198 protein-coding genes, 6 pseudogenes and 1 riboswitch (2 of these 205 cut by a window edge) are annotated in these 228096 nt (G+C 71.5%); of the genes and pseudogenes, 82 read left to right on the top strand and 122 right to left on the bottom strand.

Annotated features, from left to right (window positions below; genetic code table 11):
• Both ABZV42_RS12330 and ABZV42_RS12335 read right to left on the bottom strand, forming a co-directional pair.
• Positions 1-874, bottom strand: partial view of a hypothetical protein gene (locus ABZV42_RS12330; RefSeq protein WP_355976911.1) — the 5' portion only. Its footprint begins 155 nt before the window's first position; the window shows 874 of its 1029 coding nt (coding positions 1-874); its start codon is at positions 872-874; its stop codon lies beyond the left edge, outside the window.
• Between the two features lie 248 nt (positions 875-1122).
• Positions 1123-2184, bottom strand: coding sequence for a hypothetical protein (locus tag ABZV42_RS12335; protein ID WP_355976913.1), 1062 nt, complete (start codon positions 2182-2184; stop codon positions 1123-1125).
• Positions 2185-2364: 180 nt separating this feature from the next.
• Here ABZV42_RS12335 and ABZV42_RS12340 point away from each other — a divergent pair, with 180 nt between their 5' ends.
• The gene (locus tag ABZV42_RS12340) at positions 2365-2817 is read left to right on the top strand and encodes a DUF4442 domain-containing protein (RefSeq protein WP_351534820.1); all 453 of its coding nucleotides are present in this window, start codon (positions 2365-2367) and stop codon (positions 2815-2817) included.
• Between the two features lie 85 nt (positions 2818-2902).
• Here the strand turns inward: ABZV42_RS12340 and ABZV42_RS12345 are convergent, their stop codons facing one another.
• Positions 2903-3307 carry a PaaI family thioesterase gene (locus tag ABZV42_RS12345; protein ID WP_355976915.1) on the bottom strand — a complete coding sequence of 135 codons (405 nt, stop codon included), beginning with the start codon at positions 3305-3307 and terminating at the stop codon, positions 2903-2905.
• 384 nt (positions 3308-3691) lie between these two features.
• On the opposite strand from ABZV42_RS12345, the gene ABZV42_RS12350 reads away from it, so the two are divergent.
• The 3 genes from ABZV42_RS12350 (at position 3692) to ABZV42_RS12360 (ending at position 7514) form a co-directional block, all read left to right on the top strand.
• Positions 3692-5554 carry a LamG-like jellyroll fold domain-containing protein gene (locus tag ABZV42_RS12350; protein WP_356051838.1) on the top strand — a complete coding sequence of 621 codons (1863 nt, stop codon included), beginning with the start codon at positions 3692-3694 and terminating at the stop codon, positions 5552-5554.
• A gap of 125 nt (positions 5555-5679) precedes the next feature.
• Entirely contained in the window at positions 5680-6729 is a 1050-nt protein-coding gene (locus tag ABZV42_RS12355) for an NAD-dependent epimerase/dehydratase family protein (protein ID WP_355976919.1), read from the top strand.
• A 134-nt stretch (positions 6730-6863) separates the two neighbouring features.
• Complete coding sequence (locus ABZV42_RS12360; RefSeq protein ID WP_355976921.1) at positions 6864-7514, top strand: DedA family protein; 651 nt, start codon at positions 6864-6866, stop codon at positions 7512-7514.
• Between the two features lie 59 nt (positions 7515-7573).
• Here the strand turns inward: ABZV42_RS12360 and ABZV42_RS12365 are convergent, their stop codons facing one another.
• Positions 7574-8104: a gamma carbonic anhydrase family protein gene (locus tag ABZV42_RS12365; protein ID WP_355976923.1), complete on the bottom strand. Its 531-nt coding sequence runs from the start codon at positions 8102-8104 to the stop codon at positions 7574-7576.
• A gap of 143 nt (positions 8105-8247) precedes the next feature.
• Between ABZV42_RS12365 and ABZV42_RS12370 the strand changes: the two genes are divergently transcribed.
• On the top strand, positions 8248-9066 hold the full coding sequence (locus ABZV42_RS12370) for an acyltransferase (RefSeq protein WP_355976925.1): 819 nt from the start codon (positions 8248-8250) through the stop codon (positions 9064-9066).
• An 84-nt stretch (positions 9067-9150) separates the two neighbouring features.
• On the opposite strand, the gene ABZV42_RS12375 is transcribed toward ABZV42_RS12370, so the two are convergent.
• Positions 9151-10008, bottom strand: coding sequence for a DMT family transporter (locus ABZV42_RS12375; RefSeq protein ID WP_356051839.1), 858 nt, complete (start codon positions 10006-10008; stop codon positions 9151-9153).
• 93 nt (positions 10009-10101) lie between these two features.
• Here ABZV42_RS12375 and ABZV42_RS12380 point away from each other — a divergent pair, with 93 nt between their 5' ends.
• Together ABZV42_RS12380 and ABZV42_RS12385 are read left to right on the top strand one after the other, a co-directional pair.
• Complete coding sequence (locus ABZV42_RS12380) at positions 10102-10674, top strand: XRE family transcriptional regulator (protein WP_355976929.1); 573 nt, start codon at positions 10102-10104, stop codon at positions 10672-10674.
• An 89-nt stretch (positions 10675-10763) separates the two neighbouring features.
• A complete protein-coding gene (locus ABZV42_RS12385) occupies positions 10764-11324 on the top strand; it encodes a YbaK/EbsC family protein (RefSeq protein WP_355976931.1) in 561 nt (186 codons plus the stop codon).
• 149 nt (positions 11325-11473) lie between these two features.
• Here ABZV42_RS12385 and ABZV42_RS12390 read toward each other — a convergent pair whose 3' ends face one another.
• On the bottom strand, positions 11474-12532 hold the full coding sequence (locus ABZV42_RS12390) for a cation diffusion facilitator family transporter (protein ID WP_356051840.1): 1059 nt from the start codon (positions 12530-12532) through the stop codon (positions 11474-11476).
• A 220-nt stretch (positions 12533-12752) separates the two neighbouring features.
• On the opposite strand from ABZV42_RS12390, the gene ABZV42_RS12395 reads away from it, so the two are divergent.
• A complete protein-coding gene (locus ABZV42_RS12395) occupies positions 12753-13112 on the top strand; it encodes a metalloregulator ArsR/SmtB family transcription factor (protein ID WP_356051841.1) in 360 nt (119 codons plus the stop codon).
• 179 nt (positions 13113-13291) lie between these two features.
• Here the strand turns inward: ABZV42_RS12395 and ppk2 are convergent, their stop codons facing one another.
• From ppk2 to ABZV42_RS12415, 4 genes and pseudogenes are all read right to left on the bottom strand, one after another.
• Positions 13292-14227, bottom strand: coding sequence for a polyphosphate kinase 2 (gene ppk2, locus ABZV42_RS12400; protein WP_356051842.1), 936 nt, complete (start codon positions 14225-14227; stop codon positions 13292-13294).
• 197 nt (positions 14228-14424) lie between these two features.
• Positions 14425-14604: pseudogene (locus tag ABZV42_RS12405) on the bottom strand (inorganic phosphate transporter); the annotation flags it as partial.
• A gap of 212 nt (positions 14605-14816) precedes the next feature.
• A complete protein-coding gene (locus ABZV42_RS12410; protein WP_356051843.1) occupies positions 14817-15224 on the bottom strand; it encodes a CoA-binding protein in 408 nt (135 codons plus the stop codon).
• A gap of 22 nt (positions 15225-15246) precedes the next feature.
• Entirely contained in the window at positions 15247-16119 is an 873-nt protein-coding gene (locus ABZV42_RS12415; RefSeq protein WP_356051951.1) for an alpha/beta hydrolase, read from the bottom strand.
• Between the two features lie 409 nt (positions 16120-16528).
• On the opposite strand from ABZV42_RS12415, the gene ABZV42_RS12420 reads away from it, so the two are divergent.
• The 5 genes from ABZV42_RS12420 to ABZV42_RS12440 all read left to right on the top strand — a co-directional run bounded on the left by ABZV42_RS12420 (position 16529) and on the right by ABZV42_RS12440 (position 23165).
• Positions 16529-17305, top strand: coding sequence for a hypothetical protein (locus tag ABZV42_RS12420; protein ID WP_356051844.1), 777 nt, complete (start codon positions 16529-16531; stop codon positions 17303-17305).
• The gene (locus ABZV42_RS12425; RefSeq protein WP_356051845.1) at positions 17302-17844 is read left to right on the top strand and encodes a histidine phosphatase family protein; all 543 of its coding nucleotides are present in this window, start codon (positions 17302-17304) and stop codon (positions 17842-17844) included. Before ABZV42_RS12420 ends, ABZV42_RS12425 begins: the two co-directional genes overlap by 4 nt.
• Positions 17845-18214: 370 nt before the next feature.
• Positions 18215-18841: a YigZ family protein gene (locus tag ABZV42_RS12430; protein WP_355976946.1), complete on the top strand. Its 627-nt coding sequence runs from the start codon at positions 18215-18217 to the stop codon at positions 18839-18841.
• 108 nt (positions 18842-18949) lie between these two features.
• Positions 18950-20113 carry an exonuclease SbcCD subunit D gene (locus tag ABZV42_RS12435; RefSeq protein WP_356051846.1) on the top strand — a complete coding sequence of 388 codons (1164 nt, stop codon included), beginning with the start codon at positions 18950-18952 and terminating at the stop codon, positions 20111-20113.
• Positions 20114-20168: 55 nt separating this feature from the next.
• The gene (locus ABZV42_RS12440; protein WP_356051847.1) at positions 20169-23165 is read left to right on the top strand and encodes an SMC family ATPase; all 2997 of its coding nucleotides are present in this window, start codon (positions 20169-20171) and stop codon (positions 23163-23165) included.
• 179 nt (positions 23166-23344) lie between these two features.
• On the opposite strand, the gene ABZV42_RS12445 is transcribed toward ABZV42_RS12440, so the two are convergent.
• On the bottom strand, positions 23345-23791 hold the full coding sequence (locus tag ABZV42_RS12445; RefSeq protein ID WP_355976952.1) for an Lrp/AsnC family transcriptional regulator: 447 nt from the start codon (positions 23789-23791) through the stop codon (positions 23345-23347).
• 187 nt (positions 23792-23978) lie between these two features.
• Here ABZV42_RS12445 and ABZV42_RS12450 point away from each other — a divergent pair, with 187 nt between their 5' ends.
• Together ABZV42_RS12450 and ABZV42_RS12455 are read left to right on the top strand one after the other, a co-directional pair.
• Entirely contained in the window at positions 23979-24515 is a 537-nt protein-coding gene (locus tag ABZV42_RS12450; protein ID WP_355976954.1) for a rhodanese-like domain-containing protein, read from the top strand.
• A gap of 119 nt (positions 24516-24634) precedes the next feature.
• On the top strand, positions 24635-25150 hold the full coding sequence (locus ABZV42_RS12455; RefSeq protein WP_355976956.1) for an immunity 21 family protein: 516 nt from the start codon (positions 24635-24637) through the stop codon (positions 25148-25150).
• A gap of 56 nt (positions 25151-25206) precedes the next feature.
• Here ABZV42_RS12455 and ABZV42_RS12460 read toward each other — a convergent pair whose 3' ends face one another.
• Together ABZV42_RS12460 and ABZV42_RS12465 are read right to left on the bottom strand one after the other, a co-directional pair.
• Positions 25207-26898, bottom strand: coding sequence for a DUF885 domain-containing protein (locus ABZV42_RS12460; RefSeq protein WP_355976958.1), 1692 nt, complete (start codon positions 26896-26898; stop codon positions 25207-25209).
• 62 nt (positions 26899-26960) lie between these two features.
• Complete coding sequence (locus ABZV42_RS12465; protein ID WP_355976960.1) at positions 26961-27467, bottom strand: Lrp/AsnC family transcriptional regulator; 507 nt, start codon at positions 27465-27467, stop codon at positions 26961-26963.
• A gap of 60 nt (positions 27468-27527) precedes the next feature.
• On the opposite strand from ABZV42_RS12465, the gene ABZV42_RS12470 reads away from it, so the two are divergent.
• A complete protein-coding gene (locus ABZV42_RS12470) occupies positions 27528-28739 on the top strand; it encodes a PLP-dependent transferase (protein WP_355976962.1) in 1212 nt (403 codons plus the stop codon).
• A gap of 385 nt (positions 28740-29124) precedes the next feature.
• Here ABZV42_RS12470 and ABZV42_RS12475 read toward each other — a convergent pair whose 3' ends face one another.
• The 5 genes from ABZV42_RS12475 to ABZV42_RS12495 all read right to left on the bottom strand — a co-directional run bounded on the left by ABZV42_RS12475 (position 29125) and on the right by ABZV42_RS12495 (position 38628).
• Positions 29125-30591 (bottom strand): GNAT family N-acetyltransferase, encoded by a 1467-nt coding sequence (locus ABZV42_RS12475; RefSeq protein WP_355976964.1) that lies wholly within the window; start codon positions 30589-30591, stop codon positions 29125-29127.
• Positions 30592-30899: 308 nt separating this feature from the next.
• Positions 30900-33578 (bottom strand): DUF6493 family protein, encoded by a 2679-nt coding sequence (locus tag ABZV42_RS12480; RefSeq protein WP_356051850.1) that lies wholly within the window; start codon positions 33576-33578, stop codon positions 30900-30902.
• Entirely contained in the window at positions 33575-35065 is a 1491-nt protein-coding gene (locus ABZV42_RS12485) for an SWIM zinc finger domain-containing protein (RefSeq protein WP_356051852.1), read from the bottom strand. Before ABZV42_RS12485 ends, ABZV42_RS12480 begins: the two co-directional genes overlap by 4 nt.
• 310 nt (positions 35066-35375) lie before the next feature.
• Entirely contained in the window at positions 35376-36971 is a 1596-nt protein-coding gene (locus ABZV42_RS12490) for an alkaline phosphatase D family protein (RefSeq protein ID WP_356051853.1), read from the bottom strand.
• Positions 36972-37200: 229 nt separating this feature from the next.
• Entirely contained in the window at positions 37201-38628 is a 1428-nt protein-coding gene (locus ABZV42_RS12495; RefSeq protein WP_356051953.1) for a PLP-dependent aminotransferase family protein, read from the bottom strand.
• A gap of 71 nt (positions 38629-38699) precedes the next feature.
• Between ABZV42_RS12495 and ABZV42_RS12500 the strand changes: the two are divergent.
• Positions 38700-39536: pseudogene (locus ABZV42_RS12500) on the top strand (DMT family transporter); the annotation flags it as partial.
• A gap of 99 nt (positions 39537-39635) precedes the next feature.
• Here ABZV42_RS12500 and ABZV42_RS12505 read toward each other — a convergent pair.
• Together ABZV42_RS12505 and ABZV42_RS12510 are read right to left on the bottom strand one after the other, a co-directional pair.
• Positions 39636-40466, bottom strand: coding sequence for an alpha/beta fold hydrolase (locus tag ABZV42_RS12505; protein ID WP_355976972.1), 831 nt, complete (start codon positions 40464-40466; stop codon positions 39636-39638).
• 399 nt (positions 40467-40865) lie between these two features.
• Complete coding sequence (locus ABZV42_RS12510) at positions 40866-41519, bottom strand: NAD(P)-binding domain-containing protein (RefSeq protein ID WP_355976974.1); 654 nt, start codon at positions 41517-41519, stop codon at positions 40866-40868.
• A 111-nt stretch (positions 41520-41630) separates the two neighbouring features.
• Here ABZV42_RS12510 and ABZV42_RS12515 point away from each other — a divergent pair, with 111 nt between their 5' ends.
• Both ABZV42_RS12515 and ABZV42_RS12520 read left to right on the top strand, forming a co-directional pair.
• Positions 41631-42515: an RNA polymerase sigma-70 factor gene (locus tag ABZV42_RS12515; RefSeq protein WP_355976976.1), complete on the top strand. Its 885-nt coding sequence runs from the start codon at positions 41631-41633 to the stop codon at positions 42513-42515.
• Between the two features lie 302 nt (positions 42516-42817).
• Complete coding sequence (locus tag ABZV42_RS12520) at positions 42818-43579, top strand: GntR family transcriptional regulator (protein ID WP_355976978.1); 762 nt, start codon at positions 42818-42820, stop codon at positions 43577-43579.
• 221 nt (positions 43580-43800) lie between these two features.
• Here the strand turns inward: ABZV42_RS12520 and ABZV42_RS12525 are convergent, their stop codons facing one another.
• The 3 genes from ABZV42_RS12525 to ABZV42_RS12535 all read right to left on the bottom strand — a co-directional run bounded on the left by ABZV42_RS12525 (position 43801) and on the right by ABZV42_RS12535 (position 46897).
• Entirely contained in the window at positions 43801-44958 is a 1158-nt protein-coding gene (locus ABZV42_RS12525) for an ROK family transcriptional regulator (protein WP_355976980.1), read from the bottom strand.
• A gap of 98 nt (positions 44959-45056) precedes the next feature.
• Complete coding sequence (locus ABZV42_RS12530) at positions 45057-45719, bottom strand: response regulator transcription factor (RefSeq protein WP_355976982.1); 663 nt, start codon at positions 45717-45719, stop codon at positions 45057-45059.
• 14 nt (positions 45720-45733) lie between these two features.
• On the bottom strand, positions 45734-46897 hold the full coding sequence (locus ABZV42_RS12535; RefSeq protein WP_355976984.1) for a histidine kinase: 1164 nt from the start codon (positions 46895-46897) through the stop codon (positions 45734-45736).
• A 108-nt stretch (positions 46898-47005) separates the two neighbouring features.
• Here ABZV42_RS12535 and ABZV42_RS12540 point away from each other — a divergent pair, with 108 nt between their 5' ends.
• The 3 genes from ABZV42_RS12540 to ABZV42_RS12550 are packed head-to-tail and all read left to right on the top strand — an operon-like array spanning position 47006 to position 49177.
• The gene (locus tag ABZV42_RS12540; protein ID WP_355976986.1) at positions 47006-47935 is read left to right on the top strand and encodes an ATP-binding cassette domain-containing protein; all 930 of its coding nucleotides are present in this window, start codon (positions 47006-47008) and stop codon (positions 47933-47935) included.
• A gap of 2 nt (positions 47936-47937) precedes the next feature.
• Positions 47938-48663: an ABC transporter permease subunit gene (locus tag ABZV42_RS12545; RefSeq protein WP_355976988.1), complete on the top strand. Its 726-nt coding sequence runs from the start codon at positions 47938-47940 to the stop codon at positions 48661-48663.
• Positions 48664-48721: 58 nt separating this feature from the next.
• On the top strand, positions 48722-49177 hold the full coding sequence (locus ABZV42_RS12550) for a hypothetical protein (RefSeq protein WP_355976990.1): 456 nt from the start codon (positions 48722-48724) through the stop codon (positions 49175-49177).
• Between the two features lie 55 nt (positions 49178-49232).
• On the opposite strand, the pseudogene ABZV42_RS12555 reads toward ABZV42_RS12550, so the two are convergent.
• The 4 genes and pseudogenes from ABZV42_RS12555 to ABZV42_RS12570 all read right to left on the bottom strand — a co-directional run bounded on the left by ABZV42_RS12555 (position 49233) and on the right by ABZV42_RS12570 (position 53185).
• Positions 49233-50048: pseudogene (locus ABZV42_RS12555) on the bottom strand (nucleotidyltransferase domain-containing protein).
• Between the two features lie 358 nt (positions 50049-50406).
• Positions 50407-51849 (bottom strand): adenylosuccinate lyase, encoded by a 1443-nt coding sequence (gene purB, locus ABZV42_RS12560; RefSeq protein ID WP_355976992.1) that lies wholly within the window; start codon positions 51847-51849, stop codon positions 50407-50409.
• A gap of 286 nt (positions 51850-52135) precedes the next feature.
• Complete coding sequence (locus ABZV42_RS12565) at positions 52136-52564, bottom strand: hypothetical protein (protein WP_355976994.1); 429 nt, start codon at positions 52562-52564, stop codon at positions 52136-52138.
• A 153-nt stretch (positions 52565-52717) separates the two neighbouring features.
• A complete protein-coding gene (locus ABZV42_RS12570) occupies positions 52718-53185 on the bottom strand; it encodes a transcriptional regulator (protein WP_355976996.1) in 468 nt (155 codons plus the stop codon).
• Between the two features lie 427 nt (positions 53186-53612).
• Here ABZV42_RS12570 and ABZV42_RS12575 point away from each other — a divergent pair, with 427 nt between their 5' ends.
• Positions 53613-54194: a sigma-70 family RNA polymerase sigma factor gene (locus ABZV42_RS12575; protein WP_355976997.1), complete on the top strand. Its 582-nt coding sequence runs from the start codon at positions 53613-53615 to the stop codon at positions 54192-54194.
• Positions 54191-55420 (top strand): BN159_2729 family protein, encoded by a 1230-nt coding sequence (locus tag ABZV42_RS12580; RefSeq protein ID WP_355976999.1) that lies wholly within the window; start codon positions 54191-54193, stop codon positions 55418-55420. Before ABZV42_RS12575 ends, ABZV42_RS12580 begins: the two co-directional genes overlap by 4 nt.
• A 750-nt stretch (positions 55421-56170) precedes the next feature.
• On the opposite strand, the gene ABZV42_RS12585 is transcribed toward ABZV42_RS12580, so the two are convergent.
• The 6 genes from ABZV42_RS12585 to ABZV42_RS12610 all read right to left on the bottom strand — a co-directional run bounded on the left by ABZV42_RS12585 (position 56171) and on the right by ABZV42_RS12610 (position 63952).
• A complete protein-coding gene (locus tag ABZV42_RS12585; RefSeq protein ID WP_355977001.1) occupies positions 56171-56968 on the bottom strand; it encodes an SGNH/GDSL hydrolase family protein in 798 nt (265 codons plus the stop codon).
• A 185-nt stretch (positions 56969-57153) separates the two neighbouring features.
• Positions 57154-58167, bottom strand: coding sequence for a hemolysin family protein (locus ABZV42_RS12590; protein ID WP_355977003.1), 1014 nt, complete (start codon positions 58165-58167; stop codon positions 57154-57156).
• Positions 58164-59489: a hemolysin family protein gene (locus tag ABZV42_RS12595; protein ID WP_355977005.1), complete on the bottom strand. Its 1326-nt coding sequence runs from the start codon at positions 59487-59489 to the stop codon at positions 58164-58166. Before ABZV42_RS12595 ends, ABZV42_RS12590 begins: the two co-directional genes overlap by 4 nt.
• A gap of 276 nt (positions 59490-59765) precedes the next feature.
• Positions 59766-60191, bottom strand: a complete 426-nt coding sequence (locus tag ABZV42_RS12600) for a GNAT family N-acetyltransferase (RefSeq protein WP_355977007.1) — start codon at positions 60189-60191, stop codon at positions 59766-59768.
• 226 nt (positions 60192-60417) lie between these two features.
• Positions 60418-62982 carry an ABC transporter permease gene (locus ABZV42_RS12605; protein ID WP_355977009.1) on the bottom strand — a complete coding sequence of 855 codons (2565 nt, stop codon included), beginning with the start codon at positions 62980-62982 and terminating at the stop codon, positions 60418-60420.
• A 7-nt stretch (positions 62983-62989) separates the two neighbouring features.
• Positions 62990-63952 (bottom strand): ABC transporter ATP-binding protein, encoded by a 963-nt coding sequence (locus tag ABZV42_RS12610; protein ID WP_355977011.1) that lies wholly within the window; start codon positions 63950-63952, stop codon positions 62990-62992.
• 199 nt (positions 63953-64151) lie between these two features.
• Between ABZV42_RS12610 and ABZV42_RS12615 the strand changes: the two genes are divergently transcribed.
• Together ABZV42_RS12615 and ABZV42_RS12620 are read left to right on the top strand one after the other, a co-directional pair.
• On the top strand, positions 64152-64391 hold the full coding sequence (locus ABZV42_RS12615; RefSeq protein ID WP_339127977.1) for a toxin-antitoxin system HicB family antitoxin: 240 nt from the start codon (positions 64152-64154) through the stop codon (positions 64389-64391).
• Between the two features lie 4 nt (positions 64392-64395).
• Positions 64396-64770 carry a fic family toxin-antitoxin system, toxin component gene (locus tag ABZV42_RS12620; RefSeq protein WP_355977013.1) on the top strand — a complete coding sequence of 125 codons (375 nt, stop codon included), beginning with the start codon at positions 64396-64398 and terminating at the stop codon, positions 64768-64770.
• Positions 64771-64800: 30 nt separating this feature from the next.
• On the opposite strand, the gene ABZV42_RS12625 is transcribed toward ABZV42_RS12620, so the two are convergent.
• From ABZV42_RS12625 to bioB, 4 genes are all read right to left on the bottom strand, one after another.
• Positions 64801-65490: a class I SAM-dependent methyltransferase gene (locus tag ABZV42_RS12625; RefSeq protein WP_356051854.1), complete on the bottom strand. Its 690-nt coding sequence runs from the start codon at positions 65488-65490 to the stop codon at positions 64801-64803.
• Between the two features lie 226 nt (positions 65491-65716).
• Positions 65717-66433 carry a dethiobiotin synthase gene (bioD, locus tag ABZV42_RS12630; RefSeq protein ID WP_355977017.1) on the bottom strand — a complete coding sequence of 239 codons (717 nt, stop codon included), beginning with the start codon at positions 66431-66433 and terminating at the stop codon, positions 65717-65719.
• A gap of 1 nt (position 66434) precedes the next feature.
• A complete protein-coding gene (locus ABZV42_RS12635) occupies positions 66435-67715 on the bottom strand; it encodes an adenosylmethionine--8-amino-7-oxononanoate transaminase (protein WP_355977019.1) in 1281 nt (426 codons plus the stop codon).
• Entirely contained in the window at positions 67708-68934 is a 1227-nt protein-coding gene (gene bioB / locus ABZV42_RS12640) for a biotin synthase BioB (RefSeq protein WP_355977021.1), read from the bottom strand. The genes ABZV42_RS12635 and bioB overlap by 8 nt, the downstream gene beginning before the upstream one ends.
• Before the next feature lie 169 nt (positions 68935-69103).
• Between bioB and ABZV42_RS12645 the strand changes: the two genes are divergently transcribed.
• Positions 69104-70228 carry an 8-amino-7-oxononanoate synthase gene (locus ABZV42_RS12645; protein ID WP_355977022.1) on the top strand — a complete coding sequence of 375 codons (1125 nt, stop codon included), beginning with the start codon at positions 69104-69106 and terminating at the stop codon, positions 70226-70228.
• 128 nt (positions 70229-70356) lie between these two features.
• Here ABZV42_RS12645 and ABZV42_RS12650 read toward each other — a convergent pair whose 3' ends face one another.
• Positions 70357-70581 carry a DUF397 domain-containing protein gene (locus ABZV42_RS12650; protein ID WP_355977024.1) on the bottom strand — a complete coding sequence of 75 codons (225 nt, stop codon included), beginning with the start codon at positions 70579-70581 and terminating at the stop codon, positions 70357-70359.
• Positions 70582-70592: 11 nt separating this feature from the next.
• Entirely contained in the window at positions 70593-71450 is an 858-nt protein-coding gene (locus tag ABZV42_RS12655) for a helix-turn-helix transcriptional regulator (RefSeq protein WP_355977026.1), read from the bottom strand.
• Between the two features lie 212 nt (positions 71451-71662).
• Between ABZV42_RS12655 and ABZV42_RS12660 the strand changes: the two genes are divergently transcribed.
• A complete protein-coding gene (locus tag ABZV42_RS12660; protein WP_356051855.1) occupies positions 71663-72121 on the top strand; it encodes an ATP-binding protein in 459 nt (152 codons plus the stop codon).
• Here ABZV42_RS12660 and ABZV42_RS12665 read toward each other — a convergent pair.
• The gene (locus ABZV42_RS12665) at positions 72109-73083 is read right to left on the bottom strand and encodes a LysR family transcriptional regulator (RefSeq protein WP_356051857.1); all 975 of its coding nucleotides are present in this window, start codon (positions 73081-73083) and stop codon (positions 72109-72111) included. The two genes, ABZV42_RS12660 and ABZV42_RS12665, sit on opposite strands and share 13 nt — an antisense overlap.
• A gap of 111 nt (positions 73084-73194) precedes the next feature.
• Between ABZV42_RS12665 and ABZV42_RS12670 the strand changes: the two genes are divergently transcribed.
• Positions 73195-73929: a LysE family translocator gene (locus ABZV42_RS12670; RefSeq protein WP_356051858.1), complete on the top strand. Its 735-nt coding sequence runs from the start codon at positions 73195-73197 to the stop codon at positions 73927-73929.
• 90 nt (positions 73930-74019) lie between these two features.
• Here ABZV42_RS12670 and ABZV42_RS12675 read toward each other — a convergent pair whose 3' ends face one another.
• The 3 genes from ABZV42_RS12675 to ABZV42_RS12685 all read right to left on the bottom strand — a co-directional run bounded on the left by ABZV42_RS12675 (position 74020) and on the right by ABZV42_RS12685 (position 75979).
• Entirely contained in the window at positions 74020-74493 is a 474-nt protein-coding gene (locus ABZV42_RS12675; protein ID WP_339127967.1) for a C40 family peptidase, read from the bottom strand.
• A 3-nt stretch (positions 74494-74496) separates the two neighbouring features.
• Positions 74497-74693: riboswitch (cyclic di-AMP (ydaO/yuaA leader) on the bottom strand.
• 337 nt (positions 74694-75030) lie between these two features.
• On the bottom strand, positions 75031-75336 hold the full coding sequence (locus tag ABZV42_RS12680) for a hypothetical protein (RefSeq protein WP_355977034.1): 306 nt from the start codon (positions 75334-75336) through the stop codon (positions 75031-75033).
• 7 nt (positions 75337-75343) lie between these two features.
• On the bottom strand, positions 75344-75979 hold the full coding sequence (locus tag ABZV42_RS12685; RefSeq protein WP_356051859.1) for an ATP-dependent Clp protease proteolytic subunit: 636 nt from the start codon (positions 75977-75979) through the stop codon (positions 75344-75346).
• A gap of 187 nt (positions 75980-76166) precedes the next feature.
• On the opposite strand from ABZV42_RS12685, the gene ABZV42_RS12690 reads away from it, so the two are divergent.
• From ABZV42_RS12690 to ABZV42_RS12725, 8 genes are all read left to right on the top strand, one after another.
• Positions 76167-76445 carry a type II toxin-antitoxin system Phd/YefM family antitoxin gene (locus ABZV42_RS12690; protein ID WP_355977038.1) on the top strand — a complete coding sequence of 93 codons (279 nt, stop codon included), beginning with the start codon at positions 76167-76169 and terminating at the stop codon, positions 76443-76445.
• Between the two features lie 313 nt (positions 76446-76758).
• Positions 76759-77061: an urease subunit gamma gene (locus tag ABZV42_RS12695; protein WP_103550668.1), complete on the top strand. Its 303-nt coding sequence runs from the start codon at positions 76759-76761 to the stop codon at positions 77059-77061.
• A gap of 13 nt (positions 77062-77074) precedes the next feature.
• Positions 77075-77386 carry an urease subunit beta gene (locus tag ABZV42_RS12700; protein ID WP_355977040.1) on the top strand — a complete coding sequence of 104 codons (312 nt, stop codon included), beginning with the start codon at positions 77075-77077 and terminating at the stop codon, positions 77384-77386.
• Positions 77379-79100: an urease subunit alpha gene (locus ABZV42_RS12705; RefSeq protein ID WP_355977042.1), complete on the top strand. Its 1722-nt coding sequence runs from the start codon at positions 77379-77381 to the stop codon at positions 79098-79100. Before ABZV42_RS12700 ends, ABZV42_RS12705 begins: the two co-directional genes overlap by 8 nt.
• Positions 79100-79774: an urease accessory UreF family protein gene (locus ABZV42_RS12710; protein WP_356051861.1), complete on the top strand. Its 675-nt coding sequence runs from the start codon at positions 79100-79102 to the stop codon at positions 79772-79774. Before ABZV42_RS12705 ends, ABZV42_RS12710 begins: the two co-directional genes overlap by 1 nt.
• A 366-nt stretch (positions 79775-80140) precedes the next feature.
• Entirely contained in the window at positions 80141-80818 is a 678-nt protein-coding gene (ureG, locus tag ABZV42_RS12715) for an urease accessory protein UreG (protein WP_355977046.1), read from the top strand.
• Positions 80815-81573: an urease accessory protein UreD gene (locus ABZV42_RS12720; protein ID WP_356051955.1), complete on the top strand. Its 759-nt coding sequence runs from the start codon at positions 80815-80817 to the stop codon at positions 81571-81573. Before ureG ends, ABZV42_RS12720 begins: the two co-directional genes overlap by 4 nt.
• 168 nt (positions 81574-81741) lie before the next feature.
• Positions 81742-83346 carry an alpha/beta hydrolase gene (locus tag ABZV42_RS12725; protein WP_355977048.1) on the top strand — a complete coding sequence of 535 codons (1605 nt, stop codon included), beginning with the start codon at positions 81742-81744 and terminating at the stop codon, positions 83344-83346.
• Between the two features lie 78 nt (positions 83347-83424).
• Here ABZV42_RS12725 and ABZV42_RS12730 read toward each other — a convergent pair whose 3' ends face one another.
• The 4 genes from ABZV42_RS12730 to ABZV42_RS12745 form a co-directional block, all read right to left on the bottom strand.
• Positions 83425-84150, bottom strand: a complete 726-nt coding sequence (locus ABZV42_RS12730) for a lysophospholipid acyltransferase family protein (RefSeq protein ID WP_355977050.1) — start codon at positions 84148-84150, stop codon at positions 83425-83427.
• 100 nt (positions 84151-84250) lie between these two features.
• Positions 84251-85501: an ornithine--oxo-acid transaminase gene (rocD, locus tag ABZV42_RS12735; protein WP_355977052.1), complete on the bottom strand. Its 1251-nt coding sequence runs from the start codon at positions 85499-85501 to the stop codon at positions 84251-84253.
• Positions 85498-86310, bottom strand: a complete 813-nt coding sequence (gene ddaH, locus ABZV42_RS12740; RefSeq protein ID WP_355977054.1) for a dimethylargininase — start codon at positions 86308-86310, stop codon at positions 85498-85500. The genes rocD and ddaH overlap by 4 nt, the downstream gene beginning before the upstream one ends.
• Before the next feature lie 125 nt (positions 86311-86435).
• Complete coding sequence (locus ABZV42_RS12745) at positions 86436-86939, bottom strand: Lrp/AsnC family transcriptional regulator (RefSeq protein WP_355977055.1); 504 nt, start codon at positions 86937-86939, stop codon at positions 86436-86438.
• Between the two features lie 98 nt (positions 86940-87037).
• Between ABZV42_RS12745 and ABZV42_RS12750 the strand changes: the two genes are divergently transcribed.
• The 4 genes from ABZV42_RS12750 (at position 87038) to ABZV42_RS12765 (ending at position 91485) form a co-directional block, all read left to right on the top strand.
• Complete coding sequence (locus ABZV42_RS12750) at positions 87038-87793, top strand: LytTR family DNA-binding domain-containing protein (RefSeq protein WP_355977056.1); 756 nt, start codon at positions 87038-87040, stop codon at positions 87791-87793.
• Between the two features lie 10 nt (positions 87794-87803).
• A complete protein-coding gene (locus ABZV42_RS12755; RefSeq protein ID WP_355977057.1) occupies positions 87804-88199 on the top strand; it encodes a hypothetical protein in 396 nt (131 codons plus the stop codon).
• A gap of 3 nt (positions 88200-88202) precedes the next feature.
• Positions 88203-89960, top strand: coding sequence for a cation acetate symporter (locus tag ABZV42_RS12760; RefSeq protein WP_356051862.1), 1758 nt, complete (start codon positions 88203-88205; stop codon positions 89958-89960).
• 319 nt (positions 89961-90279) lie between these two features.
• Positions 90280-91485: a histidine kinase gene (locus tag ABZV42_RS12765; RefSeq protein ID WP_355977059.1), complete on the top strand. Its 1206-nt coding sequence runs from the start codon at positions 90280-90282 to the stop codon at positions 91483-91485.
• A 48-nt stretch (positions 91486-91533) separates the two neighbouring features.
• On the opposite strand, the gene ABZV42_RS12770 is transcribed toward ABZV42_RS12765, so the two are convergent.
• The 5 genes from ABZV42_RS12770 to ABZV42_RS12790 all read right to left on the bottom strand — a co-directional run bounded on the left by ABZV42_RS12770 (position 91534) and on the right by ABZV42_RS12790 (position 96194).
• Positions 91534-91692 (bottom strand): hypothetical protein, encoded by a 159-nt coding sequence (locus tag ABZV42_RS12770; protein WP_355773678.1) that lies wholly within the window; start codon positions 91690-91692, stop codon positions 91534-91536.
• A gap of 125 nt (positions 91693-91817) precedes the next feature.
• Positions 91818-92771 (bottom strand): cytochrome c oxidase assembly protein, encoded by a 954-nt coding sequence (locus ABZV42_RS12775; protein ID WP_355977060.1) that lies wholly within the window; start codon positions 92769-92771, stop codon positions 91818-91820.
• Between the two features lie 137 nt (positions 92772-92908).
• Positions 92909-93934: a 6-phosphofructokinase gene (locus ABZV42_RS12780; RefSeq protein ID WP_339127949.1), complete on the bottom strand. Its 1026-nt coding sequence runs from the start codon at positions 93932-93934 to the stop codon at positions 92909-92911.
• Positions 93935-94207: 273 nt separating this feature from the next.
• The gene (locus ABZV42_RS12785; RefSeq protein ID WP_355977062.1) at positions 94208-94936 is read right to left on the bottom strand and encodes a glutamine amidotransferase; all 729 of its coding nucleotides are present in this window, start codon (positions 94934-94936) and stop codon (positions 94208-94210) included.
• 19 nt (positions 94937-94955) lie between these two features.
• Entirely contained in the window at positions 94956-96194 is a 1239-nt protein-coding gene (locus ABZV42_RS12790; protein ID WP_355977064.1) for a MurT ligase domain-containing protein, read from the bottom strand.
• Positions 96195-96347: 153 nt separating this feature from the next.
• Here ABZV42_RS12790 and def point away from each other — a divergent pair, with 153 nt between their 5' ends.
• Entirely contained in the window at positions 96348-96887 is a 540-nt protein-coding gene (gene def, locus ABZV42_RS12795) for a peptide deformylase (protein ID WP_355977066.1), read from the top strand.
• A 74-nt stretch (positions 96888-96961) separates the two neighbouring features.
• Here the strand turns inward: def and ABZV42_RS12800 are convergent, their stop codons facing one another.
• Positions 96962-97606, bottom strand: coding sequence for a TetR family transcriptional regulator (locus ABZV42_RS12800; protein ID WP_328556921.1), 645 nt, complete (start codon positions 97604-97606; stop codon positions 96962-96964).
• A 169-nt stretch (positions 97607-97775) separates the two neighbouring features.
• Between ABZV42_RS12800 and ABZV42_RS12805 the strand changes: the two genes are divergently transcribed.
• Both ABZV42_RS12805 and ABZV42_RS12810 read left to right on the top strand, forming a co-directional pair.
• Entirely contained in the window at positions 97776-99005 is a 1230-nt protein-coding gene (locus ABZV42_RS12805; protein WP_355977068.1) for an acyl-CoA dehydrogenase family protein, read from the top strand.
• A 258-nt stretch (positions 99006-99263) separates the two neighbouring features.
• The gene (locus tag ABZV42_RS12810; RefSeq protein WP_356051864.1) at positions 99264-99959 is read left to right on the top strand and encodes a transcriptional regulator; all 696 of its coding nucleotides are present in this window, start codon (positions 99264-99266) and stop codon (positions 99957-99959) included.
• Positions 99960-100040: 81 nt separating this feature from the next.
• Here ABZV42_RS12810 and ABZV42_RS12815 read toward each other — a convergent pair whose 3' ends face one another.
• The 5 genes from ABZV42_RS12815 to ABZV42_RS12835 all read right to left on the bottom strand — a co-directional run bounded on the left by ABZV42_RS12815 (position 100041) and on the right by ABZV42_RS12835 (position 105072).
• The gene (locus ABZV42_RS12815) at positions 100041-100280 is read right to left on the bottom strand and encodes a DUF6213 family protein (RefSeq protein ID WP_355977072.1); all 240 of its coding nucleotides are present in this window, start codon (positions 100278-100280) and stop codon (positions 100041-100043) included.
• Between the two features lie 25 nt (positions 100281-100305).
• A complete protein-coding gene (locus ABZV42_RS12820; protein WP_356051865.1) occupies positions 100306-101697 on the bottom strand; it encodes an NADP-dependent succinic semialdehyde dehydrogenase in 1392 nt (463 codons plus the stop codon).
• Positions 101698-101812: 115 nt separating this feature from the next.
• Positions 101813-102289: an NUDIX domain-containing protein gene (locus tag ABZV42_RS12825; protein WP_356051866.1), complete on the bottom strand. Its 477-nt coding sequence runs from the start codon at positions 102287-102289 to the stop codon at positions 101813-101815.
• Complete coding sequence (locus ABZV42_RS12830) at positions 102286-103824, bottom strand: ATP-dependent DNA ligase (RefSeq protein WP_356051867.1); 1539 nt, start codon at positions 103822-103824, stop codon at positions 102286-102288. Before ABZV42_RS12830 ends, ABZV42_RS12825 begins: the two co-directional genes overlap by 4 nt.
• Before the next feature lie 270 nt (positions 103825-104094).
• Positions 104095-105072 (bottom strand): NAD(P)/FAD-dependent oxidoreductase, encoded by a 978-nt coding sequence (locus ABZV42_RS12835; protein ID WP_355977081.1) that lies wholly within the window; start codon positions 105070-105072, stop codon positions 104095-104097.
• Positions 105073-105149: 77 nt separating this feature from the next.
• Here ABZV42_RS12835 and ABZV42_RS12840 point away from each other — a divergent pair, with 77 nt between their 5' ends.
• From ABZV42_RS12840 to ABZV42_RS12860, 5 genes are all read left to right on the top strand, one after another.
• Positions 105150-105776 (top strand): XRE family transcriptional regulator, encoded by a 627-nt coding sequence (locus tag ABZV42_RS12840; protein WP_355977083.1) that lies wholly within the window; start codon positions 105150-105152, stop codon positions 105774-105776.
• A 274-nt stretch (positions 105777-106050) separates the two neighbouring features.
• A complete protein-coding gene (locus ABZV42_RS12845) occupies positions 106051-107028 on the top strand; it encodes an NADPH:quinone oxidoreductase family protein (RefSeq protein ID WP_356051868.1) in 978 nt (325 codons plus the stop codon).
• Positions 107025-108215: an acyl-CoA dehydrogenase family protein gene (locus ABZV42_RS12850; RefSeq protein WP_355977087.1), complete on the top strand. Its 1191-nt coding sequence runs from the start codon at positions 107025-107027 to the stop codon at positions 108213-108215. The genes ABZV42_RS12845 and ABZV42_RS12850 overlap by 4 nt, the downstream gene beginning before the upstream one ends.
• Positions 108212-109318: an acyl-CoA dehydrogenase family protein gene (locus ABZV42_RS12855; RefSeq protein ID WP_356051869.1), complete on the top strand. Its 1107-nt coding sequence runs from the start codon at positions 108212-108214 to the stop codon at positions 109316-109318. Before ABZV42_RS12850 ends, ABZV42_RS12855 begins: the two co-directional genes overlap by 4 nt.
• A 239-nt stretch (positions 109319-109557) precedes the next feature.
• Positions 109558-109752, top strand: coding sequence for a hypothetical protein (locus ABZV42_RS12860; RefSeq protein WP_355977090.1), 195 nt, complete (start codon positions 109558-109560; stop codon positions 109750-109752).
• A 12-nt stretch (positions 109753-109764) separates the two neighbouring features.
• On the opposite strand, the gene ABZV42_RS12865 is transcribed toward ABZV42_RS12860, so the two are convergent.
• The 8 genes from ABZV42_RS12865 to ABZV42_RS12900 form a co-directional block, all read right to left on the bottom strand.
• A complete protein-coding gene (locus tag ABZV42_RS12865) occupies positions 109765-110994 on the bottom strand; it encodes a phosphodiester glycosidase family protein (protein WP_355977092.1) in 1230 nt (409 codons plus the stop codon).
• 75 nt (positions 110995-111069) lie between these two features.
• Positions 111070-111426, bottom strand: a complete 357-nt coding sequence (locus ABZV42_RS12870) for a DUF779 domain-containing protein (RefSeq protein ID WP_355977094.1) — start codon at positions 111424-111426, stop codon at positions 111070-111072.
• A gap of 197 nt (positions 111427-111623) precedes the next feature.
• On the bottom strand, positions 111624-112694 hold the full coding sequence (gene hypE, locus ABZV42_RS12875; RefSeq protein WP_355977096.1) for a hydrogenase expression/formation protein HypE: 1071 nt from the start codon (positions 112692-112694) through the stop codon (positions 111624-111626).
• Positions 112687-113805 (bottom strand): hydrogenase formation protein HypD, encoded by a 1119-nt coding sequence (hypD, locus tag ABZV42_RS12880; protein WP_355977098.1) that lies wholly within the window; start codon positions 113803-113805, stop codon positions 112687-112689. The genes hypE and hypD overlap by 8 nt, the downstream gene beginning before the upstream one ends.
• Entirely contained in the window at positions 113802-114140 is a 339-nt protein-coding gene (locus ABZV42_RS12885; protein ID WP_355977100.1) for a HypC/HybG/HupF family hydrogenase formation chaperone, read from the bottom strand. The genes hypD and ABZV42_RS12885 overlap by 4 nt, the downstream gene beginning before the upstream one ends.
• A gap of 27 nt (positions 114141-114167) precedes the next feature.
• Positions 114168-116528 carry a carbamoyltransferase HypF gene (hypF, locus tag ABZV42_RS12890; RefSeq protein WP_356051870.1) on the bottom strand — a complete coding sequence of 787 codons (2361 nt, stop codon included), beginning with the start codon at positions 116526-116528 and terminating at the stop codon, positions 114168-114170.
• Entirely contained in the window at positions 116525-117322 is a 798-nt protein-coding gene (hypB, locus tag ABZV42_RS12895) for a hydrogenase nickel incorporation protein HypB (protein ID WP_356051871.1), read from the bottom strand. Before hypB ends, hypF begins: the two co-directional genes overlap by 4 nt.
• Positions 117306-117743, bottom strand: a complete 438-nt coding sequence (locus ABZV42_RS12900) for a hydrogenase maturation nickel metallochaperone HypA (RefSeq protein ID WP_355977109.1) — start codon at positions 117741-117743, stop codon at positions 117306-117308. The genes hypB and ABZV42_RS12900 overlap by 17 nt, the downstream gene beginning before the upstream one ends.
• Before the next feature lie 88 nt (positions 117744-117831).
• Here ABZV42_RS12900 and ABZV42_RS12905 point away from each other — a divergent pair, with 88 nt between their 5' ends.
• Positions 117832-118287 carry a helix-turn-helix transcriptional regulator gene (locus ABZV42_RS12905; RefSeq protein WP_355977112.1) on the top strand — a complete coding sequence of 152 codons (456 nt, stop codon included), beginning with the start codon at positions 117832-117834 and terminating at the stop codon, positions 118285-118287.
• Between the two features lie 97 nt (positions 118288-118384).
• On the opposite strand, the gene ABZV42_RS12910 is transcribed toward ABZV42_RS12905, so the two are convergent.
• From ABZV42_RS12910 to ABZV42_RS12940, 7 genes are all read right to left on the bottom strand, one after another.
• Positions 118385-118945, bottom strand: coding sequence for a hydrogenase maturation protease (locus ABZV42_RS12910; protein ID WP_355977115.1), 561 nt, complete (start codon positions 118943-118945; stop codon positions 118385-118387).
• Complete coding sequence (locus ABZV42_RS12915) at positions 118942-120378, bottom strand: hypothetical protein (RefSeq protein ID WP_355977118.1); 1437 nt, start codon at positions 120376-120378, stop codon at positions 118942-118944. The genes ABZV42_RS12910 and ABZV42_RS12915 overlap by 4 nt, the downstream gene beginning before the upstream one ends.
• Position 120379: 1 nt before the next feature.
• Positions 120380-121024: a DUF6084 family protein gene (locus ABZV42_RS12920; RefSeq protein ID WP_355977121.1), complete on the bottom strand. Its 645-nt coding sequence runs from the start codon at positions 121022-121024 to the stop codon at positions 120380-120382.
• Entirely contained in the window at positions 121021-121734 is a 714-nt protein-coding gene (locus tag ABZV42_RS12925; protein ID WP_356051872.1) for a DUF5947 family protein, read from the bottom strand. Before ABZV42_RS12925 ends, ABZV42_RS12920 begins: the two co-directional genes overlap by 4 nt.
• Complete coding sequence (locus ABZV42_RS12930; protein ID WP_355977127.1) at positions 121731-122642, bottom strand: NifU family protein; 912 nt, start codon at positions 122640-122642, stop codon at positions 121731-121733. The genes ABZV42_RS12925 and ABZV42_RS12930 overlap by 4 nt, the downstream gene beginning before the upstream one ends.
• Positions 122643-122780: 138 nt before the next feature.
• On the bottom strand, positions 122781-124562 hold the full coding sequence (locus ABZV42_RS12935; protein ID WP_356051873.1) for a nickel-dependent hydrogenase large subunit: 1782 nt from the start codon (positions 124560-124562) through the stop codon (positions 122781-122783).
• A gap of 49 nt (positions 124563-124611) precedes the next feature.
• Positions 124612-125694 carry a hydrogenase expression protein HypE gene (locus ABZV42_RS12940; RefSeq protein ID WP_355977132.1) on the bottom strand — a complete coding sequence of 361 codons (1083 nt, stop codon included), beginning with the start codon at positions 125692-125694 and terminating at the stop codon, positions 124612-124614.
• A 349-nt stretch (positions 125695-126043) separates the two neighbouring features.
• Here ABZV42_RS12940 and ABZV42_RS12945 point away from each other — a divergent pair, with 349 nt between their 5' ends.
• A complete protein-coding gene (locus ABZV42_RS12945; protein WP_356051874.1) occupies positions 126044-127750 on the top strand; it encodes a subtype B tannase in 1707 nt (568 codons plus the stop codon).
• A 467-nt stretch (positions 127751-128217) separates the two neighbouring features.
• Entirely contained in the window at positions 128218-129459 is a 1242-nt protein-coding gene (locus ABZV42_RS12950) for a glycoside hydrolase family 16 protein (RefSeq protein ID WP_356051876.1), read from the top strand.
• 117 nt (positions 129460-129576) lie between these two features.
• Here the strand turns inward: ABZV42_RS12950 and ABZV42_RS12955 are convergent, their stop codons facing one another.
• From ABZV42_RS12955 to ABZV42_RS12965, 3 genes are all read right to left on the bottom strand, one after another.
• Positions 129577-130554 carry a UDP-glucuronic acid decarboxylase family protein gene (locus ABZV42_RS12955; protein ID WP_356051877.1) on the bottom strand — a complete coding sequence of 326 codons (978 nt, stop codon included), beginning with the start codon at positions 130552-130554 and terminating at the stop codon, positions 129577-129579.
• A 17-nt stretch (positions 130555-130571) separates the two neighbouring features.
• A complete protein-coding gene (locus ABZV42_RS12960; protein WP_356051878.1) occupies positions 130572-131879 on the bottom strand; it encodes a UDP-glucose/GDP-mannose dehydrogenase family protein in 1308 nt (435 codons plus the stop codon).
• A gap of 184 nt (positions 131880-132063) precedes the next feature.
• The gene (locus ABZV42_RS12965) at positions 132064-133296 is read right to left on the bottom strand and encodes an ATP-grasp domain-containing protein (RefSeq protein WP_356051879.1); all 1233 of its coding nucleotides are present in this window, start codon (positions 133294-133296) and stop codon (positions 132064-132066) included.
• A 140-nt stretch (positions 133297-133436) separates the two neighbouring features.
• On the opposite strand from ABZV42_RS12965, the gene ABZV42_RS12970 reads away from it, so the two are divergent.
• Genes ABZV42_RS12970 through ABZV42_RS12980 form a run of 3 tightly spaced genes read left to right on the top strand, consistent with a single transcriptional unit; the run spans position 133437 to position 136627 of the window.
• The gene (locus ABZV42_RS12970; RefSeq protein ID WP_355977146.1) at positions 133437-134492 is read left to right on the top strand and encodes an aminoglycoside phosphotransferase family protein; all 1056 of its coding nucleotides are present in this window, start codon (positions 133437-133439) and stop codon (positions 134490-134492) included.
• 36 nt (positions 134493-134528) lie between these two features.
• Positions 134529-135812: an NAD(P)-binding domain-containing protein gene (locus tag ABZV42_RS12975; RefSeq protein WP_356051880.1), complete on the top strand. Its 1284-nt coding sequence runs from the start codon at positions 134529-134531 to the stop codon at positions 135810-135812.
• The gene (locus ABZV42_RS12980) at positions 135809-136627 is read left to right on the top strand and encodes a glycoside hydrolase family 16 protein (RefSeq protein ID WP_355977152.1); all 819 of its coding nucleotides are present in this window, start codon (positions 135809-135811) and stop codon (positions 136625-136627) included. Before ABZV42_RS12975 ends, ABZV42_RS12980 begins: the two co-directional genes overlap by 4 nt.
• Positions 136628-136667: 40 nt before the next feature.
• On the opposite strand, the gene ABZV42_RS12985 is transcribed toward ABZV42_RS12980, so the two are convergent.
• From ABZV42_RS12985 to ABZV42_RS13015, 7 genes are all read right to left on the bottom strand, one after another.
• Complete coding sequence (locus tag ABZV42_RS12985; RefSeq protein WP_356051881.1) at positions 136668-137480, bottom strand: polysaccharide deacetylase family protein; 813 nt, start codon at positions 137478-137480, stop codon at positions 136668-136670.
• Positions 137477-138484, bottom strand: coding sequence for a glycosyltransferase family 2 protein (locus tag ABZV42_RS12990; RefSeq protein WP_355977157.1), 1008 nt, complete (start codon positions 138482-138484; stop codon positions 137477-137479). Before ABZV42_RS12990 ends, ABZV42_RS12985 begins: the two co-directional genes overlap by 4 nt.
• Positions 138481-139776 (bottom strand): hypothetical protein, encoded by a 1296-nt coding sequence (locus tag ABZV42_RS12995; RefSeq protein WP_355977159.1) that lies wholly within the window; start codon positions 139774-139776, stop codon positions 138481-138483. The genes ABZV42_RS12990 and ABZV42_RS12995 overlap by 4 nt, the downstream gene beginning before the upstream one ends.
• A gap of 62 nt (positions 139777-139838) precedes the next feature.
• Positions 139839-141107, bottom strand: a complete 1269-nt coding sequence (locus ABZV42_RS13000; RefSeq protein ID WP_355977161.1) for a glycosyltransferase family 2 protein — start codon at positions 141105-141107, stop codon at positions 139839-139841.
• Positions 141104-141862 carry a glycosyltransferase family 2 protein gene (locus ABZV42_RS13005; protein WP_355977164.1) on the bottom strand — a complete coding sequence of 253 codons (759 nt, stop codon included), beginning with the start codon at positions 141860-141862 and terminating at the stop codon, positions 141104-141106. The genes ABZV42_RS13000 and ABZV42_RS13005 overlap by 4 nt, the downstream gene beginning before the upstream one ends.
• Before the next feature lie 219 nt (positions 141863-142081).
• Positions 142082-142510: a hypothetical protein gene (locus ABZV42_RS13010; RefSeq protein WP_355977166.1), complete on the bottom strand. Its 429-nt coding sequence runs from the start codon at positions 142508-142510 to the stop codon at positions 142082-142084.
• A gap of 8 nt (positions 142511-142518) precedes the next feature.
• Positions 142519-144339, bottom strand: a complete 1821-nt coding sequence (locus ABZV42_RS13015; RefSeq protein WP_356051882.1) for a glycosyltransferase — start codon at positions 144337-144339, stop codon at positions 142519-142521.
• Positions 144340-144777: 438 nt separating this feature from the next.
• On the opposite strand from ABZV42_RS13015, the gene ABZV42_RS13020 reads away from it, so the two are divergent.
• Positions 144778-145569 carry an alkaline phosphatase family protein gene (locus tag ABZV42_RS13020; RefSeq protein ID WP_355977172.1) on the top strand — a complete coding sequence of 264 codons (792 nt, stop codon included), beginning with the start codon at positions 144778-144780 and terminating at the stop codon, positions 145567-145569.
• Between the two features lie 90 nt (positions 145570-145659).
• On the opposite strand, the gene ABZV42_RS13025 is transcribed toward ABZV42_RS13020, so the two are convergent.
• Positions 145660-146742, bottom strand: coding sequence for a GNAT family N-acetyltransferase (locus ABZV42_RS13025; RefSeq protein WP_355977175.1), 1083 nt, complete (start codon positions 146740-146742; stop codon positions 145660-145662).
• A 278-nt stretch (positions 146743-147020) separates the two neighbouring features.
• Positions 147021-148079, bottom strand: a complete 1059-nt coding sequence (locus tag ABZV42_RS13030) for a GNAT family N-acetyltransferase (protein ID WP_355977179.1) — start codon at positions 148077-148079, stop codon at positions 147021-147023.
• Between the two features lie 202 nt (positions 148080-148281).
• On the opposite strand from ABZV42_RS13030, the gene ABZV42_RS13035 reads away from it, so the two are divergent.
• Positions 148282-149136, top strand: coding sequence for a hypothetical protein (locus ABZV42_RS13035; RefSeq protein ID WP_355977181.1), 855 nt, complete (start codon positions 148282-148284; stop codon positions 149134-149136).
• Positions 149137-149424: 288 nt separating this feature from the next.
• Here ABZV42_RS13035 and adh read toward each other — a convergent pair whose 3' ends face one another.
• The 7 genes from adh to xylB all read right to left on the bottom strand — a co-directional run bounded on the left by adh (position 149425) and on the right by xylB (position 159223).
• The gene (gene adh / locus ABZV42_RS13040) at positions 149425-150948 is read right to left on the bottom strand and encodes an aldehyde dehydrogenase (RefSeq protein WP_355977184.1); all 1524 of its coding nucleotides are present in this window, start codon (positions 150946-150948) and stop codon (positions 149425-149427) included.
• 268 nt (positions 150949-151216) lie between these two features.
• On the bottom strand, positions 151217-152554 hold the full coding sequence (locus ABZV42_RS13045; protein WP_356051883.1) for a GAF domain-containing protein: 1338 nt from the start codon (positions 152552-152554) through the stop codon (positions 151217-151219).
• Positions 152555-152651: 97 nt separating this feature from the next.
• Positions 152652-153251 (bottom strand): N-acetylmuramoyl-L-alanine amidase, encoded by a 600-nt coding sequence (locus tag ABZV42_RS13050; protein ID WP_355977190.1) that lies wholly within the window; start codon positions 153249-153251, stop codon positions 152652-152654.
• A 124-nt stretch (positions 153252-153375) separates the two neighbouring features.
• Complete coding sequence (locus ABZV42_RS13055) at positions 153376-154389, bottom strand: acetamidase/formamidase family protein (RefSeq protein ID WP_355977192.1); 1014 nt, start codon at positions 154387-154389, stop codon at positions 153376-153378.
• Positions 154386-155870: an APC family permease gene (locus tag ABZV42_RS13060; RefSeq protein ID WP_356051885.1), complete on the bottom strand. Its 1485-nt coding sequence runs from the start codon at positions 155868-155870 to the stop codon at positions 154386-154388. Before ABZV42_RS13060 ends, ABZV42_RS13055 begins: the two co-directional genes overlap by 4 nt.
• Before the next feature lie 529 nt (positions 155871-156399).
• Entirely contained in the window at positions 156400-157614 is a 1215-nt protein-coding gene (locus ABZV42_RS13065; RefSeq protein WP_356051887.1) for an ROK family transcriptional regulator, read from the bottom strand.
• Between the two features lie 163 nt (positions 157615-157777).
• A complete protein-coding gene (gene xylB / locus ABZV42_RS13070) occupies positions 157778-159223 on the bottom strand; it encodes a xylulokinase (protein WP_356051889.1) in 1446 nt (481 codons plus the stop codon).
• Positions 159224-159421: 198 nt separating this feature from the next.
• On the opposite strand from xylB, the gene xylA reads away from it, so the two are divergent.
• Both xylA and ABZV42_RS13080 read left to right on the top strand, forming a co-directional pair.
• Complete coding sequence (gene xylA, locus ABZV42_RS13075) at positions 159422-160588, top strand: xylose isomerase (protein WP_355977202.1); 1167 nt, start codon at positions 159422-159424, stop codon at positions 160586-160588.
• A gap of 642 nt (positions 160589-161230) precedes the next feature.
• A complete protein-coding gene (locus ABZV42_RS13080) occupies positions 161231-161824 on the top strand; it encodes a hypothetical protein (RefSeq protein ID WP_356051891.1) in 594 nt (197 codons plus the stop codon).
• Between the two features lie 66 nt (positions 161825-161890).
• Here ABZV42_RS13080 and ABZV42_RS13085 read toward each other — a convergent pair whose 3' ends face one another.
• Complete coding sequence (locus ABZV42_RS13085; RefSeq protein ID WP_356051893.1) at positions 161891-163234, bottom strand: esterase-like activity of phytase family protein; 1344 nt, start codon at positions 163232-163234, stop codon at positions 161891-161893.
• Positions 163235-163613: 379 nt separating this feature from the next.
• On the opposite strand from ABZV42_RS13085, the gene ABZV42_RS13090 reads away from it, so the two are divergent.
• The gene (locus ABZV42_RS13090; RefSeq protein ID WP_355977210.1) at positions 163614-163796 is read left to right on the top strand and encodes a hypothetical protein; all 183 of its coding nucleotides are present in this window, start codon (positions 163614-163616) and stop codon (positions 163794-163796) included.
• A gap of 139 nt (positions 163797-163935) precedes the next feature.
• Here the strand turns inward: ABZV42_RS13090 and ABZV42_RS13095 are convergent, their stop codons facing one another.
• From ABZV42_RS13095 to ABZV42_RS13105, 3 genes are all read right to left on the bottom strand, one after another.
• Positions 163936-164811 (bottom strand): hypothetical protein, encoded by an 876-nt coding sequence (locus ABZV42_RS13095; protein ID WP_356051895.1) that lies wholly within the window; start codon positions 164809-164811, stop codon positions 163936-163938.
• Between the two features lie 133 nt (positions 164812-164944).
• Positions 164945-165262 carry a hypothetical protein gene (locus ABZV42_RS13100; protein WP_355977216.1) on the bottom strand — a complete coding sequence of 106 codons (318 nt, stop codon included), beginning with the start codon at positions 165260-165262 and terminating at the stop codon, positions 164945-164947.
• Between the two features lie 110 nt (positions 165263-165372).
• A complete protein-coding gene (locus ABZV42_RS13105; RefSeq protein WP_355977219.1) occupies positions 165373-165906 on the bottom strand; it encodes a PadR family transcriptional regulator in 534 nt (177 codons plus the stop codon).
• 108 nt (positions 165907-166014) lie between these two features.
• Between ABZV42_RS13105 and ABZV42_RS13110 the strand changes: the two genes are divergently transcribed.
• The gene (locus ABZV42_RS13110) at positions 166015-166773 is read left to right on the top strand and encodes an alpha/beta hydrolase (protein ID WP_355977222.1); all 759 of its coding nucleotides are present in this window, start codon (positions 166015-166017) and stop codon (positions 166771-166773) included.
• A gap of 26 nt (positions 166774-166799) precedes the next feature.
• Here ABZV42_RS13110 and ABZV42_RS13115 read toward each other — a convergent pair whose 3' ends face one another.
• Complete coding sequence (locus ABZV42_RS13115) at positions 166800-167399, bottom strand: class I SAM-dependent methyltransferase (protein WP_355977225.1); 600 nt, start codon at positions 167397-167399, stop codon at positions 166800-166802.
• Between the two features lie 152 nt (positions 167400-167551).
• On the opposite strand from ABZV42_RS13115, the gene ABZV42_RS13120 reads away from it, so the two are divergent.
• From ABZV42_RS13120 to ABZV42_RS13150, 7 genes are all read left to right on the top strand, one after another.
• Positions 167552-168325 (top strand): MHYT domain-containing protein, encoded by a 774-nt coding sequence (locus tag ABZV42_RS13120; protein ID WP_355977228.1) that lies wholly within the window; start codon positions 167552-167554, stop codon positions 168323-168325.
• A gap of 62 nt (positions 168326-168387) precedes the next feature.
• A complete protein-coding gene (locus tag ABZV42_RS13125; protein ID WP_356051897.1) occupies positions 168388-170946 on the top strand; it encodes a nitrate- and nitrite sensing domain-containing protein in 2559 nt (852 codons plus the stop codon).
• Positions 170943-171380, top strand: coding sequence for a roadblock/LC7 domain-containing protein (locus tag ABZV42_RS13130; protein ID WP_356051898.1), 438 nt, complete (start codon positions 170943-170945; stop codon positions 171378-171380). Before ABZV42_RS13125 ends, ABZV42_RS13130 begins: the two co-directional genes overlap by 4 nt.
• A 17-nt stretch (positions 171381-171397) precedes the next feature.
• Entirely contained in the window at positions 171398-171811 is a 414-nt protein-coding gene (locus tag ABZV42_RS13135; RefSeq protein WP_355977236.1) for a DUF742 domain-containing protein, read from the top strand.
• A 193-nt stretch (positions 171812-172004) separates the two neighbouring features.
• Positions 172005-172610 (top strand): ATP/GTP-binding protein, encoded by a 606-nt coding sequence (locus ABZV42_RS13140; protein ID WP_356051900.1) that lies wholly within the window; start codon positions 172005-172007, stop codon positions 172608-172610.
• 179 nt (positions 172611-172789) lie between these two features.
• The gene (locus ABZV42_RS13145) at positions 172790-173203 is read left to right on the top strand and encodes a roadblock/LC7 domain-containing protein (RefSeq protein ID WP_355977241.1); all 414 of its coding nucleotides are present in this window, start codon (positions 172790-172792) and stop codon (positions 173201-173203) included.
• Positions 173204-173330: 127 nt separating this feature from the next.
• The gene (locus tag ABZV42_RS13150) at positions 173331-174395 is read left to right on the top strand and encodes a DUF6397 family protein (RefSeq protein WP_356051902.1); all 1065 of its coding nucleotides are present in this window, start codon (positions 173331-173333) and stop codon (positions 174393-174395) included.
• Here the strand turns inward: ABZV42_RS13150 and ABZV42_RS13155 are convergent.
• Entirely contained in the window at positions 174332-175198 is an 867-nt protein-coding gene (locus tag ABZV42_RS13155) for an acyl-CoA thioesterase II (RefSeq protein ID WP_355977247.1), read from the bottom strand. The genes ABZV42_RS13150 and ABZV42_RS13155 overlap by 64 nt on opposite strands.
• Positions 175199-175217: 19 nt before the next feature.
• The gene (locus ABZV42_RS13160; RefSeq protein ID WP_355977250.1) at positions 175218-177731 is read right to left on the bottom strand and encodes a DUF3516 domain-containing protein; all 2514 of its coding nucleotides are present in this window, start codon (positions 177729-177731) and stop codon (positions 175218-175220) included.
• Between the two features lie 145 nt (positions 177732-177876).
• Between ABZV42_RS13160 and ABZV42_RS13165 the strand changes: the two genes are divergently transcribed.
• Entirely contained in the window at positions 177877-178671 is a 795-nt protein-coding gene (locus tag ABZV42_RS13165) for a metal-dependent hydrolase (protein WP_355977253.1), read from the top strand.
• Between the two features lie 71 nt (positions 178672-178742).
• Here ABZV42_RS13165 and ABZV42_RS13170 read toward each other — a convergent pair whose 3' ends face one another.
• The 4 genes from ABZV42_RS13170 to ABZV42_RS13185 all read right to left on the bottom strand — a co-directional run bounded on the left by ABZV42_RS13170 (position 178743) and on the right by ABZV42_RS13185 (position 183757).
• Complete coding sequence (locus ABZV42_RS13170) at positions 178743-179018, bottom strand: type B 50S ribosomal protein L31 (protein ID WP_355977256.1); 276 nt, start codon at positions 179016-179018, stop codon at positions 178743-178745.
• Positions 179019-179054: 36 nt separating this feature from the next.
• On the bottom strand, positions 179055-179525 hold the full coding sequence (locus ABZV42_RS13175) for a DUF5709 domain-containing protein (RefSeq protein WP_355977259.1): 471 nt from the start codon (positions 179523-179525) through the stop codon (positions 179055-179057).
• A 303-nt stretch (positions 179526-179828) separates the two neighbouring features.
• Entirely contained in the window at positions 179829-181796 is a 1968-nt protein-coding gene (locus ABZV42_RS13180; protein ID WP_356051904.1) for an ABC transporter ATP-binding protein, read from the bottom strand.
• Complete coding sequence (locus tag ABZV42_RS13185; RefSeq protein WP_356051906.1) at positions 181793-183757, bottom strand: ABC transporter ATP-binding protein; 1965 nt, start codon at positions 183755-183757, stop codon at positions 181793-181795. Before ABZV42_RS13185 ends, ABZV42_RS13180 begins: the two co-directional genes overlap by 4 nt.
• Positions 183758-183984: 227 nt before the next feature.
• On the opposite strand from ABZV42_RS13185, the gene ABZV42_RS13190 reads away from it, so the two are divergent.
• The gene (locus tag ABZV42_RS13190) at positions 183985-184734 is read left to right on the top strand and encodes a L,D-transpeptidase family protein (RefSeq protein WP_356051908.1); all 750 of its coding nucleotides are present in this window, start codon (positions 183985-183987) and stop codon (positions 184732-184734) included.
• On the opposite strand, the gene ABZV42_RS13195 is transcribed toward ABZV42_RS13190, so the two are convergent.
• Together ABZV42_RS13195 and ABZV42_RS13200 are read right to left on the bottom strand one after the other, a co-directional pair.
• Positions 184731-187676, bottom strand: coding sequence for an FAD-binding and (Fe-S)-binding domain-containing protein (locus tag ABZV42_RS13195; protein ID WP_356051909.1), 2946 nt, complete (start codon positions 187674-187676; stop codon positions 184731-184733). The two genes, ABZV42_RS13190 and ABZV42_RS13195, sit on opposite strands and share 4 nt — an antisense overlap.
• A 285-nt stretch (positions 187677-187961) precedes the next feature.
• Positions 187962-188417, bottom strand: a complete 456-nt coding sequence (locus ABZV42_RS13200; RefSeq protein ID WP_355977272.1) for a MarR family transcriptional regulator — start codon at positions 188415-188417, stop codon at positions 187962-187964.
• Positions 188418-188531: 114 nt separating this feature from the next.
• Between ABZV42_RS13200 and ABZV42_RS13205 the strand changes: the two genes are divergently transcribed.
• Positions 188532-190331: an ABC transporter ATP-binding protein gene (locus ABZV42_RS13205; protein ID WP_356051911.1), complete on the top strand. Its 1800-nt coding sequence runs from the start codon at positions 188532-188534 to the stop codon at positions 190329-190331.
• A 44-nt stretch (positions 190332-190375) separates the two neighbouring features.
• Positions 190376-191182 (top strand): annotated as a pseudogene (gene mltG / locus ABZV42_RS13210) (endolytic transglycosylase MltG); the annotation flags it as partial.
• A gap of 273 nt (positions 191183-191455) precedes the next feature.
• Here mltG and ABZV42_RS13215 read toward each other — a convergent pair.
• The gene (locus ABZV42_RS13215) at positions 191456-192544 is read right to left on the bottom strand and encodes an NAD(P)-binding domain-containing protein (protein WP_356051913.1); all 1089 of its coding nucleotides are present in this window, start codon (positions 192542-192544) and stop codon (positions 191456-191458) included.
• A 227-nt stretch (positions 192545-192771) separates the two neighbouring features.
• Between ABZV42_RS13215 and ABZV42_RS13220 the strand changes: the two genes are divergently transcribed.
• Complete coding sequence (locus ABZV42_RS13220) at positions 192772-193194, top strand: secondary thiamine-phosphate synthase enzyme YjbQ (protein ID WP_355977279.1); 423 nt, start codon at positions 192772-192774, stop codon at positions 193192-193194.
• 125 nt (positions 193195-193319) lie between these two features.
• On the opposite strand, the gene ABZV42_RS13225 is transcribed toward ABZV42_RS13220, so the two are convergent.
• Together ABZV42_RS13225 and ABZV42_RS13230 are read right to left on the bottom strand one after the other, a co-directional pair.
• On the bottom strand, positions 193320-197096 hold the full coding sequence (locus ABZV42_RS13225; RefSeq protein ID WP_356051915.1) for a S8 family serine peptidase: 3777 nt from the start codon (positions 197094-197096) through the stop codon (positions 193320-193322).
• Between the two features lie 177 nt (positions 197097-197273).
• Complete coding sequence (locus ABZV42_RS13230; protein WP_356051917.1) at positions 197274-198311, bottom strand: hypothetical protein; 1038 nt, start codon at positions 198309-198311, stop codon at positions 197274-197276.
• 522 nt (positions 198312-198833) lie between these two features.
• On the opposite strand from ABZV42_RS13230, the gene ABZV42_RS13235 reads away from it, so the two are divergent.
• The gene (locus ABZV42_RS13235; protein WP_356051919.1) at positions 198834-200018 is read left to right on the top strand and encodes a TetR family transcriptional regulator; all 1185 of its coding nucleotides are present in this window, start codon (positions 198834-198836) and stop codon (positions 200016-200018) included.
• A gap of 342 nt (positions 200019-200360) precedes the next feature.
• Here the strand turns inward: ABZV42_RS13235 and ABZV42_RS13240 are convergent, their stop codons facing one another.
• From ABZV42_RS13240 to ABZV42_RS13250, 3 genes are all read right to left on the bottom strand, one after another.
• Positions 200361-201944: a multicopper oxidase family protein gene (locus tag ABZV42_RS13240; RefSeq protein WP_356051921.1), complete on the bottom strand. Its 1584-nt coding sequence runs from the start codon at positions 201942-201944 to the stop codon at positions 200361-200363.
• Between the two features lie 448 nt (positions 201945-202392).
• Positions 202393-204075 carry an ATP-binding SpoIIE family protein phosphatase gene (locus ABZV42_RS13245; RefSeq protein ID WP_356051923.1) on the bottom strand — a complete coding sequence of 561 codons (1683 nt, stop codon included), beginning with the start codon at positions 204073-204075 and terminating at the stop codon, positions 202393-202395.
• A gap of 133 nt (positions 204076-204208) precedes the next feature.
• Positions 204209-204889: a class I SAM-dependent methyltransferase gene (locus tag ABZV42_RS13250; protein WP_356051925.1), complete on the bottom strand. Its 681-nt coding sequence runs from the start codon at positions 204887-204889 to the stop codon at positions 204209-204211.
• Between the two features lie 620 nt (positions 204890-205509).
• Here ABZV42_RS13250 and ABZV42_RS13255 point away from each other — a divergent pair.
• Entirely contained in the window at positions 205510-206574 is a 1065-nt protein-coding gene (locus tag ABZV42_RS13255) for an NAD(+)/NADH kinase (RefSeq protein WP_355977295.1), read from the top strand.
• A 202-nt stretch (positions 206575-206776) separates the two neighbouring features.
• Entirely contained in the window at positions 206777-207406 is a 630-nt protein-coding gene (locus ABZV42_RS13260) for a dihydrofolate reductase family protein (RefSeq protein WP_355977297.1), read from the top strand.
• 88 nt (positions 207407-207494) lie between these two features.
• On the opposite strand, the gene ABZV42_RS13265 is transcribed toward ABZV42_RS13260, so the two are convergent.
• From ABZV42_RS13265 to ABZV42_RS13275, 3 genes are all read right to left on the bottom strand, one after another.
• Positions 207495-208073 carry a TetR/AcrR family transcriptional regulator gene (locus ABZV42_RS13265; protein ID WP_355977391.1) on the bottom strand — a complete coding sequence of 193 codons (579 nt, stop codon included), beginning with the start codon at positions 208071-208073 and terminating at the stop codon, positions 207495-207497.
• 509 nt (positions 208074-208582) lie between these two features.
• Complete coding sequence (locus ABZV42_RS13270) at positions 208583-209251, bottom strand: HAD family phosphatase (protein WP_356051927.1); 669 nt, start codon at positions 209249-209251, stop codon at positions 208583-208585.
• Positions 209252-209315: 64 nt separating this feature from the next.
• Positions 209316-209792, bottom strand: a complete 477-nt coding sequence (locus ABZV42_RS13275; protein WP_355977303.1) for an Lrp/AsnC family transcriptional regulator — start codon at positions 209790-209792, stop codon at positions 209316-209318.
• A 240-nt stretch (positions 209793-210032) separates the two neighbouring features.
• On the opposite strand from ABZV42_RS13275, the gene ABZV42_RS13280 reads away from it, so the two are divergent.
• Together ABZV42_RS13280 and ABZV42_RS13285 are read left to right on the top strand one after the other, a co-directional pair.
• Complete coding sequence (locus tag ABZV42_RS13280) at positions 210033-211532, top strand: FUSC family protein (protein ID WP_356051957.1); 1500 nt, start codon at positions 210033-210035, stop codon at positions 211530-211532.
• A 687-nt stretch (positions 211533-212219) separates the two neighbouring features.
• Positions 212220-213266, top strand: a complete 1047-nt coding sequence (locus ABZV42_RS13285) for a lactonase family protein (RefSeq protein WP_355977395.1) — start codon at positions 212220-212222, stop codon at positions 213264-213266.
• A 124-nt stretch (positions 213267-213390) separates the two neighbouring features.
• Here ABZV42_RS13285 and ABZV42_RS13290 read toward each other — a convergent pair whose 3' ends face one another.
• The 4 genes from ABZV42_RS13290 to ABZV42_RS13305 all read right to left on the bottom strand — a co-directional run bounded on the left by ABZV42_RS13290 (position 213391) and on the right by ABZV42_RS13305 (position 217605).
• Entirely contained in the window at positions 213391-214311 is a 921-nt protein-coding gene (locus ABZV42_RS13290; protein ID WP_355977305.1) for a hypothetical protein, read from the bottom strand.
• 145 nt (positions 214312-214456) lie between these two features.
• Positions 214457-215530 (bottom strand): BadF/BadG/BcrA/BcrD ATPase family protein, encoded by a 1074-nt coding sequence (locus ABZV42_RS13295; protein WP_356051929.1) that lies wholly within the window; start codon positions 215528-215530, stop codon positions 214457-214459.
• Positions 215527-216204 (bottom strand): uracil-DNA glycosylase, encoded by a 678-nt coding sequence (locus ABZV42_RS13300; protein WP_355977309.1) that lies wholly within the window; start codon positions 216202-216204, stop codon positions 215527-215529. The genes ABZV42_RS13295 and ABZV42_RS13300 overlap by 4 nt, the downstream gene beginning before the upstream one ends.
• A 315-nt stretch (positions 216205-216519) precedes the next feature.
• On the bottom strand, positions 216520-217605 hold the full coding sequence (locus tag ABZV42_RS13305) for an exo-alpha-sialidase (protein WP_355977311.1): 1086 nt from the start codon (positions 217603-217605) through the stop codon (positions 216520-216522).
• A 284-nt stretch (positions 217606-217889) separates the two neighbouring features.
• On the opposite strand from ABZV42_RS13305, the gene ABZV42_RS13310 reads away from it, so the two are divergent.
• Entirely contained in the window at positions 217890-218468 is a 579-nt protein-coding gene (locus tag ABZV42_RS13310; protein WP_356051931.1) for a hypothetical protein, read from the top strand.
• 306 nt (positions 218469-218774) lie between these two features.
• Here ABZV42_RS13310 and ABZV42_RS13315 read toward each other — a convergent pair whose 3' ends face one another.
• The 3 genes from ABZV42_RS13315 to ABZV42_RS13325 form a co-directional block, all read right to left on the bottom strand.
• Entirely contained in the window at positions 218775-220823 is a 2049-nt protein-coding gene (locus ABZV42_RS13315) for a HEAT repeat domain-containing protein (RefSeq protein WP_356051933.1), read from the bottom strand.
• A 260-nt stretch (positions 220824-221083) separates the two neighbouring features.
• Entirely contained in the window at positions 221084-222865 is a 1782-nt protein-coding gene (locus tag ABZV42_RS13320; RefSeq protein WP_355977397.1) for a phosphatidylglycerol lysyltransferase domain-containing protein, read from the bottom strand.
• A 276-nt stretch (positions 222866-223141) separates the two neighbouring features.
• Positions 223142-223492, bottom strand: coding sequence for a hypothetical protein (locus ABZV42_RS13325; RefSeq protein WP_356051935.1), 351 nt, complete (start codon positions 223490-223492; stop codon positions 223142-223144).
• Between the two features lie 206 nt (positions 223493-223698).
• On the opposite strand from ABZV42_RS13325, the gene ABZV42_RS13330 reads away from it, so the two are divergent.
• Entirely contained in the window at positions 223699-224493 is a 795-nt protein-coding gene (locus tag ABZV42_RS13330; protein ID WP_356051937.1) for a hypothetical protein, read from the top strand.
• An 83-nt stretch (positions 224494-224576) separates the two neighbouring features.
• Positions 224577-225296, top strand: a pseudogene (locus tag ABZV42_RS13335) (sigma-70 family RNA polymerase sigma factor); the annotation flags it as partial.
• 304 nt (positions 225297-225600) lie between these two features.
• Here ABZV42_RS13335 and ABZV42_RS13340 read toward each other — a convergent pair.
• Positions 225601-226505, bottom strand: a pseudogene (locus ABZV42_RS13340) (NADH:flavin oxidoreductase/NADH oxidase); the annotation flags it as partial.
• 284 nt (positions 226506-226789) lie between these two features.
• Here ABZV42_RS13340 and helR point away from each other — a divergent pair.
• Positions 226790-228096: the 5' portion of an RNA polymerase recycling motor ATPase HelR gene (gene helR / locus ABZV42_RS13345; RefSeq protein WP_356051939.1), read on the top strand. The gene runs 841 nt beyond the window's last position; 1307 of the gene's 2148 nt are visible here — the first part of the coding sequence; its start codon is at positions 226790-226792; its stop codon lies off the right edge, out of view.

Consider the following 228096-nt stretch of genomic DNA (forward strand, 5'->3'; position numbering starts at 1 on the left):
CGTCGGAGTCGCACTTGCCCTTCTTGGCGACGCCCTTGGAGTACGTCGTCGTGACGCTGCCCTCGATGCCCGAGGCCGTGGTGTACGTCTCGGGCTTGCCGATCTTCAGCAGCTTCTTCGAAGCGTTCTTCTGGTCGGTGTAGCCGCCGAACACCCACCACGCGGAGTCATTGCGCGCCACGTCGGCGGTGTTCTTGGCGCCGCTCTGGCCCTTGGTGCCCGCGGCGGCGAGCGCGGTGTCCTCGGTGCGGCCGTCCTTGTTCGCGTCGGACGTGCACCACTTCTCCTTGAGGAACGCCGGGGCGGACATGCCGATGAGCGCGGAGCCGTCGCCCTTCTTGTCGTCCTCGAAGCCGATGAAGGTGCCGGGAGTGCTGACACTCCAGTCCGGCGGCACGTCGAACGCGGTACCCCACTTCGGGTTCACCACGACCTTCCAGCCGGCGATCGTCGCCTTCTCGTCGCCGCCACCGCGCGGATCGACGTCGGTGGCGCTCGCGCTCGCCGACGTGGGGGCCGACACCTTGGGAGACTTGGACGTGCCGGGGCCGGCCTTGTCGTCGTTCTTGCCGTTGTCGCCCAGGACGAGGAATCCGGTCACCCCGGCGGCGATCACGACGGCCGAGGCCGCCACGATCGCGGTGATCTTCGTCTTGTTGCCGCCGCCACCGCCGTTGCCGCCGGGCACCTGAGGTGTGCCGAGGGGATCCGACGGCGCTCCCCACTGCGGGTGCCCCGGCTGCTGTCCGTACGGGCCGGGCTGCTGATACCCCGGCTGCTGATACGGATTCGGCTGCTGGTACCCCGGCTGCTGGTACGGGTTCTGGTCCTGCGGATTCTGCTCGCCCCCGGGCGGCTGCTGTCCTGGCCACATGGCTGGTAACGATAGAGGTGCCTGTGACCCGGGTGCCACGGCGGTCCCCGAAACGACCGCGTCATCGGGCCACTTGTCCCATTGATCCCGGCTCGGAGTCGGCCTGACGCCGTCTCAGGCCGCTGAGCGGGCGCGGCTGATGGCGACGGCCGGTCCCGGCCTCGGCTCATGACGTCGGCCGGTTGCGGCCTCGGGCTCATGACATCGGCCGGTTCCGGCCTCGGCTCAGGACCTCTGCCGGGCCCGGCTCACGACCCCGTCGGGTCACCGTGCAGACGTACGGTGCTCAGGATCTTCAGGATGGTCGCGTCGGGGATCTCGTCCTTCACGCCGGTGGCGCCGTAGAGGTTCCATGCCACGAAGTCGCCCGCGGAGTTCTTGAACCCGAAGGTGACGGCCTTTCCGTCGCTCGCGCACTTCCCCTTCTGGGGCGTGTTCCTGGACCTGGCCCAGGCGACGCTCCCGCTGATGCCCGAACTCGTGGTGTACGGCTTGGCTTTCTTGTCGAAGGTCAGACTCTTCTTGTCCGGCTGTGTGTAGCCGCCGTACACCCACCAGGGGACCTGGTTCACGGCGACCTCGTCGGTGTTCTTCGCCCCGCTCGCGCCCTTGGTGCCCGTGGCGCCGAGCGCGGTGTCCTCCGTACGGCCGTCCTTGTCTTCGTCGGAGCTGCACCACTTGGACTTGAAGTAAGCGGGCGCCGACATCATGATCAGCGGCTTGTCGCCGCCCTTCGCGTCGTGCTTCTCGAACCCGATCGACGTGCCGGGCGAGGCCACCTCCCAGTCCGCGGGGACGTCGAAGGCCGTGCCCCACTTGGGATTGACGACGACCTTCCAGCCGGGGACGGTCGGCTGCTCGCCCGTCCCGCCGCGTGCGTCGCCGCCGGAGGGTGAGGCGCTCGGGCTCTTCGGCGCGCTCACCGAGGGCTTCGGGCTCGTGCCCTTGTCGCCGCCCCCGGCCCGGTTGTCCTTGCCGCCGCCGAGCAGAACGGCGCCCGTCACCCCGGCGGCCACGACCACGGCGGTGGCCGAAACGATCGCGATCACCTTCGTCCGGTTCCCGTTCCCACGCGGGGGCTCGGGCGCGCCCGCGGGGGAGGCCGTGCCCCAGGGCTGCTGTCCCGGCTGGGGCCCGTACGGGCCCGGTTGCTGAGGTCGGCCCGGCTGCTGGTGCGGGGTCTGCTGGTATCCGGGCTGCTGGTAGGGGTTCGGTTGCTGGTACCCCGGCTGCTGGTAGGGGTTCTGTCCCGGCGGGTTCTGTCCCGGCGGGTTCTGCTCGCCTCCGGGCGGCTGCTGTCCTGGCCACATGGGCAGTCACGTTAGTGGCGCTAGTGAAACGTTTCTGTCACCGCGTCTTGTCAAGCCTGTACCGGAGTGCGGCTCCGTGCCCGGCGTCGGCCCTCCGGCGTCGACCGGCTCGGGTGGCCGACCGGCACGGGCGCCGGGCGGGGTCTGGCCAGGATTACTACTCATGGGTAACATCGAGGTATGAGTGCAGACCAGATGACCATCGGCGAGATGCTCGCCGCGACCGTGCCGATGGCGCGGACCCTGAACCTCGAGTTCGTGGAGACCACCCCGGAGAAGGCCGTCGTGGCGCTCCCGGACCAGGGTGACTTCCACAACCACGTCGGCGGACCGCACGCCGGAGCCATGTTCACGCTCGGCGAGTCGGCGAGCGGCGCGATCGTGCTCGCCGCCTTCGGGGACCAGCTCTCCCGCGCCGTGCCGCTCGCGGTCAGTGCCGAGATCGCGTACAAGAAGCTCGCGATGGGCCCGGTCACGGCCACCGCGACGCTCGGCCGGCCCGCCGCCGACGTCGTCGCCGAGCTGGACGCCGGACAGCGTCCCGAGTTCCCCGTCGCCATCGCCATCCAGCGCGCCGACGGCGCGGTGACCGGCGAGATGACGGTCGTCTGGACGCTCCGCCCGAACGGCTGAGACCCGCGTCGCCCACAGGGCCCTGATCGCGGAGTACCCGCCGATCGGGGCCCTGGGTCGTTCGCGGGGGCCCTGCCGGCCCGGTTCAGCCGCGCGGAACCCGGATGCTCACCGTCTGGGTGACCCGGGTGCAGAGCTGTCCCCGGTCGTCCTCGATGTCGCACTCCACGACCGCCGTGTCGCGTCCCACCCGCAGCACCCGGGCCTTCGCGCGGGCCGCCCCCTCGCGCACGGGCCGCAGGAAATGCGTGGTGGAAGTGGTGGTGGCGGGAACGGCGCCCGCGGGCCCGTTCAGTGCCGCGCAGACCGCCGAGGCGACGTCGGCCAGACCCATGAGCGCGCCTCCGTGCAACCCGCCTCCCGAGGTGGACAGTTCGGGCACGAAGTCGAGTTCCGCGTCCACGCCCTCGGCGGACAGGGCGGTGAAGCGCACGCCCAGGGTCCTGGCGTAGGGGGCCATCGCGTATATGTCGTCGGCGGTGACGTTCACATCGGGCTCCTTGTGGGAGAGGTGGGACGTAAGTCGATGATCCTTTCTATCAACTCCCTTGTCGGCGAGGGGCGTTACTGTGGTGCGGGGTGTGTATGCGATCCGGTCTCCCGCCGTGCCGTAGTGGCGCTGTAGCGGCTGTGCCGGCCTGTCGCAGTGCCGTATGCCGTAGCGCCGTCCTGTCGCCGGGCCGCCGGGTTACATACCGCCGCCCTGTCGCCGTGCCGCCGGGTTTCGTGCTGCCGTGTCGTGCCGTGCCGTACCGCCGTGCCGTGCCGCAATCGTGCGGCGAACACAACGCGTCGTTCAGCTCACTGCAACTGCCCGGTCATGGCCGGTCACCACCGTGCCTCCTGACCTCGATTTTGCTCACCTGGAGGGCACATGGGCACAGCAGGACAGCAGAACGGGCCGGACAGACGGGCGTTGCTGCGCGCCGCGGTCGCGGTACCGGCGGCCGGCGCGGCGACCGCCGCCTTCGAGACGGCTCCGGCGCGGGCCGCGACCGCGGGCGGAGGGGGCCGGTTCGACACCGAGAGCCCGCGCTTCGCGCTGGCCGTGCTCCCCGACACGCAGTACCTCTTCGACGCCGACAGTGCCGACCCGGCGCCGCTGCGGGAGACCTTCCGGTACCTCGTGGCGGAGCGGGCCGAGGCGAACATCGCCTTCATGACGCACCTCGGCGATGTCACCGAACACGGCACCGAGGACGAGATCTCACGCGCCGCCGACACCTTCCGCACCCTTCACGGCAAGGTTCCCTACAGCGTCCTGGCCGGCAACCATGACATTCCGTCGTCGACGGACGACCAGCGGGGAGGCACGGCTTACCTGGCCGCGTTCGGCCCGGAACGCTACGCCTCCATGCCCACCTTCCGCGGCGCCTCTCCCGACGGCTACAACAGCTACCACGTGCTGCGCGCCGGCGGCCGGGAGTGGCTGGTGCTCGCCCTGGACTGGCGGGTGTCCGACAAGGGGCTGCGCTGGGCGCAGGGCGTCCTGGACGCCCACCCCACGCTTCCCGCCGTGCTCACCACACACGACATCGCGTGGTCGGACGACGACGGCAAGGCCCAGCTCTCGGACAACGGCAAGCGCCTGTGGGACGGCCTCGTCCGGGGCAACGACCAGATCTTCCTCGCGCTGGGCGGCCACTACTGGCCGCCCGGCCGTACGGTCCTGTCCAACGACGCCGACAACGATGTCCACGTCCACATCACCAACTACCAGGACCGCTACTACGGCGGCGCCGGGATGATCCGCACCTACTCCTTCGACCTGGCCCGGGGAGTCATCGACGTCGAGACGTTCGCTCCGTGGTTCCTCGCCCAGGACCCGGAGAAGCGGACGCCGCTGGAGGCCGAGACGATCGAACTGACCGGCCCCGTCGACCGGTTCGGCCTGCGGATCGACTTCGACGAGCGCTTCGGTGGCTTCGCGCCCGTCGTCCCGCCGAAGCCGCGCCCGGCCTCCGCCGTGATGCCGCGCGGCACGGTGGCCTACTGGCGCTTCGACGGCTCCGGGGCGGTGACGGGCGCTCCCGTCCCGGACGGCACGGTCGTACGGGATCTCACGGGCCACGGGAACGACCTCACCGTGAGCCGGCTCCACGCGAGCGGTCCGGACGTCCTCGCCTGGTCGGCGGACCATCACCCGGGCCAACCCGCCCACGCCAGCCTCCACTTCGACGGCGGCAAGAGCCCCGACCGTGGCGCCATCCTCTCGACGTCCGCCCGAGCCGCCCTGAACAGCGCGCAGTTCACCCGGGGCTACACCATCGAGACCTTCATCCGGCTGCCGGATCCCTTCGAGGGCGACCACGCCTGGATGGGCATCCTGAGCTGGGAAGGCCGCAACGGCGACGCGGGCAAGACCACCGGCTGGTCCCCGCTGGAGCCCACGTGCAGCCTCAATCTGTCGCCCGAGCGGTTCCTTCAGTTCGTCGTCTATCCGGAGCGGCAGGACGCCGACCCGACATCATGGAGCCACGCTCTGCCCGTGGGCCGCTGGACCCATGTCGCCGTCGTCAACGACGGCCGCCGTACCGTGCTGTACGTGGACGGCTCGAAGATCGCCCGCAACCCCGCGCAGCCGTCCACCGGGATCGCGACGCTCGGCAAGCCCTTCGTCCTCGGCGCCACCCAGTTCGACGAGAGCTTCGGGCAGGGTTTCTACGGCTGGATCGGCGACACCCGCATCGTCGACCACGCCCTGCCCGTACGGGACTTCCTCACCTCACCCGCCTAGCCGGCCGGACGGCCCGGGGAGCGAGCACCTGTTCCCTTCCGGTCGTCCATGCCGGACCCTGGCCCTCGGGCGGTGCGCGCGCATTGCCCGAGGGCCGGGGCAGGCCGGGATCGAGGAGTGCGAGCGTGGGCGTACGCGGGCAGGGCGCCGTTCTGGTGACCGGTGGCAGCGGGTTCGTCGGGAGCCATCTGGTGCGGCGGCTGCTGGAGCGGGGATACCGGGTCCGTACCACCGTACGAAGCGCGGCGAACACCGCGAAGGTGGCCCCGCTGCTGGGGATGCGGGAGGCCTTTCCCGGCCGGCTCGAGCTGTTCGAGGCGGATCTGCTGGCCGACGGCTCCTTCGACGCGGCGATGAGCGGCTGCGCCGTGGTCTTCCATGTCGCGTCGCCGTTCCTGATGCCGGAGAAGATCAAGGACGGCCGCAGGGACATGGTCGACCCGGCGCTGCTCGGCACACGCAACGTGCTGGCCGGGGTGGAACGGACACCGACGGTCGAGAAGCTCGTCCTCACCTCCACCGTCGGCGCGATCTTCGGCGACTACATCGACGTCCGGGGCATGGACGGCGGCGTCCTGTCGGAGAAGTACTTCAACACCACCAGCACGGTCGAGAACAACCCGTACCACTACGCGAAGACACTCGCCGAGCGCGAGGCCTGGGCGGCGGAGGCGGCGCAGAACCGCTGGCGCCTGGTGTCCGTCAATCCCGGTCTGATCCTCGGCCCCTCGCTGACCCCGGCTTCCCAGTCCGGCAGCCTGTTCCTGCTGGACGAACTGTTCAAGGGCTACTTCTTCTACGGCGCACCCGATTTCAGCTTCACCACGGCGGACGTCCGCGAGGTCGCGGACGCGCACATCGCGGCGGCGGAGCACGACGGCGCCAAGGGCCGCTACATCGTCGCGGCCGAGACGATGACGTCCTTCCACGACATGGCGCGCGTCATCCGCGGCCGGTATCCCCGAGGGCTGCGGCTGCCCCGCACCGCGCTCCCGCACTGGCCGGTCCGCGTCCTCGGCCCGGCGTTCGGACTGACCCAGGACTACATCCGCAAACACCTCGGTATCCGGTTCCGCGTGGACAACAGCCGCAGCGTGCGCGAACTGGGGATCACCTACCGCCCGGTCGAGGAGACCCTGCTCGACCACTACGAGTCCTGGAGGCAACGGACGTGACGAGTCCCACGTCCCGGCCGCCGTTCAGAGCGACCAGGTAGGCTTCCCGGCGGGCGCTCCGGGGAAGCGCACCTCGGTGATCATGCGAAACGCGGTCGGCCGGGTCACGTACACCGAAACGGGAGGAACCGGCGTTGCACGTCCAGGACTGGCTCGAGACGGTGCCCGCGGTCAGTATCTACGCGCTCGTGGCGCTGGTCATCGGCCTGGAGAGCCTGGGCATCCCGCTGCCCGGCGAGATCGTCCTGGTCTCGGCGGCGCTGCTCTCCTCGCAGCACGGCGGCATCAACCCCGTCGTCCTCGGCGTGTGCGCCAGCCTCGGGGCGATCGTCGGCGACTCCATCGGCTACGCCATCGGCCGCAAGGGCGGACGCCCGCTGCTCGCCTGGCTCGGCGCGAAGTTCCCCAGACACTTCGGCGAGGCCCATGTCGCCACCGCCGAGCGTTCCTTCCAGAAGTGGGGCATGTGGGCCGTCTTCTTCGGCCGCTTCATCGCCCTGCTGCGGATCTTCGCGGGCCCGCTCGCGGGTGTGCTGCGGATGCCGTACTGGAAGTTCCTGATCGCCAACGTCCTCGGCGGCATCATCTGGGCCGGCGGCACCACCGCGGTCATCTACTACGTGGGTGTCGTCGCAGAGTCCTGGCTCAAGCGCTTCTCGTGGCTCGGCCTGGTCGCCGCGGTGCTCGTCGGAGTCGCCTCGATGCTTATCGTCCGCCGCAAGGCCAAGAAGGCGGCGACGGACCACGGCACGGCGGAGACGGAGCCCGTCCCCGCCGCCGAGTAGGGCGGCTCCTGGTAGTTCCGTGGGCCCTGCGGCGCGTGCCGCCGAGTGGGGGCGCGGGGCTACTCGTGGATCTCGCGGTGTGCCTTCGCCAGTTCCACGTAGAAGACGCCGTTCAGTGTGAGACCCTCGCGCTCCTCGTCGGTCAGCGGACGCCTGACCTTGGCGGGGACACCCGCGACGAGCGAGCCCGGCGGGACCCGCATCCCCTGCGGCACCAGCGCTTGCGCGGCCACCAGCGAGCCGGCTCCGATCACGGCCCCGTTGAGCACCGTGGCCCCCATGCCGATCAGACAGTCGTCCTCCACGGTGGCACCGTGCACCACGGCGTTGTGGCCGATCGAGACGCGCTCCCCGACGGTGATGGGGAAGCCGGGGTCGACATGCAGGCTGCAATTGTCCTGCACGTTGCTGTCGGCGCCGATGACGATCGGACCGCAGTCGGCGCGCAGCACCGCGCCGTACCAGACGCTCGCGCCGGCGCCCAGCGTGACGTCCCCGATGACCACGGAGGTGGGGGAGACGAACGCCTCCGGGTCCAGCCGCGGATCCTTGCCGCCGATCCCCTTGATCAGCGCCTGCTGCGTCGTCACCGTGTCACCGTCTCGTCGTCTCGTGGTCCGGTCCTTCTGAGTACACCGGCACGGTATGCCATCGCCCCCGCGTACCTCCGGTGGGGCGAAGATCACAGCGGTGCGGCCACGTCGGCGAGCCCCGCTCTGAGTACCGTGAACGCGTGTCCAGGAGCAAGAACACGTTCTCATCATGGCGGCGACGCCTCGCGCAGCGCGCCGTCCACACGGGCTGGGCCTGGATGCGGCGCGCCGGTACGGTCTCGGCAGAGCAGCCGGGCAGGTTCCGTTTCGGTGCCATCGGCGAGAACACCCGGCTCGCCTTCCCGCTGGGGACCGTCTTCGGCGAGCCCTGGATCCACCTCGGCTCGTACTGCATCGTCGCCGAACAGGTCACGCTGACCGCGGGCCTGATGCCCGACCTGGACCTCGGTCCCGACCCGATCCTGCGCATCGGGGACGGCGTCGTGCTCGGCCGCGGCAGCCATGTCATCGCCGACACGACGGTCACGATCGGTAACGACTGCTACTTCGGGCCCTACGTGTACGTGACCTCCACGAACCACTCGTACGACGATCCGCACGAGCCCATCGGCAAGCAGTGGCCGCGGATGGAGCCCGTGGAGATCGGGCCCGGCTGCTGGATCGGGACCAATGCCGTGATCCTTCCCGGCGCGCGGATCGGACGGAACGTCGTGGTCGCGGCGGGTGCGGTGGTACGAGGTGTGGTGCCGGACCACTGCGTCGTCGCCGGGGCTCCCGCGAGGGTCGTACGGCGCTGGGACCCGGTCGCCGGATGGCAGCCGCCGCTGCGTACGCCGCCGCCGGTGCCGATTCCCGACGGAGTGACACCCGGGCAGCTCCAGGCGCTCGCGGAACTGGACGAGGAGACCGTCGCGCGGCTCGCGGAGCTGGATCTCGACGCGCGGGACGCGGCCGAGGACGTGCACGCGCGGTCGGGGGACGTCCGCGCGGAGTCCTGACCCCGGAGCGGACCCGAGTCGTGACCCCGGAGCGGATCCGAGTCCTGGCCCCGCACGCGTCCGAGTCCTGGCGCCGGAGCCGGCTCAGCCGGTTGCCAGCAGCACCGTGCCGACCAGTGCCAGTGCCGCTCCGGTGGCCTGTACGGCCCGTAGCCGTTCCCTGAGGACACCGCGCGCGGCCAGCGCCGTGACCACGGGGTAGAGCGAGGCGAGGACGGCGGCGACGGTGACCGGGCCGTGCTGGGCGGCCACCGAGTACGTTCCGTTCGCCGCGACGTCGGCGAGGCCCACGAAGGCCAGCGCGGGCAGGGACACCCAGGGGAACCCGCCCTCGGGAAGGGCCCGCCCCCCGTACCGGACGGAGAGGGCCAGGGCCGCGCCGCCGGTGACGACATTGGTCATGCGCTGCACGAACAGTGCCAGGAAGAGGCCGGTGACCGACGACGACGCCTGCGCGATGAGTACGAACACCGTGCCGAATCCGGCGGCCGCGATCAGGGTCAGGAGGATGGCCTGCCGCTGCACGGGCGCGCCCCGCAGCTGGGGCCCGCCCGCGAGCACCACCCCCGCCACGGCGACCGCGATGCCCGCGATCTGCACCAGTCCCGGGCGCTCGCCGAGGAACAGACCGACACCGATGGGGATGGCCACGGCCAGCGAGCCGAGCGGCGAGACCACGCCCATGGGGCCGAGCGCGAGCGCCTTGTAGAAGGAGAGCAGCGCGACCGGGCCCACCAGGCCCGCGGCCACCGCGAACCACAGCTGCGGTCCCGCCGCGCTCCAGCCGCCGGTGGCCAGCACGATCGCGCCCAGGACCACCGCGGCGATCGACTGGGAGGCGACGACCACGGTGAGGGCGGGCGTCCGCCGGGTCAGCAGACCTCCGCCGAAGTCGGCCAGGCCCCACAGCAGGCTGGTGGCCAGGGCGAAGAGTGCTGTCACGGGGGGCCTCGCAGTACAGTTCGGTGAACGATCAGGTGCACCACACGATAGTCCACTTGATTGAACTCTGTCATTCAAAATATTGGACGGAATGTGTCGGATCTCGACCTGCTGACTCAGTCCCTGGCGCGCAATGTGAAGCGCTGGCGCACCGAACGCGGCTTCACCCTGGACGCGCTCGCCGCCCGCGCCGGAGTCAGCCGCGGCATGCTCATCCAGATCGAGCAGGCCAGGACCAATCCCAGCCTGGGCACCGTCGTCAAGATCGGTGACGCGCTCGGCGTCAGCATCACCACCCTTCTCGACTACGAGCAGGGCCCCAAGGTCCGGATCGTCCCCGCCGACCAGGCCGTACGGCTGTGGCACACCGAGGCGGGCAGCTACAACAGGCTGCTGGCCGGCACCGAGGCGCCCGGCCCGCTGGAGATGTGGGACTGGCGGCTCATGCCGGGCGAGGGGAGCCCGTCCGACCCGCACCCCGCCGGCACCGTCGAACTCGTCCATGTCATCTCGGGGGACATGACGCTGACCGTCGACGGGGTCGAGCACAGCGTTCCCGAGGGGGCGAGCGTCTCGTTCGAGGCCGACACCCCCCATACGTACGCCAACAAGGGCGAGGTCCCGGTCGAGATGGTCATGGCCGTGTCGGTCCCGCTCGTGCACTGAGGCCCGGCGCGGCCCCCTCGGCCCTGCCGGTCCCGGCAGGCGCGGCAGGCTCTCCCCGGGCGCCACCGCGAGGCTGTTAGCGTGCCGTCATGCGCGCACCCATCGGACACTTCGACGATGCCTTCCCGGCCCCCGACCGCCTGGACGACCTCGTCGGCCCCGTCGCCGACGCGGTGCGCGGGTGGCGCGGTGACACCCCCGCCGAGCAGCTCGTCTACGTAGAGACGAACCCGGAGTGGGCCGACACCGCCGTCTTCGTCGAGCACTACGGCAAGGAACTGCTCGACACGTCCGCCAACTGCGTGGTCGTCGCGGGCAGGCGCGGCAGCGAGACCACGCTCGCCGCGTGCGTCGTCCTGTCCACCACCCGCGTCGACGTCAACGGTGTCGTACGACGTCAACTGGGCGCCCGCAAGGCCTCGTTCGCCCCGATGGACCTCGCGACCGGCGAGAGCGGCATGGAGTACGGCGGCATCACCCCCGTCGGACTCCCGGACGACTGGCCGGTGTTGGTCGATCCGGCCGTCGTCGGGCTGCCGTACGTGCTGGTCGGCAGCGGTCGACGGCGCGGCAAACTCCTGGTGCCCGGCAAGGCGTTCGCGGAGCTGCCGAACGCGGTGGTGGTGGAGGGCCTGGGCGTCGCCGTCTGACGCCGCCCGCTCGTGATGCCTGCGTGCCCGGCCGGCTCCGTTCGCGCAGGAGGGCCGGAGGGCCGGCGTCCGTCGGAGCCTCGCGCCCGTCGACGGGGCGCCGGATCGACGTCTGACGAACATGGGCTCCGGCCCGATGCGCTGTCCGTTCACGCGGCGGCGTGATGTGCCAGCGCCCCGTGCGGATCCGCCCCGCCGGGTTCCGGCGCCGGATCGGCGTGGACCAGGGCGGCGGTCAGTCGCGGAACGGCGTGCAGCAGGGCGTGTTCCGCGTTCACGGCGATGTCGTGGGCCTGACGCACGGTGGCGTCGCCGTCCACCACGACCGCCACCTCTGCGCGCAGCCTGTGGCCGATCCAGCGCATCCGCAGTTCTCCCACGTCGCGCACCCCCGCGACCTGGCGCAGCGCCCGCTCGGCCCGGTCCACCGACTCCGGCTCCACGGCGTCCATCACACGCCGGAAGACCTCTCTGGCGGCATCGCGCAGCACGAGCAGGATCGCGGCGGTGATGGCCAGTCCCACCAGCGGATCGGCGAGTTGCCACCCGAGGGCCGCGCCGCCCGCGCCCACCACCACGGCGAGTGAGGCGAACCCGTCGGTACGGGCATGGAGTCCGTCCGCGACCAGTGCGGCGGAGCCGATCTCGCGGCCGACGCGGATGCGGTACCGGGCGACCCACTCGTTGCCGGCGAAGCCGATGAGCGCGGCGACCACGACCACCGCGAGGTGTCGCACCGGCTGCGGATCGAGCAGCCGGCCGACCGCCGTCCAGGCCGCGAAGGCGCCGGAGGCCGCGATCGTCAGCACGATCACGATGCCGGCCAGGTCCTCCGCCCTCCCGTAGCCGTAGGTGAAGCGCCGGGTCGCCGCGCGGCGGCCCAGTGTGAAGGCGACCGCGAGTGGCAGGGCGGTCAGCGCGTCGGCCGCGTTGTGCACGGTGTCGCCGAGCAGCGCGACCGACCCGGACACCATGACAACGGCGGCCTGTGCCATGGCCGTTGTGCCGAGGACGGCCAGAGAGACCCACAGCGCCCGCATGCCCCGCACCGACGTCTCCAGCGCGGAGTCGACCTTGTCGGCCGTCTCGTGGGAGTGCGGGGCGAGGAGATGGCGAAGCCGGTTCCAACGGCCGTGCCGGCCGCGGCCGTCCCCGTGGTCATGCCCGGCTCCGTGGTGATGACCGTCCCCGCGGCCATGGCCGTCCACGCGAGGATGGCCGTCCCCGTCGTGATGGGCCTCCCCGCGAGGATGGTCGTGCGCGCGGTGTCGGGCCTCCCGGCGAGGCTGGCCGTCCCCGTGGTCATGCCCGGCTCCGTGGCGATGCCCGTCCCCGCGATGGTGGTCGTGGTCGTGGCGGTCGTTCACGTGCGTCCCCTTCCGAGCGCGGGAGTGGACGAGTCCGTGTCCACGAGGCCATTATGTGCGTATGAGCGCACGCATGCACCTATCACCTGCGCACGATGCGCACCCGCGCACCCCCGGCGAGGAACAGTTCACGCTCGCCGCCGAACTCCTCGCGCTCCTCGCCGATCGCACCCGACTCACGCTGCTGCACGCCCTGACCGACGGCGAGGCCGATGTCACGACGCTGACCGAGGCGTGCGGAGCGGCCCGTCCGGCCGTCAGCCAGCATCTGGCCCGGCTCCGTCTGGCCGGGCTCGTGAACACGAGGAAGGAAGGGCGCCGGGTGATCTACTCGCTAGGGGACGGCCATCTGCGCCGGGTGGTCGACGAGGCGCTGAGCTTCGCCGACCACCGGCTCTCCGATCGGCCTGCGCACGACTGAGGCCACGGTGCGGAGCCCTGGCCCGGGCCGGAGCCGCGGCGCGGACGAGCCGGAGCCCGCCCGGGCCACGTACGGCCGGATCCGCGAGCGCACGGCGCGGTCGAACCGGAGCCCCCCGGGCCGCGCACGGCCGGAGCCCGCCCGCGCCGCGTACGGCCGAGTCCGTGAGCGCGGTGCGGTCAGCGGGTGAGCGTGCCGTCGCCCGCGACCGCGCGGTCTCCCACGGGCGGGACGCCGTCCTCGCTCTCCTCGCCCTCCTCCAGCAGGTTCGCCGCCGCGCCCACGATGCTCGGGTCGGGGCTGCCGACGACCTCCCGGTCCTTGTCGCTGTAGGCGAAGCGGGCCAGCACACTGCGCATGGCCTCGACGCGGGCCCGCTTCTTGTCGTTGCTCTTCACCACGGTCCAGGGCGCCTGCGCGGTGTCCGTCTCGCGGAACATGGCGACCTTGGCCGCCGTGTAGTCGTCCCAGAGGTCCAGCGAGGCCAGGTCCATGGGGCTCAGCTTCCACTGCCGTACCGGGTCGACCTGACGGATCGTGAAGCGGGTGCGCTGCTCACTCTGGGAGACCGAGAACCAGAACTTGATCAGGTCCACGCCGTCGTCGACGAGCATCCGCTCGAAGGCGGGCGCCTGCCGCATGAAGCGCCGGTACTCGTCGTCGGTGCAGAAACCCATCACCCGCTCCACGCCCGCCCGGTTGTACCAGGACCGGTCGAACATCACGATCTCGCCCGCGGTCGGCAGATGCTCCACGTATCGCTGGAAGTACCACTGCCCGCGCTCCCGCTCCGTCGGCTTCTCCAGCGCCACCACCCGGGCGCCGCGCGGGTTGAGGTGCTCGGTGAACCGCTTGATCGTCCCGCCCTTGCCCGCCGCGTCGCGCCCCTCGAAGACGACGACGAGCCGTCGGCCGGTCTCCTTGATCCAGCTCTGGAGCTTCAGCAGCTCGATCTGCTGGAGCCGCTTGTGCCACTCGTACTCCTTGCGCTCCATGCGCTGCTCGTACGGGTAGTTCTCCCGCCAGGTGTCCACCGGGCTGCCGTCCGGCCGGATCAGTACGGGGTCGTCGTGGTCGGTGTAGTCCACCCGCATCCCAGCCAGCAGTTCCGTCATCCGGTCCTCCTCTTCCCGTGCTCCGATTGTCCGACGATCTTGTTGTTCCTGCCGTTTCGGTGGCATTTGCGGCATGATCAGACAGATCCCGTACGCCACCACGGCCGCGCAGCCGAGGAAGCGGAACGCGGCCTGCCCGAACCCGGGGCGTCGCCGCCGGCGCAGACCTGCGTGGTGGAGAGCGCGAAACCCAGGTGGGACAGGAGCGCGCCGCACACGTTCAGGACACCGCTGATGAGGACCGCTGTTCGCGGTTTGAGGGCTCCTGTCGCGATGGAGGTTGCCATCGCGTTCGCCGTGTCGTGGAATCCGTTGGTGGAATCGAAGGCCGGAGCCGTGACGATGACGACCGCCACGAGGAACGTGATGTGGTCCATCCCTCGATGGAAGCAATCGGAGGAATACGGCGGGAGAACCGCAGACGAAGCCGACGCGAGTCGGAGTCGAGATGCACACCCGCTTGCACCCACAAGGGACAACGCCCGCAGGGCACACGTTGTTTGACGCTTCGGCAGGACGGCCAGGACGGCCAGGACGGCCAGGAGGGTCCGGACCGCTCGGGCTCGGAGAGCGCGGGTGCCCTGTGGGCTCAGCCCAGCCGCGGGATCTCGATCGCCGGGCAGCGGTCCATCACGATGTCGAGTCCGGCGGCGCGCGTCCGCGCGTACGCGACTTCGTCGATCACGTCGAGCTGGAACCAGACGGCCTTGGCGCCGATGGCGACCGCCTCGTCCGCGACGGGTCCGGCGAGGTTGCTGTTGACGAAGACGTCGACGACATCCACCTCGAAGGGGATGTCCGCGAGAGAGGCGTACCCCTGCTCCCCGTGCACGGTCTCGGCCTTCGGGTGCACGGGCACGATCCGCTTGCCGTAGCGCTGGAGGACGTCGGCGACGCCGTGGGCCGCGCGGCGCTCGTTCGACGAGAGCCCCACGATCGCCCAGGTGTCGCCCCGCTCGGTCAGGATCCTGCGGATCGTCTCTGCGTCGCCGTACACGCTCGGCCTCCTCGGGAATCGGTCAGTCGCTTCCGGTCTTCTCAACGGTGAGCGGCGCGCGATGATTCCTCGTGCCGTGTACCCGCAGGTGTTCGAGCAGCAGCCGGTTCAGGGTCTCGGGGGCCTCTTCCGGGATCCAGTGGCTGAGGTCCGGGAGGACCTCGAACCGGTAGGGCCCCTCCACCCAGCGCCCGGTCTCCCGCGCGGGCACCGGGCCGAAGGCCGTGTCCCCCGTGCTCCAGACGTACAACGTGGGCACCTCGATGACGTCGATCGTGCCGTCGGGGCGCCCGGACCGGTACCAGTTCAGTGCCGCGGTGAGTGCGCCCGGCCGGGACAGGTGCCGGACGTAGGCGTCGGCACTGGCCCGCGGGACCTTCTCCGCGTAGAGCGAGCGAAGCAGTCCGGCGTCGTCGGCCAGCATGCGCTGTTCGGTCGCGGGCGTCTCGCGCCAGTCGATCATGTACCGGGATCGCGCGCGCTGGTCGTCGTCGGTGCGCAGGGCCTCGGCGAGAGCGTCGGGGTGCGGGGTGGAGACGACCGTGAGGGTGGATACGCGGCCGGGATGGGCGGAGGCCGTCCACCACGCCACCGCGCCGCCCCAGTCGTGACCGACGAGGTCGAACGTCGACCAGCCCAGCTCATCCGCGATCGCGACGACGTCCGCGACCAGGAGGCTGATGCGATAGTCCTCGGCCCGCTCCGGCCGGACCCCGGGGGAGTAGCCGCGCTGGTCGGGCGCCACCACGCGGTAGCCCTCCGCGGCCAGTGCCGCGATCTGACCTTGCCACGCCAGCCCCGTCTGGGGGAAACCGTGCAGCAGCAGAACGGGGCGGCCGTCGGACGGACCCGCCGCGATGGCGTCGAACACGCCAGCGGCGGTGGAGATGCTCATCCCGGTCACGACTCACTCCTTCAAACCGACTGGTCGGTAACCTTTCCGTCGCTGGAAGCGGATTGTCAAGGCCGCCCAGACCCGCGGTCCCTGTGTCCGGGCTTGCCGGTTCTGGGATTGCTGCGTCGGTGTCGGTGCCGATGCGGGTGCCGGTGCTCGGGTGCAGGGGCCGGCCGGGTCCCGCGGCCGCAGGGCGTGCTCGACCCGAGCCGTTCGCGCCACCGGCACCCAGTCCCGACCCTCGGCGCCCAACGGACCGTACGACACACGCTGTTCACAGTCGACGGCACCCACGCGGCCGGCATCGGGCGCCTGTGTCCGGCGGCGGACAGCGATCGGGGCGCGGGCGCGTGTCCGGAACGGCCCCCACCTCCCCACACCCGCCCCGACGGCCGCTTAGGCTCACCTCGTGCTCCGTATCCTCGACGCCCGCACGGGCGAACCCGTCGACGCAGCCCTCGCCCGCCGCGGTCTGGTCCGCGTCCACGCCCATCCGCCAGGGTCCGACTTCACGGGTCTGCGCGTGCTCCTGGTCGCCGACGTCCTGGTGCGGGCCCTGGAGATCGGCGGCAACCCCGCCTGGGCGACCGTGACTTCGGTCCCGGACCCGGAGGCCACCGGGGACCGGGCGGAGCCGGGGGACGGGGAAGCCCCCTGGAGCGGGGCGGGACTCCGGGCGCGCGCCGCCGAACTCGGGATCCGGCCGTTCGAGGATCACCCGGACACGCAGCCGGGACCGGCCGCGACACGGACCGTCGACATCGTCGCCCAGGGGGCCGCGGTGACGGACGGGCCGCGTGTCGAGGTGGCGCCGGTCGAAACCGGACCCGGGCCCGGGGCCGCTCCCATGGACTCCACGGCGCTGCGGCTGACGCTGCTCGCACGGCGACGGGATCTGCCGCTGAGTCTCGACGCCGAGGCCCTCGCCGAGGCGGAGGCCACGCTCGGGCGCTGGCGCGCCGCCGTCGCCGGATGGGCGACACGTCCCTCCAAGCCGGTCCCCGAGGACGTACGGCTGCGGCTGCGCGCCGCGTGGGAGGACGACCTGGACGTGCTCGCCGTGCTGGACGTGCTCCGGTCGGTGGAGACCTCCGGCATTCCGGAGGGGGCCCGGTTCGAGACGTACGCCTACGCCGACCGGCTGCTCGGCCTCGAACTCACCCGCGAGATCGGATCGTCGCTGTGAACGCGCGCGCGGCCGGTGGCCCGAGGCGAAGACTGGTCGTCCTGCGGCACGCCAAGTCCGCCTGGCCCGACAGGGTGCCCGACCATGAGAGGCCGCTCGCGACCCGCGGCCGTCTCGACGCCCCGGCCGTCGGCCGCGCCCTCGCGGAAGCCGACCTGCTGCCGGACCTCGCCCTGTGCTCGACCGCCGTACGGGCGCGCGAGACCTGGGAGTTGGCGGCTCGGCAGTGGGGCACCCCGCCGCCCATACGGCTCGACGGGCGGTTGTACGGGGCGGACGTACCGGAGTTGTTGGAAGCCGTCGGTGAAGTCCCGGAACATGTGAGGACGTTGCTGCTCGTCGGACACAACCCGGGACTTGAGGAACTGGTCCTCGAACTGGCCGGGGACGGCTTCGACGGCACGCTGGGCCGGGTCCGGACGAAGTTCCCGACCTCGGCCGTCGCGGTCCTCGTCTGGCACGGCGCCGCCTGGCACGAACTCGGCTCCGGCGACGCGCTGTTGACGGACGTCGTCGTGCCGAGGGGCAAGAAGGAGTGAGTCCGGGTCGACGTACGCCCGCGTGACGGGTTCCCGCCCCCGGAGGAGCCCTGGGTGCCGGTCCCGGCCCCGGCTGTGGCCCCGGGATGTGGCCCCGGCTGTGGCCTGTCGGCGGCGCGCGGGTGCGCGGTGCGTGATCATGGGCGCATGTGTCGCCCCAACCCTGGCCCGGCCTGTCGGTCGCCGGCACGGGCAGGGGCAGGGGATCGTGGGCGTGCGTGTCGCCCCGGTACCGCTCGGGGGCGCGGTGTGCCTCCCGCTCGGGGGCCACTGGTGTGCGGCACGTGATCGTCGCCTCGCACGAGAGGCGCGAGAGGGAGGGGGCGCCGCCCCGTCCGCCGCCGCCGCGCGCAGCGCATACGCTGGCCTGATGCAGGACGAGTACCGCACAGTGGCCCACGCGGGCGTGCACGAGACCGAGATCAACCGCTCCCGTTTCCTGTGCGCCCTCGCCCCGGCCGCCACCGAGCGGGAGGCCCAGGACTTCATCGCGGCCGTCAGGAAGGAACACGCGGACGCCACGCACAACTGCTTCGCGTACGTCATCGGAGCCGACGGCGCCGTACAGAAGGCGAGCGACGACGGTGAACCGGGCGGCACCGCGGGCGTCCCCATGCTCCAGATGCTGCTGCGCCGCGACATGCGGTACGTCGTCGCCGTCGTCACGCGCTACTACGGCGGGGTCAAGCTGGGCGCCGGCGGACTGATCAGGGCGTACGGCGGCTCGGTGGGCGAGGCGCTGGACGCGCTGGGCACGATCACCCGCCGCCGGTTCCGGCTGGCCACGGTGACCGTCGATCACCTGCGGGCGGGCAAGGTGCAGAACGATCTTCGGTCAACCGGCCGCGAGGTACGTGATGTGCGTTACGGCGAGGCGGTCACCATCGAGATCGGGTTGCCGGACGCCGATGTGGACGCCTTCCGGGCATGGTTGGCCGACGCGACCGCGGGCGCGGCCGGCTTCGAGCTGGGCGGGGAGGCCTACGGAGACGCGTGACAATCCGGGCAATCGGCGCGAATGGTCAAGATGTGGGGGCGGTCGTGGTGGGCCGATACGGGAGTAACCGCCCGTGATGTCAGACCCGGCCGATACCCTTCGGGGATCATGAGGCTCCTGCACACTTCCGACTGGCATCTGGGCCGGGCGTTCCATCGCGTGAACATGCTCGACGCCCAGTCCCGGTTCATCGGCCACCTCGTCGCGACCGCCCGCGAGCGCGAGGTCGACGCGGTGGTCGTCTCGGGAGACGTGTACGACCGTGCCGTGCCGCCCCTGGCCGCGGTCCAGCTCTTCGACGACGCCCTGCACCGGCTGGCCGACCTCGGCGTGCCCACCGTGATGATCTCCGGGAACCACGACTCGGCGCGCCGGCTCGGCGTCGGTGCCGGACTCATCGGGCGCGCGGGTGTCCATCTGCGGACCGACCCCGCCGGGTGCGGAACGCCCGTGGTGCTGGCCGACGCCCACGGCGATGTCGCCTTCTACGGCCTGCCCTATCTCGAACCCGCCCTGGTGAAGGACGAGTTCGGGGTGGAGAAGGCGGGCCACGAGAGTGTGCTGGCCGCCGCCGTGGACCGGGTCCGCGCCGACCTCGCCGGCCGGGCGCCGGGCACCCGCTCCGTCGTCCTCGCCCACGCCTTCGTCACCGGCGGCCAGGCGAGCGACAGTGAGCGGGACATCACCGTCGGCGGCGTCGCCTCGGTGCCCGCCGGAGTCTTCGACGGCGTCGACTACACCGCACTCGGCCATCTGCACGGCAGCCAGACCATCACCGAGCGCGTGCGCTACTCGGGATCCCCGCTGCCGTACTCCTTCTCGGAGGCCGGCCACCGCAAGAGCATGTGGCTCGTGGACCTCGGCCCCGACGGCTCCCTCGCCGCCGAGCGGATCGACTGCCCGGTGCCCCGTCCGCTCGCCCGCGTCCGCGGAAACCTGGAGGACCTGCTCGCCGACCCGGACCTCGAGCGTCACACGGGCGCCTGGGTCGAGGCGACCCTCACCGACCCCGTGCGGCCCGCCGACCCCATGGCGCGGCTGGCCGAGCGCTTCCCGCACACGCTCAGCCTCGTCTTCGACCCCGAACGCTCACCGCAGGCCCCGGACGTCTCGTACGCCCGCCGGATCGCGGGCCGCAGCGAGGAACAGATCGCCGAGGACTTCGTCGCCCATGTGCGCGGTGTGGGTCCCGACGCCCGGGAACAGGCCGTGCTCCGGGACGCGTTCGACGCCGTCCGCGCCGACGAGACCGTACGGGAGACCGCCCGGTGACATCACGTCCGCAGTACACCCGGGGCGCCGGCCGCCCGGTGACCGAGGGAGACCGATGAGGCTGCACCGCCTGGACATCACCGCCTTCGGCCCGTTCGGCGGCGCCCAGCGGGTCGACTTCGACGAGCTGTCCGCCGCCGGGCTCTTCCTGCTGCACGGACCGACGGGCGCGGGCAAGACGTCCGTCCTCGACGCCGTCTGCTACGCGCTGTACGGAGCGGTTCCCGGCGCCCGGCAGAGCGGTCAGGGACTCGGCCTGCGCAGCGACCACGCCGCACCCGAGGTCCGCACCGAGATCCGCCTCGAACTCAGCGTCGCCGGACGCCGGCTTGAAGTCACCCGGCAGCCGCCCTGGGAGCGTCCCAAGAAGCGCGGCACGGGCACGACCACCGAGAAGGCCCAGAGCTGGCTGCGCGCGTACGACTCCGCGGCCGGCACCTGGAAGGACCTCAGCCGCTCCCATCAGGAGATCGGTGAGGAGATCACCCAGCTGCTGGGCATGAGCCGCGAGCAGTTCTGCCAGGTCGTGCTGCTGCCCCAGGGCGACTTCGCGCGCTTCCTGCGGGCCGACGCCGAGGCCCGCGGCAAACTGCTCGGCCGGCTCTTCGACACCCACCGCTTCGCCGAGGTCGAAAAGCGCCTCGCCGAGCGTCGGCGGGCCGCCGAGGCCGAAGTGCGGGCAGGTGACACCGCGTTGCTGGCCGACGCGCACCGGATGCACCAGGCGGCCGGGCGCACCGCCGAGGAGCCGCTGCCCGACCTCGCGCCCGGCGACCCGGGCCTCGCCGAGTCGGTGCTCGGCTGGGCCGCGCTGGCCCGCAGCACCGCTCGCGAGGCGCTGACCGTCGCCCACTGCGCCCGCGGGGCCGCGGAATCCGCGCAGGCCGTGGCCGACCGCGCCCTCGACGACGTACGCGAAGTGGACAGGCTCCAGCGCCGGTTCACCGAGGCACAGGAGCGGGCGGCACGACTGGAGCAGCGCGCCGACGCCCACCGGGACGCACGGACGCGCATGGAACGAGCGCGCAAGGCGGAGGCCGTGGCCCCTGCGCTCGAACTGCGCGAAGCGGCCGACGCCGAGCACCGGCGCGCGGCCGCCGAGGAGACCCGCACGCGTGCCGCCCTGCCTGAGCCGTTCGCCGGTGCCGGAGCGCCCGGTCTCGCGGCCGCCGCACGCAAGGCCGCCGAGGAGCTGGGCGGCCTGGAGTCGGCGCGCCGAGCCGAGCGGCGCCTCGCTGAACTCGGTTCGGAACGCGCCTCCTTGGACCGTCAGGAACGCGCCGACGAGGACGTCCTCCAGGACGCCGAGAGCTGGCTTGCCGACTGGGAGGAGACCCGCGCCGCCGTCGAGACGCGGGTCGACTCCGCTCAGGAGGCCGCGGCGCGCGCCGAGCAGCTCGCCGTCCAGCGCGAACCGGCCTTCAAGCGGCTCGCCGCGTCCCGGCTGCGCGACGCACTGGCCGAGGACACCGAGGGTGCCCATGCCGGGAGCCTGGCCGCGCGCGAGCGCGCGACGCAGGCGCACGCCCACTGGCTCGAACTCAAGGAACAGCGTCTCCAGGGCATCGCCGCCGAACTCGCCGCCGGTCTGGTGGACGGCGAGTCCTGCGCCGTGTGCGGAGCCACCGAACACCCGGCGCCCGCCCGTAAGATCGCCGGCCATGTCGACCGCGAGACGGAGGAGCGGGCCCTCGCCGCCCACCGAAGCGCCGACGAGGAGCGTGCCGAGGCCGAGCGCCGGCTCGGTGTCGTACGCGAGGCGCTGGCCGCCGCGACCGCCGAGGCGGGCGACGCGTCGACCCAGCAACTCACGCAACAGGCAGAGGAGTTGGACCGGCTGCACACCGAGGCCCGCGCGGTTGCCTCGGGGCTGCATGCGGCGCGCGAGGCCCGGGAGCAGGCCGAGCGGGAACATGAGCGGCGGCTGACGGACCGGCAGGAGGCCGCCCGGCGGGTCGCCGCACGGGCCTCGCACCGGGATTCGCTCGACCGCGAGAGGGCCCTGCTGGAAGGGGAGTTGGAGCTGGCGCGGGGCGCCGCGGTGAGCGTGTCCGAGCGGGCCACGCAGCTGGAGCGGCAGGTCGCCCTGCTCACCGAGGCCGCGGACGGCGTCCGGGCGGCGGAGGACATCGCGCGGCGCCTGAAGGACGCCGACGCGCGTCTGGCCGACGCGGCCTTCAGGGCCGGTTTCGAGACCCCGCAGGCCGCGGCCGCCGCGATGCTCGACGACGCGGCCCACCGCGATCTCCAACGGCAGCTCGACGCCTGGCAGTTGGAGGAATCCTCGGTACGCGCCGTGCTCGCGGAGGCCGACACCACGGCCGCGGCGCGGCGCCCTCCCGTCGACCTGCGGGCCGCCGAGCGGACCGCCGAGTCCGCCGCCGGGCGGCTGCGGGAGACCGCGTCGGCGCGGGACGCGGCGGCGCGGCGCTGCACCGAGCTCGACGCGCTCTCCGCCCACGCGACCGGAGGAGCCCGCCGGCTCGCCCCGCTGCGCGAGGAGTACGAACGGGTGGCCCGTCTCGCCGGACTGGCGGCGGGAACGTCGACGGACAACGAACGCAGGATGCGCCTCGAGGCCTACGTCCTCGCCGCCCGGCTCGAGCAGGTCGCGGCCGCCGCGACCGTCCGCCTCCAGCGGATGTCCTCGGGGCGCTACACCCTGGTGCACTCCGACGACCGGGCGGGCCGCGGACGCAGCGGGCTCGGACTCCATGTCGTGGACGCCTGGACCGGGCGGGAGCGCGACACGGCGACACTCTCCGGCGGCGAGACGTTCTTCGCCTCCCTCGCCCTGGCCCTCGGTCTCGCCGACGTGGTCACGGACGAGGCCGGCGGGGTGCGGCTCGACACGCTGTTCATCGACGAGGGCTTCGGAAGCCTCGACGACCAGACCCTCGACGAGGTGCTCGACGTCCTCGACTCGCTGCGCGAACGCGACCGCAGCGTCGGCATCGTCAGCCACGTCGGCGACCTGCGTCGCCGCATCCACGCCCAGCTGGAGGTCGTGAAGGAGAGAACGGGGTCGGTCGTACGGCAGCGGGGCGCGTGATCGTCGCCGGGGGCGGTGCGCCGTGGTTGTCCCCGGGGTGGTCCGCCGTGACCGTCGTCGGGGGCGGTGCGTCGTGAGCGTACGCCGAGGGCGGTGCGCCGTGACCGTACGCCGAGGGCGGTGCGCGGTGGTCGTCCCTGCGGGCTCAGAGGGCGGTGCGCGGTGGTCGTCCCCGGGGCTCAGCGGCCCAGTGGGCGGCTCGGCAGCGGTGAGGAGTAGACGACGCTCGTCGTCACCGACCCCAGCGTGCCGATCTTGCCCGACACCGTCTCGAGATGGGCCATCGACCGCGCCGCGACCTTGATGACGAAGCAGTCGTCACCCGTGACGTGGTGCGCCTCCAGGATCTCGGGCGTGACCTCGACGAGGTCGTGGAACGGCTTGTAGTTGCCGTTCGGATATCTGAGCCGGACGAACGCGAGGATCGGCAGGCCGAGGCGCTCGGGGTCGACGAGGGCCGCGTACCCCCGGATGACGCCCGCCTCCTCCATCCGGCGAACCCGCTCGGTGACCGCGCTCGGTGACATGGAGACGGCCCGTGCCAGCTCGGCGAAGCTGGACCGGCCCTCGCGCTGGAGGACGTCGAGGATGCGCCAGTCGGTGGCGTCCGGGGAATACGTGGTCATCCACGATGAATACCAGGGAGATCCCCGGCCGATCAACTGCACTGCCGTGGATCATCACTTCAGGACGGGGAGCGGGCCACGTAGATTTTTGGTCAGGAAGTCCCGCGGAGGTCGGTGCGCAGGAAGCACCGCGGTGGCAAGGGCGGCATCGGTCCGGCGGGGCCACGGTTCAAGGAAAGGCCAGGTCATGACTGCGACGAAGAACTCGGTCACCGCCGCGAACAACGCGGCGACCACTTCCGTGCCCGGTTCGGCGGTGGCGTCGAACCCCGTTCTGAGGGTGCCGCCCGCCTCCCCGGCCGCGTCCGCCGCCTACTTCGGCGCGAGCCTCGCGTTCCACGCCGACGTGTCCGACGTGGCCGCGGTCCTCGCGGCCGGCGGCGACCCCGGGTTCGTCGTCCTCGACTCCCGCTCCACCGCGTCGTGGGACCAGGGCCACATCCCCGGCGCGGTCCACTTGCCCACCGCTCTCATCCCCGAGCAGGCCGAGCGGCTGCTGGACAAGTCCGTGCCGGTCGTCACCTATTGCTGGGGACCCGGATGCAACGGCGCCACCCGCGCGGCCCTCGCCCTCGCCGAACTCGGCTTCCAGGTCAAGGAGATGCTCGGCGGTTTCGAGTACTGGGCGCGCGAGGGCTTCGAGTTCGAGACGTGGCAGGGGCGTGAGAACCGCGGCGCGGACCCGCTGACCGCGCCCGTGGACGCGGAGGACTGCGGCTGCTGACCACCGGGGAAGGGGGCCCGTCGACGGACCCGGCCCCCGCTTTCCCTGCCGTGTCCGGATCCTGTTTCCGGGAGCTGCCTGCCGTACGGGGGCGGACGCCCGCCGTGTAGCTTCTGCGCATGCCAAGATACGCGGACCCTGGTGCGGTCCAGTGGGTGGAGTCGGGCGGCGGGCCGCTCATAGCGATTCCGGAGACGGTGCTCCCGTTCTGGGCGGGGGCCGACGGCGACGACATGTCCTGCGACTACGACCGGGCCTGTGACGTCGACGGGTTCGTAGGCCTCCTGCCTGTCGGCGACACCCGGGCCCTGGTCCTCGGCGACGATCCCGCCTCGACCACCTACCTCCCCGAGCACGGCACCTTCGTACGCTGGTGCGCCGCCGAGTCCGAGGAGGAACTGCTCGCCGTCGTCCCGGCGGCGCTGGTCCAGGCCGCCTGGGAGCCGGAGGTGGAGTGGACCGTGCCCGGCCCCGTCGTCCTCTTCGACGCCACCTGGCCGGGCACCGCCTCCGAGAGCACGGACCATCTCAGGGTGGAACTCGAACCGGGCCGCTACGGGGTCCGCGCGGCCCGCGTCGAACCGGGGCCCGAGACATGGGTGGGCCTCGTACAACTGCGCCGGCTGACGCACTGACGCCTGACGCCACGGGGACACACGCGGCGGCCGGGAGCGGCCGCCGCGCAGGGCCGTCAGAGCCGGGAGAGCTCGTCCACCAGGTCGTCCAGCCCCAGGGAACCCTGGGACAGGGCGGCCATGTGCCAGGCCTTCGCGTCGAAGGCGTCACCATGGCGCTTCCTGGCGTTCTCACGGCCGAGGAGCCAGGCGCGCTCGCCGAGCTTGTAGCCGATGGCCTGGCCGGGCATCGTGAGATAGCGGGTCAGCTCGCTCTCCACGAAGTCGGCCGGCCGGCTGCTGTGGGCACCGAAGAACTCCTGCGCCAGCTCCGGGGTCCACCGCTCACCCGGGTGGAAGGGCGCGTCGGCCGGGATCTCCAGCTCCAGGTGCATGCCGATGTCGACGATGACCCGGGCCGCTCGCATCATCTGCGCGTCGAGATAGCCGAGCCGCTGCTCCGCGTCCGTGAGGAAGCCGAGCTCGTCCATCAGCCGCTCCGCGTACAGGGCCCAGCCCTCGCAGTTGGCGCTGACCATGCCGACGGTGGCCTGGTAGCGGGACAGGTCGTCGACGACGTAAGCCCACTGCGCGAGCTGGAGGTGATGGCCGGGCACCCCCTCGTGGTACCAGGTCGAGACGAGATCGTAGACGGGGAAGCGGGTCTGGCCCATCGTGGGCAGCCAGGTGCGGCCGGGCCGCGAGAAGTCCTGCGACGGGGCGGTGTAGTAGGGGGCCGCGGCACCGCCGGGCGGCGCGATACGGGACTCCACCTTCCGTACCGGCTCGGCGAGTTCGAAGTGCGTGCCGTCCAGGGCGGTGATCGCCTCGTCCATCAGCCCCTGGAGCCAGCCCTGGACCTCCTCGACGCCCTCGATGTGCCGGCCGTGCTCGTCGAGGTGCGCGAGCGCCACCCAGGGGGTCGCCGCGCCGGGCAGGATCTTCTCGGCCTCGGTCCTCATCTCGGCCAGGAGACGGTGGTACTCGGCCCAGCCGTACGCGTACGCCTCGTCGAGGTCGAGATCCGTACCGTTGAAGTAGCGCGCCAGCCGCGCGTACCGCTCGTGTCCCACGGTGTCGGGCGCGCCCTCGATCGTGGGCGCGTACACATCACGCATCCAGTCCCGCAGAGCGATCACGGCCTCCGTCGCGGTACGCGCCGCCGCGTCCAGCTCCTCGCGAGCGGCGGCCGGACCCGCCGAGACGAAGTCCTCGAACCAGCCCCTGCCCTGCCCGTCCGTGTCCGACCACTCCGTGAGCTGTTCGACGAACGTCGCGGTCGGGCGCGGTCCCGCGTACAGCTTGCGGTCGAGTCCGAGCGCGAGCGACTCCCGGTAGCCCGCGAACGCGGCCGGAACCGCGCGCAGCCGCTCGGCGACCGTCGCCCAGTCCTCGTCCGTCTCCGTCGGTGTCAGGGTGAAGACCTGCCGCACCGAGTGCACCGGCGTGTGCAGATTGCCGACCGCCCGCAGGCCCTCGCCGGCCTCGTGCACCGCGAGCGCGGCGGTGAGCCGCTCCCGCAGCAGCCGGGCACAACGGCGCTCGATGTCACGGTCCGCTCCCGGCCGCCGCTCCGCCTCGTCCAGCCGCGCGAGCGTCACCCGGGCCAGCTCGGCGACGGCCTCCTGGCCCGCGGGCGAGTTGTCGGGAAGCCTGCCGTGACTCTCCTGCACACCGAGGTAGGTACCGAGAACCGGGTCGAGGGCGATGAGCTCGTCGACGTAGGTGTCGGCGACCTCGCGGGGCAGCGGGTTCTTCGTCTCTGACATGCGCACATCCTCGTACGGGCACGGGCGCCGCGTCAGCCCGCCCAGCCGGGCTTTTCAGCGCGTCAGTCGGATTTGGCCGGAGACGGTGTGCCGGGCGCGGTGGGCGGCAGCAAGGGGCCGCAGTCCCACTGCTGGAATATCAGCCGCGTCTCCACCCGGGCCACTTCACGCTGCGAGGTGAACTCGTCGAGCACCAGCCGCTGGAGATCCGCCATGTCCGCGACCGCGACATGGACGAGATAGTCGTCGGGTCCTGTCAGATGGAAGACGGTCCGCGACTCCGGCAGCAGCCGGATCCGGTCGACGAAGGGGCCCACCAGTTCCCGGCGGTGCGGCCTGACCTGTACGGAAAGCAGCGCCTCCAGACCCCGTCCGAGCTTCGCCGGGTCCAGCCGCAGCTGATGGCCGAGAATCACTCCTGCCCGCCGCAGCCGGGTCACCCGGTCGAGACAGGTCGACGGGGCGACCCCGACCTGCGCGGCGAGATCGCGGTAGGTCGTCCGTGCGTCGTTCTGCAACAGCCGCAGGAGATGAAGATCCACCGGATCGAGTACGACAGAATCGGCCATGGCGCGAACGTAACACGGGATGTGGCGCCGAAACCCCGCCCGGTGTTCAGGCTTCGGCGCATGGACACCGTTGTGTACGACACGCAGGGCGCGCAGGACGCGCAGGACGACCTGAACGGGAACGGTCAGGTCCTGTCGGCTCCGGTCCGGGCACTCGCCACGGAAGCCGTGCACGCCGGCCGGGAGGATCTGGCGGCCCTGGGGCTGCACGCGGCCCCGATCGACCTGTCCACCACCTACCCCTCGTACGACAGCCGTGGCGAGGCCGCCCGGATCGACGCCTTCGCGGCCGAGGGCGCCGAACCGGACGGGCCACCCGTCTACGCCCGTCTCGGCAATCCCACCGTCGCCCGCTTCGAGACCGCACTCGCGCGTCTCGAAGGCACCGAGAGCGCGGTCGCCTTCGCGAGCGGCATGGCCGCGCTGAGCGCCGTCCTCCTCGTACGCAACGCGATGGGCCTGCGCCATGTCGTCGCCGTGCGTCCGCTGTACGGCTGTAGCGACCACCTCCTGACGGCCGGGCTGCTCGGCAGCGAGGTCACCTGGGTCGACCCGGCCGGGATCGCCGACGCGCTGCGGCCCGACACGGGTCTCGTGATGGTCGAGTCCCCGGCCAACCCGACGCTCGCCGAACTCGACCTCCGGGCCGTGGCGCACGCCTGCGGCTCCATCCCGCTCCTGGCCGACAACACCTTCGCCACCCCTGTGCTGCAACGCCCCGCCGAACACGGCGCGCGACTGGTCCTGCACAGCGCGACCAAGTACCTGGGCGGACACGGGGACGTGATGGCCGGAGTGGTCGCCTGCGACGAGGACTTCGCCCGCAAACTGCGCCAGGTGCGGTTCGCGACGGGAGGCGTCCTGCATCCGCTGGCCGGCTATCTGCTGCTGCGCGGGCTGTCGACCCTGCCCGTCCGGGTCCGGGCCGCGTCCTCGAACGCCGCGGAACTCGCCGGCCGGCTCGCCGCCGACCCGCGCGTCGCCCGCGTGCACTATCCGCGCATCGGCGGCGCCATGATCGCCTTCGAGGTGCACGGCGACCCGCACGACGTGATCGCCGGAGTCCGGCTGATCACCCCGGCCGTGAGCCTCGGCAGCGTCGACAGCCTCATCCAGCACCCGGCCTCCATAAGCCACCGCATCGTCCCCACGGCGGACCGCCACGAAGCGGGCGTCAGCGACCGGCTGCTGCGACTGTCGGTGGGCCTGGAGGACGTGGACGACCTGTGGTCCGACCTGGACTCGGCATTGGGGTTCAGCAGCAGGGGGTGAGGGAGCGGGGGCGGGGGAGCGGCGCCCTCGGTACGGGGTGTGCCGGGGGCGTGTCCTGTGGTGCCGGGGGTGCTTGACCGTGGCGGCGGCGCCCGGGGGCTCAGGGTGCCAGGGGCGCTTGGCTGTCTTGGTGCTGCTCGGTGCTGCTCGGTGGTGCCTGGGGCGCGCGCGGTGGTGCGGGCGCGCGCCCCAGGCTCGCTCCGGGGGCGGTCGAAGGGGCTCTGGGGATGGTCGAAGGTCCCGGCGATGCCCGGTGGGGCGGGCGCGCCCGGCGGTGCCCGGTGGCGCCTAGCCCTGTCTGGTGGTGCCCGGTGGGTGCGGGGGGCTTGATGGGCGAAGGCGGGGCTGGGGTCCGACCGGAGGGGGTGGGCCGGGGTTCTTCGGGTCAGTCCCGGCCCAGTGCGGTGCCGGGGCCCATCCCCGTGGCCGCCCCAGGCTGTGCGTGCCCGTGGGCGTACGGCTGCTGTGATGTCACCGGTGCGGTTTCCAGACGGGCGGTGATGACCAGGGTGCCCTCCTCGATCTGGTAGTCGAGGGGGAGGCCGAGGCCGCGCATGGCGGCGACCATGCCGGTGTTCGACGCCTGCGTGACGGCGTACACGCTCTCGCAGCCTGCCTCGACGGCCATCGCCACCAGACGGCCGAGCAGTTCGACGCCGATTCCGCGCCGCTGCCAGTCGTCCTCGACGAGCAGCGCGACCTCCGTCTCGTCACCGTCCCAGAGGAGATGACCGAGCCCGACGATCCTGCCGGACGCGGTGCGGACGGCGAGGGTGCGCCCGAAACTGGGGCTGAGCAGGTGGTTGAGGTAGCGGTCCGCGTCGGAGACCGGGCCGTGGTACCGCATGCTCAGCGTGCGCGGCGAGCAGCGCTCGTGCATCGCCTTGGCGGCCTCGAGGTCGGAGACGTCCGCACGCTGCACGGTGATCGCGTTGCCCTCGGGCAGCGTCAGCATGTCCTGCCCGCGCGGGACGCGCGGACCGAGCCGCGCGTCCAGTTCGACCAGCGCCCGCGCCCGGGCGAACTCGGTCGGTGTGAACGGCAGATACGGCCGCTCGACCGTGATCACTCCGCCCTCCGGCGCGCGCAGCCGCATCACCGTGTCCTCCAGCGCCCCCTCCACGGGAGCCCCCTCCGTCGCCCGGCCGGAGACGGGAGAGGTGGCGGGCAGCGAACGGATCGTGCACCGGCCGAGCAACTGCCTCAGTGCGAGCGGCAGTTCGGAAGCGTCGAGGGCTGTACGGGTGGCCAGCCCGAGCACCCGGGTCGGGGCGTCGACCAGATCGTGGGCGTCGGCCCGCTCGATCCAGGTGGCGGTGCCGCCGGCGAGCGCCACACTGCGGGTGATCTCGGACGTGGGCAGCTCGGCGGGCGCGCGCAGCAGGAACTCGTCGACCGTTCCGTCCGCCAACGGGTGCGTCTGGAGGCTCAGGATGTCGACCTGGCTCTGTGCGAGCGCCGTGCACAGCGCGGCGAGCGAACCCGGGGCGTCCTTGACCGTTGTCCGCATCCGCAGCAGCGCCGTCGCCTCCGCAGCGGCCAGTGGCGCCGAGGTGCCCGCCCCTTCACCGGAGAGTGCGCCCGTTCGCCCGTCCGAGGGCGGCCGGGCGCCGGTATCGCTTGTCGGAGGCGCGTGACCGTGGCGCCGTGCCCACCATGTGTGGAATCCGGCCGTCGCGGCCAGGAACACCGCCGAGATCACCAGGAGTGCGGGGCCGCCGGGCCCGTGCCCGATCAGGTTGGCCACGCCGTCCGCGACTGCCACGGCCGTGAACAGTGCGGCGAGTTCGACGACGTCCCGTCGCCAGTGGTGAACGGGTCGTCCGTGCTTCGCACGCGTCACATCAGACATGTCTGGAGTCATACAGTCACTGTGAAGGAATGGTGTTGCGTGATCACGAACGGCTTGTGACTGATCGGTTAAGCGTCGTTCTGTCCTTTTTGCAGTTCTTTTTACGGTTCTTTTGCCTCGAACGCGGGACCTGACTGTTCACCTGGTCAGGGCCGTCAAGTGCTCGACGGTCCTGCGTCACAAGCGCGTCGGTCCCGCGTCGGCAGCGTCTGTAGTGGCTTCCCGCGCCAGACTTGGGATTCCCACGTCAGCCTTGGGCCTCCCCCCGCCAGACTTGGGCCCCCGGTGCCAGCCATGGGCTTCCGGTGTCAGGCGGCGGCCTCCTGCGTCAGCGTGGTCCGCAGCCTTCGGGCCTGGGTCACCACCTTGGACGAACCCCGCCGCTCGGCGATCCCGGCGAGATGCGTGAGATCGCCGCGCGCCCCGGACCGCTCGGCGCAGTCGGCGGCGATGGCAAGCAGCTCACCCAGCCCCCGTACCGCGCCGCCGCCCGCCCCGTCGGCGGCGAGGTCGGCCAGCAGGGCGGGCAACAGGCCGCGCGACACGGACCAGAGGGTGGCGTACGCACCCGTGGCCGCCGCCGTGCGTATCGACTCGGCCAGCCGGGACCTCTTCAGCGCTCCCCTGCCCACCAGTTCCCCGAGGTCCGCGCCGAGCCGCCCGGCGTCCAGCTGCCCCCGGGCGGCGAGGACCAGCAGGGCGTCCACCGCGGCGAGCCGGTCCTCGGGATGCCGGGCCCCGAGCCCGTACGCCACGCACAGATGCAGTGCCTCGCCCGCTGTCCCGTCGGCCTCGGCGAGCAGCGGCAGCATCGCGGCGTCCATGCGGGTGTCCTCCACCGCCGCCGCGCTGATGTCGCGCAGCAGACGCGCCGCCACCAGCTCACGTCGTCCTGGAACGACGGCCGGCCAGTGCCGCTGGTCCGTGACCCCCCAGTGCCGGCAGTACCAGTGGTCCTTGAACACCGTGAGGGGGCGGCCCAGCGGCCGGAACTCCACGGGGAACAGGCCCTGTATCTCCTCGAGTTCACCCAGTTCCAGAAGAACACGGGCACCAGAGGTCCTACGGCGGCTCGTCGGGAGCAGCGGTCCTTCCGCGGTGAGCCATTGGGCCAGCCGGTACCCCTCCGGGCTGCCGAGCGCGCGGGCCCGCGCCGCGGCTGCCGCCGCCGTCGCCGGGTCGTCGCGCCGTACGCGCAGGAGTGCCTGGGCGAAGTCGGCCGTTCCCGGCCGGGCGTCGCGGCGGCGGTACTCGGTGAGGCGTTCCACCAGCACGTCCGGCTCCAGAAGCCCGGTGTCCCAGCTGGGTGTGGCCAGCAGGAACGGCATCGGGTCGGCGCGGAGCCGGTAGGCCACCTCCCAAAGACGTGCCTCGAAGGCGCGTGAGAGAGCGCTGTGATGACAGTTCCCGTTCGTCGCTCCCCGCTGTACCGCCGCATGAAGGGTGTCCATGCCGACCTGTTCGAACAGGGCCGCGAGGACGACTTCGAGACCGTGCGGCGACTCACGGAAGACCTTGTCCGTGCTCGGGTACCGCGGATCGAGGTCCTTCCACCAGCAGCGTGCGACCACGGGTCCGAGGGCCTCGACCAGGGCGTCCCGGTCCCGGTGGGCGTGGCGGACCAGGCCGTCCAGGGTGCGCTCGAACGTGGCGACTCCACCGCCGGAGGCCAGTATCGCGCTGACCTCCTCCGCCAGTTCGGCCACCGACTCCGGTGCGGGCACCAGCCGTTCCCGCTCCGGAACCGGCGGCAGCACCTCCTCCTGGACCGTGGCAGCGGAGCACGGAACCTCGATGCCGAGGACCCGCTGCGCCCGGATCCGCAGCCCCGGGCTCAGGTCGGCGGAGAGTTCGCCGAGTCGTTCCCTCGCGGTGTTCGTGGTGTTCGCATTGTTCGCATCGACCGCGTCGGGCAGCGCCGTGACATGGCGCTCCACCAGCCTCAGAGCGCGCTCCTGCACATCCGGGTCCTCGTGCCCGAAGGCTTCCGCCACCGCCGGCAGCAGCACCTCCGCCGTGGACGGATCGCGCTTGAGGACCTTCCCCAGCAGGACGAGCTGAGCGCGGACCAGCTTCTTCTCGGTACGGAAGAGCACGCCCGAGGACATCTCGGCCAGCTGCCGGGACGTCAGCTCGCCGTCCAGCGCGAAGGACGCGAGCACGGACTGCGCGTGCCAGGCGACGGACGGCACGGCCTGGGAGGCGAGAGCCGTCCAGTCGGCGGAACGCTCACGTTCCTCGTCACGTGTCAGGGCCAGCGATGACAGGAGACGCAGGAACACCCGCTGGTCGGCCGGGGCGCCGCCGCGTACGAGCCGCGCGATGCACCCGTCCACCAGGACCTTGCGGTCGAGAGCACCCTCCTCGGCCAGCTCGGCGAGGGCGTTGCACCAGCTGCCCGGTCCGTCGCCGAACAGCCAACCGATCTGCCCCGTGACCTCCGGCGACTCGAACAGCGCGGTGATCATCACGGGCAGGTGCGGTTCGTTGCGGAGACGCTGCGTCACGGAGCGCCCGTCGCGCCATGAGGCACCGATGTGCTCGAACCAGCCCCGCACGTAGGCGTCGGTCGTCGGGACCTCGCAGCCGGACAGCCCCACCAGCCCCGACAACAGGGGGAACGGGAGCCGGGACGTCGCCGGCCGGGCGGCGAGCCGGTGCGTCAGATCGGCGAGCCAGTTCGATTCGCGGTCTCCGAGCATGTGGAGCAGGACTCCGGGGGAGGCCTGGGACCAGCGCATGTCGACGCCGGCGATCCAGGCCGCCGCTCCGGCGGCACCCGAGTGACACGCGGCCCCCGCCGCGTGCAGCGCGGGATGGGCCACGCGGGAGGCCGCGTTCCACGGCGCGGACCGCAGTTCCTTGCGGAGTTCCTTCAACGCGGGCAGACAGGCCCGGCGTTCGGCGTCGGTCATCCCGTCCAGGAGGCCGGCCGCCTCGACGGTCCGCCCCGCCCGTACCGCCGTCAGCAGTGCTTCGTCGCTCATCGCTCTTCGCCCCCGTCGACCGGAACTTCCATGAATGCCTCGCGTCGTCCCGCAGTCGCAGTCGCAGTCGCAGTCGCAGTCGCAGTCGCGGTCGCGGTCGGAGCCGGAGCGTCCCGGTGTTCGGCCCGAGCGCCCCGGCGGACCATCCGCACCGCGAGAGCGTGCTTGCACGGTCCGCGGCCGCCGCGGTACTTCGCCCACCACAGGCAGGAACAGCTCAGCGTCCCCGCGTCGTCGCGGACCCGGTGCACATGTCCGTCGTCCGCCGTCACCGTGCCGATGGCTCCCTCCAGCGCGACCGCGCCGGCGGACACCAGGGCACGCGCCGACCGCAGGCGCGGATTGTGCCGCTCGGCCCGCCCCGAGTCGTACGGCAGTTCCCGGTGGAAGTACGCGGCTTCCGCGGTGTCGTAGCCGACGCGGCCCGACGTGCCGAGCCGGACCAGGGCGGCCCTCACCCGCTCGGCCGGCAGACCGGAGGCGGCGGCCAGGTCGCCCACGTCCACGCGCGGTTCCCAGGCCAGCAGCACCGCGATGAGCTCGGCGTCCTCGGCCGCCTCGTCGGTGGCGAGGGCGTCCAGTACCCCGCCCTCCCCGGAGAAGCCCCGGGAGGCGTCCGGCGACAGCGTGAGCGTCAGCCGCATCCCGGGCAGGACGGCTTCCCAGGCGCCGGCGAGCGTGGCGTCGCCGGTGACCGGCGGGCCGTACACCCGCAGGGCCGTCGCATGGCGCAGCACCCGCTGGAGCGCGATCAGCCGGTCGGGTCCCGGCAGACACACCGCTCCCGGAACCGGCCGGGTCGTCGGACGCAGTCCCCGCCCCGCCGGCACCACCCACTGAACGCCGCCCGACCGGCCGCGCACCGCGCCGCGCGGGAGCGAGCGCAGGAACCGCACCGCCTCGGCCGCGGGCAGCTCGGCCCGCAGATCGAACCCGGCCGCGGTCACCTGGGCTTCGGCGAATCCCCGCAGCCAGCGGTCGGGAAGCGGGACCTTCTTCTCCACCACCGGTCCGTCCAGGGTGGTCACGGCCATCTCGTCGGGACCGACCCGAAGATGCAGCGGATCGTCCGTTCCTATGCGGGAAAGGGCTTCGCGCAACGGGTTGTTGACGTCGACGTTCGTCGTTCCGTGACCGATCTCGTCGCCGTCGAGGCCCGGTGCCAGCACGTCCAGGCGGGCATACACCCCGCCGCAGCCGGAGAAGGACTCGAACCGCAGACGGTCACCGTTGCCCGTGACCACCGGGTCCAGGGAGGCCCGCAGCTGCGGCTGGTAGTAGCGCGCCCCTGCGACGTCGGCGACCGCGAGCAGGCCCGCGGCGGCCACCTGAGGTGAGGTCAGAAAGCCCGCGAAGAAGCGCGGATGGTCCTGAATCCCCGTGGGCGTCGAGCCCCGCGAGGTCTCGAGGCCCAGCCGCCGTCCGCCGGGGGCGGACTCCAGAGCGGAGGGTCGGGTGTAGGCCACGGCCTGCAACGATCGCGTCATGGAAAAACCGTAGAGGCGACCACTGACAATCGCCCCTGACCTGCGACGACTTGCTCAACGGTCGACTTTTCTCACTGATCTCGGCGACGGGATTCACCGGTCGGTGTTCACCGGCCGGCCAGCCCGCCTACCTTGCCCGCCCGGCTTGCCTGCCGACCTTGCCTGCCGAACTCGCGCCGCCCGCCTCGCCCGTCGACCTCGCGCGCCGGCCTCGCCGACGGGTCGCAGGGGCGAGTCGCGTCGGCGGACCCGCCGTGCCGGGCGCCCTGGGACGGGCGAGCCCGGTGTCCGGCACGGCGGTACCTCACGCCTACTGCCCCACGCGCCCCGGCTGGAGCACCTGTGTGAACAGCACGGTCCCGTCCTGCTCGCGCAGTCGAACCGTCAGTTCGCCGCTGTCGCCGTCGATGTCGACCTCGCCGAAGAACTGGTAGCCGCCGGCGGGCGAGACGTTCGAGGCGACGGGCGCCTTCACGAACACCCGCTCCGGACCGAAGGTGTTGTCCAGCGCGCTGGCCGGAAAGGCTCCGGCGTTGAGCGGGCCCGAGACGAACTCCCAGAACGGCTCGAAGTCGGTGAACGCTGCCCGCGACGGCTGATAGTGCTGCGCCGAGGTGTGGTGGACATCGGCCGTGAGCCACACGGTGCCCGTGATCCGCCGGTGCTTGATGAACCGCAGCAGCTCGGCCAGCTGGAGTTCACGACCGAGCGGCAGGCCGGGGTCGCCCTGCGCCACGGCCTCGAAGTTCGGCCGCCCCTCGGTCGTGTCCGGCACGACGAGGCCGAGCGGCATGTCCGCGGCGATCACCTTCCACACGGCCCGCGACCGAGACAGCTCCCGCTTCAGCCACTCCAGCTGCGCGGCACCGAGGATGCCCTGCGGATCCGTCGCCTGGTCGTCCGGCGAGTTGGCGTTGCGGTAGGTGCGCATGTCGAGGACGAACACGTCCAGGAGCGGGCCGTGGCGCATGACCCGGTGCACACGTCCGTCCTTGTCGCCGGGCCGCAGGGTCGACACGGGGAAGTACTCGCTGAACGCGCGCCGGGCCCGCGCCGCCAGGACGTCGACGCTCTTCTCCGTGTAGCGCGTGTCCGTGGTGGCGACCACCTCACCGGGGTACCAGTTGTTGCGCACCTCGTGGTCGTCCCACTGGATGACGGAAGGCACTTGGGCGTTGAACCGCTTGAGGTTCTCGTCGAGCAGGTTGTAGCGGAAGTTGCCGCGGAACTCGGCCAGCGACTCGGCGACCTTGGACTTCTCCTCGGTCGTGACGTTCCGCCAGGTGCTTCCGTCGGGGAGCGCGGCCGTCGCGGCGATCGGTCCGTCCGCGTAGATGTTGTCGCCGCTGCACAGGAAGAAGTCGGGGTCGAGCCCGGCCATCGCGTCGTAGATGCGGTAGCCGCCGAGGTCCGGGTTGATGCCCCAGCCCTGTCCCGCAAGGTCGCCCGACCACAGGAAGCGCACGCCGCCCCGGCGCCCGTGCGGAGCGGTACGGAACGTCCCGCTCACCGGCTCGCCGGTGCGCCGGGAGTCGTCGGGGTCGGCGAGCAGGACGCGGTAGTGGATCTGTTCGCCGGACGGCAGTCCGCGCAGCCGGGTGGTGCCCGTGAAGTCCGTGTCCGCGCCCAGGAGCGGGCCGTGCCATCGGCGCGGGGCGCGGAACGACGCGGTCGCCGAGGTTTCGACGATCATCCGTGCGGGCCGGTCGGAACGGACCCACACCAGACCGGAGTCGCCGGTCACGTCGCCGGTCTGGACGCCCCAGCCCGCCTTCGGCCGGCCCGACAGAGCGAGCGCCGGCGCCGCGCCGAGCGTGGTGGGAAGGGCCAGCGCCGCCGACGCGGCGAGGGAGCCGCGCAGCACGCTGCGGCGGCCGGGGAACGAGCTGAGCGGACGGTGCGACATGGAAACGCCTCCGAGTACGGATTCGGCCAGTGTGCAGAGCCACACCTACTGGTGCGCCGCAGCGCGCACGCAAACCACGGGTGAACAACCGGCTGTCGCCCGACAGGCGCCCGTCCCGGGCCTCCGCGCGGGCCTCTCAGGGCGCCCGGGACTCGTTGTCGGCGCCCTGGCCGTGCACGCCCGTCGCCATCAGCCCGTCGTCGCCATCAGCCGCGCACGGCCGTCGCCATCAGCCGCACATGGCCGTAGCCATCAGCCGCACACCGTCCCGTATCCGCGCGGGCGGCAGATGGGCGTACCCCAGGACCAGCCCTATGCGGTCCGCGGACGTCGCTCCGTAGTGCCCCGAGGGCCGGACCACGACACCGGCCGCCGTGACCCGCTCGAGGAAACGGGCCGGCGGCCCGTACCGGGCGGGCAACGCGGCGACGACGTGCAGTCCGGCCGCGATCCCCGACACCTCCGTGCCCGGGAAGTGTTCCTCCAGGGCCGCGACCAGGACGTCACGCCGCTCCCGGTACGCGCGCTGGCAGCGGCGCAGTTGACGGTCGTAGTCGCCCCGTTCGACGAAACGGGCCAGGAGCGCCTGGTCCAGGACCGGGTTGCCGAGGTCCATGGTGCGTTTGCGCTCGACGACCTCCTCGAAGAGGGACGCCGGGACGAGGAGCCAGCCGAGCCGCAGCCCCGGAGCGAGCGATTTGCTGACCGAGCCCGTGTACGCGACATGTCCGGGGTCGAGTCCCTGGAGGGCACCCACCGGGGCACGGTCGTAGCGGAAGTCGCCGTCGTAGTCGTCCTCGATCACCAGCCCGTCCACGGACCGGGCCCAGTCGAGGAGTCCGGCGCGGCGCCGCGCCGAGTACGCGATCCCCGTGGGGAACTGGTGGGCGGGCGTCGTCACCACGGCCCGTACACCGGAGGCACGGAGCGGAGCGATGGCGAGGCCTTCGTCGTCGATCGGCAGGGGTACGGTGCCGACACCGGCCGACGCGAACAGCGCGGCGTGTTCCGGGCTGCCCGGACTCTCGATTCCCACGCCGGGGGTCCCGCGCGCGTGGAGCACGAATCCGAGCAGCGTCATCGCCTGGGCGACCCCGGAGACCACGATGACGTGCTCCGGGTCCGCGACCACACCCCGGCGGCGCACGAGGAGTTCGGCGAGGGCGGTCCGCAGTTCCGGCAGACCACGGGGATCCGGGTAGCCCAGCCCCTGGTGGGGCAGTTCGGCCAGCACCGCGCGGTGCGCCGCGGCCCACGCGGAGCGCGGGAAGAGGGACAGGTCGGGGGTTCCCGGGACGAAGTCGGTCCGCGCTCCGGACGGCCGCGGCGCGCCGTCACGCGCGCGTGGGTCGGCCGCGCGGACCGCGCCGCCGACCCAGGTGCCGGAACCCCGGTCACTGCGCAGATACCCCTCGGCCGTCAACTGCTCGTACGCCTCGGTGACCAGCCCCCGCGACACGCCGAGATCACCGGCCAGCTCACGGCTGGACGGCAGCCGGGTACCGGAAGCGAGCCGCCCGGAACGGACCGCCTCGCGCAGAGCGGCCTGAAGGGTGCGTCCACGCGCGCGTGGCGGTGCCGCCGTGGCCGGCAGCAGCAGCTCCCACGCGGCCGACGGGGGCGCCGCCGCTTCTGGAGCGGAAGCCGGCGGCCCCATGCGATTGGTCCCCGATGACGTCATGGAAGTGGACCTTAAACCGGACCACGTCCGTTCATAGCGTCGGAGTCATGAACGCCACCACCACCCGGGGCGCGCTGCTCGCCGCCCTCGCCTGTGTCCTCGTCGGAGGGTCCTTCACCGCCAACAGCGTCATGGGCCACTATCCGTACGCGGGCGGCCAGTTCCTGCGTTACGCCCTCGCCTGCGTCCTTCTGCTGCCTCTCGTCGGCCGGCGCGGGACCGCCCCGCTGCGGCTGCTCACGCTGCGCCAGTGGGGGCGCCTCGCCCTGATCGCGGCCGTCGGCATGGTCGGTTTCAACCTCGCCGTGCTGTCCGCCGAGCGCACGGCCGAACCGGCGGTCCCCGGTGTCTTCGTGGGCTGCGCGCCGCTCGTCGTGGCGGTGCTCGTGCCGCTACTTGAGGGCCGCCGTCAACAACGCCGCGTCCTGTACGGGGCGTTGCTGGTCGCTCTGGGGGCCTTCGCCGTCCAGGGGTGGGGTCGCACGGACGCCGCCGGGATCGCGTACTCCCTGGGCGCCCTGGCCGGGGAAGCCGGCTTCGCCGTACTGGCCGTCCCCGTACTGCGCCCGCTCGGGCCGCGGCTGCTGTCGGCCACCGTGTGCGGTGTCGCCGCGGCCGAGGCGGCCGTGGTCGGGGTGATCTCCGGACGTGGAGCGTGGCTGCGGGTACCGGACGCCACCGAGGCGACCGCGCTGCTGTGGCAGGCCGCGGTCGTCACGGTCGTCGGCTTCGTCTGCTGGTACATGGGCGTGCAGCGCATCGGCGCGGAGCGCGCCACGCTCTTCTCCGGCCTGATCCCGGTCTCCGCCGCCTGCACCGCGCCGCTCGTGGGCACGGGCTCGTACGGGATCGCGCAGGCCGCGGGCAGTGCCCTCGTGGGCGCCGGAGTCGCCCTCGGATCAGGCGCGTTGAGCCGCGTTGTGGGACGCGGCCCACGGGCTTCCGCCAAGGGCCGCGGCTCGGTCACGCCCTCCGAAGACGGCTCAGCGGCTGCCGTCGAGGAGGACCCGGGCGACGAGCGCCGGGTCGTCGTTCATCGGGACGTGGCCGCAGCCGGGCAGCCGCACCAGCCGCGCCCGCGGAATGATCTGCTTGGCCCGGACGCCCTGGCGGCGGATCAGGAGCCGGTCACGGGTGCCCCAGGCCACGGTGACGGGGAGCGCCGGGATGTCGTCCGTGAACTGGACGTTCGTACCCGCCCGGAGGGTCTCGGCGAATCCCTCGGCATTGGCCAGCGCCAGGGTCTCGGCGACGACCGCTTCGGGTGAACGGCGGCCGGGCCGGGCGTAGATGGTGCTGGTCAGCACCGTCCGCCCGGCCGCGGAGCGGGAGAGCCGCTCGACGACCGGGAGCGGCATGCGCCGGGCCGTCTGGCGCATGGCGATCAGCACGCCGAAGGCGTAGCGGCGCTCCACCGGTGACCAGAAGCCGGCGGGCGAGAGCGCGGTCACGGACCGTACGAGCTTCTCGCGTCCCAGTTCCAGGGCCAGCAGCCCGCCGAGCGAGTTGCCGGCGACGTGCGGACGCTCGATCTCCAGGGCCTCGCACAGCGCCCCGAGCAGGGACACCACCGTCGGCAGGTCGTGGGTGAGCCCTTCGGGCAGTGCCGGGGACGCGCCGAAGCCGGGGAGGTCGACCGCTATCACGTCGCGTTCGGCCGCGAGGATGGGGATGACCGGGTCCCAGGCCTGGCGATGGTGGCCGATCCCGTGCAGCAGGAGCAGCGGTGCACCGGTGCCCACGCGCGCGTAGGACACGGGTATTTCCTTCGGGCCGCGCGGTGAGGGGAGGCTGACGGTGACCGTGTCGGACATGGGACTGCTCCTCGTCTGAACGCCGTGACGAACCATCTCGTAGACAGCTTGTCAGCAACTGCTACCGACGGGTAGCCCCGCACCCTCACGAACCGTACGCCAGGCACCGAACGGCGCGGCGGAGTGGCGTGGACCGGGCGGAGCGACCGCATGGTGCCCAGCCGCCCAGCCGCCCAGCCGCCCAGCCGCCCAGCCGCCCAGCCGCCCAGCCGCCCAGCCGCCCAGCCGCCCAGCCGCCCAGCCGCCCGAGTGGGCGGAGAGGACGGCACGGCTGGGAGCGGGCGGTGTGAGGCGCGGGGGGCCGGCTGGCCGCCCGCACACGCGCGCCTGCCGGGCCCCGGCTCCCGCCCCCCGGCGTCCCAAACCCGGATCGCTCACCCTCCGCTAACGCACCCCGCGCTAACGCGCCTTGCGCACCTCCACGTTGAAGTCCGGGTGGCCGATGCCCCGCATGAGGTCCAGCCACAGCGGCAGATACATCTCAGCGGCCCGCGCGGTCCGGATGCCGCCGAGGTCGAACACCCGGTGCGTGGGCCAGCCGAACTCGCCCAGCAACGCCGTCACCTGTTCCTTGGCGCTGTCGTCGTCACCCGAGACGAAGATCTGGTGCTCGCCCGGCACCCTGGAAGGGTCCACCATCACCTGACAGTTGACGGTGTTCAGACTCTTCACCACACGGGCCCGCGGGAACGCCCGCTGGATCTGCTCGCCCACGCTGTCCGACTCGACGGGGGACAGCCGCAGTTCGCCATCCTCGAACGCCATGGGGTTGGACACGTCCAGCAGTACCTTGCCGTCCAGGTGTTCCTCCCCGGCCGAGCGCAGCACGGTGAGCGCGATCCGCCCTCCCACCGCGTTCACGACCGCCTCGCCGAAGGCCGCGGCGTCCGCGAAGGTGCCGTGATGCGCCGTGGGACCGGCGCCGTCGGCCCACTCGACGGCCGCCGTGTTGTCCTTCGTGCGTGAGCCCAGGGAGACCTCGTGGCCCAGTTCGATCAGCTTGCCGGCCAGGGCGCGCCCCACGTCTCCCGTACCCAGAACCCCGTATCGCATGGTCGTTCCTCCCGTTGTCGGGACCGTCGGTCACCGGCGGTCCGCGGTCATTGTGCTCCGGAGCGGCCGCTTCGCCTGGACACCGGGGAACGTGTCGGGTGGGATGGTGCGGTGGCACTCGACACGGCGACCGATGTCTTCGAAGAGCACCGTCCCGTACTGATGGGCGTGGCGTACCGCATGCTCGCACGTGTGGCCGACGCGGAGGACGTGGTCCAGGAAGCGTGGTTGCGCTGGTCCGCCGAGGACCGGTCCGAGGTGCGTGAACCGCGCGCGTACCTGGTCCGTGTCACGACCCGGCTCGCCATCGACCGGCTGCGTCAGGTCCAGTCGCGCCGCGAGGCCTACGTAGGACCGTGGCTCCCGGAACCGTATGTCACCGACTTCGGTGACCCCGTACCCGACAGTGCCGAACGGGCGGTCCTCGCGGACTCCGTGTCCCTCGCGGTCCTCGTCGTCCTGGAGTCCCTGTCTCCCCTCGAACGCGCGGTGTTCGTCCTGAGGGAGGCGTTCGGCTATCCGTACGCCGACATCGCGGCCGTCCTCGACCGGGGCGAACCCGCGGTGCGTCAGCTCGCCGGGCGGGCGCGCAAGCATGTGGAGGAGCGGCGGCCACGCTACGACGTAGACCCGGCCGAACGCCGGGACCTCACCGAGCGGTTCCTCGCCGCGGCGGGCGAGGGCGATCTGGAGGGACTCGTCTCCCTGCTGGCGCCCGAGGCGCGGCTCATCGGAGACAGCGGGGGCCTGGCCCAGGCACCGCTGCGGATCCTCGACACGGCCGAGAAGGTCGCCCGCTTCGTCATCGGCGTCGCCAGGAAGGGCGTCTCCGGTCTGTCGTTGCGCTTCCTCGAGGTCAACGGCGGTCTCGCGGTGCTGGCGCTGTCCGAGGGCAAGCCCGACAGCATCATCCAACTGGACGTCGCCGACGGCCGTGTCCAGTGCGTCTACATCGTGCGCAACCCGGAGAAGCTGCTCAGGATCCCTGCCGACTAGTTCCGCAGCGGGCAGCGTCCGTCACGGCATCGGCCGCCCTGGAAACGTCACGTTCGAGGCACCGCAGGACCCCGAAAGCCCCCGTCTTTGTACGGGGGCTTTCGGCGTTGTGTCAGGAACGTCGCCCGGCGCGAACACCCCGTGAACGCTCCGCGGCGGGGTGCCTGTGCGAACCGTAAGGGTTCGAGGATTGGTCTTGACCAAGGGTGGGGCCGGGCCTATCGTCGCAGGGATAGTGCAGGAACCTTTAATAAACAAGGGCTTTAAAACGCCGCCGGGCAACGGCGATTGCGGAGGACAGGGTGGGGACCACGCAGTTGGAATCGGTGCCGGAACCGAAGTACTGGCATCTCAGGACCGTGCTCAGCGAAGCGCTGGACTCCGAGTTCACGGTGGGCGAGATCCTGCCCAACGAACGTGACCTCGCGGCCCGCTTCGGTGTCGCTCGGGCGACCCTGCGCCAAGCGCTCGAGCAGCTCGAACTCGAAGGCCGTCTCCAGCGCCGTCGCGGAGTGGGCACCACCGTCGCGCCACCGCGCGTGGGTGTGGCCGTGGGAACCGAACAGCACGTGTGGCCGGGGGCGGCCGGTGACGCCTGGCACGCCGCGGACTGCACCGTTGCGGCGCCGCCCGCGCCGGTGGCCGGCATGCTGGAGACCGCCGACGGTGAGACGGTGCACACCGTGCGCCGTTCCCTGGTGACGCATGGCCAGCCCGCAGCCGCCGAGCTCCTGTACATCCCGGCGTCCTCGGTGCCGGACCTGTCGGCGATCGACGCGCCCTCGGGCGCCGCACGCGCGCGTGCCGTGCTGCGGGAACTCCAGCGACGGGACTTGGGAGGCCAGGACCGTGCCGTCGAGCTGGGGTCGGCCCGCGCGGACGACGCCAAGGAGCTCGACCGCCTTCCCGGGGCGCCCGTTCTCGTCGTGACGACCCGCTTCTTCACCGAGGGGCGCACCGCGGCGGTGTCCGTGGCCACGTATCGCGCCGACACCTGCCGGCTCACGTTCGGTGCTTCCGGTGGTGTGGAGATCCACCACGACCCGGAGCGCCGCGCCTCCTGAGCCGTCCGACCCGGACAGTCGAGCCGTCCGAGACGGGTCCCGGACCTCACCCGTCGCACCCCGGAACACTTCGGGGCGCGACGGGTTTTGTGGCTGGAGCTGGAGCTGGAGCTGGAGCTGGAGCTGGAGCTGGAGCTGGAGCTGGAGCTGGAGCTGGAGGCGGAGCCGGGTCGGTTGGGGCGGGACGGGTGGTCGGCCGTCTCCATCGCCCCGCCCGCGCTTCAGTGGCGCGCGGTCACGGTTCCCTCCACCGCGAACAGCTGCTCCTCCACATGGTCGAGGGCCAGCCGCAGCGCGCCGGTCGCCACGGCCGCTTCTCCCAGCAACGAGAGGGCCACCTTGGGCGGACGCAGGCAGTAGCGAGCCAACTCCCTGCGCAGCGGCTCCAGTACGCCGTCCAGACCGGCCGCCCAGCCGCCGATGACGACCAGCTCCGGGTCGAGGGCGAGGACCAGGGCGGCCACATCGTGCACCAGCCGCTGGATGAAGCGGTCGACGGCCGCACGCGCCCGCTGGTCGCCGTTCCTGGCCAGCGCGAAGACCTTCGCGACCGCCTGCTCGTCGAGCGGGTGCAACGGCTCGTCCGTCGTCGACAGCAGCGTCTCAGGGGTGACGTCACGGCCCAGCAGATGCAGTGCGCCGATCTCACCGGCCGCCCCGCCGTACCCCCGGTGCAGCCGTCCGCCGATCAGTGAGCCGGCGCCCGGACTCAGCCCCGCCAGGACGAACACGACATCGTCGACCTCGGTCGCCGAACCCTTCCAGTGCTCCGCGACCGCCGCCGCGTTGGCGTCGTTCTCCACGAGCACCGGACACTTGAAGGAACGGCTCAGCCGCTCGCCCAGCGGCAGGCCCGTCCACTCCGGCAGCGCGGTGCCCAGGCGTACGGTGCCGTCCGCCTCGACGATGCCGGGGCTTCCGACGCCCACCGCGCGCAGGGAGCTACGGGCGACACCCGCCCTGCGCAGCAGTTCGGCGACCGCCATCCGGAGCCGCTCGAGCCGCTCGTCGGCGGACGCAGTCTCCTCCACGTCCTTGGCCATCGCGCCCAGCACGCGCCCGTCCAGGTCCGCGAGCAGCGCCGCGACGCGGTGTGGGCCGATCTCCAGGCCCAGCAGGTGCCCCGCCTCGGCCCGGAACCGGAACCTGCGCGCCGGACGTCCCTGGCGCCGTGCGGCGCCCTCCTCGGCCGCCTTCTCGACGACGAGCCCGTTCTCGATCAGCCCCTCGACGACTCCTTCGACCGTCGGCCGTGACAATCCGGTCACCCGGGTGATCTCGGTGAGGGTCGCGCAGTCCGTTGCACGCAAGGCGTGCAGGACCACCGCCGAATTGATCCGTCGCAGCAGAGAGGGATCCCCGCCGGTCAACCGCCCCAACGTCCGTCCTCCCAGCTTGTACGCGTGTTGGCCGGATCGTACTCGTCGTGGGGGACCCCGGCGAGGGCCGGGGACCCTTTCCCGTTCACGGGCCGCCGTCAGCCCGGCGCCACGAACCCCGACTCGTAGGCAGCGATGACCGCCTGAGTACGGTCCCTGGCCCCCAGCTTCGCCAGTACGGAGCTCACGTGCGACTTGACCGTCTCCGTGCCGACGACCAGCCGCGCGGCGATCTCGGCGTTGGACATCCCCCGGGCCATCAGCCGCAGCACCTCCGCCTCCCGCTCGGTCAGCGCGGCCCGCTCCATGACCGCTCGCGCCGCCGGACTGGCCCCGCCGTCCCCGTAGTCGGCCGCCAACTGCCGTACGGAGGCGGGGAACAGCAGGGACTCGCCCTCGGCCACCAGTCGCACCGCGTGCACGATCTCGGCCGGCCGGGCCCGCTTCAGGAGGAATCCGTCGGCCCCCGCGCGCAGCGCCTCGTAGACGTATTCGTCGTTCTCGAACGTCGTCACCACAAGGATCTTGGGTGGGTCGGCGACGGTCCGCAGCACCGCGCGGGTGGCCTCGATGCCGTCCATCAGGGGCATGCGGACATCCATGGCGACCACGTCCGGCCGCAACTGCCGGACCAGCGGGATCACGGCGGCGCCGTCGGCGGCCTCACCGACGACCTCGATGTCGGGCTGCGCCTCCAGAACGGCGCGCAGTCCCGCGCGTACGAGGGGTTCGTCGTCGACGAGCAGAACGGTGACCGGCATCCGGCCAGCGTAGATCAGTGCAGCGGCAGCTCGGCATGCACCTGCCAGTCGCCCTCGTGCGGGCCCGTGCGGGCGCTGCCGCCGAGCAGGGCGGCCCGCTCCCGTATGCCGCGCAGACCGCTGCCCCGTCCGGGAGCGGATCTGCCGTCCGGCAGGGGATTGCGGACCTCCAGGGAGAGCGCGCCGTCCCTGACATCGATACGCACCCGCACCGGAACGCTTCCGGCGTGCCGCAGCACGTTGGTGAGCGACTCCTGGAGGATGCGGTAGCCCTCTCTGGACACCGGACCGGCCACCGTCTCCAAAGGACCCGTCACCTCGGCGTCCACCTCGGCCCCCGAGATGCGCGCCGACTCCAGCAGCCGGTCGGCGTCGGTCAGCGTGGGGCGGCCGCTCGCCGGGCGTTCCGCCTCGCGCAGCACCCCGAGCACCCGCTCCAGGTCCTCCAGAGCGGCTCTTCCGGTCTCCTCGATGGCGGTCAGGGCACGGTCGGTGAACTCCGGGTCGCCGGCCGCGCGCGCGGCGCCGGCCTGCACCACCGCGACGGTGAGCGCGTGGCCGATGGAGTCGTGCAGCTCTCGGGCTATGCGATTGCGCTCCAAGAGCTGCTCGGTGCGCTCCTCCAGCGCGGCGAGCCGCTCGGTGGGGGAGGGACCGAGGAGCCGTCGAGCGAGCGCCGTGGTCAGCTCGCCCAGGCCGACCACCGCGCCGTACAGGGCGAGCAGGGGCAGGGGAATGAGCAGCGCGCAGCTCCAGTGCGGGTCCAGGAGCCGGATCACGGGGTCGCCGGACGGCCAGTAGCCGAGGGCCGCTCTCGTGAGGTCGACGGCGAACGTGGGCAGCCACACGGTGACCGCGGAGGTCGCCACGCTCAGCAGCAGGCGCGCCTCCAGCCAGAGCACGGTCCGCCACCGGTCCCTCGGGCCGGCCGAGGGGGCGACCGAGAACGCCGTATCCTCGCCGCCCCGCTCGCCGGGCGCCAGCATGAACCGAGCCTGTACACCCTCGCCCCGCCGCACGGCCGGGATCAGCCCCAGCGGAATGAGCATCAGCGCGGGCACCCACGGCCTTGTCATGTCGATGAACAGCCACACGCTGACGAACAGCATCGGCACCCACAGGTGCAGCAATCGCGTGTACGTCGTCCCCCACAGCAGCGGGCGCAGAAACCGGGCCATCGCGCCATCGTGCCAGCGGGCACCGACAGCGGACCTCCCCCGGCCGGGGGAGGCGATCTCCACCCGCGGGGGAGGCGGGCGGTGGCCGACGGCGGCCAGGCTGGGCCCATGACCAGCATCGACGTCCAAGACCTGACCAAGGAGTACGGCGGCAAGCGCGCCGTGGACCACCTGACCTTCAGCGTTCTCCCGGGCCGTGTCACCGGATTCCTCGGCCCCAACGGTGCCGGAAAGTCCACCACCATGCGGCTCGTGCTGGGCCTGGACCGGTCCACCTCGGGCACCGCCACCATCGGGGGCCGCGCGTACGCCACCCTCGACGAGCCGCTCCGGAAGGTGGGCGCCCTCCTCGACGCGGGAGCCGCGCACGGATCGCGGACCGCCCGGGACCACCTGAGGGCACTCGCCGTCACGAGCCGCATCCCCGAACGCCGGGTCGACGACGTGCTGGAGGAGACCGGGCTCGCCCCGGTGGCCAGGCACCGGGTGAAGACGTACTCCCTGGGCATGCGTCAGCGGCTGGGCATCGCGGCAGCCCTTCTCGGAGATCCGCCCGTGGTGCTCCTGGACGAACCGTCGAACGGGCTGGACCCCGAGGGGATCATCTGGATCCGGGAGCTGCTGCGCCGGCTGGCCCGGGAGGGGCGCACCGTCCTCGTCTCCAGCCACCTCATGAACGAGACGGCCTCCTTCGCCGACCGGCTCGTCGTCCTCGGCCGCGGCAGGCTGCTGGCCGACATGCCCATGCGCGAGTTCATCGACGCACGCGTCCAGCCTCGCGTGCGGGTACGCAGCACGGACAGCCGCGCGCTGGGAGGCCTGCTCGCGCGGCACGGCGTCGAGGCGGTCGAGGGCGAGGAGGGCCGCTGGACCGCCCTCGACGCGCGGCTGGAGGACATCGGTCGCTTTGTCTCGGCCGCGGGCCTGCCGATCCTCGAACTCGCCTCGGAGGACGGCACGTTGGAGCAGGCCTATCTGGATCTGACAGCCGCCGAGACCGAGTTCGCCGCCACCCCGACACAGCCTCAGGAGGCCTGACCATGTCCTTCGCACCCGTACTCCGCGCGGAACTGATCAAGATCCGGACGCTGCGCCCGCTCCTGTGGGGCCTGTTCGCCGTGCTCGCGGCCACGGTGGCGTTCTCTGCACTCGCCGGACTCGACGACTCCGGTGAGCGGGACTTCGACGCGCTCTTCTCGACCTTCTTCGGTGTGAGTTTCGGCCAGATCGCGGCCATCACCTTCGGAGCGCAGGCGGTCTCGGCCGAGTACCAGGGCGGCGCGCTGCGTGTCTCGCTCACGGCGGTTCCCGACCGGGGGCGCTGGTTCCTGGCGAAGGCGGTGGCGATCGGAGTACCGGCCCTGGGCATCGGCCTGGTCACCGGCGTGGCCGCGCTGGTCGTCGGGACGGCCGTGCTCGGTTCCCGGGCGGACGCCCTGACCTGGACGGAGGAGCTGCGGGGAGTGGCCGGCTGCGCGGTCTACCTGGCCTTGATGGCCCTGTTCGCGGCGGGCCTCGCGGCCGTCCTGCGCAGCGGGGTCGCCACGCTGGGCATCCTGATCCCGTTCCTCCTGATCGTGTCCTTCGTCGTCGGGGGAGCTTCGGGGAGCGTGGCGGACTTCCTGCCGGACAAGGCCGGGCAGACGGTTCTGCACGAGACGTCGGACGGAGCCCTCGGCCCCTGGACCGGGCTCGGCGTGACCGCGCTGTGGACCGCGGCGGCATTGGGCGCGGGCGCGTGGTGCGTCCGGCGCAGGGACGCGTGACCGCGCGGGCTTCCTGACGCCTCACCAATTGTCAGTGGTGGCGGCTTTACTGGACGTCATGACCATCGCGCAGCATCTCGCCACGATCGACCGGCTGTGCGCCGAGGACTTTCCCACGGGGCACGGCGGGTCGGCCGCCGGGTCGTACGGCGGTCCGGGGGGACCCGGTTTCCACGTCGTCGAGCTGGAGCGGAGCACCGGTTCCGCGGGGGGCCCGGGCGGCGAACGGGAGGAGGCCGAGGAGTTCGAGGCGCAGCGGGAGGCCCTCGCTCAGCGGCTCACCGACCGGCGGGGGGAGCCGCAATGGATGAGCTTCGACGGAGTGTTCCTGCGCGCCCAGCAGGGCGACGAACTCATACCGGAGCCCTGGGCCTCTCTCGGTTCGCACATGAGGAACGCGCAGGTCTGGCGGGTGGACGACACCGGCCGCTGGCTCGTTCTCGGCATCTCCCGACTCGGTGAGGGCCAGGAGTTCAGGCTGCTGGCGGTGGTCACGGAGACGGACCCGCCGTGACTTCGTGATCAAGTCGAAGCGGGCGCCATGGGGACACGATCGTTCGGGGACCTGTTTACCGGTCGAGGTGACCGCACACCTCGGCGACGAGCCGGTCGGCGTCGTCCAGTGCGGCGGCGAGCGTCTCCGACGTGGTGCCGAGCGCGGAGAACAGCCGGTGAGCCCGCCCGGCGAAGTCCGCCGGGGCGACGGCGAGTTCTCCCGCGGCCCGCACCGCCCCTTTTTCGTTGAGCACCCAGCTCCGGCATGGGCGTGGAGGGCGTGCGTGAGAAGTCCGACCGCGCGGAAGAGGCAGCCTGCGACGTGGAAGACGTCACCGCGAGCAGCCCCCTTGCGCGCGCCGGCCAGGACGAACGGTGCCTCCCACCGCGCGTTGTCGACGAGTGCTTCGCGCAGCGGCTCGGGGTAGCGGCGCGTCAGCTCCCGCAGGCTCCGAAGCTCACCGCCGGGGTCGGCGAGGACTTGTCCGACGGCCAGTTCGCCCACGTAGGCGTGGGAGTACACGCCCAGGGGATGGCCGGGCTGGGCACCGATCTCGAACCGCCCGGCGAGGCACTGCCGCCAGATGTCGTGCACCCGGTCCAGGTCGCGGTGGATCCAGTCGACGCGGTGACCGTCGATCGTCAGCCGGCCGCCACCGTCCACCCAGGGTCCCCAGCCGCCAGGCTCGGTCACCTCCACCGGGCCTCCGGTCAGCCGGGCCGCGAGCAGACGCAGCGCGCCGGTGTCCAGTGGCGGGCCGGTAGTACAGGCCCAGGTCGAAGTCGGAACCGGGACCGTGCGTGCCGCTCGCCCGGCTGCCTCCCAGACACACACCGACGATGCCGTCGACCTCGGACAGCCGCTGTGCGATCTCCCCCGGACGATCCATACCCCGGAGTCTGCCGAGGCGGACCCGCGGGCGCGACCGAATTGCCCGGGACGCATGCCGACGCGCTCCCCGCTTCACCGCCGCGCTGAGCAGCCCCTACGGGCCGGAACGGGTTGCCGCGCCGGCCGGAACCGGGGCCGGAGGCCGCAGCCGTCAGCCAGGCCCGAGCGCCGCCGGACGACGGACGGCCGCCGGACGACGCCGAGAGTCCGCGGAGGAACACCGGGTCGTGGCCGAGGAACGCCAGGACGCCGTGCGGAAGCGCCGGGGCGCCGCCCGGGAACGCCGAGAGGCCGCCCGCGGGAATCCGGCAGGAGCCGGTCGCGGGCGGCCTCCAGGTCCGCTCGTTCGAGCTGTGTCAGAGGATCGCGCCGGGCGTGTAGCCCGCGGCCTCCGGGTGCTGCTTCACGATCTCCTCGACGCGGCCGACGACGACGGCGACCTGCCCGGCCGCGGCCCCCGTGAAGGACAGCTTGTCGGCCATCAGCTCGTCGAGCTGCGCGCGGTCCAGCGGGATCCGCTCGTCCGCCGCGAGCTTGTCGAGCAGCTCGTTGCGCTCGGTGCCCTGCTCCCGCATGGCGAGGGCGGAGGCGACGGCGTTCTCCTTGATCGCCTCGTGGGCGACCTCACGGCCGACACCGGCGCGCACCGCGCCCATCAGGACCTTGGTCGTCGCGAGGAACGGCAGGTAGCGGTCGAGCTCGCGGGCGACGACGGCCGGGAAGGCGCCGAACTCGTCGAGGACGGTCAGGAAGGTCTCCAGGAGACCGTCCAGCGCGAAGAAGGCGTCCGGCAGTGCGACGCGACGCACCACGGAGCACGACACGTCGCCCTCGTTCCACTGGTCACCGGCCAGCTCGCCCGTCATCGACGCGTAGCCGCGCAGGATGACCATCAGGCCGTTGACGCGCTCGCAGGAGCGGGTGTTCATCTTGTGCGGCATCGCGGAGGAGCCGACCTGGCCGGGCTTGAAGCCCTCGGTGACCAGCTCGTGCCCGGCCATGAGCCGGATCGTCTTGGCCGTCGAGGACGGCGCGGCCGCCAGCTGGACCAGCGCGGTGACGACGTCGTAGTCCAGGGAGCGCGGGTAGACCTGGCCGACGGAGGTGAAGGCCTGCGCGAAGCCGAGGTGCCCGGCGATCCGCTGCTCCAGGTCCGCGAGCTTGGCCACGTCGCCGCCCAGCAGGTCGAGCATGTCCTGGGCCGTGCCGACCGGGCCCTTGATGCCGCGGAGCGGGTAGCGGCCGAGCAGTTCCTCGAGCCGGCCGTACGCGACGAGCATCTCGTCCGCGGCGGTCGCGAAGCGCTTGCCCAGGGTGGTGGCCTGCGCGGCCACGTTGTGCGAGCGGCCGGCCATGACCAGCTCGGCGTACTCGCCGGCGAGCTTGGCCAGCCGGGCGAGGACCGCCACCGTACGGTCGCGCATCAGCTCCAGGGAGAGCCGGATCTGCAACTGCTCGACGTTCTCGGTGAGGTCGCGGGACGTCATGCCCTTGTGCACGTGCTCGTGACCGGCGAGGTCGTTGAACTCCTCGATCCGTGCCTTCACGTCGTGCCGGGTGACCTTCTCGCGCTCGGCGATGGAGGCGAGGTCGACCTGGTCGAGGACGCGCTCGTAGTCGGCGATGGCGGCGTCCGGCACCTCGATCCCGAGGTCCTTCTGGGCCCGCAGCACGGCGAGCCAGAGCTGACGCTCCAGCTTGACCTTCTGCTCGGGGGACCAGAGCGTGGCGAGCTCGGCGGAGGCGTAGCGTCCGGCGAGAACGTTGGGGATACGGGGCTTTGCAGGCGCGGCAGTCACGTGTACGGAGCTTACCGGCTGTCCGGCACCGCTCCTGTTATGTCCGCGGCGTCCCGGATGCGCAGGTCAGGGCGGAGCGGCACCCCCCGGCGGACCGGGGTGTGCGTGAGAGGCGCGGGGACGGGACGCGGGTGTCGCGCTCGGCGCGCACCACGGACCACGTCGTCGCTCCTGCCGTCCGCCGGTGGTCTTGGCGGATCGACGCTCAACTCCTTTGAACAGAAGGGAGTTGTTCACCGTATTGATGGACGGATGGCTTGGTGGAACGTTTTCGCAGGGTTCGTGCTCAGGAACCCGACCGAGGAGGGCGGCTCCCGTAACCTGCCTGGGCGTGCGGATCGGGGTGGGGCTGCTGGCTGCCGACCACAGCGCGCAGACCCCCGTACGTCTTCGAGGTGAACCGGTCATGGGCGAGGGTGAGCTCGGCCATGATCAGCTGGTTGCGCTCGTCGTTGACTTCCTCGATCTCCTGCATGAGCCGGGAGTTCTTGGCGCGCAGTGCCGTGTTCGCGTTCCGCGCGTCGTCGAGGGCTCGGGCATGGCTGCCGAGTCTGATGGCCGTGATGGTGGCCCTGCGGGCCATGGCTTTCTCCCGCCGGGACAGTTCCAGCTCGCGCTTGTGCATCTCCAGCTCAAGACGTCTTCGGTGTTCCGCCAGGACGCTGAGATCATGCCGTGTGCGGGCGTCGACCTGTCTGACCGTGTGACGGAGCACGACCGTAAGTGCTCCGGCCACGCCCATCGTCAACAGGCCGATCCCGACTGTCGCGAACTCCCATGTATGGTGCCAGACGCCCTCGCCCACGAATGTCCAGCCGGCTGTGCAGCTGGCTGTTGACGCGAATGCCAGTCTGTACGCCACGTTTCGTTACCCCCTTGCAGTGGCCCCCCGGCTGTCGTCGGCATCGAGATCCTTTTGAAGCTCGATAGCTTGGACGATGTTCCCGCTGAGCATTGTGCGGATTCTGAGATCAGTGATTCCCCATGCGTCCATGGCCTCCTCCGGGGTGAGTGATGCTGAGGCTACCCTCCGTACCGCGGGCTGAGGCCCGTGTTCCGGCGGAAGCATGCCGCTGTTCACCAACATCTCTCGCTGGTCGAGGCCGAGTACTGACGCCCAAGTGGTCAGTTGCGAGGGAAGGGGGAGGGTCTTTCCTTCCAGCGTTCTGCTGATCGTTGTGAGGCTCACTCCAATCGAGGCGGCCAGCTGAACCCGGCCGCCGGCTCGTGGGCGAACGTCGTACCCGGCCGCTGTCGCGGCGTTCGTGAGGTACTCGCCCACCTTCCTTGCGAGAGCTTGTCGCTCATCGCGGGACTCGTGGGGGGACTCTTCCATGCTCCGCATGTTCCGGAGAGTAGCGCGCGTGTATGCAACTTGCACGCGACTTGCATGCGTGCATCTTCGCAGGTCAATCGGTGTGTGAGTGTCATGCCAGGCCAAGAGGGACGGCTCGTACGCCAGTTCCCAGCAAAAAGTCTCTCCGTCATACCGGCGAAGCAACTTGCGTGCATGTACGCAAGTTGCATATGTTGCATGACTGTGAGTTAGTCGCACGTATGCAAGTCCCTTTGAGGGGACCCTATTTGCACCGCCTCGGCATCGGCTCGAACAGGCTCCGGAGCTGCGAGGCATCCGCGGGGGACGCCTCGAAACGTTCGGATGCGACGACCCGGTCATCCGGCACCCCGACCCGGCCACGGCCGGAGCGGACCGTCGCAGCACCTGCCCACCGCAGTTCATCCACTCATGAACGGAGTAGGCCTTGATCGCCGAGGCTAACGCCGCCACACCGCGGTTCGACACCAGAGAACCGGCCCTTATCGCCCGTGCGCTCGCGGGCGACCGGGACGCGTTCGGGGAGCTCTACGCTCTGCATCACCCCGCGGTCCTGGCTTACGTGCAGCGCCGTGTACGCAATCGGCAGGTCGCCGAGGACATCACCGGCGAGACCTTTCTCAACGCCTGGATGAAACGCGGGACTTTCACGTATCGCGGTATCGGCTTCGTCGGGTGGCTGATCACCATCGCCCGGAACAAGGTCATCGATCATTGCAAGAGTGCCCAGCGTCGCGAATTCGTCGTCGAGGACATGCTCGGCTTCGACGAAGATCTCACGGTCAGCACCGAGGACACCGTGCTGATCAGTCTGGACGAGGAATTGCTGCGCCAGGCGCTGGAGCAACTGCGCCCCCCGCAACGCGAAGTCCTCACACGCCGATTCCTCATGGAGTTCTCGGTGCTGGAGACGGCACGTCAGATGGAACGGTCCGAAGGCGCCGTGAAGACACTCCAGTTCAGGGCTCTGGCCAAGCTGCGCAGTGAGTACCTGGGGGTGGCGGCATGACCACCGTGCCCGGGATCCGTTCGGCCGTCGAAGCCAATCTCGCCGAGCAACTCGGCGCTTTTGCAAGGGAGTTCGTCGCCGACCTGGAAGCCCAGGGGCGTCTGGTGGAGGCGGGCGGTGCCGGTGTCCTCGAACGGCTGCGGACACAGGTCGAGGCCGGGCAGAACCGTCCGGAGGCCTATCACGCGGCCGTCGACACGATCGTCGAGGACTGCGGTTATCCGAGCGAGGTCGCCATGCGGATCGCCACCGCGCTGAACCGCAAGGGGCTGATCCCGGGCGACGAGGCCGAGCCGCCGCACGACCGCGAGCCCGCGTCCGCACCGGACCGCGAGGAACGGGACCTCGGCGCCGACGGCTCCGAGCCGCGGCACGACCGGGCTCCCGCGCCCGGGGCGGACCCGGAGGAATTCGTACTCGGCGGTGAGGAGCCCGAGCCCCGGCGTGATCACGCTCCCGCGTCCGCCCCCGGCCACAAGAGTCCCGATCCCGCTGGTCAGGACCCCGAGCCACGGCACGACCGGGCTTCCGCGTCCTCGCCGCTCGTGCCGCCCGCGCGGGGTGCGATCGTCCTGCATCTCGCCGCCCGCGGTGCCGGACGGGTCGTGGCGGACTACGGGGCGGGGTCGGTTCCTCAACTCGTCGACGGCCAGGTTCCGCGGGTGCGGCCGGCCGCGGCGCGGTCGCGCGTGGTCGGATGGGGCAGTGCCTCCGCCCGGGCGGTCTCCGTCGCCGCGAGCCTCCAGTCCGACCACCTCGCACGCCTGGAGGCCATGCAGATCACGGCGGACGGCGAGCGGGTGACGGTGGCCGTCAAGGCCACGTGTCTGGACGACTGGGGGTACTGGCTCGACGCGATCGGGGCCCCCCGAAACGTCCGGACCAGGACGGCCGGGCACGCGCAGGTGGCCGCGGGAACCCTCGACGGGGTAGCCGTTCACCTCACCGCGCACGGTGTCCCCGAACTCCTCCAGGAGGCGAGTGACGCGGCCGCCGATCCCTTCTATCTCTGGGGGCGGATCTACGACCTCGGGATGGCGCAGATCGACCGGACCGACCGCATCTGGCTGTCCCTCGGCAGGCGCCAGGACGAGCGCGGGATGCCGCTGCTCATCCTGCGCGGCACCGACGGGCCCCCGTACCCGCTCGCCTCGATCGTCATGGCGCACGGCCCGCTGACGGCGGCCCCCCTGCCCTCGGCAGGAATGGCCGGGGACAGCGCCTGACAGCTGCCGGGGTGCCGCCCCGGCTGACTGTTTCTCACTCGTCACGTCCGCCTCTCTGTATGAGGTGGACCGGGCCGGCGCGTCCACCCATGCTCACGTTCCGTGTACTGCACCTGGCGCAGAGCGATCCCGGCAGGTAGTAGGTGCTGTCGCGTGGTCTGGCTGGTTTCGAACCTTGCCCACGGCCCGTCCCAACGGTGCTGATGGGGCACATCGGCCCTGATCGGTCCACCGGTGGCGTGTCGGTGCCAAAAGGTACGCATGCGCCTTTGCCCCGGCCACGCCCGTGGGAAGGCGCCGGCAAGTTCCTCCGACCGTGCTCAGGGGCGTACTTCTCAGGCCCAGGCATGAGTGCTTTGATGCTGAGTCCAGCTGGAATCCTCGGCTGGCCTGTTACTTGCCATCCCCTCCAGGGTGGCGAGACGGCTCCTCTCCATGCTCCGCAAAGCTGGAGGGGCCGTCGGCGGGGCCCGGCGTACGCGCCGGGCCCGGCCGTACTTCCAGGGTGTGGGCGTGCGCGGCAACGGCGCTCCCGCGCTGTCGAGCGCCCCCTGTGCGCCCTGTGGCGGACCAGGGGGCAACCGGTAGCGTCCTCCTTCATGCGGAGCATGGGCCGCCGTGTCACTCGAGAGAGCGGCACGGCGGAAGCCGCCACGACGGCGCTGCCCTCGATCACCGCGGCCGCGGTGTACGGGTCTTGCGCACACGCGGGGCGCGCGGTTCCCGGAGTCGCCCCGCTGGATCACCGGCTCAGCCGCCGTGAACACCCGTGACAGGACCCTCGTAGGGCAGCAGCTCGGGCCGCTTCGCGGGCAGTCCGTCGCCGGACGAACGCCCCGTCAGCCGTCGCCCTATCCACGGCAGCAGATGCTGTCGGGCGAAGCGGGCGTCGGCGGTGCGGCGCGAGACCCAGCCGGGAGGCGGGGTGGGCGCCGACGGGAGGCGCCAGTCCGGGCCCTCGGCCTTGTAGCCGAGGGTCTGCCACACGGCCTCCGCGACCCGGCGGTGTCCCTCGGCGGTCAGGTGCAGCCGGTCGACGTCCCAGGATCGGGGGTCGGCGAGCGAGGGTGCCCCGTAGAGGTCGACCACCAGCGCTCCGTGCCGCCCGGCCAGCTCGTCGACGATGGTGAACAGCTCCTCCATGCGGGGCCGGAAGCGCTCGAGCACCGGACCGCTTCGGCCGGGGCTGCGCATCAGGACGAGCTGCTCGCAGGCCGGGGCGAGACGCTCCACGGCCTCCTCCAGCAGGCCGCGGACACGCCCCATGTCGACCTTGGGCCGCAGGGTGTCGTTGAGACCGCCCACCAAGGTGATCACATCGGGCCGCATGGCGGCGGCCACGTCCACCTGCTCCTCGACGATCTGCCCGATCAGCTTGCCGCGCACCGCGAGATTGGCGTAGCGGAAACCGGGTGCCCGGGCCGCCATCCGGCCCGCGAGGAGGTCGGCCCATCCTCGGTACGAGCCGTCGGGCAACAGGTCCGACATGCCCTCGGTGAAGGAGTCGCCGACCGCGACGAGGCTGGTGTAAGAGGCATTCATCTGCATGGCGAGAAAGATGGTAACCCGAACACATACCCATCGGTCGGTCGGACCGTCTCCACCCCGCCCCGCCCCGACCCGTCCTCGACCCGGACCCGGACCCGGACCAGATCCGGACTCCGCCCCCGGGTCCAGACCTGGACCCCGCCCCGACCCGGACCCGGACCCGCCCCGGACCCGGAGCGACTCTCCTACGCCGGCTGTCCGAACAGTTCCCTCAGGACGTCCTCCATCGTCACCAGTCCCGTGAGCCGTCCGTCGCTGCCCATGACCGCCGCGAGGTGAGTGCGGCTGCGGCGCATCGCGGTCAGGACGTCGTCCAGCGGGGTGCTCTCCCGGACGCGAGCGATGTGCCGCATGTCCTCCACGCGGAACGGCACCTCGCGGGGGACCGCGTCCAGCGCGTCCTTGACGTGCAGGTAGCCGACGATCCGGCGCCCCTCGTCGACGACCGGGAAGCGGGAGAATCCCGACTCGACCGACAGCCGCTCCAGCGCTTCCGGAGTTACGCCCACGCGCGCGTAGACCACGCGTTCCACCGGGAGCACGACGTCGTGCACGGGCCGCCGGCCCAGCTCCAGGGCGTCATGCAACCGCTCCTGGGCGCGGTGGTCGATGAGCCCCGCCGCACTGGAGTCCTTGACCAGGCGGGAGAGTTCGTCGTCGGAGAACGTCGCCGCGACCTCGTCCTTCACCTCGACCCGCAGCAGCTTCAGCAGCCCGTTGGCGAAGGCGTTGACCGTGAAGATCACCGGGCGAAGCGCGCGGGAGAGCGCCACCAGCGGCGGTCCGAGCACCAGCGCCGTCCGCACGGGCTCTGCGAGTGCCACGTTCTTCGGCACCATCTCGCCGAGCAGCATGTGCAGATACGTCGCCAGGGCCAGCGCGATGACGAAGGAGACGGCGTGGCCCGCGCCCGAGGGGACGCCCGCCGCGTGGAACACCGGCTCCAGCAGGTGCGCGATGGCGGGTTCGGCCACGATTCCGAGCACCAGGGTGCACAGCGTGATGCCGAGCTGCGCGGTCGCCAGCAGCGCGGAGACGTGTTCGAGTCCCCAGAGCACACTCCGAGCCCGCCGGTCGCCCCGCTCGGCGTGCGGTTCGATCTGGCTGCGGCGCACCGAGATCAGCCCGAACTCGGCGCCGACGAAGAAGCCGTTCACGACGAGTGTCGCGAGTCCGATCAGCAGTTGTACGGCGGTCATCGCGCGCTCTCCTCGGCGTCGTGCGGGGCGTGCAGCAGCACCCGTGCGGCCCGCCGCCCCGAGGCGTCCACGACATCGAGCCGCCAGTCGTCGGCCTCGACGGTGTCTCCCTCGGCGGGGATGCGGCCGAGCTCGGCCGCGATGAACCCGGCCAGGGTCTCGTACGGTCCGTCGGGCACCCGCAGTCCGACCCGGGCGAGCTGGTCGGTACGGGCGGACCCGTCGGCCGAGTACAGCGCCCGGCCGTCGGCGTCCGTGCCGACCGGGGCGAGGTCGGGGGTCTCGTGCGGGTCGTGCTCGTCGCGGACCTCGCCGACGACCTCCTCCACGATGTCCTCCAGCGTGGCCACACCGGCCGTACCGCCGTACTCGTCGATGACCACGGCCATCGTGCGCTTGCCCGCCAGCCGGTCCAGAAGCCTGTCGACGGTCAGCGACTCCGGTACGAACAACGGCTCGCGCATGATCTGCGAGACCGGTGTCTGCGTCCGGCTCGCGGCGTGCACGGTCAGTACGTCCCTGATGTGCGCGACCCCGACGACCTCGTCGAGGCTCGCGTGGTAGACCGGGAACCGGGACAGGCCCGTAGCCCGGGTCGCGTTCGCCACGTCCTCACAGGTCGCCTGGACGTCGAGCGCGATGACCTGGACGCGCGGTGTCATCACGTTCTCCGCGGTCAGGTCGGCGAGGTTCAGCGTCCGCACGAACAGCTCGGCCGTGTCCGCCTCCAGCGCGCCCTCCTTGGCGGAGTGCCGGGCGAGCGCCACGAGCTCCTGGGGCCCCCGGGCGGAGGCCAGCTCCTCGGCGGGTTCGAGGCCGAAGCGGCGTACGACGTGGTTCGCGCTGTTGTTGAGATGGGCGATGAACGGGCGGAACGCCGCGCTGAACCAACGCTGTGGTGTCGCCACCCGCTTGGCCACGGCCAGTGGCGAGGAGATCGCCCAGTTCTTGGGCACCAGCTCGCCGACGACCATCAGGAATATCGTCGAGAGTGCCGTGCCGATGATCAGGGCCACCGAGTTCGACGCGGAGGCCGGGACGCCGAGCGACTCCAGGGGACCCGCGATGAGCTTGGCGATCGACGCCTCGGAGAGCATGCCGACGACCAGGTTCGTCACGGTGATGCCGAGCTGGGCGCCGGACAGCTGGAAGGTGAGGTTCCGTACGGCCTTCAGAGCCCCGGAGGCGCCCGTCTCGCCGCGTTCCACGGCACGTTCCAGTTCGCTGCGCTCGACCGTGGTCAGGGAGAACTCGGCCGCCACGAAGGCGCCGCAGGCCAGTGACAGCAGAACTGCGACCAGCAGGAGGAACACTTCGGTCATCGGGTCACCTCCGTCCCATGATCGGCCAGGGACAGGGGGATCGCGCGATGTCCGCGGCCACCGTGGGAATCACGGCCGCGGGTACTGGGAGGCTCGCCCATGGGCGGACGCTCACACCTTTCGTCGGAGGAACGATGGTCCAATAAGGGTAAAGGATCGGCAAAGCGGAGTCGGCGGCGGCCGTCGCCCCACGGTGCGGGCCTCCTCGTCCGCCCCGGACGCCGGGGATTCCCGGTGCCGCGACAGGCGACTTCGTCCGTCACGGCAGGGCCCCGGCTAGTCGGTGAGCGGCTTCACCCAGCGCCGCCAGTGCTCCTCCGGCGTATACCCCGCCGCCCGCCAGGCATGATGGGCGGTCTCGTTCCGCTTCAGCACCATGGCGTCCCCGCGCCGCCCCCCGAGCCGTACGAAACGTTCCTCCGCAGCGGCCAGCAACGCCGAGCCGATGCCGAGGCGCCGTCGGTCCGGACGGACCGCCAGCCGGTACAGATGACAGCGCCAGCCGTCGAAGCCGGCGATCACCGTGCCCACCAGCTCACCGTCGCGCTCCGCGAGGATCAGGGCTCCGGGGTCCCGGGCGACGAGGCCTTCCACGCCGCCTCGGTCGTCACTGATGCTGGTGCCCTCGGCGGCCGCCTTCCAGAAGGCGAGCACGGCGTCGAGGTCCTCGGGCCGAGCGGTCCGTATGCGCAGGTCGGTCATGGCCCGATCCCACCACGCGGACCAAGTGCCGGAACGGGATTTCCGCCATGCGGACGATCACCGGCCGCGCGGCTCGGCTCGCGGACCGCGGGAGCGAAGACCCGCGCGGACCTGGACCCGAGCGGTCCCCGACCCGGGCGCCCCTGCCACGTGCGGCCCTCGACCCGCGAGTCCCCGCTGCGTTCGGCCCCCGGCCCGCACGGGCCAGGGGCCGAACCGGCCGTGGTCACTCGTGCGCGATGGCCGCGAGCACGTTCATGCGCGAGGCGCGCAGTGCCGGGAGCAGTGCCGCGACGATACCGACGACGGCCGAGCCGATCACGACCGCGACGATCGTCGTCCAGGGGATGGCGAGCGCCTTCAGGCCCTGAAGCGCGAGGATCTGCTGGACGCAGACACCCCAGACGATCCCGAGTGCCAGGCCGAGGACCGCGCCGAACACGGCGATCACCACGGACTCCAGACGGATCATCCGGCGCAGCTGGCGCCGGCCGAGACCGATGGCGCGCAGCAGCCCGATCTCGCGGGTGCGCTCCACGACCGACAGGGCCAGGGTGTTGACCACGCCCAGCACGGCGATGACGATCGCGAGGCCGAGCAGCGCGTACACGAGATAGAGCAGCACGGCGATCTGGTCGTGGACCAGCTTCTTGTAGTCGGCCTGGTCGCGGACCTGGACCTGCGGATACGGCTCCAGGGTCTTCTCCAGCCGGGGGCGCAGCTTGTCCGGGGCGGTGCCCGGGGCCGCGTTCACGTACAGCGCCGAGTCCTGCCCGCCGGGCACGTACTTCTCGATCGTGCCGAAGCCGAAGACGAGTCCGCCCTGTGTCCCGAACCCTCCGCCGCCCTGGTCGGTGAGCGCGCCCACCGTCAGCCGGGTCGTGCGGCCGGCGGGGAACTCGACCGGAATCGTGCTGCCGACCCGCACGTCGTGGTCCTTCGCGAACTTCACGTCCATGGCGATCCGGCCGTCGCCGAGCGCCGCCGCGGTGTCGCCCTGCACGTACGTGACGTGGGCGACGTCGTCGAGCCGCGGATCGTAGGCCGCGGCCGTCGTCTCCACCCGCTTGCCGTCGGGCAGCCTGACCGCGACCGGGGTGAACCGCTGCCGGACGACCAGGCCGACCCCCTCGATGGCACGCACCTTGTCCGTGACCTCGTGCGAGAACGGCACGAAGTTGGCGTTCTGGAGCACGAAGTCGGCGCCGAGCGTCCTGTCGATCTGCTGGTCGAAGGACTTGCTCATGGACGCGCTGGCCACGGACATCCCGCCGACCAGGGCGAGTCCGACCATCAGGGCGGCGGCGGTGGCGCCGGTGCGCCTGGGATTGCGCAGCGCGTTGCGCTGGCTCATCCGGCCCACCGGGCCGAAGAGCGCCGGGAACGCGCCGCCGAGGACGCGGATCACCGGGCGGACGAGCAGCGGTCCGGCGATCACCGTCGCGATCAGCGTCAGGACGACACCGAGTCCCAGCAGCGAGGCCGCGGTCGACGTCTTCGTCGAGGAGGCGCATCCCGCGAGCGCCGCGGCCCCGGCCGCGCCGACGACTCCGCCCACCACGGCCCGCACCCGCAACGGCCGTCCCACGCCGGAGACTTCGGCGTCCGAGAGAGCCGCCATGGGGGAGACGCCCGCCGCGCGCCTGGCCGGCAGATAGGCCGCGATGTACGTGACGCCGACGCCGACGACGTACGCCGCCACGGGAGTCGGCCAACCGATCACCATCTCGGTGGACTTGAGGTTCATGCCGAAGGCGGTCATCAGTTTGATCAGCCCGACCGCCAGCCCGATCCCGGCCGCGAGGCCGAGGGTCGAGCCGACCAGGCCGAGGAGCAGCGCCTCGGTGAGCACCGACCGGCGCACCTGACGGCGGTCGGCGCCGAGCGCCCGCAGCAGCCCGAGTTCTCGGGTGCGCTGGGCGATCAGCATGGAGAAGGTGTTGACGATGAGGAATATGCCGACGAGCACCGCGATCCCGGCGAAGCCGAGCATCACGTACTTGATGACGTCGAGGAATCCGCCGAGTTGCTCGGCGGACGACTTCGCCTGCTCCTCGGCGGTCTTCACGTCGTAGGGACCGGAGCCGAGTTCGGCCGAGACGCGCTGCTTGAGGGCCGCGTTGTCGACGCCGGGTGCGGCGTCGACGGAGATGCTCGTGGCGAGGCCGGCGCGGCCGAGCAGCTTGGTCTGCGCGGTCGGGGTGTCCAGGAAGATGAGCGCGGCACCGGGGTTCGTGGTGGTGAAGGTGGCGATCCCGACGATCCGCACCTTGAACGAACCGGGCTGCGCCTGCACGGTCAGGGTGTCACCGATGCCGAGGTGCTTCTTGTCGGCGGTGTCCGCGTCGAGCAGTGCCTCGCCGCTGCCGTGCGCCTCGTGCCCGGAGGTCAGCTTCACCGGACTGCGTTCGGTGAGCTCCCAGTTGGTGACGATCGTGGGGGCGCCCGTCGTCGGCCCGACCGACTTGTTCGCGCTGTCGACGACGGGGGCGTTCTCCACCGACGCGTCCACATGGGTGGCGGAGACTCCGTCGACCTTCGCGAGCCGGTCCGCGAGGGAGGCCGGGACGGTCTCGGTGGCGCCCGTGGGAAGTTGGGACTTCAGGTCGTTCTTCGGCTCCACGGTCACGTCGGCCGCGGTGGAGGCGAAGAGCCGGTCGAAGGTGCGGGTCACCGTGTCCGAGAAGATGAGACTGCCCGCGACGAAGGCCACGGACAGGACGATGGCGAGCGCCGAGAGCAGCAGCCGTCCTTTGTGCGCGAGAAAGCTTCGCAGTGTCGCCTTGAGCACGACCGCCTCAGTCCTTGTCGGGGGTTACGTCGCCGGAGCCGGAGCCGGAGCCGGGAGCGGTGTCGCCGAGGCTGCCGTGGGCCGTGCCGCCGGCGGCGGGAGTCGTGTCACCCACGCCGCGTACGCCCGCGGTGAGGCCCCCTTCGCCCTCGGGTACCGCCTCACCGGCTCCGTCGCGCCCGCCGTCGAAGGCCACCCGGGCCGTGTCGAAACGCTTCATTCGCTCCAGCACCGCTTCCGCCGAGGGCCGTTCCATCTCGTCGACGATGCGGCCGTCCGCGAGGAACAGCACCAGGTCGGAGTGGGCGGCGGCACCGGGATCGTGCGTGACCATGACGACGGTCTGGCCCAGGTCGTCCACGGCCTCGCGCAGGAATCCGAGGACTTCGAGGCCCGCCCGCGAGTCCAGGTTCCCGGTCGGCTCGTCAGCGAAGATCAGCTCGGGCCGGGAGGCCAGCGCCCGCGCGCAGGCGACGCGTTGCTGCTGGCCGCCTGAGAGCTGGGCGGGCCGGTGCTTGAGCCGGTCGCGCAGCCCGAGGGTGTCGATGACCTGGTCGAGCCACTTCTGGTCGGGCTTCTGGCCCGCGATGTCCATGGGCAGCGTGATGTTCTCGGCGGCGTTGAGGGTGGGGATCAGATTGAACGACTGGAACATGAACCCGATCCGGTCCCGTCGCAGCCGGGTCAGCTCGCGGTCCTTCAGCCCGGTGATCTCGGTGCCGCCCAGCCACACCTGCCCGGCCGAGACGGTGTCCAGGCCCGCCAGACAGTGCATGAGGGTGGACTTCCCGGAGCCCGACGGGCCCATGACGGCGGTGAACCGGCCGCGTGCGATGTCCACGTCGACCGAGTCGAGGGCCAGTACCGCGGTCTCGCCGGAACCGTACGCCTTGGTCAGGCCGCGGGCGCGGGCGGCGATCCCGTCCCCCTCCGCGCGGCCGGGAATCTGCTCCGCAGCAGCTGTGGACAAGACCGCCTCCTCTGTCATGGATGGTCCGGACACCTCGTCCGGCCCGAGCGTAGTGTGATCGGACGCACACCCGGTATCCCCCCTAGGTGCCGCACGGTCTCCCTCCCAGGGTGTGGCCCCGATATGGATGTAAGGGGCAATCTCCACCGTGGCTCGGCCCCTCTTGCCTGTGCTAGCGATATCGCGCTAGCTTCGAAGGATGGCGAAGACTCAGCTGAACGTCCGGGTGGACGAGGGCACCGCGCGGGCCGCCCGGGAGAGAGCCCTGGAACGGGGGATGAGCGTGAACCGCTACATCGAGGAACTGGTCCGCCAGGACACCGGGGAAGTGGGCCACACCTTCGTGGAGGCCGCCGCCGATTTCATGAAGCAGTACGAGTCCGTCTTCGCCGAGGAGTTCGGCGCGGAGCGCGAAGGCACCAGCGAAGGTCGTCGTTGATCCCTTGAGCAGTATCAGAGTCGATCTTGCCTGGCTTCTCATGATCGCCGAACGGAAGACACCCGGAGACCCCCAGGTCACCGACTGGGGAGCGCTCGTCGCCGCGGTCAGCCGGCACGAGGCGGAGATCCTCGGCATTCCCGTCTACGACAGCCCGCACGCCCGCGCCGCCGCGCTGCTTCAGCTCCTGCTGCACGTCCCGGCGCTGGAACGCTCCAACGCGATGTTCGCCTCGGCCGTCGCCTACGCCTATCTCGTCGCCAGCGGCCTGAAGGTCGTCACCTCGCCCGAACAGGTGCGGGACCTGGCCCGGCTGGTCAAGAGCGGTGAGGCCACGGTCCACGACATCGCGCACGAACTGCGCCGCTGGAGTCTGTGACAGGACGGCGTGGGGCGCGGGTACCGGCCGTCAGTCGAGCGGTCGGCGGGCCGTGCCCAGAACGCAGTACGACGTAGGCAGACGCGGTCCCTTCTCGGGCATCGACAGCCTCCGGTACGGGCCCAGTTCGAAGCCTGCCTCGCGCAGCGCGGCGATCGGGTCGCGGGCCACGTGGCAGCCGCCGCACAACCGCGGCCACACCGTGGCGTCCAGGCCCCGCTGGACGGACCCCATGACCCGTCCGCCACCCCTGCCGTGCTCGAAGAACCGCACCGTGCCGCCGGGGCGCAGCACCCGGCGCACCTCGGCGAGCGCCCTCGGCACGTCCCGCACGCTGCACAGCACGAGCGAGAGCACGGCGGCGTCGTACGCCTCGCTCTTGACCGGCAGAGCCTCCGCCGCACCCGGCGCCACATCGACGGGCACCTCGCAGCGCAGCGCCGCCTCCACCGCCAACCGCCGCAGCAGCCGCTCGGGTTCGATGGCGACGACCTCCGAGACCGTGCCCGGATAGTGGGCGAAGTTCAGGCCGTTGCCCGCGCCGATCTCGATCACCCGCCCGGACAGCCCCGCGAGCAGCCGTTCGCGCATCCGGCCCATCCCCATGCGGGTCTCGGCGCCGGTGCTGAAGCGGGCGTAGTAGCGGGCGAACACCGGATGGTGCACGGCTCTCGCGGAGGCCTTGCCGGAGTCGGCAGGCCGGAGCGGCTTGAACGGCATTTCGGACCTCCCGGGATCCAGGGCTCACCAGGATTGTCCCCCCAGGACGCCCACCGCACGCACCCCGCACCGGGCGCGCCGCGGATTCACCCGCCCCCGGCCCCGCGGCCCTGTCCTGGCCGCGCCCCCGCCCTGACCCGGTCCCGGGCCGCTGCGTAGTCGCCCGGCGCCGGTGACCGAAACCGCCGGGGCAGAGCGCGCCGGCCCGGTGCGTCGGGTGGTCGGGTCAGGCCGTGTGCGCCGCCGCGAAAGCGCCGGCGTTCCAGCGTCCGCCCAGCCGGTGGTCCAGCCAACTCGGCGCTCCGGTACGGAAGTCCGTGGGCGAGAGGCCACCCGCGCCCGCCGGGACCGCGCCCAGCAGGGGCGCCCCGGACACCGCCGGGAGGTCCGCGAGATTGCACCGCATCGCCAGATCGGGGGAGTCCGGCCAGCTGCCGATCACGACCCCGGCGAACTCCAGCTCACGTGACCGGAGTTGACGAGCCGTCAGTTCCGTCGTGTTGAGCGTGCCCAGCCCCGCCGAAGCGACGACCAGCACGGGTGCGTCCAGCAGCCGGGCCACGTCCGCCAGCGTCCCGTCCTCGTCGTCGAAGCGGACGAGCAGCCCGCCCGCGCCCTCGACCAGCACCAGATCGTGCTCGGTGGCGAGCTTCGCCGCCGCCTCCGCGGCCGCCTCCGGGGAAACCGCCGCCAGTCCGGCCCGCCTGGCGGCCGTCGCCGGGGCCAACGGCTCGGGGTAGCGGCCCAGTTCGAGGGTCGTCACGGCACCGGCGAGCCGGGCCACCTCGTCGGCGTCGCCGCGCTCGTCCGGTCGTACACCCGTCTGCGCGGGCTTCAGGACGGCCACGGACCGGCCCGCCGCGAGAGCCGTGGCGGCGACGGCGGCCGTGACGACCGTCTTGCCCACCTCCGTGCCCGTACCCGTGATCACCAGTACCGCCATCTCAGCCCTCCCGCGCCGCCGCGCACACCGCGCGCGTGATCCGTGCCAGGTCCGTGTCGCCCGTGACGTACGGCGGCATCGTGTAGACGAGGTCGCGGAACGGCCGCAGCCACACGCCCTCGCGCACGGCCGCCGCCGTCGCCGCCTTCATGTCCACCTCGTGGTCGAGCTGGACGACCCCGATCGCGCCGAGCACGCGTACGTCCCGGACGCCCGGCAGCGAGGCGGCCTCCGCGAGCCCGTCCCGCAGACCCGTCTCGATGCGCTTCACCTCGGTCCGCCAGTCCTGTCCCAGCAACAGATCGATGGAGGCGCACGCCACCGCGGCGGCCAGCGGATTGCCCATGAACGTCGGGCCGTGCGCGAGCACCGGGACCTCGCCGCGCGAGATGCCGTCGGCCACCCGCGCGGTGCACAGCGTCGCGGCCATCGTCAGATAGCCACCGGTCAGCGCCTTGCCGACACACATCACGTCCGGGGTCACGCCCGCGTGGTCGGCCGCGAACAGTTCACCCGTCCGGCCGAAACCGGTCGCGATCTCGTCGAGGACCAGCAGCACGTCGTGCTCGTCGCAGGCCTCGCGCAGCACCCGCAGATATTCGGGGGAGTGGAACCGCATCCCGCCCGCGCCCTGCACCACCGGCTCCACGATGACGGCGGCCAGCTCGTCGGCGTGCCGCCCGATCAGCTCGCGCAGGTGGTCGGCGTACGACTCCTCGTACGCGGCAGGCGGCGCGTCGGCGAACACCTGGCGCTGGAGCACGCCCTGCCACAGCTCGTGCATCCCGCCCTCGGGGTCGCACACCGACATGGGCTGCCAGGTGTCCCCGTGATAGCCGCCCCGCCAGGTCAGCAGCCGCTGCTTGCCCAGGCGGCCGAGCGAGCGCCAGTGCTGGAGGCACATCTTGACGGCGACCTCGACCGAGACCGAGCCGGAGTCGGCGAGGAAGACGTGCTCCAGGCCCTCCGGCGTGATGTCGACCAGCCGCTTCGCCAGGCGGACGGCGGGCTCGTGGGTGAGCCCGCCGAACATCACATGGCTCATGCGGTCGAGCTGGCCGCGCGCCGCGTCGTTCAGGACCGGATGGTTGTAGCCGTGGATGGCCGACCACCAGGACGACATGCCGTCGATCAGTTCGCCCGTGCCGTCGGCCAGCCGCAGCCGTACTCCGCTCGCCGATTCCACGACCAGCGGCTCCTGGCGGCCGGGCATGGGCCCGTACGGATGCCAGACGTGCCGCCGGTCGAGGTCGAGCAGTTCCCGCACGGACAGCTCAGGCATTGGGCGCGAGATCCGTTCCGGCACCGCGGCGACGCACGGAGACGAGGTCCGTACGGGCGTCGGCGGGCACCTCGGCCGGAGCCTCGGCCGCCGGGCCGCACACGCCGCCGCCCTCGTGGGACCCGCAGCCCGCCCCGGCGTGCGATCCGCAGCCGGCGGCGCCGTGCGATCCGCACCCGTCCTCCGCGTGCGAGCCGCAGCCGCCGCCGGAGGGCGCGCGGTGCTCGGGCAGCGTCACCTCGCCCGCGTTCTCCACCTCGAAGCCGGCGTCCGCGATCATCTCCAGGTCGGCCTTGCCCGCCTGGCCCTCACTGGTGAGGTAGTCGCCGAGGAAGATCGAGTTGGCGAGGTTCAGGGCGAGCGGCTGGAGCGTGCGCAGATGCACCTCGCGGCCGCCGGCGATACGGACCTCGACGTCCGGGCAGACGAACCGGACCATGGCGAGAATGCGCAGACAGCGCTGCGGGGTGAGGTTCCACTCCTTGGCGAGGGGGGTTCCCTCGAACGGGATCAGGAAATTCACCGGAACGGAGTCGGGGTCGAGCTCGCGCAGCGCGTACACGACGTCCACGAGGTCCTCGTCCGACTCGCCCATGCCGGCGATCAGACCCGAGCAGGCGGACAGCCCGGCCGCGTGCGCCTTCTGGACGGTGTCCACCCGGTCGGCGTACGTGTGGGTGGTCGTGATCTCCCCGTACGTCCCCTCGGACGTGTTCAGGTTGTGGTTGTAGGCGTCCGCGCCCGCCTCGCGCAGCCGCTCGGCCTGGCCGTCGGAGAGCAGACCGAGGCAGGCGCACACCTCGACGTTCTCGTTCTGGTCCTTGATCGCCTTGATCGTGTCGGAGACCCGGTCCACGTCCCGGTCCGTCGGGCCGCGCCCGCTGGCCACCAGGCAGACCCGCTTGGCGCCCCCGGCGAGCCCGGCCGCCGCCGCCCGGGAGGCCTCGTCGGGCTTGAGCCAGCTGTACTTGAGGATGCCGGCCGTGGAGCCGAGCCGCTGCGAGCAGTATGAGCAGTCCTCCGGGCACAGGCCCGACTTCAGGTTGACGAGATAGTTCAGTTTCACCCGTCGGCCGAACCAGTGCCGGCGTACCTTGCCGGCCGCGGCCACCACGTCCAGCACGTCGTCGTCGGAGGTGGCCAGTACGGCCAGCGCCTCGTCGCGGGTCGGCAGCTCGCGCCGAAGCCCCTTGTCCACCAGCGTGTTCAGCAGGTCCATGAGGTCCGATCCTGGACCATGCGACCGCTCCCGGCCAAGGAGAGTTTGCACAACAGAGATGGTTCGACGTGTGGGTATTGCCACATCATGCGCCGCCGGAGCGACCGCTAGGGTCTGTTCACTGCCTACAAATCACCGCCACCGCACCGCAGCGAGACCCGGAGGACACATGGCGTTCGGCTGGATCGACGGACAGGCCGAGGCGCGCCGCCGGGCCGGACTCGTCCGTACGTTGCGCCCGCGCCCAGCCGACTCACCGCTCCTCGATCTCGCGAGCAACGACTATCTCGGGCTCGCCCGCCATCCGGAGGTCACCGAGGGCGCCGCCGAGGCCGCCCGCCGATGGGGCGGCGGCGCGACCGGCTCCCGGCTCGTCACCGGCACCACCGAACTGCACAGCGAACTGGAACGCGAGCTGGCCGACTTCTGCGGCTTCGAATCCGCGCTCGTCCTGTCCTCGGGCTACGCGGCCAACCTCGCGGCCGTCACCGCGCTCGCGCCGCACGGCTCGCTGGTCGTCTCGGACGCGGGCAACCACGCCTCCCTGATCGACGGCTGCCGGCTGGCCCGCGGCACCACACAGGTGGTCTCGCACGCGGACCCCGAGGGCGTGCGCAAGGCGCTCGGCACCCACGACGGACCCGCCGTCACCGTCTCCGACACCGTCTTCTCGGTGGACGGCGACGCCGCCCCGCTCGCCGAACTCGCCCTCGCCTGCCGGGAGTACGGCGCCGGACTGATCGTCGACGACGCGCACGGACTCGGTGTTCTCGGCGACGGCGGCAGGGGCGCCCCGCACGCCGCGGGGCTCGCGGGCGACCCGGACGTCGTCGTGACCGTCACGCTCTCCAAGTCGCTCGGAAGCCAGGGCGGAGCCGTCCTCGGCCCGGCGGCGGTCATCGACCATCTGATCAACGCGGCGCGCACCTTCATCTTCGACACCGGTCTGGCGCCGGCGGCGGCGGGCGCGGCGCTCTCGGCACTGCGGCTGCTGCGCCGCGAACCGCAGCGGGCGGCGCGGGCGCGCGAGGTGGCCACGGCACTGCACACGCGTCTGACGGCGGAGGGGCTCTCCGCGGTACGACCGGACGCAGCGGTCGTCTCCGTGCGGGCACCGTCCCCCGAACGGGCGGTGCGATGGGCGGCCGACTGCCGCGAGGCGGGCCTCGCCGTCGGCTGTTTCCGTCCCCCGTCGGTGCCCGACGGTGTTTCGCGGCTGCGGCTGACGGCCCGCGCGGACCTCACCGAGGAGCAGATCGAGTACGCGGTGGACGTGATCAGCCGGAACCGGTGATCCGGTGGAGCGATCCGGTGGAGCCATGGAGCGGTGGAGCCATGAACCGGTGAACCGGTGGAGCGACCGACCGGTGGTCCGCGGGAGCGGCCGGCCGGTGGTGCGGCGGAGCGGTGAACCGTGCGGGGTCAGTTCAGCCCGGTGATGAACCCCTCCCAGACGTCCGGGGCGAACAGCAGGGCGGGTCCCGCCGTGTTCTTGGAATCGCGCACGGCGACCATTCCGGACCAGGGTCCGGTGCTCGGGCGTGCGGTCTCGACGCAGTTGTTCATCCCGGTACTGCGGCTGCTGCGCAGCCATCGCACAGGGTGCAGTGAAGTGCTGGAAGGTACGTACCGAGGCATTGCAGGCATGACGTGCCTCCTTACGCGTCGTCACCTATCGCGGCGATGTAGTCCAACGAGTCCTCGGGTGAAAGGGCGTGGAACTGAAGGGCGTTGAAGGCCTCGGCGTAGGCCTGGAGGTCTTCTCTCCGTTCGAGATAGAGGCTACTCGTCAAGTGGTCGAGAACAACCACATCCAGATCAGTTGTGTTCGGAAATGAGAAAATAACGAAAGGGCCGGTCACTCCGATGTGTGCCCCGGCGGCGAACGGCAGTACCTGGAGCCGTACTTGGGGCAGAGCGGCGGCCTCCCGCAGCCGGCGCAGCTGGCGTGCCATGACATCGGGGCCGCCGACCTCCCGCCGTAACACCGCTTCGTCCAGGACGGCGGACAGCTCCAGCGGCGGATCCGAACGCAGGACGTCCTGCCGGGCCAGGCGCACCTCGACCAGGGCGTCGAGCTTGCTCTCCTCCAGCCCGTCCACGGCGGCCCGCGTCACCGCGCGGGCGTACTCCGGCGTCTGGAGCAGCCCGGGTACGACAGAGGTCTCCAGGGTGCGCATACCGCTCGCGCCCGACTCCAGGCTGATGAAGTCGCGGTAGGCCTGCGGGAGTACACCGCGGTACGCGTGCCACCAGTGGTGGCGGCCGTTGCCGTCGGATCCCGCCAGGACGACCAGAAGCTCGCGCAGTTCGGGATCCTCGACGCCGTACGCGTGCAACAGGCGTTCCACATCGGCCGGTTTCACCCCGCTGGTGCCGGTCTCGATGCGGCTCACCTTCGACTGGTGCCAGCCGAGCAGGCGGGCCGCCTCACCGCTCGTGAGGCCCGTCCCCGCGCGCAGCGCGCGCAGTTCGGCACCCAGCTTGCGGCGGCGCACCGCGGGACCGTGCTGCATGTCCGTTCTCCTTACTCCTTCCAAGTCGCCCGAATACGCTCTGCCGACGCAGAGTTCACCGCATCGAGCGACAGATATATGCATTCCTCGGTGGATCGCACCCGCGACCGGCCCGGTAATGGCAGTCTGGCGCAAGCACCAGTCCGGGACCGTACTCGAACCAAACGCTCGGTGTCGGGTTCCGGTCCCGTGGGAAAGGGACGAACGTCGCCATGGCAGACCATCAGGAAGCATCCGTCACACTGCCGAGCGAACCGGCCTCGGTTTCCGTGGCCCGTAAATTCGTCGCCGAAGTACTGGCCGAATGGGGCCTGCCGCGTGACAGCGAAGTCGCCGAGACCGTGCGCCTGATCGTGTCCGAACTGGCCACCAACGCCGTCCAGCACACATTCGGGCAGTCGCCCACGTTCACGGTCGGGGTGTGCCTCGAACGGGAGGAGCGGCTGCGCATCGGCGTCACCGACAGCCATCCGCGCTTTCCGAAGCGACTGCCCGCGGCCGTCCAGCAGGACAACGGCCGCGGCATGGTCATCATCCGCTGGCTGGCGGCGGAATGCGGTGGCAGGCTCATCGTGCTGCCGACCCGGGAGGGCGGCAAGACGGTCTCCATCGAACTCCCCTGGACGGTCCCGGTCCGGCCGGTGCCCGCCGGGTGGCCTCAGGAGCCCTGAGGCATCTCGTCCCGGCGCCCGCCGGTATCCGGCCGGGCGCCACCGGCCCGATGGCGCCCGGCCCGCCCGAAGGCGCCGCGCAGCAGGGCGCGGAACGCGTCGGCCGCCGGTGCCGTCACATCCGTCCGGTGGACGACCGAGATCGTGCGGCGCAGATCTCCCGGCTCCAGCAGCCTGGTGCCCACCGGAGTCGTCGCCGTCGCCGCCACCATCTCCGGCACGACCGCGACCCCGAGCCCGGCGCTGACCAGCGCGCACACCAGGGCGTACACCGGGGTCTCGACGAGGACCGCGGGTGTGGCCCCCGCCCCGGCGAGCGCGGCCTCCACACCCTGGCGGGGAGGGTGGTCCGGGGCCATGCTGATCAGCGGCTGCCCGGCGAGCTCGGCGAGCGGCAGCCGCGCCGAACCGCCGGCGAGAAGGTGACCGGGGGCGGTCACCAGCACCAGTTCCTCGACCAGCACCGGCTCGATGCCGACGGACGACGGGAGCGGTACCGGCGGGGCGGGCTGATAGGCGTGCGTGAGCGCCAGGTCCACCTCGCCGGCCGCGACCGCGGCGATCCCGTGCGGCGGCTCGTAGTCGGCGACCGCGAGCGCCACGTCCGGGTGGGCCCGGCGGAAGGCGCTGAGGACGGGCGGGAGCAGATGGATGCCCGCCGTCTGGAAGGTGCCGAGTCGCAGCGTGCCGCCCGACAGTCCCGTCAGCCGGGCCAGTTCGTGCCGGGCCAGCTCCATCTCGTCGAGGACCCGGCGGGCCCGTACGACCAGCAGTTCACCCGCTCCGGTGAGCCGGGTCCCGCGATGGGAGCGCACCAGCAGCGTCGCCCCCGCCTCCCGCTCCAGCTTCGCCACCTGCTGGGACAGCGCGGGCGGGCTGTATCCGAGGCGCTCGGCTGCCCGGGTGATCGATCCCGCCTCGGCGATCGCCACCAGTGCCGCGAGCCGCGTCGGGTCGTACATCGCGCGCCTCCCGGGCCCGGCGGTGTCCGGCCGGGTGTTAACGATCGCTTAAGACCGACCCAGGATATTCGACATACCTGCTGAAGGCCCGTCCCGGGCAGTCTGGGGGCCATGGACGCTCAGCTCATCGCCTTCACGGGCGTCGCCGCCGGCATGGTCGCCATGCCGGGCGCGGACTTCACCGTCGTCGTACGCAACGCGCTCGTGTCCCGCCGGACCGGGGTCGCCTGCGCCCTCGGCATCGCGGGCGGGCTGCTGCTCCACACCGCGCTCGCGGTCGCCGGGGTCGCCGCCGTCCTGACGGCCGTCCCGGCGCTCTTCCGGACGCTCCAACTGCTCGGTGGGGTCTACGTGCTGTACCTGGGCCTGCGCACGCTCCGCTCGCTGGGCCGTCCGAGTGACGTGGCGTCCGACGGGACGGGGCCGGGTCCGCACGGCACGGAAGCGGAGGCGACGGACTCCGGCGCGGGCCTGCGCGGGACGGCGGCGGAGCCGGGTTCGGACGCGGTTCGGCGCGCGGCGACGACGCGTCGGGCGGCGGGGCGCGCACGCCCGCTGCGGCAGGGCTTCGTCACCAACGCGCTCAACCCGAAGGCGCCCATCACGTTCCTGAGCCTGCTGCCGCAGTTCGTGCCCGCGGGCACGCCGGCGATGCCGCGGACCCTGCTGCTCGCGCTGATCGTGGTCGTCCTGGCCCTGCTGTGGTTCCCGGCGGTCGCGCTTCTGGTGGACCGGCTCGGGCGGTGGCTGCGCGAGCCGCGGGCCGCGCGCGCCGTGGCCGGGCTCACCGGCGGCGCCCTCACCGTGCTGGGCCTCGTCCTGGTGCTGGATCCCCTGAGGAGCTGAGAGGGCGTCACAGCGGCCGTGGGGGCCCGCGGCGGGCCGTGGGAGGGCCCGCGCCGGGGCGGCGAGGGTCCGCCGCCCCGGGGCTGAGGATCAGCCGACCCTGCCGTACCAGACGCTTCTCGTCCAGATCCTCTCGAGCTTCACCACTTCCCCGGTCTTCGGGGAGTGCCAGATCTTTCCCTTCCCGGCGTAGATGCCGACGTGGTACACGTTCCGGCCCGAGTGGAAGAACACGAGGTCACCGGCCTTGCGGTGCGAGGCCGAGACATGGTGCGTCTTGTTGTACTGCGCCGCGGCCGTACGAGGCAGCGTCTTGCCCGCCTTCTTGTACGAGTAGAGCGTGAGCCCGGAGCAGTCGAAGCGGTGCGGTCCGGTGGCGCCCCACTGGTAGGGGGAGCCGTGCTTCGACGCCGCGACCTGGAGTGCCCGCGTCGCGAGCGTGGCCGCCTCGGCGTCGGGTGCGACGCCGGGGACCACGAGGCTGCCGCCCACCGCGGCAAGGGTGAGGGCCGAGGCCGTACCGGCCCGGGTCCACAGCGACGGGACACGATTGAGCGCAGTCATGCGCAACCCTTCGTCAGCCGCCTGTGAAGGATGACCTGTCGGATTCGGGCTGGCGAAGTTGCCCGGCCGCTGCTGCGGCTTCACCCCAAGGACCGCCCGGAACTGTTCCGGCGGACCGTCTAGCTGGGTCCTCCACTCCTGCCGATCCACTTCTGTCGACCGGGCATCCGGGCGGCGGCAGGACTCGGCGTCCGCCCGGACCGCCCCGCCGCTGTGGCGGGGGCTTGTCGTCGGAAGGGATCTTCACTCATGGGAGTCGGAAAATCCGAGCGGAACCGGCGTTTTGTGGGCTTACTCACCACTCACCTGTTCGGGTGAACAACCCCCCGTTCGAGCGCGTGTTGGGGATGCCGGCGGGGCCCGTACCTGCGGTGAAAGGCTTCATCCGGCCTTTCTGAACCGCGTGTTGCGCAACTCGGAGGGGTCGTAGAAAGGTTCCCTGAATACGCCATCGGTGGGTACACCATCCGGTCCGTTTGAGTCGTGGTCCGGGCATCACGGGGTCGCGGCGCACACCGGTGCCGTGGTGCGGGTCCGTCAACTTCCCGGCTCGGGCGGCACGGTGACCCTGGCGGCCCGCCGTTCTCCGCCGAGCACCCGCAGAGCCTGGGCCAGCGTCGGGGCGTGCACCTCGTTCTCGCCGCGCTGGTGCATCAGCGTGAGAGCGTCCCGCAGGGCCTCCGCCTTGCCGACCAGAGCCTGAGCCGCCCTCAGGCCGCGATAGGTGTCTCCGGGGCGGGAGGGGTTGATACGGCCGACCAGGTCGACCACGTCGAGATAGCGGTCGATCAGCTCGGCCTCGGCGCGGGTCAGCGCCGGCAGCGGAGGGAGGTCCGGGATCATCGGCCGCTCACCTCGCGCCCGGCGTCCGGCGCGCGGCCCCGCGGCTCGGCACGATCAGGTCGATCAGGCCGTAGGCCAGCGCCGCCGGAGCGTCGAGGACCTTGTCCCGCTCGATGTCCGCGGCGACCCGCTCCGGGCTCTGTCCCGTGTGCCGTACGAGCATGTCCTCCAGGATCTCGCGGGTGCGGACCAACTCCTCTGCCTGGATCGCCAGGTCGCTGGTCCGTCCCTGGACCGGCTCCGGGATCGACGGCTGCCGGAGGAGGACGCGGGCTCCCGGCAGCGCGAGCCGCTTGCCCGGGGTGCCGGCGGCCAGCAGCACCGCGGCGGCCGACTCCGCCCGGCCGAGGCAGACCGTCTCGACGTCGCAGGTCACGAACCGGATCGTGTCGTAGATCGCCGTCATCGCGCTGAAAGAGCCGCCGGGGGAGTTGACGTAGAGCGAGATGTCCTGCTCAGGGGCCTGGTGTTCGAGGTACATGAACTGCGCCATCACGTCGTTCGCCGAGGTGTCGTCGATCGGCGTCCCCAGGAACACGATCCGTTCGGCGAGCAGCTTCGAGTACGGATCCAGGGTCTGCTGCCCCGTACTCGTGCGCTCGGTGAACTCGGGCAGGACATAGCGGGCGGACGGGCTGTCCATGGCGCGCCTCCTCGGATCGACGTCTGTAAAAAATGTACAGGACGTACGTCGTCGTGGAAGAGCGTCATGCCGAGAGCGAAAACGGCGGCGCCCCTGGCGGGAAGGCGGCGGCGGGCCGGCGCGTGCCGTCGGCCAGGGGGATCTCGCGCCCGGCCCCGTGCGGGAGGCCCGGTCTAAGCTGGACGTCATGGCCTACGAGATTCCGGTGACGCAAGCCAGGGCTGAGCTCGCCGAACTGATCAACCGCGTCGTGTACGGCGGTGAGCGCGTCGTCGTGACGCGGCACGGGAAGCCGCTCGTCGCCCTGGTCTCCGCCGCCGACCTGGAGCGCCTCGAGGAACTTCCCGAGCCCGCGGACGACCAGGTGATCAGCTCTCTGTCCCGAGTCCGTGACGTGGCGTCCGCGCCCCGCGAGCACCAGCGGTTCGGCATCGCCGCGGAGCACCGGGGGCCCAGCGCCTCGTAGCCGCCCGTGCGGGGACCGGTGCTCCGGCCAGGGGCGGCTCCCGGAAGCAGGGCGGCACGCCGTATACGGTCCGGCCCCCGGCGGCCTCACGGCGCCCCGGGGCGCCGCCGCGGTCCGTTCGGGTGGACCGGGCAAGCCGGGCGGTGCGGCGGACCCGAGAGGTTCCGTCGGCCCGGCCCGGAAGGGATCACAGGCTGGTTAACGTCCTCGAAACTCCGGCCAACTAGCGTGCCCATCCACGCCACCAGGGCTTTCGGTGGCCGCGGCCACCGGGCCCCGCACGGTCCGGAGCGAGGATGTGAGGTGGGACGTCGTGCAACTGACCCCGCACGAGCAGGAGAGGCTGCTGATCCATGTGGCGGCGGATGTCGCCGAGAAGCGCCGGGCCCGCGGACTGAGACTGAACCACCCCGAGGCCGTCGCCCTGATCACCTCGCACATCCTCGAGGGCGCCCGTGACGGCCGCACCGTGGCCGAACTGATGTCCTCCGGGCGCAAGATCCTCACCCGGGACGACGTCATGACGGGCATCCCCGAGATGATCCACGACGTCCAGGTCGAGGCGACCTTCCCGGACGGCACCAAGCTGGTCACCGTCCACGATCCGATCGTCTGACGGGGGGAGCGCCGTGATTCCGGGAGAATTCCTCTTCGCCGACGACCCCGTCGTGTTCAACGAGGGCCGCGAGACCACCCGCCTGACCGTCCTGAACGCCGCCGACCGTCCCGTTCAGGTCGGCTCGCACTACCACTTCGCCGAGGCCAATCCCGGCCTGGACTTCGACCGGGCCGCCGCGCGCGGCAAGCGGCTCAACGTCCCCGCCGGCACCGCGGTGCGCTTCGAGCCCGGGATTCCCGTCGAGGTCGAACTCGTGCCGATCGCCGGCGCCCGTGTGGTGCCCGGGCTGCGCGGGGAGACCGGGGGTGCTCTCGATGCCTGAGATCTCACGCGCCACGTACGCCGATCTGTTCGGGCCGACCACCGGGGACCGTATCCGCCTCGCCGACACCGACCTGCTGATCGAGATCGAGGAGGACCGCTCCGGCGGGCCCGGACTCGCCGGTGACGAGGCGGTGTTCGGCGGCGGCAAGGTCATCCGGGAATCCATGGGCCAGGCACGCGCCACGCGCGCGGACGGCACCCCTGACACGGTCGTCACCGGCGTCGTGATCGTCGACCACTGGGGGATCGTCAAGGCCGACGTCGGCATCCGCGACGGCCGGATCTCGGGCATCGGCAAGGCCGGCAACCCGGACACCATGGACGGGGTGCACCCCGACCTGGTGATCGGTCCCGAGACCGAGATCATCGCGGGCAACGGACGGATCATGACCGCGGGCGCCATCGACGCGCACGTCCACCTGATCTGCCCGCAGATCGCCGACGAGGCCCTCGCCTCCGGCATCACCACGCTCGTCGGCGGCGGCACGGGTCCCGCCGAGGGCTCCAAGGCGACCACCGTCACCCCCGGCCCCTGGCATCTGGCCCGGATGCTGGAGGCCATGGAGGGGTACCCGCTCAACTTCGGTCTGCTCGGCAAGGGCAACACCGTCTCGCACGAGGCGATGTTCTCGCAGATCCGGGGCGGCGCGCTCGGCCTGAAGATCCACGAGGACTGGGGCTCGACGCCCGCCGCGATCGACGCCGCGCTCACCGTCGCCGACCTGACCGGCGTCCAGGTCGCCATCCACACCGACACCCTGAACGAAGCCGGCTTCGTCGCCGACACCCTCGCGGCCATCGCCGGACGCGGGATCCACGCGTACCACACGGAGGGTGCGGGGGGCGGGCACGCGCCGGACATCATGTCCGTGGTCTCCGAGCCGTACGTCCTGCCCAGCTCGACCAACCCGACCCGGCCCTACACCGTCAACACCGCCGAGGAACACCTCGACATGCTGATGGTCTGCCACCACCTGAACCCGGCGGTGCCCGAGGACCTGGCCTTCGCCGAGTCCCGTATCCGGCCCTCCACCATCGGGGCCGAGGACATACTCCACGACCTCGGCGCCATCTCGATCATCTCCTCCGACTCCCAGGCCATGGGCCGCGTCGGCGAGGTGATCATGCGGACCTGGCAGACGGCCCACGTGATGAAGCGGCGCCGGGGCGCGCTGCCCGGTGACGGCCGCGCGGACAACCACCGAGTACGTCGCTATGTCGCCAAATACACGATCAACCCGGCGCTCGCGCAGGGACTCGCCCGTGAGATCGGCTCGGTGGAGACCGGCAAGCTCGCGGACCTGGTGCTGTGGGAGCCCGCGTTCTTCGGGGTCAAGCCGCATCTGGTCGTCAAGGGCGGCCAGATCGCGTACGCGCAGATGGGCGATGCCAACGCGTCCATCCCGACACCGCAACCGGTTCTGCCCCGGCCGATGTTCGGAGCGATCGGGCGGGCCCCGGCCGCCAACTCGTTCAACTTCGTCGCTCCGTTGGCGATCGAGGACGGGCTGCCGGAGCGGCTCTCGCTCGGCAAGCGGTTCGTCGCCATCGAGTCGACGCGGGCGGTGACCAAGGCCGACATGCGGGAGAACGACGCCCGGCCCGAGGTGCGGATCGACCCCGACAGCTTCGCCGTGCACATCGACGGGGAGCTCGTCGAGGCGACTCCGGCCGCCGAACTGCCCATGGCCCAGCGTTACTTCCTCTTCTGATGTCCCGGGCGGCACTTCTCGTCCTGGCCGACGGCCGCTTTCCCGCCGGAGGGCACGCGCACTCCGGCGGGGCCGAGGCGGCCGTCAAGGCCGGGCGGATCACCGGGGCGGCGAGCCTGGAGGAATTCTGCCGGGGGCGGCTGCACACGAACGGACTCGTCTCGGCCGCGCTGGCGGCGGCGGGCGCGCTCGGGGTCGATCCGGTGGCCCTGGACGCGGCCGCCGACGCCCGCACGCCCTCGCTCGCGCTGCGGGTCGCCGCCCGCCGACTGGGCCGGCAGCTCGTACGGGCGGCAAGGGCGGCCTGGCCTTGCGCCGAACTCGACGCACTGGCGCGGGAGTTCCCCAAGGGGTCGCATCAGCCGGTGGTACTGGGCGTGACCGCGCGGGCCGCCGGTCTCGGGCCCGAGGACGCCGCGTACAGCTCCGTGTACGAGTGTGTCAGCGGGCCCGCGTCGGCGACGGTGCGGCTGCTGAGCCTCGACCCGTTCGACGCGACGGCCGCGCTGGCCCGGCTCGCGCCGGAACTGGACGTCGTCGCCCACGCGGCGGCGCGTGCGGCCCGGCGGGTCCTCGACGAGGGTGTCGAGGCACTTCCCGCGGCGTCGGCACCGCTGCTGGAGATCGGAGCGGAGGCGCACGCGGCCTGGCCGGTGCGGCTGTTCGCGTCCTAGCGGACGCGGGCTCCGGCACCGTCGGGAGCCCCCCGGTCCTCTCGCACCGCCGGGGGCCCTCGGTCCTCTCGTACCGCCGGGAGCCCCCCGGCCCTCTCTGATCGCCGGGGGCCCTCGTCGCCGAGAGGGAACGGGCCGGGAGCTTTCTGGTGCAGCCGATCAGGACTTCTCCGCGGAATCCGCGTCGCAGGGGGCCAGGGGGCCAGGTGGCGGCCGCCTGCGACGCGGTCGTCCTGCCGGTCCCCGCACCCACCCCCGAGGTGGCGGTCCCCCTCGTTCCGGCAAGGCCGTCATAGCCTCCGGGCAGCCGTCGCCGACCTCGAGCCCCGACCCCGACCCGACCTCGACCGAAGCTGGAGTCACAGCGTGCATCTCGATCACACTCACGACGGGCCGTCCGCGGTCAGCGCCGACGCCCGCAGGCCCGACGGCAGGCGCCGTGCCCTGCGCATCGGGCTCGGTGGCCCCGTCGGCTCCGGGAAGACCGCCACCGTCGCCGCGCTGTGCCGGGCACTACGGGACGAGCTGTCCCTCGCCGTCGTCACCAACGACATCTACACCCGCGAGGACGCCGAGTTCCTGCTGCGGGAGGCGGTACTGCCGCCCGAGCGCATCACCGCGGTCGAGACGGGCGCGTGCCCGCACACCGCGATCCGGGACGACATCTCCGCCAACCTCGAAGCGGTCGAGGACCTGGAGGACGAGATCGGGCCGCTGGACCTGATCCTCGTGGAGTCCGGCGGAGACAACCTCACCGCGACCTTCTCCAAGGGCCTGGTCGACGCGCAGATCTTCGTCATCGACGTCGCGGGCGGAGACGACATCCCGCGCAAGGGCGGGCCCGGCGTCACGACGGCCGACCTGCTCGTCGTGAACAAGACGGACCTCGCGCCGTACGTCGGCTCCGACCTCGGGCGGATGGCGGCCGACGCCAAGGCGCAGCGGGCCGGACTGCCGGTGGTGTTCCAGTCGTTGCGCACCGAGGCCGGTGTCACGGCGGTCGCCGGCTGGGTGCGGGAACGGCTCGCGGCGTGGACGGCATGACGACGGCGGGAGTGCGCGCGACCGCCCGCGTCGAGGCCAGGGACGACGGCCGCGGCGGGACCTCGCTGCCGGTGCTGGACGGGGAGGGGCCGCTCGCCCTGCGCCGGATCCGGGGCAGTGGGTCCGAGGCCCGTGTGATGCTGGTCGGGGCGATGAGCGGGCCCCTCGGAGGCGATCACCTCGCCGTGGAGGTCCGGGTCGGACCGGGCGCGCGACTGCGGTTCGGCTCGGCCGCCGCCACCATCGCGCTGCCCGGACAGGCCAAGGGCGAGGCCCGCTACGACCTACGCCTCGACGTCGCCGACGGAGGCGAACTGTGGTGGACGCCCGAGCAGTTGATCTCCGCCGGTGGCAGTGAACTGTCCGTCTCCTCGCAGGTCGACCTCCGCGGCGATGCCCGGCTCGTCCTCCGTGAGGAGCAGATTCTCGGGCGCGTGGGAGAGGAACCCGGGCAGCTGGTCAGCCGTCTCACCGTGCGACGCGACGGACGGGCCCTGCTCGACCAGGAGTTGGCGTGCGGTCCCGGAGCGCCCGGCGGCTGGGACGGGCCCGCCGTGCTGGCGGGTCACCGGGCACTCGGGCAACTTCTCGTCGTACGGCCGGAGTTCGAGAAGGACATGCCTGCGGCGCGACCGATCGGGGAGGGCGCGGCCCTCACCCCGCTCGCCGGACCCGCCGTGCTCGTGACGGCGCTCGCCCCCGACGCGCTGCGGCTGCGGCGACTGCTGGACGAAGCCCTGCGCGAACTCACGTGACGTCAATTACCGCACTGGGAAGGTCAATTCACGTCAGCTTCACCGCTCACCGGAACACTTCATACCGGCTATCGGATTGGTAAAGAACACCGGTCACGTCTGTTCTCAGGGACCTCGCAGCCGAAAGGATCCCCGTACCAATCGCAATGATGTACGGGGAGGTCACACTTGAGGTCCAAGAGACCGACGAAACGGGTGGCGGCGTTCGGTTCGGCCGGCGTGCTCGTCACGGCGACCCTGATAGCCGGAGCCGTCGCGGCGCCGTCGGCCACCGCCGACTCGCGGCACGGCTCAGGGCAGAGCCGTGAGCAGCGCGGAGCGGCCGTCGCCGCCGAGCGGGCCGCCAAGGCCGGGATCGACTGGCAGGACTGCCCGGCCGACTGGGGCTTCGAGAAGCCGATCCAGTGCGGCTGGGTGAGCGTGCCGCTGGACTACGCGCACCCGAACGGCAAGCAGCTCAAGCTGGCAGTCGACCGCATCGGGAGCACCGGTACCAAGGAGGAGCGCCAGGGCGCGCTCGTCTACAACCCCGGCGGCCCCGGCGGTTCCGGTATGCGCTTCCCGCGCCGTGTCACCACCAAGAACCCCCTGTGGGTGAACACCGCCAAGGCCTACGACTTCGTGGGCTTCGACCCGCGCGGTGTCGGCCACTCGGCGCCCATCTCCTGCATCGACCCGCAGGAGTTCGTCAAGGCGCCCAAGGCGGACCCGGTCCCGGACTCCGAGGCCGACAAGCGCGTCCAGCGCAAGCTGGCCGCGGAGTACGCCGACGGTTGCGCCGAGCGCACCGGCAAGGCCGTGCTGGCGCAGATGACCACGCCCAACACGGCACGCGACCTCGACGTCATCCGGGCCGGGCTCGGGGAGAAGAAGCTCAACTACCTGGGCGTCTCCTACGGCACGTACCTGGGAGCCGTCTACGGCACGCTCTTCCCGGGACACGTGCGCCGCATGATCGTCGACAGCGTCGTCAACCCGGCGCGCGAGAACATCTGGTACCAGGCCAACCTGGAGCAGGACATCGCCTTCGAGGGCCGCTGGAAGGACTGGGAGGACTGGGTCGCCAAGAACGACGCGACCTTCCACCTCGGTGGCACCCGCGCCGAGGTCCAGGACCAGTGGCTGAAGCTGCGCGCCACCGCGAAGAAGAGCCCGCTGGGCGGCGTCGTCGGCCCCGCCGAGCTGATCTCCTTCTTCCAGAGCGCCCCGTACTACGACTCCTCGTGGGTGCCGGTCGCCTCGGTGTTCAGCAAGTACGTCGCCGGTGACACCCAGGCGCTCGTCGACGCCGCGTCCCCCGACCTGTCGGACACGGCCGGCAACATCTCCTCGGAGAACGGCAACGCCGTGTACACGGCCGTCGAGTGCACCGACGCGCAGTGGCCCACCAGCTGGAAGAAGTGGGACCGGGACAACACGCGGCTCAACGCCCAGTACCCGTTCATGACCTGGGCCAACGCGTGGATGAACCTGCCGTGCGCCACCTGGCCGGTCAAGCAGCAGTCCCCGGTGGAGGTCAGGACCGGCAAGGGCCTGCCCGCCGTCCTCATCGTGCAGTCCACCAATGACGCCGCCACCCCGTACCCGGGCGCCGTCGAACTGCACAAGCGGTTCAAGGGCTCCCGCCTCATCACCGAGCAGGGCGCGGGTTCGCACGGTGTGACCGGTCTGGTCAACCCGTGCATCAACGGGCGGGTGGACTCCTACCTGCTCACCGGCAAGACGGACGCCGCCGATGTGACGTGCACCCCGCACGCCACTCCGCAGCCGTAGTTCCGACAGTACGAGGGGGCGGCCGGTTTCCCGGCCGCCCCCTTCGTCGTACGCGGACCCACCTGTCCTTCGACGGCGTCAACTCATCGGCATCCGGGGGAACTTACGTCCGGACTCGGCCTTCTCCGCGGCCTCCTCGGCCTTGACGACGGCCGCGTACCGGTCGACGTACTCCTGCTCGGACAGCCCGAGGATGGCGTACATGATCTCGTCGGTGATGGCGCGCAGAACGGCCTTCTCGCCCTCCATCCCCGCATAGCGCGAGAAGTCGAGAGGCTTGCCGAATCGGATCACCACGGGATGGATCCGCGGGAGCTTCCTGCCCGGGGGCTGGGCCTCGAAGGTGCCGATCATCGCGCACGGAATCACCGGGGCCTCGGCCCGCAGGGCCATCACCGCGACGCCGACCTTGCCCTTGTAGAGCCGCCCGTCGTGCGAGCGGGTGCCCTCGGGATAGATGCCGAGCAGCTCGTCCTTGCTCAGCACACCGAGCCCCTCGCGGATCGCTGCCTGTCCCGCCTCCTTGCCGGACCGGTCCACCGGGATCTGCCCGATGCTGCGGAAGAAGGCGGCCGTCAGCCGCCCCTTGATGCCGGGCCCGGTGAAGTACTCGGCCTTCGCGAGGAAGGTGATCCGGCGCTTCAGGATGGCGGGCATCAGGAAGTGGTCCGCGAAGGACAGATGGTTGCCCGCCACGATGGCGGGACCCGACGACGGTATGTGCTCAAGGCCCTCGATCCGAGGCCGGAAGACCAGCCTCAACAGTGGACCCAGAAGCACATATTTGAGCACGTGATAAAACACTGGGGCGCTCCTCTTTTCCCCTGGGGAGCGATCAGTGTAGGCGCGGCCGTCGCCGGGCGTAACCGCCGCGGTGTCACTCTCTGTGGCCTCTTGGCCGGTATCAGACCCCTTGCGTCAGAACTTTCTCGAGAGACCCGAGAGCCGACCGGAGTTCCTCGGCCGTGATGGTGAGGGGCGGCGCGAGCCGGATGGTCGAACCGTGGGTGTCCTTGACCAGAATTCCCTCGGCCATCAGGCCCTGGCTGATCTCCCGGCCGGTGCCGATGGACGGGTCGATGTCGACGCCCGCCCACAGCCCGCGCGAGCGGAAGCCCTCGACGCCCCGGCCCACCAGAGCCGTCAGCCCGTCCCGCAGCAGGACGCCCAGCTCGGTCGCCCTGCGCTGGTACTCACCGGTCTCCAGCAGACCGACGACCGCCGAACCGACCGCCGCGGCCAGCGGATTGCCGCCGAAGGTGGAGCCGTGCTCACCCGGACGGAGCACACTCAGCACGTCCCGCCGTCCGACGACCGCGGAGACCGGCACGATGCCGCCGCCGAGCGCCTTTCCGAGCAGCAGCAGGTCGGGGACGACCGACTCGTGTTCCACCGCCAGGGTGGTGCCGGTGCGGCCGAGGCCGGACTGGATCTCGTCCGCGATGAACAGGCAGCCGGTGCGGCGGGTGAGCTCGCGGACTCCGGCGAGGTAGCCGTCGTCCGGGATGATCACGCCCGCCTCGCCCTGGATGGGTTCGAGCAGGACCGCGGCCGTCGTCTCGTCGATCGCCGCCTCGAGCGCGGCCAGGTCGTTGTACGGCACGACCCGGAAACCGGGTGTGAAGGGGCCGAAGCCCGAGCGGGCCGTCTCGTCGGTGGAGAAGCTGACGATCGTGGTCGTACGGCCGTGGAAGTTGTCGGCCGCCACCACGATCGTGGCGCGGTCGGGAGCGACGCCCTTCACCTCGTACGCCCATTTGCGGGCCACCTTGACGGCGCTCTCCACCGCCTCGGCGCCCGTGTTCATCGGCAGGACCATGTCGAGGCCCGTCAACGCGGCCAGCGACTCGGCGAATCCGGCCAACCGGTCGTTGTGGAAGGCCCGCGAGGTCAGGGTGAGCCGGTCGAGCTGGCGGTGCGCGGCCTCGATCAGCACCGGGTTGCGGTGGCCGAAGTTGAGGGCCGAGTAGCCGGCCAGCATGTCGAGGTAGCGGCGGCCCTCGACGTCCTCGACCCAGGTGCCCTCGGCGTGCGCGACGACCACGGGCAGCGGGTGGTAGTTGTGCGCGAGGACCGGTTCCTCGGCTCGGATCAGTTCCTCGGAACTGCGCGGACCGGCGCCGGCGGACGCGGACGTACGGGCGGGAGCGGTCATGAACGGATCTCCTGAGTGCAGCACTTGATTCCGCCGCCGGCCTTGTGGAACTCGGACAGGTCGACGGGGACGGGTACGTAGCCGTGGCGGACGAGCCGGTCCGTCAGGGCCTCGGCGCGCGGAGCGATGAAGACATGACGGCCGTCGGAGACGGAGTTGAGGCCGAAGGCGAACGCGTCCTCGCGGGTCGCGAGCACCGCGTCCGGGAACAGCCGGGTCAGCACCTCGCGGCTGCCGGGGGAGAACGCCTCCGGGTAGTACGCGATGTTGTCGTCGTCGAGGACGAAGAGCGCGGTGTCCAGGTGGTAGAAGTGCGGGTCCACCAGGCGGAGGCCGATCACCGGGACGCCGAAGAACTCCTGGACCTCGCGATGGGCCTCGGGCGTGGTGCGGAATCCCGTACCGGCGAGGATGTAGCGGCGCGTCGGGACGAGATCGCCCTCGCCCTCGCACACCGACTCCGGACGGTAGACGTCGAAACCGGCCGTCTTGAACCAGGTCTCGTACGCGGTGGACTCGGGACGGCGCTCGGGGGCGTGGAACGACGAGCCGAAGACACGCCCCTCCAGGACGAGCGCGCAGTTCGCGGCGAAGACCATGTCGGGAAGGCCGGCGACCGGTTCGACGGAGTCGACGGAGTGACCGTGCGCGCGATAGGCGCCGATCAGCGCCTGCCACTGATCTCGCGCGAGATCGACGTCCACAGGGGTGTCGGGACGCATCCATGGGTTGATCGCGTACTGCACGGCGAAGTGTCTGGGTTCGCAGACGAGAAAGCGCCGGGGGCGCGGCACACGGCTTTCGGACACAGAGAGGTTCCTCCGCTTCCTGCGGTGTCGGCGGGTGGGATGCCTCCACGGTAAGAAACGGGGGATACGGGCGACAAGCGACGAGAGCTGCGCATATACGCAGCACTGCTGCGTGATCCGCTGGGTCAGCGCACGATTCCTGCGTCGCCGGGGGCCGCATGGGTCGCCGCGGCCTCCGGGGCCTCGGGCAGCAGATGGGACAGCACCATGTAGCTGATCGTCTTCCGGATGAACGGCTCCACCCGGATGCGCTCCAGCACCTCCTCGAAGTGCTCCACGTCGACGGCCCGCACGTGCAGCAGCGCGTCCGCGCCCCCGGTCACCGTCATCGCCGCGGTGATCTCCGGATGGTTGCGCACCACCTCCGCGAGCCGCCGGGGCGGCGCCGCGCCCTCGCAGTACACCTCCACGTACGCCTCCGTGCGCCAGCCGAGCGCCGCGGGCTTCACCGTGGCCGTGAACCCGGTGATCACGCCCGTCTCGCGCAGCCGGTCGACACGGCGCTTGACCGCCGTCGCGGACAGTCCGATCGCCGCGCCGATCTCCGCGAAGCTCGTCCGGGCATTGGCCATCAAGGCTGTGACGATCTTGCGGTCGAGCTCGTCGAACATCGCGGGCTTGCTGTTCATTGCCGCACTGTATCCAGCGACGGCCACCACCCGGCCGGGCACGACGGCCGTGTCCGGCACATGTCCAGCCGCGGTAATCGCTCCTACACTCCACTCTCATGCTGCGCGCGCTCGCCGTCGACGACGAACAACCCTCCCTCGAAGAGCTGTTGTACCTCCTGAACGCCGACCCCCGGATCGGCAGCGCCGAGGGCGCGAGCGACGCGACCGAGGCGCTCCGCCGGATCAACCGGGCCCTGGAGAGCGGACCAGGCGGACCCGAGGCGATCGACGTCGTCTTCCTCGACATCAACATGCCCGGACTGGACGGGCTCGACCTGGCCCGGCTGCTCGGCGGGTTCGCCCGGCCGCCGCTCGTCGTGTTCGTCACCGCCCACGAGGGATTCGCCGTGCAGGCCTTCGACCTCAAGGCCGTCGACTACGTCCTGAAGCCCGTACGCCGCGAACGGCTCGCCGAAGCGGTCCGGCGGGCCGCCCGGCTGCGGGACACCGCACCCCTGATCTCCGTCCACGAGCCCGACCCCGACCACATATCCGTCGAACTCGGCGGAGTGACACGGTTCGTGGCCGTCGAGGACATCACCCACGTCGAGGCCCACGGCGACTACGCCCGGCTGCACACCGCGCAGGGCAGCCACCTGGTGCGCATCCCGCTGTCCACCCTCGAGGAGCGCTGGCGCCCCCGCGGCTTCGTCCGCATCCACCGGAGCCACCTCGTCGCTCTGCGCCACATCGGCGAACTGCGCCTGGACGCCGGTACGGTGAGTGTCCTCGTCGACTCGGTCGAACTCCAGGTCAGCCGCCGGCACACCCGTCAACTGCGCGATCTGCTGCTGCGCCGGACCACGAGCTGAGGAGCACCGCGTGCCGCAGGACCCCACCGAACGCCGTGTGGTCGTCACAGGAGCGCCCCGGCGCACCCTCCCCAACGCTCGGCTTCGCTCGCGCGGGAGGCACCCCCATACATCCGGCTACTACCGGCCGAGGACCGAGATCGACGAGCAGACCACACTCGGCCACACCTATGTGCGCTCCCTGATGCGCAGTCAACTCCGCGTCGCCTGCGTCACGTTGGCCGTCCTCGTCCTGCTCGTCGGACCGCTGCCGCTGGTCTTCGCCGCGACGCCCGACGGCGCCTCCCTCGAATGGGCCGTGCTCGGCTTCGGCCTGTACCCGCCGCTGGTGCTGCTCGCCCGCTGGTACGTGCGGCGGGCGGAACGCAACGAGAAGGACCTCGTGCGACTGGTCGAGGACCGCTGAACCGTGAACGAGAACTACTCCGTTCCCGCCGTCGCCCTCGTCGTCGTCGCGACCGTCCTGGTCGGCGCGTTCGGGCTGCGCATCTCCCGGACCACCTCCGACTTCTACGTCGCCTCGCGCACCGTCGGCCCCCGGCTCAACGCGGCCGCGATCAGCGGGGAGTACCTCTCCGCCGCCTCCTTCCTCGGCATAGCCGGCCTGGTGCTCGTCCAGGGGCCCGACATGCTCTGGTACCCGGTCGGCTACACCGCCGGCTATCTCGTGCTGCTGCTCTTCGTCGCGGCACCCCTGCGCCGCTCCGGCGCCTACACCCTGCCCGACTTCGCGGAGGCCCGGCTCGGCTCCCAGGCCGTCAGAAGACTCGCCGGGGCCTTCGTGGTCGGCGTCGGCTGGCTCTACCTGCTGCCCCAACTCCAGGGCGCGGGGCTGACACTGGCGGTGCTGACCGACGCGCCCGACTGGTTCGGCGGGGTCCTCGTCGCCGTCGTCGTGGTGGCCACGGTCGCCGCGGGCGGCATGCGCAGCATCACCTTCGTACAGGCCTTCCAGTACTGGCTCAAGCTCACCGCCCTGCTCGTTCCCGCGCTCTTCCTGGTCCTCGCCTGGCAGTCCCACGGCGCCCCCCGTGACGCCTTCGAGGAACCGCCGACCTTCCGTGAGCGGCGCCTCGTCCAGGTCGACTCCACGCTCGACCTGAAGCTGTCCCGGCCGCTCACCGTCACCGCGACCGGCACCGTCGACGGACGACGGTACGAGAACGCGCGCGTCCGGCTCCCGCGCGGGACCCACCGCGTCGCCGGCGGCACCCGGCTGACCTTCGACCGGGGCGCCCCGGTCCCGGCGGCCGAACGGGGCGGCGACGACACCCTTGCGACCACACCGACCGCCGGGCATGAGAAACGCCCGCTCTACGCCACCTACGGGCTGATCCTCGCGACCTTCCTCGGCACGATGGGCCTGCCTCACGTCGTCGTCCGCTTCTACACCAGCCCGCACGGTGTCGCCGCCCGCCGCACCACCGTGGCCGTCCTCGGCCTGATCGGCGCCTTCTATCTCCTGCCGCCGGTGTACGGGGCGCTGGGCCGGCTGTACGCCCCCGAGCTCAGCCTCACCGGCGACGCGGACGCCGCCGTGCTCCTGCTGCCCGACAGGATGATCGGCGGGGCCGGCGCCGACCTGCTGGGGGCGCTGGTGGCGGGCGGCGCCTTCGCCGCGTTCCTCTCGACGGCGTCCGGACTGACCATGGCGGTCGCGGGTGTGCTCACCCAGGACGTACTGCCCTCCCGCGGCGTACGGCACTTCCGGCTCGGCACCGTACTGGCGATGGCGGTACCCCTCGCCGCGAGCGTGCTGGTGGGCGGGCTGCCCGTCGCCGACGCGGTGGGGCTCGCGTTCGCGGTGTCCGCGTCCTCCTTCTGCCCGCTGCTGGTCCTCGGCATCTGGTGGCGGCGGCTCACCCCGCCCGGGGCGGCGGCGGGGATGCTCGGCGGGGGCGGCGCGGCACTCGTCGCCGTCGGCGCGACCATGGCCGGCTATCCGGGGACGACAGGCACCCTGCGCTCACTGCTCGCCTGGCCGGCGCTCTGGTCGGTACCGCTCGGCTTCGTGACCATGGTGCTGGTGTCCCTGGCCACCGCCGCCCGCGTACCGGCCGGAACGGCGGCGATCCTCGCCCGCTTCCACCTCCCGGAGGAACTCACGGAGGGCCAGGTCCGCGCCGCCGTCGGCGGGACGGCGGGCATGACGGAGGCCGGACCGTGAGGGCCCTGGCCGGAGGCCCGAACGGCGGGGGACGCCGCCCGGGGCCGGCGATCGTGGATGGGATCACGGATGGGACGGTGAGCGGGGTCGCGGATGGGGCGGTGGCCAGGTTCGCCGACGGGGCCGGGGGCGCGGTCCGGGTCGCGGACGGGGCTGGGGGTGCGGTCCGGGTCGCGGACGGGATGGTGAGCGGGGTTGCGGATGGGGCGGTGGCCGGGTTCGCCGACGGGGCCGGGGGCGCGGTCCGGGTCGCGGACGGGACAGTGGCCTCGATCGTCGATGGGGTCGGGGTCGGGATCGCTGACGGGGCGGTGAGCGGGTGAGTGGGTTCGTGGCCGGGCTGTGTGTGGCCGTGCTTCCGCTGCTGGCGGCGGGATTCTGGCTCGGCAGGCGTACCGGGCGGCCGGAGAGCCTCGGCGGACTCGGCACCCCCGTCGAGCACGCCACCTTCCAGACCCTGCACACCGCCTCGCTCGCCGCGCCCCCGCTCCGCGCAGGACTCACCGAGGAGACGGCCCGCCGGTCCGCCCGGCGACTGCGCACCCTCCTCGGCACGGACGCCCTGTGCCTCACCGACCAGGAGACGGTCCTCGCGTGGGACGGTGTCGGCGCCCATCACCGTACCGAGGTCATGGAACGCCTCGGCGGCCCGCTGGAGACCGGCCGCGGCGAGGCCTTCCGGCTGACCTGCGCCGAGCCCGACTGCCCGCTGCGCTGGGCCGTCGTGGCCCCGCTCACCGTCGACGAACGGGTGCACGGAGCGATCGTGGCCTGCGCGCCCCGAGAGTCCGCGGTCCTCGTACGCGCCGCCGGCGAGGTCGCGCGCTGGGTCTCCGTCCAACTGGAACTGGCCGAGCTCGACCAGTCCAGGACCCGGCTGATCGAGGCCGAGATCAAGGCCCTCCGAGCCCAGATATCCCCGCATTTCATCTTCAACTCGCTCGCCGTGATCGCCTCGTTCGTCCGGACCGATCCGGAACGGGCCCGGGAGCTCCTGCTGGAGTTCGCCGACTTCACCCGCTACTCGTTCCGCCGGCACGGCGACTTCACGACCCTCGCCGACGAGTTGCACGCCATCGACCACTACCTCGCGCTCGTGCGGGCCCGCTTCGGCGAGCGGCTGTCCGTCACCCTCCAGATCGCACCCGAGGTGCTGCCGGTCGCGCTGCCGTTCCTCTGTCTCCAGCCCCTGGTGGAGAACGCCGTCAAACACGGACTGGAGGGCAAGACCGACAAGAGCCACATCAGCATCACGGCACAGGACGCCGGCGCCGAGGCGCTCGTGGTCATCGAGGACAACGGCGTCGGGATGGACCCCGAAAGGCTGCGCGGCATCCTGTCCGGGGAGGTCGGCCCTTCCGGGGGCATCGGACTCTCCAACGTCGACGACCGGCTGCGCCAGGTGTACGGCGACGATCACGGCCTGGTCATAGAGACCGCGGTGGGAGCCGGCATGAGGATCACCGTCCGGCTCCCCAAATACCAGCCCGGCGTCCACTCCGCGGCCGGGCGCCCCCGGCAGTGAGATGCCCCGGCCACCGTCGCGGCCGGGGTCGGCTTCCTCGGGCCGGGTTCAGGTGCTGCGGGAAGCCACCATCCCCAGCGTGATCAGACCGAGCACGACCCAGCCGAACCACAGCCAGCCGTTGCTGCCCAGTGCCACCGTGTAGGCCGTCACCACGACGAGCCCGCCCACGGTGAGCACCCCCATCGTCTTCGTCGAACCGGGCATCGCAGCACCCTCCTCCAGGCGGGTCCGCGACGCGGCCCGTGGCCTCTGGGGCCATTTTCACCCGGAGGGAGTCACATCGCCAGGGCCGTGCCGACCACCGGGTCCCCTGCGACGGCGGTGCCCCGTCAGTGACCGCGTGCGTTGAGGGAGGCGAGATAGGCGTTGTAGGCCTCGAGTTCCTTGTCGCCGTCCCGGTCCGCGGCCCGGTCCTGGCGCTTGGCCTGCCGCTGCTCGGAGCCGTACCACTGGAAGAGCAGCGCGAGCAGGACGAGGACGGAGGGGATCTCGCTGAACGCCCAGGCGATCCCGCCGGCGGCGGTCTGGTCGGCGAGCGCGTCGATACCGAGGGAGGCCGACGGGTTCTTGTACGACTCGACCATCGGCCCCGAGGCCATCATCAGCGCGATGCCGAAGAAGGCGTGGAACGGCATCCCCGCGAACAGCTCCAGCATCCGCATCAGATAGCCAGGGCGGTGCGGGCCCGGGTCCACGCCCATGATCGGCCAGAAGAAGAACAGGCCGACGGCGAAGAAGTGGCACATCATCACGATGTGGCCCGTGGTGGAGCCCATCAGGAAGTCGAAGATGGGGGAGAAGTACAGCGCGTAGAGGCTCGCGATGAACATCGGGATGGTGAACGCCGGGTGGGTGACGACACGCATGTACCGGCTGTGCAGGAACATCAGCAGCAGTTCGCGCGGCCCCTTGGCGCCGCGTCTGGCGGCCACCGGCAGCGCGCGCAGCGCCAGCGTGATCGGCGCCCCGAGCAGGATGAGGATCGGGGTGAGCATGCTCATCACCATGTGCTGGACCATGTGCACGCTGAACATGGCCATGCCGTAGTCGTTCAGCCTGGTGCACATGACGAGCATCACCGTCAGCACGCCGGCCACGAAGGAGGCCGTACGGCCCCAGGACCACGCGTCGCCGCGCCGTACGAGCCGCACGACACCCCAGCCGTACAGCCCGAGTCCGAGCAGAGAGGCGACGAGGAAGAACGGGTCCGGGGACCATTCGAGCCCGCGCGCCAGCGTGAACGGCGGCAGGTCCATGGTCATGCCGTGCCCGCTGTGATCCATCCGCCGGCTCCTGTTTCTGGTGGTACCTCCCAGGCCCTTTTAAGGCACTGGGGGAGGTTGTGCGCTGTCTGTCCGCACCAGAGTAGAACCGCCCCCGGCCGCGACTGCGACCGGGGGCGGTTCCGACGGAGTACGGCTCAGAGCACGCACTCCGCCTCGGCGTAGCGCTCGTCCGGGACCGTCTTCAGGGTCTCGACGGCCTCCGCGAGCGAGACCATCACGATGTCGGTCCCGCGCAGGGCGGTCATCATCCCGAACTCGCCCCGGTGCACGGCTTCCACGGCGTGCCACCCGAACCGGGTCGCGAGGACGCGGTCGTACGCCGTCGGCGTGCCGCCGCGCTGTACGTGCCCGAGGATGACCGGCCGGGCCTCCTTGCCGAGCCGTTCCTCCAACTCGATGGAGAGCTGCCGGGCGATGCCCGCGAAGCGCTCGTGGCCGTAGATGTCCTTGCCGCCCTCGTCGTAGCGCATCGAACCCTCGCGGGGCTTGGCGCCCTCGGCGGCGACGACGATGGCGAACCGCTTGCCCGCCTCGAACCGCTCGCCGACCCGCGCGGCCAGCTCCTCGATGTCGAAGGGCCGCTCCGGTACGACGATGGCGTGGGCGCCCGCCGCCATGCCGGAGTGCAGGGCGATCCAGCCGGTGTGGCGGCCCATGACCTCCACGATCAGCACGCGCTGGTGGGACTCGGCGGTGGTCTTCAGCCGGTCGAGGGCCTCGGTCGCGACCCCGACGGCCGTGTCGAAGCCGAACGTGACGTCCGTGACCGCGATGTCGTTGTCGATGGTCTTCGGGACGCCGACGATCGGCAGACCGCCGTCGGAGAGCAGGCGGGCCGCCTTCAGCGTGCCCTCGCCGCCGATCGGGATGATCGCGTCGAGCCCGAGGTCCGCGACATGGCCCTTGGCCCGTTCCACACCGTCACGCAGATGCGCGGGCTGGACCCGGGAGGAGCCGAGCATGGTTCCGCCGCGAGCGAGGATGCCGCTCACCGCGTCGAGGTCGAGCTTGAGGTAGTCGCACTCCAGAAGACCCTTCCAGCCGTCCCGGAAGCCGATGACCTCGTCGCCGTGGTCGACGACGGCGCGGTGCACGACCGACCGGATGACGGCGTTCAGGCCGGGGCAGTCGCCGCCGGACGTGAGGACACCAATGCGCATAGCCCGAAATACCTTCTCAACGTGGTCCGGGGACCGGACCACGTTGTCCGGCGAGGATCCCCGTCACCATACCGGCGGGAGGGGGCCGCGCCGTACCGTGCGTCCGCCTGCTGGACGCCCCCGCTCACCTGTGCGGATGCGGTTTCAGACGGGCCCCGGGCGGGGCCGAACAGGCCCGTTTCGCGATGCGGAATCGGTTCGTCGCCGTAAACGCGAAGAGGAACCGTTCCTCCTTGAGAAACGGTTCCTCTGACCCGCCGGGGCGGGGCGGTCCTACGCGGGCTGCTGGGCGGAGGCGATGCGCTCGGAGCGCAGTGCCTCGTACCAGCGGTCGTCGATGGGCGGCAGGGCGTTGACGTCGAGGGCCAGCTTCAGCAGCAGGTCCGCGATCTGCGGGTTGCGGGCGAGGACGGGCCCGTGCATGTACGTGCCGAACACGGTGTCGTTGTACGCGCCCTCGGTGCCGTCACCCGTGCCGTTGCCCTTGCCCAGCCGCACGTTCGCGAACGGGCGGGCGCTGGGGCCGAGGTGGGTGACGCCCTGGTGGTTCTCGAAGCCGGTCAGCTGGGGCAGGCCGAGCCGCGGGTCGATGTCCCCGAGGACGTCGCCGACGCACCGCTCGCCCTCACCGCGCACCGAGACCACGTCGAGCAGGCCGAGGCCCGGCTCGCGCTGGCCGAGGTCGTTGATGAACTCGTGCCCGAGGATCTGGTAGCCGGCGCAGACGGAGAACACGATCGCGCCGTTGCCGACCGCGCGCTCAAGACCGCCGTCGCGGCGCAGCCGCTCCGCTGCGAGCCGCTGCGGACGGTCCTCGCCGCCCCCGATGAGGTAGATGTCGCCGGAGGTGGGGATCGGCTGGTCGCTGCGCACGTCGACACGGGCCACGTCGAGGCCGCGCTGACGTGCCCGGCGCTCCACGACCAGGGCGTTGCCCTGGTCGCCGTAGGTGCTCAGCAGGTCCGGATAGATCCACACCAGACGCAGGCTGTTGTCACTCATTCTCTTCGTCCTCCGTGGCTCAGTTGCCGACACGACGCCTCAAGTCCTGGAAAGCGGTGTAGTTCGCGATGACCTCGATGCGTCCGGGCGGTGCCTGCTGCACGGCCTGGTCGAGGTTCTCGCAGACCTGGAACTGCTGGTTGGCGACTTCGAGGCGTACGGCGAGGTCCAGCTTGCGGTCGCCGAGAACGAAGATCGGGTGCCCGCTCAGACGGGTGTAGTCGACGTCCCACAGCCAGGAGGTGTCGGTACCGTCGGCGCCGCGCGCGTTCACCGACAGGATGACCGGGGTCGGCGGCGGGTCGATCAGGGAGAAGGTCTCCAGCCAGCCCGCGGGGTTCTTGGCGAGCAGCAGACGCAGGTCGCGCTGCATGAACTGGACCACGTCGTAGCGTCCGGCCACCGCCTGCACCTGGTACATGCGCTCCAGGGCGACCTGCGGCGGCACCCCGAAGACGGCGGCCACGGCGGCCGACGAGGCCGCGTTGGCCTTGTTGGCGCGGCCCGGCAGCTGGAGGTGGATCGGCCACGCGGAACCGTGCGGGTCGAGGACGTGGTCCCCGGACAGGGCCCAGGTCGGCGTCGGACGGCGGAAGCCGCAGTCCCCGCAGAACCAGTCGTCTCCGGGGCGCTGCATCACACCGCCGCAGGACGGGCAGGACCAGGCGTCCTCCTTCCACATCTGACCGGCCGCCACCCAGACGACGTTCGGCGAGGAGGACGCGGCCCAGACCACCAGCGGGTCGTCCGCGTTGGCGATCACGACGGCCTTGGAACCGGCCAGCCCCTCGCGCCAGTGCTCGGCCATCATCCGCGTCTCGGCGGCGCGGTCGAGCTGGTCGCGCGAGAGGTTCAGCAGCGCGATGCACTTCGGGTCGGTGTCGCGGGCCACACCGGCGAGGTACTTCTCGTCGACCTCGATGACCGCGAACTTGGCGTCCGAGCCCCCGGCCAGCGCCGAGGTGATGCCCGCGGGCATGTTGGCGCCGAGTGCGTTGGACACGACCGGGCCCGCGGCGCGCAGCGCCTCGGCGATCAGCCGGGTCGTCGTGGTCTTGCCGTTGGTCGCCGACACCAGGATCACGTCCAGGTGCGTGGCGAGCCTCGCCAGCAGGTCGGGGTCGAGCTTGAGCGCCACCCGGCCGCCGATCACCGATCCGCTGCCGCGTCCGGCGGCCCGCGAGACGGCAGCCGCCGCCTTGCCCGCCGTCACGGCCAGCTTGGCCCGCGGCGACAGCGGGTCCGAGTTGCCTGACATCGTTTCTCGATCCTCCTTGCGTACGCGCCGCGCCCCTGCCCCCGGCACATGTGGGGCTCAGCCTATCGAGATCCACTCACGGGCCCGAATCGCGGCACCACCTCGGTGCCGGCGCGACCTGCGCGCGCCTACCAGGACCGTACCCTTGCCGCCATGCGACACGGATCCATCCCGGGCACCCATGGGCGCGTCCGGCCCCTCATCCTGCTCGGTGACCCCCTCCTGCGTACAGCCTGCGAGGACGTCACCGAATTCGGCCCTCAACTCGCGGAGCTCGTCGAGGACATGTTCGCGACGATGTACGCGGCCGAGGGCGTCGGCCTGGCCGCGAACCAGATCGGCGTCGGCCTGAGGGTCTTCGTGTACGACTGCCCGGACGATGACGATGTCCGTCATGTCGGACATGTGGTGAATCCTCGTCTGGTCGAGGCGGACGGTGTGGTCCTGCGCGGACCTGAGGGCTGCCTCTCGCTGCCGGGCCTGGAGGCCGGTACCGAGCGGTTCGACCACGCGGTCGTCGAGGGTCGTACGGTCACCGGCGAGCCGGTCACCGTGCACGGCACCGGCTGGTTCGCGCGGTGCCTCCAGCACGAGTGCGACCATCTCGGCGGCGGGGTGTACGCGGACCGGCTCACCGGATGGCGCCGGCGCCGTCTGCTGCGCCAGGTGGCACGGGCCTCCTGGAGCGGCTGACGGGCCTTCGGTGCCGGTGGCGGTCTCCGGCCAGCGGGCCGCGCCTTCTGCCAGGGTGTCCGCGTGAGGCCCGGTCAGAATCCCGGTCCGCCTACGCGGTCGCCCGCCGCGGCGAGGCGCCCCCAGAGCAGGTCGGCCAGGCTCCGCACCAACTCGGCTCGCGTGCAAGGGCGTTCGCCGAGCCACCAGTCCCCGGCGGCGTGCATCATGCCGACGATGCCGTGGCCCCACACCCGCGCCAGCTGCTGGCTGCCCGGTCCGAGGTCCACCCGTTCCTCGATGACCTCGGCCAGCTCCTCGCCCATGCGGCGCAGGACGGGCGCGGAGTACTTGCCGACGTCGAACCCGGGGTCGCCCGGCTGGCCGCCCTCCGCCGGGTGCATCAGGAACCGGTACACCTGCGGTCGTGCCTCGATGGCGGCCAAGTAGGTGTCGAGCGTGGCCTCCACGCGCTCACGTCGTTCGGCCGGGGCGTCCAGTGCCGCCCGCAGCGCTTCGAGGAGTGCGTCCGTGTGGCGCTTGGCGAGTGCGGCGTAGAGGCCGCCCTTGTCGCCGAAGTGGCGGTACAGGATGGGCTTCGTGATGCCGGCCTCGGCGGCGATGGCGTTCATGGAGGCCCCGGGGCCGTCGCGGAGCACCACTCTGTCGGCGGCTTCCAGCAGTTCGCGCCGGCGGCGGTCGGCGGACCTCTGCTGATCGGTCCGCTGTGTGGTGTCCATGTGCTCTCCCCACCCGTGGTGATTCGGTGACGCCTGCGCAAACTAACACTGATCGTCGTATGGGTATCGAACGGGATGCCGAGCCGAGCCCGGGAGTTGACTTTTCCTACTAGCCAGTAACACACTCCAGTTACCGCAAGTAACAGTTTAGTGCAGCGCTGGAGGGGACATGGCCGAGTTCACCATGGAGCTCAACGACGAACAGAAGGAGGTCCGGGACTGGCTGCACGGCTTCGCCGCCGATGTGATCCGCCCCGCGGCCGCCGAATGGGACGAGCGCGAAGAGACTCCCTGGCCGGTCATCCAGGAAGCCGCCAAGGTCGGCATCTACTCCCTGGACTTCTACGCCCAGCAGTACTTCGACGCCACCGGCCTCGGCATACCCATGGCGATGGAGGAGCTGTTCTGGGGCGACGCGGGCATCGCGCTGTCCATCGTCGGCACCGGTCTCGCCGCCGTGGGCGTCCTCGCCAACGGCACCGAGGAGCAGATCGGCACCTGGATCCCCCAGATGTACGGCGATGCCAACGATGTCAAGGTCGCCGCCTTCTGCTCCTCCGAGCCCGACGCCGGCTCCGACGTCGCCTCGATGCGCACGCGTGCCGTCTACGACGAGGCCAAGGACGAGTGGGTCCTGAACGGCACGAAGACCTGGGCGACCAACGGCGGCATCGCCAACGTCCACGTCGTCGTCGCGGTCGTCGACGCGGAACTCGGCTCCAAGGGCCACGCCTCCTTCATCGTGCCGCCGAACACGCCCGGCCTGTCGCAGGGCCAGAAGTTCAAGAAGCACGGCATCCGCGCCTCGCACACCGCCGAGGTCGTCCTGGAGAACGTCCGCATCCCCGGTTCCTGCCTGCTCGGCGGCAAGCAGAAGCTCGACGAGCGCCTCGCCCGTGCCCGCGAGCGCGCCAGGGCGGGCGGCGGCGAGCGCGTGAAGAACGCCGCGATGGCCACGTTCGAGGCGTCCCGTCCGGCCGTCGGCGCCATGGCGGTCGGCACCGCGCGGGCCGCGTACGAGGTGGCCCTCGACTACGCGAAGACGCGTGAGCAGTTCGGCCGCCCGATCATCGACAACCAGGGCGTGGCCTTCCAGCTCGCCGACATGCGCACCTCGATCGACGCGGCGCGGCTGCTGGTGTGGCGGGCGTCCTGGATGGCGGTCAACGGCAAGCAGTTCACGGCGGCCGAGGGCTCGATGTCCAAGCTGTTCGCCAGCGAGACGGCGAAGAAGGTCACCGGCCAGGCCATCCAGATCCTGGGCGGCAACGGGTACACGCGCGAATACCCGGTGGAGCGGATGCACCGCGACGCGGCCATCTACACGATCTTCGAGGGCACCAGCGAGATCCAGCGCCTGGTGATCGCCCGCACCCTCTCCGGGATGCCGATCCGCTGACGCTCCGGGCACGGCCGGACGCGTTCCGCGCACCCATGACGGGACGCCGGTGACCACCGGCGTCCCGGGGCGCCCCGGGACGCCGAGTCTCACGCCGGGCACGCGCGCGGGGTACGAGGGCGGGCGCGGCAGCCGCGCCCTCGCGCACCACCGTCACCCCACCGGACCTGGGACTTCGCGTCGCAGCGCCGGGAAACGGCGGTGACCGTGCACTCTGGTCGCGGGGGCTCGGAGTCAGCCGGACCGAAGGAGCGCGTGATGACGCGGACGGCCAGGGAACTGCTGGAGGGCGTCACCGGGAAACTCGCCCCCGACCCCCACGGCAACCGGCTGCTGCCCCTGATCGCCCGGGGTGCCGCCCAGCCAGGCACGCTCGCGGCCCTCGCCCTGGAACAGCGTCACGTGATCGCCGCGGACCACCGCGCGTTCGTCCATCTGGCGCAACGCTCGGCCGCCGGTACGAAGACGTCGGCAGCGGACCCGGCGACCGCGGCGTTCTTCGAACTGCTCGCCGAGGGCGAGGTGGTGGCCGGGGACCGGCTCGGCGCGTTCGCCGCCGCGGTGGGAGCCGACGAGGCGCGAGCGGCGGAGTACGAACCGCTCGCCGACTGCCAAGCCTATCCCGCCTACGTCGCCTGGCTCGCCCTGAACGGGGAGCCGGCCGACGTGGTCATCGCGCTCGGCGCCAACTTCGCCGCGTGGGGCGGCTACTGCGAGACCATCACCGAGGCCCTGCGCTCCCACTACGGCTTCGACGACGAGACCTGCGGCTTCTTCGACTTCTTCGCCGAGCCCGCGCCGGACCTGGAGAACCGGGCGCTGGCCGCCGTGCAGGCGGGCCTCGACGCCGACCGGATCACGCTGGACGACGTCCTGCGCCACGGCCGGCTGCTCCAGGCCTACGAGGCGAAGTTCTGGCACGCGCTGTGGGAACTGGACCAGCGGGTCGTCTGAGCCGGCCCCGCCCGGCGGTGGGCGGGACCGCGAGGAGCCCGCCCCACCGTCCGGCGGAGACCGTCGTCGTCGCCGGACGGTTCAGCGTCCGGTCGGCCCGCTGCTGTGCGCGATGCAGGCCACGTCGATCCGGTCGGCCAGCTTGGCCAGTTCGATCGTGAGCGCGGCCACCGTGTCCTCGTCGAGGCCGTCCTGGCCGGCCTCCACCAGATGCAGCCACCGGCCGCCCACCGTACGCAGCAGCTTGCTGACGTCGGCGGCCGACACCTGCAACGTCCCGCGGTCGTCGACGATCAGAGGGAGGGTCACTTCGCGGTTCACACCAGGGATCGTAGCTGCGGAACGCTCACGCTCCGTGCCATACGGTGGTGATGTTGCAGAACTCGCGGATTCCGTGCCCCGACAGTTCACGCCCGTAGCCGGACCGCTTTTCCCCGCCGAAGGGGAAAGCCGGGTGGGAGGCCGTCATCCCGTTGACGAACACCCCGCCCGCCTCCAGATCACGGACGAACCGCTCCACCTCGGCCTCGTCACGGGTCCATACGTTCGAGCTCAGCCCGAACGGGGTGTCGTTGGCGAGCGCCACCGCCTCGTCCAGGTCCTCGACCCGGTACAGCGTGGCGACCGGTCCGAACGTCTCCTCCAGGTGGATGCGCATGTCGGGTGTGATGTCGGTGAGCACGGTCGGCGTGTAGTACCAGCCGGCGCCGAAACCGTCGGGGCGTTCGCCGCCGCACAGCACCGTCGCGCCGTTCTCGACCGCGTCGTCCACGAGTTCCTCGAGGTCGGCGCGGCCCTGGTCGGTGGCGAGCGGCCCGATCTCGGTGTCCTCCTCCAGCGGGTCGCCGACCTTGAGGGCCCGCATGCCGGCCGTGAACCGCTCCGCGAAGGCGTCGAAGACGTCGGCGTGCACGATGAACCGCTTGGCGGCGATGCATGACTGCCCGTTGTTCTGGGCCCGCGCCGTCACGGCGAGTGTCGCGGCGCGTTCCACGTCGGCGGACGGCATCACGACGTAGGGGTCGCTGCCGCCCAGCTCGAGCACCGTCTTCTTGACCTCGTCCCCGGCGACCGAGGCGACCGCCCGCCCGGCCGGTTCGCTGCCGGTGAGGGTGGCGGCCTTGACCCGCGGGTCGCGCAGGACGCCCTCGACCGCCCCCGACCCGATCAGCAGCGTCTGGAAGCAGCCCTCGGGGAAGCCCGCGCGCCGGAACAGGTCCTCCAGGTACAGGGCTGTCTGGGGCACGTTCGAGGCGTGCTTGAGCAGCCCCACGTTGCCCGCCATCAGCGCGGGCGCGGCGAAGCGCACCACCTGCCAGAGCGGGAAGTTCCACGGCATCACCGCGAGCACGGGGCCGAGCGGCCGGTAGCGCGCGAGGACCCGGGAGGCCCCGGAGTCCGCGGCGTCGGCCGGGGCGGCCGGTTCGTCGCTGAGTAGATCCTCGGCGTGGTCGGCGTACCAGCGCATCGCCTTGGCGCACTTGGCGGCCTCGGCCCTGGCCTGCTTGACCGGCTTGCCCATCTCGGTGGTCATCACCCGGCCGATGTCCCGCACGTCCTCGTCCAGGAGGTCGGCGGCGCGGTGCATGAGCCGCGCCCGCTCGGCGAACGAGGTGGTGCGATACGTACGGAACGTGGCGTCGGCGGTCGCGAGCCTGCGCTCGATCTCCTCGGCGCCGAGGGCGTCGTACGTCTTGAGCGTCTCGCCGCTCGCCGGGTTCACCGTCGCGATGGGCATGGCCGACCTCCTGAAAGCTGACTGTTCCCCGACCCTCCCGCGCGGCGCGGCGCGGCGCAACGCGGGCGGCGGGGGCCGGCCGAGTGAGCCGGCGCTCCTGGCCGAACGCCGGCTCTCAGGACGAGTGCTCCGCCAGCCGGTCGAGAAACACGGTCTGCGCCGTCACGAGCAGCGTCCGGGCCCGCTCCGGGGTCATCCACTCCACCCGGTCCAGTTCGGGGAACTCCTGGCGCTGGCCCGATCTCGGCGGCCACTCCATCGTGAACGTGCCGGGGACCATGGCCGCGGGGTCGAGATCCGCCTCGATCGCCCAGGCCGTGACCACCTTGCCGTTCGTCTGGGTGACCTCCCCGAGCGCGACCGCCTCCCCGTCGGGCGGCGGCAGCCCGAGCTCCTCCCGGAACTCGCGGCGGGCGGCGTCCCAGGCCGTCTCGTCGGGCTCGTACTCGCCCTTGGGAAGGGTCCAGGCCCCGGCGTCGCGCCGCGCGAAGTACGGACCTCCCATATGGCCGACCAATACCTCCACGCCCTGGTCGGTGTGCCGGAACAACAGCAGTCCGGCGCTCCTCCTTCCGTGCTGCGTCGCGCTCATCGCGTCACCTCCGGGTGGGCGGCCAGCAGCGTGTCGACGGTGTCGGCCTCGGCCGCGGGTTTGTCCTCGCGATAGCGCACGACCCGGGCGAAGCGGAGGGTGACGCCGGCCGGGTAGCGCGTGGACCGCTGGAGACCGTCGTACGCGATCTCGACGACGAGCTCGGGCCGTACGGTCACCACGTGCCCGTCGTCCGTGACGGCCAGTTCCCGCAGCCGTTCGGTCTGCCAGGCGAGCATCGCGTCGGTCATGCCCTTGAACGTCTTGCCGAGCATGGCGAAGGAGCCGTCGCCGGTGCGGGCGCCCAGGTGCAGGTTGGAGAGCTTGCCGGTGCGCCGCCCATGGCCCCACTCGGCCGCCAGGACCACCAGGTCGAGCGTGTGTACGGGCTTGACCTTGAGCCAGGCGGCACCGCGCCGGCCCGCGCTGTACGGGGCGTCGAGGGCCTTCACCACGACGCCCTCGTGCCCCCGGGCCAGCGTGTCGGTGAGGAACGTCTCGGCCCGCCCGGCGTCCTCCGGCCCCGGCACGAGCGTCCGCCGGACCCGCATCGGCTCGGGCACCAGCCGCGCCAGCTCCGCGTGCCGCTCGGTGAACGGCAGATCCAGCAGGTCACGCCCGTCGACGGACAGCGCGTCGAAGAAGACGGGGGAGACGGGCACGCTCTCCGCGGCCGCCGCCACGTCCACGCGCGACCCCACCCGGGCGGCCGTCTCCTGGAAGGAGCGAGGCCGGCCCCGGTCGTCCAGCGCGACCACCTCGCCGTCCAGGATGAACCGCTCGCCCCGCAACTCCCTTGCCGCAAAAGTCAGTTCGGGCAGCCGGTCGGTGATGTCGTCGAGGGTCCGGGTGTAGACACGGACCTCCTCGCCGTCCCGGTGCAGCTGCACCCGGATGCCGTCGAGCTTCTCCTCGACCGCGCAGGCGCCGAGCTTGCCGACCGCCTCGGAGACGGAGGACGCGGTGTGCGCCAGCATCGGCAGGACCGGGCGGCCGACGGTGAGCCGGAAGCCGCCCAGGGCTTCGGGCCCGTCCGCCAGGAGGGCCCGTGCCACCGCCCGCAGCGAGCCCGCCAGCATCACCGCCCGCCGTACGTCCCTGGCGGGCGCTCCGGTCGCCTCGGCGAGCCCCTCGACCGCGAGCGCGTCCAGCGCGCCCTGGCGCACCTCGCCGGTGAGCAGCCCGAACAGGAATCGCTGCTCCTCCTCGGTGGCCGCCGCCATCAACTCGCCCACCTGACGCGCCCGTTCGGCCTGCGAACCGGTGCCGGAGACCTCGCCGAGCGCGGTGATCCGGGCGTCGACCTCGCGCACGGTGAGGGTCGGTCCGGCGGCGGGGGTGACCGGTGTGCTCAGCACCTTCCAGCCGACGCCGATGCGGCCCTGCGGCAGACGGCCCGCCAGGTACGGGATCACGATCGGCGCGTCGTCCGCCTCGGCGTCCCGGAACAGCCCCGCGAGCAGCGCGGTCTTCTGGGACCGCGCCGAGGTGGCGGCGACCTCCTGGGACACTCGGGCGAGCCGGCTCAGCAGCATGCAGCCATCGTGCAACGCGAGCGCCCGTTTCACACCCGTACGGGACCCTCGGACATGCTCCGCCAGGCGCACGGGACGGGGCACGCCCCGGCACGCGTGCGGGACCCGGGGACATGCCCGGCACGCGTGCGGGACCCGGGGACATGCCCGGCACGGGTAAGGGATCCGGGGACATGCCCGTCACGGGTAAGGGATCCGAGGCGCGCCCCGGCACGCGTGCGGGATCCTGGGGCATACCCCGGGCGACGTGTTCCCCCGGCGACGTGTGTTTCAGCCCTGTCCGCCCTGTCCGCGCTCGATCGCCGCGTCGAGGTCGGCGAAGAGGAGTTCGCCGTTGAGCGTGGCCGCCGCGCGGTAGCCGCCGCTCGCCGCGTTCACCACCTGCTCCGCGAAACCGGCGGCGTTGCCGGCCGCCCAGACGCCGGGCACACTCGTCAGCCCGGTCGGGTCGAGGACCGGGTAGCTGCCGAACGGCGTCTCCCGCAGTTCCGCGCCCAGCCCCTCCAGCAGGCCGGTCCGCGGCACCGGGCGCGGCGCCACGAACAGCACCGAGCGGTCGTACGTGGTCCCGTCCGCGAGCCGTACACCGGTGAGCCGGTCGTCCGCTACCACCAGCTCCGCGACCTCGCCCGGGACCACGGCGACACCCGCGGCCGCGAGCCGGCGCAGGTCCTCGTCGGACAGCTCGTCCTCGGCCACCAAGTGCAGGAACAGCGTGACGTCCTTCGACCACTGGCCGACCATCAGTGCCTGGTGCACGGCGAGCGGGGTGGTGGCCAGCACGCCGAAGGCCTCGTCGCGGACCTCCCAGCCGTGGCAGTACGGGCAGTGCAGCACATCGCGCCCGAAGCGCTCGGCGACGCCCGGCACCGGCGGCATCTCGTCGGCCAGCCCGGTCGTGACGATCAGCCGGCGCGCGTGGACGGTGCCCCCGGACCCGAGCGTGACCTCGAACTCCCCGGCGCCGTCCCGGACGACGTCCACCACCCGGCCCCGGAGGATCGTCACCCCGTACCGCTCGACCTCCCGCCGGCCCTCGGCGAGGAACTCGGCGGGCGGCATGCCGTCGCGGGTCAGATAGCCCTGCATGTGAGCGGCGGGCGCGTTGCGCGGCTCGCCCTCGTCGACGACGAGGGTCCGGCGCCGCGCCCGGCCGAGGACCAGGGCCGCGGAGAGCCCCGCCGTGCCGCCGCCCACGACGACCACCTCGTACGCCTCGGCCGATGTTCTGGTCAATGTCCCGGTCATGGTGACCACCTCCACGCAGAAGGTCGCCCGGAACCCGCCGGATTGACAAATGTCTTTGCCGATTCTGCAATGGAGGGATGAGTGACGCGGCCCGTGCGGGCGAGAGTGGCGGGCGCGAGGCGACGACGGGCGAGGTCCTCGCCGAGGTCGGTCCGAGGCTGCGGCGGATCAGGAAGGAGCGCGGGGCGACCCTGGCCGGGCTGTCCGAGGCGACCGGCATCTCGGTGAGCACGCTCTCGCGCCTGGAGTCGGGGCTGCGCAAGCCCAGCCTGGAACTGCTGCTGCCCATCGCGCGGGCCCATCAGGTCCCGCTGGACGAACTGGTCGGCGCCCCGCCGGTGGGTGACCCCCGGGTGCGCGCCGAGCCGATCGTGCGACACGGCCGCACGCACTGGCCGCTGACCCGCCAGCCCGGCGGACTCCAGGCCTACAAGGTGCTCGAACCCAAGCGGACGGCCGAGCCCGATCCGCGCACCCACGAGGGCTACGAATGGCTCTACGTGCTCTCCGGGCGGCTGCGGGTGGTCCTCGGCGAGCACGACGTCGTGCTCGAGGCCGGGGAGGCGGCGGAGTTCGACACCCGCGTCCCGCACTGGTTCGGGTCGACGGGGGAGGGGCCCGCGGAGTTCCTGAGCCTGTTCGGGCCGCAGGGCGAGCGGATGCACGTTCGGGCCCGGCCCAAGGCCCGGTCCAAGGAGCTGTGAGGGCGGACGGGGGCGTGGCGCTGAGCGCGGACGGTGGGGCGGCCCGGGCTGTGCGGGTGGCCCGGGTGGTGCGGGCGGACGGCGCGGCGGCCCGAGCGGTGCGGCCCGATCGGTGAGGGTGGACGGTGGGGCGGCCCGAGCGGTGGGGCGGGCGGTGGGGCGCCGGCGGCGGGCGTGGCGAAGACGACGGCCGCCCGCTGTTCCCAGGTGGGCAAGCGACCGCTTAGTATGCAAAGGACCCCGGTCAGCCGAAGCAGCCCCCTGGAGGCCCCGCATGCAGGCATGGCAAGTGCACCAGAACGGCGAGCCCGCAGAGGCGATGAGCCTCCATGAGGTGGACCGGCCGACGCCCGGTGACGGCCAGGTCCTGCTCAGGGTGCGCGCCGCGAACATCAACTTCCCGGACGCGCTGATGTGCCGCGGCCACTACCAGGTCAGGCCGCCGCTGCCGTTCACGCCCGGCGTCGAGATCTGCGGCGAGACCGAGGACGGGCGCCGGGTGATCGCCAACCCCGCGCTGCCGCACGGCGGCTTCGCCGAGTACGCGGTCGCCGACGCAGCCGCCCTGCTGTCGGCGCCCGAAGCCCTCGACGACGCCGAGGCCGCCGCCCTGCACATCGGCTACCAGACCGGCTGGTTCGGCCTGCACCGCCGGGCCCGCCTGGAGGCCGGCGAGACCCTGCTCGTCCACGCGGCCGCCGGAGGGGTCGGCAGCGCCGCCGTACAGCTCGGGAAGGCGGCGGGCGCGCGGGTCATCGGCGTCGTGGGCGGCGCCGACAAGGCCGCCGTGGCGCGCGAGCTGGGCTGCGACGTCGTCATCGACCGGCGCGCCGAGGACGTCATAGGCGCCGTCAAGGAGGCGACCGGCGGACGGGGCGCCGACGTGATCTACGACCCCGTCGGCGGCGACGCCTTCACCCAGTCCACGAAGGTCGTCGCCTTCGAGGGCCGGATCGTGGTCGTCGGCTTCGCGAGCGGCTCGATCCCGAGCCCCGCGCTGAACCACGCCCTCGTCAAGAACTACGCCATCCTCGGCCTGCACTGGGGCCTGTACAACACCAAGAACCCGAAGCTCGTCCTGCACTGCCACGAACAGCTCACCGAGCTGGCCGCGCGGGGCGCGATCAAGCCGCTGGTGAGCGAGCGGGTGCCGCTGAGCGAGGCCGCGGCCGCCGTGCAGCGGGTCGCCGACGGTGTCACCACCGGGCGGATCGCCGTGGTGCCCACCCTTCAGAACGGAGCCGCCGCATGACCGACGCAGCCGAACTGCGCCGCCGGACCCAGGAGTTGCTGGCCGCGCATCCGCCCGGGGAAACGGACCGGCTGGACTTCCTCGGGGCCCGCTTCGACGCCGGCCTCGCCTGGGTGCACTACCCCGAGGGCCTCGGCGGACTCGGCGCCCCGCGCCGCCTCCAGTCCGTCGTGGACGCCGAACTGGCAGCCGCGGGCGCGCCCGACAACGACCCGCGCCGGATCGGCATCGGCCTCGGCATGGCCGCGCCCACCATCCTCGGCTTCGGTACCGAGGAGCAGAAGCGGCGTTTCCTGCGGCCCCTGTGGATCGGCGAGGAGGTGTGGTGCCAGCTCTTCAGCGAGCCCGGCGCGGGTTCGGACCTCGCCGCGCTCGGCACCCGCGCGGTCCGCGCCGGTGGCGAGGGCGGTGAGTGGGTCGTCAACGGGCAGAAGGTGTGGACCTCCAGTGCCCACGTCGCCCGCTGGGCCATCCTCATCGCCCGCACCGACCCGGACCTGCCCAAGCACCGCGGCATCACGTACTTCATCTGCGACATGAGCGACCCGGGTGTCGACGTACGGCCGCTGCGCCAGATCACCGGCGAGGCCGAGTTCAACGAGGTCTTTCTCACCGACGTCCGCATCCCCGACGCGCACCGCCTCGGCGACGTCGGCGACGGCTGGCGGGTCGCGCAGACCACGCTGATGAACGAGCGCGTCTCCATCGGCGGCATGCGCATCCCGCGCGAGGGCGGCATGATCGGCCCGGTCTCGAAGACCTGGCGCGAGCGGCCCGAACTGCGCACCCACGACACGCACCAGCGGCTGCTGAGGCTGTGGGTCGAGTCCGAGGTCGCCCGGCTCTCCGGCGAACGGCTGCGCCAGCAGCTCGCCCAGGGCCAGCCCGGCCACGAGGGCTCCGGCATGAAGCTCGGCTTCGCCCGCCTGAACCAGGAGATCAGCGGCCTTGAGGTCGAACTCCTCGGCGAGGAAGGGCTGTTGTACGAGGACTGGACGATGCGGCGGCCGGAACTGGTCGACTTCACCGGCCGGGACGCCGGATACCGCTACCTGCGTTCCAAGGGCAACAGCATCGAGGGCGGGACCAGCGAGGTCCTGCTGAACATCGTCGCCGAACGCGTCCTCGGCCTGCCGTCCGAGCCGCGCACCGACAAGGACGTCGCATGGAAGGACCTCGCCCGATGAGCCAGGAGAGCACCGAGCCCGATCTGCTCTACACCGAGGAGGAGGAGGCGCTGCGCGCCGCCGTCCGCGACCTCCTCACCGACCGCTGCGCCGCGGCGGACGTCATCACCCGCGGCGAGTCGGGCACCCCGCACGACGCCGAGCTCTGGAAGGCCCTCTCGGAGGGCATGGGGCTCGCGGGCCTCCTGGTGCCCGAGGACCGGGGCGGCCAGGGCGCCACGCACCGCGAGGCCGCCGTGGTCCTGGAGGAACTGGGCCGCGCGGTCGCCCCGGTGCCGTATCTGACGAGCGCCGTGGTCGCGACCGAGGCGCTGCTGGCCTGCGAGGGACCCGTCGCGGACGAACTCCTCGCCGCGCTCGCCTCCGGCCGGACCGTGGGCGTCCTCGCCGTCGCGCTGAACGTCGGACCGGGCGCCGCCCACCAGCTCGTACGGCTGGAGAACGGTTCCCTGCATGGGGAGTTGACGGGCATCGCCGACGCCGTGGCCGCCGACGTCCTGCTGGTACCGGCCGAGGACGGCGGGCTGTACGCCGTCGCCGCGGACGCCGTGACGATCGTCCCGCAGGTCAGTCTCGACCAGACCAGGCCGCTCGCCCGGATCACCTTCGACGCGGCGCCCGCGCGGCTCCTGACCGAGGACGCGACGACGGCCGTACGACGTGCGCTGCGGGCCGGCGCCGGACTGCTCGCCTCCGAGCAACTCGGTCTCGCCGACTGGTCGTTGACGGAGACGGTCCGCTACCTCAAGGAACGCAAGCAGTTCAACCGGCCGGTCGGCGGGTTCCAGTCGCTCAAGCACCGGCTGGCCCAGGTGTGGCTGGAAGTCGTGGGCACCCGTGCCGCGGCCAGGAACGCCGCCGACACGCTGGCCACCGCCGGTGCGGACAGCGACCTGGCCGTCGCCGTCGCCCAGGCCTACGCGGCACCCGTCGCCGTCCACGCCGCGGAGGAGGCGCTCCAGCTGCACGGCGGCATCGGCATGACCTGGGAGCACCCGGCGCACCTCTACCTCAAGCGCGCCAAGGCCGACTCGATCGCCTACGGCACGGCGGGCGCGCACCGGGAGGCCCTGGCCGAACTGGTCGACCTGCAAGCACCCTGACACCGTCCCGCGAAGAGCCCGTCCCACCCGGGACGGGCTCTTCGCGTGCGCGGGACCAAGGGCCCGATGCCCACCCGGACACCCGATGACCCGGGCGGTCTCGAGGAGTTCCCGGGCGCTCACGAACGACGATGGAACTCCACCCGTTCGGGGGACACGTCAGCCGCCCGGACGATCCCTCCGCTACGCCACACTTACGGCCGAACGCCGCGAAGCGGACGTGGCGGAGGAGGTTGACGATGGCCATTTCCATCTCTGCGGTGCTGTTTCTCCTGGTGCTGGCGGTGATCTTCCTGCGCAACGGAGGACTGAAGATCTCCCACGCCCTGGTCTGCGCCCTGCTCGGGTTCCTGCTGGCCAGCACGAGCATGGCCCCGACCATCCACAGCGGCCTCACCGCGACGGCCGAGATCGTGGGCAGCCTGACGCCCTGACCGGCCGGTGCGTCACGGGCCCTCGAACACCCCGATGCCGTTGGGGACGGGACGCTCGGCGCCGCCGGTCGGATGGTTGAGGACACTGACGGCGTCCGCCCCCGCCCGCCGGGTGACCATCGTCGTGGATCCGCCGCCGTCCAGGCTGAAGGCGTCCTTGGACCCCAGCCCCTTCATGGCCCGGGTGACCTCGGCGATGGTGAGCCCGGCCCGGAACCGCGGAGCGCCGTCCAGGGCGAGCAGCTGCATCCGGCGACCGTGGTCGGAGAAGCCCACCGCGGTGCGTACGGCCGAGGTTCTGTCGTCAAGACCCGGCAGCGGCACCCCGTGGGTCATCATCGGATAGCCGCCGATCGCGAACCGGTAGGGCACCCGGGAGGACTTCGCGACCAGCCGGTGCCGTACCCCGACCCGCTCGCCCACGGAGAGCTTCCGCAGTTCCCGGGCGCCCGCCTCGCGGCCGACCAGCACGGTGGTGCCCCGGGCGATCGGGCCGCTTCCCGGAGCTCCGGCGGCGGCCACCACCCGCCCGTGGCGAAGCGTCACCTCGTAGGTGTCGGTGCTGCACGGCGCCGCCCGCTCCGTGTCCGTACCGCAGGTCGCCCGGACCCGTGAGGCGCCGCCCCAGTCCGCGGTGAACGCGCCGACCGAGCCGACCGGCAGCGCGTACTGGTTGAACCCGCCGAGCGGCCAGGTGCCGTCGTGGCTGCGGACCGACCCGTCGAGGGCCACGTCGTCCAGCCGGGCCCGGCGGTCGGTGCCCACACCGAACACATCCTCCGTGTTCGTGCCGGGCGGCAGAGCCGGTCCGAACCGCTGGCCGTCGGGGACCGCCCCCTTGAGGCCGCGGCCACTCGCGATCGCAGGCCCCACCGTCGCGCCCGTCGCCTCGACGCCCGGATGCTGGGTCTCGGTGATGTCGAAGAAGTCGCCGTTGACGCCGGCGACCGCGCCCCGGGAGTCGGCCATCTCGGACACGGGCGCCCTGGACGCCACGGCGCCGGGATAGAGGAGGTCCACTCGCACATGCGGATTGCGCAGATCGACGGTCAACACATGTGCGTGGGCCATACCTTTGGCCGCCGGGATGTCCAGCTGCGTATACGTGACGCCGGGCGCGACGCGGGTCGCGCTCTCCGCGCCGCTGGCCGGTACCGCCCCCGTAAGGGCCGCACCGGCCAGCGCCCCGCTTGCCGTGAAGACCGTCAGTGCCGTTCTGAACCGTCTGCCAAGACGCGTCACTGTGCCCCCTGATGTCTCGTCAACTCTGGCAGGACTCAGGGGAATTGCACCAGATACGGGGGCCCGCGCCGGTGGCTAGGCGCCGACGACGCGGGAACGGATCAGAAAACGCACTCCTTCGGGTGCTTCCAGGGAGAAGCCGCTGCCGCGGCCCGGGACGACGTCCACGATCAAGCGCGTATGACTCCACAGCTCGAACTGGCTCTTCGACATCCAGAAGGAGACCGGCTCCTCGACCCCCTCGATCTCCAGGTCGGCGAGCAGGATGTCCGAACCGCCGGTGCGGAACTCGCCCTCCAGGTAGCACATGGGCGCGCTGCCGTCGCAGCAGCCGCCCGACTGATGGAACATCAGCGGGCCGTGCAGCTCACGCAGCCGCCTCAGCAGTTCGGCGGCCGCGGGCGTCAGCTCCACGCGCGGGACGACGTCCATCGGTTTCCCCCTCGGGTGTCACGGCTGGAGCGGACCAGCCGACCATCCCGGACGTTGCGAGAGGGTTGCACACCCCGGACACGGAAGAGGCCGGCCCCCGGTGACGCCCGCGTGATGCGGGTCGTCACCGAGGGCCGGCCTCGGGAGTGTGTGACGGCGGCGGACGGGGTGTCAGCCGGGTCGGTGGGCGCGGAGTGTCAGCAGATGCGCGGAAGCTGCTCCCCGAGCGGCATGTCCACCACCCGGGTGCCGCCCAGGCCGGTGGCCGCGACCACCATGCCGGGGTGGTCGGGGACGCAGTGGCCGATCGCCACGGACTCCTTGCCGAGCGGGTGGGCGCGCATCGCCGCGAGGACGGCGTCCGCGTGCTCGCGCGCAACGAACGCCACCAGCTTGCCCTCGTTGGCCACGTACAGCGGGTCCAGGCCGAGGAAGGCGCACGCGTTGGCGACCGTCTCCGGGACGGGCAGGGAACGCTCGTCGAGCGCGATGCCGACCCGGGCCGCCGCGGCGATCTCGTTCAGGGAGGTGGCCAGACCGCCGCGGGTCGGATCGCGCAGCACATGGAGGTCGGGGCAGACCGCCAGCATGTCCGCGACCAGACCGGCCAGCGACGCCGTGTCGCTCTGGATCTCGACGCCGAACTCGAGCCCCTCCCGCACGCTCATGATGGCCACGCCGTGCACGCCGATCGGCCCGCTGACCAGCACCACGTCACCGGGGGCCGCGCGCTGGGGGCGGATGTCGACGCCGTCCGGGATCAGGCCGATCCCGGCGGTGTTGATGAAGATGCCGTCGCCGTGGCCCGCGTCGACGACCTTGGTGTCACCGGTCGCGACCACCACCCCGGCCGTCCGGGCCGCCTCGCCCAGCGCCTCGGCCACGCGCCCCACGACCGAGAGCTCGACGCCCTCTTCGAGGATGAACCCGCAGGAGAGGTAGGCCGGTACGGCACCCGACATGGCCAGGTCGTTGACCGTGCCGTTGACGGCGAGGTCCCCGATGCTGCCGCCGGGAAAGAACAGCGGCCGTACGACGAAGGAGTCCGTGGAGAAGGCGAGCCGGGCTCCGCCCAGCATCAGATGCGCGGAGTCGCCGAGCTCGGCGAGCACGTCGTTGCCGAAGGCGGGCGCGAACAGGTGCTCCACCAGTTCGGCGGAGAGCGTGCCGCCGCCGCCGTGCCCCATCACGATCCTGTCGTGGTCGCGCAGCGGCGCCGGGCAGGTCCAGGAGGAGAAGTCGACGGGAGCCGACGCGGTGTCAGACAACGGAGCTCGCCTCCTTGTCGGGGGTCTCCAGCCGCCGGTAGAGGTAGTAGGCGGCGCACGCGCCCTCGCTGGAGACCATGGTCGCGCCCAGCGGATTGCGCGGGGTGCACTCCTTGCCGAACGCGGCGCACTCGTGCGGCTTGATGAGGCCCTGGAGCACCTCGCCGCTGCGGCAGGCACCCGACTCCTGGGTCTCGATGCCGGTCACCGAGAAGCGGTGCTCGGCGTCGAACTCGCGGTACTTGGGCGACAGTCGCCAGCCGCTCTGCGGAATCACGCCGATCCCGCGCCAGGCCCGGTCGGTCACCTCGAAGACGTCGGACAGCATGGCGCGGGCCGTGGGGCTTCCCTCGGGCTGCACCGCACGCGGATAGGCGTTCTCCACGGTGTGCTGCCCGGCCTCCAGCTGCCGTACCGCGCGGCGGATGCCCTCCAGGATGTCGAGCGGCTCGAATCCGGTCACCACGATCGGTACCCGGTGCCGCTCGGCGAGTTCGGGATACTCGGCCATGCCCATCACCGTGCAGACGTGCCCGGCGGCGAGGAACGCCTGCACCCGGCAGTCCGGCGAGTTCATGATCGCGTCGATGGCCGGGGGCACCTTGACGTGCGACACCAGCAGGCTGAAGTTGGCGATGCCCAGCTTCTTGGCCTGATAGACGGTCATCGCGTTGGGCGGCGCCGTGGTCTCGAAGCCGATGCCGAAGAACACGACCTGCCGGTCGGGGTTGTCCTGCGCGATCTTCAGCGCGTCCAGCGGCGAGTACACGACGCGTACGTCCGCGCCCTCGCTCTTGACCTTGAACAGGTCGCGTCCGCTGCCGGGCACGCGCAGCATGTCGCCGAAGGAGCAGAAGATCACGTCCGGGCGGGAGGCGATCTCCAGTGCCTTGTCGATGATCTCCAGCGGGGTCACACAGACCGGGCAGCCCGGCCCGTGGATCAGCTCGATCTCCTCGGGCAGGAGCTGGTCGATGCCGTGGCGGATGATCGAGTGCGTCTGGCCGCCGCAGACCTCCATGAGGGCCCAGGGCCGGGTGGTGACGGCCCTGATGTCGTCGAAGAGCCGCTTGGCGAGGACCGGGTCACTGAACTCGTCCAGGTACTTCATGACCGTGCCTCCTTCTCGAAGCCCTCCACGGGCGGGATCTCGGTTCCGGCGGGGCGTTCGGCGCCCGCGTCCCGGGCGGCCTTGCCCCAGGCGTCGCCGAACTCCTCCTCCAGCACCCCGAGGTTCTCGAAGAGCTCCAGGGTCTGCTTCGCCGACTCCTCGTCCAGTCGCTGCAAGGCGAATCCGACGTGGACGATGGCGTAGTCACCGATCTTCATGTCCGGCACGTACTCCAGACATACGTCCTTGACGACTCCGCCGAAGTCCACCTTGGCCATCCGCGTCGCGTCGCGTTCCTCGATCTCCAGCACTCGGCCGGGTACGGCCAGACACATGACTTGCTCCTGACTCGCTCCTGCGCGCTAGCGCTGCGCTCGGGCGGCGACGATCAGCTGCCCGAGGGCCAGGCCACCGTCGTTGGGGGGAACCCTGTGGTGCCTCAGTACGGTGAAGCCGTCCCGTTCCAGGACGGCGCCGCAGCCCTCGGTGAGCAGGGCGTTGCAGAACACCCCGCCGCTGAGGGCGACCGTGCCGATGCCGGTCCGGTCTCGCGCCACCGTGCACACCTCCAGGACCAGGCCGACCACGGCCCGATGGAACCGGCGGGCCACCGGGCCGGCCGCGACGCCGGCCAGGACGTCCGCGACGGCGGCGGCCAGGACCGGCGCCGGATCGGCGATCAGCGGCGCTTCGGGGTCCTGTTGGACCGCTCTCAGCATGAACCGGTACGCGTCGTTCCGCTCGTCGTCGGCCAGCGGGCCCGCCAGATCGCCCACTGCCGCGTTCTCCAGTTCCATCGCCGCCTGGGCCTCGTACTCCACCCGGTGGCAGACCCCCGCGAGCGAGGACACCGCGTCGAAGAGACGTCCCATGCTGGACGTGGGAACGCAGTTGAGCCCCCGTTCCAGCTGCCGTTCGAGCAGCCGACGCTCCTCCGGTGTGGCCGCCGCGGCGCACGGCAGCTCGTCCATCCAGGGCAGTCCCGCGGCCCGCAGATGCGACAGCGCCATCCGGTAGGGGTTGCGTACGGCCGCGTCGCCGCCCGGCAACGGGGCATAGCCCAGATGGGCGAACCGCCGGTATCCGTCGTAGTCGGCGAGCAGCACCTCGCCGCCCCACACGGCACCGTCGTCGCCGTAGCCCGTGCCGTCGAAGGCGACCCCGATCACCGGCGCCGAACCGTCGAGACCGTGCTCGGCCATGGCCGAGGCGACATGCGCGTGGTGGTGCTGCACCTGGCGCAGCGTCAGCCCGCGCGCGGCGGCGGTGCGGCGCGCCCACTGGGTGGCGCGGTAGCCGGGATGCCGGTCGGCGATCAGGAGACGCGGGGTGACGGCGGTGAGGTCCGTCAGATGGCCGGTGGCCCGCTCGAAGGCGGTCAGGGTGGCCAGGTCGTCCATGTCACCGACATGCGCGGACAGCCAGGCGTAGCGGCCGTCCCCGGCGCAGAAGGTGTTCTTCAGATCGCCGCCGACGGCCAGTGCCGGGACCACCGGTACCGGCAGCGCGATCGGGAAGGGTGCGTAACCGCGCGACCTGCGTACCGGTAGCTCGGCGCCCGCGCACACCCGCACCACCGAGTCGTCGCAGGGCACATGGATCGGGCGGTCGTGGGCGAGCCAGGCGTCGGCGAGCCCGGCCAGCCGGGTCAGCGCCTCGGCGTCGTCCGTGACGATGGGCTCGCCCGAGCGGTTCCCGCTGGTCATGACGAGGACGGCGGGACCCGGCGGATCCCCGGGCAGGCCGAGCAGCAGCCGGTGCACGGGGGTGTACGGGAGCATGAAGCCGAGGTCGGGACTGCCGGGCGCGACCCCCGCCGCGATCTCGCCCTCCGCTCCCGCCAGCCGCCGCAGCAGGACCACCGGCTTGCGCGGCCCGAGGAGCAACTCCCGCTCCTCGGGCCCGACATGGGCCAGCCGACGGACGGTCTCCAGCGAGCCGGCGAGCACCGCGAACGGCTTGCCACCGCGGTTCTTGCGCTTGCGCAGGGTGCGCACGGCCGCGGGATCGCCCGCGTCGCAGGCCAGGTGATAGCCGCCGATCCCCTTGACCGCGACCACGGCGCCCTCGGCCAGCAGCCGGCGGGCCTCGGCGAGTGCCTCACCGTCGCGCAGCTCGCCCGGATCGTCCGCCCCGGTGCGCAGCGTGAGCCGGGGGCCGCAGGAGGGGCAGGCGACCGGCTGGGCGTGGAAGCGCCGGTCGGCGGGGTCCGCGTACTCACGGGCGCAGTCCGCGCACATGGGGAAGCCGGCCATGGTGGTGCTGTCCCGGTCGTACGGCAGCGAGGTCACGATGGTGAACCGGGGACCGCAGTGGGTGCAGGTGATGAACGGGTGCCGGTAGCGCCGGTCGGCGGGGTCCGCGAGTTCGCTCAGGCAGGCGTCGCAGGTGGCGGTGTCGGGTGAGACCAGGGTGCGGCCCGGCCCGCCGGAGGAGGGGCGGATGGTGAACACCGAGCCGTCGTTCTCCAGCGGTACGGAACGGTGCTCGACCGACTCGACGACCGCGAGCGGCGGCGGCGAGCTCCCGATCCGCGCGCAGAACGTGGCCACGCCCGCGGCCGGGCCCTCGACCTCGGCCTCGACGCCCCGCGCGTTGTTGGTGACCCAGCCGGTCAGCCCGAGCTCCTGCGCGAGGGTGTACACGAAGGGCCGGAAACCCACTCCCTGGACGACGCCCGTGACGGTGACGTGCCGGCGCTCGCGCCCGGGGGTCCGCCTCACCGCGCGTGCCCGTCCACGGGTGCGTGCCCGTGGGCGTGCTCGTGCCCGTCGGCGTGTTCGTGGCCGGGCTCGTTCCCGTTCCCGTGGCTGTGCAGGTAGCGCTCGTGCTGCCGCGCCAGGACCGGTACGTGCGCCTCCTCGCCGGCCGCGCAGCGCAGGACGTGCGCCAGCAGGGCGTCGACCCCCTCGCCGGTACGGGCCGAGGTCTCCAGGACCGGCACGCCGGGATTGACCTGGCTGACACCCCGCAGGAACGCCTCCCGGTCGAAACCGACGGCGTCCGCGATGTCGGTCTTGGTGACCACGACCAGCTGGGCCAGCCCGAACGCGGTCGGGTACTTGACCGGCTTGTCCTCGCCCTCGGTCACCGACGCGAGCGCGATGCGCAGGGTCTCCCCGAGGTCGTAGGAGGCGGGGCAGACGAGATTGCCGACGTTCTCGACGAACAGCAGCCGGGTGCCCTCGGGGAGCCAGCCTTCGAGCCGCCGCTGGAGCATGCCCGCTTCCAGATGGCACAGCCCGTCGGTGAGGATCTGCTGCACCGGCGCGCCGGACCGGGCCAGCCGGGTCGCGTCGTTCTCGGTCGCCAGATCGGCGGTGACGGCGGCGGCCGGGGTGCCGCCCGCGACGGCACGTGCGAGCAGCTGTTCGAGCAGGGCCGTCTTGCCGCTGCCCGGACTGGACAGCAGATTGACCGCCACCGTGCCGCGGTCACCCAGATAGCCCCGCAGGGCCAGCGCGTTCTCGTCGTTCCTGGCGAGTACGGCCTGATGCAGGTCAACGGTGCGGCACATGGCTCGCCTCCTCGTCGCTTGCCGGCAGCCCGGACGGCGCGGCCCGTGGCCCGTCGTCCGCGCCCTTACCGTCCCTCGGCCCGTCGGCCAGCGTCACCCGGACGATCTCCAGCTCCCGGCCGGCGAGCAGGGTCAGCGGGGTCCCGCACCCGGCGCACCACAGCACCGGAGGCATCCCGATCGGCGCCTCGCGGCCGCAGCCCTCGCAGCGGCCCCGTGCTTCGACAGTGTCGATCAGCAGACGTGCCCCCGCCAGCGCGGTGCCCTCCGCCGCGAGCCCGAACGAGAAGTCCAGCGCCTCCGGCACGACCCCCGCCAGCTCGCCGATCCGCAGGGTCAGCGACGCGACCGAGCGGCCCTGTTCCCGTACGGCCTCCTCGACCTGTTCGACGACCGCGACGGCGATCGACAGCTCATGCACGCCCCTCACCTCCCGTCGCCCGGCCGCCGCTCCGGGCCGCCTCGCCCGGATGTGAGGGTCGCGCATGGCTGGTTACCCTGAGAGCACGATGACCGGGCAAGAGGTCGAGCGACGCGCTCTGCTCACCCCGGTGCTGCTCCTGTTGCTGGCCGAACGCCAAGGTCATGGCTACGAACTGGTGCAGCGCCTGGGCGCTTTCGGCTGCGGCGACGCGGACCAGGCGCATGTGTACCGGCTCCTTCGGGGCATGGAGAGCAGCGGTGAGGTCACCTCGCACTGGCACGCCTCGGAGAGCGGCCCCGCCCGGCGGGTCTACGCGATCACCCAGCAGGGCGCCATGAACCTCGCCCTGTGGTTCGTTCGCCTGGGTGAACTCCACGGCACCCTGCATCTCTTCCTGGAGCGGTATGTGCAGCTCGAGGACGTCGGCGGCCGCGCGGGGCGCGACGGGGCGAGCCCCCGCGCCGGCGCGCGTCCACCGGATCATGCGCGTCCGCCCGATCATTCACGTCCGCCGGATCACATGCGCCGCATGCGCAAGTAGCGGCGGATGTCCGACAGGTTCCGCGCGACTCCGTAGGCCACTACGAGGCCCGCGGCCAGACCAACCCATTGCCATTCCATCCTTGCCTCCATGGTGGTCAGTTCCTCTGGGGTACCGAGGTGGCGCGGCGAACCAGGTCGAGCACCAGGCCGGCGGCGGCGTCCACGGCACCGGCCACCGGGGGAGTCAGCCCCATGCCCTCGCCGGTGTCGCGGGGTTCGCAGCCGATGACGTACACCTCCTCCGGGAGGGTGCCGCCCGCGCCGGCGTGCAGATCGTGCAGCAGGGCCAGCACGGTGGCGGGGTCCATCGCGTGCGTGTCCAGCGGGCCCGGTCCGGGCCCGGCCGCCGGGGGTTCGGGACCGACGTCGATCGTGTAGAGCGTGCCCGGTGGGCCTCCGCGGCTGACGATGTCCACCAGTACGAGCGTCCGGTAGCCGTCCAGCAGCCGGTAGGCGAGGTGCACACCGCGGATGCCGGCGTCCATCAGCTCGACGCCGGGCGGCAGTTCGGGCGTCCGGGCGGCGAGTCGCCGTAGGGTCTCCACCCCGAACCCGTCGTCCTGGAGGAACACGTTGCCGACTCCGGCGACCAGGACCCGGCCGGTCCCGCGCTCTTCGGCCGTATCGGACGGGCCGGTGCGATCGGATCCGGTCATGGCGCCTCCTCCGTGTCCGTGAGCGGGGCCACCTCGTCGGGCTTGAAGTACAGGAAGCGGCCCTGCGCCCGGCGTACGTCGGTGCCGGGGTCGTCGTCCACGACGACGGCGAGATGTGTCTCGCCGTCGAGGTCGCCGACCACGGCCTCGACCGTGGCGTGCCGGCCGTGCAGGAAGACGTCCTGGGCGTCGGAGCGCCGGGCGCCGGGGGTGAGCCTGACCCTGCTGCCGGCCCGTACCGTCTCGCCGTCGATGACGACGACGTCCGGGACCTCGGCGGCCTCGGCGTCCTGCGCCGGGTCCCACCAGGGATGCCCCGGACCCCGGGGCAGACTCGGGCCGGTGCCGGGAGCGGCGGGGAGCGGCTCGTCCGCGCGGTCGTCGCCGGTGATCTCGCGCAGCCCCCGGATCGCCCCGTGCAGACGTTCGCGGACCGCGTCAGGCATGTCGTCGACCAGGTCGATGACCCCTGCGGCGCGGGCGTCCGTGCCGCGGGCCTCACGCTTCTCGCGGTCGGTGAGGGCGGCCGTGCGCAGTGAGAGGATCTCGTCGATCTCGGTGGCGTCGTAGAGGGGCCCCGGGCTCTCCTCGGCGACGGCGGGATGGTCCTCCAGGATGATCGGCGAGGACAGCATGACCTCGTCCGTACCGGGCGGGCCCGCGAGCACGGGCCAGGTGCGGTCGTTGCGACAGCTCGCGGCGGCCGGGCGGGCCCACTCCGGCGGGTCCGTCAGCGACAGGAACCGTCCTCCGGGGATCCCGAGCAGCAGATGGGTGCCGATCAGGCTGTGGGCGAGAGCGGTCTCGCGGTCGGCGTCGGTGTGCTCCGGGACGACGGTGGTGTTGTGCACGCTCACCGTGAGCCGCAGCGCCCGGTAGGGCCCCGGCAACTCCTCGACACTTGGCCGCAGTTCGCCGGTCACCCGCTGTCTGCGCCGCACGAGACGGCCCAGCGTCCGGCCCTCGGCGTCGGTCACCGGCTCGTACTCGACGGCGTCCGGGAGGTCGAACCGTACGGCGTGGAGGACGGCTTGATCGCCCGTCAGTTCCTCCAGCGACTCATGGATCAGGACACGCTCCTCGTGCCCCTCGTCCCACGGCACCAACACCCGGTCGGGAAGGTCGAGTTCGGGAACCTCGGTGTATCCGCCGTCGGGGTCGAGCCGTTCGACCGTGCGCCGCCGGACGTGCAGGAAGCGAAGTTCGGCGTGGAGCCGGTCGCCCTTGCGGGGTTCCAGCAGGCACTCGGTGCGCTGGACGGAGTGTTCTCCGGTCGTGGCGGTCCAGGCGGGCGGCACCAGGACGCCGAACTGCCAGCGCAGCTGGTTCTTGGCGGCCGAGGCACGGTAGGGATAGAGGACGTATCCCTCGAACAGGACGGCGTCCGCGATCGTGCGGGCCTGCTCGAAGCGGTCCTCCAGGGGATTGCTCATCTCAGTCGGCCCCCTTCTTCGCGTCGGCGGTGGCGAGGAGTTCGTCGAAGACGCGCTCCCAGGACGGCAGGGCGCGGGCGGACCGGTAGCGGCGCAGCGCGTCCAGCACGTCCAGCCGCACGCGCAGCCAGCCCGAGTTGGGGAAGTACTGCTCGATCATGTTCCGCCACACGTCCACCGGCATCCGGTACGACGTCTCCTTGTGCCAGGGCACCGGCTCGGCCCGGAAGCCGTCGCGGCCGGTGAACACCGTGCCGGAGAAGAGCAGGAGCAGCGGTACCTCGCCGCGGGACAGCGCCCGGAAGTACGAGGCCGACGCGACCTCGGTGTCATAGGTGCAGGGCACCGGGAGATCGACCTCGGTCGAACCGGTGAACCCCGGGACCGTGATCGAGGTATGGGCGAACTGCAACGGCTTGAGCGTGCTGTTCCAGCGGCTCGGCTCGCCGAACAGGTCGCCCAGCATGCCGACCTCCTCCGGCTCGTAGGAGCGCCCGGCGGGCTCGATACGGATCTGGCAGCGCAGCGCGACGGCGTGCACCGGTTGGTGGTCCGCCTCCTCGATGCGCAGCCCGAACAGCAGCGTCGGCCCGGCTCCGTACGGCTCGGGGCGCACACCGGTGCAGGAGAACCGGAGATCGGTCACGGGGTGCCCCCGGGGTACGTGGATCCCGGTGCGGGTGCGGGTGCCGGTGCGGGTGCCGATATCGGTCCCGGTCCCGGTCCCGGTCCCGGTGTCGGCTCGGGGGCCGGTGGCCGGGCGGCCGCAGTGATCCGCTCCAGGAACTCCGAGATGTCCGCGCGTGCTTCGGCGCCGCCGTCGAAGCCCTTCCAGTGCAGCCGCATCCGGCCGACCAGTTCGTAGCAGACGTCGACCGGGACGAGCGTGCACGTCACATCTCCGCCGTGCCCGCGGTGCAGCAGCAGTGCCTCCACGTCGGGTTCCAGCAGCGTCGCCAGCCGGCTGCGCCCGAGCACCGCGTCCCAGGTTTCCGGGTCGAGTTCGCTCTCGGTGGCGCCCGCCGGGCTCGGATAGAAGGCCGCGAGCCGGCCCAGCTCGGAGTTGCGGAAGAAGAAGGCGAGCGCGACCGGGATCTGAAGCCGGTTCCAGTCCGTCTCGTCCAGGGTGAATTCGGGATCGGTGAGATACCGGTCGGGGACCGCCCGGAAGCGGCCCTGACCCGCGCCCGGCCGGGTGAAGAGCAGATGGCAGGGCGGACAGGAGCACTTGAGGGACCGCCGGGAGGTGTCGACGAGATGTCGGTGCTCGGCGGGCAGCGGTTCCCCGCACAGGTCGCAGCGCTCGCCCTCGGGCGGCGGCCTGCGCGTGAACTGCCTGAGGATGTCGGTGGTCACGGCCCCGCCCCCAGCAGCTCGCCGGGCAGTGCCACCCGCACCGACCCGTTCTCCTCCAGCAGCGGTACGGGATCCAGGTGGCCCTGGTCGCCCCGGCCCGCCCGGCGCACGTCGAACGCGGCGCCGCAGCCCGCGCACCGCAACAGTTCGCCGTCGAGCACCGCGGGAGCGAGGCCCGCCGCGCACAGGGGGCAGCGGTTGCGGTAGGCGTACAACTGCCCCGGCAGACGCACCAGCAGCAGGGTGCGGCCCGCGACCTCTGTGACCCCGGTGGCGCCGTCGGCCGCGGGAAGCGAGCGCGGGCCGAGTTCGTACCAGCGCGCCGGCTCGCCCGGTTCCGCGGGCGGCGCGGCCTCGCCCGGAGCGTCGTCCGGCCGGTGCGGCAGGATCTGGAGCAGCGCCGGCTGCGGGCTCTCGGCGGCCATGCCCTCGACCTCGATGTGCTCGATCTCGGGGGCGATCCGGGCGACCGCCTCCTCGATGGTCCAGCGCACGGTCTGGGTCGAGGAGGGACAGCCGTCGCAGCTGCCGCGCAGTCTGAGGCGCAGCGTCGGACCGCCGGCCGCCTCCAGGTCGAGCCCGGCCACCTCGACGTCGCCGGCGTGCGAGCCGAGGTAGGGGCGGACCTTGTCGAGGGCCCGGCCCACCCGGGTCGCGGTGTCCTCGGGGTGCAGATCGTGGAGGATCAGCAGATCGCCGACGAGTTCGTCGGCGGTGAGGACGGCGAGGGGATCCGCCCCGTCGGGGGCGGAGCGCAGCAGGCGTACGGTCCGGGCGAGGCCCTCGCCGTAGAACTCCATGAGGCAGCGGACCAGTTCGTCCGCGACGTCGCGCGCCTCGGGTCCCGCCCGCTGCGCCAGCTCGTCGAGCAGCGCGCCTATCCGCTCGCCCGTCTCCTGTCCGGCCATCGGCAAGCCCCTCTCCTGAGGCTCCTGAGGAAGGTCGCATCGCGAGATGAGGTCACATCGCGAGGAAGGTGGGACCGCGATGAACGTCGGATCGCCATGCGCCGCGGATCGCGGTGAACGTCCCGGATCCCGGGAAGGTCAGACGGCCAGTCCGCTCAGCCCCGTCGGCATGTGCGTCTGCTGCACGGTCCGTCCGCCGCCGACGTACATGTGCACGCCGCACGGCAGACACGGGTCGAAGCTGCGGACGGCCCGCATGATGTCGATGCCCTTGAAGTTCTCGGGCGGGTTCTCCTCGAAGATGGGCGTGTTCTGCACCGCGTCCTCGTACGGGCCCGGTGTGCCGTAGCTGTCGCGCACGCTGCCGTTCCACGGGGTCGGCGGGTACGGGTGGTAGTTGGCGATCTTACCGTCCCTGATGACCATGTGGTGGGAGAGCACACCGCGGACCGCCTCGGTGAAGCCGCAGCCTATCGACTCGTCCGGCACGTCGAACTTCTCCCAGGTCTGGGTGCGTCCGGCGCGTACCTCCTCCATCGCCTGTTCGGCGAAGTGCAGGGCGGCAGCGGCGGCGTACGCCTGGAAGTAGGTGCGGGCCCGGTTGCGTTCGAGGGCGTTGCTCCACTGGGGGATCTTCCACTCCAGCGCCATCTCCGGCTTGGTCATCGTGCGCGGCAGGTTGATCTGCACGCTGTGCCCGGTGGCCTTGATGTAACCGATGTCGACGAGCCCGGACAGCGCCGTGGACCACAGCCGCGCGATCGGGCCGCCGCCGGTGTCGAGCGCCAGATGGTCGGTGCCGTCGAACCAGCGCGGTGACATGACCCAGCTGTACTTGTCGTCGAAGTCCCGCTTCTGCGGGGCCGGGATGGTGTGCTGGTTCCACGGGTGCCGCTCGTCGACGGGATTGCCCAGCGGGTCGCGTTCGACGAACTTCTCCATGCCCGACCAGTCCTCGTAGTACGAACTGCCGAGCAGGATGCGGATGCCGAGGTTGATGTCGACGAGGCTGTTGGTGACCAGCTTGCCGTCCACGATGACGCCCGGGGTGACGAACATCCGCCGGCCCCAGTTCTCCATGTTGGCGTACTGGAAGTCGCAGTACTCGGGGTCGTTCAGCGCGCCCCAGCACCCCAGCAGCACCCGGCGCCTGCCTACTTCCTCGTACCCGGGCAGGGCCTCGTAGAAGAAGTCGAAGAGGTCGTCGTGGAGCGGGACGACCCGCTTCATGAACTCCACGTAGCGGGTCAGCCGGGTCAGGTAGTCGGTGAAGAGCTGGATGGTCGCGACCGTGCCGACACCGCCCGGGTAGAGCGTGGAGGGGTGCACATGGCGGCCCTCCATCAGGCAGAACATCTCCCGTGTGTAGCGGCTCACCTGGAGCGCCTCACGGTAGAACTCGCCCTCCAGCGGGTTGAGCGAGCGCATGATGTCGGCGATGGTGCGGTAGCCGTGGTCGCCGGCGTGCGGGGCCTCGGTGCGCTCGGCGAGTTCGAGCACGCCGGGGTTGGTCTCGCGGACCATCCGCTCGCAGTAGTCCACGCCGACCAGGTTCTCCTGGAAGATGTTGTGGTCGAACATGTACTCCGCGGCCTCGCCGAGGTTGATGATCCACTCGCCGAGGTGCGGGGGTGCCACGCCGTACGCCATGTTCTGGGCGTACACCGAGCAGGTGGCGTGGTTGTCGCCGCAGATGCCGCAGATCCGGCTGGTGATGAAGTGGGCGTCGCGCGGGTCCTTGCCGCGCATGAAGACGCTGTACCCGCGGAAGACGGACGAGGTGCTGTAGCACTCCGCGACCCGCTTCGCCTTGAAGTCGATCTTGGTGTGGATGCCGAGACTGCCGACGATGCGGGTGATCGGGTCCCACGACATCTCCGTGAGGCCGTCACCGGCCGGCTTGTTCGTCGCCGTCGCCATGGTGCCGCGCCACCTTCCTGTCGAGTGTCTGCTCAGTGGGCAGCCGTGGTCACCACGGGGCCTTGTAGCCGGTCGTGAGCTCTTCGCTCCTGCCGCGCCACTTCGGTTCCTTGTCGACGGTCTTCGCGGTGATGTTCCGCAGCCGTCGTATGACGGATCCGTAGATGCCGCTCGCCGTCGCGGACACATGGCCGCCCGGCGGCTCGTCCATGAACGGCATGAACTTGTCGGGGAAGCCCGGCATGGTGCACGCGATGCAGATCCCGCCGACGTTCGGGCAGCCGCCCACGCCGTTGATCCAGCCGCGCTTGGGCACGTTGCACTTGACCACGGGGCCCCAGCAGCCGAGTTTGACCAGGCACTCCGGTGATCCGTACTCGTTCGCGAACTGTCCCTGCTCGTAGTAGCCGGCACGGTCGCAGCCCTCGTGCACGGTGGCGCCGAACAGCCAGGTCGGCCGCAGCTCCTCGTCCAGCGGGATCATGGGTGCCGCACCCGCCGCCTGGTACAGCAGATAGAGCAGGGTCTCGGAGGCGTTGTCCGGGTGCACGGGGCAGCCCGGGATGCAGACGATCGGAATGCCCGCCTTGGACTTCCACTCCCAGCCCAGATAGTCCGGCACACCCATCGCGCCGGTCGGGTTCCCGGCCATCGCGTGGATACCGCCGTACGTCGCACAGGTGCCGATGGCGACGACGGCGAGCGCCTTGGGGGTGAGCCGGTCCAGCCACTCACTGGTGGTGATCGGCTGACCCGTCTCCGGATCGTCCCCGAACCCGCACCAGTAGCCCTCGGGCTTGACCCGCTCGTTCGGAATGGACCCCTCGACGACCAGCACGAAGGGCTCCAGCTCGCCCCGGTCGGCCTTGAAGAACCATTCGACGAAATTGTCGGCGCCCTCCACGGGCCCGCACTCGAAGTCGATCAGGGGCCAGTGCACCGCCACCTTGGGCAGTCCTGGCAGTGCACCGAGCGCCAGCTCCTCGATGCTCGGCTGGGTCGCGGCGGTCAGCGAGACCGAGTCTCCGTCGCAGCTCAGCCCCGCGTTGATCCAGAGAATGTGGACGGTCGGGTCCTCCTGCGCGTCGTCCTGCGCGGCCGGGCCCGCCGTCGTCGCGGTCGGGGCGTCCATGAGCCCTCCTGGTATCAGCTCATTCAGGTCACAACTGTCCAAACAGCCTCATCCATGGTTACCGCCCGGAACCGCTGTCGGTAAGTGCGAAGCGGCCCTATCGGTACTGGACACCCTCGTCGCGACCGCAGGGACGGCGGGAAATGTTTGCAAAATTGCTGGGTATTTTGTTAACAATCTTGTAGCGTGCGTCACGCCTTGGGCCCGAGGCGTCAGCGGATCACTCGATACACGACTAGAGGAGACCCCCATGGAGTGGCTCTCGCAATCCTCCGATCGCGTCGCCTCCACCCGTCCGGCGGGGCCACGGGAGGGACGCGCCCCCGGCCGCGGGCGTCCGTTGAGGGGCATGGCGATAGCGGGTTCCCTCGCCCTGACGGCGATCGCGGTGCCCTCGTCCGCGATCGCGGCCCAGGGCCGGGCCGCGCCGCACGTGCATGCCGTGGACCCGGAGGACGCCGCCCTGTCCTTCGACCCCGGCGCCTATACGACGCTCACCGTCACGATCGACGGCCGGCCGGTCAAGGTCCGCGCCTACAGCGAACTCTGCTACGTCGCCGACCCGGTCGCCGCGGCCGCGCAGCAGTCCGGCATCTTCGGCTCCACCACCATCACCAACACCCGCTGCGGCTACCAGAGCATGAACGTCTACGTGCCCGAGAGCGTCGTCGCCGACCAGCGGGCGCCGATCTACTTCGCGGTGAACAACGCGGGCTGGATGGCCAGTTACATCAGAGCGAGCGTCACCGACGGTGCCGCCTACGACAGCGCGACGAGCAACGTCGGCGCGGCGCTGAAGGCGGGCTCCGTCTTCGTGGACGTCGCCAACCGCAGCCGCGGTCTGACCGGCGCCGACGGCTCCTCGCCCGGCAAGGCCCCGGCCGCGGTGGTCGACGCCAAGGCCGCGGTCCGCTACCTCCGTCTCAACGACGCCTCCATGCCCGGCAGCGCCGAGCGGATCGTCGTCAACGGCACCAGCGGCGGCGGCGCGCTGTCCTCGATCCTGGGCGCCTCGGGCAACAGCGCCGAGTACGACCACTACCTCGCCGCGATCGGCGCGGCGGGCATCGACTCCAAGGGCCGCAGCACCCTGCGCGACGACGTGTTCGCGGTCGACGCGTACTGCCCGATCACCGACCTCGGCAACGCCGACGCGGCCTACGAGTGGCTCTACAACGTCCTCGGCACCCGCGACGCGACCGGATCGAACGCCACGCCCGGGGACGCGGCCGAGATCGCGGCCCGGTTCCCCGCATACGAGAAGAGCCTCAGGCTCCGCAACCCGGACGGCTCCAGGCTCACCGCCGACGACATGCTGGACACCATCAAGAAGGAGGTCGTCCGCTCCGCCGAGACCTTTATGAAGGCCGACCCGGCCAACACCGTTCCGGCGCTCGGAGCCACCTTCGAGATCACGTCCGGCGGGCCCGGCGGGTCCACCACGAAGTCCTACGTGAACGACTGGATCGACGTCGACAACGCGGCGGACAAGGTGCTGTCGGTCGACATGACGAAGTACCTGAAGTTCGTCGCCACCCAGGCCACTCTGAAGACGACGCCCGCATTCGACGCCGTGGGTGTGCACGGGAACGCGACCAGCGGGACCGAGACCAACCTCTTCGGCCCGTACACCCAGAAGTACATGAACTACACCGGGTGGAGCTGGAACCACAACGACGTCGCCGGTGACGGCAGCGGCATCGACGACACCGGACTCACCTGGGACCAGTACATGGCCGCCAAGGGCACGACCCTCGACGACCAGATCCACCTGATCGACCCGATGGACTTCATCGGCACGAACGCCGACACCGCGCCCAACTGGTACGTCCGCAACGGCACGCGCGACCGGGACACCTCGTTCATCATCTCGGTCAACCTGGACCGGGCTCTGGAGGCGGACAAGCAGGTCAAGAACGTCGACTACCGGCTCGCCTGGAACCAGCCGCACGCCGGCAACTACGACGTGCCGGAGGCCATGGCCTGGATCGCCGAGGTGGTCAAGAAGGCCGGCGACCCGCTCGCCACTCCTCACCGCGGGTCGACCGGACGCTAGCGATCGCCCGGCACGAGGGGGTCTCGTCCCGCGGGTCTCGTCCCGTGGGCGGGGCCCCGTACCGGCGGCAGCCGTCGGGCCGACCGCTGACCCGTCGGCCTCACGCTGCCGTCCTGGTCCTGGAGCGGCAACTCCGGAAGCGGCTCACTGGGCGTCAGATCCCACCGATACCGCGCGATTCAATACATATGACCGAATTGTCCACTGGCGTGTCCGACGTCACTGGGCCCCGCCCGAAGTGGTCAACTCGGCTGCGGAACAAGAATTCCAGGGGGGTGCGGCCGCGCTTCGGCGTCGGCAGGGCACTTGCGGAACGAGTTCGCCTCGCGCAGAGTCCATGACCGTTCAGTCCGTCATTTGCTCACTTCTTCTGCAAATGGCCCAGCTGTCGCATGGGGGCGAAAGGTCACGCGTACATGCCAATAAATTGCACAACTGATAATCGGAAACACCGTCGTCCTCGCGCCATGCGAACAAAATTGGGTGCGCTCGCGGTCACCACTGCCGCGCTCGCCGGAGGCGTCCTTACGCAAACGGATCAGGCCGAGGCCTCCACGCCCAGCGTCGTGGTCGACTCCCTGTCCGTGCAGGCTGCCGCGAACGGACAGTCCAATGCCACGGCCGCGGTCCACAGCGCCAGAACGATCAAACTGCAGGCGCTGACCGTCGCCGTGCGATCCGCCGACGGCGCCAACTACGACTTTCCCGGAGCCACCGCCCCCACACTGGGAACCCGGTCCAGCTCGTACGCCTCGGGCTCCCGTGCGTTCCCGGCCGGCACCTACACGTATTACGTGGCGTACAAGTTCCACGACCGCTGGCACAGTGTCTCTCCGGTGAAATCCTTCACCTCTGGCACAGGCACGGGCGGTGGGTCCACCCCGACGCCGACCGCGACGCCGAAGCCGACGGCCTCGACTCCCGCGGGCACGGCCACACCGACCGCACCGTCCACGCCGACCGCACCGTCCACGCCGCCGTCGACTTCGACGCCGACGTCCTCCGCGCCGTCCACGTCCGCAGCGCCCGTCGGTATCCCCGGCGCGTGGCACCAGGTGTTCGGCGACGAATTCAACGGCACGGCTCTTGACGGTTCCAAGTGGAACTCGAACTGGTTCGGTTGTTCCGGATGCGTCACCAAGCCGCCCAACTCCGCCGAGGCGTCGGCCTATTCCCCGTCGCAGGTCTCTGTCGGCGGTGGGTCCCTCCACCTCAATCTCATCCAGAAGCCGACCACCGTCGGCGGCAAGACGTATCCGTACGTCTCCGGTCTGGTGACCAGCAACGGAAAGGCCCAGTTCACCTACGGCGCTTTCGAAGCCCGCATCTACGCGCCCTCGTCCGGGTCGCAGATGGCCAACTGGCCCTCATTCTGGGCGGACGGACAGAACTGGCCCACGGATGGTGAGCTGGACGTCCTGGAAGGCCTGGGCGGCTCCGCCTGCTATCACTTCCATTCCACGGCGGGCGGTCCGGGAGGCTGCGCCTCCGGCAACTACTCCGGCGGCTGGCACACGTTCGGCGCCGAATGGAAGCAGGGCTCCGTCACGTACTACTACGACGGAAAGCAGGTCGGTCAGATCACCTCCGGGATCACCTCCGCCCCGATGTATCTGATCCTCAACAACGCCATCAATCCCAGTCACAGCGGAACCAACGTGGCCCCCGCCGACATGGCGGTCGACTACGTCAGGGTCTGGCAGCACTGACCCTCCGACGCGCCCCGGGCGCTGGCCGCCTCACGCGGCCGGCGCCCTTCGGGCTGTCGGCCCCCGAGCTGCCGACTCCCCTGTGACGGCGCGCTGTTCGGGGCACGCCGTCCTACGTCATGACGGCCAGGCCGCGACGGCCTCCTCCGGCGTTCGCGCGCTTGCCCGCGCCTCCGCCGCGAACCAGTCGACAGTGTGCCGAAGTCCCTCTTCCAGAGGCACTCGCGGCTCCCAGCCGAGCGCCTCGCGGGCCCGTGCGATGACAGGGCGCCGGCGGACAGGATCGTCGACAGGCAGCGGAAGATGGCGCAGCTCGCCGCTGGATCCGGTGATGCCCGTCACCAGTTCCGCCAGTTCCCGCACCGTGTGCTCCTCCGGATTGCCCAGATTGATCGGGCCCGGTTCGGTGGCGTCGAGCATGGCCACCAGGCCGCGGACCAGGTCGTCGACGTAGCAGAAACTCCGCGTCTGGGAGCCGTCGCCGAAGACCGTCAAGGGCTCCTCCTCGAGCGCCTGCCTGATGAAACTGGAGATCACGCGGCCGTCGTACGGACGCATGTGAGGGCCGTACGTGTTGAAGATCCGGACGATCCCGGCATCGACCCCGCGGCTGCGCCGGTACGCCATGGTGAGAGCCTCCGCGAAGCGCTTGGCCTCGTCGTAGACGCTGCGAGGGCCGATGGGATTGACGTTCCCCCAGTAGTCCTCGCCCTGCGGATGCACCGCCGGATCCCCGTAGACCTCGCTGGTGGACGCCAGGACGAAGCGCGCTTCCCGGCTCTCGGCCAGCCGCAGCATGTTCTCCGTTCCCCGGCTGCCGACCGCCAGCGTCTCGAGCGGATGACGGTGGTAGTCGGCCGGGGACGCGGGCGACGCGAGGTGGGCGACGGCATCGACCGCCTCGGGGAAGCGGAACCGCTCCGTGACGTCGCACGGGACACAGTGGAAGCCCGGCCGATTCAGCAGGCGGGCGATGTTGGCCTTCCGGCCCGAGGAGAAGTTGTCCAGGCAGTAGACGGTGTCACCCCTGCGGAGCAGTTCCTCGCACAGATGGGACCCCAGAAAGCCGCTGCCGCCGGACACCGCCACACGCATGGGATTCGTCCTTCCGCTCAGCCGAGCCGCGGACGGCCCGGAGCGTTCAGCCGCCAGCCCGCCGACTGCCAGGCCCGGGAGTCGAGGGTGTTCCGGGCGTCGACCATGGCCGGGCTGCGCACCACTGTGGCGAGGGCGGCGGGGTCGAGCTCCCGGTACTGGGGCCATTCGGTGAGGTGCAGCACGACATCGGCCTGCTCGCACGCCTTCGTCACGTCCAGGGCGTACTGCAGCTCGGGGTACACGGCTCGGGCGTTGTCGATCGCCTCCGGGTCGTGCACCCGGACCCGGGCTCCGCGCAGGCGCACCGTCTCCGCGACCGCGAGTGCCGGAGAGTCCCGTACGTCGTCGCTGCCCGGCTTGAAGGCGGCCCCCAGAACCGCCACGTCGCGGTCCTCGAAGCTCCCGCCGACGAACCGCTCGGCGAGGTCGACGGTGCGCCGGCGCTGCCGTGTGTTGATCTCGTCGACCTCGCGGAGGAATGCCACCGACTCGCCTCGGCCGATCTCCTCCGCCCGCGCCGCGAAGGCGCGGATGTCCTTGGGCAGGCAGCTGCCGCCGAAGCCGAGGCCGGGGGCCAGGAAGGCGGGGCCGATACGGGAGTCGCTGCCCATCGCCTCGGCGAGAGTGAGCACGTCGGCGCCCACGACGTCACAGATCTCGGCCATGGCGTTGATGAAGGAGATCTTGGTGGCGAGGAAGGAGTTCGAGGCCACCTTGACGAGTTCGGCGGTGACGGTGTCCGTGGCGATGAACGGCGCCCCGGCCGCCACGAGGGGGGCGTAGACCGCGCGCAGCCGCGCTTCGGCCCGCGCCGAGCCGACGCCCGCCACGATGCGTTCCGGCCGCAGGGTGTCCTGGACCGCGGATCCCTCGCGCAGGAACTCCGGGTTCCAGGCGATCTCGGCGCCGCTCGCGCTCAGCCGCGCGGCCAGCCGGTCCGCCGTACCGACGGGCACGGTGGACTTGCCGACGACCAGGGCCCCGTCGTGCAGACCCGGCGCCAGTCCGTCCACCACGGCCTCGACATGGCGCAGGTCGGCCGCGCCCGAGTCGGGCCGCTGCGGGGTGCCGACGCACACGAAGTGCGTGTCGGCGAACCGGGCGGCCTCGTCCAGCGAAGTGGTGAAGCGCAGTGCGTCCGAGGCCACCGTCCGCTGGAGCATCGCGGACAGACCCGGCTCGTGGAACGGGGGATGCCCGGCGGCGAGGGCCGTGACCCGCTCCTCGTCGACGTCGACGCCGAGCACCTCATGGCCTGTCTCCGCCATGCAGGCGGCGTGGACTGCCCCGACATACCCGGTGCCGATGACTGTGAGGCGCATGTCTCTCTCCGAGGTGATCCGTCCGTATATTTACGACGTATACGTACATGGTCGCCCCAGGACGGGCTGAGGTCAACGCGCACCGAGGAGAGATCCATGAACCGGCGGCCTCGCGGTCCGGCCGGTCACGGACGGAAGCGCCCCCTCGACCACTGCGTCGACGGGGTGCCGGTGGGTCCTTCGGTCAGCGGCACCCGGCCGGGCGGAAGCGATCCGGCCGCAGCAGGCGCCAAGTCACCAGCCCGGTGAAGCGGATCGCCTCGGCCGCGGCCGGCAGGGGATCATCCCAGGAGAGCCAGGCCCGCTCGGTGGGCCGCACGTGCAGCAGATCGGACGGCAGCCGGCGCTCATGGCGCAGCCACGCCGCCGCCGACGCGAAGTCCAACTGGCCGGCGACGAAGACCCGCCCCTCGGCCTGGGCGCCCTCCGGCACGGCCCGGTCGGTCAGGTCGAGATGCATGGCACGGACCACATCGACTCCGTGGACGTTCTCGAAGAGGCGGAACTGGGCGCCGGTGCGGGGGTTGAAGTCGACGAGCTTGTACTGCCCGTCCCGGCGGTCGTAACGCCAGTCGAGATCCGCCAGTCCGCTGTAGCCGGTACGGCGGCACAGCCGCTCCGCCAGACGGGCCAGTTCGGAGTTGCGCAGCGCCACCGCCCGGGCGGTCATCCCCGCGTACGGAGGCCAGGAGCGCAGCTTCAGGCCGGTGAACAGGGCGCGCGGCACGCCGCCCGCACCGCAGTAGATGTGGGTGATCCAGTCCTCCGCCTGCTGTTTGGGGATGTACTCCTGCACGAGGACCGGCGGCGGCGCGGCCGTCGGAAAGCGGTCGAGCAGTGCCCGTTCGGTGGGCACCACGGTGGTGGTGCCGCTGACGGCCGGGGTACGGAGTCTGCTGAACGGCGCCAGGTTCTTGAGCACCAGCGGATAGCCGAGCTCGCGGCCCGCCTCGATCAGTTCGTCGCGGCTCTCCGGCGTCCGTGACGACGGCGAGGGCACGCCGGCCTCGGCGCAGATCCGGTGCAGGCTCGCCTTGCAGGCCAGCAGGCGGGGCAGGTGGACCGGCACGGGCGGAATCAGGAAACACTCCTTCAGCCGGTGCGCGTACTCCGCGAGCAGGATCGCCGCCTCGTCGTCGGTCGGTACGGCTACACACCGGGCGCCGATCGTCCGGCCTATGGCCAGCAGGCCGTCCGCGAGCCGCTCCGGATCCTCGCAGCCGGTCGTCGGCCACACGATTCTGCTCGTCAGATGGCGCGAGAGCGCGACCGGGGTGAAACGGTCCTCGACAACGGCGTGGACCGGGACGCCCAGCCGTCCGACGGTGCGCACCACGCCCAGACTGCCGTGGTGCAGCGGATAGTTGCCGATTCTGGCGAGGAGTACGGGTACCTCGGTGTCCAGCAAGTAGACCACCCGCCCCTCTCCGGGAAGCTTCTCCCGAAAGGAACTAATATGGACGAAGCTCATAGATCCATTCGATAGTGACGGATCGCCCGCATTGATTATCCCCGACAAGCAGGGGTCGTGCCGCTGGCAGCCCGGCAAGGTCTGGTATGAAGACACCCGCCAAGATGTCCTCGCTATCCGGTTTGCTGCCCCTCTACTCCCCGCGCGCTCTGGCCGGTCTCGACGACCGCCTCCGGGCCCACTGGCTCGTACGCGGCGCCGGCCCCAGGGACATCACCGTGATCCGGCGCCCCTCGCTGCCCAAGGCGGGCCTGCTGGTGTTCGAGCTGCGGCACGGCGCAGGGAGCCTGGTGATCAAACACCCCAGGGACGAGGCCGGCGCCGCCGTCACGGCGCGGGAGCGGGAGGTCCTGCGGGAGCTCGCCGCCGACAGCCGCCTCGCCCCCTGGCGTGCTCTCCTGCCCCGGGTCGTCGGCTCCCCCGGGCCCGGGGGGTCCCTTGCCCAGACCGCGCTCCCGGGCGTCCCGGCGGAGCGGCTGATCCTGGACACCTCAGGAGACCCGTACGCAGCCATGGCTCCCACCATGCAGCTGCTGGCCGATCTGCGGGCCGCCACCGGGCGTCCCCGCAAGGCGGCCGACCGGGCGTCCGACTGGTGCGAATCGCAGCTGACGGCTCTGTCCGCCGGAATGCCCCGCTACCGGTCCGGCCGGCGAGCGGCCGAATTCGAGGCCCTGCGCCGGCGGCTGGACGCGGCCCTGACCGGTGCCGTGCTGACGGAGGGCTGGACCCATGGCGACTACCACCCCGGCAACGTGCTGCTCGGCCGCGTCCCCCTCCAGGTGACCGGTGTCTTCGACTGGAGCAGCGGTCGCGCCGACGGGCCGTGCGAGATCGACGCCTACTCCTTCGTCCTGGCCCTGCGCAGTACCCTCACCGGCCGCCCGCTGGGGGGCCTGGTCGCCGAGACGCTGCGCGCCGGCCGGATACCGGACGCCGACCGCGCCCTGCTCGCGCTGGCCGGGCTGGACCCGGACGACGGTGTCGCCGATCCGGTCGCGATTCCCCTGCTGAGCTGGCTGTGGCACGTGGTGAACAACGTCTGCAAGTCTCCGAGGTTCGGCCACAGCTATGGGTGGCTCACTCACACGGTCGCGCCCGTGCTCGGCGAATGCGCCCGTTGGGCCGGTGCGCGGCCGTGACGGCCGCGGCGCCGCCCGAGACGAGAGGGAGCGACCATGCCCATGAACACGGGATTCGGCGCCCGGCACGGAGCGGCCGGGAGCAGGGGCATCCATGACTCCCCGCAGCGGCTGCCCACGGTCGTCATCGGGGCCGGCCCTTACGGGCTCGCCACGGCTGCGTGGCTGAGCGCCGCGGGAACACCACGGCGGGTGTTCGGTGAACCCATGGAGTGCTGGCGCGCCAACATGCCCGAAGGCATGTATCTGAAGTCCGTCCCCGCCGCCTCCTCCATCTCCGCGCCGGAGTCCGGATACCGTCTGGAGGACTTCCGTACCGCGCGGGGACGCGGCCCCGTCGGCGACCGGTACCCCATCCCTGTCGAGGAGATGATCGCCTACGGGCGGTGGTTCCAGGAGCGCCGTGTGCCGGAACTGGAGCGTCGGAGGGTCCGTACCGTCGGGCAGGTGGACGGGCTGTTCGGCGTCACCCTGGACTCCGGGGAAGAGTTCCTCGCCGAGAACGTGGCGGTGGCCACCGGACTGGTCCCGTTCGCCCACGAGCCCGCGGAACTGGCCGGGCTCCTGCCGGCAGAGCTGGTCTCCCACACCAGCCGGCACCGTGATCTGGGCCGGTTCTCGGGACAGCGGATCGCTGTCCTCGGCGCCGGGCAGTCCGCTCTGGAGAGCGCCGCCCTGATGTACGAGGCCGGGGCCTTTCCCACCGTGATCGCCCGTGCGGCGTCCGTCGCCTTCGGCAGCCCACCCGACACAGACCGGCCTTCCGACCGGCCGCGTCCGGTACGGATCGTCAAGCCGGGTTCGCCCCTCGGACCGGGCTGGTCGCTGCTGGCGTGCAGCCACGGCGGCGCCGCCATCCGCCATCTGCCCCAGGGGCTGCGGCTGCGGCTGCTGCACAACGTGCTGGGTCCGTCCGGCGGCTGGTGGCTGCGGAACCGCGTGGACGACCGGATCCCGGTGCTGTGCGGCCGTACGGTCCGCTCCGCGGGAGTCGAGGACGGCACGGTGCGTCTCGAGGTCGAGGTCATGGACGCCGGCGGACGTACGGAGACCGTCCGGGCCGACCATCTGCTGCTGGCCACGGGCTACCGGGTGGACGTCGACCGGCTCAAGCTGCTGACACCTGAACTCCGGCGTCAGGTATGGACGTTCCACGGCGCGCCGCGGCTGTCGTCCGGGTTCGAGTCCTCCGTGCCCGGGCTGTACTTCACCGGACTGGCCGCCGCTCCCACCTTCGGACCCGTGCTGCGGTTCGTCGCGGGTACCGGATTCGCCGCGCGCCGACTGGCCGGCTCCGCCGCGGCCCGCACCCGCCCATGACGTCCCGGGGCGTGGTGATCAGTGTGCTCATGCTGCTGCTGGTGGCATGCGGCGCCTGCGGTTCCCCGTCCGGGCCCGCGACGCCCCGGCCCCCGGCGCCCGGTGACTGGCGACTGGCCTTCCACGACGAGTTCGACGGCTCCCGTCTCGACAGGGGCCGCTGGACCACGTGTTACGACTGGAACGACCGCGGCTGCACGATCAGCACCAACAACGAACTGGAGTGGTACCAGCCCGGCCAGGTCTCCGTGAGCGGGGGGAAACTGGCCCTCACCGCCGAGCGCCGGGCCACCCGCGGCAGCGACGGAAAGGTCTACCCCTGGACGTCCGGCATGATCTCCACCGGCCGGGACAACTGGTACGCCCGGCCACGGGAGACCTTCACCTACGGCTACTTCGAGGCGGCGGTCCGCATCCCGCCGGAGGCCGGGATGTCACCGGAGTTCTGGCTGATGCCCGCGAGCCGCTACACCCCGCCCGAGGTCGACATCATGGAGTTCCTCGGCACCACGCGCACACTGTCGATGTTCGTGCACTGGCGGAACGCCGAGGGCGCCGAGAGGAAGCAACGCCAGACCTACACGGCGGCCGGCTTTCCGGACGGCTACCACATCTTCGCGCTGCTGTGGGAGAAGGACAGGCTCGTCTGGTACGTCGACGGGGCCGAACAGTTCCGGGTGACCGCCCCCGAGCGCATTCCCCACGTGCCCATGGAGGTCATCCTCAACCTGGCCGTCGGCCTGCCCTACCCCCCGCCCCCGGGCACCGATTCGGCGCGCATGCTGGTGGACTGGGTCCGGGTCTGGCAGCGTTGACGAACCGTCAGTGACGCGTACCCCGGTGGCGCCCGGCCGATCAGACGGGTATCGCCCGGTACGGCCGCCCGGTCACCGCTCTCACCCTGCGGTAGGCCCGCCAGCCCCTCGTCCGAAGGCTCTCGGCGAACGGTGCCACGGGAGCCCCCTCACCGCCGGTCCAGAGCGCGAAGCGGTCCCGGCCGGTGTCGGCCTGGACCATGAGCCGGGCGAACCGCAGCGGGTCGTCCCGTTCCGAACTGAAGGCCGAGGCGGCCCGGATGGCGGCGGCCGACGTCCAGCCCGCCTCCCGCACCAGCGCGCGGACGGCCCGGCTGGAATAGCCGTGCGGGTAGGCGAAGGAGTCGACGCGGTGCCCGAGCGCGTCCTCGATCTGCCGCTTGCAGCCGGCCACCTCCTGACGCACCGATGCCCGGGGCAGTGTGTCCAGTTGCGGATGCGTGACGGTGTGTCCGCCGATCTCGACCCCGGCCGCGTCCAGCTCCCTGACCTGGGCCCAGCCGAGCGTCGCCATGGACGGGAACGGTCCGCCGGACGGACGCCCGTCAGAGCTCAGGGCGCCCGTGGTCACGTACAGGGTCGAGGGAAGCCCCCGCGCGGCGAGCAGCGGAGCCACCGTGGAGGCGAAGTCCGCGTATCCGTCGTCGAAGGTCAGCACCGCGGACCTCGGTGGCAGGGGAGGACCGCCGAGCAGGGCGGCGACCAACTGCCGCAACGGGACCACGCGCAGTCCGCTGTCGGCGATCATGTCCAGCTGTTCCACGAACGTGCGTCGGCTCACGGTGAACCGCGCCAGCCACGGCGGTGAGTCGTCCGACACCGCGTGATACAGGAAGACGGGTACGACGGTCATGACCCGGCCGTCGTCGCCGGCACCGCCGCTCCTCGCCGGCGCGGGGAGAAGACCTGGGAGCCCGTCGGCCGGATCGATCCGACGAGATAACCGGCGACGGTCGCGCACAGACCCCCGGACAGTGCCCCGATCGTGCGCAGCGCGCCGGGGCGCCGGATCCCGGTCAGGTTGCGGGCGAGGGCCCGCGAGATGGTCGACCGCACGTACGCACGCTCGTTGGCCAGCGCCGGTCCGCTGCCGCAGCGCCTTGCCACCAGCGCCTTGGACAGCCCCTCGATGTAGCAGCGGTTGCGGAAGTAGGCCCAGCTGGTACGGGACTCGGGGACCCGGTGCCGTATCTCGGCGGCCGGCTCGTACAGCAGGACGGCCTCCGGATCGCGGGCGGCGAGCCGCAGACACAGGTCCGTCTCGTCGCAGCTCGCCACCGGACGGCTGCCCACGCGCCCGAGGGCGTCGAGAAAGCCGCCGACAGTGATGAGTTCCCTTCTGCGGAAGGACATGTTGGCGCCGATGAAGTTGCGGACGGGGGCGGCTTGCCGGGGCTGTCCCCGGTAGGAGCAGCCCACCACCCAGTCGAATTCCGGCGGGAACCACACGGGGCGCCCGGTCACCCACCACGGCCGGACGAACCCGCCGACGCCCACCACGTGCGGGTCGCCGTAGGGCGCCAGCAGACGGCCCGTCCACCCCGCTTCAGCGGTGGCGTCGTCGTCGAGGAAGGCCACCACGTCGGTGTCGGAGATGTCGACTCCGGTGTTGCGGCCCCCGGACAGACCGCGGCGTCTCCGGTTGGGCACCACGCGGACGCCGGACAGCTCCCGTTCGGCGCGCTCCAAGAGGGCCTGGTTGTGGTCGACCACCAGCACGACCTCGTCGGCGGGCGGGTCCTGGACCAGCACCGAACCGATCGCGGCCCGCGTGTCCTCCCAGCGGTCGAGGGTGTAGGCGCAGATGACGACCGACAGGGTGGGGACGGTGCGTGCGGTGGAGAGTGCGCTGTTCATGATGAGCCTTCGGTGACGGGGACGAGCCAGCGGGACCGGGACACGATCAGGAAGGCGGCGACCAGGCACTGGGTGGCGAGCCAGGCGACGCCCGCGCCCACGAGGCCGACCACCGGCAGGAGCAGAAGGGTGAGCCCTAGCACCAGGACGCACATCGCCACCTGCAGCCACACCGCCCAGCGCAGCCGTCGCTGCGCCCGAGCCACGTCGATGGCCACGCTCAGCAGGAGGTTCGGCAGCGCGGACAGAGCCAGCAGCCGCAGCAGTGCGCTGCCTTCGGCGGCGTACGCGGCACCGAAGATCGACAGGATCTGCGGGGCCGCGACGACCAGGACAACCGTGACGCCGCCCAGCAGCAGACCCGAGTGGCGCAGGACGCGCAGGGAATGCTGCACGAGTCGTTCCGGCCCGCGCACGGACTCCGCGAGCAGTGACGTTCCCATGTTGCGGGCGATCAGGTAGGGCACGTAGGCGACGCCCCAGGCCACCGAGTAGAAGGCGCTCTGCTCGGCGCCGAGGGTGTTCAGCACGATCAGCGGGACCACGGTGAACCCGGCGACGCGGAACAGGGAGCCGAAATAGTCGGCCGCGGCGTACCCGAGCATGCGGGGCGGTGGCGGCGCGGTCACCGTCTCCCGCTCGTGCCGGGGAATGCCTCTGCCCATCAGGACGGCGTTGGCCACGATCAGCGAGACGATCAGGGCTCCCGCCCACGACAGCAGGATCCCGGAGAAGAAGCCCAGGGCCGCGCCGAGACCGAGCAGCAGTATCTTCACGAGGGCGAAGATCAGGTTCTCACCGACGACCCAGCCCGGCATGCGGACCGCGGTGAGCGCGCCGTCCTGAAGAACGAAGACGGCGTAGCCGGCGGTCGCGACCACGAAGCAGGTCGCGGTGACCGGTGTCAGCAGGAAGCCGAGTCTTGGTGAGATCACCGGTATCAACGCGAGGAACACCAGGGCCACCACCACGCTGAAGGCCGTACTCGCCGCGTAGCAGGCGAGGACCAGACGGCGGCTGCGGCGGCCGGCGGTCGGCACGAACCGCACCAGGAAGTCGTTCAGGTTGAGCTGCCCGATGCCGGTGAGCAGGAGGGACGCCATGAGTGCCGAGTAGCTCAGGCCCACGGTCTGCTCGTCGTACCAGTGCGTCGCGAAGGTCCAGAAGAAGAAGCCGAGGCCGGCGTTGACGAGGGAACTGACCGCGAGGACGTGTCCTGTGCGGAGCACGGGCTCGCCCGGGAGCGCGGCGGCGACACCGGCGCGCAGCATGCCCAGGGGCCGTCGTCGCATACCGGCGCCTCCCGCGGCCGAGTCGGTCACCCGACTGGTGTCCAAGCTGCTCACCTCGCCCGTCAGGTTCCGGCGCCGGTGAGGCGTCCGCGGAGATAGCCGCAGGGGCCGTAGACCATCCCCCGCACCTCGAGGAGCGCCAGGTGCCGGGACCAGTCGGCCTCGGGATCGGCGCCGCGGTCGCGGGACCGGGTCACGGCGTAGCGGATGCCGCGCGGCAGCCGTCGCAGCAGGGCGGGCAGCCGACGGGGGTCGCTCAGCAGCGCGCCGGTGAGATAGGCGCCGAGGCCGGCGCCGTAGCCGAAGGCCTGCGCGGCCACGGCGTCCATCGTGCGGCGATGACAGTGCCAGACGATGGCGCTCGGCTGGTAGGCGAGGGTGTGACCGGCCGTCAGGATCTCGAAGAAGGCGAGCAGGTCGTCACCGCCCCGGCCCGGGGTCCCGGCACCGGTCGCCGTGTCGAAGCCGCCCAGAGCGCGGAGCATGGTGGTACGGAACGCCATGTTGGCGCCCGAACCGAAGCGCCCGGCGGTGAACGGGAACAGCGGATCCGCCGGCGGATCGAACAGCGACCAGGTGCGCGGCACGTACCCCTTCGCGAAACCGCCCTGACGTTCGAGGGCGGTCTGGGCCTGGGTCTCCAGTTCGGCGGGCACGATCAGCCCGGTGACACAGCCGATCCGTGTGTCGTGTGCGAATGTCTCGCCCAGTGCCGAGAGCCATCCGGGGTCGACGAGCGTGTCGTCGTCCGTGAAGGCGACGACGGATCCGCGCGCCCGGCCGAGCCCGACGTTGTGGGCGCGGGCCAGCCCGGCGACGGGTTCGCGGACGTAGTGGACCCGTTCGGTGAACTCCGAGCGGACCAGGAGCTCGGTCGTGTCGTCCGCCGGGGCGTTGTCGACCACGATGATCTCGAACTCGGCATAGGTGGAGCGCAGCAGCGAGCGCAGGCAGTGTCGCAGCCTCTCCGGCCGGTCACGCGTGGCCACGACCACGCTGATGACGGGTGCCTGTCGGAGTGTGGGGCGCCGGACCCCCCTGTCCGCGGTTCCCGTCCGGTCGATGGCGCGGTGCCGGGCGAGTTGCCCGGCCAGTTCGACGTGGGCGGTCTCGGCCAGCGCCCGCCACAGGCCGTCGGGCCCCGAGGTGTCCGCGGCGCTGACCATGCCCAGGGGGCGGCCGTGCAGTCGTACGAGTGCCCGGGCCTGGCCCTGTGGATGGGCCGGCCCCCGGTCGCCCGGCAGGCGGAACTCGCCCGGACGGGCGAGGTCGATGTCGACCACCGGCACAGGGGGGCGTACGAGGGGGGAGCGGACCGGGGCGGAGTTCACGACGCGTTCCGCTCCGGCCGGGCGGCGGAGGACCGGGCGCCCGGCCGTTCCGAGAACAGGGTGCGCAGCACCCGGCGCCCGTCGGAGATGGCGTGGAGGTTCGAGCAGCCGCTGCGCCGGGGCAGTTCCAGGCTGGGGACCTCGGCGATGCGCAGACCGGAGCGGAGGGCGTGCACGATCATCTCGGCCTCGATCTCGAAACCGGCGGCGTGCAGGTCGAGCTGGTCGAGGAAGCTGCGCCGGAAGGCGCAGAAGCCGTAGCAGAGATCGGTCAGGCAGGCGTCGTACAGCCGGTTGGCGGCGAGCAGGAGCACGTGGTTGCCCATCTTGCGGATGGGGGTGATGTCGAGCGAGCCGCCGCCCGCGACGAACCGCGAGCCCTTGACGAAGTCGTAGCCGTGGTCGAGGAAGTGCACGAAGTGGGGGATCTCCGCCGGTGACATGCTGCCGTCGGCGTCCATCATCACCACGTAGTCGCCCTTGGCCTCCAGGAAGCCGGTGCGCAGCGCGTTGCCCTTGCCGCGGCCGTTCTGCCGCACGTTGCGCACGGTCGGCAGGCAGTGCTGCGCCATGGGCACGGTGGCGTCGGTGGAGTCGCCGTCGACGAGGATGACCTCGTCCACGCACGCCGGGATCTGATCGAAGACCCACGCGATGTTGCGCGCCTCGTTGAGGGCCGGGACGACCAGGCTGACGGTGGCCTGTGCTCCGGCTTCCCGCTCGTTACCGATGATCGGGTCGTTGTACATGATCATGCATCTCCGAGTGCGCCAATACGGCATATGTTTACGACGTATATCTACACCTTTACCCGATTTGTCGGCGACGTCAAGCGAGCGGCGGCGTTCTTCGGGAGACTCGGAAACCGCCCCCGCCGGGCGGGCGGGGGCGGATCCGCCCTTCCGGGCGCGTGGGACTGCCGCGAAGCCCTCACCTGGACCGTTGCGGCACCTCGGCGAGGCCGCCGCGGCGCCTCACTCGGATGCGGGCGGCTCGGACCGGCCGGTGTCGGCCGTCCGCGCGTCCGGGTCCGTGACACCCGGAGGCTCGCGGCGCGGGCCTCTGCGGGGCCGGGGCAGCAGGGTCAGGGCGGATGTGGCGGCGGCGAGCGCGAGCAGCGCCCGGGTGACGGTGAACGTGCCGCTGAGGAACAGGGGCTCAGTGACGAGCACCGCCATCGAAAGGCTGAGCGCCAGGGTCAGGACACCCGTCTCCAGAACCGCGGTGCGGTCCGTGAGCCGCAGCCCGCCCGACCGGGCCCACCGCGTGGCCGCCAGGCCGGGACAGGCGAGCAGGAACGCCGTCGTCACCATGGCGCGCAGGACCAGGGCGTCCGGCAGGAGGGTGACCACGGCCAGGGTCACCCAGCCGGACAGCGCGAGTCCCCAGCGCAGGGAGGTCATGGCCCGGCTCAGCTCTTCGCGCCCTGATACCGGTAGACCACCGCGTCCTTGCTGCGGTAGACGGGGATGTAGCCCGGGGTTTTCGACAGGGCCGAGTCCAGGCGCTGCACGGTGCCGCCGGGCAGGATCCCCCTCTGGTAGAGGTCGGCGGCCTGGGCCCGGCTCAGGATGATGAAGGCGGGCTGTTGCGGGCTGGCCCCCTGGATGAACCCCTCCAGGCCCTTCACCGGATCGTTCACCAGGCGCCGCCGGTCGCCGATGTCCTGCTCGTCCATCTGCACCTGGGGGTTCTCGTCGTAGCGCAGGTACAGGCCGGGCACGGCCGACGTCAGCGAGACGATGGTGGATCCGGGAGGAGCGGTGGCCGCGACGAAGCGGCCGGCCGCCACCTCCTCCTTCGTGAAGTAGTTCGCCGATTCCTTGCCGTAGTAGCCGAACATGAGTCCCCCGAGCAGGGCGAGCATCAGCGGATAGGCGGCCAGCGTCTGGACCAGTGGCCGCCTGCTCCGCCGGAGAAGAAGGGCCGCGATCAGGAGCGAGGCCGCGGGCAGGGCGAAGAGATAGGCACGAAAGATCATCTCGCCGCCGTAGGCATTCGCCGTCAGCAGCGGCAGCGGGGCCACGACGAGCAGCGGCAGGCCGGTGCGGCGGACCCACGGGCGGGCCAGGAAGGCGATGACCGCGAGGGCGAAGACCGCGGCGGACAGGCCCCGGTCGACCCAGGACACCACGACCTGCCCCGGGGCCGCGGTGCCGAGGGCGGCCAGTCCGGAGACCACGTTGGTGTCGGGTTTCAGGAGGGAGCCCAGAAAGTCGCCCAGGTTCTGCGAGAGGTAGGGGCGGGCGACGGTGGCGTCCCAGATCACGGCCAGCAGCGCCGTACCGGCCAGGACGGGCAGCACGACCCGTCGGTTGCGCCGCGGAAGCGACAGCGCCACCAGCGCGCTGATCAGCATGAGCGGTGTCAGCGGGTGTGAGGAGATGATGACGGCCGCGATCACCATGACCGCCACGAAGCGGCCGACGGGCCATCGGCCCGCGCCTGTGCCGTCCGTCCGGTACAGCGCCGAGGTGGGCAACTGCCCCATGACCAGGGCGATCACCGTCACGAAGAGCAGGAACGCGAAGGCCTGGGGGGCGAAGTAGTCCTGCCCCACCCACGAGCACGAGTAGTAGACCCACGCCGCCCCCCAGATCAGCCTGCGGTCCCGTGTCACCGTCCGGTAGAGCAGCAGCAGGGGAGCGAGCAGCACGGCGTTGAAGACGGGCGGGGTCCACGTCGCGTAGCCGAGCGCCGAATGCAGGCCGGTGGCCTGGAGGAAGAACGCGTTGAGGTCGAAGAAGCCGGGCCACTGGTTGTAGATGGCGAGCTTGTCCGCGTGGGGTACGTCGCCGTGGTGGCGGATCACCGCGTCGACGACCGCGACGTGTTTCCACGCCCAGCTGTAGCGCAGGTTAGGGTAGAGCAGTGTGGGGGTCGCGTGGATGACGGCGATCAGCCCCAGGACGTATCCCGCGAACCATCCACCGCCGGTTCGGCGGTCGCCCAGTGCCAGGCAGAAGCCGAGGGCGAGCAGGCCGAGGGTGACCCAGAAGAGAACCGGCAGCACCTGTAGCAGACCGTAGTCGCGCATTCCGGCGAGATCCACATGGCGCAGGGACAACAGCCAGAGGGTGAGGGCCGCGGGAAGGATCAGGCGTGTCGCCCACTGGAGTGGCGTGGTCCGCTCGGAGGGGCGCCGCTCACCGGTGGCGGTTCCGGGCCGCCGGGCCACGGCGCTGGTGAAGGACGCCACGCGCCCGCCTGTCAGCGTCTGGAGCTTGCCCATGAAGAGGTCTCCCGGAGAACCGGTGCTCCCACGACGGCCCTCATGACGCTTGACGCCGACTCCTCGAGGCGACCGGCCGTCCTTCCACCGCGGCCATCCTTCCACCGCGGCCGACAGGGGCGTTGACTCGACGCATGTGACACCTTCCGGATCCGGCCTGTCGGTCTCCCGCCCGGCGTGACGGCCATCGGCGGCACGGCCGTCGGCACTCTCGCTCGTCCGCCCGGATCAGCGCCGGATGTCGACCAGCAAGAGGTATCAATACCGATTGTGACGGTATTTCCGATTGCTGCAAGTGGCAGCTCGCGGCGACCACACGCGGCGCGCGTCGAAACGGTGCCCGGACGGAGAGCGGTGAAGCGGCAAGTGAGAGGCGTGCGACCGAGGCCCGGACACCTTCTGGCGAGAGGGCTCCTCGCGTTGGCGAGCGTGATGGCGATGCTCTTGACGACAGTGGGCTGTGACGGTTCACCGGCCCGGTCCGGACTTCCCCGTCCGGACCACATCGTCGTGGTGATCGAGGACGACCAGTCGTACGACGCCGTCATCGGCAACGTGGAGGCGCCGTACCTCAACCAACTGGCCCGGCGGGGCGCCTCGCTCACCCAGTTCTACGCCCTCACCCATCCCGGTCAGCCCAACTACCTGGCGCTCTTCTCGGGCTCCTTCCTGGGAGTCGACGACGATTCCTGTCCGCACGCGCTCACGTCGCGGAATCTCGGCACTCAACTTCTCCAGTCCGGCCGGACCTTCGTGGGCTACGCGCAGAGCATGCCGCGCGTCGGTTTCACCGGCTGCGCCGCCGGTCCCTATGTGCGCCGGCACAACCCCTGGGTGAACTTCGACAACCTTCCCGCGTCCGGCAACCGCCCGTGGAGCGACTTCCCTCGCGACTTCGCGGATCTGCCGACGGTCGCGTTCGTCGTCCCGGACCTCGAACACAACATGCACGGAGGCCATGTGCGGCAGGGGGACACCTGGCTGCGGAACAGTCTCGGCGGCTACGCCGACTGGGCCATGACCCACAACAGCCTGCTCGTCGTCACCTGGGACGAGGACGATTCGAAGGGACCCAACCACGTCCCGACCGTCCTGGTGGGTGAGCATGTCCGGCAGGGCGGCCATGCCCAGCCGAACAATCAGTTCGGGCTGCTGCGCATGATGCTGGACGCGTACGGCCTCGGACCCCTCCATCACAGCGCCGACGTGGAACCCGTCGACGTGGGGTGACCACGGGGAGGGGACGTGGGGTGACCGCGGGAAGGGACGCGGGGTGACCACTGGAAAGAGACGTGGGGTGACCGCAGGAATGTGGAGACCTCAGGGGTCCTGAAAGCGGATCAGGCGCTTCACAGCCGTCCGCAGCCGGCGGTCGGCCGCCGAGACGGGAAGGCGTTCCCGCAGGAGGCGCGGGGAGGGGAAGCTCTCCGCCCCGAACCCCGCCTTGAACTCGGCGAGGGAGGACTGCGGGGCGGACTCTCCCATGTCGAACGTCCGGCAGTCCGCATCGCACGCGTCCTCGATCGCCAGCCGGTAGAGCAGGGGGACGGCTCGGACCGGATGTGCCAGTTCCCGGTCCATGGCGCTGCGCCACATCTTGGCGTGAGCGCCATGGCGCAGGACGATGCACGCCCCGGCGGGCTCTCCGGCCCGCCAGGCAATCCAGATCGCGCACCCCTCACCGAACCGGGCGGCCACCTCTTCGAGCCGCCGTACAGGGAACTCCCGCGTTCTGCGCCAGCGGGCCAACGCCAGCGGCTCATGCTGCTGTTCGGCCCAGCGCACGATCGACTTCCGGTACAGGTGGTAGAAGGCGGGAACGAGCCTGCCGGTACGATCCACCTCGACCTCGACGTCCGAGCGCTCGGCACGGCGCACCTCGCGCCGCATACGACGTCCGAAGCGCCGCTCCCAGACGACGCCGAAGCCGCCGTCGAGGTCCACCATCTGCGTCATGTGGGGCTGGAGGCGGAAGCCTGTCGCGGCGTTCGCCCAGACGGCCTGGTCCGCAGGCCGCAACCGCACACCGACCCGTAGCGCGCGCTGCCGTGCGAGATCGGCGAAGACCACGCGGGCTTCCGCCGGACTCACGCTCTCCGGGCACACCGGTCCTCCGATGCCCCACTGGGCCGGCCAGGACTCCTCGGCGTCCAGAATCCGCGGGCGATGCCGCCTGCCGACGAGGGGGAGGACGAGCCGATGGCCCCGCTCGAACTCGTAGAGACGGCTCGCGTCGCGGTACGGCCCCGTGGCGCACAGGCAGTCAAGCCACAGCGGAGTCTGGCTGGGGTTGGTGTCCGGGTCCGCGCCCGCCAACTCCCACCAGACGTCACGCGGAGCCGGTGTGATGATGTGTGCGAGACCGGCCGGCGTGTCGACCAGGAGCTCAGCGGGTGCGTTCACGGGCCTCTCCTGCCGGGCGCACGGGCCCCGCGAGGACGACGCTCGCGGACCGAGGACCCACGTACCCCATGTCCGATGCTAGGCGGGGCACCCCGGCAGGGCATCTCGGTGGACCGGGGGCCACTGGTCCTTGGCCCGGGGCGCCGCTCGTCCTTGCCCCGGGGCGTCGCTGGTCCTTGGACCGGATCGTCACTCGCCCATGGACTGGAACGTCACCCATTCCTGGACGGCACGTCCCTCGTCAATGGACCCGGGATGGCACTCGTCCATGTGGCGCGTCACTCGTCCTTGAAGCCGATGAGACGCTTCACCGCAGTTCGCAAAAGCCGATCGCCCGCTGTCAGGGGAAGCACTTCCCTGCGGTAGCCGAACGAAGGGTAGCCGCGAGCGCCGAGCCGTTCCTTGAAAACGCTGACCGAGGAGTCAGGGGCGGAGTCGCCGAAGTGGTAGAAGCGGCAGCCGGCCGCACAGGCATCCTCGATGGCGAGCTTGTGGAGCAGTGTGGTGGCGCGAATCGGATTGGCCACTTCCTTGACCATGCCACTGCGCCAGTACTTGGCGTGAGGTCCCTGGCGCAGCACCATGATGGCCGCCACGGGCTGACCCTGGTACGACGCCAGCCACACGGCGCACGACTCGGTGAACGTCTCGGCGACGGTCTGGAATTTGTGCAGCGGGTCGATCCGGTTCCTGCGCCAACGAGCGAGCGCCAGAGGCTCGTTCGCCTGCTGCGCCCAACGGGCGATCGAGTGCTGGTAGAGCGCGTAGAAAGCCGGCACCAGGCGTCCGGTGCGGTCGACCTCCACGTCGACTCCTGCCTTCTCGCCCTTGCGCACGGCGGTTCTGACCGAGCTTTTGAAGCCTCCCCAGACGTCGCCGAAACCGCCGTCGAGGTCCAGGACGTACGTCGTGTGAGGCAAGGTGGTGAAGCCCGACGGCACCGAAGCCAGCCACACGGGGTCCGCGTTCGGCCCGAACCGCACGGACACGCGATTCGAGCGGAGGCGGGACAGATCCCCGAAGACGGCGCGCACTTGCTCCGGGGCGGGCGCCCGGGCGGCGACGGGAGCTCCGATGCCCCACTCGGACGGCCAGGCGTCCTGGGCGATGAGGCGGGCAGGCCAGCCGCGTCGGCGGGCCAGTGGGACGACGATCCCGCCGGAATTGCCGAATTGGTAAAAGCGACTTGCGTCGTCAAAGTGATCCGTCGTGCAAATGCAGTCCATCCAGCGCGGGGTCTGGGTAATCAATGCCTCGTCGCTCTCGTCGACCAGGCGCTGCCATTCGTCCCGGGGCGCCGGAGTCGTTACATCGAGACGGTCCCAGGTCGACTTCACTCGTCAAGGGTGCTCTGCCGCTCATCGGGCCGCATCTCGGGCGCGGCCACCGGTCGTTCGGCTGCCGGCGGAGTCGCCGGATCAGGTACGCCGTCACGGCTCCGGCCGGGACGCACCCGCCGCAGTGACGGGCGGGGCCCGTCCAGGCGCGGTGGCGTTGAGATGCGCGGCAACCTTCGATTTTCCCCTCTAATGCCAAATTGTGCAATATCAATATAAAAGGTATATTGCTGCTGGCGTGACAATGCAATCGACCGAATATCGTCAGTCGACAGAGGTAGCCGTGGACCAGTTGGCCGGAACTCAGACCTCCACGCGCATGGTGCGCCTCCACCAGCGATTTCCCTCGCTTCGAATGATGCGCGACGCGCGTCGCCTGCTCGACGACGGGATCGACCTGGTTCGCCTCAAGCTCGACGCGCTGCCCGACGGCATCTACCAGCCGGTCCCGGGCATTCGCGTGCGAAGGGCCAAGCGGTCCGTCGGTACCGGTTCGCGATGGGCGGCGATGGAACCGGTTGTCGAGCGGCTCGGGGTGGAGAGCGCGCTGGATGTGGGCGCCAACGTCGGCTACTTCCCGATCAAGCTGGCCCAACGCGGGACAGCCTCGGTCGCGTTGGAGTCGGATCCGAAATGTGTCCGGACGGCGATGACGGCGGTGCGACGGAACCAGCTGGACAACGTGGCCGTGATGAGCCTCGAGTTCCGTCCTGACACGCTCGGCCTTCTGCCGGCGACCGACTGCACCCTCCTGCTGTCGCTGTGGCATCACCTGGTGCGGGAGCTGGGTCTCGACACCGCCACGGATCTGCTTCGCGGGCTCTGGGACCGGACCGGCAAGGTGATGTTCTTCGACAGCGGCGAGGACGAGATGCCCGAGTCGTTCGGACTGCCGCGCATGGTGCCGACGCCTGATGCCTGGCTCACGGAGTACCTGGAGAAGACCTGCGCCGGAGGGCGAGTCGAACACCTCGGCCGGCACCGCGCCTTCGACGCCGGCGGTCTGCCCACGGACCGGGCACTCTTCGCCGTGATCCGGGAAGTGCCGGACGCGTAGGAGGCGTTGACCACCTCCGACGTACGAGGTGTGACCCGCTCGCCCCGGGCGGTTGCCACGTTCCAACATGCGATGCCGGTGGACCCGTTGGAGCGACGGTCGGGCGCGGTGCGGTGCCGTGCGGTGCCCTGCCGTGCGGTGCCGTGCGGTGCCCTGCCGTGCCGTGCCGCGCGTCCCCGTCGGTCGGAGGCCGTGCGCCGGCGTGGCGCGAAGGGCGCCTGACGGGCAACTTGCCTGTCGGACGCCCTTCTCCCGTCCCAGAAGACGGCCCGGCCGTCGCGGCTGTGCCTAGAAGAAGCCCAGCTTCTTGGGTGAGTAGCTCACCAGGAGGTTCTTCGTCTGCTGGTAGTGCTCCAGCATCATCTTGTGGTTCTCGCGGCCGATGCCGGACTGCTTGTATCCGCCGAATGCGGCATGTGCCGGATACGCGTGGTAGCAGTTCGTCCAGACGCGGCCGGCCTGGATGGAACGCCCCGCCCTGTAGGCGGTGTTGACGTCCCGCGTCCACACGCCGGCGCCGAGTCCGTACAGCGTGTCGTTCGCGATCTTGATGGCGTCGTCGAAGTCGTCGAAGGACGTCACCGAGACGACCGGGCCGAAGATCTCCTCCTGGAAGATCCGCATCCGGTTGTCGCCCTCGAAGATCGTCGGCTGGACGTAGTAGCCGCCCTTCAACTCCCCGTCGTGCTCGATGCGTTCCCCGCCGGTGAGGATCCTGGCGCCCTCCTGCCGGCCGATGTCCAGATAGGAGAGGATCTTCTCCAGCTGGTCGTTGGACGCCTGGGCGCCGATCATCGTGTCCGTGTCGAGCGGGTTGCCGGGCTTGATGAGCTCGGTGCGGGCGACCGCCGCCTCCATGAACTCGCCGTAGTGGCCGCGCTGGACGAGGGCGCGCGAGGGGCACGTGCACACCTCGCCCTGGTTGAGCGCGAACATCGTGAAGCCTTCGAGGGCCTTGTCGCGGAAGTCGTCGTTCTGCGCCCACACGTCGTCGAAGAAGATGTTCGGGGACTTCCCGCCCAGCTCCAGCGTCACCGGCTTGATGTTCTCCGAGGCGTACTGCATGATCAGCCGCCCCGTGGTGGTCTCACCCGTGAACGCGACCTTCGCCACCCGCGCGCTGGAGGCCAGGGGCTTGCCCGCCTCCACGCCGAAGCCGTTGACGATGTTCACCACGCCCGGCGGGATCAGATCCGCGATCAGGCTCATCCAGTAGTGGATGGACGCCGGCGTCTGTTCGGCCGGTTTGATGACGACCGCGTTGCCCGCCGCCAGCGCCGGAGCGAGCTTCCACACCGCCATCAGGATGGGGAAGTTCCACGGGATGATCTGCGCGACCACACCCAGCGGCTCGTGGAAGTGGTACGCGACGGTGTCGTCGTCGACCTCGCTGAGCGAACCTTCCTGAGCGCGGATCGCCCCCGCGAAATACCGGAAGTGGTCGATCGCGAGGGGGATGTCGGCCGCCAGCGTCTCGCGGACCGGCTTGCCGTTCTCCCAGGTCTCCGCGACCGCCAGCTTCTCCAGGTTCGCCTCCATCCGGTCGGCGATCTTGAGCAGGATGTCGGCACGCGCGCCCACCGAGGTACGCCCCCACGCGGGTGCCGCCGCGTGTGCCGCGTCCAGCGCGCGCTCCACGTCCTCGGCGGTCCCTCGCGCGACCTCCGTGAACGGCTGCCCGTTCAACGGGCTCGGGTTCTCGAAGTACTGCCCGCGAGCCGGCGCCACGTACTCCCCGCCGATGAAGTGGTCGTAACGCGCCTGGTAGGAGACGATCGCGCCTTCGCTGCCGGGCGCCGCGTAACGGGTCATGCTGGTTGCCTCCCGGAGAAGCGCTGCCCGCCGTCGGGCAGCTCTCGCCGCGAGGCTAGGAACCCGGACGTTGCAACGACGTTGCGCGGCCCCGCGATCACCGTGGCACCTCGCGAATCGCCGCCCGGCTACGGCTGCCTCGCATACTGCCGCCCTGCAACTCCAGTCCCGCAACCCCAACTCCGCCCCGCCCCGGTGCCGCCCCGCCCCGCAACTCCGGTCCCGCGACCCCGGCCCCGCCGCGCAGACGGGACCGCGCCCCATGACGTCAGCGCGGCCGCGGGCGCACCCGGACGTCGCGTGCGGAGTGCGCCCATCCGGCCGGCGCCCCCTGTTCGGACTCCAGCTCCGCCACCCGCGCGTGCACGGCCGCCGCCGGGCGAAGCGCGGACAACGCCCGCCAGACGTCGAGATCGTCCTCGCCCCAGGGCGCACGGGCCCAGTCCGCCAGCAGATCGGGGTCCCGCCGCGCGATGATCGCCGTCCGCAGCCCGTCGGCGAGCCTGCGCCGCAGCCGTGCCACCGCCGGTGCCGTCGAACCCGGCAGCAGCGGGCCCGCGTACACCGCCGCGGCCGCCGTCACAGCGCCGGTACCGAGCCGCCGCTCCACAACCGCCGCATCGGACTCGACCGGCCGGGTCAGCCGGTAGGGACGCGAACCCAGCAGCCCCGGGCCGAGGATCCTGCGCAGCCGCGCCAGCTCGGCCCGCAGCGTCACCGGAGTCACCGACTCGTCCTCGTACAGCGCGCACTGCAACTCGTCGCCCGTCAGACCTTCGGGATGCCGGGCCAGCAGCACGAGGATCTCGCTGTGCCTGCGGCTCAGTCTGATCTTCCGCCCGTCCGCTACCAGTTGGGCCTCGTCGCGTCCGAGGGCGGTCAGCTCGAGGGAGTCGGCCAGGGCACGCGGCGGTGCGAGCAGCGCCAACTGAGCCTCCGCGGCCCGTGCCACCGCCTGTACGAAGCCGAGGCTGTGCGGATGCGCGAGCCCGTCCCCGCCGGTGATGTCCACCGCGCCGAGCACCCGTCCGGTGCGCGGATCGTGCACGGGGGCCGCCGCGCACGTCCAGGGCTGCACCCGCCGGATGAAGTGCTCGGCCGCGAACACCTGCACCGGACGGTCGACGGCGACCGCCGTGCCCGGCGCGTTGGTTCCGACCGCCGACTCCGACCACCGCGCGCCCGGCACGAAGTTCATCCGTCCGGCCTGCCGCCGTGTTCCCGGATGGCCCTCGACCCACAGGAGCCTGCCCTGCGCGTCGCACACGGCCAGAAGATGCTCCCCGTCCGCCGCGAACGTCCCCATGAGTTCCCGGAACAGCGGCATCACCCGCGCGAGCGGATGCTCCGCCCGGTAGGAACCGAGCTCCCCGTCCATGAGTTCCACCCTCGCGGTGCCCTCCGGAACGACTCCGGCCCGCGCCGACCGCCGCCACGATTCCGCCACCACGGCACGCACCGGCCGCGGCACCGTGCCGGCCTCGGTGAACGACTCGTACGCGCGGCGCAGCAGCCGACCCCGCTCGGCGGGATCGGTCCCCGGTTCCAGGGCCACCCAAGGATCGGTCAACTCGGCCTCCCGGAAGGCGATGCGACTGGGTCCCATCGTCACTCCCGGTGCGGGCCTGGACAACCCGTGTGACGCTCTCCTTCCGCCGGGTGCCTCGCGGCGTGCCCACCCGGTGCCACGAGAGCGCCCCTGTTCAGGCGAAGTTGACGAGTCTGATGTAGCGCGTCCAGTCCCAGTTCGGCCCGGGATCGGTGTGGTCGGTGCCAGGCACCTCGTAGTGACCGAGGATGTGGGCGCGGTCCTTGGGGATCCCGTACTGGTCGCAGATCGCGGCGGTGAGCCTGGCCGACTCCTCGTAGAGCGCGTCGGTGAAGTAGGCGGGCCGGTCCACCCAGCCCTCGTGCTCGATGCCGATGCTTCTGGTGTTGTAGTCCCAGTTCCCCGCGTGCCAGGCGACGTCGCGCTCCCTCACACACTGGGTGACATGGCCGTCGGCCGAGCGCACGAGATAGTGCGCGGACACCTTCTTCTGCGGATTCTGGAAGATGGACAGGGTCGTGGCATATGTGGCCTGGGTGACGTGGATGACCACGTAGTCGAGTTCGTAGCTGTAGGGGCGGTCGGAGGCCGTGTAGTTGGAGCTGGTTGCCGGATACCAGTCGGCGCCCGGGTAGTCGACGGCGGCCGGCTGCGCGGCCGCCTTGACATCGGGGAGCAATGCGTAGGGCAGGGCCGCGAGGGCTGCGCCCTTGAGCAGCCGCCGGCGGCTCGGGAACGACCGTGCTCGCTCCATGGAGAGTTGGCCTTTCGTAGGTGGGGGTTGGGGCCGTGGATCCGCAGCCCGTAACCGGGCAGTTCGGGGCGTGTGTCGGAAACGGGGCACCGGTCCGAATCCCTGTCGCGCGTGGGCCGCGCGATCAGTGCCGGAACGCCGCGGCCGTCTCGCGCAGGCGGGCGTGAAGTCCGCGATGGGTCTCACGCGCGGGCAGCCATTCCTTGCGCAGCTTGGCGACGCACGTGTAGTTGGTGTCGCAGACGTTCGCGACGGGAGACTCGACCGTCTGCGTCGCGAACTGGTACGCGTCCAACTCGCTGAACCCGTAGTCCCGCACCAGCCACTGCACGAGGTCGAGCTGGGATATCCGGAAGGCGTCCTCCAGAGGGCGCGCCGAGCCGGTCGAGATGATGTGGGTGTCGGACTCGATGCGCGGCCAGGGAGTGACGACTCCCTTGAGGAGTTCGACGATCACCACCGTGTTCATCGCACACTCGACGGCGACTCCGCAGGTCTCGCCCTCCCCCTGACGGGCGTGCCCGTCGCCCAGGCTGAGCAGGGCGCCTTCGACATTCACCCCCAGATAGCAGGTCACTCCGGCGCGCATCTCCGGCGTGTCCATGTTCCCGCCGTGCGCGTCGGGCACCAGCGCGGAGCGCACCTCCAGGTTCGCCGGCGCGACACCCACGGTGCCGTGCATCGGATCCATCGGCAGTTCGATCCGGATGTCGCTGTCCCGCGCGCTGAACAGCGCGGTCCGCCGGTCCCGGTCGAGCTGCCAGATCCACACCGTCTCCGGCAGCGGCGGCTGAAGGGACGCTGTGGTGTGTGTGGAGGTCAGCGCGCCGAAGAGCGGAACCGTCGTGGACGCCGCCCAGTCGCGGGCCGGTTCGATCGAGACGAAGTGGACCGCGACCGTGTCACCCGGCTCCGCTCCCTCCACATGGAAGGGGCCGGTCTGCGGATTGAGGAACGGGAACTCGCAGACCTCGGAAACCAAGTCCTTCTCGGACCGCACCCGTCCGGCGAAGCAGTCCTCGGTGTAGAGATCGAGCACCGTGCCCGGCGCGATGCGTGCCACGGGTGGCGCGCCGCCGAACGTCCAGGCGAACTCGCCGGGCGTGGGGCGCACGGTCAGGATCCGGGGGTCGCTCATGGCTGCACGGCTCCGCTCTGTGAAGGGGCGGGGGTCGAGGTCTCGTCGAGGTGGACACGGGCGGTCTCGGCTATGCGCTCCGGGTGGCGGCGCAGCAGAAAGATCAATATCACGACGCCGGCCGACATCCAGACACCCACGACCGGCCCGGCGTACGACACGGGAGACGTCAGCTCGGTCACGAAGTCGAAGACCGGCAGGCCCGCCGCCGTCAGCAGCGCGGGAACGAACGCGACGATCCCGAGCAGCGGGAACACCAGATGCCGAACGGGGTTGAACAACTCGCGCCTGCGGCGCAGGAAGTAGCCCGCACAGGCGAGATCGACCGCGATGTACACACCGATCACCACGGTGACGATCACTGTTGCGAGGAGGAGGAACGCGGTCACAGGGTCGTACGAGAGACCGAGTCCCAGCATGACCGCCACGGCCACGGCGCACTGCACGGCCACCCCGGCCGCGGGGGAGCGGTGTCTCGGGTGCACGCGCGCGAAGAGCGCGGGGAGGACCCGAATCCGGGCCAGGGCGAAGGCTGTTCTGGTGGAGACGGTGGCGCACGCGTTGGCGTTGGCGATCGTGGAGTTGACCACCGCGAGGAACACGAGCACCCAGAACAGTCCGAACGAAGCCCGTGCCACTCCCTCCCACGAGGACGCACCGGAGGCCCCGAATCCCGCGAACCGGTCCGGACCGAAGTACACCGACATGGCGTACGTCGTCAGGACGTAGACGAGACCGATGGCGAGGGCCGCGCCGAGTACGGCCCGGTGCATCGTGCGGCGCGGATCCTTGGTCTCCTCCGCGAGCGGGGCGGCCGCCTCGAACCCGGCGAAGGCGAGCACGGTGTACACCGATCCCGCGAAGACGCCGCCGATGCCGTCGTAGCCCGCGGCCGTGTGGGAAGTGCCGAACACCGACAGTGTGTTGTTCCCGCCGGCTCTGACGATCAGCCACACCGCGAAGACCAGGAAGACCAGCACCTCGAAGACGCCGAGGACGGTACCGAACCTCGCCGAGGCGCGTACGCCCCAGTAGCCGGCCACCGCGATGACCACCGCGCCCGCGAGCGACCAGGGCCACCAGAGATCGTCCGGGTACGAGGACCATTCCTGGTGCAGTGTGCCCGCCGTGGTGAATCCGAGCTGAAGGAGGAGCAGTGGTGGCACCAGGGCCTCGACGAACACATAAGCCCAGCCCACGAGGAATCCGACGGACGGATGCAGCCCCTGCGCCGAGTACGTGGCCACCGACCCGGCGGCGGGCATCTCGCGTGCCAGCTCGGCCACGCACGACGCGGTGAACAGACAGGCCACCAGGGCGATCAGCACGGACAGCGGCAGACTGCCGCCCGCGAACGCCGCTCCCGACGGGATCGACGCGGCGACCGCCGCTGCCGGCGCCATCGCCGTGATGCTCTGGAACAGGACCTCGCGCAGGCCGATCGCCTCACGCCGAAGACCCGGAACCGCCTCCTCCGACATCACCTGAACCCCCGATCCGACCGGAACACAGCCATCGGCAGAACGGCTGCGCCTCGCGTGAATTACGGTACGGCGCTTGCCGGTTGGGCAGGAAGAGCCAGGCGCGAGTCCGTGGACGGCCCCCGGATTGTGGACAACACGATCACCCGCAAGGGGGAATGCCCTCGGTGCGGTGCCCGGCCATCGATGTGTCACGACGGAGCGGCCGGGGAGGTCCGTGAGGGGGGCATCCGCCGAGGGATGCCTTGTCTCTGAGGGGAACGTCCGCCGTGGGATGCCCGGTCCGTGAGGGGGACGGCCTCCTTGGGATGCCTGGCCATCGGCCTGTCACGCCGGAGCAACCGGCGACGTCTGAAGCGAGCAGGCTTTTCGGACGATGCCCGAGCACCGACCCGTCCCGGCGGTGCACGGCGAGGTCCGTCACGCAGGTCTTGGCGGCGCACGTCAGGCCGTTCCACCCGACGTTCGTCTGGGGCTGCGCGCTCGACGCATGTCCGGGGCTGCGCCCAGGAGACGTCAGGCGTTCCGCCTACGACCGCCCCGCCACCGCCACCGCCGCCGGGTCGTCGAGCACTGCGCGTACGACCGAATGCGCCGCACCGAGCAGCGGCCCCTCGGATCCCAGGCGGGAGACGGACACCGGGCAGGCAGGACCCGCCGTCCGCCGCGCCAACTCGCCCTCCAGCGAGGGGAGCAGCCAGGGCGCGAGCCCGGCGAGGGCCCCGCCGAGCACGACTGTCTCCGGGTCCAGCAGGTTGACCGCCCCGGTCAGGGCGATCCCGAGGGCGGTGCCGGCATCGCGCAGGGCGCGGTGTACGTCCGGATCGCCGTCGGCGGCGCGCCGGGACAGCAGCCCGACCCGGTCCTCGCCCGATTCGAGACCGGCGGCACGCAGAACGGCTTCCTCGCCCGCATACTGCTCGAGGCACCCGCGTCCGCCGCACGGGCACTCCGGCCCCTCCGGACGCACGGGAACATGGCCCAGTTCGCCCGCGAAACCACGGGTCCCGCGCAGCAGCCGCCCGTCCACCAGCACCGCGGCACCGATACCGATCTCCGCGGACACGTGCAGGAAATCACGCGGGGTCGTCTCACCGAGCCAGAGTTCCGCCAGACCGCCGAAGTTCGCCTCGTTGTCCACGGTCAGGGGCCACTCGGCGGGCAGCAGCTCACCGAGGTCCGTGTCGTGCCAGTCGAGGTTCGGGGCCCGGACCACCGTCCGGGCGTCGCGTGCCACGAGTCCGGGGACGGCGACGGCGAGGCCGGCGGGCCACAGCCCTTCCCGTTCGGCCTCCGACACGACCTGGCGTATCAGGGCCGTCAGCTCCTCGATCACGGGCCCGGCCGGCCGACCGCGGTTCGTGCCGTGGCGTACGGCGCGGGCCCGCACGGCGCCCCGGAGATCGACCGCGCACACCGCGAGATGGTCGACGCCCACCTCCGCGCCGATCCCGGCGGGGCCGTGCCCGCTGACGGCGAGCGCCGAGCCGGGCCTCCCCACTCGGCCAGGCCGCTCGGGCCCCAGTTCCTCGAGAAGCCCCGTGCGGATCAGTTCGTCGACCAGCGTGGACACGGCCGCCCGGGTCAGACCGATGTGGGAGGCGACGGCGGCACGCGACAACGGTCCCTCGTCGCTGACGGTGTGCATGACCCGGGAGAGGTTGCGACGGCGCATGCCCTGCTGCGTGTCCGGCAGCCGTTGGCCGGAACCGCTCGGATGGGCCTCGTGCAGCGGTGCTGTCATGCTTCCGTCGATCCTCGTCCGGCCGTCCCGTCGGCCTGTCTCGGTGCCCGTCCCACCGTGGCGGCCCCACGGCGAGCGGGCCCACCGGGCCGTCCCGGCCGGCACCGCTCACGCGGGACGCGGTGCCACTCGGTGAGAACCGGGGCAGCACACCTGGTCAAGGTCAGTTCCTGTTCGGCGCCCGTTCGAGCAGCGGGGCCGCGTCGGAGAGTACCTCGCTGATCCGCGCGAGCGTCTGTTCGTCCCGCTCCACGGCATCGAGCACCGGCCCGCGAGCGGTGCCCCAGCGCCTGGCCACCGCCGCCGGGTCCTCGCCCGTCAGGAGGCCCGCCGCCTGGGCGGCGGCGCCCAGCGCGACCAGTTCCCTGGCCTCGGGCACCTGCACGGGCCGGCCCGAGAGACGGCGAACGGTCTGCTGCCAGGCCTTGCCCCGCGCCCCGCCGCCGATCAGCAACAACGGCGTCGAACGGTCCGCGTCCGCGTCCAGTACGAGATCGAGGGCGCCGAGCAGGGAGTACACGGCGCCGTCGTACGCGGCCTGGAGCAGTTGGCCCCCCGACGTGTCGTGGCGGAGCCCGTGCAGCAGCCCCGAGGCATGCGGCAGGTTCGGTGTGCGCTCGCCGTCCAGATACGGGAGGAACGTCACCGAGGATCCGGGCTCGACGGCCTCGCGGTCGAGCCCGAGCAGGGCGGCGAACCGGTCGACGGCCAGCGTGCAGTTCAACGTGCAGGCCAGCGGAAGCCAGTCGCCGCGCGCGTCCGCGAATCCTGCCACCGTGCCGGTCGGGTCGACCGTGCGGTGCGTCGAGACTGCGTACACGGTCCCCGAGGTGCCCAGGCTCACCACAGGGGTGCCGGGGCGCAGCCCGAGCCCGAGCGCGGCGGCCGCGTTGTCACCTGTTCCGGCCGCGACCAGGGTGCCCCTGGAGAACGGCAGCTCACCCCGTGCGTGCACCGTCCCGGCCACCTCGCCGGGCCGGACGACGCGGGGGAGCAGCGCGGGGTCGAGACCGATGTGCGCCAGCACCTCCTCGTCGTACGCCTCGCTCCCGGAGGCCCACCACCCGGTGCCCGAGGCGTCGCCGCGGTCGGTCGTGCCCTGCCCGGTGAGTCGTTCGGTGAGGTAGTCGTGGGGCAGCCGGACGGCCGCCGTCGCCCGCACGGCGTCCGGCTCGTGCTCGGCCAGCCAGGCCCACTTCGTGGCCGTGAATGAGGCGGCCGGCACGCTGCCGGTCCGCTCGGCCCAGGCCTTCGGGCCGCCGAGCTCCTCGACCAGCCGACGGGCCTGCGGCGCCGACCGCACGTCGTTCCACAGGAGGGCGGGCCGTACGGGTTCGCCGTGGGCGTCGAGCGTCACGAGCCCGTGCTGCTGCCCGCCCACCGACACCGCCGCCGCTTCGTGTGCGGCGTCACCGCACTGGCGCAGCGCTTCGCAGAGCGCGTCCCACCACTGCCGGGGGTCGCTCTCGCGCCCCGCTCCGGTGGAGACGGTGTGCGGCGCCTGTCCGCTCGCCACCACCTGTCCGGTCGACGCGTCCACGACCAGTGCCTTGGTGGACTGGGTGGACGAGTCCACCCCGACGACGAGTGGACCCTCGGCTGCTGACATCGGACTCTCCCTCTTCCGCGGCTCCGCGGGATCTGTGCTGGTCATTGGGGTGTACGGACCGCCTCGGCCCGGGTTCCGCGATGCGTCCCCGGACCGATGTGACCAGGTTTCCTACTTCGTCTCTTCCCAGAGATGCGTTCGCATACTAATTTGTAAACCGCCATGACGAAATAGTCGGAGCTAGCAAGGAGCCGCGGCATGAACTACCAGCCCACCCCCGAGGACAGGTTCACCTTCGGCCTGTGGACCGTCGGCTGGCAGGGAAGGGACCCGTTCGGCGACGCCACCCGGCGCGCCCTGGACCCGGTCGAATCCGTCCAGCGCCTGGCCGAGCTCGGCGCCTACGGAGTGACCTTCCACGACGACGACCTGATCCCCTTCGGATCGTCCGACAGCGAGCGCGAGTCGCACATCAAGCGGTTCAGGCAGACCCTGGACGCCACCGGCCTCAAGGTGCCGATGGCCACCACCAACCTCTTCACGCACCCCGTCTTCAAGGACGGCGCGTTCACCTCGAACGACCGCGACGTGCGCCGCTACGCACTGCGCAAGACCATCCGCAACGTCGACCTCGCGGTCGAGCTCGGCGCCGAGACATACGTCGCCTGGGGCGGACGCGAGGGAGCGGAGTCCGGAGCGGCCAAGGACGTACGCGTCGCCCTCGACCGCATGAAGGAGGCCTTCGACCTCCTCGGCGAGTACGTGACCTCGCAGGGCTACGACCTGAAGTTCGCGATCGAGCCCAAGCCGAACGAGCCCCGCGGCGACATCCTGCTCCCCACGGTCGGCCACGCCCTCGCCTTCATCGAGCGCCTGGAGCGCCCGGAGCTGTACGGAGTCAACCCGGAGGTCGGCCACGAGCAGATGGCCGGACTCAACTTCGCGCACGGCATCGCGCAGGCACTGTGGGCGGGCAAGCTCTTCCACATCGACCTCAACGGCCAGTCCGGCATCAAGTACGACCAGGACCTGCGCTTCGGCGCGGGCGACCTGCGGGCCGCGTTCTGGCTCGTCGACCTCCTGGAGAGCGCCGGATACGCGGGTCCGAAGCACTTCGACTTCAAGCCGCCGCGTACCGAGGACTTCGACGGCGTGTGGGCGTCGGCGGAGGGCTGTATGCGCAACTACCTGATCCTGCGCGAGCGCGCTGCGGCGTTCCGGGCCGATCCCGAGGTTCAGGCGGCACTGCGCGCCTCGCGTCTGCACGAGCTGGCGCAGCCCACCGCCGAGGACGGTATCGCGGGGCTGCTCGCCGACCGCGCCGCCTTCGAGGACTTCGACGTCGAGGCGGCGGCCGCACGTGGCATGGCCTTCGAGCAGCTGGACCAGCTGGCGATGGACCACCTCCTGGGCGCTCGCGGCTGACCGCACGGCTCCGAGGGAACGGACCCGCCCTCCGGCGGGTCCGGCCCGTCGCCGCCACCGCGATGGCTGATCTCGTGTGAAACTTCCCGGAATCATGCGATCCATGGCATGAGTCCGTATCAACTTCCGCACAGGGGTCGCACGATGACCTGATTCGAGGCGACTCTTGGCGGTATGGCCATACCGCCGGAACCACCTCAACCCCCAGGGGCGCAGGTAGAAACACCCCGTCTCGGGGGCGATGCTCAAGGCCCGGGTTCGGCGGGCTACGGCCCGCCGTCATCCGGGGGTTACGGTCCTCCGTCCTCGGGCGGCTACGGGTCCCCGTCCTCGGAGGGCTACGGTCCTCCGCCCTCGGGGGGTTACGGTCCTCCGCCCTCGGGGGGTTACGGCCCTCCGTCCTCGGGACCTTACGGACCTCCGCCGAGCGGCTTCGGCTCTTCGGCGGAGGGCGACGGCCTTCCTTCCGGGGACTACGGTTCGCCGGCGCGAGGGGGCGGCCTTCCTCCAGGGCAGAGCGGCGGTGGATGGCCGCCGCCTCCGCCGCCCGGACCGCCGCCCGGACCGCCGCCCGGACCGCCGGACGGGCCCGGCGGTAACCGCGGAGGGCGTCGGCGCAACAGCCTGCTCCTCGTCGTCGCAGTGATCGTCGGTGTCGCCGTCATCGTCGCCGTGGTCGTGGCCACCACGGGTGGCGGCGGCAAGAACAAGAAGTCCCCCACCGAGAGCACCGGACGGTCGCAGAGTCCCTCGTTGAGTCTCCCGACCGAGCTGCCGTCGCTTCCCTCGGGCCTGCCCAGTGTCGTGCCGTCGCTTCCCTCGGAGCTGCCCACCGGTCTGGTCCCCAGCGACCTGCGATCGCTCTTCCCGTCCCTCGCCGACGACGAGGTGCCCTACTACATACTCCGGAAGGGCGATTGTTTCAACACGGACGATGCCCAGCCCGGACAGGCCGCCAGACGCAAGTGCACCCAGCCGCACGACGCCGAGGTCGTGAAGGTCTCCGAACTCAACGGCACGTACACGACGGAAGCGGCCCTCAAGAAGGCCGCGTCCACCCTGTGCGAGGCTCCCCTGGAGCGAAAGGCCGCCGCGCAGGCCGCCGGTACGGTGCGCGGCACTCTCGTGCAGTACCCGGACACCGGGACCTATGGGACCGGCATCGACAAGGTCGCGTGCAGCCTGGCCGCGGACGTCGGCAAGGGCACCCACAAGCTCACGGGGCCGCTGAAATGAACGGTACGCGTGCGTGGCCGCTTTCCGTCGGCCACGCACGCGTACCGCGCTGAACGGGTTCCGGTATCAGAGCCCGCGCGGCAGTCGCACGTAGGCGACGGTCGTCTCGATACCGCTGTCCACGAGCCGCCCCTGCGCGTCGAAGGCGCCCGCCCCGTCGGTCATCCCGAAGTCGTTGTCGTTGATGACGGCGAGAGTGTCGTGGTCCACACGCGCCACGCCCTCGATCTTGCCGGGGACTCCCGCGACGGTACCCAGGTCGACGACCAGGCGCTTCGCGAGCACCGGAACCCCGGCCGACGCCGGGTCGTCCAGCTGCTCCAGCGAGGGCGACGTCGTGTCGCTGTCCCACGGGCCGCCGAGAATGTCGGCGTCCCGTGTGAGCCGTACCGACTGGAGACGGGCCGCCTTGTCGGTGCGCTCCTCGACGAGCAGCCGGTCACCGCCGACGGCCACCACGGAGGAGATCTTCAGCTCGGACGTGTCGTCCTGGCTCGGGTCGACCACGTTCACCGGGTCGAATCGGTACGCGTACTCGGCGGTCACGGCGTGCTTCCTGGGCGAGAAGCGCAACAGCCGCGTGTTGCGCGACGCGTCGCCCGCGTCCGCGTCGGGCAGGGAGAGCGGGCTCTGGAGCGCCATCACCAGATCACCGTCGGGCAGCTGGGCGAGCCCTTCGAGACCGCGGTTGGTCTTGCGGTGGAGCAGAACGGCAGGCAGTGCCTCGACGACCGGGTAGTCCGCGCCGGTCAGGTTGAGACCCTTGGGAACGTAGCGCGTGAGGACCTTCCCGCGCGCGGAGACGTGGACCAGCGACGGGCTGTACTCGTCGACGAGCCAGAACGAGCCGTCCTTCGCCCGCACTATGCCCTCGGTGTCCAGGCCGTTCGCGTTGTAGGCGAGGGGGGTCCGGGCGTCGTAGGAGTACGGCGCCTCGTCGCGCCCCGCCTGGTTGGAAAGCCCGGTGACAGGCTTCCCCGACGATGTGGTGACCGGGATCGAGTCGATGACCTTCACGGTGTCACCGCACACCCGGATTTTCACGATCGCCGGGTCGAAGCCCGGAACCGGGAACGTCCGGCGCTTCTTGCCGTCCACCTTGATCTGGCCGTTGGGGCCTCGGTCGGTGATGGTCCAGAACTCGCCCTTGCGCCCGGTCGGGTAGATGTCGCTGCCGATGCCACCGAGATCGACACCCCGGTCGTTGTCCACCGTCCCGGGCAGCAGCGCGTTGCTGAACGCGCCGAGCGGGATGTCTCCGAGCGTGGCGGTGTGCGTCACCCGCGGCTGCGCGGGTCCGGACGTCGCGTCCGCGGTGCCGGCCGTCACGAAGGCGGCCAGCATGGCGAGCGGCACGCCCAGGGCGACGGACCGGGGGATGTGGTGCTTGCCGGCGACATGCGCGGACATCAGGCCTCCTGAGTCACAAGTTCGTTGACAGCGGCCAGAGTTGGCCCTGACGCGGAACGGCTTGCGACGTGAGGGTGAACGCGGCGCGTCGACCAATCATCGGGTCCCCCTCGACTGTGAAGAGGAGCGCTGGCGGCTCGTCATCGTCGGCTCCGCGGGCTCGGTTGCCCTCTGTCCCGCGCCCTGTATTCCGTGTCCCGTGTCCTGGGTCCGTGTCCAGGTTCGGCGCCCGGTCCGGCGCGCGAGGTCGCCCGAGGCGCTCTCAGGGTTGAGTAGGGGGTATGGGTCAGGGAGGTATCAGGGTCGCGGTCCGGAACCGTGGGACGCGGGGACCCGTTCTCAGGAGAGAGAGCGGCAGCAGCCGCGGAGGAGGCGACACATGTCGAAGAACGCGAAGATCGCCGCAGGAGGTGTGGCGGTCGGCCTGATTCTGTGGATCTGGCTGCCCTGGTGGGCCGCCTTCCTGATCGTGCTGGGAGTTCCGGCGGTCGCGTATCTGGCGCTGGACCCCTCGCAGCGGCGCAGGCTGCGCCGTGTCACCCGCAAGGAGCTCGGCCGCTGAGGAGGGATCGCCCGACGGCCGTCCGTCCGTCGGCCTTCCCTCCGGTCACGGTGGCCCGTGAAAGCCGGAGGGAAGGGTCGAACTGACGCAGGGCACCGGTCGAGGACCGCGTCACCGGGATTCCGTGTGACGCGGTCACTCAGCTGGGGCGGACCGCCATCTTGTCCAAGGCCTCCAGGAGGCCGGGCAGCTCCGGCCCGCGACCGACGGGCAGGACCTCGCCGGGTTCGTCGTCGAGCAGGACGAACGCGATGTCGTCGGTCCTGGCGACCAGTGACCAGCCGGGGCCGTCGGCGCGCAGGGTACGAGCCTCACTGGTGGCGAAGGACGAGCGGACACGGCCCAGTGGGGGCGGTGTGTCCATGTACGAGCGGACCTCGGCAAGAACGCGGCGGATGGCGGCACGGTTCACGGCCTTCTGGTCCTTGCCCTCCTTCTCGTCCTCGCCCTGTGAGTCCTCGGAGTCGCCAGAGCTGCCCTCGGCGGCCTCGGCGCCTTCCGTGGGCGCGAACTCGCCCTCGTCGATCTGCTCGCGCCACGTCGCCCACTGGAGCGCGATCTCGTCCGCGCCGAGGCGTCGCTGCGCCGGTCCCCAGGCGGTCGTGTCCGGCGGGCTGAGCGGAGGCTGCTCCGTGAGCTCGGCCGGCGGATCGTGCGGTGCGGGCACCCCCGGAGCCGAGACGGCGACCTCGAGCGGCCAGCCGGGCAGCGCGGCGACGACCGTCCGCTCGTCCGGCGACAGCTCGTGCTCCATCCCGCAGTCCCAGGACGCGATGGCGACCGCGACCAGGGAGACGTCGTCGATGACGACGGTCCAGCGCGCTCCCTCACCGTCCTGGCCGAGCACCAGCCCGTACCCGTCCGCGAGAGGCGCGAGGTCGAGCGCCGCACAGGCCTCCGGGTAGTCGTCACCGAGCACGCTGGGGAACTTCGCCGGCGTCAGCAGTACCGCCGTCAGCACATACAGCGCGTCGTCGTCCCCGGTGGCGACGGCGTCTTCGTCCGTCCCGGCCATTGCAGCCTCCTGATCGCTCCATCTGTCGGCGCACCCTAAGCGACGGGAAGGCGCTTGTCACGGGCCCGAAACCCGTGCGGAGCTGCTGCTATCCGGCTGGACAGGGGCGAAACGCCCTCACGGGCCCGCCCGGTCAGGCCGCGGGCAGTCCGAGCAGGGTACGGGCGACCGCCTGCGGCGACTCGTCCCGTTCCCGGGCGAGGGCGACAACTGCCCGGCAGGCGAGTTCGTTCACTCCGAAGGACAGTGCCTCCGGCGATACCCAGGCGGCTGCCTCGTCGATCTGGTCCTGGTCGTCCTCCGCGCACGCGGCCACGTACACGGCGGCCGCTTCGAACAGGTTGTATGTGCGCTTTCTCTCCTCCTGGATCGTCTTCCGCGGTGATCCCTCGGGGGGTTCGGCCGTGGTCCTGCGTCCGATCGAGCGGAGCCTGCCCAATATGCCGGACATCCGGTCACCGTCCCCTGCGTGATCGCTGATCGTCAGGTTGCCGCTACTCAACGTAGAGATGGAGTCGCGGCGGCAGAAGAGGGGCGGTCGGGTGAAGCGGGAACTCCGTATCAGCGGTCGGCCGCCTCGAGGGCGTCGAGGGTGGTCCGCAGCCAGGTCAGTTCGGCCTCACTGGTGGCCCGGGCGATGGTGAGGATGCCGCGCCGGAAGGGGTCGTCGAGTTCCTCGGCCCGCAGCGGTCGGTCGCCGTCGTAGAAGAAGCTCGCGGGCTCCTCCAGGAAGGCGAGCCTGCGGCGCAGCACCGCGGCCTGCGCGCGGGGGTCCTCGAGATGCTTGAGGAAGGCGAGCACGGCGAACCAGCGGTTCTCGTCCGTGATGTCCCGCCTCGACGGTTCCGCGAGCCTGCGGCGCAGTTCGTGCCCGCCCTCCTCGGTGAGCGTCAGGACGTGCCGGGGGGCGGCCACCGAGCCGGGCTGTGTGGCCCGTTCCAGCAGCCGTGCGTTCTCCAGGCGCTTGATCGCGGGATAGAGCGTGCTCTCCGCCACCGGCTTCACATGACCCGTCAGCGCGGTGATGCGCTTGCGCAGCTCGTAGCCGTGCAACGGGGCGTCGGACAGAAATCCCAGGATGGCCAGCTCCAGCATGACCTCATTCTGTCGTATCGACGCTGTACATCGTTTCATCCATACATCGGAACCGATGTATTCTCTTCGGGCTGGGAAACGAATGAACGACAAACGAGGGAGAGCGCTGTGCGGCAGGTGGAGTTCGACGGCAGGGGGAGCATGATCCGCTGGACGGAGGCGGCGGGCGGTGGACCCGCGCGCGTGTACGTCCACGGTCTGGGTTCGGCCTCGACGGTCTACAACGCCCACATCGCGGCCCGACCCGAACTGGCGGGCCGCCGCACCCTGTTCGTCGACCTGCCGGGCCACGGCGTCAGCGACCGGCCCGCAGACTTCGGCTACACCCTGGAGGACCACGCCACGGCGCTGGCGGCAGTCCTGGAGACGGCCCGGGTGACCGGGGCGGAACTCGTCGCGCACAGCATGGGCGGCTCCGTCGCCATCGTGCTCGCCCATCACCACCCCGACCTCGTGTCACGGCTCGTCCTCGTTGAGGCCAACCTCGATCCGCACCCTCCGGTCACCGCGGGCAGCAGTGGCATCGCCTCGTACGAGGAGGACGACTACGTCGAGAACGGCGGTCACGCGCGCGTGCTCGAAAAGGTCGGCCACCCCTGGGCCGCGACCATGCGCCTAGCCGATCCACGCGCCCTGCACCGCTCGGCGACAGGACTTCTCCGCGGCACCACCCCGACGATGCGCCGGATGCTCGTCGGACTGGGCGTGGAGCGCGTCTACCTCCAGGGCGAGCTCAGCGGCGAACTGCCGGGCGCGGAAGGCCTGAAGGCGTCAGGGGTCCGTGTCGTGACCGTGCCGGGTGCCGGACACAACATCATGTTCGACAACCCTGACGCGTTCGCGGCAGCCGTCGCCGGTACGGCCTGACGGCCGATCACCGATCGGCCGGGCCGTCAGTCCCGGCGAACGGCCAGCGCGAGGAAGCGGGCGTCCTCGTCCACGTACGAGGTCATGTCCCACTCCGAACCGGCCAGCAGGGGGCGCAGGTTGTGCTCGGCGCGCAGGTCGTCCGGAGTGATCTGGCGGCCCTGGCGGGCGGCGAGCGCCGCCCGGCCGATCGGGTGGAAGAGGGCCAGCGTGCCACCGGGTCGTACCACCCGGGCCAACTCGGCCAGATTCTCTGCCGGGTTCGGCAGGTGCGCGACGAGCCCGGCCGCGAACACCGCGTCCAGCGACCCCGTACGCAGCGGCAGCGCCGTGACATCGGCGAGCAGGAGTCGCCCCTCGCGATCCCGTCCTGCACGGACGGTGGCCTCCAGCATGGCCGGGGTCAGATCGGCTCCGACGACCACTCCGTTGCCGCCGACGGCAGCCCGCAGTGGGGGCAGCGCGCGGCCGGTGCCGCAGCCCGCGTCGAGCACGCGGTCACCCGTGCGCAGCCGCATCAGCGCCACCGCGGCCGCGTAGGCGGGCCCGTCGTCGGGGAAGCGGCTGTCCCAGTCGGCGGCGCGGGCACCGAAGAATTCCTGGACGTGTGTGTGGTCGTCGCTCATGTGCCGCATGATCTCTCACCGACACGAAGGATGACGCGGTGCACACGTTCGAGCCCGACGCGATCGCTCGGGTGCACCTCTTCGTCACTTTGCAACAGCTTTCGAAATGCGCCCCAGTTGTGCGCCCCAGCGCGCACTAGCGTCCCGGGGTCATGGGACATATGGACCACGCCGCGTTCGGCTGGCTGACCCCCGTGCTGTCGTACGCGATGGCCTGCACGGGCTCCGCACTGGGGCTGCGCTGCACCGTCCGCGGGCTCGACGCCACCGGACGGTCGCGCCGCAACTGGCTTCTCACGGCGGCCTCCGCGTTCGGGACGGGCATCTGGACGATGCACTTCGTGGCGATGCTCGGCTTCGGTGTCACCGGCACGGAGATCCGCTACAACGTGCCGCTGACGATCTTCAGCCTGCTGGTCGCGATGAGCGTCGTCGGCGCCGGCCTCTTCGCCGTCGGCTACGGCCGTGACCGGCGCCGCTCACTCGTCCTCGGCGGGCTCACCGCCGGGTTCGGCATCGCGAGCATGCACTACCTCGGGATGGCTGCGCTGCGGCTGCACGGCCAGGTGCGCTACGACCCGGCACTCGTCGCCCTCTCCGTCGTGATCGGCGTGATCGCGGCGACCGCCGCGCTGTGGGCCGCGCTCGCCATCAGGTCCCCCGTGGCGGTCGCCGTCGCCTCCCTCGTCATGGGCGGCGCGGTGAGCAGCATGCACTACACCGGAATGATGGCCGTGAGCGTACGGGTCAAGCCTTCCGGCGACGCGTTGTCCGGTGCCGCGGCGATGCAGTTCATCTTCCCCCTCGCCGTCGGACTCGGGTCCTACCTCTTCCTGACGGCCGCGTTCGTCGCGCTGTCCCCGATGTCCGGCCGGACCGAAGCGTCCGCGTCGGCCCGGCAGCCGGCCGAGGGTGTCGCCCGCTGACGCCGGTCCCGGAGCCGCGCGGCCCGGACGGCACACCCCGAACCTCTCCGATCGAGGAGGCCATGCGTACACCCCGCAGGACCACCACAGCCGGCGCACAGCCGCCGTCTCCGCAGCGCGGCCGTCGCGCGCACGCGGGCCCGCCGGCCGACGAGGGCGCGGACGTCGACGACCTCCCCGCCGGACCTTCGCCAGGAGCACCCACGCGCGCGGGAGGGTGGCGCGTACGGCCCCGTACCGTCAGGGCGAAGATCGTCAGCCTGCTCATGGTGCCCATCGTCAGCCTGCTCGCTCTGTGGGCCTACGCCACCGTGAGCACCGCGCAGGACGTCGCGCGGCTGCGGCAGTCGCAACGCGTGGACTCGACCGTCCGCGTCCCCGTCGACGCCGCGGTCGCCGCGCTCCAGGCCGAACGGACGGAAGCCGTCCGCTACGCGACCGACCCCGCCACGGTGTCGCCGACCGACTTCACGGACCTCGCACGACTCACCGACCGCGCCGTGGCCAAGCTCCGCCTGGGGGACCACAACACCGTCGCCGACGGCGCGGACCTGCCCGCCGGGGTCGCAGGTCGCCTCGCCGCCTTCGTCGCCGACGCGGAGCGGCTGCGGACGCTGCGCACCGGCGTACTGGAGCGCCGCACCGGATGGGAAGTGGCGTACGGCGAGTACACCAGGACCATTTCGACGGCCTTCGGTGTCGAGGGAGCGCTCACCGGCGTCTCCGGCTCGGACATGCGCACCGACGCGCGTGTCCTGCTCGAATTCTCCCGGGCGGGGGAGGCGCTCGCCCAGGAGGACGCGGTGCTCGGCGGTGCACGGCTCGCCGGGGCGCTCGACGGTGAGCGGCTCAGGCTCTTCACCGGGGCCGTGGACACCCGCCGCACCCTGACGGAGGCCTCGACCCCGGACCTCGGCGGGCCCGAACGAACCGCCTGGAACGACCTCATGGAGGGGAGCGCGTACGACGACGTGCGCACCGTCGAGGACAGGGTCCTTGCCTCGCGCCCCGGCGCCAAGGCGCTCGAAGCCGCTCCGGAGGCCGTCTGGAGCATCGCTCACGAGCGGGTCAGCGACGGCATGCTTACGGCCGAGGCCGACGCGGGGCGTGGTGCCACGGACGCGGCCGACCCGCTCGGGCACGCCCTGCTCACCCCTGCCGGCGCCGCGGTGGTCTTCGGCCTCGCCGCCGTCATCGCCTCGCTGATCATCTCCGTTCGCATCGGACGTGACCTCGTGGTCGAACTCGTGGCACTGCGCGACAGCGCCCTGGACATCGCCCGCCGGAAACTCCCCGAAGCCATGCGCAGACTGCGCGCGGGCGAGGCGGTCGACGTGGACGACGAGGCCCCGCCCGGACGGTCCTCGGAGGACGAGACCGGGCAGGTCGCCCAGGCGCTGAACACCGTCCACAGAGCCGCCCTGAGCGCCGCGATCGAGCGCGCGGAGCTCGCCGGTGGCATCTCCGGAGTGTTCGTGAATCTCGCTCGCCGCAGCCAGGTACTCGTGCACCGCCAGCTGAATCTCCTGGACGCCATGGAGCGCCGGTCCGAAGACCCGGACGAGCTGAGCGACCTGTTCCGGCTCGACCACCTCACCACGCGGATGCGACGGCACGCGGAGAGCCTCATCATCCTCTCCGGAGCCGCGCCCGGACGGGCGTGGCGAAGGCCCGTCTCGCTCACGAACGTGGTCCGGGCGGCGGTCTCCGAAGTCGAGGACTACGCGCGCGTGGAGGTACGGCAGCTCCCCGAGGCGGCCGTGGTCGGCGCAGGGGTCGCCGACCTGACCCATCTCCTCGCGGAACTCGTCGAGAACGCCGCCCAGTTCTCGCCCCCGCACACCCGGGTACGGATCACCGGGGAACCGGTCGCGAACGGCTACGCGCTCGAGATCGAGGACCGGGGTCTGGGCATGGGAAGGGAACGGGTCGCCGAGGCCAACCTGCGCATCGAGCGCTCCGAGGCGCTCGACCTGTACGACAGCGATCGGCTGGGCCTCTTCGTGATCAGCCGACTCTCGGCCCGGCACGGCATCAAGGTGCAACTCCAGACGTCGCCCTACGGGGGCACGACCGCGGTCGTGCTCCTGCCCACAGCTCTGCTGCACGAAGGCCGGGTGGAACGTTCCCTCCCCGAGGCCGACACGGACGGGCCGCTGGAACGGCAGTACGCGCGCGTGCCGGTCGTCCCGCAGCGCGACGCCGTCCGGGCCGTCGACGAACGGCCCGCGCTGGTCCCACCGCGACCGAGGGCTTCCGATGAGCGGACGAACGGATCACTTGGGACACGGCCCCCGGCGAACGGCGTGGCGGCGGCCGCGCCTTCGGGTGCCGAACCGCTCGGTCCGCGCCGTCCCGAGGAGGGCTCCGAGAGCTCAGGTGAACTTCCACGCCGGGTCCGCCAGACGAACCTCGCCCCCCAACTGCGCGAACAGCGCTCCGAGGAGCCGGCGGAACCCCCGGTGTCCACGGCGGACGACGAGCGCACACCCGAACTCGTACGGGCGCGCATGGCCGCGTACCGGGCCGGCTGGACACGCGGCGGCGGCCGGTCACCCGGCAGTGGCGCAACCCCCATCCCGGAAGCGGGCAGCGACAGCAGCGAAGGAGATCCCTCATGATCCAGGAGCAGAGCAAGGGTGGTGCCCAGCGGTCAGGCGAACTCGACTGGCTGCTGGACGACATGGTGCTGCGCGTGACCGAAGTACGGCACGCCGTGGTGCTGTCCAACGACGGGCTGGCCGTGGGCGCGTCCACCGGCCTGCGGCGCGAGGACGCCGAGCACCTTGCCGCCGTCGCCTCCGGATTCCACAGCCTGGCCAAGGGAGCGGGCCGCCATTTCGGCGCGGGCGGTGTGCGCCAGACGATGGTGGAGATGGACGAGGGCTTCCTGTTCGTGGCGGCGGCGGGGGACGGTTCGTGCCTCGCCGTCCTGACCGCCGTCACCGCCGACATCGGGCTTGTGGCCTACGAGATGGCGCTTCTGGTCAAGCGTGTCGGCGAGCATCTGCACGCCCCGCCCCGGGTCGCCGCACAGCCGCCCGCGGCGGGATGACCGGGCGGCCTGCACTGATGACCGAGGACGCGCTGGGCACCCCGCCATGGCCGGGCAGCCAGTGGTACGACCAGGAGGCGGGCCCCCTTGTCCGCCCCTACGCCGTGACGGGCGGCCGCACCAAATCCGGCCCGGCCGGGACACATCTCGATCTGATCGCGCTGGTCGCGCTCGGCCGGGCGGCGTCAGGTGCCGACGAGGACACCTCGCTCGGCCCGGAGCACCGGACCCTGATCGAACTGTGCCGTGCCGAGCCCCTGTCGGTCGCCGAACTGGCCGCGGACACCGGCCTTCCCGTGGGTGTGGTCAGGGTGCTCCTGGGCGACCTCCTGGAACGCGACTGTGTCGCCGTCAGCCGGCCGGTGCCGCCCGCCCAACTGCCCGACGAGCGAATTCTCCGCGAGGTGATCGAGGGGCTGAGGGCACTCTAGGTGATCCACAACGGTCCGCATACGGCTCTTCGTGCTCACCCTCGGGCGCGGAACGGGCGCGTTTTCGGTCGTAAGGGGGAATGTGCGGTCCAACTCCGCCCAACGGAGTCGTAGTTGTCATGATGCTGGCTTCGCGCACCCGTACCGACACACTGATGCCGGCCGTCGCCGGCACACCCGAGAGAAGTGATCCATGGTCTCCGAGAGCTCCGACGCCACGGGCGGCGACCCGACCACCCTGGCGCTGAAGATACTGGTCGCCGGCGGGTTCGGTGTCGGGAAGACCACCCTGGTGGGCGCGGTCAGCGAGATCCGGCCCCTGCGCACCGAGGAACTGCTGAGCGAGGCCGGGCGGCCGGTCGACGACACCGACGATGTGGGCCAGAAGATCACCACGACTGTGGCCATGGACTTCGGACGCATCACCATCCGGTCCGGCCTCTCGCTCTATCTCTTCGGAACACCAGGTCAAGACCGCTTCTGGTTCATGTGGGACGAGTTGTCGACGGGTGCTCTGGGCGCTGTCGTCCTCGCCGACACCCGGCGGCTCGAGGACTGCTTCCCTGCGGTCGACTACTTCGAGAACCGCCGGATTCCCTTCGTGGTGGCCGTCAACTGCTTCCCGGACGCCCACGCGCACGGAGCCCAGGACGTCTCACGCGCCCTCGACCTCGACCGGGGGACGCCGGTCGTCCTCTGCGACGCCCGCGAACGCGAATCCGGGAAGGAGGTGCTGATCCGGCTCGTGGAGTACGCGGGAAGAGTGCACACCGCCCGGCTGCTCGAATCCGTCAGCTGAGGCAACCTCCGCCAGGGCCCCCGCCCCCCGGCATCCTCTCGGCGCGACGGCTCGCGCCTGCTCGTCGGCCATCTTCTCTGCCATGCCATCCACGTGCCTTGCCCGGACGGCGGCAGTGGGGAAGGCTTGCTGGTCGAATCCTCCGGCCAGGGGGGAACAGCACACGGGGAGACCGGATCATGGAGCAGAACACGGGACTCGGCTGGTTGCTGGACGACCTCACCGAGCGCGTCGAGCACGTTCGGCACGCGCTGGTGCTGTCCAACGACGGGCTGGTGACGGGCGCGAGCACAGGACTGCGACGCGAGGACGCCGAACACCTCGCCGCGGTGTCGTCGGGACTGCACAGCCTGGCCAAGGGCTCCGGCCGCCATTTCGGCGCCGGGCGGGTACGGCAGACGATGGTCGAGTTCGACGAGGCGGTGCTCTTCGTCACCGCGGCCGGATCGGGCAGCTGCCTGTCCGTCATCAGCGGGGCGGAAGCGGACATCGGCCAGGTCGCCTACGAGATGACGTTGCTGGTGAACCGAGTCGGCGAGCACCTTCGCGTGGACACGCGACAACCGGAAGGCAAGCCCGCTTCAGAGTTCTGACCTGCTGATACGTCGCTGCGGCCGAGGTTTTCCACAGGCTCGCCACGATGTCCGGCAAGCCGGATACGGTTTTTCCCGAGGCGAGCGCACACCGGCGCGAGCCTCCCACAGCACAGGGGAGACCGCCATGTCCGGGACCACCACCATCACGCAGTCCGCCAGCTTCTCGCTCAGCCGGGCTGCACGGGAACTGGAGCTCAAGCGAGGCGAGTTCGACCTCGCTCTGCACCTCGGCTGTCTGCGCTCGGTTCCCGACGAGGGAGGCGGGGGACGCCGGGTCACACGTGCGGAGATCGACCGGGTGCGAGCCGAAGCCGGCTTCCCGGAGACCCTGCGCGAGCGGGTGAAGGCCGTCGGCACCACTGAGGGCGCCGCTCTCATGGGCGTCACGAACACCCGGTTCACACGTCTCGCACGCCTCGGACTGGTGGTACCGGTCAAGTTCTACCTGAACCGCTACAGGGTGGTCGTCTGGCTCTACCTCGCCGAGGAACTACGGCAGTTCGCGAGCGACCCGCAGAACGCCTTGATGATGAGCGGCCGGACACCCGAAGGCCTCCGGGATCAGCTGGACGACGGCCTGGACCTTCGTCCGCGTAACTGGCGTGGCCGGTACCTGGGTTTCCTGCTGAGGCAGACGGAGGATCCCTGGGCCCGTGCCGCGGTGGTGGCGTCCCTGCTGGACCCCGCCCAGGTGTCCGAGATCGTCGAGGATCCCGACGAGCGCGCGCAGCTCAACCGTCTTCGGCCCGGGCCTGTTTCACAAGCCGCGCCTGACTCGCCCGGTGCACAGATCGCCGAACGCATCACGACGGCGGACGCCTCGGACGAGATCGGCTGGCTGAGGGCGGACCTGGCGCAGAGCGTTCTGGAAGCCCGGGAAGACCGTCCCGCGGCGCGCCCGGCGAGGGACGCCTCACTCGTCCCCGCTCCGGCCCCGATGCCTGCGTCGTCGGCCGGTCCGCCGACGGGGGTCCCACCGTCGGCGGACCGGACCTCGCCGGTCGATGCTCGGCCTGCTGTCCGAGAACGCCTCACCACCGCGGACCTCCCGCTCATGCCGAGGGAGACCGCGCGGTCACGGAGACTGCTCACGTGGCTGCGCCGAAGGAGTCCGCAGGAGTCCTCCTACAGCGCCCTGAACAGTCCCTCCTGCACGACCGAGACGAGAAGGCGTCCTTCGAGGTCGTAGATGCGCCCGCGGGCCAGACCGCGGCCACCCGTCGCGATCGGCGACTCCTGGTCGTACAGGAACCACTCGTCCGCGCGGAACGGCCGGTGGAACCACATGGCGTGGTCCAGCGACGCCATGTCGAAACCGCGCGGCCCCCAGAGCGGTTCCACCGGGATGCGGACAGCGTCCAGGAGAGTCATGTCGCTCGCGTAGGTGAGGGCGCAGGTGTGCACGAGCGGGTCGTCGCCCAGCGGTCCGACGGCGCGCATCCAAACGGCGCTGCGTGGCTCGGCGCCCTTGGTCTCCTCGGGCGTCCAGCGCAGCCGGTCCACATAGCGGATGTCGAACGGCTGCCGCCGCGCCATGCGCTCCAGCGTTTCGGGCAGAGCGCCCAGATGCTCCTCGATCTCCTGCGTCACCGTCGGCAGGGACTCGGGGTCCGGCACCTCGCGGGCCGGCGGCAGCTGGTGCTCGAAGCTCCCTTCCTCGGGCTTGTGAAAGGAGGCGGTCAGATTGAAGATCGTGCGGCCCTGCTGCACGGCGGTGACACGGCGTGTGGTGAACGACCGCCCGTCCCTCACCCGTTCGACCTGGTACACGATCGGGACGCCCGGACGGCCCGGACGCAGGAAGTACGCGTGCAACGAGTGCACCGGCCGGTCGCGCTCCGTGGTGCGGCCGGCGGCGACCAGCGCCTGGCCCGCCACCTGGCCGCCGAAGACCCTCTGCAGCGACTCCTGCGGACTGCGGCCGCGGAAGATGTTGACCTCGATCTGCTCCAGGTCGAGCAGATCGACGAGCCTCTCGGCCGGGTTCGTCATCGGTGGGATTCTCCTGAGCTCACAGCTGTCCGACGTCGGTGATCTTGACGATGGCACGGCCCTCGGTGTCCGAGGCCGTGAGGTCGACCTCCGCGCTGATGCCCCAGTCGTGATCACCGTTCGGGTCCGCGAAGGTCTGGCGGACGCGCCACAGACCGTTCTGCGGCTCCTCCACGATCGAGAGCAGCTTGGGGCCGCGGGCGTCGGGACCGGTGCCGAGGTCCTCGTACTCGTCCCAGTACTTGTCCATCGCCTCGCCCCACGCGTCGGCGTCCCAGCCGGACTCGCCGTCCAGGTCGCCGAGTGCGTCGACGTTGTCCAGAGCGGCCAGCTCGACCCTTCGGAACATCGCGTTGCGGACGAGGACACGGAAGGCGCGGGCGTTCGAGGTGACCGGCTTGACCTGGTCGGCCTTCTCCTGTGCCTCCTCGGCCGTCATCACCTCGGGGTTGGCGAGCTGCTCCCATTCGTCGAGGAGGCTGGAGTCGACCTGTCGCACCATCTCGCCCAGCCAGGCGATCAGGTCCTCCAGGTCCTCGGACTTGAGGTCGTCCGGGACGGTGTGCTCGAGGGCCTTGTAGGCACTTGCCAGGTAGCGCAGGACGATGCCCTCGGTGCGGGCGAGCTCGTACCAGGAGACGAACTCCGTGAAGGACATGGCCCGCTCGTACATGTCACGGATGACGGACTTCGGCGACAGCGGGTGGTCGCCGACCCACGGATGGCTCTTGCGGTAGGTGTTGTACGCGTGGAAGAGCAACTCCTCCATCGGCTTGGGGTACGACACTTCCTGGAGCCGCTCCATGCGCTCCTCGTACTCGATGCCGTCGGACTTCATGGCGGCCACGGCCTCGCCCCGGGCCTTGTTCTGCTGGGCCGCGAGGATCTGCCGCGGTTCGTCCAGTGTGGACTCCACCACGGACACCATGTCCAGGGCGTACGACGGGGACTCGGGGTCCAGCAGGTCGAACGCGGCGAGCGCGAAGGTCGACAGGGGCTGGTTGAGCGCGAAGTCCTGCTGGAGATCGACGGTCAGCCGCACGATGCGGCCGGTCGGGTCCGGATCGTCGAGCTTCTCCACGATGCCGCCGTCGAGGAGCGATCGGTAGATCGCGATGGCCCGCCGGATGTGCCGCAACTGCTGCTTGCGCGGCTCGTGGTTGTCCTCCAGCAGATGCCGCATCGCGTCGAAGGCGTTACCGGGCCGGGCGATCACCGAGAGCAGCATCGTGTGCGTCACCCGGAAGCGCGAGGTCAGCGGTTCGGGATCGGAGGCGATCAGCTTCTCGAAGGTGCTGTCCGTCCAGCCGACGAAGCCCTCGGGAGCCTTCTTGCGTACCACCTTGCGGCGCTTCTTCGGGTCGTCGCCCGCCTTGGCGAGCGACTTCTCGTTCTCGATCACGTGTTCCGGTGCCTGGCCGACGACGTAGCCCGCCGTGTCGAACCCCGCTCGCCCGGCCCGGCCGGCGATCTGGTGGAACTCGCGGGCGCGCAGCGTGCGCACCCGGGTTCCGTCGTACTTCGTCAGCGCGGTGAACAGCACCGTGCGGATGGGGACGTTGACGCCGACACCGAGGGTGTCCGTGCCACAGATGACCTTCAGGAGACCGGCCTGGGCCAGCTTCTCCACGAGCCGCCGGTACTTGGGCAGCATGCCGGCGTGGTGCACCCCGATCCCATGGCGTACGTAGCGGGAGAGGTTGCTGCCGAACTTGGTGGTGAACCGGAAGTTGCCGATGAGCTCGGCGATCTGGTCCTTCTCCTCGCGCGTGCACATGTTGATGCTCATCAGCGCCTGCGCCCGCTCCACGGCCTGCGCCTGGGTGAAGTGCACGATGTAGACCGGGGCCTGCTTGGTGGCGAGCAGTTCGGTGAGCGTCTCCGTGAGCGGGGTGAGCACGTACTCGTAGGAGAGCGGGACGGGCCGGGTCGCCGAGCGGACCACCGCCGTGGGGCGGCCGGTGCGGCGCGTGAGGTCCTTCTCGAACATGGAGACGTCACCGAGCGTCGCCGACATCAGGATGAACTGTGCCTGGGGAAGTTCCAGGATCGGGATCTGCCAGGCCCAGCCCCGGTCGCCCTCGGCGTAGAAGTGGAATTCGTCCATGACGACCTGGCCGACATCGGCGTGCTTGCCGTCCCGCAGCGCGATGGACGCGAGGACCTCGGCGGTGCAGCAGATCACCGGAGCGTCGGCGTTCACGGAGGCGTCGCCGGTGAGCATGCCGACGTTCTCGGTGCCGAACATCTTGCACAGCTCGAAGAACTTCTCCGAGACGAGCGCCTTGATCGGTGCCGTGTAGAAGGTGACCTCGTCCCGGGCGAGCGCGGCGAAGTGCGCGGCCGCCGCGATCATGCTCTTGCCCGAGCCGGTGGGGGTCGAGACGATCACGTTCGCCCCCGAGACCACCTCGATCAGCGCCTCCTCCTGATGGGGGTAGAGCGTGATGCCGCGCTCCCCGGCCCACGACTCGAAGGCTTCGTAGAGGGCGTCGGGGTCTGTCGTCTGCGGCAGCTGATCGATGAGGGTCACGCCCCCATCTTGCCTGTCGATACACGTGATGGGGGAATCGGATGTTCGAGGAAAGATCACGACCGCTACGCTGTGGCGCCGGTGACGCGTCAGCGTGCACGGGCAACTGGACAGCGTTACAAGAGGAATGGGGCGGGGAACGGCCATGATGGGACCAGCACACTCACTGTCGGGGGCCGCGGCCTGGCTGGGCGTCGGAGCGGCGGCTGCCGCCGCCGGCCATGCCATGCCCTGGCCGGTCCTGCTCGTCGGTGCCCTGATCTGCGCCGGCGCCGCTCTCGCCCCGGACCTGGACCACAAGGCGGCCACCATCTCGAACGCCTTCGGACCGGTGTCACGAAGGCTGTGCGAGATCGTCGACAAGCTTTCCTACGCCGCCTACAAGAGCACCAGGAAGCCGGGCGACCCCCGGCGCAACGGCGGCCACCGCACGCTGACCCACACCTGGCTGTGGGCGGTGATGATCGGATCGGGTACGGCGGTGCTTGCGATCACCTGCGGTCGCTGGGCGGTTCTGGCCATCCTCTTCGTGCACATGGTGCTCGCCATCGAGGGCCTGCTGTGGCGGGCCGCGCGCGGTTCCAGCAGCGACGTCCTGGTCTGGCTGCTCGCCGGGACGAGCTCGTGGATCCTCGCGCAGACCCTGGACAAGCCGGGCAACGGCTCGGACTGGCTGTTCAGCGCGCCGGGCCAGGAGTATCTCTGGCTCGGGCTGCCGATCATCCTCGGCGCCCTGGTGCACGACATCGGGGACGCGCTGACGGTGTCCGGCTGCCCGATCCTGTGGCCCATCCCGCTCGGCCGCAGGCGCTGGTACCCGATAGGCCCGCCCAAGGTGATGCGCTTTCGCGCGGGCAGCTGGGTCGAGCTCAAGGTGTTGACGCCGGTGTTCATGCTGCTGGGCGCCGTGGGCTGTGCGGCCGCGCTGAACTTCATCTGAGGCGGGCGGCTCCCAGGGGCCGGGCCCGGGCGGCGGGGCGCTCTTCGCTCAGTGCGGGGCGCCCGTCGCGTTCAGCCGTTCTCCCCTGTGCCGGCCCCCTGCTCCCCGCCGCCGAATCGTCGCTCGAACTGGGCGATGCGGCCCTCCGAGTCCACTGTGCGGGCCTTGCCCGTGTAGAAGGGGTGGCTCTCCGAGGAGATCTCGACGTCCACGACCGGGTAGGTCTCGCCGTCGTCCCAGTCGATGGTCCGGTCGCTCGTCGCGGTGGAGCGCGTGAGGAAGGCGTAGCCGGCGGAGCGGTCGCGGAACACCACCGGGCGGTAGTCGGGCTGCTTGTCCTGCTGCATGGCAACTCCTCTGGAGAGGCGGGGGACGGGTGCCGGTCAGCCGGACACCGCGTCCTCGTCGACGATGTGCATCGCGGCTTCCTCCGCCGAGGCGGCGGCGCCGTCGATGCCGATGTCCGTGGCGATGAGCCCGCTCTCCTCGTCCTCGTGCGCGCCTTCGTCCGGGGCCACCAGACGGCCGGAGCGAAGGGCGCCCACCTCGTTGTCGAGGGGCTCTCCGTCGGTGCCCTCGCAGTCGCCGATGCCGTCTCCGTCGGATCCGGCGACGTCGGGCAGTTCGTCGGCGAGGCGCTGCTCCAGGGTCTCGCCGGCCCGGCGTTCCGAGGCGGTCACCCCTTGGTGTTCCACCGCCCACGGCCGCTCCGGCGGGGACCAGCCGCGGTCGAGGGGGTCACTGACGCCGTCCGTGACCAGGGTGTCCTCGGCATCGAGCAGCCCCGCGTCGTCCTGTACCTCGGATCCGTCGGGCTGGTAGACGTCGTCTCCCCATCCGTCGGCGCTGTCCACGGGTACCTCCAGGGGGTGCGGACGGGACCGCAGCCGCCGTGTTCGGCGGCGGGCGCGCGGGCCCGAGGACACAGGTGTCGCTCCCCGCGAACCGGTTGGTTCCCGGGAGTCCCCCGAGCGGGTGCCCACAACCAGCCTTCCACCCCCCTTCGCCACCGCGCAACGCCACAGGGGCCGACCAGCAGCGCCGCAAGGGTCGATCTCCGGCCCGCCCGGCCCCCGGCGGGGCGGGCCGGAGGACATGTGACAGGCAGGTGGTCCCGCTCGGCACCCGGTACGCGCGCGGAGAGCGGTGGCCCCGGGTCACCCGTGCCAGGACCTCCACAGCGCCGCGTACGCCCCGTCCGCCGCGACCAGTTGATCGTGGCTGCCGAGTTCGCTGATACGGCCGTTCTCGACGACGGCGATGACGTCCGCGTCATGGGCCGTGTGGAGGCGGTGGGCGATGGCGACGACGGTGCGGCCGTCCAGAACGCGGGCCAGCGAGCGTTCCAGATGCCGGGCCGCCCGTGGATCCAGGAGCGAGGTCGCCTCGTCCAGGACCAGCGTGTGCGGGTCGGCCAGGACCAGCCGGGCCAGCGCGATCTGCTGGGCCTGGGCCGGAGTGAGCGCGAACCCGCCCGAGCCGACCTCGGTGTCCAGACCGTCGTCCAGCGCCCGGGCCCAGCCGGCCGCGTCGACCGCGCCGAGAGCCGCCCACAGCGCGGCGTCGACGGAGGCGGCGTCTTCGCCCGGACTCTGCGCCGGACCGGGAGTCTGCTTCGTAGCCGTAGCCGTAGCCGTAGCCGGTGCTGTAGCTGGCGCCGGTGCCTGCTCCCGTTCTCGCAGCTGCTCCTGCTTCCGTTCCCGCAGCTGTTTCTGCTCCCGCTCCTGCTCTCGTCCCTCGTCCCGGGGCTGCCGGGAGCGGGGAACGGCGAGCAGCAGGTTGTCGCGAAGGGAGCCCACGAACACGTGGTGCTCCTGGTTGACCAGGGCAACGTGCGCCCGGACCTCCTCCGCGGGCATCCGGGACAGCTCGGCGCCGCCGAGAGTGATCCGGCCGTCCCGGGGCGCGTAGATTCCGGCGAGCAGCCTGCCCAGGGTGGACTTGCCCGCGCCGGAGGGGCCGACCAGGGCGAGCCGGGTGCCGGGCGCAACCGCCAGGGAGACCTCCCGCAGCACGTCCACCCCCTCGCGGTAGCCGAAGTGCACCCGGTCGGCGTGGACGTCGCGCCCCTCCGGGACCACGGCGGGGTCACCCGCGTCCGGCTCGATGTCACGGACGCCGACCAGCCGCGCCAGCGAGACCTGGGCCACCTGCAATTCGTCGTACCAGCGCAGGATCAGTCCGACCGGGTCGACGAGCATCTGGGCGATCAGCGCACCCGTCGTCAGCTGGCCCACCCCGATCCAGCCCTGGAGGGCGAGCCAGCCGCCGATCATCAGCACCGAGCAGAGCACCGTCACATGCGTGATGTTGACGACCGGGAAGAGCACCGACCGCAGCCAGAGGGTGTAGCGCTCCCACGCCGTCCACTCCCTGACCCTGCGGTCCGACAGCTCGATGCGGCTCCCGCCCATACGGTGCGCCTCGACCGTGCGCCCGGCGTCGACCGTCTCGGCGAGGACGGCGGCCACCGCGGCGTAACCGGCCGCCTCCGAGCGGTAGGCGGCCGGCGCCCGCTTGAAGTACCAGCGGCAGCCCATCACCAGCACCGGGACGGCGACCAGGACGGCGGGAGCGAGCACGGGGGCGGTCAGGGCGAGACCACCGAGCAGCAGTGCCGCCCACACCACGCCGATGGCCAGCTGCGGGACGGCCTCGCGCATCGCGTTGGCGAGCCGGTCGATGTCGGTGGTGATGCGGGACAGCAGGTCACCCGTCCCGGCCCGTTCCAGGACACCGGGCGGCAGACCGACCGACCGTACGAGGAAGTCCTCGCGCAGGTCTGCCAGCATCCGCTCGCCGAGCATCGCACCGCGCAGCCGCACCTGCCGGACGAACACGGCCTGGACGAGGAGCGCGACGACGAAGAGGGCGGCGGTGGCTCCCAGATGGAGGTCGCGTGCGTGGTCCGTGACGCGTTCGACGACCGAGCCCAGCAGATAGGGCCCGGCCATCGAGGCCACGACGGCCACGGTGTTGACGGCGACCAGGAGCAGGAAGGCTCTGCGGTGCCGTCGGAACAGCTCGGTCACGTAGGTGCGTACGGTCGCGGGCGCGCCGACGGGCAACGTGTGCGCCGTCGTGGGGGCGGCCGGGTCGTACGCCGGTGGCGCCACGCCGATCATGCGGTCTCCTCGATCTCTTCCAGTACGCCGTCGAGGACGGCCTCGTCGTCCGCGGTCACCTCGCCGAGAGCGGCTCGGTCAGCGGCTTCTCCGGCGGCCTCTTCCTCGGTCGCCCGGGTCACCACGGCCCGGTACCGCGGTTCGCCGTGCATCAGTTCGCGGTGTGCGCCGACCGCGACGACCTCGCCCTCGTGGACCAGGACGACCCGGTCCGCGTGGTCCAGGAGCAGGGGTGACGAGGTGAAGACCACGGTCGTGCGCCCGGCGCGCAGGGAGCGCACTCCATCGGCGATCCGGGCCTCGGTGTGCGAGTCGACGGCGGACGTCGGTTCGTCCAGGACGAGTACCTCCGGGTCCGTGATCAGGGACCGGGCCAGCGCCAGCCGCTGGCGCTGGCCGCCGGACAGGGAGCGCCCGCGTTCGGTGATGTGCGCGTCCATCGGATCCGCTGTGTCGAGCGAACCCTGGGTGAGCGCCTCAAGCACGTCGCCGCACTGTGCGGCGGACAGGGCTGCCTCGGCGCTCACTAGACCCGACGCGGGCACGTCGAGCAGGTCGCGCAGAGCGCCGGACAGCAGCACCGGGTCCTTGTCCTGGACGAGGACGGCGGTGCGGGCGCACTCCAGGGGCAGCTCGTCCAGCGGCACGCCCCCGAGGACCACGGAGGTGCTCCTCGGGCCGCCCTGGGCCGGACCCTCGTCACCCCGCTCGGATGCATGGGCTGGACCCTCGTCGCCCTGCTCGGAGGGGGCGAGACCCTTGTCACCTCGTTCGGAGGCGTGGCCGAGATCCTCGTCGCCCCGCTCGGAGGCGTGGCCGCCGAGCCGCTCGGCCAGCAGTCCCGCCGCGTCCGGGTCCCCGCACACCACGGCGGTGAACCGGCCCGCGGGAGCGAGCAGTTTGGTCACCGGGTCGTACAGATCACCGCTCGGCAGCTGCGCGGCGAGGGAACCGCCGCTGTCCATGGCCCGTTCCAGGGACAGCACCCGGGCCGCTCGTCTGGCCGACGGGCGCGAGAAGGAATAGGCCATGGCGATCTCTTCGAAATGACGCAATGGATAGGTGAGCAGCATGACGGCGCTGTACACGGTGACGAGTTCACCGACCTCGATCCGGCCGTCCCGGGCGAGCTGCACACCGCGCCAGACGACGGCGATCATCAGCAGACCGGGCAGAAGAACCTGGATCGCCGAGATCAGCGACCACATGCGCGCGCTGCGGACGGCGGCCCGGCGGACCTCCTGGGAGGCGCGGCGGTAGCGGTCGAGGAAGAGCTCCTCGCCGCCGATCCCGCGCAGGACCCGCAGGCCCGCCACGGTGTCGGACGCCAGCTCGGTGGCACGGCCCGCCTTCTCCCGCTGGAAGTCGGCGCGCCGGGTGGCGCGGGGCAGCAGCGGCAGTACGGCCACCGCGAGCACCGGAACGCCCACGGCGACGATCACCCCCAGGGCCGGCTGATAGACGGTCAGGGCCACGCAGACCACCACGACCGTCACCGCGGCTGCCGTGAAGCGGGACACGGCCTCCACGAACCAGCCGATCTTCTCGACGTCGCCGGTGGAGACCGCGACCACCTCGCCCGCCGCGACACGTCGGGTCAGCGCCGAGCCCAGCAGCGCGGTTCTGCGGGCCAGCAGTTGCTGGACGCGCGCGGCCGCGGTGATCCAGTTGGTGACCGCGGTGCGGTGCAGCATGAGCTCGCCCAGGGCGATGCACGCCCCGCACCCCGCCATCAGCGCGCCCGTCAGAGCGAGCCTGGTGCCGGAGCGGTCGACGACGGACTGGACGGCGAGGCCGACGCAGAACGGCAGCGCGGACACGGCCAGGAAGTGCAGCAGACCCCAGGACAGGGCCTTGAACTGTCCGCCGAGCTGATTCCGCCCGAGCCACCACAGGAATCGGGGACCTGAGCGTGCGTCGGGCACGCCCGGATCGGGATACGGAAGGTCTTGGATCTGCATGACGTCCCAGTGGCTCGTGTCAGGCGATGGCGAATGCTCCGGATTTCCGGGAGCCGTGCGGCCGGGGGCCGGCAGCAAACCGTGAAAGGTTCGCGTCGGAGCGTGGTCGAAAGCAAACGGTTTTCCGCCCAGGCGCAAGGAACCGGCCCGGAGCGGCCGCGACCCCGACCTGCCGGGACGGGCGGGGAGAGCGGTTCGCCAGGTGTACTGATGCGAGGATGGGCGGCATGCGAACGAACGGTGCGGTGCGTACGGGGCTCGCGGCCATGGTCTGCGGGGCCGTCGCGGTCACCCTCTCGGCCTGCGGTGGCCCGGAGGGCGGAAGCGGCAGCGGGGCGAAGGGCCGTGCGGGGGCCCGAGGCGGAGTCGCTCGTACGAGTGCGCCCACGGTGGACCTGACCCGCATTCCCGACGTGGGCGACCGGCTCCAGCGGCGGATCCCCTCCACCTCCCGTCAGGTCCTGGCCGTGTACGGCGAGGGCAAGGACTCCGCGGACTCCACGGCCGTGCTGTACACGAAGTCCGGTGCGACGTGGGAGAAGACGCGCAGCTGGACCGCGCACAACGGGAAGAAGGGCTGGACCGCCGACCATCACGAGGGTGACAAGCGCAGCCCCGTCGGTGTGTTCACGCTCAGCGACGCCGGTGGTGTGCTCGACGACCCCGGCGCCCGGCTGCCGTACACGCAGTCGGAGACGTTCCAGGCCCCGCACGAATGGGCGAAGTCTCACTGGCACGACTTCGACTACGTCATCGCCATCGACTACAACCGCCTCAAGGGCAACCCGCCGGACGATCCCACCCGCCCCTTGGGCGACGAGAAGGGCGGCGGCATCTGGCTGCACTTGGACCACGGCAGCGGCACGTCCGCGTGCGTGAGCATGTCGAAGTCGGCCATGGAGTACCTGCTGCGCGCCCTCGACCCGGAACAGCACCCGGTGGTGGTGATGGGGGACAAGGAGGACCTGAAGGTCTAGGACCTGTCCTGGCGGGCCGGCGCTCCGGGCCGAGTCGCGTGCTCCAGTGCCAGGAGGGCGGAGAAGTAGTCGCGGCCCGTCGCGTGATCCATGCCCACCTCGCACATGCGGTTGGCCGACAGATGCGCGTCGAAGTCGCGGGAGATGACGAACGCCGCCTCCTCGCGGGTGGCCGATTCGGTGAGTTCGCGGTGGAGCAGGCCGCGGTCGCCCGCGAAGGCGCAGCACCCGGCGTCGTCGGGCACCACCACCTCGTCCGCACACGCCTCGGCCACCGCGCGCAGCTGTGCCTCGTCGCCCAAGTGCCGCATGGAGCAGGTCGGGTGGAGCACCGCGGAGCCGAGGGTGCGGTGCACGGTGAGGTGGGGGAGGAGTTCCTCCGCGGCCCACACCACCGAGTCGACGACCCGCAATTCGGCGTGCAACTCCCGGTTGTCGGCGGTCAGATACGGTACGACCTCGCGCGCCAGGCCGAGCGTGCACGACGAGGCGTCCACGACGAGCGGCAGTCTGCCGCCCGCGGTCCAGCCCCAGGCCGCCTCGACGACGCGGTTGGCCATCACGGCGTTGCCCGTGTCGTACCCCTTGGAGTGCCAGATCGTCGCGCAGCACGTTCCCCGCACGTCCTCCGGAATCCACACCGGCTTTCCCGCTCGTGCGGAGACGGCGACGACGGCCCGCGCGAGCGACATGTCTCCCGGACCGCCGAAGATGCGGTTGACGCAGGCCGGGTAGTAGACGGCGACGGCTCCAACGCGTGCGGTGCCGGGCATCGCGGAGTCGGCGGCGCCCGGCATCCGAGGCAGCCACTCGGGTACGAGGTCGGGGCGTACGACCTTGCGGACCGCCCGCGTCACCGCGTTCACCCGCCGGTCGCCGATCCGGTCCACGGCGGCGACGGCCAGCCGTGCGGAGACCTCGAGCACGCGGAAGTGCCGCGCCGCGAGCGCGGCCGCCCTCTCCTCGCGCGGCGAGTGCCGGGTGTGCCGGAACGCCTTCATCAGGGCGCCTGTGTCGATGCCGACCGGGCAGGCGAGCCGGCAGGTCGAGTCGCCCGCGCAGGTGTCCACGGCGTCGTATCCGTACGCCTCCAGGAGCCCGTTCTCGATCGGGGAGCCGTCGGGCTGGCGCATCATCTCGCGGCGCAGCACGATCCGTTGGCGTGGTGTGGTGGTCACGTCCTTGCTGGGGCAGGTCGGTTCGCAGAAGCCGCACTCGATGCAGGGGTCGGCGATCGCCTCGATTCGCGGGATCGTCTTCAGGCCCCGCACATGCGCCCGTGGATCACGGTCGAGCACGACGCGCGGGGCGAGCACGCCGTCCGGGTCGATCAGCTGTTTCGTGCGCCACATCAACTCCGTCGCCCGGGGCCCCCATTCGAGCTCCAGGAAGGGCGCGATGTTGCGCCCCGTGGCGTGCTCGGCCTTGAGTGAGCCGTCGAAGCGTTCCACCGTGAGCCGGCAGAACGCGTCCATGAAGGCGGCGTACCGCTCCACGTCGGCCGGCCTGGACGCGTCGAAGGCCAGCAGGAAGTGCAGATTGCCGTGGGCGGCGTGGCCCGCGACGGCGGCGTCGAAGCCATGCCTGGTCTGGAGTTCCAGCAGCGCCTCGCAGGCCTCGGCGAGGCGCCCGGGCGGTACCGCGAAGTCCTCCGTGATCAGCGTCGTGCCGGACGGGCGCGCGCCGCCGACCGCCGTGACGAACGCCTTCCGGGCCTTCCAGTAGCCGGCGACGGTCCGCCGGTCGCGGGTGAGGGCGTTCGTCACCGAGGGCACGGGCGACACCGGCGAGAGCCCCTCCAGCACCGAGCGGGCACTCTCCTCGTACGCCTCCTGCGCGGCCTCGTCCGAGGCGCGGAACTCGACGAGGAGCGCGGTCGTCGGACCCGGTAGATCGGCCCAGTCCGCGGGCACGCCCTCGACGGCCACCGAGGCACGCAGGGTGTTGCCGTCCATCAGCTCGACTGCCGAGGCGCCCGCGGCGGTGAACAGTGGCACTGCGGCGGCCGCGGCCGGCAGCGAGCCGAAGAAGAGCAGCGCGGCGGAGACCCGGCGGTCCAGCGGCAGCGTGTCGAACACGACCTCGGAGATGAAGCCGAAGGTGCCTTGCGAGCCGATCATCAGACCGCGCAGGATCCCGACGGGCGTCGAGCCGTCGAGGAAGGCGTCCAGGCGGTAGCCGTTGGTGTTCTTGATCGCGTACTTGGCGCGGATGCGGTCCACCAGCCCGGCGTCCGCCTCGATCTCCGCCTTGAGCTCCATGAGTCCGGCGCACAGGGCGGGTTCCGCTCGCGCCAGCCGTTCGTCGGCGTCCGGTTCGGCCGTGTCCACGACCGTGCCGGACGGCAGCACGAACGTGAGTGAGGCGAGGGTGACGTACGAGTTGCGGGTGGTGCCGGCCGTCATGCCGGAGGCGTTGTTCGCGACCACGCCGCCCACCGTGCAGGCGACCGCGCTGGCCGGATCGGGGCCGAGCACGCGTCCGTGGCGGGCGAGCGCGGCGTTGACGCGGGCGACGGTCGTGCCCGGAGCGATCCGGACCCGCGCTCCGCCGTCGAGCACCTCGACCCCCGTCCAGTGCCTGCGGACGTCGACGAGGATGTCCTCGCCCTGCGCCTGGCCGTTGAGCGAGGTCCCGGCAGCCCGGAACACCACCTCGCGGCCCCTGCCGTGGGCGTAGGAGAGCACTGCCGAGACGTCGTCGATGTCCTCGGGGACCACGACGACCCGCGGCACGAAGCGGTACGGGCTGGCGTCGGAGGCGTAGCGCACGAGGTCGGAGATCCCGGTCAGCACCCTGTCGCCGCCGAGCAGGGTGATCAGGTCACCCCGCAGCGGCTCGGGAGTGCCCCCGGCCCGGTCCTCGGGGACCCTGTCGGCCGCCGGGAACTCGGGGCGCGCACCGGGGCGCAGCTTGTCGGGGTCGGGCTCCAGCAGAGGCATCGGACCACTCCTCACGTGCTCGCCGAGCAGCGCCGCCATGACGGCCACGACCGCCAGGACCGACCGGACGGCCAGGACCTACGGACCGGACCGCCGAGCCCGCCAGGACCGACCAGACCGACCGGACCGCCGGCACCGCCAAGACCGACCGGACCGCCGATACCGACCGGACCAACATGACCGACCGGACCGACGGCGCCGTCGATTCCGCCCTGAGCGGTGCCGAGGACGCCCTCGACGCCGTCCTCGAGCCGCTTCAGGGGCGGCGTACCGCCCCGAGGCCGCTCAGCAACGGTGCTCAGCCCTCGGCATGCCGTCGACCAAGGTGTCCAGCAGTCCGCCGAGCACCTCGCGCTGCTCGTCCGTCAATGGAGCCAGGATCTCCTCCGCGGCGCTTCGGCGCGCGGCGCGCAGCTCCCGTAGCGCCTTGCGCCCCTCGTCCGTGACCTCGATACGGATCACACGGCGGTTGGTGGGATCGGGTGCCCGGCGCACCTTGCCGCTCGCCTCCAGGCCGTCGACCAGTGTGGTCACGGCGCGCGGCACCACTTCGAGGCGCTCGGCGAGATCGGCCATACGGGGCGGTGAGGCGTAGTGCGCGAGGGTGCGCAACAGCCGTGACTGGGCGGGGGTGATGCCCAGCTCGCGCTGCTCCAGATGGCGCTTCTGGATGCGGTGCACGCGGCGCGTCAGACGCAGCAGCTGCTCGGCGAGCAGGCCGTCGGCATCGGGGGTGGTCATGCGGGAACAATATCAGGATGCCGTTCATTGTGAGTATAGGTAACAATGAGCGGGGATCCGTGAGTCGTCGGATCCTCGTCGATGTCTCGGTCGTCCCAGTTTCCTAGGAGTCCATTGCGTCCCGAACAGTCCACCTGGAGCCCGCCACCTGCCGACAAGGAACAACCACGGCAGGTGCGCCGCATCCTCAGGCTCTTCCGGCCCTACCGCGGCCGCCTCGCGATCGTCGGCGTGCTGGTGGGCGCCGCGTCCCTCGTGGGCGTCGCCACCCCCTTCCTGCTGAAGGCGATCCTCGACACCGCGATCCCCGAAGGGCGTACGGGTCTGCTGACCCTGCTCGCTCTCGGCATGATCGCGAGCGCCGTCCTGAGCGGGGTTTTCGGCGTCCTCCAGACGCTGATCTCCACGACCGTCGGCCAGCGGGTGATGCATGATCTGCGAACCGCGGTCTACGGCCGTCTCCAGCGCATGTCGCTCGCGTTCTTCACCAGGACGCGCACGGGCGAGGTCCAGTCCCGCATCGCCAACGACATCGGCGGCATGCAGGCGACCGTCACGTCCACCGCCACCTCGCTGGTCTCCAACCTCACGAGCGTGATCGCCACGATCGTCGCGATGGTGGCCCTCGACTGGCGCCTGACCGTCGTCTCCCTGCTCCTGCTGCCGGTCTTCGTGTGGATCAGCCGCCGGGTCGGCAACGAACGCAAGAAGATCACCACCCAGCGCCAGAAGCAGATGGCGACGATGGCCGCCACCGTCACCGAATCGCTCTCCGTCAGCGGCATCCTGCTCGGGCGCACCATGGGCCGGGCCGATTCGCTGACCAAGTCCTTCGCGGAGGAGTCCGAGGGCCTCGTCGACCTCGAGGTGAGGTCGAACATGGCGGGACGCTGGCGCATGTCCGTCATCGGCATCGTCATGGCCGGCATGCCCGCCGTCATCTACTGGGCCGCGGGTGTGGCCCTCCAACTCGGCGGCCCCTCCATATCGATCGGCACGCTCGTCGCCTTCGTCTCGCTCCAGCAGGGCCTGTTCCGGCCGACGGTCAGCCTGCTGTCCACCGGCGTGCAGATCCAGACCTCGCTCGCGCTGTTCCAGCGCATCTTCGAGTACCTCGACCTGCCCATCGACATCACCGAGCCCGAGAGCCCCGTCCACCTCGACCAGGTGAAGGGCGAGATCCGTTTCGAGGACGTCGAGTTCCGCTACGACGACAAGGGTGCCCCGATCCTCGAAGGCATCGACATCACCGTCCCGGCCGGCGGCAGCCTCGCCGTCGTCGGTCCCACCGGCTCCGGCAAGTCGACGCTGAGCTATCTGGTGCCCCGGCTGTACGACGTCACGGGCGGACGGGTGACCCTCGACGGGGTCGACGTCCGGGACCTCGACTTCGACACCCTCGCGCGCGCGATCGGTGTCGTCTCCCAGGAGACGTACCTGTTCCACGCCTCGGTCGCCGAGAACCTGCGTTTCGCCAAGCCGGACGCCACCGACGCGGAACTGCACGCGGCGGCGCGAGCGGCCCAGATCCACGACCACATAGCGTCGCTGCCCGACGGGTACGACACGGTCGTCGGCGAACGCGGCCACCGGTTCTCCGGCGGCGAGAAGCAGCGCCTCGCCATCGCGCGCACGATCCTGCGCGACCCGCCCGTGCTCATCCTCGACGAGGCGACCAGCGCCCTGGACACCCGTACGGAGTACGCCGTCCAGGAGGCCATCGACGCCCTGTCGGCCAACCGCACCACACTCACCATCGCCCACCGGCTGTCCACGATCCGGAGCGCCGACCAGATCGTCGTCCTCGACTCGGGCCGCGCGGCCGAGCGGGGCACGCACGAGGAGCTGCTCGCGGGGGAGGGGCGCTACGCCGCTCTTGTCCACCGGGACGCTCAACTGGAGCCGACAAGATGAAGATATGCCGGGTTTGCGGGCAATAGCGCGTTACCGTGCCCGTTATGCAGACGAACACTCCGCCACGGAGCACGATCCGACTGACGCGCCGGGGCCGAGTCGCCCTCATCGCGACCGGCGCCGTCGTGGCGGCCACCGCCGTGGCGGTGCCGCTGCTGAGCATGGGAGACGACGCACGCCCGACGTCACTCCTCGTCCCGGAGGGCTGGCGCTCCGGACAGGTCTACGCGGCCGTCGACAAGGCCCTCCGGGTCCCCTCGGGCACCACCAGGAAGTCCCTGGCGAAAGCCCGTCTCAAGCTTCCGAACGACGCCCGGGGAAATCCTGAGGGCTATCTCTTCCCGGCGACGTATCCGATCGGCGAGAAGGCGACTCCTGAGTCCCTGCTGACGTTCATGGTCGACACCGCCAACAAGAAGTTCAACGGGGCGCCGGTCGCCGCGGGCGCGCAGCGCAACGCGATGAACGTCTATCAGGCGGTCACCGTCGCGAGCATCGTGCAGGCGGAGGCGGCGACCGAGGCGGACATGGGCAAGGTGGCCCGGGTCATCTACAACCGCCTGGAGCGAGGCATGCCGCTCCAGATGGACTCCACCATCAACTACGCCCTGAACCGCTCCACCCTCAGCACCAGCGAGGCGGACACGAGGCTCAACAGCCCCTACAACTCGTACCGGCGCATGGGTCTGCCGCCCACCCCGATCGCCAATCCCGGAGAGGAGGCGATGCGCGTCGCGGTCAACCCGCCCGCGGGCGACTGGCTGTACTTCGTCACGGTCAAGCCGGGCGACACGCGCTTCACGGCCGGTTACGCGGAACACCAGCGCAACGTGGCCGAGTTCAACCGGCTCCACCACAAGAAGGCGTCCCCCGCGGCCTCGTCCACGGTTTCTCGGGTGGCGTCTCCCGCGGCGCCTCGGGCCGCCTCTCCGGCGATCACGCCCGCGGCTTCCCCCACGGTCGCTCCCGTTGCCTCGCCCACGGCCCCGCCCGTAGCTTCGACCGCGGTCACAACGGCAGACACGTCAGCGGGCACGTCCGCAGACACATCAGCGGACACATCCGTGGTCGACCCCTCGGAGACTCCCACGGTCATTCCCACGAACTGACGGGCGCGCGGGGCATCACACGGCGACCGGACGGAGCGCCGGCAACTGCCTGATGTCCCGTACGGCTGCCCGGCCGGCCCGGTTGGCACCGATGGTGCTCGCGGAGGGCCCGTAGCCGACCAGGTGGACTCGCGGGTCGGCGACGACGTGCGTCCCCTCGACACGGATGCCGCCGCCGCGCTCGCGCAGCCGCAGCGGCGCCAGATGGTCGATGGCGGCCCGGAAACCGGTCGCCCAGAGGATGACGTCGGCGTCCACGCGCGTCCCGTCCTCCCACTCCGCACCGTCCGGGGTGATGCGGTCGAACATCGGCCGCCGGTCCAGCACGCCGTCGGCCAGCGCCTCGCGTATCGCGTCGTTCAGCGGCAGCCCGGTGACCGAGACCACGCTCCGGGGCGGCAGCCCCTGCCTGACCCGCTCCTCGACGAGAGCGACGGCGGCCCGCCCGATGTCCTCGGTGAAGGGCCCCTCGCGGAAGACCGGGGGACGGCGGGTGACCCAGGTGGTCGCGGCCGCGCGGTCGGCGATCTCCATCAGATGCTGGGTGCCGGAGGCGCCGCCGCCCACGACGATCACGCGCCGCCCGGCGAACCATTCGGGGCCCGGGTACTGCGCCGTGTGCAACTGCCGCCCGCGGAAGGTCTCCTGGCCCGGGTAGCGGGGCCAGAACGGACGGTCCCAGGTGCCCGTCGCGTTGATCAGCGCCCGGGTCGACCAGGTGCCGGAGTCGGTCTCCACGAGCAGCCGCCTGCCCGTCCCCTCCCGGACCGCCCGGACGTCGACCGGCCTGCGTACCCGCAGGTCGAAGGTGCGCTCGTAGCTCTCGAAGTACTCCGGGACGACCTCGGAGGAGGGGCGGTCCGGGTCGGCGTCCGTGAGGTCCATGCCGGGCAGCGAGTGCATTCCGTGGACCTTGCCGTACGTCAGTGACGGCCAGCGGAACTGCCAGGCTCCGCCCGGGTGCGGCGCGTGGTCGAGCACGACGAAGTCCCGCTCGGGCTCGAAGCCCGTGCGTCGCAGGTGGTAGGCGGCCGCCAGACCGGCCTGACCGGCCCCGACGACGACCACATCGACCTCGCGCGCAACTGCCCCGGTGTTGTTCACACTTCTACGAACCGGACCGGGTTCCGGGATCTTCCCGTCGGGCACCTCACTGTGAGCAACCCGACGAATCCGTGCCGCGAGCCGCCGGCGGCCGGTCGCCCGCGACCGGCCGCGGGTTGCCGCAGATCGTGGACGACCGGCCGCCGTGTGCCGCAGGCCCGTGGACGAGCGGCGGCCGGGTGCCGTCGCCACGGGCCGGGGACCGGCGTATGCGAGAGGATTGAGGCATGTCCGATGCCTTCACCACGCAGGTCCTGAACATCTCCTCCGGTTCGTCGGAGAGCGTCGTCGACCTCACCCGCGACTGCGAGGCCTTCCTCCGCGAGGTCGCGCCGGGCCGCGACGGCCTCCTGAACGTCTTCGTGCCCCACGCCACCGCCGGGATCGCCATCATCGAGACGGGCGCCGGCAGTGACGACGACCTGCTGACCACGCTGCACTCGCTGCTCCCGGCGGACGACCGCTGGCAGCACCGTCACGGCAGCCCCGGGCACGGCCGCGACCACGTCCTCCCCGCCATCGTCCCGCCGCACGCGACCCTGCCGGTGGTGGACGGGAGCCTGGAGCTGGGGACCTGGCAGTCGGTGTGCCTCGTGGACACCAACCGGGACAACCCCAACCGCGAAGTGCGGTTGAGCTTCCTGGGGTGACGTGTCCGCTCTCCGCGCGGATCTGAGCGACCTCTTCGATCTCGCGCGGACAGCGGACAGACGTCGTAGCCGCAGACGGAAGGGAGCCGCGACCGTCACGGCCGCGGCTCCCATGTGTGTCTGTGTTACTTGATGCCGTACGCGCGCATCACGGTCTGACTGACCGTGTTGCCCGCGTCGTCCTTCGACGTGGCGCGGAGCGAGACGTACTGGGCGGCCCTGGGCGCGTCCAGGCCCACGGTCCACCTGCCGTCGCCCGTGCGGTGCAAGGCGGTCGACGTCCAGTGGTCGCCGTTGTCGTAGGAGACCTGAAGGGTGGCCCCGTTGACCTTTCCGGCTCCGGTGACCCCCTGCATGTGCGAGGCGGTCAGGGTGAGCGTGGTGCGGCGTGCCGCGTCACCGTCGATGTCGGTGTCCACGCCGTAGTCCAGCTGGATCAGGGGCAGATCCACCCAGCCGTTGCCGGAGGTGAAACCCCACTCGGTGCGGGTGGCCGACGAGGTGGGGAAGACCGCGCTCTGGCTGGTCTCCGCGACCAGACGGTACGGCAGCGGGTCCGGACTGACCGGGATGTTGATGTTCAGCTGCTGGTGGTTGGTGGACTTGACCATGGTGTCGCCCTGGTACAGCGTCACCGTCTCGTGCAACTGGTCCGGGGTCGGCTGCCAGTCGCCGTAGTCGTAGCCCGTGTGACGGGGGCCTCCGTCGCCCCAGGCCGGGATGTTGAGGGAGAAGTAGTCGCCCTGCCGGCGCGGCAGGATGCTGTCGCCGAGCCGCGGGTGGATCACCGGCGAGAACCACTGGTCGGCGGTCCGGGAGCCCGGCTTCGGGTCGACGAGATCCGCCCGCTCCTCGACCACCCTGATCATGCCGGACTGCTCGTACCAGGTGAACTTCTTCCTGCCCGAGGTGACCCAGTCGGTGCGGGTGGTGCCGAGCTGCTGGTAGGTGTCGAACCCTATGGCGTACCAGTCGAAGTCCTGAAGGTCGTACCGGCCGTTGTAGCCGGTCGTGTCGGACTTGCCGGCGTACCGGGAGTCGAAACGGGCCAGCCCGCTCCGCTCGGGACGGTAGATCATGTCGGCCGCCGGGACGGCCCCGTCGTGGCGGTCGACGAGGTCGTAGACGTACGGCGAGGTGGGGGCGGAGGTGGCGTCCAGCTCGAAGCCGGTGCGCTTGGCCGCCTGGATCAGTGCGGCGCCCTCGTCGGCCCGGAGGCTCGCGACCGCGATCGGGCCGGGAGCCGGGTAGTTGGCGGAGCCGTACCAGCTGCTCAGCCGGCCGACACGGTCGTTGACGACCAGTACCAGCTTGGCGCCGGCCGCGGCCGCCGCTGCTGCCTGGGCCACGTTGGTGTTGAGCTGGTCCGTGAACGAGGCCTTGCGGTCGTACGCCACCACCACGGCCTTGCCCTTGACGTCCAGTCCGGCGTAGTCGGCCTGCGTGCCCTTGCCGGCGTAGACGACGCCGAGTCGGTCGGTACCCGCGGGGAGCTTCGCCGAACCGCCCTGGAGCGTGGGGACGACCAGGCTCCGACCGGCCGACAGCCGCTTCGTGGCCTTGAGCGTGAGCTGCGGCTTGGCCTTGCGCCAGCGGGTGACGAAGTTGAAGCTGCCGGTGGTCACCTTCGCCGTGCTCTGTGCCCAGATGCTGGTGTAGGAGATCGGAAGCATGTAGCTCTCGTTGCGGCTGTAGCCGTCCGTGACCCGGTTCCACTCGACCCTGGTCGTCACGTCCTCGGTGCGCTGCGGTGCCACCGAGGCGACGCGGTGTGCCTTGCGTGCGTCGAGATTCGCCTCGCGGTCACTGTCCAGGTTGATCTGCGGGACGGACAGCAGGCCGATACCGAGGTCGTCCGGCCCGGCCGCGCCGGGCAGGTCCGCGAACATGACCACCGAGTACTCGCCCTTGGGCAGGCGCAGCGTGAGCCGGCCGCTGTCCGGGATCTCCACCGGCGAAGGCCACTGGTCGCCGGTTCGGTAGATCGCCACCCGGCCCCCGATCGGTGCGCCGGTGCGGTCGGTGGCGTTGAGTGTGAGGTTGTAGCGTTCGGCCTCGCGGCTGATGCCGACCAGGGTGTGTGCCACCGTCTTGCCGTCGGCGTCGGTCGCCTCGACCAGGCCGTCGGTGACTCCGTACGGGGCGGCGTTCGGATCGCCGCTGACGGTCACCGAGGCGGTGCCGTGGGCCGGGACGGTGACGGTGGATGCGGAGAGGCTGAAGATGTCCGCGGTGACGGGGGTGCCGTCGGCAGCTGTGGCCTTGGCGGCCAGGTTCAGCGTGAGGTCGGCGTCGCCGGTGTTGGTGTAGGTGATGGTCTTCGGCGACGGCTGGTCCGCGGTGTGCGGCCAGGCGTAGAAACCGGACCAGGCGGTGGCCGAGGCGTGGACGGTGCCGAGGACGGCGGCCTTGGCGTCGACGCGGCCGCTGCCGCCGCGGGACAGCGGAATGTCCGGGGTCGCCTTGGAGCTGCTGACCAGCGCGTCCTTGATCTGCCTGCCGGTCCAGTCGGGGTGCTGCTGGGCGACGAGCGCGGCGGCGCCGGCGACATGGGGAGTCGCCATCGACGTGCCACTCATGGTCATGTACGAGCCGGAGCCCGCCGCGTACTGGGAGCGGGCGGCCAGGATGTTGACACCGGGTGCGGTGATCTCCGGCTTGAGCCCGCCGTCGATGTTACGGGGGCCCCAGCTGGAGAAGTACGCCAGCTTGTCAGCCGAGTCCACCGCGCCCACGGTGAGCGCGGAGGTCGCGGCGCCGGGCGAACCGATGCCGCCCGAGCCGGAGTTGCCGGCGGCGATGACGAACAGCGAGCCCGTGGACGCGCTCAGGTCGTTGACGGCCTGCGACATCGGGTCGGTGCCGTCGCTGGGAGCCGACGACCCCAGGCTCATGCTGATGACCTTGGCGTGCTCGGTCTCCGCGGCCCACTGCATTCCCGCGATGATCCAGGACTCGTCGCCGGAGCCCTGGTCGCTGAGGACCTTGCCGACCAGCAGGTGCGCGCCGGGGGCCACGCCCTTCTCCTTGCCGTCGGAGGCGGCGCCGGTACCCGCGATGGTGGAGGCCGTGTGGGTGCCGTGTGAGTTGCGGTCGGTCACGTCCTGGTCGGGCACGAAGCTCTTCGAGTCGGCGATCTGCCCGGCGAAGTCGGGGTGGTCCGCGTCGACGCCGGTGTCCAGGATGGCGACGTTCACACCCTTGCCGTCCGTACCGGTGTTCCACAGGTCCGGCGCGCCGATCTGGGCGGTGCTGTCGGCCAGGGTCGCCTTGACCTTGCCGTCCAGCCAGATGTGGCTGATGTCCTTGCCGAAGACCGCGGGGGCGGACATTGCCCGGCTGTGGCTCTGCGGCTTCTCGGAGTTCAGGGTCGCGGAGCGGGCCTTGGCGCGGGCCAGCGCGCCGGCCGGAGTGAGGTCCTGCCACATCCGGGCGGTCTTGGACCGGTCGGCGACGGCGGCCTCGCCGTGGATCGCCGTGAGTCCGCGCTCGGCGGTCAGCGCGGTCGGGCGGTCGGCGGACCTGGCCGAGGGGGCGGCGCCGTCGTACTGGACGATCAGCGGCAGTCCGGAGCCGTGCTTGTCGTCGTAGCCGTCGGCGATCAGCCGGGTGACGTCGAAGAGTCGCTGGTCCAGTACGCCGGCCGCGACGTAGGGCAGTGCCTCGGCCGGGTAGACGAACAGGTCCTTGCCGATCGTCTCGGTCTGCACGCCGCCGGTGAGGTTCCCGGGCCGTTCGACCGAGGCGACGCTGTGGCCGTCGGCAAGGGTCTTTACGGTGACCTTGTCGCCGGTGATCAGGGTGACGGTGTGGGTTTCCCCGGCGGTGGACGGCCGGTTGGCGGTGGACTTGGGGGCGGCCGTCTGTCTGCCGGCATAGGCGCTCGACGGGGTCGCCGTCATGACCACCAAGGCCGTGCCGAGGGCTATCAACCCGCGCCTTTGTGAGGATGAAGATGGCAAGAGTGCCCTCCGGATTCGGAGTGGAAGGGGGTGTGGCGACATTGTTGGACACCGGTTCGGCGATTCGGCGGTTTGCACCTGGCGGTCTTCCGTCCTGACGGAAGGCCGCCAGGGCGATCAACTCGCGGACATGCCGTCGTCCGCGGGGAGCCAGCCGTGCCGCTCCGCGTGCCGGCCCAGTTGGAACCTGGAGCGGGCGCCGGCCAAGTCCGTGAGAGCGCGCAGGCGACGCTCCACCGTCCGCAAGGAGACGTCGAGTTGGGCCGCGATCGTGCGGTCCGCGAGACCCAGCGCCAGCAGCGAGAGGATGACCCGGTCCTGGGCGGTCGGACCGGGCGGATCCGACTCGCCGACGGCACGGGTCCCGGCGTCGGGCAGCAACGGCCGGGCCTGCTTCCAGTACTGCTCGAACAGCAGGGCCAACGCCCGTACGACCGCGGTGCCGTTGATGACCAGCGAATCCGCCTCGTCGCTGCCGTGCTCCAGCGACAACAGGGCGTTGGCCCGGTCGCATACGAGCATGCGCATGGGAACGTCCTCGGCCACACGCAGTTGCACGCCCGCGAGCAAGGACTCCCGCGCGGCCTCCATCGTCCCGGCACTCTGTAGGTGGTGACGGGAGATCACGGTGCGGAGGCCGACGCCTCGCCGCAGTAGCTCGTGCACCATCGGATCGGCGGCTTCCTGGTTCACGGCCACCGCCACCTCGGTCGGAATCACCAGGGCTTCCCGCCGTGCTCCGCCGAGCAGTTGGGCGAAGCGACGCCGGGTCGCGGCCGCGCCGTGGACCACCTCGACGACGCCTCCCGCCGCCGACGAGGAGACGGTGCGGTACTGGTCGGCGAGGGCGGCGACGGCGGCCTCGGCCTGGTCGAGCACGGCGCGCTGGCGCACCAGCATCGGCGTGAGCGCCACGGAGGGCGAAGCCGCACGGAACGTCGCGGCAGGCTCCGTCAACCCGCGGCCCGCGGCCGGGCGGCACTCCTCCTCGGCCACCACCAGACCGCGCGCCGCCAGTTCGCCGAGCTGCGCCGCAGCGTCGGCCGGGGCGGTGTTCAGGGAGTCGGCGAGCTCGGCCAGGGTGCTGCCCGGGTGGGCGACCAGCAGGACGTAGAGCCGCTCATGCTCCGGCGGTATTCCGAGTGTGCCCAGCAACGCGCCTCCTTTCGAGGGCCGCCATGCAGGCCTGCCGAGGCGGTGAACCGGCATGGAAGGGCGGTGAATCGGTGGTCAGGGGTGCGGGACGGCGATCTCGCGGCCGAGGATCTCTCCGGTGGTGTCCGCAGGCCCGGCGCCGACGAGCGAGATCCCGCGGGGTACAGGTCGGGGGCGACCCGTGCCCGGGCGAACCCCGCAGTTCGTCTGCGTGGCATCGGGGGAGCAGGGCCACGTCGGCGGCCTCCTCGTCAAGAGGGGCGGACGCGATCAGCGCGGTCTCGGCGATCCGCGGCAACATCCGTGCCACGCACGGTCGTCCGTTTGGCCAGGTCGGTTCCCGCTCCTCGGTTCGGGGTGGGTCGCCGTCCTCCGCGGCGTCACCTGTGCGAACCATACGTTCACCGTTGCGACAATGGGAATACCAGTGACTGGGGGATGATCAGGCACACAAGTAAATGGATCGTTCACCTCAGACACGGTTTCACGTCGCGCCCGCAGACCGTCTATAGGATGTGCGGGGTGACCACCACGACCGGCAGACCGCCCCGCCGTCCACGCGACCGCAAGGCCCAGATCCTGGTCGCCGCGGTGGAGTGCTTCCATCGGTCGGGATACCAGGCCACCGGTATGGAGGACATCGCCGCGGCCGTGGGCATCACGGCCGGTGCGCTGTACCGGCACTTCCGAAGCAAGCGGGAACTCCTCGGACAGGCCCTGCTGAGCAGTTCCGAGCGGCTCATGGAAGCGGTGCAACAGCCGGCCGACCTGGACTCCCTGGTGCGCGCCGTCTTCACCTTCACACTCGACCACCGGTCGTACGCCGCGGTCTGGTGGAAGGAGACGCGCCACCTCACGCCTGAGCAGCAGACCGAGGTCCGGGGCCGCCACGCCAAGCTCGCCTCCGACATCGCCGCGGCGCTGCGTGCCTCGCGTCCCGGAGTCGACCCGGCTGCCGCGGACTTGATCTCCTGGGCCGTGCTGGCCCTCGCCGCCAGCTCGTCGTTCCATGGCACGGAGCTGCCCCGGCCGCAGTTCGACGAACTGCTCCGGAGGCTGGCGTCGGCGCTCTGCCAGGCGGAGCCGGGCCCGGCGGTCTGCGCCGAAGTGCCGCAGACGGAGGCCGGGTCCGGGCTCACTCCTTCGTCCCGCCGGGAGGCGCTGCTCGTGGCGGCGATCCCGTTGTTCGCCGAGCGCGGCTACCAGGCGGTGAGCATGGAGGAGATCGGTGCGGCCGCCGGTGTCTCCCGGCTCTCGGTCTACCACTACTTCGTCGGAAAGGGTGAGCTGCTCGCCGCCGCGCTCCATCGCGAGTCGGAGATGCGGTGGGGCGCGCTGACAAGGGACCTCGGCCTGAGCGCCACCGCTGACGACGGCCTGCGCAAGGTGCTGCACACCTATGCCGAGTCGACCGTGCGCGGCAAGGGTGTCGCGGAGCTGTTGCGGGTGGGTGAAGTGGCCCACCTCGCCGAGGCCGAGCGGGAGGCGCTGCACCGGTCCCAGGTCGACTACGTCGCCGAGTGGGTGGCGCTCCTGACGACCTGCCACCCCGCACTCGGCCAGAACGAGGCGCGCGTCGTCGTCCACGCGGCACTCGCTCTGCTCAACATGCTGCCGCGGCTCGCGGTACTGGAGAACCGCGCGGATCCGGTGGCGATCGTGGTCGCTCTCTCCTCGGCGGTCCTGGAGGCCGCTGCGGATCTCTGAGCGGCCACCGCCGGGATCGAGCGGAACCTGGCCCCGTGCCGAGGCAAGGCTGCGGACCCGGCGTGGCGTGGGTCTGATCGGCCGCGTGACTTCGAGAGGGCGACCTGGCGTCCCAGGAAGAGCGGGAGGTAGGGCGGGCGGCAGCACGGGAGCGGCATGGCTCCGGCTGCCGCACGGGCCACCCGGGGCAGCGCGGGGGCCTCGGGTGGCCCGTACGACCGGAGTGCGAGCGCCGTCCGCCCCGCCCCGGTCCGGGAACCGGACGCTCCGGCTCGCAAGAAGCCGACTCGCGCGAATCCGGCACCTTAAGGCTCAGGCTGCGAAGACTCCGACTCCGAAGGCTCAGGCCCCGTAAGCCATGAGCGCCATCATCCCGGCCTCGCTGTGATAGGCGTTGTGGCAGTGCAGCATCCACTGACCGGGGTTGTCCGCGTCGAAGACGACGGACACCTTCGAGCGGGGCAGCACGATGGTCGTGTCCTTGCGCGGGCCGGTGTCGCCGAGCTGGTAGGTGTGTCCGTGCAGGTGCATCGGGTGCCACATGTTCGTGGCGTTGACGAACTCGAGCTTGACCCGCTGGCCCTCCTGGACGAGCAGCGGGTTCGAGGTCGGGTCGGCCATGTCGAACCGCCTGCCGTTGATGGCCCAGTCGTACGCGCCCATGCTGCCGGTCAGCTTGATGCGGAGAACCAGGTCGGGATCCTTCGCCTCCAGCCGTACGTCGTCGCTCGCGCGCAGCTGTCCGGCGGTCACGATCCGCCCGTCGAGCTCGCCCGGGCGCACGGCCGGGTCCGGCAGGCCCCCCGACCCGGTCCGTACGAGGGCCATGCCGGAGACGTCCTTGCCCTCCGCCAGCGCCACGAGGGGGAAGACGCCGTCGTCGAGGGTCACCAGTACGTCGTACCGCTCGCCCATGGCGACCAGCAGGGCGTCGACCTCCTCGTGCTCGACGGGGAAACCGTCGGTGTGCGTGATGGTCAGTTTGTGGCCGCCGAGCGCCACCCGGTACGCGGTGTCGGCACCGGCGTTGATGATCCTCAGGCGCACACGACTGCCGGGCTTGCCCGTGTAGCCGTCCGGATCGGTCGACACCCGCCCGTTGATCAGGTGGTACGGATAGTTCACGTCCCCTGCGTCCCGGCCGAGCAGCGGGCTGGCCGCGCCGCTGAGCCGGAACCGCGGCGACGCCCCGTCACCGGAGGACGCGGACGCGGACTGGGACGCCGGCACCGACGGGTGCCGCGAGGACGCCGGCCGCCTCGGCCCGCCGCCCTTCATGCCCATGCCGGACATGCGGTGGCTGAGCTCCGCGAAGACGTCGTCGGGCGTGCCGGTCACGCCGTCGAGCCAGTCGTCGAGGACCACGACCCACTCGTCGTCGTACGACAGCGGCTCCTTGGGGTCCTCGACGATCAGCGGCGCGTACATGGCGCGGTCGACCTGGATGCCCACGTGCGGGTGGAAGAAGTACGTGCCGGGTTTGTCGGCGACGAAGCGGTACGGGAAGCTGGAACCGGGCCGCACCGGGGTCTGCGTGACCGGCGGGACGCCGTCCATGTCGCCGCGCAGCGAGATGCCGTGCCAGTGGATGGATGTCGTGGTGGAGCCGGGCAACTGGTTGGACAGCTCGGCGGCGATCGTGTCGCCGGCGGAGACACGGAGCTCCTTGCCGGGAACCTGGCCGCTGAAGGCCCAGGACTTGACCCGGACGCCGCCGCCCAGGTCGAGGGTGGTGGCCGCGGCGGTCACGTTGAGGCTCCGGACCCTGCCCGTGGCGCCGCGCTTCCTGTCCACGCGGGCGACCTGGGATCCGTTGGGGCTGAGGAGCGAGGGAGTGTCGGGGACGTCCTTGCCGCAGGCGGCGAGCAGGCCGGTACCTGCCGCTCCCAGTCCGGCGAGGACGGTGCGACGGTTGATGCTGTTCACGAAGGGTCCTCTTCTCGATGCGCGACAGGCGTTTCGGGACGGTCCACACACGGCTGGACGGCGTCAGCGGACGCGGAAGGCCGTGGGGACGTGGCCTATGTGCGCGGCGAAGAGAGGAACGGCGGGTCGGGCGAGAGGCCCCGGCCCGGTGTGTGGCGGACCCGACGGCACCGTTTCGGCGGTCGAGCCCGGGATCTCGTGAGGGAGCGGTACGGCGGTCGAGCCCGGGATCTCGTGACGGAGCGGTACGGCGGCCATGGGGCACGGCGTGACGAGCGGACCGCGAACCAGGCGGGCGGCGCCGTCGAACCGGGCCCAGGGCAACTCTCGTACCGTCATCAGGGGCGTCCGCACTTCCTGCGAGCTAGGAACGCCACCATACCCTTCACGGGTATGCGAGCCCCGGAGGCGTCGATCAGGAATCCGCCGAATGCGGACCGGGCGGCGGCTACTTGGGCGGGATCTTCTGCTCGAACCAGACGACCTTCCCGCTGCTCACGCGTGTCGCGCCCCAGCGCAGGGCCAGTTGATTGACCAGACAGAGGCCACGACCGCTCTCGTCCCCGAGGCCGGCCTGGCGCATCCTGGGGACCTGGGGCGAGTCGTCCGTCACCTCGCAGCGGAGCACGTCGGTGCGCAGCAGCCGCAGCGACAGGGGCCGTGAGGCGAACCGCACGGCGTTCGTCACGATCTCGCTGACCATGAGCTCCGTCGGGTCGATCAGGGAGTCGAGACCCCAGCGGCGCAGGGCCCTGCGGGTCAGCCGGCGCGCCTGTCCCGCGGTCATCGGGTGCGGGGCCAGGAACCAGTAGCCGACGCTGTCCGGCGGGAAGCCCTCGAACCGGGCGGTGAGCAGGGCGATGTCGTCGTCCCGGGTCCCCGGTCCCAGGGTGCCCAGTACGTGGTCGCAGAGCGATTCCAGCGAGGCGAGTCCCCGGGCGGTGCCCTGGAGGCGGGCCCGCAGCGCCTCGACACCGCTGCCGATGTCCGTGGCGCGCGACTCGACGAGTCCGTCGGTGTACAGCACCAGGGTCGCCCCGGTGGGCGCGGCCATCTCCACCGACTCGAAGACGACACCGCCGACGCCGATCGGGGCGCCGGGCGGGACCGTCAGCACCTCGGCCCGGCCGTCCTCGTAGAGGAGTACCGCGGGCGGGTGGCCGGCGTTCGCCATCAGCAGGCGGTGCGAGATCGGGTCGTAGATCGCGTAGAGGCAGGTCGCGATGTGGTCGTTGCCCAGCCGCTGGGCCTGCTCGTCGAGATGGTGCAGCACCTCGTCGGGCGGCAGATCGAGACCGGCGAGGGTCTGCACGATGGTGCGCAACTGCCCCATGATCGCGGCGGAGGTCATCGAGTGGCCCATGACATCGCCGACGATCAGTGCGACGCGGTTGCCGGGAAGCGGGATCGCGTCGTACCAGTCGCCGCCGACCTGGGCGGTCTTCGAGGCGGGCAGATAGCGGCTGGCCAGCCGGATGCCGGTGGTTTCGGGCAGGGACGACGGGAGCATGGTGTGCTGGAGGGTGTCCGCCACGGCGGCCTCGTGGCCGTACATCACCGCCTTCTGGACCCCGAGCGCGGTGTGCGTGGCGAGTTGTGAGGCGACGAGCAGATCGTCGCCGGTGAAGACGGGGCGGTCCGCACCCCGGAGCAGGACGACCGCGCCCATGACGTGATGGCTGCCGTGCAGCGGGGCGATGATCAGTCGGTGGCCCGGCGGCAGTGCGCCCGGTGGGTCGCTCCCCGCCGCGAGCAGTTCGGCGACGGCGGGCGCGTTGCCCGGCGCGTCGCCGAACGCGGGACGCCCGTCGCGCAGCAGCTCCGCGAGCCGGCCGCCTCCGGCCGGTTCCACGCGCTCGGCGACTTCGGGGAGCGTCGGCGATGTCGGGGCACCGTCGGCCTCCGGCGGTGCCGGCAACGCCCTTTCGGAGCTGTGCAGCCGAAGTACTACGGGTGCCGTCGACCGCTCCGTGCCCACCGGCAGCGGATCGTCGAGGTGGATGAAGACCGCGTCCGCGAACGCCGGTACGGCCGCGTGGCGCAGCTCCCGGAGTGTCCCGTCCAGATCCATCCCGCGCGCGATCCGCCGCGTCGCCACATCGAGATACCGGAGGCGGTCGGTCTGCGGCACACGGCCCTCCGGTAAGGCGGCAGGCGGGAGGACGCCCTGTGGCGGTGCGCTGCCCTCGTGGAGGGTGTGGTGCTCGGTCACGCTTCTGTCCCGTCCGGTGGGTGGCGCGGTCCGCTGCTCGGACTCCGCCTCCTCAGTCACACCGCCGGCAGCACAGGAACACCTGCTCCTCGGGCGGGACATCGGTCACCGAAGGGGCGTAGGTGTACGAGGTCTCCCTCACGATCTCGAAGCCCGCCTCCTCGACGACCTTGTGCAGGTCCTCGCGCAGATAGCCGGAGACCCTGATCGTGTTCCCGAGGAACGGGATCGAGAAGTCGTCCACATCGGCCTCGACCATCGACAGGACGAACAGGCCTCCGGGCACCAGCAGATGACGGACGGTCCGCAGCGCCATGGGGATCTCGGCACGCGGCAGCATCAGAAGCGAGAAGAAGGCGGCGACGGCGTCGAAGCGGCCGAGGTCGCGCGGACCGCCCGGGCGCAGGTCGGCGAGGTCCAGCTGATGGAACGTCGCGTCGGGGACGTGGGCGCTCGCGAGCTTCACCATGCGGGCGGAGAGGTCGACCCCCACGACCTCGAACCCGGCGTCCGCCAGCCCGCGCGCCGTCGGCACACCCGTACCGCAGCCGAGATCGAGGACCCGCGCCCCCTCGCTCAGCGATCCGATCAGCCACTCGCCCGCGGTGACCTGGCCTTCCTTGTGCGGAAAGGCTTCGTCGTAACGGTCGCCTATGGCGTCGAAGGCTTCGGCCTGACCGGTGCGGTCGAGCAGGATGCTCTCGTAATCAGTCCCGTGATTGCTGTTGATCACGAAAGGAGCCTTTCGGTGGGGTGGTCGAACCTGTCCGCAATGCGGATGAAAGCGGGCGTGACGGGATCTCCGAGCCTTCTCGGTCGCTCAGGAGACGTCAATTCGAGACGATAGTCGTTCAGTGTTCGGCGGGATGCCTAAGTGTCCGAAATTGTTCGGCCGGCGGAACGACTTCCGTCCGGACCGCCCCGCTGCTGACGACGCTCGAACTCGGCCTGAACGGAAGCTGGTTGCCGCGCCCCTCTGGTGCCGACACGGCCGGAATCCGTCCGCCGGAATCGGGTGGGCGGAGCGGTGCGCGGCGGTAACTCTGGTCCCTGGTGCTGGAGATGGTGAAGTCGGCTTTCTGTACGGGTAGTTGAGGCGCCGACGTGACCGGCATCCCCGCGCCGCGGCGCCGGAATCCCCGAGCGGCGCCCGCGCGGGTGAGCCTCCCGGGCCGACGACTCCTGGGGAGCCTCGCGGCGCGGCGGCTCGTCGGCCTCGTACCGAAATGTCGTATTCATGGAAGGATCGGGGCGTGCCCCGGGCCCCGGCCCGGAACAGGCTCGCCACGGTCCCTGCGCCCCACGCTCCGGGCCCGCGGTCCGTGTCCGTGCCCCGCGTGGGTGGAGGTTGCTGTGTCCGTGCACCGCGTCGGCCTGGTCGTCCACCAGGGGAGGACGGCGGCCCACGATGTCGCCCGCGCCGTGCACGGCTGGTGCGACGAGCGGGGCATCCGGTGCACCGAGATCGACGTCTGGGCCAAGGACCAGCGGCGTCGTGGCGGACGCGCGGAAGCGGAAGCGGCCGGCAACCCGGACCTCGTCGTCACGCTCGGCGGGGACGGCACCTTCCTGCGCGGCGCCCGGATCGCCGTCAAGAGCGGTGCGAGCGTGCTGGGCGTCGACCTCGGCAAGGTCGGGTTCCTCACCGAGGTGCCGGCCGCCGACGTGACCCGGGCGCTTCAGGAGGTCCACGAGGGCAGGGCCGTCGTCGAGGAACGGATGACACTGACCATGCGTGCCTCCCGGGCCCTCGAGGTCCCCGGGGGAATGGAGGAGGTTTTCTGCTACGGGAAGGGGCCCGCCCTGCCTCCGCCGCAGGTCAGGGCCGAGGCGACGGAGGGCGACGGCTGGGGGGTGGCGCTGGACGTCACGGCCCTGAACGACGTCGTGCTGGAGAAGCTGGCCCGGGACCACCAGGTCAGCGTCGGCGTCTACTTCGCCGGCCGGCGGCTGGCCTCCTACTCGGCGGACGCCTTCGCGGTCGCCACGCCGACCGGGTCGACCGCCTACAGCTTCGCCGCCGGCGGGCCGGTGCTCTCACCGCACATGGACGCCGTCGTCTTCACCCCGATCGCTCCGCACATGACCTTCAACCGCAGCGTCGTCGCCGCGCCCGACGAGCCCGTCGCCCTGCGGGTGCTGCCGCACTCGGGCCAGGCCGCCGTCAGCATCGACGGTCAGCTGCGAGGGGTCCTCGGCCCCGGCGACTGGATCGGTGTCTTCCGGGCTCCGCGACGGATGCGTCTCATCCGCCTGCACCCCACCGACTTCTACGGCCGGCTGCGCGACCGCTTCCGCCTCAGCGACGCACCGGCGACGGCGGCCGACGCCGAAGCCGCTCCGTTCTTCCGCCCCGACACCCCTGTGCCCCCGGACCTCGCCGGACTGCGCCTGCCGCCTCCTTCGGCGGCCCGGTGACGGAGTCCGCGTCGCGACGGCACGGTGATGGCGTCCGCGTCACGAGGGTCAGGTGATGGCGTCCCCGTGGCGCCTTCCCGCTGTCGGCCGGGCCGCGTCGTCCCGCACGGTCGGGGAAATTCAGGGGGAAGCTGTCGATCCGGGCGCGTCCCGTTCGACGTACGGGTGAGAGCGGGAAACCACGGGCCCAAGGAGCACGGCCATGCCCAAGCTGCGCGTACACAACATCACTGTTTCGGTGGACGGCTACGCCGCCGGTCCCGGCCAGCGCCTCGAGTATCCGCTCGGCGAGGGCTTCGAGGGCATGCACGAGTGGATGTTCGCCGCGATGCGCGACCTGGCCGACGGCAAGGAGGGAATCGACGTCGAGTACGTGAGGCGGAGCGAGGAGAACATCGGCGCCACCATCATGGGCCGCAACATGTTCGGGCCTCGGCGCGGGCCGTGGGAGGACGAGTCGTGGACGGGCTGGTGGGGCCCCAACCCTCCGTACCACAACGACGTGTTCGTGCTCACGCACCACCACCGGCCCTCCGTCCGGATGGAGGGCGGAACGACCTTCCACTTCACCGACGAACCCGTCGAGACGGTCCTCGCCCGAGCCTTCGAGGCGGCGGCGGGCAAGGACGTCCGGATCGGCGGGGGACCGTCCACGGTCCAGCAGTATCTGCGCGCGGGACTCGTCGACGAACTGCACCTGGCCGTCGCTCCTCGACTCCTGGGCCGCGGCGAGCGTCTGCTCGACAACCTCGGGGACGCGATCGACGGCTACCGGGTCGCCGAGCAGGCCGGATCGCCGGCGGTGACGCATGTCCGGCTGGTCCGCCGATGAACCGACCGCCCTGCGGGCCGGCCGTTCGCGGTGGGCGCCGCGGCCGGCCCGGCGGGGGAGCGGCCGGCTCAGCGGGGGAGCGGCGGGCTCAGTCCTCCCGCGCGGGTGTGGCCGGTCGGGGCGCGCCCACGCGCAGGCCGTCCGTCACCAGGTCCAGCAGGCGGCGGGCGTGCGCGGGCCAGTCCCCGTGACGGTCGAGATGCCAGAGCCCGGCGACGGCGAGCAGGAAGTCGTCGGTGGTCACCCCCGGCCGGATGGTGCCCGCCTCCTCGTTGGTCCTCAGTAGCACTGCGACGGCCGGGTGCAAGGGGCGGTGGTCGAGCCTCGTGAGGACGTCCCGGGGTGTGGCGGTGGTCGTCCGCAGAGCTTCGGCCAGACCCGCCTCGGCCAGCGCGAACCGGGCGAGACGGTCCGTCCACTCCCGCAGTGCCCGGTCCGGCGGGCGGGTGGCGAGCAGGTGCGCCGCGGCGTCAGTCACCTGCCGGACCTCGTGGCGGTGTATCTCCAGGATGAGGGCCTCGCGATGGGGGAAGTTGCGGTAGAAGGTCCCCTGGCCCACCCCCGCCTTCCTCGCTATCGCGCTCAGCGGTGTGCCGGCTGAGCGGGTCAGCTCCGCCAGGGCCACGGCCAGGATGCGCTCGCGATTGCGTCGCGCGTCGGAGCGCACCGGCCCGTCCGCACGGGCCGGTTCCCCAGGGTGCGCGGGTGCGTCCTTGTCGGGGTGCACGCGTACTCCTTCCGGAACTGCGGCCGGATTCCTCCCGGTGGCACGGCCGGACCGCCCTCGGTGACGGGCGGCTGTCTCCGGGCCGGGTGATCGCGGACAACGGTCCGCGCAGGGCCCGCAGAAGCGGCCGACCCGATCCGCGATGGCCGACCGCGGTTGCCGACCCGCTCCGCGCGGTGCCCGGAACCTCTCACCGACCGGCATTCTGGCGTACCCGGCGGAATTCCGGCCGGGGTCTTCCGAAATGGCCTAGGGGCGGAGCCGGTTCAGGAAGCCTGCGGACGGTGTCGGTTCAGGAAGCGGACGGATGGTGCCGGTTCGGCGATCCGGCGGAGGGGGGCGGGTTCAGGAGCCCGGCGGATGCGGGCCGGGGTCGGAACCCGGCGGACGCGGGCCGGCGCGGGAGCCCGGCGGACGCGGGCGGCTCAGGAACGGGTGCCGCTCGCCAGCTAGTCGTACGCCGCCCGCGCCGTGAACTCGGCCTGGCCGCCGCGTACGAGCAGATCGGCCTGTGCGAAGGCGGGAGTGTCGGCCTGCGCGGCGAGATAGGGGACGGCGATGCAGCGCATGCCGGCCGCGTGCGCGGCGACGGCGCCCGGCGCGGCGTCCTCCAGGACCACGCAGTCCGCCGGGGCGGCACCGAGCCTGCGCGCCGCTTCGAGGAACACGTCCGGTGCGGGCTTGCCGTGCGCCACCTCGTCGGCCGACACGACGGTCGTGAGCCGGGAGGACAGTCCGGTGCCGGTCAGGATCGCGGCGATGGCCTCGCGCGAGGAGCCGGAGGCCACCGCCATCGGAACTCCGGCCGTGGCCAGCAGGTCCACGAACACCCGCATCTCCGGGTACACCTGGGTCGAGGCACGGGCCAGTTCCAGGTAGCGGCGGTTCGTCTCGGCGAGCAGGGCTTCGAGCGGGGCCGTCAGCCCGTACCGCTCCTTCCAGAGCGCGAGCGTCTCCTGGGTGCTGATGCCGACGTATCTCTCATGGTCGGCCCAGGTGAAGTCGTTGACGCCGTGCACGGCGAGTGTCCGGCGCCCGGCTTCTAAGTAGTTCGGTTCGCTGTCCACGAGCGTTCCATCAAGATCGAAGATGACCGAAGTGCCGTCGAGGGTGCTCATACGGTCAAGGGTGCCCGGGAGTGATCCACGCGCGGCCATGTGAAGTGATCCACCGCGCGCGCGTTCAGCCCTGCGCCGCCCGCCCGATCGACTCCACCAGTGGCAGCAGGCGGTACGGGACGCGTTCGCGCAGCGCCACCTCGGTCCGGGTGCGGACCACGCCCGGCAGGCTGATCAGGGCCTGGATCACATCCTCCAGGTGGGCGTTGTCGCGCGCCGCGACCCGGGTGATCAGATCGCCGCCGCCGGTGATCGAGAAGGCCTCGATGATCTCCGGTACGGCGGCCAGTGCGTCGCCCACATCGTCCAGATGGCCCTGGGTGACCTCGATGTGCACGAACGCGAGCACGGGATGGCCGAGGGCGGCAGGGGACAGCGACGGGCCGGTACCGGTGATCACCCCGTCCCGCTCCAGCCGGTCGAGGCGGGCCTGGAGCGTGCCGCGGGCGACACCGAGGACACGGGCGTATTCGCGGACGCTGGTGCGTGGCTGCTCCAGAAGCAGCCGCAGGATGCGGGTGTCGAGCTCGTCCACGGGCATGGTCCGTTGGTCTCCTTGTGGCTGACAGCGATCCCTTTCGACTGTACCAATGGCTCAGTCGAAATCGGGTCGGTTGAGCCAGTTCGAGGCTGTCACGTACCTTGTCCGTATCGATGGCGCTGCGCAGCGCCGGACGGCAAGGACGCCGTACCGGACCCGCGGCGCCTTTCGCATGTGCGCTGCGCATGCCGGATCAGTGTTGACGTGCGAAGTGGGGGCGGGCTGCCGACGGTGAAGAAGATGTTCATGGCGCCGGATCCGGGACTGTTCCGGCTGCGGGTGTCGCTCAGAGCGGTTCTCGGCATCGGCCTCGCGGTCGCCCTGTGCCAATCGGCCGGACTCTCGCTCCCCGCCTCGATCGCCGGCGGGCTCGCGGCGCTCCTCGCGCTGTTCACGGTCGGCGACCCGACCGTGCGCGGCCAGGCCGTCACCACCGCGCTGCTGCCGCCGGCCGGATTCCCGGTCCTCGCGGCGGCCACCTCCCTGCACGGGGCGCCGGTCCTGCGGGACGCGACCTGGCTCGCCGTGATCTTCGCCGGGGTGTACGCCCGCCGGTTCGGCCCGCGCGGGCACGCGCTCGGCATCTTCGCGTTCATGATGTTCTTCACGGCCCAGTTCCTGCACGCCGTGCCCGGTCAGCTCCCGCAGCTGTACACCGCCGTCGCCCTGTCGCTGGCGGCGTCCTCGGCCGTACGGTTCGGCGCCTGGTGCATCGAGCGGCACAGCCCCCTGCCCGCCGCGCCGCTGCCCCTCGAAGGACGCGGACTGGCGCGCCCCGCCACCCGCCAGGCCTTCCAGGCGACCGCGGCCTGCGCCTTCGCGCTCACCGCGGGCCAGTTGCTCTCGCACGACCGCTGGTACTGGGCCGTCGGCACCGCGTGGTGGATCTTCGTCAACACGGCCTCGCGCGGCGAGGCGCTGGTCCGCGGCTTCCGGCGCGTGGTCGGCACGCTCACCGGGATCGTGGCCGGGCTCCTGATCGCCGTACCGCTGCACGGCGCACCGGCGCCCACCGCCGTCCTCGTCGCGGTGAGCGTCTTCGGGATCTTCTACACGGCCGCGCCCTCGTACAGCTGGATGATGTTCTTCGTCACCGTCATGGCGGGCCTGCTCTACGGGCTGCTGGGCGTCCTGCACCCGGGGCTGCTGGGCCTCCGGCTGGCCGAGACGGGTGTCGGCGCGCTCGGCGCCGCGCTCGCGGTCGCGCTCGTCCTGCCGATCACCACGCACACGGTCACCGACCGCTGGATCGAGCGCGCCCTGCACGCCGTGCACGGCTGCACCTCGGCTGCGGCCCGGCGACTCGCGGGCGACTCCCAGGCCGACCCCGCTCCCCTCGCGGGAGAGCTCGAAGCACTTCTGGGGCGCGTACGGATGGCTCTCGCACCCCTGGTGCATCCGCTCAACCCGATGCGGCGGCGCCAGGAGCGCGCCCGCGCGATCCTGGCCCTGCTGGACGACTGCGCCCGCGAGGTACGGGGTCTCGCCGCCGTCGCCGCGGACCCGGACGCCTCGCACGACGCCCGTCTCACGGCGGCCTGCGGCCGGGTCGAGTCGGCGATGGAGTCCCTGGTCGGCGCCGTGCCGGGGGGTGCCCCGGCGGCCCACCACGGCGTTCCCGGCCACCACCCAGGCGCCGAGCAGGCGCTCGCGCATCTCCACGGCCTGGAGCGGGCACTCGTCGAAATGGCGGCACCGCTGCGCGGACCGGCACGCGGCTCGCGACTCGTCGGTGTCTGACGCCGACGGGCTGACCCCTGGCCCCTGACATCCCGGCCCCCGGCCCCCTGAAGCGCCGTCCCGCGCTCCTGGGGGCCGTTCTCGTTCCGTGGAGGGGACCCGTCCGGAAGATCCACAACGAGGGCGTGGGTGCCCGCTGGGCGGCCTCGGAGCGGTCTCGGCCGACAATCCCCCCGGCGTGCGTCCGGAAAGCCCGTGGCGGCCGTCGTACGCACTCCGGAGGCCCCGTGAGCTGCGCGTATCCGGGGCACTCCCTCTGTTCCGGACTACAGGCCCGATTCCCGGGCGCCCTGCGCCGGAATGCGGACCGCGGGGGTACGTGACCGGGGAAAGGCCAGTGGGTCCACGGCGTGTCCTCGTCCGCCGGAGACCCGGCGCTCTCGACCGCCCAGAGGCAAGAGCGCGGACGCCGGGCCTGTCCTTCCCCCCGGGTCCGGAGTGAGGGAACGGATGCCGGTCCTGCCCCTGCCCCCCGGGGTCCGGAGTGACGGAACGGATGCTGGAGTGAGGGAACGGATGCCGGGCCTGCCCCTGCCCCCCGGGGTCCGGAATGAGGGAACGGATGCCGGTCCTGCCCCCGATCCCGCCGCCGTTTCGGGCCGTGGCCGACTGTCCCGCTTTGGTCTAGACCGCAGCGTCGTGACTGCTACCGTCGCCCCGACGGAGCGTGATCGAGAGGGGACAGAAGTGGCGTACGGCGGCGGGCGGCGACAGCGGGCGTTCATCGGCTCGTTCACGGCGGCGGGGGGCCTCGGTGTCCTCACGGCGGCCGTGGATCCGGGCAGCGGCGCCCTGACCGTACTGAGCGCGGTCGACGACGTGCCCGACCCCTCGTATCTGGCCCTCTCGCCCGAGCACGACGTCCTGTACGCGGTCAGCGAGACCGCCGAGGGCGCGGTGGCCGCCTACCGCGTGGACGGCGACAAGCCGGAACCGGCCGGTCCGCCGACCCGGACCGGTGGCAGCGGCCCCACCCACCTCGGCGTCTTCGACGGACACGTCCTGACCGCGGACTATGGCTCGGGCAGCGTCAGCGTGGTGCCCGTCCGCCCCGGCGGCGCGCTGGCGCCCACCGCCTCCAGCGTGTTCCGGCACACGGGTTCGGGTCCCCACGCGCAGCGGCAGCAGGGCCCGCACGCCCACCAGGTGCAGCCCGACCCCACCGGCCGCTGGGCCGTCAGCGTCGACCTCGGCACGGACTCCGTCCGGGTCTGCGCCCTTGACGGCGGAACGCTCACCCTGCACCGCGAGATCGCCCTGCGTCCCGGCTCCGGGCCTCGCCATCTCGCCTTTCATCCACGAGGCGGCCATGCCTACGTCCTCAACGAACTCGCTCCGACCGTCACCGTCTGTCGCTGGGACGCCGTGGAGGGCTCGCTGCGGCCCGTCAACGAGACGCGGGTCCTGTCCGGCGTCCCGGACGGCGACGCGTACCCCTCGGGCATCGTGGTCTCGCCCGACGGCCGCTTCGTATGGACCGCCACCCGGGGCCGGGACACCGTCTCCGTGCTCGGCGCCGACGAGCGGGGTGAGGGACTCACCCTCGTCGCCGAGGTGCCCTGCGGCGGCGTCTGGCCCCGTGCGCTGGCCCTCGACCCATCGGGGCGCTTCCTGTACGTGGCCAACGAGCGCTCCGGCGACGTGACCTGGTTCGACGTCGATCCGGACACCGGCGTTCCGCGCCGCGCCGGCTCGGTCGCGGCGCCCGCCGCCTCCTGCGTGGTCCTCGGCTGACACGGTCTGCCCTGTGTGCCCCCTGGGGGTCGCGCCGGGCAGACCCCGCGTCCATGGGAAAGGGCCCCTCCTGGTTCAGGAGCGGGCCCTTTCGGCGTGCAGGTGGTGCGGGTGTGGCGGCCGGCTAGAAGGCCGGCGCTCCCTGGTTCTGCGGCGGCGCGATGCCCAGCGCCGACGTGTACTGGGAGAGCGCGAGCTTGCCGATCGCCGGGTACGGGCCGAGGGCCTCGGCGGCGCCGCACCCGGCCTCCTTGGCGGCCGCGTCGAGCAGATCCGCGTCGAGCTCCGGACCGATCAGGTACGGGGCGAGCGCGAGCTGCTGCGAACCGGAGCCGCGCAGCTGCTCGGCGATGGCCGCGATGGAACCCTCCTCGTCGAGGGCCGCCGCCATGACCGGCACAGCGAGCCGCGCGGCCAGCAGCATGCCGGTGATACCGGCCGCCTGCACGGCGTCCTCGCCACCGACGGTGGCCAGCACGATGCCGTCCGCGGCGGTCGCCACGGTGAACAGCCGGGCGCGGTCGGCGCGGGCCAGACCGGCCTCGGAGAGGCGCACGTGGAGCGCCTCGGCGAGCAGCGGGTGCGGACCGAGGACGTCCGTCAGTTCGGCCGCGACACGGCTCTCCATGACCGCCTGGCGGATCCGGCGCAGCAGGGCGTTGTCCGGACCGGCGAGCAGCGGGACAACGATGCCGACGGGGCCGTCGGGCTCGGAGACGTCGGAACCTGCGGCGCGGGCCTGCTCGAAGCGCGCGGTGCGCTCCTCGGCGGCGTGGGCCAGCACGGACTGCAGCGTGGGGAACTCGTCGTCCCCGTCCAGGTAACCGATGCGGGCATCGAGGCCGGGGAGCTCGGAGCGGGCGATGCTCACGACCTCTTCGGCGAGGCTGCGCGTGGCCGCGCTGGGGGTGCCCGGAACCGCGAGGACGAGCGCGGGCGCGCCCTCGGGAGCCGCCAGGGGTTCCGGACGGCGGTGCCGCCCGGCTTGGCGGGGTCGCGGCATTCGTACTGGCAGGCCGGACGCGGGCCCAGTGGGGGAGCTCATGGCGCCGCATGTTACTGGTTTCCAGGGTTCCCCTGTTCGGGGAGGGTGCAGGTGAGCGGTATCCGTCCGCTTTTGTCTGATGAGTTACGTACAGATCAGAAGTGATCGGTAATCGCCGACTTGCCGGTCCTGCGGTGGATTCGGGTCATACGCCGCCCGGTACGGCCTTTTCGGTCACCACGTACAACATCCGCTCGTCCGGGGGCAGTGCGAGCCGGCCGTCCGCCAGGTCGGCCGCGATCCGCAGCGCGCCGTCGAGCGGGTCGCCCGCGGCCGGCACCCGCCGGGCGTGCGGCAGCCGCCCGGCCAACTCCTCGTCCAGGGGTACGAGGAGCGGGGCGCCCATCTTGAACAGGCCACCGGTGAGCGCGAGATGGGGCTCGCCGTCGGCCGGGCAGACCGCCGCGGCAGACTCGGCCATGTGCCGTGCGGCGGCCCGCAGGATGTCCGCGGCCACGGGATCGCCTCCGGCGAGGGAAGCCACCTCCGGGGCGAACGAGGCGAGTACGGCGGCCCGGTCGGTGCGCGGATACAGCAGGCCGGGCAGTCCCGGCACCGGCCCGAACATCTCCTCCGCACGGGCCAGCAGCGCGGCCGAGCCGCTCGGTCGGCCGTCGAACGCGCGCAGGGCCGCCTCCAGACCCGCGCGGCCGATCCAGGCTCCGCCGCCGCAGTCGCCGAGGAGATGGCCCCATCCGTCGGCCCTGCGCCACGACGTGAGGTCGGTGCCGATCGCGATCATGCCGGTGCCCGCCGCGATCACCGCACCCGGCCGGGGGCCCAGGGCGCCCGAGTACGCCGTCACCGCGTCGGCCGCCAGGGCGAGCCGCCGCACTCCCAGTTCACGCTCCAGCGCGGCCGGCAGCTCGTCCCGCAGTTCGTCGCCGAGGGTGGCGAGGCCGGCCGCGCCGACGGCGACGGCTTCGAGTCGTTCGGTGCCGGCCTCGGTCATCAACCGGCGTGCCATCGGCAGCAGTTGATCCAGCAGATGCCGGGCCGAGATCCCGCGCGGGCCGGTACGGACCGGCTCCTCCGAGGTCAGCGGGGCGCCGAGCGGGACGGGCTGCGCGGCCCCCCGGTGTACGGGAGAGCCGGCGGTCCCCGCCACCGCGTGCGCGGCGAGGGCCACACGCAGTCCCGAGCCTCCGGAGTCCACGGCCAGCACCGCGGCAGGGCTCCGCCCGCCGCGCTGCCCGCCGTGCACCCCGTCGGGCGTCACGGCAGGCGCCAGTCCACCGGCTCGGCTCCCTGCCCGGCCAACAGGTCGTTGGCGCGGCTGAAGGGGCGTGAGCCGAAGAAGCCGCGGTCGGCCGACATGGGCGAGGGATGGGCGGATTCGACGGAGGGAAGACTGCCGAGCAGGGGGCGCAGATTGCGCGCGTCCCGGCCCCACAGGACGGACACCAGCGGACGGCCGCGCGCTGCCAGTGCCCGTATCGCCTGTTCCGTGACCTCCTCCCAGCCCTTGCCGCGGTGTGCCGCGGGGCTGCGGGGTGACGTCGTCAGCGCCCTGTTGAGCAACAGCACGCCCTGCTTCGTCCAGGGGGTGAGGTCACCGGTGGACGGCTGGGGCGCGCCGAGGTCGGTGTTCAGTTCGCGGAAGATGTTGATCAGGCTGGGCGGCAGCGGACGTACCTCCGGGGCCACCGAGAACGACAGGCCCACCGCGTGTCCCGGGGTCGGGTAGGGGTCCTGCCCGACGATGAGGACGCGTACCTCGTCGAAGGGCTGCTGGAAGGCCCGCAGGACATTCGCCCCGGACGGTAGGTAGGTGCGTCCCGCGGCGATCTCCGCGCGCAGGAAGTCGCCCATCTCGGCGATCCGTCCGGCCACGGGTTCGAGGGCTTTCGCCCAGCCCGGTTCGACGATCTCATGCAACGGTCGTGGTGCCACGGGCGTCACCCTACTGCCGTACACATGGCCGAGATCAAACTGGTGGCCGTCGTACGACCGGGGATGACCGATTCGTTGCCGAATCGGACGTGTCCGCGCACAATACGCCCGCCGTCGTGGGCTGTTGGAGACCCCGCGATCCAGCGCGGCGACCACGTCCAGCGCCGCGTCCACGCCCTGAGCGCATCCGCGTCCTGAGCGCGTCCACGTCCTGACGACGGCGATGACGGCGATGACGGCCGCGCTCGGGCCGCCGCCCCGTTCAGGCCGGCGACCGTTCCCGCACCCGGTGCCGTGTCCGGACCCCGGCCGTGTTCAGGCCACCACCTCCGCGCGGACGCACAGGACGTCCGGCAGATGCGAGGCGAGCTGCCGCCAGCTGTCCCCGTCGTCCGCGGACGCGTACACCTCGCCGTTGCGATTGCCGAAGTACACACCCGCCGGGTCCGCGCCGTCCGTGCACAGCGCGTCGCGCAGCACCGTGCCGTAGTGGTCCTCGGAGGGCAGTCCCGCCGTCAGCGGTTCCCAGGTCCGGCCTGCGTCCTCCGTACGGAAGACCCGGCAGCGGCGGTCGGCCGGGACCCGGTCCGCGTCGGCGTTGATCGGGAAGACGTAGGCCGTGTCGCCGCGGTGCGGATGCGCCGCCACCGCGAATCCGAACGTGGACGGGAGATCCGCGCCGATGTCGGTCCACTGCCCGGCCCCGTCGTCACTGCGGTACACCCCCCAGTGGTTCTGGAGATAGAGCCGGTCCGGGTTCGCCGCGTCGCGCGCGACCTTGTGCACGCACTGTCCGAACTCCGGGTTCGGATCCGGCAGGAACACCGCGGAGACACCGGAGTTGGCGGGCTCCCAGCTCGCGCCGCCGTCGGCGGTGCGGAAGACCCCGGCCGTGGACACGGCGACCGTCACGGCCCGCGGGTCGCGTTCGTCGGTGAGGATGGTGTGCAGTCCCTCGCCGCCTCCTCCGGGGACCCATCGGGAGCGAGTGGGGTGTTCCCAAAGGGGGCGCACGAGATCGAAGGACTCGCCCCGGTCCTCCGAGCGGTACAGCGCGGCCGGCTCCGTCCCGGCGTACACCACGTCCGGTTCGGCGGCCGCCGGGTGCAACTGCCACACCCGCTCCAGCGAGGCGCCCGTCTCCTTGGGGAACTTGACCGCGGGCTGCGCGGGTTCGGTCCACGTACGGCCCAGGTCGTCGGAGTGGAACACGGACGGGCCCCAGTGCGCGCTGTCCCCGCCGGCCAGCAGGCGCGGCCGCTCGCCCCGGGTGTCGATCGCGACCGAGTACAGGGCCTGCGCGTTGAAGTACGGACTCTCGTCGAACTCCCAGGCGCCGCCGCGCCGTCGCCCGATGAAGAGACCCTTGCGGGTGCCTACCGTGAGCAGTACGTCGGCCATGACAGGCCACCTCCGCGACGTCGTTGTCTGCGCTACGGGCCAGTCTGCACCCCGGCACCGACAGTCACCTTCCGGCCTGACGTCCGTGCAGGTCGGACGGGTCGTGTCGCCTTCCGACGAGGGCTCGCGGTGCCGGTAGCGGGGCCGCTCCGGGGAAGGGTCGGGCGCCCTCGGATCCCCGCGTCGGCCGAGCCGGCGGGCACGGGGCGTGAGCATCGCGCGGAGCGCGCGCGTAAGGGAGGGGGACGTGGCGTGTCCGTGCGGTCGTGAGGAGGATGCCCTTGATGGCGGCGTTCCGTGGTCCGAAGGTCTGGCTGTGGCGGTGGCGCCGCAACCCGCTGCGACGACGGAGCGATGTCCTGGAGGCCTGGATCATTCTCGCGGCCTGGGGGTTCACACTGCTGGGCGGCGCGGCGACGGGCCTGGTCACCGTCCGCGCCGTGGAGGACGCTCTCGCCCGCGAGCGCGCGGAGTCGCACACCGTCCCCGCCCGGCTGATCGAGGACGCGCCGAACGCGGGAGCCGGTGAGCCCGCCGGGCGCGTCGTGTGGACGCGGGTGCACTGGACGGCTCCGGACGGCACCTCTCGGTCCGGGCAGGTACGGGTCTCGGCGGGCACCTCGGCGGACACGCCGGTCCTGGTGTGGACCGACCCGGACGGGCGCCTCGCCACCCGGCCCCCCACCGTCGCCGTGGCGCGGCTGCGTGCCTGTCTGATCGGCGTTTTCGTGGGCGGCGGCCTGGCGGCGGTCCCCTTCGCCGCCGGCCGTTCTCTGCGCGGCCGTCTGGAGCGGCGACGCGTGGACCGATGGGACGAGGAGTGGGAGCGGATCGGACCGCTGTGGGGCCGGATGACGAGCTGAGCGCACAACGCCTTACAGCGCCGCAGACACCACCCCGCTCTCCGGGGGAGTCGTTGCCGATACCACCCCCACTCTCCGGTGAGCCGTCGCCCACACCAACCCGCACTCCCCCGTGGGAGCCGTGGCCCCGCCACCTCCGCTCCCGGGGCAGTCGTCGCCCTGCCACCCCGGTGAGCCGTCGCCCTGCCAACCCCGCCCCCCGGTGAGCCGTCGTCACGCCGCAAGTCACTCAGCCGCGGCCGCGTCGACGCACCCGGCGCTTCTGTGCCGGCCACACCCGCCGGCCCCCTCCGTGCTTCGGCCTCGTCATGTGGCCTCCAGAATCGCCCGGCAGTCCCGCAGCAGCAGTTCGTCGTCGAGCACGTCGTGGCTGCCGTGGCCGCCGGAGCGGGCCCGGTGGCGCCTGGGCGAGTCCAGTTCCGTACGGACCAGGTCGTGGAAGGGCACGCCCGCGCCGCCCATCCGGACGAGACAGGCGGTGATCATGCCCCGGGTGTACGGGTTCAGCCGCCAGGCGTCACGGAACACCGGCAGGACGGGTTCCGGATCTCCGCCGACATCCCACAGGGCGCACGCGGCGGCCGTCCGCTCCCAGACTTCGGCGGACTCCGCCAGGCGACGCAGCCCGGGGAGCGCTGGCGTGGCAGCCGCGCCCATACGGCCGAGGGCGTCGGCCGCCGTCCGTCGACTGCTGGCGTCCCATTCCGGAGCCAGCGCCCCGAGCAGCACCGGAAGGACCGCCTCGGTGTCTCCCTCCACGGACCTCAGCGCGTCGGCCGCCGCCACGGCGTTCCGGTCCGTCAGCAGGTTCCGCAACGTCGGCACGGCCTCACGCGCCCCCGGCCCGAACGCGCCGAGCGTCCTGGCCAGCGCATTCACCAGAGCGTCCCGGAGCCGCAGTTCGGGCGGCGTGCCGTGCAGCAGCCGCAGCACTTCCGGTACGGCCTCGGCGTACCGCAGCGCGCCGAGGCCGAACAGCAGCGGGACGGCACGGTCGTAGGTGTCCGGGGAGCCGAGCGGGACCTCGGCCAGCCGTTGCCGCAGCAGCGGAGCCAGGGGTGCCGCGGCCGGGCCCAGATGCCCGATCGTGTACCCGGTCTCGTTCGGCACGGCCGGACGGCGCAGCACCTCGGCGAGGGCCGGTACCGCCCGCGCGTCCCCGCACCTGGCCAGGGCCTTCAACGGGCGGTCCAGCGTTGCGGTACCGCGCTCCCGGAATTCCGGGCCCGACTCCACGAGGGCGGCGAGCCGGTCGGCGGCCGGAGCCGCCAGGGTGAACAGGAACTCCAGCACGGACACCGCGGCGCAGCGCAACCGCTCCTCGTCCGAACCCAGTTGCTCGCCGATCAGCGCGACCGGCTCCTCGTTCGCGGTCCGCCATTCACGGAACAGCCCGGCCGCCATCCACACGGCGTTGCACCGGTCGGCCGTGTTCTGGCTGCTCAACTGGCCCTTGAGCAGGGCGATCCGGTCCGCGGTCCGGGCGCCCAGTGCCTGGTGGAGCGTCCGCAGCAGCCGCGCGCCCTCCTCGTCCGCGGCCCGCATGCGGCGCAGGCTGCCGATCAGGGTGTCCGAGGACGTCCGGACGGGCTCACTGGACGGCCGGATCCGCTGCGACCTGGTGTGGAGCAGGGTGACGACCGTGGACACGAGGTCGGCGGGCAGCCGGTCGGTGGCGCACGAGGCGAGCTGCCCGATCGCCGCGAGCCGCAGTCCCGGGTCGTGCGGCGGGCCGCACAGTGACACCAGACAGTCCACCGCGAGGGCCGCGGAACCGCCGTGGAGCCGGACGAGGAGTCCGAGTCCCTCGACCAGTGCGAGCCGGACGCCGTCCTCCGGCTCGTCCCGCAGCCGCTCGCTCAACAGGGCCAGGACGAGCGGTGGTTCGCCGTGGAAGCGGACGAGTGCCGACGGCGCGGCGCGGCGCACCTCCGGATCCCCGTCCCTGACCAGGTCGAGGAAGAGCGCGCCACCCGCCCGGACGGCCGCGCGCGCCATCGCGTGTTTGTCGTCCCCGGGGTCCTCCGTGCCCTCGCCGACCCCGGCGCCGCCCGCGCCGTTCTCGAGGTCGTCCGCGTCGTCCGATCCCCCGATGCTGGCGAGCAGTTCGACGATTCCGCCCCGGTCGGGGAGTCCGGCGTGCCCGGCGAGCCTGAAGAGGAAGGGGATGGACGCGAGCGTCGAGTCGTACACGTCGCCTTGGTGGTGCACGGCTCCGTACATCCCGTCGAGCGCGGTCTCCCGCTCCTGGGGGAGTGACGAGGCGAGCCCGCGCAGGAGCTCCGGCACGTCCGCGGCGCTTCCGTAGGCATGCTCCATCGAGGCCCAGTCGACGTCGTCGATCCCCCTGAACACGGTGTCCTCCCCATGCGTCGGCCATTGATCGTGAGTGTGCACCACGGCACTGACAGTGACGCCCGCGAACCGTCACGTCGATGGCGTAGGTCCGGCCAACTATGAAATGAACGGCCGTTTTCCGACGGTCGGCCGGGGCGGAGCCACCGGCGGGACGGCCCGGCGGGGGAGCGGGGAGCTGTGAGACAGCGCGGCCGGGCACCCCGCTGGGTGCCCGGCCGTGTGGTGATGGGGCCGCGACGGCCGCCCGTTGTCGCCGACTAGTCGCGCGACGCCGACGACGTGGGCATGTCGGAGCCGGTCGGTGGTGCCGCCGCGGGCGTCACCGGGGGACGCCGGTCCGGGTGCGCCGGGCGCCGGGAGGCGAACCGGGGCAGGGTCGGCGGGGCGAGGAACCCCTCCGCGCGGGCCGCGGCGATGCCGATACGGGGAAGGTCGGCGCTCTTCTCGAAGAGGAGATAGCGAGGCTCCCAGACCGGACGGTACTTGGCGTTGGCCCGGTAGAGCGATTCGAGCTGCCACCAGCGCGAGAGGAACGTCAGCACCGAACACCACAGCCGCAGCACGGGTCCCGCGCCCAGCCGGGTGCCGCGCTCGAAGACGGACCGGAACATCGCGAAGTTCAGGGAGACCCGCTCGACGCCGAACTCCTCGGCGTGCAGCAGCAGCTCGATCACCATGAACTCCATGAGCCCGTTGTCGGAGTTCCGGTCGCGGCGCATCAGGTCCAGCGAGAGCCCCCGCTCGCCCCACGGCACGAAGCTCAGGACGGCCCGGGGTTCCCCTTCTCCGTCACGGCACTCCAGCATCACGCAGCGTCCGTCGGCGGGGTCTCCCAGCCGGCCGAGCGCCATCGAGAAGCCGCGTTCGGTCTCACCGTCGCGCCACTGGTCCGCCTTGTCGGTCAGCGCGGCCATCTCGGCCTCGGGGATGTCCTCGTGCCGTCGTACGCGGACCGTGTAACCGGCGCGCCGCACGCGTTTGTGCGCCTGCCGGACGCCCCGCATGGCGCGTCCCTCCAGGGTGAAGTCGGACCGGTCCACTATGGCTTCGTCGCCGAGCTCCAGGGCGTCCAGGCCGTGCCGGGCGTAGACGGTCCCGGCCTCCTCGCTGGCGCCCATCACCGCGGGCGTCCACGCGTGGCGCCGTGCCTCCTTCAGCCACGCCTCGATCGCGCCGGGCCAGGCCTCCGGGTCACCGATCGGGTCGCCGGAGGCGAGGGTCACGCCGCCGCCGACGCCGTACGCGATCGCCGCCTTGCCGCTCGGGGACCAGATGACCGCCTTGTCGCGGCGCAGGGCGAAGTAGCCGAGCGAGTCGCGTTCCCCGTGCCGTGCCAGCAGGGCTCGCAGCCGGGTCTCGTCCTCCTCGCCGAGCAGTTCGAGACCGCGCGGCGAGCGGAAGCAGGCGTAGAGCACCAGCAGGAAGGTGACGGCCGTCAGGACGTTGACCAGGATGTCGACCCAGCGGGGTGCGACGACGGTGTCGAACCGGTCGGCGAGCGGGCCGACACTGATTCCGCGCAGCAGGGTGTACGCGATCCGGTCGCTCAGCGGTGTTCCCGACACGCGGTTGGTGGCGCTGACGAGCAGGGTGCCCAGGGTGGCGCTGACCAGCAGTCCGCCCGCTCCGACAGCCAGCGCGAGCCGGGGATTCGAGCGGTCCCCGACGGCGTGGAACTCCTTGCGGCCCAGCAGGAGGGCGACGACGAAGAGAGCGGTGAGCAGGGCCGAGATCCAGTTGAAGACGTGCCGTTGGTAGCGGTCCTGGGTCAGCGCCACCACGTAGAGCGTGAGGAGCGGCCCGGCGAGCAGCAGGTTGAAGATCCAGGCGGCTCGTTTGCGGCGCCGCATCACGAGAGCGAGGAACAGGGCCAGCGCCGCCGAGATGAGCCCGGCGGTGGCCAGATAGGGGGTGAAGAACTCGCCTCCGTTGTGCTCGTGCACCTCTTCGCGGAACGGCAGCGAGATCACGGCGACGATGTTGAGGAGGGCGAGCAGTCGCAGGTACCAGACCGTGAACGCGGCGGCCCGTGGCCGGATTCCGTCGCCCGCTCGTCCGGACCGGGCCCCGCGGCGCGAGTTCCCGTTCCGCTGTTCCGGGATGAGCGCTGACTGTTGTACGGACACCGTGGAGCATCACCTTGGGGAGAGGCCGGGAGAACCGGTGGGGACAGAGGCCGGAACACTACATCTTGTGGGGAAGAGTGGAGTTATGGCCAGACAGGGGCGGCGTGAAGAGGTAAGGAGGTGTTGAGAATACGGACCACAGGCCCGTGGCACACCCCTCCGACGGGGGCGGTTCCGGTCCCGGATCGCTCAGCGGCGCGCCGAAGTCCCCCGGTCGTGCCCCGGGTTCCCGAAATGTCCGCCGGGGCGCGGGTTTCCGCCGTCGCCCAGCCGGCGGTCGCGCGTGGTCGCCCACCACAGGAGGTCGCCGAGTGCCGCGCCCGCGAAGACCAGGGCCGTGATCACCCCGGCCATGGTCAGTCCGTCGTCCAGGTGCGGGCGTCCGTGCAGGGCGTGCAGGTCGAACCCGCAGAGGTGGTAGACGCCCAGAGCGGCGATCCCGAGACTGGGCACGAGCAGTGCCAGCACGGACGCCGGTCCGCGCGCCGCGCTCCCGGCGGCACCTTCCTTCACGGGATCCCCCTGATGTACGACGCTCACCGCCGGGACCCTACATTACGTAGGGTCGCCCTGTCCTGGCCGTGCTCCTACCGTGTCCCGCCGCCTACCCCGGGCGACGGCCGCCATGCCGGGCCCGGGCGCCAGGCTCCGTGATCCGGATCACGGCTGCGCCACCCGTCCGGCGCCCGCCCGTCTCCGTACCCGTCCATGACATCCGGACCCCGGATGCGAGGATGAGGGCCGTCATGACTGCCGGGTGGTGCACGCGCATGCTGCGGGCCGTGATGTTCGCGGCCGTCTGTGTGGTGCTCGCCGCCCTCGGTCACGTGATGATGTCCGGCTCTCCGGTGGCCTGGTGGGCGCTGGCCGGCGCCGGAGCGGGCACGGCCGGAGCGGGCTGGTGCCTGGCCGGCCGCGAGCGCGGGCTTCCGCTCGTCGTGTCCGTCGTGGTGCTCGCCCAGGGCGTGCTCCACGCCGCGTTCTCGGCCGCACGGTCCCTGGCTCTGGCGGCGGAGGCCGGTGCCGGCCCGATTCGCCCGAGCGGGGATGCCATGGACGGCATGGTGATGGGTGCCATGGGGTCGACGAACATGGGTTCCGTGGATGCCATGGGTACGGGATCCATGGGTCTCGGATCTATGGGCGTCGGATCCATGGACGTGACGGCCATCGGTGGGGGATCCACGGGTTCCGGGTCCATGGGGATGACGTCCATGGGGTCCGGGGGCATGGCACATCTGTTCCCCGGGGGAGGCGAGGCGGGTTCGCCCTCATCGTTCGGCATGCTCGCCGCCCATCTGCTCGCGGCACTGCTGTGCGGCCTGTGGCTCGCGTACGGCGAGCGCGCCGCGTTCCGCGTGCTGCGGGCGCTGGCCGCCCGACTGGTCGCGCCCCTGCGGCTCCTCCTCGCCCTTCCGGTGCCGCCGTACCGGCCGCGGCCCCGGGTGTGCCGACGTTCCTCGGACCGGGCCCCGCGCCTTCTGCTTCTCGTTCACGCGATCACTTCCCGGGGTCCGCCCGTGGGGACCGCTGTCGCCTGAGACAGCCGGCTCCCCGGGGCGCGCCCTGAGCGCTTCGGGCATCGGCCGTACCTCGTGTACGGCCGCACCCTCTCACCGGACTCATGGCCTCGCGCCGGTCCGGATCACGGATGACCCGAGAAGGACACCTGGTGATCACTCCTGCCCTGTCTGCCCGGCCTGCATCGGCTGCCTGGCCGGCCGCGCCTGTCCGGCCTGTCTCGCATGCCGGGCCCGTTCCCCGTCATGGACCCGAGAGGCGGAACGAGGACGGCCGAGCGGTGTCTGCCGACGAGTCGGCGACCGCCTGGGCGCTGGCCGCCCGCGCCGGTGACCCGGCCGCCGTCGACCGCTTCGTCCGCGCGCTGCACCGCGACGTCGTGCGCTTCGTCGCCCACCTGTCCGCCGATCCGCAGGCCGCCGAGGACCTCGCCCAGGACACGTTCCTGCGGGCGCTCGGCGGTCTGCACCGGTTCGAGGGACGCTCCTCGGCGCGCACCTGGCTGCTGTCCATCGCCCGCCGAGCGGTGATCGACAGCCTGCGGTACGCCGCCGCCCGGCCGCGTTCGGCCGGTGCCGTGGACTGGCAGTCCGCGGTGGAACGGGCGCAGCCGCTCGGTCTGCCCGGCTTCGACGACGGTGTCGCCCTGCGCGAGCTGCTGGACGTGCTCCCGTGCGAACGGCGTGAGGCGTTCGTCCTCACCCAGCTGATGGGCCTGCCTTACGCGGAGGCCGCCCTCGTCAGCGGCTGCCCGGTCGGAACCGTCCGCTCCCGCGTGGCGCGCGCCCGTACGACCCTGCTCGCACTGCTCGCCGAGGCGGAGGCCGAGGGGGGCGAAGCGGGGGCCGAGCCGACGACCAAGGTGACGGCCGGGGTTGCGGCCGAGGTGAAGGCCGCTGAGGTGACGGTCGCTGAGCTGCCCGTCGCTGAGGTGACAGCCGCCGAGCCGCCGGCCGCCGAGGTGACGGTCAAGCGTCTCGCGCCGGGCGCCGCCTGATCGTACGGGACGGGGCTCCGCCGAGGTGCGGGTGGCGGAGATGCGGTCAACCACCCTGCGTCGGGCCCCGGTTCGCCGTCTTCGCGGTCGGCCGCCTGGCCCTATTAGCCGCCTTCGGGGGGTCCGGCGCCTACACCGACCGGTGGTACTGCTCGGGAACGTGGACCTGGGCCCCGAGTTCACGTGCCGCGAGCCGGGCGAAGGACGTGTTGCGCAGCAACTCCCTTCCCAGCAGCACCGCGTCGGCCTCGCCGTTGGCGACGATCTTCTCGGCCTGCTCCGCCCCGGTGATGAGTCCGACGGCGGCGACGGCCATCGGGGTCTCCTTCTTCACCCGTGCGGCGAAGGAGACTTGATAGCCGGGGCCGACGGGAATGCGGACACCGGGGGCGTTCCCGCCCGTGGAGACGTCGAGCAGGTCCACACCGTGCTCGTGCAGCTCCCCGGCGAAGCGGACCGTGTCGTCGGCGCTCCAGCCCGCGTCCTCCAGCCAGTCGGTGGCGGAGACGCGGAAGAAGAGCGGCTTGTCCTGCGGCCAGATCTCCCGTACGGCGTCGACGACTTCGAGGGCGAAGCGGGTGCGGTTCTCGTACGAGCCGCCGTACGCGTCGGTGCGGTGGTTGGAGTGGGGGAGAGGAACTCGTTGATGAGATAGCCGTGGGCGCCGTGGATCTCGACGATCTCGAAGCCGGCGGCCAGGGCTCGGCGAGCCGCGTCCGCGAATCGGCCCACGATCTCCTGGATCCCGGCGACCGTCAGCTCGTCGGGAACCGGGTGACTCTCGTCGAACGCGAGCGCGCTCGGGGCGAGCGCCCGCCAGCCGTGAGCGTCCGGTCCGACGGGGGCGCCGCCCTTCCAGGGACGGTCGGTCGAGGACTTGCGTCCGCCGTGGCCGAGTTGTACTGCCGGCACCGTGCCCTGTGCGGAGAGGAAGCGCGTGATGCGGCGGAACGCCTCGACCTGGGTGTCGTTCCAGATGCCCAGGTCGTACGGGGAGATCCGGCCCTCGGGGGAGACGGCGGTCGCCTCGACGATGGCCGCCCGTCAGGCCGGACGCCTGGCGCCGTGACGAGGCGCGACAGCCGCCGGTGACGCCTCGATGAGGCCCGCCGTCGGGCGCGTACGGACGTGGGCCGAATCCGGGCAAAAAGAAAAGGCAAGGGGAAAGCCGTCCCTTGCCACTCTCAACTTATAGCGCACCGGGGGGCTTGCCGCAAGGCCCCGGTCGTGCCGCAGAATCACTGGCCGATGCCAGAACCTGCGGAAATCGGAGAGTCGAGACGTGCGTGTGCTTTTGTCCCCGGATCGGAGCCGGTGACATGAACCCCTTGACCACCAGTGCGTTCCACCTTCCGGACCGGCTTTCCTCCAAGGCCGACCCGGCCCTGATCGACGGCGACGAGCGGCACTTCGCGGCCGTGGCGGAGAGCCTGGACCACGCGATCGGTGAACTGACCGAGCGTCTCGACGCCGAGCGCAGGGCGCCCGGCGGCATCGGCCGCGAGGCGATGGAACGGGACCTGGAGATCCACCGGCTGACCGGCCGGCTCCGTACGCTGCGCCGATTCGGACTCGACCTGTGTCTCGGTCACATCGTCGCCGCGGACGGCTCAGGACCCGTGTACATCGGACGCCTCGGCCTCACCGACAGCGAGGGCCGCCGCCTGCTGACCGACTGGCGCTCTCCCGTCGCCGAGCCCTTCTTCGCCGCGACCCACGCCCATCCGATGGGCCTGGTGAGCCGCCGCAGGTATCGCTGGACCGACGGCCGGATCAGCGACTACTGGGACGAGGTGTTCACCGCCGACGGGCTGGAGGGGCACGCCGCGCTCGACGACCAGTCCGCCTTCATCGCGAGCCTGGGCGGCAGTCGGTCGGCCCGGATGCGGGACGTGCTCGCCACCGTCCAGGCCGACCAGGACGCCGTCATCCGGGCCGGATCCCGGGGCGCGCTCGTCGTCGACGGGGGTCCGGGCACGGGAAAGACGGTCGTCGCCCTGCACCGGTCCGCCTACCTCCTCTACGCCGACCCCCGGCTCGGACACCGGCACGGCGGCGTGCTCTTCGTCGGCCCGCACCAGCCCTATCTGGCCTACGTCGCCGACGTCCTGCCCAGCCTCGGTGAAGAGGGCGTACGGACCTGCACCCTGCGCGACCTCGTCCCCGAGGGACCCGGAGCGGCCGTCGAGCCCGACCCGGACGTGGCCCGTCTGAAGTCGTCCGCCGACATGGTGAAGGCGATCGAGACGGCCGTCAGGTTCTACGAGGAGCCGCCCGCCCGGGGGATGACGGTCACGACCCCGTGGGCCGAGGTCCGGCTGACCGCCGACGACTGGGCCGAGGCGTTCGAGGCGGCGGAACCGGGCATCCCGCACAACGAGGCGCGGGACCTGATCCGGGAGGCACTGCTCGAGATCCTGGCGGACAAGCACGACGGCGACGTCCCGTCCGAACCGCTGCGGAGGTCGCTGCTGCACGACCGGGAGCTCGTCGGGACCCTCGACCGCGCGTGGCCGCTGCTCGACGCGGCCGACGTCGTCGGAGACCTGTGGTCCGTACCCGCCTACCTGCGGTTGTGCGCCCCCTGGCTCGGCCCCGACGACGTCCGCAGGCTCCGGCGCGCGGA

Source organism: Streptomyces sp. NPDC005281, from assembly GCF_040607495.1.
In the GTDB taxonomy this organism is placed as follows: Bacteria; Actinomycetota; Actinomycetes; order Streptomycetales; family Streptomycetaceae; genus Streptomyces.

What these genes read in the sequence shown, in the direction of transcription:
- ABZV42_RS12335 (WP_355976913.1), bottom strand. Translation starts at nt 2,184, where the DNA reads ATGTGGCCAGGACAGCAGCCGCCCGGAGGCGAGCAGAACCCGCCGGGA.
- ABZV42_RS12340 (WP_351534820.1), top strand. Translation starts at nt 2,365, where the DNA reads ATGAGTGCAGACCAGATGACCATCGGCGAGATGCTCGCCGCGACCGTG.
- ABZV42_RS12350 (WP_356051838.1), top strand. Translation starts at nt 3,692, where the DNA reads ATGGGCACAGCAGGACAGCAGAACGGGCCGGACAGACGGGCGTTGCTG.
- ABZV42_RS12385 (WP_355976931.1), top strand. Translation starts at nt 10,764, where the DNA reads ATGCGCGCACCCATCGGACACTTCGACGATGCCTTCCCGGCCCCCGAC.
- ABZV42_RS12395 (WP_356051841.1), top strand. Translation starts at nt 12,753, where the DNA reads ATGAGCGCACGCATGCACCTATCACCTGCGCACGATGCGCACCCGCGC.
- ppk2 (WP_356051842.1), bottom strand. Translation starts at nt 14,227, where the DNA reads ATGACGGAACTGCTGGCTGGGATGCGGGTGGACTACACCGACCACGAC.
- ABZV42_RS12415 (WP_356051951.1), bottom strand. Translation starts at nt 16,119, where the DNA reads ATGAGCATCTCCACCGCCGCTGGCGTGTTCGACGCCATCGCGGCGGGT.
- ABZV42_RS12430 (WP_355976946.1), top strand. Translation starts at nt 18,215, where the DNA reads ATGCAGGACGAGTACCGCACAGTGGCCCACGCGGGCGTGCACGAGACC.
- ABZV42_RS12435 (WP_356051846.1), top strand. Translation starts at nt 18,950, where the DNA reads ATGAGGCTCCTGCACACTTCCGACTGGCATCTGGGCCGGGCGTTCCAT.
- ABZV42_RS12440 (WP_356051847.1), top strand. Translation starts at nt 20,169, where the DNA reads ATGAGGCTGCACCGCCTGGACATCACCGCCTTCGGCCCGTTCGGCGGC.
- ABZV42_RS12445 (WP_355976952.1), bottom strand. Translation starts at nt 23,791, where the DNA reads ATGACCACGTATTCCCCGGACGCCACCGACTGGCGCATCCTCGACGTC.
- ABZV42_RS12450 (WP_355976954.1), top strand. Translation starts at nt 23,979, where the DNA reads ATGACTGCGACGAAGAACTCGGTCACCGCCGCGAACAACGCGGCGACC.
- ABZV42_RS12455 (WP_355976956.1), top strand. Translation starts at nt 24,635, where the DNA reads ATGCCAAGATACGCGGACCCTGGTGCGGTCCAGTGGGTGGAGTCGGGC.
- ABZV42_RS12460 (WP_355976958.1), bottom strand. Translation starts at nt 26,898, where the DNA reads ATGTCAGAGACGAAGAACCCGCTGCCCCGCGAGGTCGCCGACACCTAC.
- ABZV42_RS12465 (WP_355976960.1), bottom strand. Translation starts at nt 27,467, where the DNA reads ATGGCCGATTCTGTCGTACTCGATCCGGTGGATCTTCATCTCCTGCGG.
- ABZV42_RS12470 (WP_355976962.1), top strand. Translation starts at nt 27,528, where the DNA reads ATGGACACCGTTGTGTACGACACGCAGGGCGCGCAGGACGCGCAGGAC.
- ABZV42_RS12475 (WP_355976964.1), bottom strand. Translation starts at nt 30,591, where the DNA reads ATGTCTGATGTGACGCGTGCGAAGCACGGACGACCCGTTCACCACTGG.
- ABZV42_RS12480 (WP_356051850.1), bottom strand. Translation starts at nt 33,578, where the DNA reads ATGAGCGACGAAGCACTGCTGACGGCGGTACGGGCGGGGCGGACCGTC.
- ABZV42_RS12485 (WP_356051852.1), bottom strand. Translation starts at nt 35,065, where the DNA reads ATGACGCGATCGTTGCAGGCCGTGGCCTACACCCGACCCTCCGCTCTG.
- ABZV42_RS12490 (WP_356051853.1), bottom strand. Translation starts at nt 36,971, where the DNA reads ATGTCGCACCGTCCGCTCAGCTCGTTCCCCGGCCGCCGCAGCGTGCTG.
- ABZV42_RS12495 (WP_356051953.1), bottom strand. Translation starts at nt 38,628, where the DNA reads ATGGGGCCGCCGGCTTCCGCTCCAGAAGCGGCGGCGCCCCCGTCGGCC.
- ABZV42_RS12505 (WP_355976972.1), bottom strand. Translation starts at nt 40,466, where the DNA reads ATGTCCGACACGGTCACCGTCAGCCTCCCCTCACCGCGCGGCCCGAAG.
- ABZV42_RS12510 (WP_355976974.1), bottom strand. Translation starts at nt 41,519, where the DNA reads ATGCGATACGGGGTTCTGGGTACGGGAGACGTGGGGCGCGCCCTGGCC.
- ABZV42_RS12530 (WP_355976982.1), bottom strand. Translation starts at nt 45,719, where the DNA reads ATGCCGGTCACCGTTCTGCTCGTCGACGACGAACCCCTCGTACGCGCG.
- ABZV42_RS12535 (WP_355976984.1), bottom strand. Translation starts at nt 46,897, where the DNA reads ATGGCCCGGTTTCTGCGCCCGCTGCTGTGGGGGACGACGTACACGCGA.
- ABZV42_RS12540 (WP_355976986.1), top strand. Translation starts at nt 47,006, where the DNA reads ATGACCAGCATCGACGTCCAAGACCTGACCAAGGAGTACGGCGGCAAG.
- ABZV42_RS12545 (WP_355976988.1), top strand. Translation starts at nt 47,938, where the DNA reads ATGTCCTTCGCACCCGTACTCCGCGCGGAACTGATCAAGATCCGGACG.
- ABZV42_RS12550 (WP_355976990.1), top strand. Translation starts at nt 48,722, where the DNA reads ATGACCATCGCGCAGCATCTCGCCACGATCGACCGGCTGTGCGCCGAG.
- ABZV42_RS12570 (WP_355976996.1), bottom strand. Translation starts at nt 53,185, where the DNA reads ATGGAAGAGTCCCCCCACGAGTCCCGCGATGAGCGACAAGCTCTCGCA.
- ABZV42_RS12580 (WP_355976999.1), top strand. Translation starts at nt 54,191, where the DNA reads ATGACCACCGTGCCCGGGATCCGTTCGGCCGTCGAAGCCAATCTCGCC.
- ABZV42_RS12585 (WP_355977001.1), bottom strand. Translation starts at nt 56,968, where the DNA reads ATGCAGATGAATGCCTCTTACACCAGCCTCGTCGCGGTCGGCGACTCC.
- ABZV42_RS12590 (WP_355977003.1), bottom strand. Translation starts at nt 58,167, where the DNA reads ATGACCGCCGTACAACTGCTGATCGGACTCGCGACACTCGTCGTGAAC.
- ABZV42_RS12595 (WP_355977005.1), bottom strand. Translation starts at nt 59,489, where the DNA reads ATGACCGAAGTGTTCCTCCTGCTGGTCGCAGTTCTGCTGTCACTGGCC.
- ABZV42_RS12600 (WP_355977007.1), bottom strand. Translation starts at nt 60,191, where the DNA reads ATGACCGACCTGCGCATACGGACCGCTCGGCCCGAGGACCTCGACGCC.
- ABZV42_RS12615 (WP_339127977.1), top strand. Translation starts at nt 64,152, where the DNA reads ATGGCGAAGACTCAGCTGAACGTCCGGGTGGACGAGGGCACCGCGCGG.
- ABZV42_RS12625 (WP_356051854.1), bottom strand. Translation starts at nt 65,490, where the DNA reads ATGCCGTTCAAGCCGCTCCGGCCTGCCGACTCCGGCAAGGCCTCCGCG.
- bioD (WP_355977017.1), bottom strand. Translation starts at nt 66,433, where the DNA reads ATGGCGGTACTGGTGATCACGGGTACGGGCACGGAGGTGGGCAAGACG.
- ABZV42_RS12635 (WP_355977019.1), bottom strand. Translation starts at nt 67,715, where the DNA reads ATGCCTGAGCTGTCCGTGCGGGAACTGCTCGACCTCGACCGGCGGCAC.
- bioB (WP_355977021.1), bottom strand. Translation starts at nt 68,934, where the DNA reads ATGGACCTGCTGAACACGCTGGTGGACAAGGGGCTTCGGCGCGAGCTG.
- ABZV42_RS12645 (WP_355977022.1), top strand. Translation starts at nt 69,104, where the DNA reads ATGGCGTTCGGCTGGATCGACGGACAGGCCGAGGCGCGCCGCCGGGCC.
- ABZV42_RS12650 (WP_355977024.1), bottom strand. Translation starts at nt 70,581, where the DNA reads ATGCCTGCAATGCCTCGGTACGTACCTTCCAGCACTTCACTGCACCCT.
- ABZV42_RS12655 (WP_355977026.1), bottom strand. Translation starts at nt 71,450, where the DNA reads ATGCAGCACGGTCCCGCGGTGCGCCGCCGCAAGCTGGGTGCCGAACTG.
- ABZV42_RS12660 (WP_356051855.1), top strand. Translation starts at nt 71,663, where the DNA reads ATGGCAGACCATCAGGAAGCATCCGTCACACTGCCGAGCGAACCGGCC.
- ABZV42_RS12665 (WP_356051857.1), bottom strand. Translation starts at nt 73,083, where the DNA reads ATGTACGACCCGACGCGGCTCGCGGCACTGGTGGCGATCGCCGAGGCG.
- ABZV42_RS12670 (WP_356051858.1), top strand. Translation starts at nt 73,195, where the DNA reads ATGGACGCTCAGCTCATCGCCTTCACGGGCGTCGCCGCCGGCATGGTC.
- ABZV42_RS12675 (WP_339127967.1), bottom strand. Translation starts at nt 74,493, where the DNA reads ATGACTGCGCTCAATCGTGTCCCGTCGCTGTGGACCCGGGCCGGTACG.
- ABZV42_RS12680 (WP_355977034.1), bottom strand. Translation starts at nt 75,336, where the DNA reads ATGATCCCGGACCTCCCTCCGCTGCCGGCGCTGACCCGCGCCGAGGCC.
- ABZV42_RS12685 (WP_356051859.1), bottom strand. Translation starts at nt 75,979, where the DNA reads ATGGACAGCCCGTCCGCCCGCTATGTCCTGCCCGAGTTCACCGAGCGC.
- ABZV42_RS12690 (WP_355977038.1), top strand. Translation starts at nt 76,167, where the DNA reads ATGGCCTACGAGATTCCGGTGACGCAAGCCAGGGCTGAGCTCGCCGAA.
- ABZV42_RS12705 (WP_355977042.1), top strand. Translation starts at nt 77,379, where the DNA reads ATGCCTGAGATCTCACGCGCCACGTACGCCGATCTGTTCGGGCCGACC.
- ABZV42_RS12710 (WP_356051861.1), top strand. Translation starts at nt 79,100, where the DNA reads ATGTCCCGGGCGGCACTTCTCGTCCTGGCCGACGGCCGCTTTCCCGCC.
- ABZV42_RS12720 (WP_356051955.1), top strand. Translation starts at nt 80,815, where the DNA reads ATGACGACGGCGGGAGTGCGCGCGACCGCCCGCGTCGAGGCCAGGGAC.
- rocD (WP_355977052.1), bottom strand. Translation starts at nt 85,501, where the DNA reads ATGACCGCTCCCGCCCGTACGTCCGCGTCCGCCGGCGCCGGTCCGCGC.
- ABZV42_RS12745 (WP_355977055.1), bottom strand. Translation starts at nt 86,939, where the DNA reads ATGAACAGCAAGCCCGCGATGTTCGACGAGCTCGACCGCAAGATCGTC.
- ABZV42_RS12750 (WP_355977056.1), top strand. Translation starts at nt 87,038, where the DNA reads ATGCTGCGCGCGCTCGCCGTCGACGACGAACAACCCTCCCTCGAAGAG.
- ABZV42_RS12770 (WP_355773678.1), bottom strand. Translation starts at nt 91,692, where the DNA reads ATGCCCGGTTCGACGAAGACGATGGGGGTGCTCACCGTGGGCGGGCTC.
- ABZV42_RS12775 (WP_355977060.1), bottom strand. Translation starts at nt 92,771, where the DNA reads ATGGATCACAGCGGGCACGGCATGACCATGGACCTGCCGCCGTTCACG.
- ABZV42_RS12780 (WP_339127949.1), bottom strand. Translation starts at nt 93,934, where the DNA reads ATGCGCATTGGTGTCCTCACGTCCGGCGGCGACTGCCCCGGCCTGAAC.
- ABZV42_RS12785 (WP_355977062.1), bottom strand. Translation starts at nt 94,936, where the DNA reads ATGAGTGACAACAGCCTGCGTCTGGTGTGGATCTATCCGGACCTGCTG.
- ABZV42_RS12790 (WP_355977064.1), bottom strand. Translation starts at nt 96,194, where the DNA reads ATGTCAGGCAACTCGGACCCGCTGTCGCCGCGGGCCAAGCTGGCCGTG.
- def (WP_355977066.1), top strand. Translation starts at nt 96,348, where the DNA reads ATGCGACACGGATCCATCCCGGGCACCCATGGGCGCGTCCGGCCCCTC.
- ABZV42_RS12800 (WP_328556921.1), bottom strand. Translation starts at nt 97,606, where the DNA reads ATGGACACCACACAGCGGACCGATCAGCAGAGGTCCGCCGACCGCCGC.
- ABZV42_RS12805 (WP_355977068.1), top strand. Translation starts at nt 97,776, where the DNA reads ATGGCCGAGTTCACCATGGAGCTCAACGACGAACAGAAGGAGGTCCGG.
- ABZV42_RS12810 (WP_356051864.1), top strand. Translation starts at nt 99,264, where the DNA reads ATGACGCGGACGGCCAGGGAACTGCTGGAGGGCGTCACCGGGAAACTC.
- ABZV42_RS12820 (WP_356051865.1), bottom strand. Translation starts at nt 101,697, where the DNA reads ATGCCCATCGCGACGGTGAACCCGGCGAGCGGCGAGACGCTCAAGACG.
- ABZV42_RS12825 (WP_356051866.1), bottom strand. Translation starts at nt 102,289, where the DNA reads ATGAGCGCGACGCAGCACGGAAGGAGGAGCGCCGGACTGCTGTTGTTC.
- ABZV42_RS12830 (WP_356051867.1), bottom strand. Translation starts at nt 103,824, where the DNA reads ATGCTGCTGAGCCGGCTCGCCCGAGTGTCCCAGGAGGTCGCCGCCACC.
- ABZV42_RS12835 (WP_355977081.1), bottom strand. Translation starts at nt 105,072, where the DNA reads ATGACCGGGACATTGACCAGAACATCGGCCGAGGCGTACGAGGTGGTC.
- ABZV42_RS12840 (WP_355977083.1), top strand. Translation starts at nt 105,150, where the DNA reads ATGAGTGACGCGGCCCGTGCGGGCGAGAGTGGCGGGCGCGAGGCGACG.
- ABZV42_RS12845 (WP_356051868.1), top strand. Translation starts at nt 106,051, where the DNA reads ATGCAGGCATGGCAAGTGCACCAGAACGGCGAGCCCGCAGAGGCGATG.
- ABZV42_RS12850 (WP_355977087.1), top strand. Translation starts at nt 107,025, where the DNA reads ATGACCGACGCAGCCGAACTGCGCCGCCGGACCCAGGAGTTGCTGGCC.
- ABZV42_RS12855 (WP_356051869.1), top strand. Translation starts at nt 108,212, where the DNA reads ATGAGCCAGGAGAGCACCGAGCCCGATCTGCTCTACACCGAGGAGGAG.
- ABZV42_RS12860 (WP_355977090.1), top strand. Translation starts at nt 109,558, where the DNA reads ATGGCCATTTCCATCTCTGCGGTGCTGTTTCTCCTGGTGCTGGCGGTG.
- ABZV42_RS12870 (WP_355977094.1), bottom strand. Translation starts at nt 111,426, where the DNA reads ATGGACGTCGTCCCGCGCGTGGAGCTGACGCCCGCGGCCGCCGAACTG.
- hypD (WP_355977098.1), bottom strand. Translation starts at nt 113,805, where the DNA reads ATGAAGTACCTGGACGAGTTCAGTGACCCGGTCCTCGCCAAGCGGCTC.
- ABZV42_RS12885 (WP_355977100.1), bottom strand. Translation starts at nt 114,140, where the DNA reads ATGTGTCTGGCCGTACCCGGCCGAGTGCTGGAGATCGAGGAACGCGAC.
- hypB (WP_356051871.1), bottom strand. Translation starts at nt 117,322, where the DNA reads ATGTGCCGCACCGTTGACCTGCATCAGGCCGTACTCGCCAGGAACGAC.
- ABZV42_RS12905 (WP_355977112.1), top strand. Translation starts at nt 117,832, where the DNA reads ATGACCGGGCAAGAGGTCGAGCGACGCGCTCTGCTCACCCCGGTGCTG.
- ABZV42_RS12910 (WP_355977115.1), bottom strand. Translation starts at nt 118,945, where the DNA reads ATGACCGGATCCGATCGCACCGGCCCGTCCGATACGGCCGAAGAGCGC.
- ABZV42_RS12915 (WP_355977118.1), bottom strand. Translation starts at nt 120,378, where the DNA reads ATGAGCAATCCCCTGGAGGACCGCTTCGAGCAGGCCCGCACGATCGCG.
- ABZV42_RS12930 (WP_355977127.1), bottom strand. Translation starts at nt 122,642, where the DNA reads ATGGCCGGACAGGAGACGGGCGAGCGGATAGGCGCGCTGCTCGACGAG.
- ABZV42_RS12935 (WP_356051873.1), bottom strand. Translation starts at nt 124,562, where the DNA reads ATGGCGACGGCGACGAACAAGCCGGCCGGTGACGGCCTCACGGAGATG.
- ABZV42_RS12940 (WP_355977132.1), bottom strand. Translation starts at nt 125,694, where the DNA reads ATGGACGCCCCGACCGCGACGACGGCGGGCCCGGCCGCGCAGGACGAC.
- ABZV42_RS12945 (WP_356051874.1), top strand. Translation starts at nt 126,044, where the DNA reads ATGGCGATAGCGGGTTCCCTCGCCCTGACGGCGATCGCGGTGCCCTCG.
- ABZV42_RS12950 (WP_356051876.1), top strand. Translation starts at nt 128,218, where the DNA reads ATGCGAACAAAATTGGGTGCGCTCGCGGTCACCACTGCCGCGCTCGCC.
- ABZV42_RS12955 (WP_356051877.1), bottom strand. Translation starts at nt 130,554, where the DNA reads ATGCGTGTGGCGGTGTCCGGCGGCAGCGGCTTTCTGGGGTCCCATCTG.
- ABZV42_RS12960 (WP_356051878.1), bottom strand. Translation starts at nt 131,879, where the DNA reads ATGCGCCTCACAGTCATCGGCACCGGGTATGTCGGGGCAGTCCACGCC.
- ABZV42_RS12970 (WP_355977146.1), top strand. Translation starts at nt 133,437, where the DNA reads ATGAAGACACCCGCCAAGATGTCCTCGCTATCCGGTTTGCTGCCCCTC.
- ABZV42_RS12975 (WP_356051880.1), top strand. Translation starts at nt 134,529, where the DNA reads ATGCCCATGAACACGGGATTCGGCGCCCGGCACGGAGCGGCCGGGAGC.
- ABZV42_RS12980 (WP_355977152.1), top strand. Translation starts at nt 135,809, where the DNA reads ATGACGTCCCGGGGCGTGGTGATCAGTGTGCTCATGCTGCTGCTGGTG.
- ABZV42_RS12985 (WP_356051881.1), bottom strand. Translation starts at nt 137,480, where the DNA reads ATGACCGTCGTACCCGTCTTCCTGTATCACGCGGTGTCGGACGACTCA.
- ABZV42_RS12990 (WP_355977157.1), bottom strand. Translation starts at nt 138,484, where the DNA reads ATGAACAGCGCACTCTCCACCGCACGCACCGTCCCCACCCTGTCGGTC.
- ABZV42_RS12995 (WP_355977159.1), bottom strand. Translation starts at nt 139,776, where the DNA reads ATGCGACGACGGCCCCTGGGCATGCTGCGCGCCGGTGTCGCCGCCGCG.
- ABZV42_RS13005 (WP_355977164.1), bottom strand. Translation starts at nt 141,862, where the DNA reads ATGATCATGTACAACGACCCGATCATCGGTAACGAGCGGGAAGCCGGA.
- ABZV42_RS13010 (WP_355977166.1), bottom strand. Translation starts at nt 142,510, where the DNA reads ATGACCTCCCTGCGCTGGGGACTCGCGCTGTCCGGCTGGGTGACCCTG.
- ABZV42_RS13015 (WP_356051882.1), bottom strand. Translation starts at nt 144,339, where the DNA reads ATGGGCAAGCTCCAGACGCTGACAGGCGGGCGCGTGGCGTCCTTCACC.
- ABZV42_RS13020 (WP_355977172.1), top strand. Translation starts at nt 144,778, where the DNA reads ATGCTCTTGACGACAGTGGGCTGTGACGGTTCACCGGCCCGGTCCGGA.
- adh (WP_355977184.1), bottom strand. Translation starts at nt 150,948, where the DNA reads ATGACCCGTTACGCGGCGCCCGGCAGCGAAGGCGCGATCGTCTCCTAC.
- ABZV42_RS13045 (WP_356051883.1), bottom strand. Translation starts at nt 152,554, where the DNA reads ATGGGACCCAGTCGCATCGCCTTCCGGGAGGCCGAGTTGACCGATCCT.
- ABZV42_RS13050 (WP_355977190.1), bottom strand. Translation starts at nt 153,251, where the DNA reads ATGGAGCGAGCACGGTCGTTCCCGAGCCGCCGGCGGCTGCTCAAGGGC.
- ABZV42_RS13055 (WP_355977192.1), bottom strand. Translation starts at nt 154,389, where the DNA reads ATGAGCGACCCCCGGATCCTGACCGTGCGCCCCACGCCCGGCGAGTTC.
- ABZV42_RS13060 (WP_356051885.1), bottom strand. Translation starts at nt 155,870, where the DNA reads ATGTCGGAGGAGGCGGTTCCGGGTCTTCGGCGTGAGGCGATCGGCCTG.
- ABZV42_RS13065 (WP_356051887.1), bottom strand. Translation starts at nt 157,614, where the DNA reads ATGACAGCACCGCTGCACGAGGCCCATCCGAGCGGTTCCGGCCAACGG.
- xylB (WP_356051889.1), bottom strand. Translation starts at nt 159,223, where the DNA reads ATGTCAGCAGCCGAGGGTCCACTCGTCGTCGGGGTGGACTCGTCCACC.
- xylA (WP_355977202.1), top strand. Translation starts at nt 159,422, where the DNA reads ATGAACTACCAGCCCACCCCCGAGGACAGGTTCACCTTCGGCCTGTGG.
- ABZV42_RS13085 (WP_356051893.1), bottom strand. Translation starts at nt 163,234, where the DNA reads ATGTCCGCGCATGTCGCCGGCAAGCACCACATCCCCCGGTCCGTCGCC.
- ABZV42_RS13090 (WP_355977210.1), top strand. Translation starts at nt 163,614, where the DNA reads ATGTCGAAGAACGCGAAGATCGCCGCAGGAGGTGTGGCGGTCGGCCTG.
- ABZV42_RS13095 (WP_356051895.1), bottom strand. Translation starts at nt 164,811, where the DNA reads ATGGCCGGGACGGACGAAGACGCCGTCGCCACCGGGGACGACGACGCG.
- ABZV42_RS13100 (WP_355977216.1), bottom strand. Translation starts at nt 165,262, where the DNA reads ATGTCCGGCATATTGGGCAGGCTCCGCTCGATCGGACGCAGGACCACG.
- ABZV42_RS13105 (WP_355977219.1), bottom strand. Translation starts at nt 165,906, where the DNA reads ATGCTGGAGCTGGCCATCCTGGGATTTCTGTCCGACGCCCCGTTGCAC.
- ABZV42_RS13115 (WP_355977225.1), bottom strand. Translation starts at nt 167,399, where the DNA reads ATGAGCGACGACCACACACACGTCCAGGAATTCTTCGGTGCCCGCGCC.
- ABZV42_RS13120 (WP_355977228.1), top strand. Translation starts at nt 167,552, where the DNA reads ATGGGACATATGGACCACGCCGCGTTCGGCTGGCTGACCCCCGTGCTG.
- ABZV42_RS13125 (WP_356051897.1), top strand. Translation starts at nt 168,388, where the DNA reads ATGCGTACACCCCGCAGGACCACCACAGCCGGCGCACAGCCGCCGTCT.
- ABZV42_RS13130 (WP_356051898.1), top strand. Translation starts at nt 170,943, where the DNA reads ATGATCCAGGAGCAGAGCAAGGGTGGTGCCCAGCGGTCAGGCGAACTC.
- ABZV42_RS13135 (WP_355977236.1), top strand. Translation starts at nt 171,398, where the DNA reads ATGACCGAGGACGCGCTGGGCACCCCGCCATGGCCGGGCAGCCAGTGG.
- ABZV42_RS13140 (WP_356051900.1), top strand. Translation starts at nt 172,005, where the DNA reads ATGGTCTCCGAGAGCTCCGACGCCACGGGCGGCGACCCGACCACCCTG.
- ABZV42_RS13145 (WP_355977241.1), top strand. Translation starts at nt 172,790, where the DNA reads ATGGAGCAGAACACGGGACTCGGCTGGTTGCTGGACGACCTCACCGAG.
- ABZV42_RS13150 (WP_356051902.1), top strand. Translation starts at nt 173,331, where the DNA reads ATGTCCGGGACCACCACCATCACGCAGTCCGCCAGCTTCTCGCTCAGC.
- ABZV42_RS13155 (WP_355977247.1), bottom strand. Translation starts at nt 175,198, where the DNA reads ATGACGAACCCGGCCGAGAGGCTCGTCGATCTGCTCGACCTGGAGCAG.
- ABZV42_RS13165 (WP_355977253.1), top strand. Translation starts at nt 177,877, where the DNA reads ATGATGGGACCAGCACACTCACTGTCGGGGGCCGCGGCCTGGCTGGGC.
- ABZV42_RS13170 (WP_355977256.1), bottom strand. Translation starts at nt 179,018, where the DNA reads ATGCAGCAGGACAAGCAGCCCGACTACCGCCCGGTGGTGTTCCGCGAC.
- ABZV42_RS13180 (WP_356051904.1), bottom strand. Translation starts at nt 181,796, where the DNA reads ATGATCGGCGTGGCGCCACCGGCGTACGACCCGGCCGCCCCCACGACG.
- ABZV42_RS13185 (WP_356051906.1), bottom strand. Translation starts at nt 183,757, where the DNA reads ATGCAGATCCAAGACCTTCCGTATCCCGATCCGGGCGTGCCCGACGCA.
- ABZV42_RS13190 (WP_356051908.1), top strand. Translation starts at nt 183,985, where the DNA reads ATGCGAACGAACGGTGCGGTGCGTACGGGGCTCGCGGCCATGGTCTGC.
- ABZV42_RS13195 (WP_356051909.1), bottom strand. Translation starts at nt 187,676, where the DNA reads ATGCCTCTGCTGGAGCCCGACCCCGACAAGCTGCGCCCCGGTGCGCGC.
- ABZV42_RS13200 (WP_355977272.1), bottom strand. Translation starts at nt 188,417, where the DNA reads ATGACCACCCCCGATGCCGACGGCCTGCTCGCCGAGCAGCTGCTGCGT.
- ABZV42_RS13220 (WP_355977279.1), top strand. Translation starts at nt 192,772, where the DNA reads ATGTCCGATGCCTTCACCACGCAGGTCCTGAACATCTCCTCCGGTTCG.
- ABZV42_RS13225 (WP_356051915.1), bottom strand. Translation starts at nt 197,096, where the DNA reads ATGACGGCGACCCCGTCGAGCGCCTATGCCGGCAGACAGACGGCCGCC.
- ABZV42_RS13260 (WP_355977297.1), top strand. Translation starts at nt 206,777, where the DNA reads ATGCCCAAGCTGCGCGTACACAACATCACTGTTTCGGTGGACGGCTAC.
- ABZV42_RS13270 (WP_356051927.1), bottom strand. Translation starts at nt 209,251, where the DNA reads ATGAGCACCCTCGACGGCACTTCGGTCATCTTCGATCTTGATGGAACG.
- ABZV42_RS13275 (WP_355977303.1), bottom strand. Translation starts at nt 209,792, where the DNA reads ATGCCCGTGGACGAGCTCGACACCCGCATCCTGCGGCTGCTTCTGGAG.
- ABZV42_RS13280 (WP_356051957.1), top strand. Translation starts at nt 210,033, where the DNA reads ATGTTCATGGCGCCGGATCCGGGACTGTTCCGGCTGCGGGTGTCGCTC.
- ABZV42_RS13290 (WP_355977305.1), bottom strand. Translation starts at nt 214,311, where the DNA reads ATGAGCTCCCCCACTGGGCCCGCGTCCGGCCTGCCAGTACGAATGCCG.
- ABZV42_RS13305 (WP_355977311.1), bottom strand. Translation starts at nt 217,605, where the DNA reads ATGGCCGACGTACTGCTCACGGTAGGCACCCGCAAGGGTCTCTTCATC.
- ABZV42_RS13310 (WP_356051931.1), top strand. Translation starts at nt 217,890, where the DNA reads ATGGCGGCGTTCCGTGGTCCGAAGGTCTGGCTGTGGCGGTGGCGCCGC.
- ABZV42_RS13330 (WP_356051937.1), top strand. Translation starts at nt 223,699, where the DNA reads ATGACTGCCGGGTGGTGCACGCGCATGCTGCGGGCCGTGATGTTCGCG.